Origin of the sequence: Geobacillus sp. TFV-3 (assembly GCF_009901865.1) — a bacterium.
Classification (GTDB): domain Bacteria; phylum Bacillota; class Bacilli; order Bacillales; family Anoxybacillaceae; genus Geobacillus; species Geobacillus thermoleovorans_A.
Window position 1 is genome coordinate 1,740,202 of sequence record NZ_MPSP01000001.1, and the last position, 230,686, is coordinate 1,970,887.

Sequence of the window (230,686 nt, forward strand, 5' to 3'; positions counted from 1 at the left end):
CGTACATGATTCCGAGCGCCAACTGCTGTCTTCGCCGCGACTCGCTTCCGACCATATCCGCAATGGCCGCGACATGATCGCTGTCCATCCCATGACGCATGCCAAGAAATATCGCTAACATTACATAACTGGCCCATTCCATCATTGCGTCCTCCTCTTTCGAACGCCAATAACCGACTCCGTCCCACCAAGGCGGGTCAACCCGTCTTCACGGTATTCATACGCCGCCCACGCGCGAAGCGGCTCGCCGTTTTGCAAATGGGCGCGCACAACCTCCTTCGCCCGCTCGGGACTCATCAGCCGGTACCAAACGCCATCCGGATAGACGATCATCACGCATGCATCTTGGCAGCGACCGTTGCAGCGCGTCCTTGTTGTATGAACGGCGTCGTCAAGCCCGAGGCGGGCGATCTCCTCACGGACCGCGGCTGTCACGTCATCCCCGCCATGGCGAAGGCACGTCCCTCCGTTGCAAATGAATACATGACGCCTCATTCCTTGTAAATCCCACGTCGCCATCGAATCCCCCCTTATGTTAGAATGATAGAATGAAAGGCGGCAGACGGACGGTTTTTCGGCAAAAGAAAAAGCACCTCTACAGCAGAGGTGCAGAAAAATGCATACGAAAAGCCGCAAACGGCCCGAACAGGCCTGGCCTCATGAAGCCGTCATTCTCCCGCACGTCTGCCTATAATCCCGTAGGCATCCGTCCGATCCAAACAAGGCAGGTCTCCTGACTTAGGATCATCGCTTGGCGGCGTCTTCCCGAAGCATCCTTCAGTGACTTGCTGCCGCAAAGCTCCCCATCACAGTGGCGGGCACCGTGCCGGATTTTCACCGGGCTTCCCTTTTCACCCAAGCCCTTAAGCAGGCTTAGGCACCTTGTTTGTTTCTCGCCTATTGATCTTGTCATGGAACAAGCATCCGTTTTCATCGTAGTACAACTTGATGGCGGCCGTCAACCGTTTTTTGCCGACAAATCTTCGCGGGCGACGACAACGCCGTCCGCATCGGCGTACACGTATGCGCCCGGCTCCCAGCGGACGCCGCCAAACTCGAGCACAACATCGCGGACGCCTTTTCCCTCTTTTTTGCTTTTCACCGGGCACGTGCCGATCGCCATGACACCAAGCGGCATGCGGCCGATTTCCGCTGAATCGCGGATGCAGCCGTGGATAATGACGCCGGCAAGCCCCCGGTCGCAGGCGATTTGCGCCAACCGGTCGCCTAACAGAGCGACGCGGCGCGAGCCTTTTCCATCGACTACGAGCACCGTCCCCGGCGGCACCGTCTCGAGCGCTTCACGGACAAGGACGTTGTCTTCAAACACATCGACCGTCGCGATCGGTCCGGAAAACATCCGTTTTCCGCCGTACGATTGGAACGGCAGCTCGCAGACTTGCAACTCATCTAAAAATTGATCGCATAAATCAGCTGTTTTCATGATCCTCTCCCCTTTCGTTTTTTTCATTCGCCTCCTTTCGTCAAAATCCTGCCGACTCCACATTTTTTGCGGCGCTGCTTCTGCTCGGGAATCGGATGCGTGTCCTTGCGGGACCGCTGAAAACGATAAAAAGATTTTCTCGTCCCCGCTTTCCGGCGAACGAAAAAACGGCCCCGCACAACATGGCGGAAGCCGTTTTGGCCGCCGGGACGAACGAGCCCCGTCCGGCGATTCAGCTGGGCTAGCTGGATTCGAACCAGCGCATCACGGAGTCAAAGTCCGTTGCCTTACCGCTTGGCTATAGCCCATCACTTTGTTGTCATTTACAGTATGCGGCATAACGGCGTGCTTTATGCATCAAACTGAATATCCTTTTGCTGTATGCGCGAAACTATCGACACAAGAACCCTTTCTTCATCACCATATCACCTCGTTGTTTCGTTTTTCCTTCATGGTTATTTTCCCTAATTATGGTATCGTTGAATTGGGAAAGGGAGAGATGCATATGCGCCGAATTACTGTTTTTCGCTTATGTTTTTGCGCATGGTTTCTGTTATCGCTACCGCTCGTCTTAGCGTCCTCGGCTACCCGCCAGCCATCCAGCCAGCCGAAAACCGACATCATCGCCCACCGCGGCGCGTCTGGATACGCGCCGGAGCATACGCTCTCATCCTACCGCCTTGCCGCCTGCATGCAGGCGGACTATATAGAAGTCGACGTGCAGATGACAAAAGACCGAAAGCTCATCGCCATGCATGACGCCACGCTCGCCCGGACGACAAATGCCGAAACGGTCTACCCGCGCCGTGCTCCGTGGCGGGTAAATGATTTTTCGTTCGCTGAACTGAGGCGGCTCGATGCCGGATCGTGGTTTGACCCGCGCTTTGCCGGCGAGCGCATCCCGACGCTTGAGGAGGTGATTCAGATGCTGAAAGCGGAGCGTGTGGAAGCCCCGTTGTACATCGAAACAAAACAGCCCGGCATCGAAGAGGCGGTCGTCCATCTATTGAAAAAACACGGTTTCCTGCAACAGCGCCGCGTCATGTTTCAATCATTCCACCCGGAAAGCTTGCAAGCGCTCCGACCGCTCATCCCGCACGGCATTCGGCTCATTCAATTGGTCGGCAAAAAGGAAGCGCACAGCGGCCGCGACGAGCTGCTCCAACACATCGCCATCTATGCCGATGGCATCGGCTTGCCGCTTTCGGCCGTCACCGAAGAGTGGGTGCGCGCCGCCCATGGCCACGGACTCATTGTTCACGTCTATACCGTCAATGAACCACACGATCTCGCTCGCCTATGCACCCTCGGCGTTGACGGCCTGTTCACCGATTATCCAGACCGCCCTGGCCGCATCGCCGCCTGCCGTCGTCTGCTCCGCCATTGACCGGCCTTCAGAGAGCCAGGGGGAGCTTATTTTTTACATAATGTTTAATAAAAACGAAAATCGTTCCCATTTGACCCGATTCGGTGTATCATTTGAGAAAAAGGAGACAAGATCATGTAGACGACCATCGACTACCAAAACGGATCGTTTACCGTAACGACGGACCGCCGCCGCGTGCAGCTTGACCGCGTATGCGGCTTTCTCGCCCGTTCGTATTGGGCGCATGGGCGCAGCCGCGAAACGATCGTCAAATCGCTTAACCATTCGCTCTGCTTTTCCCTTTTTTACGGCGACAGGCAAATTGGCATAGCGCGCGTCATCACCGACCGGGCGACGTTCGCCTATCTCTGCGACGTGTTCATCGATGAAGCATACCGTGGGCAAGATCTCGGGAAATGGCTGTTATCATGCGTGCTCGCCCATCCTGATGTCGCCGCTGTCCGCAAGGTGATGCTCGCGACGAAAGACGCGCACGGGCTATACAGGCAGTTCGGCTTTGCCACGCCGAGCGAGCCGGAGCGGTTGATGGAGCGGATTCAAGAGCCGCGAACGGAGTAAAGCACAAAAGGCGGGCCGCCATCGGTCCGCCTTTTCGCCAAACTCTCCTTCCCTACTTCTTCTGTTGCCTTCATCACCGCTTCGGAAACTGAAACGACAATTTCTTCTCGTTTTCATCCCAAACTAGTATGGCGTCAAACGTTTTCCCGCCTTTTTTAAACCCTTTTATGACATTTGTTTTCCCTTGCGCCAGCAGCTTTTTCACATTCGCCGCCGAAATCGTTTTGCCGAGAATGTGTTTGGAGATCGTAAACGAGCATTTTGTTTTCGCGTACTGGTCGCAGCCGTACAACGTTCCTTTGTCGATGACGGTCCCGCCGCAAAGCGGGCACGGCCCAAGCTTCTCACCCATTGTTTTTTTCTTCCTTGTCCGCTGGATCGAGGCGGTGTCAACCCCTCTGAAATTCCAATTTGGCGCGGCGGCGATGGCGTCAGCGACGACTTTTTGCGCCAACTTTTTCACCTGTTCCATAAAGGCGGCGGGCGAGGCGCTCCCTTCTCCGATTTCGCTTAAGCGCTGCTCCCATTTCGCCGTCATTTCCGGCGAGGCGAGGATCGTGCCGCCGAGCGCCTCGATCAACACTTTCGCCTTGTCGGTCGCGTACACGAGGTTCTTTTTCACTTCAATATACTTCCGCTCTTTCAGCATGGTAATGATCGCCGCCCTTGTTGCTTCCGTGCCGAGCCCTTCCGTTTTGGCGAGCACTTTTTCCAGTTCCTCGTCATCCAAAAATTTTCCCGCCGTTTTCATCAAGGTGATGAGTTCGCCTTCCGTATACCGTTTCGGCGGCTCGGTCTTCCCTTCTTTCACCTTGACAGCGGCCGCTTCCCCTGCCTCGCCTCGCTCAAGGGGAGGCAGCACAGCATCTTTCTCCTCTTCATGCGGGCGGATGACCGCGCGCCATCCTTCCTCGACGACTTGTCTTCCTTTCGAAACGAAGCGAGCCCGACCGTCAACGAGCGTCGTGACGGTCGTATAATCGATGACCGCCGCCTGGTGGTGGGCGGCAATCAAGCGGCGAACGACTAAATCGTACACTTTCCGTTCGTCAGCGGACAGCTTCTCTGGATCCACCACTTGCTCGGTCGGAATGATCGCGTAGTGGTCAGTGACTTTTTTCTCGTTTACATAACGTTTATTCTGTAAAATCGACCGCTGCGGCAACGGAAAATAAGAAGTGTACGCTGGAAACGACGACAGCTTTTGCAAAATAGCCGGAAACGTTTCCGCTTCTCCCTTTGTCACGTGCATCGAATCGGAGCGCGGGTACGAAACGATCCCTTTTTGGTAGAGCGATTGCAGCACGTCAAGCGTCTTTTTCGGCGAGAAGCGGTACAGCTTGTTGGCGGTCGCCTGCAACGTCGATAAGTTGAACAACAGCGGCGGCTGATACGTTTTCCGCTCCGTGCGGACGTCAGCGACTTCCGCGCGTTTGCCTTCACAAAAGGCGGCGATCTTTTTCGCCATCGCCTCATCTTTAAGGCGTGTCTGTCCGTCTTCATCCGTCCATTTTCCTTCATAGCGCTTGTCGCCGATGGCAAACGAAGCGACGACTTCCCAAAACGGCTCGGAGCAAAACTGCTCAATTTCCCGCTCGCGCCGGACGATTAAGGCCAATGTCGGCGTCTGCACGCGCCCGACGGAAAAGATGTCGTTCATTCCGCGCTCCTTCAGCAAGAGGCTGTACACGCGCGAGGCGTTCATGCCGACGAGCCAATCCGCACAGGCGCGGGCGTACGCTTCCTCATAGAGCGGACGCGTCGTCTGCTCATCAAGCAAACGGCGAAACCCTTCCTCAATGGCCTTCGGGGTCAACGATGAGAGCCAAAGCCGCTTGATCGGCTTGTTGACGCCGCTCATGCGGATAATGTTGCGCACAATGAGCTCCCCTTCGCGCCCCGCGTCGCCCGCATGGATGATTTCCGTCACTTCCGGCTTTCGCAACAGTTCCTTGACCACTTGAAACTGTTTCGCCTTCGCTTTTTCGATCTCATACTCGAACCGTTTCGGGATGATCGGCAACGTTTTGAGCGTCCACCGTTTCCACTCGGGCCGGTACCGCTCAGGAGCTGCGAGCTGGAACAAATGCCCGATCGCCCATGTCATATACGCCCCGTTGGGAAACAAGTCATTCGGCAAAATTTCGATATAACCTTGCCGTTTTTTCGTCCGAAAAATCGAGGCGAGCGTCGCCCCTTGGTCCGGCTTTTCCGCGATAATGACTTTCATCGTCCTCTCCCCTTACGGCACATCATGCCCCATGGAGCTTTGCAAAATGGCGAACCATTGCTCCCGGGAAAGCGGAAGCGACAACGCCCGCACCGCCCGCTCAATGCGCTCTCGTTTTCCCGAGCCGACAATCGGCATCATCCGCGCCGGATGAACGAGGAGCCACGCGTACAATACTTCGTCGATCGTCTCAGCGCCAAGTTTCCGCTGCACTTGTTCAAGCGTCCCGCGCAGCCGCACCGCCCGGTCATCGTCAGCGGAAAAAATCGCTCCACCGGCGAGCGGCGACCACACCATCGGCGGCACCCGCTTCTCGAGGCAAAGGTCAAGCGTGCCGTCTTCAAAGTTTTCAAGCCGGTACGCCGATACTTCGATTTGGTTGGTGACAAGCGGAAAGGGCAAATACGATTGCAACATGTCCCAGTGCGAACGTTTAAAGTTGGAAACGCCAAAATAGCGCACTTTTCCATCCTGCTTGAGTTGGAGAAACGCCTCGGCCACCTCTTCCGGGTTCATGAATGGATCCGGACGATGAATGAGCAAGACATCGATATAATCCGTGCGGAAATTCCGCAACGACTGCTCGACCGAGGCAATGATATGTGTTTTGCTTGTATCATATAATTTCATCCCGTATTTTGACGACAGCTTGATCCCACATTTCGTCACGATCTCGATCTGACCGCGTAAGCTTGGCTTTAACGCCAACGCTTCGCCAAAGCGCGATTCACACGTGTAGTCGCCGTAAATATCAGCATGGTCAAACGTCGTAATGCCGCGCTCAAGACAAAATTCAATGAGCGACAGCAACTGCTCCCGCGAATAGCCCCAATCCGCAAGCCGCCAACAGCCGTGAATGAGACGGGAAAAAGTCAAATCGTCCGCTAAACGGATTCGTTCCATTGATCGTCTCCCTTTCTTTTTTGGCTAAAATCGTTCCGCTTGCGCATACTACCAACAAGAGGAAAAAACGGAAAGGACGTGATGATATGAAGCGCTGGCTCCTTGGGCTCGCCGCCGTGCTTCTTTTGGCCTCCCCATGGCCGACATCAGCCGCCGAAACCGCATACGAATGGAATGTGGCTGACATTTACCCATCCGAACACGAATGGATGCGCGACTACAAGGCCGTGCAAAATGCCTTGCCGAAACTGGCGGCGTTTGAAGGGAAGCTCGACGATGCGAAGACGATCGCCAAACTGTTCGCCTTAAACGAACAAACGGCCCGCAAGCTGGAAAAACTATCGCTTTACGCCCATTTAAAACGCGATCTCAACATTGAAGATGAAACGGCAGCCCGTCTCGGGGCGAAAGTAGAAACACTCGCCGCCCAATATGCGGCGAAAACAGCGTTTATCGAGCCAGAACTGCTCGCCCTCCCAGAGCGGACGCTCAAAAAGCTCCAAAAAAGCAAACCGCTGAAAGCGTACCGTTATTACTTCCATGAGTTGCGCGAGCAAAAGCCGCATACGCTCACGAAACGCGAAGAACAGCTGCTCGCGAAACTATCACCGGCGCTCGGCGAAGCGGAGAACATTTATGACCACGCCGCCCGCGGCGATTACGAGCCGCCGTCTGTCAAGATGCCAAACGGAAAAACGGTGACATTGACCGATGACCAATACGCCGCCATGCTCGAGCACCCGGACCGCCGCTATCGAAAGGCGGCGTTTGAGGCGAAAGCCAAAAGTTATGAAGCCATGGAACAAACCGCAGCCGCGACGCTGTATGCCTCGGTCAAAGCGGATGAATTGTATGCGAATGTGCGCCGCTATCCATCCGGCCTTGCCGCCGCGCTGGCCGCCGATGACGTACCGAAGGAAGTGTTTGATCACTTGATCGCCGCCACCCGCCGCCACTTGCCGGCGCTTCACCGCTATGTCGAACTGCGGCGTCGCGCGCTCGGAATTGACCGCGTTCATAGCTATGACTTGTACGTGCCGCTCGTCGGCGAAACGACGAAATCGATTCCGGTCGAAACGGCGAAAACGTTAATTTTAGAAGGGCTCAAACCGCTTGGCCCCGACTATGTGAAGCACGTGCGCCAAGCGTTCGAAAAGCGGTGGATTGATGTCTACCCGCGCCCGAAAAAATATACTGGCGGCTACAACACGGGAGCGTATGACACCCATCCGTTCATCTTGCTCAATTACAACGGTTCGATCGACAGCGTATTGACGATGGCCCACGAGCTTGGGCACGCCATGCATTCCGTATACACGAACCGCGCGCAGCCGTACCATTATTCCGGCCATTCGATTTTCACCGCCGAAGTCGCCTCGACCGCGAACGAATGGCTGATGCTCGATTACCTGTATAAGCAGGCGAAAACAAAGGATGAAAAACTCCGCTTGCTCATCGAACAAATCGAGCAAATCCGCGGCACGTTGTACACGCAAGTGATGTATTCCGAATTTGAACGGATGATTCATGACAAAGTGCGCCAAGGCGGCAGTCTGACAGCGGACGAACTGAACCATCTTTGGCTTGGCCTGCTCAAAACGTATTACGGCCCGGCGTACGCCGCCGACCCCGGCGCCGCGCGCGGCTGGCTGCGCATCCCGCATTTTTATGACGCCTTTTATGTATACAAATATGCCACTTCACTCGCGGCATCGTACACCATTGTGAACGACATCCAAACCGATACAAGCAGCGAGGCGGTGAAGCGGTACAAACAATTTTTGCGCTCCGGCGCATCCGATGACCCGATCCGTCTGCTCAAGCGAGCCGGAGTGGATATGACAAGCCCCGAACCGATCGAGCGCGTCTTGGGCCATTTCGCCGAACTCGTTGACGAACTCGATCGGCAGCTGTCAAGCCAAAACCGTCAGCCGTCTACATGAAAGAGGTGTCCCGCGCCGTTCGGGACACCCTTGTTTTTACGGCGGAAAGAAGAATATCGCTTTGCACTGCAACGCGCCGGATCGGTTGAGGCGATCGACCGCGCGCAAAGTGATTCCATAGAAGCGCTTGACCTGCAGCCAAGACGGTTATTCACTTCCGGATGCGCCTGCAATTTTTTCTTTCACCTTGCGGATGTTTTCCATCTTATTGTCCCAACACGCTTGGCTCAAATCGACAGGATATTGCTCGGGATTGAGCGTCCGTTTGTACTCCTCCCAAAACAGGCGCAAACTTTCTTTCGCATACGCTTGAATGTCCCGAAGCGGCGGCGGCGTATACACAAGCCGTCCGTTATCGAAAATCGTCACATGCAAATCACGCGCTTCAAAATTGGTGACGAATTTGCTGATGAACGTGTACACCGGATGGAACATTTTCAATCGTTCTTCTTGCTGCGGGTTTTCGCTTTCCAAAGCGATGTAGTCGCCTTCCGCTTTTTGATTGATTTTATTGACGATGCGATACACCCGCTTCAGCCCCGGGGTCGTCACTTTTTCCGGATTGCCGCTGATTTTGATCGTGTCGATCATCTCGCCGTTTTCATTTTCAATCGCCACCATTTTATAAACGGCGCCTAACGCCGGCTGATCATATGCGGTGATCAATTTCGTGCCGATTCCCCACACATCAATTTTTGCCCCTTGCGATTTCAAGTTTAAAATCGTATCTTCGTCCAGATCGTTCGAGGCGAAAATTTTCGCGTTCGGAAATCCAGCTTCATCGAGCATTTTCCGCGCTTCTTTTGACAAATAGGCGAGGTCGCCGCTGTCGATGCGGATGCCGATAAAGTTGATTTGGTCGCCCAGCTCCTTCGCGACGCGAATGGCGTTTGGCACTCCCGATTTCAATGTATCGTACGTATCGACAAGAAATACGCAGTCTTTATGGCGGCGTGCATATTTCAAGAACGCGACATATTCATCCTGATACGCTTGAATCATCGAATGGGCGTGCGTCCCGGCGACCGGAATGCCAAACAGTTTCCCGGCGCGCACATTTGATGTCGCCTCAATCCCGCCGATATACGCTGCGCGCGCCCCCCAAAGCGCCGCATCCATCTCCTGCGCCCTCCGGCTGCCGAACTCCAAAGCCGGTTCGTCCCCGAGAATATGCTTAATGCGCGACGCTTTCGTGGCGATGAGCGTCTGAAAATTGATGATGTTTAAAATAGCCGTTTCGATGAGCTGCGCCTCGGCAAGCGGCGCCTCGATGCGCATAATCGGTTCGTTGGCAAACACCACTTCCCCTTCGCGCATCGAACGGACTGTGCCGGTGAAGCGAAGCGTCCGCAAATAGTCTAAAAAGTCGTCGCAGTAGCCAAGTTCTTGGCGCAAATAGTCGATGTCGCTGTCAGAGAATCGAAACTGCTGCAAAAACTGAATGACGCGCTCCAACCCAGCAAACACCGCATAGCCGTTGCCAAACGGCAGCTTGCGGAAAAACACCTCAAACACGGCGCGGCGCTCATGCATACGATCTTCCCAATACGTCTCGACCATGTTGATTTGATATAAGTCCGTATGAAGCATCAAACTGTCATCGGCATATGTTTTCATGAATTTGCAACCTCCAACATACGAATGACTGCGCCGCCGAATCGAAAAGAATGTTCATCGTCTATTCTATCACGTTTTCTCCATTATTCCACTATTTCTGCGCCTAGCGTATGGCGAAAATGGCGGAGCGCCCATTCGTGCCCGACCGCGTCGAAGCTCGCCACCGCCCGCCGGTGGACGACAATGCGAAATCCTTTGTTGTACGCATCGACCGCCGTATGAAGGACGCAAATATCGGTGCAGCAGCCGACCAAATGCACTTCCGTGATGCCTCTCTCGCGCAATTTCAGCTCCAAATCAGTCCCGGCGAACGCGCTGTAGCGCGTTTTGTCCATCCAATACACATTGTCTTTATGCTTGTTCGCCTGATACACCGCCTCGAGCTCCCCGTACAGCTTTCGTCCCTCTGTCCCTTCAATGTTATGCGGGGGAAACAGATTTGCTTCCGGATGATAGGGATCTCCCACCGCATGTTTGTCAATGGCAAAAACAACAAAATCACCGTTGTCAATAAACTGTTTCGTCACACGCACCAATTCGTCTTCAATCGCCTGACCCGGCTTCCCGCATGTGAGCGCGCCATGATCGGCGATGAAATCGACGGTGTAGTCGATGTTAATAAGCGCCTTGTTCATTCCCATTCACTCCCTTTTTCCCTACATGGTCGGGTTGCTGTTTTTCCATCTCGCCCACATCTTTTTGGCCTTTTCTATCATTATACCATAGCAACGTTAACATCAGATGAAACAACGAATCCCCTGTCGGCTGGAAGCGGACAGGGGATTGTCGATGTGGTTTTAGCTATTTTCTGCCGCTTTCGCCGCTTTCAGCTGGCTGCGCAAAATGAGCGACTGGATGATCGAGAAGCAGCCGCCAACAACCCAGTAAAGCGACAGCGCCGATGGGACGGAGCTGGCGCCGATAAAAATCATCACCGGCATGATGTACGACATCATCGCCATTTGCGGCAGTTGCTCCTCTGTCATCGACGGCGACAGGCGGAGCGAAATGAACGTCGTCAACGCCGCCAAAACGGGCAAAATGAAATACGGATCGCGGTGGCCGAGCTCGACCCATAAGAATGAATGCGTTTTAATTTCCTGCGTCCGCGAAATCGCATAATAGAGCGCCATAAAAATCGGCATTTGAATGAGCACCGGCAGGCAGCCGCTCGCCGGGTTGACGCCGTGTTTTTGATACAGCTGCATCATTTCTTGCTGGAGCTTGCGCTGCGTTTCCGGGTCTTTGCTTTTATATTTTTCTTGCAGCTTCATAAGCTCCGGGCGCAGCTTTTGCATGGCGAGTGATGCGCGGAACTGCTTCAAAATGAGCGGCAGCAAGCAAAACCGGACGATGAGCGTCAGCACGATAATGGCGATGCCGTAGTTGTCGCCAAACCAGTGCCCAAGCGTCAAAAGGAGCTTCGACATCGGGTAGACAAAATAATGGTTCCAAATGCCTTGGCTATGTTCGTCGATCGGTTCGTTGCGGTTGCAGCCGGAAAGAAGCAAGACTGCACCAAGCAACACCAATACCCATTTTTTCATGAAAAGCCCTCCTTCTATCACGTTGCAAAATCAAGCCGTTTCATCATAAAGGAAAGGGCCTTCCATCCTCATCCGTTCGGCTTGTCTGTTCCCGAACGGGAATTTTCCGCCGCTGCGGCAAAAACAGCGGGCGCCATGGAAGCGCTGCTCGTTCGGCGCCTCCTGCCGCCTCCCGCTCGCGAACCGAGGCCAACGCCGGTTCATAAAACAGCGAGCCCGCCATCCGGCGCGCGCTCATATGTCCTTTCATGATGATCCATAACGCGCCGACAAGCGACATATACACAAGCAAATCAACAGGCGCTTCCATGCGTCCCGTCCACCTCCTTTTGCCCCCCCGTCCATCTTCTCTTCTCATACGATAGCAAACTTTCCATCAAAAGAAAAGCAACAATTGATCACATCCGCTCCAAGCGATGAAACGCCGGCTCGTCAGCCGCCAACAGGGCGAGCTCTCCGCTTTCATCGGCCGCTAACGCCGCCTCAAGCTCTTGTTTCGCCTCATCGAAGCGCCCAAGCAGCGCGAGGTAGCGGGCTCGTTCGTAGCGAAGTCGAGCATCTTTGGCCATATGGGCGCACCGTTCAATGGCAGCCACCGCCCGCTCAATGTGCCCTGCCGCTTCATAAGCAGCCGCAAGCTGCATATTCAGCTCTTCATCCTCAGGATACCAATCGGCGTAGCGCTCCCAAAGCGCCGCCGCCTCCTGATAGCGGCCTGTTTCCATATACTGTTCGCCAAGCAACATGAGCGCTCTGCGCGCAAGCGGCTCTTCGGCAACGATCGCCTCCAGCTGCCGCTCGGCTTTCTCGTGCTGCCCTTCTTGAAGCCAAACGACCGCCTGCAACACGCGCAGTTCGACATCATCCGGACGCTCCGCCAGCAGCCGCTCCAGCCAGCGCTTTGCTTCCTCGCGTTTTCTTTCCTCATCGTCGGTCAATAAATATTCCACAAATTCCTGCGCCAAAGAAGGATCCCAAACGCGGGCGAGCGCTTTGCGCCACGTTCTCACGGCGTCGCTGTCCAATTCCAGTGCGACATATAAGCGGGCGAGCTGCCCATAGGCTTCCGCATTGCCGCGGTCGAGACGGATCGCCTCCTCATACAAATCAATGACGATAGAAAACAAGGAAAACCTTCCAACCCATTCCTTCGCTTTTGTCCACCATCGCACCGGCCCGTCGCTTTCGTTCTGTTCCTCTCCCAAATACGGAAGGAGAGCAGCGGCCGCGTTCCGATAAATAACGCTTTTCTCCTCGCGGCTTGCCCTTAGCCGCTCCAACCGGTGACGAAGCTTTCCTAAGCCGCGCATCGTTTTTGGAAAAAGGGCGACGTACAAGGGATACAACAATTCATCGTCGGGATGGCGCACCATCAACTGTTCCAGCAGGTTGGCCGCCTCTTTTTGGCGTCCTTCCCCCATGAGCACCATCGCCCAATGGCGGAGCACTTCATGATGGTCCGGCGCAAGGGCAAGCGCCTTCTCAACCGCCGCCTTTTCTTGATCGCGGCGTCCGAGCGCTCCATAAACATATCCAAGGCTGTCGTAATACCACGCCTCCCCTGCATGCGGACGGACATCTGCCAAAGCCCGAAGAAACGCTGAAGGCTCCGCGATCGCGGCAAGCTGCTCCATATCGACACGCATCGGGGCAAGGCGGACCGCCTCAAGCAAATGCGCGTGCTGCCGCTCTTCGTTTCCTTCTGCCTCATATAGCGCAGCCAAGCGAACATGACAGAGGGCAAACGACGGATCGGCTTTGAGACACGCCTCATAATGTTGTTTCGCCTCTTCGTAGCGTCCCATCGAGGCGCACAGCTCCGCCAGCCGGAAGAGTGAAAGCGAATGGCTCATGGCGGCGGCTTCTCGGTAAAGCGCCATGGCCTTGGACGGCCGTCCTTGCCGCTCATAAAGGACGCCGAGAGCGGAATGGGCCGAAGCGAGTTTCGGGCGAGCCGAAACAAGCTGCTCTAAAAACGCCCGGCCGCGCTCGAGAAGAGCTGGCGTTGTCAGCTGATCGATGTAAAACTCGTACGCTTCTTCGGCATCAAACTCGGCAAGGCGCAACCCTTCCTCCAACCACGACAGCGCTGTCTCGCGTCCTTCCTCCTCATCCGCGAAACCGTGGGCGACAAGCCATCTTGCCGCATTGAGCCAGTATTCGCTGTTGTTGGCAAAACGGGTGCGCTGCTTGATTACATACCGGCGCGCCGCTTCCACATCCCCGCGCTCCGCCAAGGCAGCCGCCAAGCCTAGATGGGCAAACACATCATCACGGTCATGACGGATCGCTTCTTCGTAGCACGAAACCGCTTGTTCCACCTCTCCTTCATCCATATATAGATCTCCAAGGCGGACGTAAAGCGGCGCCGCGCGCCAAGCGGCAGCCAGCCCCTCTTCCAACGCCGCCTTCGCCTTTTCCCAGTCGCCGTCGTCATGATACAAATCGGCAAGCATCAAATACGGGTACGGTTCCTGTGGATCGAGCGCTTTCGCGACGCAAAAGCCGCGTTCCGCTTTGCGCCGGCGGCCGAGCTCCCGATCGCAACGGGCCCGCTCATACCAAAGCTGGGCATCCCGCCGTTCGCGGCGCACAAGACGATCAAACCATTCGCGCGCTTCGGCGAACCGCTTCGCGTGGAACAAAAGCACACCGTGGTTCGTTTCGATAAACAAATCGCCCGGATACAAGCTGACCGCCACGCGCGAAGAGATGAGCCCTTTTTCGATATGACCGGCGTACGCCGAGGCGAGTCCGAAATAGCTCCACACTTCCGGCTGGTCTGGGTCCAACTGGAGCGAGGCGCGGAAATAGCGGGCCGCCTCTTCGTAGCGGCTGGCAAAAAAGGCAATGCGGCCGCGCAAATAATGGTAGAGCGGGCTTTGCGCCTTTCCTTTCACCCGTTTGAGCACGTCTTCGGCATGCTCCATTTCTTGCGTGTAGACGTACGCTTTCGCCGCCATCAGCAGCAAATCGTTATGTTCGGGATACTCGCTCAAGACGCGTCCGGTGTAATTCAACACAAGAGGCTTCGCCTCATCGCTGCTAAAATGCTTCATGACATACAGCCATGTGTACGGGATGTGCTCATGCTTGCGCAAAAAGGCGACAAACGAGTCAAAATGCGCCTGTTCGTCCTCATCCATCTGTTCGGCCAACCCATGCAATTCTCGGAAATAGCGGTCTTCCTCTTCGGGGAGCTCGGCGGCGAGCGCCGCTTTTTCCCGGGGAAGCGCAACAATCGACAAATAATGCGTCCCTGCATACCATTTGGCAAGCTCGTCCTCGGAAACGACAAACGAATCAAAGAGATTCGGGTCTTGCACGTACAACGCCCCAAGCTGCTCGTCATAGCCAAACAGCACTTGCACGTGTGATGATTGTTCATAATCGACGCTTAGCAGCACCGGAACGCCTTCGTCAATCAACCGTTTCCAGCGCAACGGCGAGCCAATAAAAAAACGGCAAGTAAATCCAAGACCCTCCAAATATCGAACCGTCGTTGACAATTTCGATCCACGGACATCAAAAATATGTTGGGCCACTTCATCCTGCGTGCGGGGGGAGCCAAGCAATCGAAGCATCATTTCCAAACTTGCCGGCACGCAATAGTTATGCTTTTGCACGACTGGTACAAGCGGCAGCACCACCGACCGTTTCCTTTTCCGCCCAAGCGCACGGGCGTACGGCGTTTTTTCAAGCTGCGGCTCCGCTTTCACAAGCGATTCAAGCTTCTCCCATTCGCCAAGCTGGTAATACAGTTCGGCGCGCAAATGGGCGAAATAACGGCGATGCATATGAAGCGGATTCAGGCGGTCCAGTTCATCCATCGCCGCGATCGCCTCGCGGTAGGCGCGCACATCGCGCAGGCGGCGCACGCGCTCAGCGTAAAACGCCAGCACTTGCGGAAAGCGCCGCTTTCCTTCCTCCAGAACGGCAAGCGCCTCATGGTGGCGGCCGTCAAGAGCGTACAAATCCGAAAGCAGCAAATAACACATGTCGCCGCGCTCCCGATCATCCAACCCGGCGCGAAGCTCGTGTTCAGCACGCTGCCGGTCGCCGGTCTCGATATAAAAGCAGCCCCACTTGTCATGCATCGGCACCGTCTCATAGCGGGCAACCACATCCATCCATTCCCGCGCCTCATCAATCCGCTGCATATCCAATAAAGCGCGCACCAACGCAAACGCCGCCCGGACGATCGATTCCCTCGGCTCTTCCATCCGGCCTTCGAGCGCTTCTGTAAGGCGCGGGACAAGCGCTTCTTCCACATCAAGCGGCCGGCGGTTCTCGAGCCACTCGTCGCACACCCAAGCGAGCGTCTGGAGCGTGTTGAACTTCCGGTGGGCGTACCGCGCGACAAGCCCGCTATGACGATACATCAAGGCATAATCAAACAATCGGACAAGTGCGCGAAACGGCTCCAGCGTCTCCCAACGGGAAAGCACCCGGCGCCATTCGAACATTCCCATCGTTTCAAGAAGTGGTCGGACTTCCTTTAGCGCTTCAATGATTCGCTTTTCTTGAACAAGTGACGAGACATTTTCGATCTTCATCAAAGGAGCTCCTTTATCGAAACAATGGTTTTTCTTGATGTTAATAGTTTAGAATAATCAGCATAAAACAGCCATACATGTTTTCAGAAAAATAAAGTGAAAACAGAAACAACCCACCCTGATTTTTCGGCAGGATGGGGCGCCAACGAATTCATCTATTCGGCATGTTTGGCAAAAAACTGGAGCGATCGCTCGATAATGACTGGCTGGTCGTAGTCGAGCGTGGCCACATGGTAGCTGTTCGAGAGCCGGATGATCTCTTTTTCGGCTGAACGAATGCCGTCCGAAATCAATTGGGCATTCTCGGGCGGCACAACGTGGTCTTCGTCGGAAACAAAAATCAATGCCGGGCAGACGATGCGATCGAGATTCGCTTTTGTCTGCTCCATCAGCCTAGCCAGCTCAAGAAGCGATGCGGTCGGCGTTTTCTCGTATGCCAGCTCTTTCACATCCGGATTTTTCAAGTCCGAACCGATCGAATCGAGATATCTCGGCAGCTCGCCCCCGGCCGCCAGACCAGCGCGGATGGCCGGAATATCGATGGCGGCATTGACCAGCACGATGCCGCGGATGTCTGGATGATGTTCCGCAAGATGCAGTGTGAGCGTCCCGCCCATCGACAGCCCGGTGACAAAAATCGCCCCGCACCGTTCCTTCAACCATTCATATCCTTCCTCGACCGAGGCGATCCAGTCGTCAAACGTCGTCCGCTCCATATCTTCATAATGCGTTCCGTGCCCTTTTAAGCGCGGCAGGCAGACTGTGTAGCCGGCTTTTGCATAGGCCTCAGCGAGCGGGCGCATGCTGTGGGGTGTGCCGGTGAACCCGTGCACGAGCAGCACCCCGACCGGCCCATTTTTGGCATAAAATGGCTCCGCACCAGGGAGCACCGGATATTGTTCGCTCATCTTCCTCTCCCCTTGTCGATTTTGTCCCTATCTCTTATATGTATTCGCCGCCGTCCCCATTTTTCCCTTTTTCCTTTCAAGAGCCACCGCGCCGAAATCGGCGGGCATCACCAACCAAACGGCAGCGACCGCCACCACTCGCAAAATAATCCGTTAACACCGAGGTAAATCAAACCGGCCAACGCGGCGTACACAAGCACTGTTTCCATCCCTTTCCCCGTCCGATAGAGCGGCACTTTCCACCGTTTGGACGAAAACGGCCAAAGCAGCGGCACTCCTTGGACGGAAAAAAAGTCTTCCACAATATGAAACAAGCAGCCAAGCACAAGCCCCGTGGCAAACGGCGACGCCGAGTCGCGCCAAACAAGCGCGGCAAGCACTCCCCAGACGATGAGCGAATGCGTCATGCCGCGATGGCCGAACGCTTCTTTCACTTTGCGGGCGACGCCGAACGAACGGCGACCAACGTATGATGACGGCTCATCAATGTCCGGAAGAAGGCTGCCGATGACAAGCCCTGTCGTATAGGAGGCGGTAAACGGCAACCCCGTATGCGCGGACGCCGCCGCGCCGAGGCATAATGTGGCAATGACATGGCTGGAGTATCGCAACGAAATCCCCTCAAACTTTTATCGTTTTCCCCATTATACCATACAAAAGAATATTTGTTCGTTCGTTTGACGAATTTGTGACAATGCTGCCAAGTGTGACAAAGTTAACATCGTGTTATTGGCATCATGGCTATCGTTAAAAGTACAGAACGCGTAAAGGAGTTGAACGAAATGAAACAAAAACGATCCCCGCTTGCAAACCGTTTCAAATATATTCGGCCGATCGAGCGCCAAGCCGACGGTCATAGCGAAACGACCTACGGCGACCGCACCTGGGAAGACGCGTACCGCCGCCGCTGGCAGCACGACAAAGTCGTCCGCTCGACCCACGGCGTCAACTGCACGGGATCGTGCAGCTGGAACATTTACGTGAAAAACGGCATCGTCACGTGGGAAGGACAGCAACTCGATTACCCGTCGACTGGGCCGGATATGCCGGACTTTGAACCGCGCGGCTGCCCGCGCGGCGCAAGCTTCTCATGGTATATGTACAGCCCGCTGCGCGTCAAATATCCATACGTGCGCGGCGTGTTGATCGACATGTGGCGCGAGGCGCTCGCGACTCATCCGAACAACCCTCTTGAAGCGTGGAAAAGCATCGTCGAAAACCCCGACAAAGCGAAGCGCTACAAACAAGCGCGCGGAAAAGGCGGGTTCGTGCGCGTCAGCTGGGACGAAGCATTGACACTTGTTGCCGCTTCCTTATTGTATACGGTCGTCAAATACGGGCCGGACCGCAACGTCGGCTTCTCGCCGATCCCGGCGATGTCAATGGTCAGCCATGCCGCCGGATCGCGGTTTATGCAGTTGATGGGCGGACCAATGTTAAGCTTTTATGACTGGTACGCCGACTTGCCGCCGGCGTCGCCGCAAATTTGGGGCGACCAAACGGACGTTCCGGAGTCAAGCGACTGGTACAACGCCGGCTACATCATCACGTGGGGCTCGAACGTCCCGCTCACCCGGACGCCGGACGCCCATTTTTTAGCGGAAGTGCGCTACCGCGGTGCGAAAGTCGTCTCCGTCAGCCCAGATTACGCCGAGTCGACAAAATTCGCCGACGACTGGCTGCCGGTGAAGCAAGGAACGGACGGCGCCTTGGCGATGTCCATGGGCCACGTCATTTTAAACGAATATTATATCAAACAGACCGTCCCGTATTTTGAACAATATGCGAAAACGTACACCGATTTTCCGTTTGTCGTCACACTGAAGCAAGACGGCGGCGCCTGGACGGCCGGACGCTTCCTCTTGGCGAAAGACCTCGGCAAACAAACGGAAAATGCCGAATGGAAGCCGGTCGTCTACGACGAGAACACCGACTCGTTTGCCGTACCGAATGGGACGATCGGTGCCCGCTGGGAAGACAAAGGAAAATGGAACTTGCGCCTCGTTGACGAGGAAACGGAGCAGCCGATTGAACCGCGCCTGTCGTTTTTAGGGAGGGAGGATGAGGTCATTCCCATTCAGCTGCCGTATTTCACTGATGACGGTGGAAAAACGATCGAACGCGCCGTGCCGGTGAAAAAAGTGCGCACCGAAACAGGTGACGTGTATGTCACGACTGTCTACGACTTGACTTTGGCCAACTACGGCATTGACCGCGGCATCGGCGGCACGGTCGCCCGCTCGTACGACGACGAGGTGCCGTTCACGCCAGCATGGCAAGAGGCGATCACCGGCGTCAACCGCGATCTCGTCGTCAAAATCGCCCGCGAGTTTGCCAACAACGCCATCGACACAAACGGCCGGTCCATGATCATCGTCGGCGCCGGGATCAACCATTGGTTCAACTCCGATACGATTTACCGCGCCGTCTTAAACCTTGTCTTGTTCGTCGGCGCTCAAGGGGTAAATGGCGGCGGCTGGGCTCATTACGTCGGGCAAGAAAAACTGCGCCCAGCGGAAGGATGGCAGACCATCGCCATGGCGCGCGACTGGGTCGGACCGGCGAAACTGCAAAACGGCACGTCATTCTTTTACTTTGCGACCGACCAATGGCGCTACGAAAAGCGGCCGGTCGATGAGCTCGTCTCGCCGCTCGCGAAACGAGCGCGCTATTCACATCCTGGCGATTACAACGTCTTAGCCGTCCGGCTCGGCTGGCTGCCATCGTACCCGACGTTTAACAAAAATGGCATCGAGCTGTATAACGAAGCGGTTCGCAACGGAGCACGCACGCCGGAAGAAATCGGCGCCTATGTCGCGAAACAACTGAAAGAGAAAAAGCTGCAGTTCGCCATTGAAGACCCGGACAACGAGGCGAACTTCCCGCGCAACTTGATCGTCTGGCGCGCCAACTTGATCTCGAGCTCCGGCAAAGGGCACGAATATTTCTTAAAACATTTGCTTGGCACGAAGAACGGCTTGCTAAACGACGACCGGGACAGCCTGCGCCCGGAAGAAATCCGCTGGCGCGACGAAGCGCCGGAAGGCAAGCTTGACTTGCTTGTCAATTTGGACTTCCGCATGGCCGGAACAGCGCTCTACTCCGATGTCGTTCTGCCGGCGGCCACTTGGTATGAAAAACACGATTTAAGCAGCACCGATATGCATCCATTCATCCACCCGTTCAATCCAGCCGTGCCTCCGCTTTGGGAAGCGCGGTCGGACTGGGACATTTTCAAATCGCTCGCCAAAGCCGTATCCGATGTGGCAAAACAATCCAGCTTAAAGCCGATGAAAGAAGTCGTCGCCACCCCGCTGCTGCACGATACGGCGCAAGAGCTGGCGCAGCCGTTTGGCGAGGTGAAAGATTGGAGCAAAGGCGAAACTGAACCAATCCCGGGCAAAACAATGCCGAACATTCATGTCATCGAGCGCGACTATACGCTCATTTACGATCAAATGACCGCCCTCGGCCCGAACGTCGCCCGCCAGCCGATCGGTGCAAAAGGGATCGCCTGGTCGGCGAAAGACGAATACGAGCAGCTGAAGCGCCGGCTCGGCACCGTCCGGCGCGCCTCGGTCGCCGATGGTTGCCCGGACATCAGCGAAGCAAAAAAAGCGGCCGAAGCGATTTTGACGCTGTCATCGACCACAAACGGAAAAATGGCCGTCAAGGCGTGGAAAGCGCTCGAGAAAAAGACGCATTTGGAGCTTGCCGACTTGGCGAAAGAGCGTGAGGAAGAATGTTTCACGTTTGAACAAATCACTGCCCAGCCGAAAACGGTCATCACCTCACCGGCGTTCAGCGGCTCGGAAAAAGGCGGACGACGCTACTCGCCGTTTACAACAAACGTGGAACGGCTCATTCCGTGGCGGACATTGACCGGCCGGCAGTCGTTTTACCTCGACCATGAACTGATGCACGAGTTCGGCGAAACGATGGCGACGTTCAAACCGGTCTTGCTGCACCGCCCGTTCTCGAACAAACGGCTCACAGAAAAAGGAAAAGAAGTCGTGTTGAACTACTTGACGCCGCATAACAAATGGTCGATCCACAGCATGTACTTCGATTCCTTGCCGATGTTGACGCTTTTTCGCGGCGGGCCGACCGTCTGGATGAACAAAGATGACGCGGCGGAAGCCGGCATCAACGACAACGACTGGATCGAATGTTTCAACGAAAACGGCGTCGTCGTCGCCCGCGCCGTCGTCTCCCACCGGCTGCCGCGCGGCATGGCGTTTATGCACCACGCGCAAGATCGCCATATAAACGTGCCGGGCACGAAGCTGACGAACAACCGCGGCGGCACGCACAACAGTCCGACGCGCATCCATGTAAAGCCGACGCATATGATCGGCGGATATGCACAATTAAGCTACGGATTCAACTATTACGGACCGACGGGCAACCAACGCGACTTGTACGTCGTCATCCGCAAACTCGAGGAGGTGGATTGGCTTGAAGATTAAAGCGCACATCGGCATGGTGATGAATTTGGACAAATGCATCGGCTGCCATACATGCAGCGTCACGTGCAAAAACACATGGACAAACCGCCCCGGCGCCGAATACATGTACTTCAACAACGTCGAAACGAAGCCGGGGATCGGCTATCCGAAACAGTGGGAAGACCAAGACAAATACAAAGGCGGCTGGGGATTGAAAAACGGTGAATTGCGGCTCCAATCCGGCTCGAAGGCCATGCGGCTCGTCCATTTGTTCTACAACCCGTACCAGCCGACGATTGACGATTATTATGAACCGTGGAATTACGACTATGAAACGTTGACGAACAGCCCGCCAAAACAATACCAGCCGGTCGCCCGGCCGAAATCAAGCATTACCGGCGAATGGATAGAACTGTCATGGGGGCCGAACTGGGAAGACGACCTAGCCGGCGCCCACGTCACGGGCTTGCGCGACCCGAACGTCATCAAAATGGAGCAATCGATCCAAACGGAATTTGAGAACGTCTTTATGATGTACTTGCCACGCATTTGCGAACATTGCATCAACCCGCCGTGCGTGTCGAGCTGCCCGTCGGGGGCGATGTACAAACGCGACGAGGACGGCATCGTCCTCGTCGACCAAAACGCCTGCCGCGCTTGGCGGTATTGCGTCACAAGCTGCCCGTACAAAAAAGTGTATTTCAACTGGCAAACGAACAAAGCAGAAAAATGCACGCTCTGCTTTCCGCGCATCGAAGCCGGCATGCCGACGATTTGCGCGGAAACGTGCGTCGGCCGCATCCGCTACATCGGGGTCATGCTGTATGACGCCGATCAAGTGAAAGAAGCGGCGAGCGTCGCCGATGAGAAACAGCTGTACCACGCCCAGCTTGATATGTTCCTTGATCCGAATGATCCGGCCGTCATCGCCGAAGCGAAAAAAGCCGGCATCCCGGACGAATGGATCTCCGCTGCGCAACGCTCGCCGATTTACAAAATGATCGTCGATTGGAAAATCGCCTTGCCGCTGCACCCGGAATACCGGACATTGCCGATGGTGTGGTACATTCCGCCGTTAAGCCCGATCATGAATGCGATCGAAGGAAAAGGAAGCAACGCCAGCGCTGATGACATCTTCCCGGCGATTGACAACATGCGCATTCCGATCGAGTATTTGGCGAATTTGCTGACGGCGGGCGATACGGCGCACATCCGCACAACGTTGAAAAAGATGGCGGCCATGCGTTCGTATATGCGGGCAAAACAAACGAACAAACAGCCGAACATCCACCTCGTCGAATCGCTCGGCCTAAGCTGTGAAGATATCGAAGAGATGTACCACCTGCTCGCGATCGCCAAATACGAAGACCGCTTCGTCATCCCGGCATCGCACCGCGAAGAAGTCGCGGACTTGTACGCGGAACAAGGCAGCTGCGGGCTGGCGTTCGCCGGCGGCCCGGGCGCCTGCGGCACGCTTTGATGCTCCACATGCACATGGCAATTGTTGCTCGAACCAATCCCATTACATTAAGGGATTGTCGAGCAACGCCGTCTTTCATCCCACAATGGAAACCGTGGGCTTTCAGACAGCTTTCTCTGTAAAGGGCCGCCCCCTTCAACAATGAAATGGAGGATTGACGATGAACAGTGAACATCAACAAACGGTCTTTCTATGTGTATCGTATTTGTTGTCTTACCCAGACGAACGGTGGGCTGAATCGCTTCCCGACTGCCTCGAAGCCATCCGTTCGCTCGAGGATGAAACCGTCCGCACGCCGCTTTTGGCAGTGGCCGAACAGCTCGCGGCCACCCCGGCTCGAGAGAGGATGGAGCAATATGTCGAAACATTTGATTTCAGCAAAAAAACGAATTTGTATCTTACGTATATGACAAACGGGGAGCAGCGGGAGCGCGGAATCGAACTCGTCGCCTTAAAAGCGCGCTACGAGGCGGCCGGATTCGCCGTCTCTGACCATGAGCTGCCCGACTACTTGCCGCTCATGCTCGAATGGATGACCTATGCGGATCAAGAGCATACGATCGCCTTGCTTGCCGATTATGCCGTCCATATCCGTGAAATCGGCGAGCGGCTCGCAGCGGCGGGCAGCCCGTATGCCAAGCTGTTTGAAGCGCTCCACGTCACCTTTATTCAACTCGGCGTGACGCCGCTCCCGAAAGGAAGTGCAACGGCATGGTTAGCCAATTTCTCTGGGTGATTGTTCCGTATTTGGCGCTTGTTATGTTCATCGTCGGCCATATTTGGCGCTACCAGCGCGACCAGTTCGGCTGGACGTCCAAATCGAGCGAGTTGTTGGAGAAAAAACAGCTGCGCCTTGGCAGTCTGCTTTTTCACTGGGGCATTTTGTTCGTGTTTGTCGGCCATGTGATGGGCATTCTTATTCCCGAGCCGTTTTATGAAGCGCTTGGCGTGACAGAAGAGATGTACCACGCCATCGCCTTGGCAGGCGGCATTCCGGCCGGCTTGGCCGCGCTCGTCGGTTTAGTGATCCTTTTCCGCCGCCGCCTGACGGTCAAGCGCGTGCGGGCGACAAGCAGCACCGGCGACTGGGTCGCCCTCGGGTTTTTGCTTGTCGTGATCGCGAGCGGGTTGTCATCGACGCTGCTGAACGTCAATTCGCATGGGTTTGACTATCGGACGACGATCGGTCCGTGGTTCCGCGGCCTTCTCACGTTCCGCCCGAACCCGATCTATATGGAAACAGTGCCGCTTTGGTTCAAAATCCATATTCTCGCCGCGTTCGGCTTGTTCGCCGTCTGGCCGTTCACCCGTCTCGTCCACGTGTTCAGCTTCCCGCTCCGCTATTTGCGGCGCAGCTATGTCGTCTATCGGAAGCGACTGCCGAAATCCGTCGATTCGCTTGACCGCGCCCAGTAAGCGGAGGCAGGCAACATAAAATCCGCAAACGAGACTGTTATCACGGAAAATGGGATGCCGTTCATCCGCCTCCCGCCCCTCTCCATCACGGACCGGCCAATCGGCGTGCCATAAAGAAAACGGGATGCTCCACACAAGGAAGCATCCCGTTTTCCATTCCATCGTCACTCGTTAATGCGTGCAAACAGCTCCTCTTTCTCCTCATCCGACAACAGCCGCTCCGCCATCGGGAAAAGGACGTTTTCTTCTTTCATGAAATGCTCATCCAAAATATGATGCGCCTCGATAACCGCATCGGCGAGCGTCAACGCCTGTTCACTGTCCACCGTTTCCGGCAAATGGATGGTTTTCTCCAAAAACATGGAAAGACGCGCTTTCGCCTGCTCATGTTCGTATTCCATCACAGCGATCGGCCCGGTCGTCCGCCCAATGTATTCGGCCATCATCGGGAACAATACGCCTTCCTCCCGCTCCGAATGCGGATCCAACGCAGCGACGAACGATTCGACTTTTTCTCTCAACTCGGCGAGCGGCTCGCGCCAGTTGCTGATCTCCGTTCCTCGTCCAATCGTCTCAGCGAAGGCAAGCAGCTGCTCCATTTGGACGCGCAGCGGGCCATGCTCTTGCTTTAATTGAGCCAAACCAGCGCATAGTTCCACTCCTTCAGGGCCGCCCATATGGCAAAACGAATGCATCATCCATTCCTCCTTTTTATCATCCGTTCGTTGTCTCCATTATACTGTGGGCGGCGCCTTCGCCGTTGTGAGCGATATCACACCGCAAAAAGCTTTTTCATATCCGGACGCCAAAACAACACCGTAACCATCTTTGCCGCCTAGGACAATACATGCGGCTGAATACGATCGTCTGCGATGGCCACGGTCTTTCGTGGAGCGCCACTTTCGCTTCATGTGCCATTGTCTAAAACAAAACAGTCCCGCAAAAACCTTACTCATCAAAGCAGCGTGCGAGCGTCACGATCATCGCTCCCATCCGCTCATGTTCCGGGGCGATGACGCGATCGACTCCCTCTTCTTCCAATGCTTCTTTTGTCACTTTGCCGACGGCGCAGGCCACAACATCGGTGCGAAACGCATCAAGCAACGGTGCGATCTCTTTTTTCTCGCGGGCGAACGAAAAGAAAAAGCGGACTTGCATGGCCGAAGTAAAACAGACGGCATCGACTTCGCGCCCGACGATTTCTTTATACAATGTCGCCAGTGTTTCCTCATCCGGAGCGATATGCCGGTATGGCAACAATTCCGTATACAAAGCGCCTTTTTCAAGAAAAAAGCGCTTCAAGGCTGGCGCAGTGTCGCCGTACAGCTGCACGACAACCTTCTTTCCAACAAAATCGTTCGCACCAAGGACACGAATCAACCCTTTCGTTGTCCCGTCCTCGCTTGCGGCTACCGGGGTAACGCCGATTTGTTTCAACGCCGTCACCGTTTTATAGCCGCGGGCAGCCACGTTCGCTTCTTTGATCATCCGTTGCCATTCGGCGGCCATTCCCTCCCTGTCGGCCGCTTCCAACAGCGCCTCAAAGCCGATTCCCGTCGTAAATACGATCCAGTCCGGCCGCATGGCGATGACGGCCCGCATTTCCTCTCCCAGTTCGCTTCCCTTTGAAAAGACGGTCCCTTGTGCTGGACGAATGATGGCCGTTCCTCCTTGCTTTTCAATAAGCGTTGTCATTTCGTCCAGTTTGCGTGAGGCGCACAAGGCAATCCGTTTGCCATGCATATCCCTTCCCCCTTATGGTCAATCGTTCATCCTTTCCATTCTAAGAGATGGTCTTTGCCTATGCAACAAAAACCATTCCGCTCCCTGGTGCGTCGCAACGCGGAATGCCGCCTTCATTGGGTATAGCGCCCAGCGCAACAGAACAGACCGCAGGGAGAAACAGCCGACCACATCAAAAAACACGCGCCCAAAGGCGCGTGCACCCGTTCAGCGAGTATGTACTACAGCTTCTTCCCCCCGACGATCAAACGAACCGATGATGCGCGTCGGCTCGACAGCAATGATCCGGTCCAACGGAATGTTCATTAGACACATTTGCCGGTTGTAAACGAACAGTTTGCGCGTTTCCTGATACAACTTAACTGGCAACACAACCGCTTCCCCTTGATAGGTTTTTACACGCACCGGCTGCTTCTCGGCAATCCACGCCGACAACTGTTGGCACAATTCTTTCATTCATTCGCTCTCCCTTCTTACTCATCCCTATCCATGATTATAAAAGAAAAAGATAGAAGAGGAAGTGAAGAAAAATCAACAAATTCAATGAGCGAATGACAAACCATGTCGACAAATGTTCGGCGCACGGAAACGTTCCGTGCGCCGAACGCCGAGTTAGCGATAGATCAACACGCGCGCTGCCGTGCGGTCAGCGCTTTCACCGATGACGCGGATTTTGAGGCCATAGTTAGGCACGTTCCGGCCGGCGTCAACTGCCCCTTTATTGTCATACGACCGGCTGTCGTCAAACACCGGCGCCGGCGATGTATCGTTGTCGATCAGCTGTGAGCCGTTAAGCGCCACGCGGAATGGAGCTCCTTTTTGCAGGCTGAACGCCGCATCGTGCACTTGATAGCGAGTCGACGCTGTCGTGTTGCCCGACCATTTCAACGTATGCTGATCGGCATCCACAACACCGAGGAACCCTTCGCCCGGATGGACGCCCGTCCAGTTGTTGTCATAGCCTTCATCTACATACCAGACGACAAGCCCTGGATCGTACGAAAGAAGCCGGTCGCCGCGCAAGATGTGGGCGAGCCCTTCGTCAACGCCGCGATGGTTGCGCCATTCAAGCAAATAGTAATGATCCGAGTATCGCTTGCCGTTGCTCTTTTCAAAGCCGTCCATCGCAAAAGAACCGTCTTCTTCGGCATCGTCAACAAGAACAACTGCTCCACCGGCCGTCACTTGAATGTTGTCAATATACCAGCCAGCTTCCGACACCGCCACATCGGTGATGTAATGGAAGCGAAGGTCAATCGTTTGTCCTGCATAGGCCGACAAGTCAAATTCCGCCTTCACCCAGCCGTTTGACGTACCGGTAATGCCGTTGCCCGGGTTTTGCCTGTACGGATTGTCGGTCGTCGTAATGTTTCCTTGAATTGTTGTCCATTCGTTGCTGCCATGTGGTTTTACTTCTACCGCCCCATAATCCCAGTCTTTCTCAATCGCATACCATGTATCAAATACCAGCGCCGCCTTGGACGCTCTTGTCAAATCGATCGTCGTTGACATCGTATGGTCTAAGTTGTTTCCGCTGCCGGAGAAATAGGCATACGCACCGCTTGGCGGAGTCGTGACGACCGTCTCTTTCTTCGGCAAGTTGATACGTACGGCGTCATGATTTGTCCCTTTCGTGCTCGCTTCGTCGAGCAACACTTCAATGCCGTCTTTGCCAATTTCGTTCCACTCAACGGTCGCCCCAGTCAGCCAATTGCTTCCTGGCATCGTCGATTGCAAAAACTGCTTCGCCCACGCGCTGAAGCCGGTCGGCTCAGTGCCTGGAATGCGTCCCGCCCAACTTCCGCTTGACATAATCGACCAATACGCGATCGGCTCGCCTAGGCCGGAGTAAATCGTATCGTATTCATCCGGCAACCCTAAATCGTGGCCGTATTCATGAGCGAACACTCCTGCCGCCCCGTCGGCCGGTTCAATCGTATAGTCGTATGCCGCCAACTGACCTCGCCAATACGTTACATCGGTCGTTGTGTTCGGGATTCGATAGACTGACCCTAAATTCCAACGGTGCGACCAAATCGCGTCACCGCCGAGCGAACCGCCGCCCGCTTCTTCACCGACGCTCGAATGGATGATCATCAAATGGTCGATCAAGCCGTCTGGCTCACGGTAGTTGCCATCGCCATCCAAATCATACCGGTCCTCTTGGTCAAACTCGCGCAAATCAATGGTCGGATCTTGGGCCGCTGCCGCCAGCGCTTCGCGCACAAGCGCCCGTGGATTGGCATCATTGCCATCCGGTGCCGGCACGTTACCGCCGTAGTATTTGGCTGGATGTTTCGCTTGATACCAGCCTGCCACTTTTCCTTCAATGGAATAGCTGCCCCCTGATTGCTCTTCATAATATTTTTTTACTGAGATAAGCTTCTCGCCGTTCGGTCCTTCGTAATAGCCGTCATCCCCGCCGAAAATCATGTCTTCGTAATGTTGACGTGTATAATCTTTATAATACATATCAGTCTCATTCGGTTGAATGCTGTTGTGCGGGAAATCCGGATATTCAATCAGCAACACAAGCACGCGGTCGACTCGCTTGCCGCCGTTCCATGACTCCGGTTTGACGGACGGAACGGAAGTGTTTTTCGCTTGGCCAAGCTTTTTCCCTTTCCCATTCAGAACACTGTTTTCCTGCTGCTTCCCACGCAGCACATCCACCCTCCTCATCTCGTGTTCGTACAATTCTCCTTTTTCTTTCGAAGCGTGTGCCGCCTTTTGCTTTAAATAGGCGCGCACTGCCGCTTCCGCTTCAGACGGGGTGGCATCAGCACGGAGCTTTCCGCTTTTTTTCAACATCTCCGCCAGCTTCTCTTCATTGGCAATCGCGAAATCAACCGGTCCGCCTTGCTTGACTGCAAAAAGCGGAGTGGACGCCGACTGCGGGGCTGCCGCTGGCGCCACCCATAATCCGATTCCGAGCGAGAGCGCAGCAGCGAGTGAGCCAATCGATCGTTTGTTCAAAAAAAAACACTCCTTTCCCAATGTTTAATTATTTTAATAGAAAACTTACAAAAATAAAATATTACAGAATAATACAAAAATGAAAGAGAATTCTTACCTAGTATAAAAATAGTTCTTTTTTCCTACCTTTGTCGAAAAAACAAGATTTATATCAAAAAAAGGCTATGGATTGCGCCTTAACATCTTGGGCATTTTCCGGTTACAATGTAATATATTCGCTATTTTTGTAGAAATTCTGCCCTGCAGCTTGACGATGGGAAAGAAGGTGCCGCGATGCTGAATATTTTCAAAGACTTTTTGCTCAACTTGTTTTTCATCCTTCTGCCGATGTTCCTCGTTCCCCTCTGTACAGAGCAGGAGAAGGGGCCAAAACGATTCCGCCTTTATTTGCCGACCATTTGTTACGCCGTCGTGATCATGTTATGCATCACCCTCCCGGTCAGAACAGAGAGCGATTTCATCTTCGACTTGCGGCAAATTCCTCTATGGCTTGGCGGTTTGTACGGCGGAGCGGGAGCGTCGGCGTTTTTGGCGTTGACAGCGATCGCCTACCGCTCGCTGTTCGGTGGAGCTGGTGTCTTCGTCACCGTCGTCGTTTCCATCGCCATCGCTGCAACAAGCAGTTTATTGACAAAACGGTTTGTCGAGCTGCCAACCAAACAGCGCACGCTGTTCGCTACATCGCTCAGCTTCGGCTCTGGCCTATTGACCGTCGCCATAGCGGAGTGGATGGCTGCTGCGGCTTCTCCGCCGCCTTCCGTTGCACTTATCTTTTTGTTTGTGCAGCCCATCAGCATGCTCATCGTGTGTTCATTTCAGGAAATGGTGCACCATAACATCGCGCTGCGCAAACGAGTGATTCGCGCCGAGAAAATGGAAGCCGTCACCCATTTAGCTGCTTCCATCTCCCATGAAATTCGCAATCCACTCACCGCGGCGCGTGGGTTTATCCAACTGATCGAAGAACAGCCGCTCGCTGCCGACAAACGCCGCCAGTATGCGCGCATCGCCATTGAGGAGCTTGACCGCGCTGAAGCGATCATCACCGATTACTTGACGTTCGCCAAGCCGGCGCCCGAGACGCCGGAAAAGCTGAACGTCAAGATCGAAATTGAACGGGTCGTGGACGTTCTCCGCCCGCTCGCCAATATGAGCTGCGTCGATATTCAAGCGACGCTTGCTCCATTTTCCGTCATCGGTGAGCGCGAAAAATTCCGCCAATGTTTGCTCAACGTGATGAAAAACGCCATCGAAGCGATGCCTAACGGCGGAACGTTGCAAGTATACGTCTCCATTGACAACGGACGCGTGCTCATCCGCATCACCGATACCGGCGTCGGCATGACAAAAGAGCAGCTCGAACGACTTGGCGAACCGTATTTTACGACGAAAGGCGTCAAAGGCACGGGGCTCGGGATGATGGTCGTCTACCGCATCATTGAATCGATGAACGGAACGATCCGCATCGAAAGCGAAGTACATAAAGGAACGACGGTGTCGATTTATTTGCCGCTCGCACCGTCTCCTTCTTCCGCGGCGATTTCTGATAAAGAAAAAACAGCTGTTTGCCGCCTTGTGACATAGCAGAGACCAGCCGTAAAAGCTCTTGCAGGCAAGGACCAACGTATCGAAGTTCTGTATGCCCCCATCAAAGGGCCTTTTCTTTTTTCCGGGCATCTTCGCCTCTTTCGCATCCTATTTTGAGGTGAAATCTTGGAATAGCTCCTCCGTTCAGAACGGATCGCCACGGTTTCCCATCACCGTTCTTTTTGCTACAATACTATCGAAGCGAAACACATCGAGGGAAAAGGAGACAGTTGCATGATTCACGTCAAAACGGAACGGGAAATTCAATTGATGCGGGAAGCAGGAAAACTGCTCGCCGCCTGTCATCAAGAGATCGCGAAGCGCATCGGACCGGGCGTCACAACGATGGAAATCGACCGGTTCGTTGAAACGTTTTTGGCCAAATACGGCGCCAAACCAGAACAAAAAGGATACCGAGGCTACCCGTATGCGACATGCGCTTCCATTAACGATGAAATTTGCCACGGGTTTCCGCGCAATGAGCCGCTGAAAGAAGGCGATATCGTCACGATCGACTTTGTCGTCAATTTGCGCGGAGCGCTTGCCGATTCCGCCTGGACGTACGCCGTCGGCGAGGTGGATGAAGATGTGCAAAAGCTGCTCTATGTCACTGAGCAGTCGCTATACAAGGGCATCGAACAGGCAACCGTCGGCAATCGGATCGGCGACATCGGCCACGCCATTCAAACGTACGTCGAAGCGCACGGCTTTTCCGTCGTCCGCGATTTCACCGGACACGGCATCGGCCCGACGATCCACGAAGAGCCGTATGTCCCCCACTTCGGTGAAAAAGGAAAAGGGATGCGTTTAAAGGAGGGGATGGTCATTACGATCGAGCCGATGGTCAACATGGGGGCGTGGCAAAGCCAAATGGATCCGAACGGCTGGACGGCGCGGACGATCGACGGCTCGTATTCAGCGCAATATGAACATACGATCGCCATCACGAAAAACGGACCGCTCATTTTAACGACGCCGGCGTAAGAGCAACGACGCCAGCCGGGCTTTTTGCCAATAGAAAAACCCGTGCGAATCATTTGCCCGGGTTTTTCTATTATCGCCATTTGAAGTTTTCTGTTAGGAAAATTTTACCAACTATTTCATCGACTGTCACACCAAGGCATGGCGAGGGCAAGCCACAGGTTTGCCCTCGTCAGTCGAAAAATGGATCAGTGACTTTTCCGTCAAAGATATGTTAAACGTATTCGTTGCATTGATCATATACTTTTCTATCTGCTGACGGTATGATTCCGCCATTGTCTTTTCTTATGCGATAAGTTCACATAACATAATTATGGTTTCATCCTTCGATGACTTTCACGTAAAACGTCCGGTGGCGCGGCCCATCGTACTCGCAAAAATAGACGCCTTGCCACCGTCCAAGGAGCAGACGGCCTTCGTGAATGATGACGTGTTGCGACGCGCCAACCGTACTCGCTTTCATATGGGCGGCCGTGTTTCCTTCCATATGGCGGTCGAGCGGATGCTCCCATGGATACGTCTCATCGAATCGGCGCATCATATCGCGCTTGACATCGGGATCCGCGTTTTCGTTAATGGTGATGCCGGCCGTTGTATGCGGACAATAGACGACGGCGATCCCTTCCGCCACCTTGGCTTGGCGCACCGTTTCCTCGACGAGTGAAGTAATGTCGATCATTTCATCCCGCTTTGCCGTGCGGATTGTAAAGGAACGAAGCATAGGTTCACCACCTAGACAAACATTTTGTACTCGCAAGAAAGGTTTGCTACTCTAAATATAACACAAAAAATGGAGTGAGAAACCGTTGGCAAAACGCTACGAAAACTTAGACGGCGTCTCGACGCACAAAACATGGGCCGATTTCTGCCGCTGGCAGCGGGAACGGAAACAAAAGCAAAAAGATTTGTCATACGTCGTGCCGCATGTTTCTCCGCCTCAATATGAACGGCTCCATGAGCCGAATGGGCGGCCGCAGCTTTGCTGGATCGGCCATTCGACGTTTGTCGTGCAGACTGGCGGCGCAACGATCGTCACCGATCCCGTCTGGGCGAATTGGATGGGCATGACCAAACGCTTGACGGCTCCCGGCGTTCCGCTTGACAAGATGCCGCCCGTGGACGCCGTGCTTATCTCCCATGGCCATTACGACCATCTGCACTTTGGCAGCCTCCGCCGTTTGCCTGGCGATCCGCACGTGTTCGTGCCGGTCGGCCTCCGCCGCCTGTTCCGCCGCCGCGGCTTCCGCCATGTCACTGAATTGTCATGGTGGGAAACGGCCGTCTTCCGTGATGTGTCGCTGACGTTTGTTCCATCCCAGCATTGGACGCGGCGGACGCTGTGGGACATGAACACATCGCACTGGGGCGGATGGGTGATTGAGGCAAACGGTGCGCCCACCATCTACTTCGCCGGCGACAGCGGCTACTTCCGCGGTTTTCGCGACATCGGCGACCGCTTTTCCATCGACTATGCTCTCTTGCCGATCGGCGCGTACGAACCGGAATGGTTTATGGGGCCGCAGCACACTACGCCCGAAGAAGCGGTGCAGGCGTTTTTGGACTGCCGCGCTCGTCTGTTGATCCCGATGCATTACGGCGCCTTCCGCTTGGCCGACGATACGCCAAAAGAGGCGCTTGATCGCCTATGGGCCGAATGGCGGCGGCGCGGATTGGAAGAGGAGCGCTTGCTTTGCTTGAAGCTCGGCGAGGTGATCGATGCCGCCCAAGCGTTGACGGTCCTCTCCTCATTCGACAATACGCTGAGCCCAACAGACGGCGCCGTCGAGAAACAACAAACACGGTGAACAAAAAACGGCACAAAAAGAGCGAGCCGTTCCGCCCACGGCTCGCTTTTATTCATTGAATTGGCGATAAACGTATGGATCCTTCGGTTTGGCCACCCGCTTCCATGACGTCACCTTTACATACGGAATCGTCATATGAAACGGCTGGTAATACATGGTGGATAGCGTACCTTTCACATGAACCCATTCATCATTTTGAAGCGGCACTGTCTTTGGAAACTGGAGGAGCATCCCGTACACCCCTGAATCCGCAACACAATGAATGATTCCAAAGCGAAGGAGAAACGCCTCATTGGCGCGCGCCGTTTCCTCACGGTAGACAAACCCGGTGAATTCAATGTCGCGGGCGGCAAATTCGCCAGGAAACTGATAAATCGTTTCCATGGCATTTAAATAGTTTTGATCATTCAACTCCAAGCGAGCGAGACGGCCGTATTTTTTCAGCTCTTTTTCCATGGCATTTTGATAATCATCCCGCCCGTAATACATGCTCGTATCCGGACGCAAAAACTGGCGCTGGGCAAACGGGTCGCTGCTGTCAGCCGCCATCCCAGGAACATGAATCCCTTTCGCCTTTACGACTTCAGAATCCAGCGTCGCAACAGGAAACAAGAAGGCGGAAACAAGCGGAAAAACAAAGATCAGATAATTGGCCACCCTCTTCCAGCGCGCCGTTGGTTCATGATGGTGATGATCACAGCACGCTTCCCCATGATCGTGCGGTTCCTCATTGCGGCTCGCCAACACAAATTGCACGATCGTTAAAAAAGCAAACACAAACATCGCACTAAACGAAATATACGAATACCGCATATTAATGTATTTGCTCAACTCTCCCGTAATATATAAGTGAAAAAACAGAAACGCAAACCCAAGCAAAATATACATGCGAACCATGCCGCCACCTCCTTGCTAGATCAATAGCGATCCGGCAAACACAAACAACGTGATATAGGAAATCAGCTTCCACACAAACCGAGCGCGAAACGACTGGAACAACATAAGCGTATTTTTCACATCGAGCATCGGCCCGTAAACAAGAAACGCTGTGAGCGCATGAAACGGAAATGTGCTTTGAAACGACGAGGCGATAAATGCGTCCGCCTCGGAACAGAGCGACAGCACGAAGGCGAGCGCCATCATGACCAAAGAGGCCGCCACTTTCCCATTGCCGATCGCCACAAGCGCCGACGTTTTCACATACGTTTGCATGGCCGAAGCAATGAACGCCCCAATGATCAAATACTTCCCGGTCGCAAAAAATTCATCGATCGTATGGCGCAGGGTGCCGACAATTTTCTCTTTCCACGTGCGGGGCATCATCGGCATCTCGCGCCATTCATGGCGCAACTCGCTGCCTTCATGCCGAATCGCGATCACCGCACCGACAGCGACGGCGACGGCGCAAGCGAACAGCGCCCGGCACAATACCATCGTCCAACTGCTTCCGAAGGCGATATACGTCGAAAACAGCACAACCGGATTGATGACAGGCGCCGTTAACATAAACGGCACAGCCGCGTAAAGCGGCACCCCCTTGGCTGCGAGACGGCGGGTGATCGGCACGATGCTGCATTCGCACGAAGGAAACAAAACCCCGATCAACGCCGCATAAACAATCGCCAAGCCGCGGTTTTTCGGCACCCATCGTTGCACGGTCTCTTCACTGACAAACATTTGAATGACTCCGGAAACAAACACCCCAAGCACAACGAACGGCAACGATTCAATCAATATGCTGATAAAAATCGTATTCAGCTGCAAAAACGTGTTCATCATGGGTTCTCCTCTCATTTACAACCGTTCATTTTACCATGAGAAATGGCCATTGTCATGAAAATTTGGCAAAAAAAAAATAGAAAAGGTGCTTCGCCTTTGGCGAAACGCCTTTTCTATATAAATTGAAAGCTTGTATGAATATGGAAACAGAAAAGAAAAAATAGGAATTTCTTTATTGCAACTTATATATGTTTGGTGAAAAGCAGCCTTTTTCCTTCAGTCGGTCGTTTTCAAGTCAAGAGACGCATAACACTCACAAGGTTTCTCAATTTGAGAAGCTTTATGGTTGAGCGGCATTTCCGACTAAATCACAGTCCCCTATGTTTCTATTCTTCTACTTCCTTTTTCCACAACCCGACCATCAATGCGGTCACGATGGAACCAATCAAAATAGCCAATATATAAAGCCATGCGCTGCCTTTGACGATCGGGATGACAAAAATCCCACCGTGCGGCGCCGGCAAACCGATATGGAACCACATCGTCAACGCGCCAGCGACAGCCGAACCGACGATAATCGATGGAATGACCCGCACCGGATCGGCCGCCGCAAACGGAATCGCCCCTTCGGTAATGAACGAAGCGCCCATGATATAGCACGTTTTTCCCGCTTCCCGCTCGGCTTTCGTGAATTTCTTTTTAAAGAACGTCGTCGCCAGCGCCAATCCAAGCGGCGGCACCATCCCGCCGGCCATAATCGCCGCATGCGGCGCAAAGTTGCCGGCTTCAATCATCGCCAGCCCAAACGTATACGCCGCTTTGTTGATCGGCCCGCCCATATCGACTGCCATCATGCCGCCCAACACAGCGCCAAGCAGCACTAACCGTGCTGTCAACACCCAAACGCTTCAGCACGCGTGATACGTTGATCCCTTTCCCGCCTGGAAATGTGAACGTTTTCACCGAACGATTCAGTTCGCCAACATGTAGTTCATCGAGGTGAACGATATAATCAACAGATGGATTCAACGTACATGTGTAAATCATGGAGCCACAACCTCTACTGTTGTTTTTGTTCGATACAAATCTTTCCACTCTTCATCCAATTCATCGGTGATTAGCACCGCTTCGTGCAAATCCGCAATTTTCGCGAACGCGCTTTCATTCAATTTCGAATGGTCAGCGAGCACATACACACGTTGCGCCAGCTGCATCGCCGTATATTTCACCAGCGCCTCTTCCGGGTCCGGCGTCGTATAACCGTAGTCGTAATGAACACCGTTCGCGCCGATGAAACATTGGTCGAAGCGGTACTGCCGCAGCGACTCGATGGCGCCGCGCCCGATCAACGCCTTCGTTTTCGGCTTGATCATGCCGCCGATCAAATACGTCGCCACATTGTGCTCAAGCAGCCGCTCGACGTGCATCACGCCATTGGTGACAACGATGACCTCTTTGTCAGCCAAATGCGGAATCATTTCCCACGTTGTCGTCCCTGCATCTAAATAAATGCAGTTTCCTTTTTGCACCAAACCGGCCGCATAAGCGGCGATCCGCCGTTTTTCTTCGATATATTTCAGCGATTTTTCTGATACGCTTAACTCTTCGCGCTTCTGTTGCAACAAGGCCGCCCCGCCGTGCACACGGCGCAGTTTCTTTTCGTTTTCAAGCTGCGTCAAATCACGGCGAATCGTCGACTCCGACGCCCCGGTCGCCTCTACGAGCGCCTGCAGCTTGATGACTCCTTTTTGCGCCAACAGATCTAAAATGAGGCGGTGGCGTTCTTCCGTCAGCACGTTCCCACCTCCGATCATCGGGGATATCGCTTACAACTCTATCATATCCCAAGATAGTAAAAAAATCAATCAAAAACATTCATTTTCTATCAATATAATTCAATAAAGGATAAAAATCATTCAAAAACATTCAAGGCCAAAATAAAAAACACTTGCCATCGGCAAGTGCCTTCCTGCGCTTAATTCAGTTGCTGCATCTCGGCAAGCGGCAAATAGTGCTCTCGCACAAACGCGATAAACTTCGCCGCATACACCGGATCAAACTGCGTCCCAGCGCAGCGCTCGATTTCCTCAAGCGCCTCTTCAAACGTTTTCGTCGGCTGGTACGGCCGCTCGGTTGTCATAGCGTCAAACGAGTCGATAATACACAAAATGCGGGCCAGTTTCGGGATTTCTTCTCCTTTCAGCCCGTACGGATACCCTTTCCCATCATATCGTTCGTGGTGCAGCTCGACAAGCGGAAGCAAATCATCAAACCGCTTCTCCGCCGCCACAATCTCGCGCCCCCACGTCACGTGCTTTTTGATGATCTCCCATTCATGTTTCTCCAACTTTCCCCGCTTATTTAAAATATCGCGCGGCACTTCGATTTTGCCAATATCATGGATGAGCGCCCCGAGAACGAGCGTCTGCCGCTCATGATCGGTCAACTCATCAAGGCGGCTGCCAAACTCCAACGCATATTTAAACACCCGTTTGCTATGGCGGTATGTATAGACATCTTTGGAAAGAAAAAATTTCACTTGCTGCTCGAGCGCTTCCAAATCTTGCTTGAAGCGAATCTCGTCCAAACTCATATTATGTTTATCATACAGCTGAACGTTGTTTTTCCCTTGCGCCTTGGCGTAATAAAGAGCCTGATCAGCACGGTGGATGAGCTCATCGCTTTCATGCATATCCTTTTCCATCTCAGCGATGCCGCACGAAAACGACAGGCAGCGATACGGAATATGCTCGACGCCTTCAAAATATGTATCGTTCACTTCTTTGCGCAGCCGGTTTAAAAACGCGTACGCGTCTTCTTTCGTCGTGTTGGGCATTAAAATGGCAAACTCTTCTCCGCCATAGCGGGCAACCGTGAAGTTCGTCCCTTCCACTGCTTTTTGCAATAGCTTTCCAAAGAAAGCCAACAAACGATCTCCTTGCAAATGGCCGTTCCGGTCGTTGTATTTTTTAAAGTCGTCCAAATCGAGAAACGCCAACGTCAGCGGTTGCTTCAACATCTTGCAGTCGGAAAACTGCTCCTTGAGCGCTTCTTTAAAGAAGCCGTGGTTGTATAGGCCGGTAAGGTGATCACGATTTACTTGATTCGATTTTTCCTGATACAAATAAAGAAGCTTCCGGAAAGCAATGGATAAAAACGTAATCAAAATTGTAAACAGGAAAACACCGAAATATTTGGCCTCTTGCAACAAAAATGACAAAACAAGCGAAAGAATTAAAGTAATGCAATAGGTCATTCCCACTTCTTTTAATAATCCCAAATTAAGAACACCATTAAATAAACGTTGTGAGGAAATAATAAAATAACAAGTTAGCACCAATATATTTACAAAAAAATAAACAAGCAAAGAAATCATATAAGGAAAGATATCGGTAGTATTTATCGTTCGGACCGTCCCACCAGATAAATGAAAAACATAATGCGCACTTATAATCATCAAACAATACATAGAAAAATTAAATAAATGCTTCCATAATTCAATACTTCTTTTATACAAGGCATATATAAAGCTAAATATTCCTAACACAAGCAACGTAATATGCAAATCAAAAACAAATAAACAAGCTAAATAAATAGATGAATCCATAGAAATAGAGTTTCCTTTTGGAGGAAGGTAAATCAAAAAACGATTCACTATAAGAACAGAAGCTGTTAATACATAAATCAAAACCCAATCACGCAAAGAAGAAAATGAGACAGTTAAATGAAAAAAATAAACAAAAAGACCTAGTAAAGAAACCCCTAAAATATAAAGTTTGGTACCGATAGACGGTAATGTACGATTGCCCATTCAAAATCACTCTCAGTAGTTCAAAAATTTATAAATTAAAAAGCTAAGAGAGGCATTTTTCAGCCCCTCGTCATTTCAATCAATTTATTATTACACGAGCTTCATGCCAGATGTTAGTGCAATAATCACAGACCCAATAATCAACAGGTTAATAAGAGTTTGTTTCAATTTCATAAATATACTCCTCCCCTTATTTTATTGATTCGCAGGAGCGGCCGTTGTTCCTTTCTCAGCATCATCTGCCCCATGCCGCGGTGCGCTGAGCATGAGATGCTGGATGAACAAGAACGCCCCTACGTTCATCACAACGTCGCCGATGCTGATGACTTGCCGGCGCGGGTACGGCGGGGACAGCGGAATGATGTCGCCGAGAAACGGCAAGAGCGTCTCAGATGTGATCGCCTGATGCTTGCCGTACAAACCGGCTTTCAACGCTTCGATGTATTCGCGGCCAAGGAATTGGGCGGCTTCGATCGACACCGGCATCCGTCCGCCGTTTAAAGCCATGACGATAAAGTTGAGCAAGACGCCGGCGAAGATGACTGGAAACCCCGGCTGATGGCGGTTGAGCCATAAAAACGCGAGCCCGATGATGTAGACGAGAAGGAAAATGCCGTTGCTCATTTTCGCGATCCACGCGACTCGCTCTTGCAGGAAAAAGACCGCAAACTGCACCGCGAGAAGCAACGGAAACAACCACCCGCCGCGCAATTTCATATTGGCCAAACCCTTCAGGCTGCCGCCGCGAAACCAGCCGATCAACAGCGACAAGATGATTCCATCATAAACCATGATGCTGTCCCCTCGTAAACAGAATTTTCTATGTTTTCTAAACCGCTGTCCTCACTTCTATTTTTACCGTTTTTTTCATCTCGTGTAAATAGTCCGTTCGTCCTAACTGCAAACAAATTTTGTCGAGTCTCGTTCAATTATTCTCATTTTCGTCATTCTTCTTAAACAGGAAACGACAAAAGCAACGCGATTTGTATCCATCGCATTATGAAAAAGAGCATCCCCGCGACATACTCCCACCACCTACGCTTCGCTTCGAAATGAGCGACTTCTTTTGAAATGACGGTTAAACGGTCGATTCGTTGAAACGGCTCGCTCCTTGTGTCCTCCGCTTATTTTTTTGCACAACATGAAAGCCTTCCGTCGGAAAATGAGAAAAACGGATTCCTGTCATCGTCAGGAATCCGTTCGTCTTTAACAGGTTACCTCTCCGTCCCGCAGCTGCCTCGGCAATAGTCAGCCGCATGGCACGACGCACATGCGCCTTTGGCGCTTTTTTTCACGTGGCGGGCAAGCGTCCAGCCAGCGTAGACAAAAATCGCTCCACCAATCACGATATTAGCGATCATCGATTCTCTCCCCTTTCATTGATAACCAAGCATATGTCCAAACTGATAGATGATCAGTGAAATGACATAAGCAACCGTCAGCGCGTTGCCGATCGACAGCCACGTCCATTTCCACGATCCGGTTTCTTTGCGGATCGCCGCCACCGTCGCTAGGCATGGCGTATATAGCAAGACAAACACCATAAAGCTGAACGCTGACAGCGGCGTGAAATGGGAGGCAATCACCTGCTTCAGCCCGTTCGCCTCATGGACATGGTAAATAATATTCATCGTTGACACGACGACTTCTTTCGCTAAAAAGCCGGTGATCAAGGCCGCGCCGGCCTGCCAAACGCCAAAGCCGAGCGGGGCAAGCAGCGGAGCGAGGAAGCCGCCAATGGCAGCGAGAAAACTGTCATCCATGGCAACGCCAACCCCATGCGGCCCGATATACGTCAACAGCCAAATGGCGACCGAACCGCCGAAAATAAACGTCCCGGCTTTGCGGATGAATCCTTTCCCTTTATCCCATGTGCTGCGCCATAACGTAAGCGCCTGCGGAACGCGATATGGCGGCAGCTCAATGACAAACAGCGAATCTTCGTTTTTCAAAAGCGTCGATGAGAACAACTTGGCGAGCCCGAGCGCCACCGCGATGCCAAGCACGTAAAGCGAAAACACGACAAGCGCCTGCTCGCGGGCGAAAAACGTCCCGGCAAACAAGGCGTACACCGGCAGGCGGGCGGAACACGACATAAACGGCAACAGCAAAATCGTCAACAGTCGTTCTTTCGGCTGCTCGATTGTGCGCGCCGCCATCACCCCGGGAACGTTGCAGCCAAAACCGATGATCATCGGGATAAACGCCTTGCCGTTTAACCCGATCGCTTCCATCACCCGGTCCATCACCATCGCCACGCGCGCCATGTACCCGGAGTCTTCGAGAAGCGAGATGAAAAAGAACAAAATGAAAATTTGCGGAACAAACACCAGAACCCCGCCGACCCCAGCGACAATCCCGTCCAAAACGAGCGCCTTGATAAACGGCGACGCCCCCACTCCATCGAGCAAGCGCGACAGCCAGTCCGCAAGCGGCCCCGAGAAAAAAGCATCAAGCTGGTCGGCAAGCGGCGTCCCAAGCCAGTTAAACGTGAGCATAAACACCATATACATCAACACTAAAAAAATCGGGAGCCCGACATAGCGATTCGTCACGATGGCGTCGATTGTTTCCGTCAGCGTAAGCGGCTTGGTTTCGAGCTCGATGGCCGCTATGGCGATCGCCTCACTGATCCAGCGGTCGCGCCTTTCATAAATCAACTTCGCCAACGGGCCGCCAAGCGTCCGTTCAGTGTCGGTGCGGATCGCCAAAAGCGGAGCCAAATCCAAACGACCGCGCAAATACGCAGCCATGCGCTCGTTTCCCTCAAGGAACTGCAACGCCGCCCATCGTTTGTTTCCAGGCACATCATCGGGCAGCTGCTCCGCAATGCGCCTGATGGCGTTCTCCACCTCGACGCCGTAATCGATGATGATAGACGGGTGAGGCTTGTCTTTTGCCGCCAAAACGGCGCGAACCAATTCGTTCGTTCCTTTTCCGGTTCGGGCGATGACCGGGATAACAGGAACGCCAAGATACTTCGACAGCTTGGCGGCGTCCACTTTCACGCCCCGTTTTTCCGCCACATCAACCATGTTTAACGCGATGACAAGGGGACGACCAAATTCCAACAACTGGACCGTCAAATGCAAATTGCGACGCAGCTGCGACGCGTCAACGATATTGACAATCGCTGAGCACGGTTCAGTCAATAAAAAGTCGGTCGCCACCCCTTCGTCGCGCGAAAGTGGCTGGAGCGAATACACGCCGGGCAAGTCGACGACCGGCACGCCGTGCTGACGGAGCACCCCGACTTTTTTCTCGACCGTCACCCCGCTCCAGTTGCCGACATATTCATAAGAGCCGGTCAAACAGTTAAACAGTGACGTTTTTCCGGTATTCGGATTGCCAAATAAAGCGATGTAGGACATTTATTTCACCTCGATCGATGACGCCTCTTTGCGCCGCAAACCGATCGCCTGCCCATCGACTTCGATCATCACCGGCCCACCAAACGGCATCGCTGTTTTCAACCGCACCTCTTTCCCTTCTTTTAAACCAAGGTGAAGAAGACGCTGCTTCAACGCCTCATGTTCAACAGCCAAACGGACAACGACCGCCGTTTCCCCTTTATGCAAGTCGGTCAGCACCATCGTGTGTTCCTCCTAATTTTTCTGTCCGTCCGATACGCGGGACAATAATGATTCTTTTTCTCAACTCCTGCTTTTATCATAGCACAACGAACAAAAAAGGGAGTGATTTTTTTCACAATTAGAATGCGTTGGCATGATTTTTTCTCAATCTGGTTATATTAGTTGAACTTTTCAAAAAAATGTATATAATTTTTTGTATATCTTTCCCATCTAACAAAGGAGGAGAAACAGATGAACACACTGGGAAGAATCAGCAACTTTGTCGGCAACACATTTGCCATCTGGGTGCTTTTGTTCGGCGCGTTCGCCTTTTTTGTTCCAGACGCATTTACATGGATCGCACCGTATATCGTTCCGCTTTTAGGCATCGTCATGTTCGGCATGGGATTGACGCTATCGGCGAACGATTTCAAAGAAGTGTTCAAGCGCCCGCTTGATGTGTTGATCGGCGTCGTCGCCCAATTTCTCATCATGCCGCTTGTTGCATTTTTGCTCGCTTATTTCTTGCCTGTTTCGCGCGAAGTGGCGCTCGGCATTATTTTGGTCGGCTGCTGCCCGGGCGGAACAGCCTCCAACGTCATGACGTATTTGGCGAAAGGAGATACAGCGCTGTCAGTCGCTGTCACCTCGGTCTCGACGATTTTAGCGCCGATTTTGACTCCTTCGTTAATCTTGCTTTTAGCCGGAAAATGGCTGTCCGTATCAGCCGCATCCTTGTTTTGGTCGATTATCAAAGTCGTACTCATTCCCATTCTTTTAGGACTTATCGTACAGGCACTGTTCCAAAAGCAAGTCAAAGCGTGCATCCCGGTGCTACCGCTCGTTTCTGTCGTCGCCATCGTTGCCATTGTCGCAGCGGTTGTCGGGCAAAACCAAGCCGCCATTGCCAAAAGCGGCCTTCTCATTTTTCTCATTGTTGTCGTTCATAACGGGTTAGGCCTGCTCCTTGGGTACTGGTTTGCCAAACTGTTCCGCATGTCGCCGACAAAACAAAAGGCCATTTCCATCGAAGTCGGTATGCAAAATTCCGGCCTCGGCGCAGCGCTGGCGATCGCCCACTTTTCGCCGCTCGCCGCTGTCCCAAGCGCCATTTTCAGCGTCTGGCACAACATTTCCGGACCGATCGTCGCGACGTATTTCCGCAAGCAGGCGGACCGTCAAACGGCAGACGAACAGACGATATCCGCCTAATGGAAACGCCGCCTCCCAAAGCCGGAAACGGCATTCGGGAGACGGCGTTGGTTGTCCCTACCATTTCCCCTCGCCACAAAGGGCGACCTACAGACGGTTGGACGAAGTCATCGCCCCGCTTCCGCACGCCCTTTTGGCGCTTTTTTTACATAAAAGATGGAAACCACATGGTCCCATCTTTCGAAAAGCAGTCATTCATCTGCAACCCCACCCCCACGACATCCCATCAAGCGGAAATACCATCCGCCCGGCCAGTTCAGGGAAATCGATGAACGGATTGCGGTTGCCTTGGATGAAAAAAATCGCGCTGTTGCGATGATGTTCATACACCGTCGGCGGAAATTGTTCGTGCCAACGGACAAGGAGCGGAATATCGATTTTGCGCCGAAACGACTTCGCGATCGCCTTCGGATAGCGAAGCAAAAAATACAGCATCGCCCTTGCCGCCGTCCCTTTGCCGTATTCCGGCTCGAAATAGCCATTATGAACGACGCCGCAGCAGTTTTGGATTTGTTCGTTGGGGTCTTCCGGATTGTAAAACGGAAAATCTGCGTACGGAAAATTTGACCGCATCGTATTGCACTCCGGCTGGCAAACGAATAAGTGATGCAAATCGCCTTTCATCGGTTCGCGGGCGCCAAACCACGACTGCGGCACAACATGTTCGGCATTGAATTTCCATTGCTGCTCGATCGTTTTCACCCGCTCGTGCACATCACCCAATCCATTTTTCGTTCTTTTCAATAGTTGACGAAACTCTTCATAGCGCCGCTTCATCGTTTCCACATCTTGAACGATCAGCGTTTTCGGATCTTTTCGCTCGCCTGAATACAGGCTCCGCACCGTTCCGTCGGGGTGCAAGTCGACCCATGTGTACAAATATTCGTCCTTGCTGAAAAAATACGGCAGCCGCCGCTTATGGGTGCGCGCCACCAGTTCGTGATAGCGGACAAACAACATCAATCCATCCCCTTCAAGCGGCAGATGGCGGTAATACCGTTCGCGCGCCCTCTCATCTTCTGCGGCCTGGTAATACGCGTCCTCCACAGCAAGCCGCTCATTCAGCTGCTCGAGCCGTTCTTTCGGATCTTCCTCCCGCCATTGGCCGAGCTCCTCAAGCCGCCGTTCCGCCTCCCCCATCGGCGCTCCCCTCTTTCTTTTTTCTTTTAGTGTATCACGGAAGGCGGAAGAGGGCGACAACAGCGTCAATGCAAAAGAAACGATGTCGCGCCGAACAAAATGGCGGCGATGCCGGCGGCGATCAACGATGGGATCAACTTCGTGCGCGCGTATTCCATCACCGGCAAATCCAAAATGGTGCAAAGCGTGACCGTATTGTCGCTGAGCGGCGAGGCGAACGCTCCGAACGTCCCGCTCGCAAACACGGCGCCGATGACCGGCAAAATGTTCGTTCCCGCCTGGCTCGCCAGCGTCACGCCAAGCGGCATCAACATCCCCCATGTCCCCCACGACGAGCCGATAAAATAGGAGATGACGGCGCCGAGCAAAAACAAAATTGGAGCGACAAAAAACGGTGGAATCCATTCTTTGACGTGGCCCGTAATGTATTGCGAAAACCCTAAATCCTCCGCCACAGCCGACAACGCCCAAATGAGCGCCAGCATTAAAATGACGGAAATGAGCTCATTGCCTCCTTTGACAAAATGCGTCAACAAATCGTTCAATTTAAATCGTTGCCAAAGGAAGAACGCCACCGTAATGATGACGGTAAACAACAGCGCCTCCAACATCGCCCCGAGCGCATCGCTTTGCAAAAACGCCTCCCAAAACGTCCTTGCCCCCCAGTGGCCGTCCCACCAGCTTAAAAACAACGTCAAGACGAGCACGATCGAAAGCGGGATGATTAAATTCCATGGCTTGATGGGCGTTTCTTTTTGGTAAGCGCGCGGACATGTCTGCATCGCATCCCCTTCTTCCCCTTGCGCTTTATTGGGTTCGTTGTCAGCCGGCCGCTGTTCCTCTGCCATTTCGATCGCCAACCGCTCGTTCCAGCTCCGAATCGGCGCCTCTTCCCGCGCTTCGCTTGCCGCCGCTTGTTTTTTGCGAGAGTAGACAAAAAAACTGTAGTAGAGTCCGACCGCAATAATCGCATACGAGAAAAAGTTGAACGGAATGCTTCGGACGTACACGATGTACGGCTCCGCGCCGATGCCCGCCGTATCGAGCGCCTTGTCGATGACCGACACCATGTAGCCGACAAACGCGGTGGCGATCGGAATGAGCGCGACAACGGGGTTCGATGTTACCTCAATGGCAAAGCCGATTTGCTGGGACGACAGCCCAAGCCGTTTGCGCAGCGCCTTCATGATCGGCGCGACGGTGACGATGCGAAAATCAGGGTCGCTGAACGTGACCATCGTCGAAATCCACGTCAGCATCATGGCGGTTTTGGCCGATTTGACTTTTTTGCTGACGAGATGGACGAATCCTTTAATTCCGCCGGTATATTTGATCATGCTGACAAGACCGGCGAACACATACAAGAAAATGACGATCCGAATGTTGTTCGTCTGCATCAAGTTGTCGACGACGTAATGAAGCATCGTCCGCAGTCCGCCGAGCAAGGACGGCGTCATAAGATAACTGCCGACCAACAGCCCGACAAACAACCCGGGGATGACTTGCCTCGTCCAAATCGAAATCGGAATGACGACTAAAAACGGCAAGAGAGCTTTCCACGATGGGTCCATTGACCATTCACTCCTTTCCTTAAAAAGTATGGCGATTGTTTCTCTTGTCTATGCAATCGGCCATGGCTCTTCCCTAACAAACCGGGAGATGAGTCCGCAAAAAAAGCGCGGCGCATGATGGCACGCGTCTACGAAACCGCTTTCCCACAAAAAAATAAAAAGCTGCCGATTAGACAGCTTTGACCGTCCTGCTTCGCGTTACCGAAGGCAGCGCCAACAAATGGAGCGTCACTTCGGGCTTCGAGCCGATCCGAATGTTCACCCCGGTTTGCCCAAGCCCTTCGTTAATATAAAACGGTTTTCCATCCCACTCATGATAGCCTTTGATCATGTTCCGCTCGGTGAGCGTTTTGCTCATTTTCGCCAAATGGTACGGCTTTGGCCAATGGATTTGCCCGCCGTGGAAATGGCCGGACAACAAGTAGTCAAAATGATAGTCTTTCATATGCGGCACGATGTCCGGGTCGTGCGTCAACACAAGGTTGATGCCGCCTTTGACGCCCGCATACGCCTTTTCGATGTCGCTGCGCCCTGTGTAAAAGTCATCGATGCCGATGATATTGACCGTTTGGCCGTTGACGGTGATCGTTTTCGTCTCGTTTTGCAAGACGACGCAGCCGTGCTCCTCAAGCGTCGCTTTCAAGCGCGCAAACGGTTCGCCTTGCAGCACGTAATCGTGGTTGCCAAACACGGCGTACATGCCATATGTCGGATTCAACTGTTTCAACGCCGTCAAATACGGGCCGAGTTTGGCGATGCTTTCCTCACGGTCCAAAAAGTCGCCGGTTAACGCGATCAAATCGATCGCTTCCCCTTTCAGCTTTTCGTATAAATCGTCCGGGGTGATCGACAGTTTTTCGAGATGCAAGTCAGACAGCTGCAAAATCCGAATGGCTCCGTCTCCATCCTCTGAACGGCCAACTTGGACTTTATGCAAAACCGCTTCGTACGTATTGCGATGGGCTTGGCGAATGGCTAAAGCAAGCAATGACACGAATGCAAGAATGACAAAAAAGAATGTCATCGTCTTCTCTCCTCCCTCGATACCCATTATAGTGAAATGGAGGAGAGAAGAAAGAGGGAGTTAGTGGATGAGATGGCAGCCGTACAACGAAAACAATTTTTCCTTTGACATCAACAAATATTTCGGCGGGCGGACAAGCGGCACTAGACGGTGTTGGGCCACTGTCATCATCGGCCAATGCGATGCCATTTTAAACCAACGGTAAAATGAATTCGCAATATCAATGGCATCAAATCCGAGTCTCTCACAACCTTTGTTTAGCATAGTCACGCCGATGATCCCTTTTATGCGGGAGGACTGTTCGTGATGGTAAAGATGATGAGCGACATGCGGCAAACCGGCTTTCACTTGTTCGAAAATATAACGTCCTTTTTGAATATCGCTTCGATACTGCATCAGTTCGCGAAGCAGACGAACATTATGAAGGTGAATTTTCAACAGCCGGTCATTGGCCGCAATCGTCGTTCCGTCCGAAAGGTGGATGGTTTCACCCTTGTATTGAAGCAAACGGACGCGGAAAATGGAACGGCAGCCGTTCTCTTTCCCACCAGCATATTCGAGGCGGGAACATGCATAATAGAGCGGATCCATCAGTCCCCATACAGACAACAGCCACTGCGTCGCTTTGCTTCTCATTGGCGGCATCCTTCCCCTGTTCGTTCTATCCATTTACATTATGGAATCGACCGAGAGGCATTATAAATGGAGAAAAAAGGAGGAAAAGATCGCTGCATAACCAACCGGGAGACGCGCGTACTGAAGTCCATCTCCATTTCTCTCCCTGCTCCAGGCTGTATCAAAAAAGCGCGCATGAATCTCTTTGCGCGCCAAACAACTATGCTCTTTTATGAGACAAACGCGGCTGTGTTTACATCCTGTTGGCACACGGCCAAGCGGTTTTCCGCATGCTTTGCTTCCAAGCAGGTGATACGACCAAAATTCGAATCTATCCGTATCACTAGGAACGCATCCGAAAATGCGCATTCATTTGCCCTTTCAACATCCGCTCGCGCAGCTCTTTCGTCATCTCTTGGCGGATTTCCCACGTTGATACCCCTTCTTCGCGTTGATTGGCGATTTTCATCAACTGCTCCACATCAGCGAACGAATATTTGCGAATTCCTTTGGAACGGTCAGGGAACACAAGCTTCCGTTCCTCGTAATAACGAATTTGTCGCTGCGACAGCCCGGTCAGCTCGCTGACGACCCCGATCGAAATGACTTTTTTGTATTTGTAGTGATCTTCTTGCGGATGAGCTGCCATTCCCCTCACCTCTTTATGTTATATTTCCTAACGTAATTATATAAAAAACGAAGATGTCTCGTTATATTTTGTTAATAAAATTAACATATTTTTTAAATTTCCTGTAAATGAGCTTAACACATTTGCTGTACACTGAAGAAAAAGATGGTATGGTAAAGGTAAAAGCAGGGAGGGAATCGAATGGGGACATGGATGAGAAGCGCCGTACGGAAGAAAAAGCAATTTTATATCGAACAGCTCGTACGGTTCGGCTTAGTCGCTGACCGCGAGCGGCTCGAAGAGTGGACAATGGCTGAACTGCGCCGCGAATACGAACGATTCCACCCCGCCCACACGATCGAAGGAGGACGCCGCCATGGACAAACAAGCGCTCGAACTGGCCAAACGCATCATTGAACTCGATCTTGAACGCGACGCGATGTTTGAGCAACTGATCGCACTCATCGGCAATCAAGCAGATGAACTGCTTCGTTTTTTGCAAAATCGATTGTAAAACGATCGCAAATGAGAAAGTGCCCTGAATTTCTTCACGGGCACCTTCTCTCATCATCATTCTTCAACAGAAAGCGTTACATCAATATTTCCACGAACGGCTTTGGAATACGGGCACACTTGATGGGCTGCATGCACAAGCTCTTCAGCCGTCTGGCGATCGACCCCCAAAACGCGAATCCGAAGAACAACGGCCAACTGAAAGCCGCCATCGGCCTCATCTTTTCCAAGAATCACTTGAGCCGTCACTTCCGTTCCTTCCACCTTCACCTTTCTTTGACGGATGACTAAATTCAATGCGCTGTCAAAACAAGCGGCATACCCAGCGGCAAACAACTGTTCAGGATTCGTGGCGCCCCCTGGCCCTCCAAGTTCTTTCGGCATTTTGACGTCTAACGAAAGCACCCCGTCGTTAGACACAACTTTCCCATTCCTCCCACCTTGCGCTTTCACTGACGTCTGATATAGTGGTTGCATATTCCATTTCTCCTCTCTCGAATTAAATTGTACACAATTTAATTTTAAAAAATATAATACAAAAACACAAGATTTAATTTGACCAAGAAGAATGTTGTTCATCATTCAGCCGCACAAGCAACGACCGCAGCAGCACCAACAATTCGCTCCACTCTTTATTGGAAAGCCCTACTCTTTTGACAATTTCTTCTGGTATGCATTGTGCCTTTTGTTTGATTTTCTCGCCCTGTTCTGTTAAAACAACGCGCACAACCCGTTCGTCTTCTTGCGATCTCAACCGTTGAACGAGACCATTCTCCTCCATTCTTTTCAACATTGGCGTCAGTGTACCAGAATCCAAATACAATCGTTTTCCAAGCTCTTTCATCGTCGTCTCCCCTTGTTCCCACAACACGAGCAAAACGAGATATTGCGGGTATGTAATCCCTATTTCTTCAAGAAAAGGACGATATAACTTCGTCAATTCACGAGAACAAGCATAAATAGCAAAACAAAGCTGATGGTCTAAACGCAGCGCATGATCGTTTGACACGATTCCTTCCTCCATTTCTTTTCAAGGTTGGACACCCGCCTCCTTCTCCCTATTATATCGATCCTCCTCTCCGTCTAAAACCCGTTGGAGGCTTTCCGAAGGAAGATGATTAAGAAGGCTCTGTCTTTTCCTTACAGAGGAGAGAGCCTTCCGAAATCAGCGCCAAGAATGGAAAAACTTAAGAAACGCCGCAAAATCGCCCCCTCATTGTCAACTTAAAGAAAGGACTGTTTTCCACCAGCTTTTTTTCGTTCCATCAAGAGATTTCTTTTGAAAGTTTCCCACATCTTTTTGGGCGCACCATTCATTCTGCTGCTTTTTGAGAGAAAGGTTCGACCGCAACCGTCGTCCCTTGAAGGCGACGAGCAACCATCACCGCGATCATGAAAACGAAAGCAAGCATCCAAAATCCATACGCCGAAGAACCGCTCCATTGCTTCATCACCCCGAGCACGTTCGGCAGCAAAAATCCTCCCAGTCCGCCAGCGGCGCCAATAATGCCCGTCAACAAGCCGACTTCTTTCGGAAACCACGTCGGAACAACTTGGAACAACGCGCCGTTCGCCGCGCCAAAACAAAGGAAAAGAGCAACCATCAATCCGAACAGGACGAAAAGAGACGGCAATGTGCCGATGCAAGCCAGCAACAAAGTCCCAGCGGCAAACAACAGAGAAAGAAGCCGCATTCCCCCGATCCGGTCGGCGATGTAGCCGCCAATCGGCCGGATGAAACTGCCTGCGAACACGACGGCGGTGACGAAATCGCCGGCCGTGACTTTGCTGACGCCGTATTCATCAAATAAGAAAATGCCGAGGTAACCCGTCAATCCAACAAAACCGCCGAATGACAAACTGTAAAAGAAACAAAACAGCCATGATTCTTTGCGGCAAAGGACGGTTCCGTATTCGCGCATGGGTACGGGCTTCGACGCTGTCGGACATTCACGCGCCAGCCAAGCGAACAAAAGGAAGACGACAACAAGCGGCACGAGCGCCAATCCGAACAACGCGTTCCATCCATACGCTTCCGCCAGCCGCGGGCCAAACAATGTCGCCAGCACCGTTCCGCTGTTGCCCGCCCCGGCGATCCCCATGGCCAGCCCTTGGTATTCTTTCGGATACCAGCGGCTTGCAAGCGGCAAGGCAACGGCAAAGCTGGTTCCACCTACGCCAAGCAAAAACCCGAGCCCATATACATCCGACATATGATCAGCGAACTGCCATCCCCACACAAGCGGCATAGCCGTCTCCGCCATGCCGAACAATCCGGCCCGCTTCCCGCCCCAGAGGTCCGCCAACAACCCCATCGGAATGCGAAGCAGCGCCCCGCCCAACACTGGAATGGCGACCATCAGCCCTTTTTCCGCCGGTGTGAGCGCAAACTGTTCAGCGACAAACACCCCGAGCGCACCAAGCAAGTTCCAAATCATAAAGCTAATATCAAAGTACAAAAACGACGACAATAGCGTCGGCGCATGCCCTACCCGCCAAAACGATTTCTTCACCATCTTCCCCCGACTCCCCCTTGGCATGGAAGCTCATTATATGATAGAATGGAAATGAAAGCGATTTCTCAACCTGCTTCCCACCGTATTGCCGGGAAGTTTTTTTGCATCTGTGCACCTTCCCCGCGGAATCCATTGGTGGTTAATTTCTCCCTAAATCGACAACCGTCCGCACCCGAGCTGCGCACCGCTTAAACTCCGGCATCCGGCAATGAGGATCGAGCTCATCGGACGTGACGTTGTTAATTTGCTGTAAGCCGCTCCAATGAAACGAGACAAAAATCGTATCCTCGCGAATTTGGTCGTTGTAACGGCTGCGGACGACCGCCGCACCGCGCCGCGTTTCAATGCGGACAAGCATCCCCGGTCCGATGCGGTAGCGTCTGGCCGTGTTGGGATGAATGTCCATCACCGCTTCCGGCTACCGCGCCGAGAGCGCCGGACTGCGCCGCGTCTGCGTTCCGCTCAAATAATGAGCGAGCACCCGCCGCACAAACGGGATGCGTTCGTACAGTCGCGCACCTCGGCGACTGTCTTAAGCCCGTGTTTGGCAATCACTTGGCAAATCGCGCCTTTTGTCACCCCGTTGCAGCCGCACACCACATCGGTATCCGCCATCGCCGCCACAAGGCTTCCTTTTCCTCTCGATGAAGCCGGCGCTAATACCGAAAGAGAAAGCGCCTCAAGCGAATCGCCGCGCTGGATCATATCAAATAGTTTTCTTCCTTCGCTCGTATCGCCAAACAGCACTGCACCAACGATTTTCCCTTCGCGAACGACGACTTTCTTGTACACCGAGCGCGCTTCGTCGTACAACTTGATCGATTCCGTTCCCTCGCTGTCCATAAACTCGCCGGCTGAGAACACATCGACGCCTGACACTTTCAGTTGAGTCGAGACGACCGATCCTTCGTACGGCTTTCCTTTCCGACCGCAAATGGCTTCAGCCAGCACTTTCCCTTGTTCATAAAGCGGAGCGACGAGTCCATAAACAACACCGCGATGTTCCGCGCATTCACCGACCGCGTAAATGTGCGGCACACTCGTTTCCAGATTCCTCGATTCACCTCAATGCAGCTTCTCGGCGCTAAATCAACATTCGGACGAATGCCGACCGCCATCACCACCAAGTCGGCGGCAATGGACGTACCGTCCTTACATCGCACTCCTTCCACACGGCCGTTGCTGAACAATTCGGCCGTCTCTTTGCGAAGTAAAAAGTTCATCCCTTGTTTCTCCAGCTCCCGCTGCAACAGCTTCGAAGCGATCGGATCAAGCTGGTGTTCCATCAAATTGCGTAACATTTTATAACATAAAACATAAAAAGATGCACAAAAAAGCGGCCTCCCGGCTGATGGTGCAGAGGCCGCTTCTTATTGGAGGTTGCTCATTAGGGGATCATCAGTGAATCGGACGGGATTCCAACAGTTCATCGATGATGCGCGCGTAGTGGTCAATGCGCCGCTCCAGCTCCTCCATCTGCCGCTCAAGACGCGTGATGTATTGACGGAAGGTCATCGGAGCGCCGTGCCGCTGTTCGAGCCGCTTTTCGATTCGCTGCCGTTCGCCGTGGACAGAGACGAAGATGCGCATATCGCGGCCAAACACTTCGCGTACGGTTTCACTGATGAGTTCGCCATATCTTGTTTGCAGCCATTCACATTGAATCTCGTTCATGCATTCGATGATGAGCCAATCCTCATCCACCGTCGCGGACGTCGAAGCAAACCAAGTGTCAAATGACGGACCAGACAGCTTTTGCGCAAGCTTCGTTTTCACTTGCTCCCACAGATGATACTCCTTCACACATTCACCCCCTTTCGTCTACTCACCTGGCTGCCATAGATGTTCGCGCAATTTCGCCCGAATGTCATCCGGAATCGGCTCGGGCCGCCCGGTGTCAAAGTTGAAATTGACATACACCGCCCGCCCTTTCGCGCAGACCACACCGTTTTGATGAATTTCTTCATAAATCGTAAGGCTTGTGTTGCCGATGCGTTCAATGCCGGTATACACTGTCACATCTTGCCCATAATACATTTGGTTGACATAATCGACTTCCATGCGGATGATCACCATTCGCCAACGTTTGAATGACAAGTCAGGCGTAAATAGTTTAAAAATTTCATGCCGCCCCGCTTCAAACCAAACGGGCACGGTCGTATTGTTAATATGGCCGACGCCGTCCGTCTCCGACACGCGCGGCGTAATGACGGTAGTAAACATGAATTCTCCTCCTCAACAGCTATCGAATATTCCGACTCATCGTCGTTCCCATCTTGTCGAATTTAGGCGACTTATGTATATTGGTTCGCTCCAACGTGTGGAAATTCCTGCTTCACCATCAAGAAAACGAGGGAAACGTTGCGCTTGGAGCGGAAAAGAGGATGAACGCGGTGTCCGACATCGGAAGTGGCCCCTATTTCCAACAACAAAGAAAAAACAGGAGCCTGAAGCAGCCCCTGTTTTTTCTTCTCACCCTTTGTTCGGTTCCACGATCGTCCCGGCAAACGCTGCTTGATAAATCGCGCGGATGTCGGCTTCCAAAAGCGGCATCGGGCTGCGGGCGAGCAGCCGTTTTTGCTTGGTGGCATCTTTCGTCAGGCTTTCTAGCGCGCTTTCCGGGATGCCAAAACCGCCGAGCGTCTTCGGAATGCCGACGTCGGCGACGATGCGCTCGAGTTCCTCGACGCAGCGGTGCGACGCCTCTTCTTCCGACAAAAAGGTGGAGTTGCCGCCGAGGGCGTTTAACATATCCGCCATTCGTTTCGTGCAGCTTTGGCGGATGTAACCCATCACATACGGTAAGAGCACGGCATTCGATTCGCCATGGGCGATATGGAACTGTCCGCCGAGCGGATATGCGAGCGCATGCACGCCTGCCACCCCGGCGTTGAAAAACGCCAAACCGGCCAAATAGCTGCCGTTCGCCATATCGATGCGCGCCTGTTTGTCTGTCCCGTTCTCCACCGCCTTTCGGAGCGATCGGAAGATGAGACGCATGGCCTGCAACGCCAATCCGTCCGATGTCGGGCTCGCGTTCACCGAAACGTACGCCTCCACCGCATGGGTAAGCGCATCAATCCCCGTCGCCGCCGTCACCCGCGGCGGAACAGAAACAGTGAGTTGCGGGTCGACGATCGCCACATCGGCCAACAAATAGTCATGCGTCACGACGTCTTTCGTCGTTTCTAAGGACAAGACGGAGATGTTCGTCACTTCCGAGCCAGTACCCGATGTTGTCGGAATTAAAATTTTCGGCAGCCCTCTTTTCTCGAGCGTTCTCGTTCCCGTCAAGTTCAAATAATCGGCAACCGAACCTTCATGCACGGCCAAAACAGCGGCCAGTTTGGCCAAATCCATCGCGCTGCCGCCGCCGACGCCGATGACGAGATCAAACTCTCCGTCGCGGACAAACGCCACCACCTTCTCCCCCGCCTCAAGCGGCGGCTCAGGCACGACATCCGTATACACATGCACGCTGTACCCTTCTTGCCGGAGCGGAGATGTCACTTGGTCGACTAAGCCGATTTTCTCGAGCACCGGATCTGTGATGACTAAAATATGTTTTGCTCCAAACCGCTTCACTTCCGGAACCAAATGCTCAAGCGCCCCCCAGCCGACATAGCTGAGCGGCGGAAAGACGATGCGGGATGCGGTCATCGTGTTTCTCTCCCCCCTCATTCAACGTTTTTTGCACTCATAAGCGCGGCGTCAAGAGTCTCCTCTAGGTACGCCAAAGCCATACAAGCTACCATGCAGACGATTGCCAAGCTTCCTCCAGCTCCCGCTTCAGCTCCTCGACAAGCTCCGCTGCCGGAAGTTCCCGCGCCATCCGGTATCCTTTCCCAGCCCAAAGCGACATTCCCTCCGGATCGCCCGCCTTGGCGTCTGCGGCGCGCAGCGGCTTCGTCATATGGTGCACATGCGGATACGCGGCTGGCGCCAGCGCGCTATACTCCGCCATAAACCGGTTCGCAAGCCCGCGCGCCGGCCGGCCGGTAAACGCCCTCGTCACGGCCGTCTCCGTAAACCGCGGATCGGCAAGCGCCTGTTTATGGAGCGGATGCGCCCCGCTTTCCGGGCAGCGCAAAAACGCCGTCCCGAGCTGCACCGCGCTCGCCCCGGCTTTGAGCGCCTCCGCGATGCCCCGCCCGTCCATGATCCCACCTGCGGCCACAAGCGGGATCCGAACGGACGCGCGTACCTCGGTCAACAGTGGAAGCAGCTCCATGGCTTCATCTATTTCCGGATCATTGCCAAACGATGCGCGATGCCCGCCCGCTTCCGCCCCTTGCACGCAAAGCGCATTCGCCCCGGCTTCGGTGGCAATATCGGCTTCCTCAACCGATGTGACCGTCACGATCACAAACGATCCAACTTTTTGCAAGGCAGCGATCACCTCTTTGTCTGGGCAGCCGAACGTAAAGCTGACGACCGGCACCCGCTCCTCGAGAAGCACGTGGAGCTTCGCTTCCCAATCATCGTCATCCCATTTCGGCTCGCCGACCGTTGCCCCAAGCCGCTCCGCCTCGGCCGCCAGCACGGCGCGATAGCGTTCGAGCGCCTTTTCGTCCACCGTTGTTTCTCCCGGCACAAACACGTTCACCCCAAACGGACGGTCCGTCAACGTCCGCAGCTCGTGAATTTCCTTCCTCATTGCCTCCGCCGTCGTGTACCCACCAGCCAAAAACCCGAGCCCCCCGGCGTTCAACACCGCCGCTGCCAGTTCAGGCGTCGACACCCCTCCCGCCATCGGCGCCTGAATGATTGGGATGGGAAGTGTAGAGAACATGCGTATCTCCCTTCTTTCGGCTAAAACCGTTTTGCCATTCTCCTATTCTTTCGCGCTTCATACGGGGATTTCCTGCTCCCTTAGCGAACCAATCTTTACGTCCGACTATGCCTTTTGCACGCTCCATGAACGACAGCTATCCGGCCAGCGCAGTGCGTTTTCAACATCTCACATACAATGCTAAGAACAGGTGTTATCCGTTATTCAATCAATAGATCGAAACATAAAGCGAATAATACGAGCCATGTCCAATCGCTGTCCCCTGACGTCCAACAAACGGGCTGTTTGTTCATGCATTTGTCTCTTTACTCAATATCCTTTAACAAACGGCTGGCCACTTTGATAAACTTTTTGCGGTCTTCAAACGAAAAATAGCGCATGCTGTTTTCATGAACGAGTTCTTCTATTTTTGCCCATGTCTCGGTATCATGGCGATGGTAGATGCGTTCCAGCTTCTCTACTTCCAACTTCAAGGCACGAACCATCCACTCCGGCTCATTCGCTAGAAATTGCAAAAACTGTTCTTCTAATTCAGCGTTGTAAAATGTCTGGTTGTAATACGAGTCGAAGAAATATTGAAGATGTTCGAATTCTTTTCGAATGTCCATGTTTCATCTCCACCTTTCAAATTCTCCTTTCGACAAACGTGGTGGGTCATCCTGCCTGGCTGCCTGATCAAACAAAAAACTCCCCAAACCATCCACTGGTTTAGGGAGTTTGTCGTCACGGTCGAAACGCCTTTAACCTTTTCGCCAGCTCTTTTGTATGTGGATAAACATCAGTCAATATCAAACCGATATCTTGTCACCGACAATCGCTCTTTCCCTCTTGGCAATATCCAAGCGGGAAACTGCGGATGGTGAATGGCATCCGGAAGCCCTTGCGTTTCTAAGCAAATGCCGAGATATTTCCGTGACGGCACGCCGCCTAAATCCAACCCTTCCGGCAACTGGTTCGACGTGTACACGACGACCCCGACTTCATCCGTCTCCACCGTCAGCACCCGTCCGCTCTCTGGGTCGGAAAGGACCATCTCTTTGTCATGATGCCGGTCGAGCCAAAACGGATGATCATAACCGCCACCGACGAGTTCGATTTGCGGATGCCTGGATTCAACCGCCTCCCGCATCGCCTTTCCTTGCCGCAAGTCAAACGGTGTGCCAGTGACATCCAAGACGCGGCCAGTCGGAATCAACTCTTCATTCAACTCGAGCACACGCGAGCTTTGGATGGCCAACGTGTGATCCAAAATATCACGCTTGCCGTTTCCGCTTAGGTTAAAATACGTATGGTTCGTCAAATTGAGCAAAGTCGTTTTGTCCGAACGAGCCCGGTACGTAACGATCCATTCGTTGTCATTGTTCAGCCAATACGCCACTTGCACCTCAAGCGTCCCCGGATACCCTTCCTCCCCGTCCGGGCTTGTATACGAAAAAACGACCCCGACCGCATCGTCGCGGCGAACGGGCTCGGCCTGCCAAAGCACACGATGGAATCCGTTCGGCCCGCCGTGCAAATGGTTGTTGTTCTCATTTTTCGCCAACCGGTACGTGACGCCCTCAAGCTCAAAACGCGCCCCTTGAATGCGCCCCGCCACCCGGCCGATCACCGCGCCAAAATAAGGAGCGTTAGTCAAATACGGCTCAAATCGGCCAAACCCGAGCACAACATTTTCGATGTTGCCCGTCCGGTCGGGAACGAGCAGTTTCGTCACAATGCATCCATAGTTCGTCGCTGAGAGTTCCATTCCGCGATCGTTTATCAAGGTGAATAAGAGAACGTCCTTTCCGTTAAGTTCGGACCACTTTTCGTATGTAACTTTCATCTTGATTCCCTTCTTCTAGAAATGTTTATCTATCAAGGCTTATTGTTAGAAGTTCGACTGCACCGTTTAAAATAAAATCTAACTGACAAGATGATTCAACACAACTTTTTCAGTGAAAATGCACGCGTCTTAATCGGTCATTTTCATCCCCGGGTGGAGGGCAAAACGTTGCCCATGGGACTTTTCTATTGAAAACTAAAAACAACTCCTGCCAAGTACGCTTGAGCGTAATTGGGCAGGAGTTGATCATTGCATTTCCCTACCTCCCCCCAAACACCGGCTTCCGTTTTTCTAAAAAGGCGCGGACGCCTTCGCGGTGGTCTTCGGTTTGCCGCATGCGTTGTTGGGCGTCTGTTTCGAGTTCGAGCACGCGAAGCAGCTCCTCTTTTGTTTGTTCGACATACAGCATTTTCGTGGCGATCATGGCTTGGATCGGCTTTTCCTGCAAGGAAGCGATGAATTGTTCGGCCTGCTCCTCGTTCTCGACAACGAAATCAACGAGCCCAAGCTGTTGCGCTTCGTCGGCGCTCATCTGTTTTCCTTCCCAGATGATCTGTTTGGCTTTTGCCGTGCCGACCCGCTGCGCCAAAAGGAAATGCCCTCCGCCGTCAGGGATGAGTCCAATGCCGATGAAATTCATGGCCAGGCGCGCTTCTTTCGTGGCGACGAGGTAATCGCTCGCCAAGGCAAAGCTGAATCCAAGGCCGGCCGCCGGGCCATGGATGAGCGAAACGGTGATTTTCGGCATCGTATACAGGAGCATGATCATCTCCCGAATCGTATTCATCACCGTCTGAAACTGGCTTGGATCATCGACAGCGAGCATCGTCTTAATGTCGCCTCCAGCCGAAAATCCTCTTCCTCTGCCGCGAATGACGACAACGGAAGCGTCGCTTTCCTTGATCTGCCGCAGCGCGTCGACGAGTTCCTCAAGCATTTGCACATCCATGGCATTTAACGCCTGCGGACGGTTCAGTTCCAATATCGCCTTGTTTTGCTCAAACGTTAATACGAGCGTTTCCATGGCTCTCCTCCTCTGAATGATGATTCATTTCTTTTCATTCGCCATGAAGATCGTGTTTTCCTTGTTGGCGGCAAAAATATCATGTTCTCCAACTCATCCATGCTTGACATCTTCACCTACTTGTAATAGCTTCTATGTCGGTGTTGCTTTTTCAAAGCACAGCGTGCCGATAAAGGAGTGGATCGCATGAGAAATTCAAGTGTACGAAACCTCTCGTTTTACGCAGCAGCGGCGTTGATCTTCTCAATGATGGTCTACAACGTCTTTTATCATCTAGGAACATTCCCGATCTCAAGCTGGGACGAAGCGCGCCATGGCGTCAATGCATACGAAATGCTGAGGCATGGAAACTTGATCGTCAACACATACCTTGGGCATCCTGATTACTGGAATTTAAAGCCTCCTGTCAGCTACTGGGCGATCATGATTGGCTACAAGCTGGTCGGGCTGAACGCGCTTGGTTTGCGGCTGATGTCTGGCATTGGCGCTATCCTCACGGCCGTTGCCATTGCGCTATTTGTGAAAAAACGGTTTGGAAGCATGGCCGCGATCGTCTCATTGCTTGCCTTGTCTACTAGCACTCAATATTTGCTCAACCATTGCGCTCGCACAGGAGATGCGGATTCGCTTTTTGTATTTTTCTTTACTGTATCCATCCTTTCTTTGCTCGCCGCGAGACGGCAGACGCGGTGGTTATATGCAGCGGGCCTTGCCTGTTCACTCGCGTTTTTAACGAAAAGTTGGCATGCGGGGAACATTCTGTTGATCATGGTCTTATATTTCCTAATCACCCGACAATGGGAGTCATTTCACTGGCGCGCATGGTGGAGGACAGTCGTCAGTTTCGCGGTTCCTGTGCTCGTTTGGGCCTTTGCCCGCTATCACTATGATGGATTCCACTTTTTTAAACAAATGATCGAATATGACTTGTTGCTGCGCTCCACTCGGCCCATTGAGGGTCATATCGGTGATGAAGCCTATTACGGCATCATTCTTGTTCATTTCTTCTTTTGGTGGCTAGCGCTCTTGGTCGGCATCATGGTCATCAGTTACATGCAAGGCGTTCGTCTTTTAACGTTTGAAAGAACAGACCATCGATGGAAAGAAGATGTAATCGGAATTTTGCTTTGGATTTGCGTCCCGCTTCTCATGTTTACCATAGCGAAGACGAAAATCAGATGGTACATCCTCCCTGTCTATCCACCGCTTTGCATGTTGATTGGAATTTGCGCAAGTCAATTATGGAGAAAAGGAACGTGGGGAGCACGCGGGTTGCTGCTTGCCGGTCTGTTGTTCGTCGTATCGTTTTATGAAACGAATATTCAACATTATATCCATCATCCCAAGCCAAATTTCGAACTGGCATTGCTTCAGCAGACCGCCCAAATGCCTGTTCATGGATACGAACTGTTCATGTACCATCCATTGCATAAGAGAGATCAATGGCCACAAAATGCTGTCTTAACAGCTGAGCTTGCGAATGACCTTAAACCTCGGCATGGAGGACTGAAAACCTTCTTACATACGAATCGAAGCCTGCTTCTCGTTAAAAAAGCATGGTTCAGCAAACAGCTCGAGCATGAGTACCATCTATCTGTTCTCGTTTCGAACCGTTGGGGATATATTTTAGAAAAACAGGCTTAAACATGCAGCCTTGGAGTGCGACTCTCTCCAAGGCTGCGCAACCGTTCTCCCTATAGAATTTTAGGAACAAACTTTACTCCAATCGCTTCTCATCCCGCTTAATTCTCGTTAAAAATAATCAACTTCAGCTCGGTCATTTCCTCAATGGCATAGCGGATTCCCTCACGGCCGAACCCGCTTTCTTTCACGCCGCCGTACGGCATATGGTCGACGCGGAACGTCGGGATGTCGTTAATCAGCACCCCGCCGACGTGCAGTTGTTTCGCCGCTTTCCACGCGGTATGGACGTTGTCGGTGTAGATGCCTGCCTGCAAGCCGTAGCGCGAATCGTTGACAAGCGCAATCGCCTCCTCAATAGAACGGACGCGGTTGATCAAGACGATCGGAGCGAACACTTCTTGGCACGACACTTTCATCGTCGGTTCGGCATCGACAATGACCGTCGGAAGCAAGATATTGCCGTCCCGCTCGCCGCCGAGGACGACGTTCGCGCCGCCTTGTTTCGCCTCTTCAATCCACGAAAGCGCCCGGTCGACATCGTTTGGCGTAATTAAGGCCGACACATCGGTATTCGGATCGAGCGGGTCACCCGTCTTCAATTGTTTGGCCGCCGTGACAAATTTTTCAACGAATTCGTCATAACGATTCTCATGCACGTAGATGCGCTGGAGCGAAATGCACACTTGCCCTTGGAACGTGAAAGCGCCAAATACGCAGCGCGGGATGATCCGGTCAATATCGACCTGCTCGTCGACGATCACGGCTGAGTTTGAGCCAAGCTCGAGCGTCACCCGCTTTAAGCCCGCTTTGTTGCGGATCGCGATGCCGACTTCCGGGCTGCCGGTGAAAGTGATCATGCTGATGCGCGGGTCGGTGACGATTTTATCGCCGACCGTGCGGCCGCTCCCAGTCACGACGTTAAGCGCCCCTTTCGGCAAACCCGCTCTCTCGAACAATTCAGCGATAAAGTAGGCCGACAGCGGCGTTTGGCTCGCTGGTTTCAACACAACCGTGTTGCCTGAGGCGATGGCCGGGCCGAGTTTATGGGCAACTAGGTTCATCGGAAAGTTAAACGGTGTGATCGCCCCGATGACGCCGATCGGCTCGCGGACCGTCAGGGCGATGCGATTTTCCCCTCCCGGCGCCGCGTCAAGCGGCAGCGTTTCCCCATGGATGCGCTTTGCTTCTTCGGCGGCGAATTTGTACGTTTGGATCGTGCGCGCCACTTCCCCGCTCGCCGTTGTGATCGGCTTGGCCGCTTCAAGCGCGATCAATTTTGCCGCTTCTTCCTGCCGCGCTTTCAGCTGCTCGACGACCCGTTCTAAAATAGCCGCCCGCTCGTAGGCCGGCATAGCGGCCATCGTTTGCCGCGCCGCATACGCCGCGGCGATCGCTTCATCGACTTCTTGTTCCGTCGCCACCGGGATTTCAGCGATCGTCTCGCGCGAATACGGCGATTTCAGTTCGGTATAAGACTTGGCTTCCCGCCATTCGCCGTTGATGTATAGTTTCTTTCTTTCCGTCATTCTTCCCATCCCTTCCTAAACGAATATTTCGTGGTATGAAGCCCAGCCTTTAGCCATGTCAATAGTGTAGTTCGCCATTTGCCTGGAGGAATCCTCTTTTCATTTCCAAAACAATTAAGGGAGATAAGGGTTCGTTCAAAGAGCGTTTTGTCGATCCTCTAATGCCTCATTGCCGCTTTTCAAGTTCGAAGATGGGAACAAGTAGGAAAACACAACGATAGAAATGATACTAGCCCCAATCCCATACATAATCGGGTTCGTCGAGCTCAATCCTTCCACCGCCAAACCAATAAGAACGACCAATGAACTGATCACAATCGAATAGAAGCCCGCTTTCTCTGTTGCCCGCTTCCAGAAGAAACCGAGAACCACTGGCACGAAAATGGCCCCTGACAGAATCGCATAGGCGACATCGAGCGCCACCAGCACGTCCTGAATCCAAACGGCAAAGGTAATGGCGACGGCGCCGATCGCTAACGTCATCATTCTGGACAAAAGAACAAACTTTTGATCGCTGATATTTTTTAGCCAATATTGCTTCAAAATATCATACGATAACAGAGTGGACGAGGCAAGCAATGTTCCGGAAGCCGTTGACATCAGGGCGGAACATACGCTTGCCAAAATGAGCCCCAACAAGCCGTGCGGCAGAATCTCTAATGACATGCTGGCAAATACGTTTTGCGGATCGTTAATATTCGGGAAAACAATGACCCCGCACATGCCAATGACGCTTAACGCCAATGCATAGGCAACACTGTACAAGCCGGCGTACACTGCGCCGCTTCGGGCAATTTTCGTTGTTCTCGCAGTAAACACCCGCTGCCAAATATCTTGTGATACAACCATTCCTAATGTATAGAGCAAGAAATATTGGAAAATATTCGCCCATCCCATGGACGTCAGATCAAAATGCGACGCCGGCAGTCGTTCCAAAAGCGACTCCCATCCACCGACATGGGACAAACTCATCGGCAACATCACGAAGAAAATGCCGACTGTCATCACGATAAACTGAATAATGTCTGTCATCGTAACGCTCCACATTCCCCCGAGAATCGTGTAAAACAACACGATTCCCCCGCCGACTAACATCGAAACTGTCATGCTCCAACCTAAAACGGCATGAATAATCGTTCCCATCCCGATGACTTGTGTCACCGAAACCATCAGCGTATAAATCGCGGCAACCAACGCACTGATCAAACGCGTTTCTTGATTGTAACGGCGTCCAAGCAGCTCACTGATCGTTGTCACGTTGGCGCCGTAAATTTGATTCGTAAAAAACAGGCCGAGCACCGCGATGCCTAGACCAATCATAAAGACAAACCACATGCCCGAAATTCCAAATTGATATCCTAACTTCGCCGTTCCAATCGTTGAAGCACCGCCCAAAATCACAGCGGACAGACATCCAAGATAGACAAATAGTCCGAGATTTCGGCCTGCCAACGCAAAATCTTCGGCGGTTTTCGCCCGCTTCGCCCCCAAAATCCCTGCGACGATCAATACGAGAAAATAACATAGGAGAACCCCAGTATCCAGTGCGTTCATAACCATTCCTCCATCCTCTTATTATCAGAAATCGCTGCCATTTTTCGAAAAACGTTTTGCTTTCAAGACGCTTTCATCAGGAAGACAGCAGAAAGCCCTTCATTCTTTCAGTGAGGCACAACGTTGATCCCCGAACATGTCAAATCTCCAAGCCGCAATCGACATGCGCCCCCCTTTTTCATTTTCCAGAAACGAATGAATGCACACCGATTTCCGCTTCATATTCGGTCAACGCTTCGTCCAGCATGCTTAATCCTTCGTCAATCTGTTCTTTTGTCACGATCAGCGGCGGGATCATGCGAATCACTTCTCCTTGATTGCCGCATAGATAGAAAAGGACACCTTTTTGCAGACAACGATTCAAAATATTCATCACTCCCTCCCCATTCGGTTCGCCAGTATGCGGATGGACGATCTCAATGCCGATCATGAGTCCGATCGAACGCACGTCTCCAATGACGGAATGCTTCCTTTTTAAAACCTCCAGTTTTTTTCGCGCGTATTCCCCAACTTCCCTGCAATTTTCCAACAATTTTTCTTCCCTAAATACTTCTAAAGTCGCCAGCGCCGCCTCACATGCGATGGGGTTGCCGCCAAAGGTTGTCCCATGGCTGCCGAGCGGCCACTGTTTCATTAATTCTTTCGAAGCCACTGTTGCACTTAATGGGAGACCGGAAGCGATGCCCTTGGCAATTGCCATAATATCCGGCGTGACGCCAAACGTTTGAGCGGCAAACCATTCACCTGTGCGGCCAAAGCCTGTCTGCACCTCATCGAAAATGAGCAATATTCCATGGTGGTCGCAAATTTCCCTCATTTTGCGAAGCCACCCTTTCGGAGGAACGATATATCCTCCTTCTCCCAACACCGGCTCTACAATCATGCATGCCACTTCTTCGGGAGTCACTTGATGGGCAAACAAAGACGCTACATCACGTTCGAGCTTATCGGCGAAATACGCATCGGGATCCTCTCCTACCGGACAATCCTTTGGATTGGCATATGGAAGTTGATACGTCAACCCGTTTGGCTGCAAGTATTTCCGATATTTGCTTTTCGATGTGCTGACACTAAGCGCCCCTAACGAACGCCCATGAAAACATCCGGTAAATGAAATGACGTATGGCCGTCGCGTCACGTGTTTCGCTAATTTGATCGCACCTTCGATCGCTTCTGTTCCACTGTTGGCAAAAAAGAAGCAGTCAAGCCCTCCCGGCAAAATTTTCGTCAGCTCTTCGGCCAAGCGCAGAATTGATTCATACATGATGACGCCGCTCGGCCCATGCATCAGGCGGTCTGCAGCCTCTTTGATGGCATGCACGACTTTTGGATGACGATGACCCGTATTCGCCACGGCGATACCAGAAGTAAAATCAAGATATTTTCTTCCATCCAATCCGTAATAGTAGCATCCCTCTTCCTTGACAACCGGCAGATTCGGATGGTCTTTCGCCATCGTTGGCGCAAGCAAATCGGGCATTTTGTGAAAGAGAGGCATCCAGTTGTTCTCTGTCACGCACAACTCCCCCTTTGGTCAAGGCATTTTTGTTCATCGAAAACGAAGATGCAAATTTTATGCCAATTTTTAACCTATTCTATATTTTTTGTTAATTACTTTTATTAAGTTCCTGTTTTATAGCTTTGCTTCCCATCCAGCAGCCGATCTCATTCATTTTTGAATCAAAAAATTCATTTTTGAATCAACACAGATTGTTCTTCTTTCAGGAAACATTTCCTCGTAGTGAAGAGATGAGTTTCAAATTAAAAAACCGCACCACGAAAAGGTGGCACGGTCCAAAAACACGATGTCACCATCACCTTTTTTCGACCGCATCACGAAGTTTCCATCAGTCGTTTGACGAGGAATAACTCATCATGCCAATTCAGCAATGACCTCTTCGATGACATCCAATGCTTCCTCCAACTGTTCATCGGTGATGACAAGCGGCGTTAAGAGGCGAATGACATTGCTGTATAGACCCGCACTCATGACGATGACGCCCCGTTGATGGCATTCTCGCAAAATGGCGGCCGTTAACTCCTTATTCGGCGTTTTCGTCTTTGCATCGGTGACAAATTCAATGGCCACCATGGCTCCAAGCCCCCGTACATCCCCAATCGTCTCATATTTCTCCTGCAACCGTCTGAACCGCTTAATGACAGTTTCCCCAATGGCATTGGCGCGCTCAATGAGCCGCTCCTGCTGCAGCATATGAATCACTTCCAAAGCGGCCACGCAGCCAAGCGGGCTGCCCCCGTATGTCCCGCCGATTTCTCCCGGGTTGGGTGCATCCATGACTTCCGCTCTTCCCGTCACCGCACTGATCGGCACACCTGCCCCGATGGACTTCGACATGGTAATTAAATCGGGCACAACGTCAAAATGTTCAATGGCGAACATCTTCCCCGTTCGTCCAAATCCGGTCTGAATTTCATCAACAATAAACAAAATTCCGTATTTTTCACAAATGTGTTTGACCCCTTGGACAAACGTTTTTGACGGAACAATAACCCCGCCCTCCCCTTGCACAGGCTCCATCATAATCGCGGCTACTTCTTCTGCCGGAACTTCGGAGAGGAAAAAATTCTCAAGCCGCCGCAAAAGCTCGGCGTCCAATTCCTCGTTGGTCATGCCCACTGGCTTCCGGTAATAATACGGATAAGGCAGTTTGTACGTATCGGGCGCAAAGGGGCCGAATCCAAATTTATACGGTTTAACTTTGCTCGTCAGCGACATCGCAAGCAACGTCCGCCCGTGAAACCCTCTTTCAAAAGAGAGAATGGCTCTTCTCCCAGTATACTTTCGAGCGATTTTGACGGCATTTTCGACGGCCTCTGCCCCGCTGTTCAAGAAAAAGGTCTTTTTTGGATGTTTACCTGGTGTGATGCAGTTCAATGTCTCGGCCAACTCAATATATGGCTCATACATCATGACATGGAAACACGGATGAATGTACTGCTCCACTTGTTTTCGGATCGCTTGCACCACTTTCGGCGGGCAATGGCCGACATTGAGGCTGCCGATCGCCCCGGCCAAGTCAATAAACGTATTTCCATCCACATCGGTTAAGAGCGCTCCCTCCCCTTTTACCGCAAACGTCGGTACGGTGTTAAACGGCCCCCGCGGGACGTGCTCCTCTTTTCTCCGCAAAAGTTCAGTTGCTTTCGGACCAGGGATCGCTGTTTTAACGTGGATCCATTTTTTTGTTTCTGCTTTCACCTTTATTTCCCTCCATCCTCATCCTATTGACTCACCTTGTTATAGAAGCAAAAAACATGCCAAAAACTTTGCGGCAAATCATATGACAAGGAAAGAGGATTTTTTCGCTTCTTTAGATAAAGTTAGTAAATAGAATCGCAGACAAATCACCGGGAGGGAACATCCATGCAACGGATCGCCGACATTTTAGAATTAGAATTGGATGCGATATTGAGATCATCCAACGATAATATTGTGATTACAGACGAAAACGGAATCGTTCTCCGCGCCAGCCCGAATTGCTTGTCCATTTACGGAAAGGACGCTTCTTATTTAGTCGGAAAGTCTGTCTATCAATTAGAAAAAGAAAACATCTTTTGCCCTTCGGTGACAGCCAGAGTATTACGGGAGAAAAAAGAGGTTCAACTCATGCAGCAAACCGCAACCGGACGGGTTGTCATGGCGACAGGCGTACCGGTATTTGATCAACAAAACCGCATTGTTCGGGTAATCAGTTTTTCGCATGATTTAACAGAGTTGGAGCGTTTGAAAGAAGACTATGAAAAACTAAGAAAACAGATGGAACATTATCAAATGGAAATAGGGGAATTGAAACCAGAAAATATTGTCATTCAAAGCAAGGCGATGGAACGGGTTTGGAAGCTCGTACACCGCGTTGCCCAGTCAGATGCGACTGTCCTTTTCCTTGGCGAATCCGGAGTCGGAAAAAATGTATTCGCCCGTTCCCTTCATCTCCATAGCCCAAGGCGAAACGAACCGTTTATTGAGGTCAATTGCAGCGCCATTCCTGAATCGTTGTTTGAATCGGAAATGTTCGGCTATGAAAAAGGGTCCTTTACCGGTGCGCAAAAAACAGGAAAACCGGGACTGATCGAATTAGCCGACAAAGGAACTCTCTTCCTTGATGAAATTGGCGAACTTCCACTTTCGATGCAAGCGAAACTGCTAAAAGTGCTGCAGGAGAAAAAGGTCATACGCGTTGGAGGGGTGAAAGAACGATCGGTCGATTTTCGGTTGATTGCCTCGACCAATCGGGACTTAGAGGAGATGGTAAAGCAGGGGAAGTTTCGCCAAGACTTATTTTATCGTTTACATGTGATCCCGATTTATGTTCCTTCTTTGCGCGAGAGAAAAGAAGATATTTTCATGTTAGCGCAATACTTTTTGGAAAAGTTTAATAAAAAATACCATATGGATAAATACTTCCATCCATCCATTGTTGATCACCTGATTCACTACAATTGGCCAGGCAACGTGCGAGAGTTGGAAAATATGATCGAGCGATTGGTCATTACCTCTGAAACGAGAGCCATTTATCCGGAATATCTCCCTTTTTTCATCCATCAACATCCAGAGGCGATTGCAACCCATCCGCCGTTAGCAAAAGGGAGCGAACCATCGACATTAAAAGAAGCCATTGAACAAGTGGAACGGCAATGGCTTCTGCGCGCCGTCAAACAATGCAAAACAACGTATGAGATGGCTGATTATCTTGGCATCAGCCAGCCAACGGTCGTACGAAAGTTAAAAAAGTACCGTATTGATTCAAAAATGGATTAAAATTCACATTTTTGCATGACATGTTTTCATCCATCCTTTTTTATCATTCCAAACCGGTGGGGGCGCTTGCTTCGGATGCTCGAGTATAAAGCGAAATGGTACGGGCGGACGGTGGTCCGTGTCGGCCGCACGTTTCCATCGAGCCCATGGTGCTCGTGCTGCGGGCGCCGGCATGTTGAGGTGAAATCGCTCGACATCCGCGAGTGGGTGTGCCCGAACTGCGGAGCCGAACATGATCGGGACGAGAACGCCGCCCGAAATATTTTGCAGGAAGGGCTTCGTTTGCTGTCTTCGTAAGACAGCCCAACCGTGGGACGCACGGGGATGGCTTGGCGAACAGCCTGCCGTAGGGCGAGGGTTCCCAAGAATCTCCCACCTCGAAGCGCAAGCGTAGGTGGGAGAGCGTTCAATCCGATGAGAAAAAGAAGACCCGTAAGCGCCGCTACTTATATGAAAAACAAACCCGCTTACGGGCCTTTTTGTTTCTGCATTCTTGGCACATTTTTTGCTTTAAATACTATAAGAGCATTTTGAATGCCCAAGGAGGTCTTGACATGTACAAACCGAAAGATTCTTCCCTGTCCCCCCGCTTTTGCGGAGTTCGCACCTTTATGCGGTTGGAACAAATCAAAACAACAGACGATGTCGATTTTGTCATAGTTGGCGTTCCTTTTGACACCGCGGCATCGAACCGAACGGGACAACGATATGGCCCACAGCACATTCGCAGTGTTTCTGTCTTGCTTCGCCCTTACAATCCAGATATGGATATTGATATTTTTGCCTATTGTTCCGGCGTCGATTTCGGGGATATTGATGTCATTCCCGGCAATGCGCTCCGCACGTATGATCGCATCGTCGAAGAGCTGCGGCCGTTGTTGAAGAATGATGTCGTTCCCATTATCATGGGGGGCGATCACTCCATTACGTTGGGGAATTTACGAGCTTTTTATGAGCGCTTTGGCCCCATCGCACTCGTTCATTTTGATTCTCACAGTGACACTTGGGACCATTACTATGGAGAAAAATATATGCATGGCACGCCGTTCCGCCGCGCCGTCGAAGAAGGGTTGCTTGATGTGGACCATTCGATCCAAATCGGCATGCGCGGACCGCTTTACAGCGCTGATGATATCGAGGATGCCCAGCGGCTTGGCTTCGAAGTCATTCCGATGAAAGAAGTCCGGCAAATCGGCTTTTCCGAAGTGATGCGCCGCGTTCATCAACGCGTCGGGGACAAACCCGTTTTCGTTTCCTACGATATAGACTTTGTCGATCCTGCTTTTGCCCCGGGTACTGGCACACCGGAAGTGGGCGGGCCGACCAGCTATGAGGCGCTCGAATACGTAAGGGGGCTTGACGGGCTGAATATTGTCGGATTTGACCTCGTCGAAGTATTGCCTGCTTATGACTGCGGAGAAATTACAGCGGTATTGGCTTCTGCCATTATGTATGAGATGATTACACTTGTGGCGTTAAAGAAAAAGCGGGCGCAGTCAAACACCCTGTCGGCAGCGAAAATGACATAAAACCATTTTAACGAAAAGGGGCAGCCTTCCATGGTGTATATCAATGGAAAATGGAGCAAAGGACAAGGGAAAACAAGAGCCATCATCAATCCCGCGAATGAGGAAATCATGATAGAAATCAATGAAGCATCCCAGTCACAAACCGTAGAGGCGATCCAAGCGGCCCATCACGCCTTTCAATACACCGATTGGCCATCCAATCCGATCATGCGGATTGCTGCGCTTCGCCAATTGGCGGATCTGTTGGAAAAAAACGCCGAAACATTCGCTTCGATCGAGACGTTGAATACAGGAAAACCGATTCGCGAGTCGCGCCTCGATGTCAGTGATTCGATCCAATGCCTCCGTTACTACGCCGATTTTGTTGAGCAACGGACCATCGAGGAAAAGAAAAGAACCGATGGCACGACAAGCAAAATCATTGAGGAACCGATCGGGGTATGCGCCCTCATCGTTCCTTGGAATTTCCCGCTCTTATTGGGGATATGGAAATTGGCTCCGGCGCTTGCGGCGGGAAATACAGTGGTGTTTAAGCCATCAGAACTGACTCCGCTATCGTTCATGGAACTGACGAAGCTGATCGATTCCATCGGCCTCCCGCCCGGCGTGTTTAATCTCGTGCTTGGCGGCGGTTCGCCGGTTGGAGAAACATTGGTGACACATCCTGATGTGGAAAAAATATCGTTTACTGGCGGAACGAAAACCGGACGATGGATTTACGAACAATGCGCTCGTCGTTTGAAGCGAGTGTCTTTGGAACTCGGCGGAAAATCCCCGCTGATCATTTTTGACGATGCGGATCTTATGAGCACTGTCGAGTGGGCGCTGTTTGCTTCCTTCTTCAATCAAGGGGAAGTGTGTGTGGCTGCTTCGCGCATTCTCGTTCATCGACACGTTTATGATTCGTTTATCGATCAGTTGGTCAAAAGACTGACGTCCCTCCGCATCGGAGATCCTTTCGCGGAAAACACAGAGATGGGGCCGTTAATCAGCTCCTCACATTTAGAAAAAATGGAAACATATATCCAGATCGGCTTGCAGGAGGGGGCAGTGCTGCTGCAGGGAGGGGAACGAATCAAAGAACGGGGATATTATCTCACCCCTGCCGTTTTCACCCACGTCCGTCAAGACATGCGCATCGTCCAAGAAGAAATTTTTGGTCCTGTTATTACCGTACAACCGTTTGAACATGACGAAGAAGCCATCGGCCTGGCGAACGATACCATATACGGACTAGCAACTGGCATATTCAGCCGAGATCTCGAACGGGCGGAACAAATCGCCGGAAAATTGAGAGCAGGCACGATTTGGATTAACAGCTATCACACTCCTTATGTCGATGCCCCTTGGGGCGGCATGAAGCAAAGCGGAATCGGCCGGGAGCTTGGGCCGCAAGGATTTGCCGCTTTTACGGAAACAAAGCATGTGAACATCAGCCAACATGGCCAACCACTCGGATGGTACCCATCGCACTCCTGATTTCGTCCTTAGGACGAAATCAGTACAAGTTTATTATTCTGAATATTTAAAATAAAAAAACAAGGAGGAATGATCCTCATGAAATGGACAGAACGGTTGGGTCATGATGATATTCGGCCGACCCCGATGAACGAACGGAGCATGAACTTTTTTAGCACGTTTACTCTTTGGATTGCGGCGAATGTGGTGATTACCACTGTCATGACGGGAATGATGTTTGTTCCTGACATTTCCTTCTTCAACGCCATGCTGGCGATTATTGTCGGTTCAGCGATCGGCGCCATTCCGCTCGCCCTTACTGGAAACATCGGCATCCGCACCGGGCTCCCTACAATGGTGATGACAAGAGCAGCTTTTGGACAAAAAGGAGCCATCCTTCCCGCCCTTGTCAACACGATCATTTTAATCGGCTGGAGCTGGATTCAGGCCTATATGGCTGGCCTTAGTCTGAATTATGCCGTCCATTACACCACTGGATACAGCAATATCAACCTATTTGTGATCTTGACGGAGCTTCTTGTTGTGATCATTACGATTTTTGGCCACCGAGGGGTGGAACGAATTGAAAAATATATATCGATTGCCATGTTGATTTTATCTTTCCTTGTTTTTTACAAAATTTTTACGACTTACGACATTTCTACACTAGTAGAAATGAAATTGAGCGAGCATCCATCCATCAGTACGATCCTTGCCTTTGATATCGTCGTCGCCACCGCTTTTTCTTGGATGTCGACAGTTTGCGATTTCAATCGCAACTGCCGCTCCGAAACAAGCGGGTTTTGGGGAACGTATTTTGGTTATCTTGTCGCGTCCATTGTCGCGATGGGACTTGGGGCCGTTGTCAGCGGCTTCAGCATTGCCTCGAACATGGAACGGACTTATGATCCCACCATTCTCCTTGCGGCTTACGGATTTGGATTGATCGCGTCTATCGTCGTTTTCTTTTCTGTACTCTCGACCAATGTCATGGCATTATATAGCGCCACAATGTCGTTTATGAACGTCTTCCCGCGCACGGGCTTTTGGAAACCGACGTTAATCATGGGAGTGATTTGCACGCTTGGCGCCTTGCTGAAAGAAGTGCTGATGTCCCATTTCTTTAACTTCATTATGCTGATTGCCACGTTGTTCATTCCTGTGTTTGCGATTGTGCTCGTTGATTACTTTTTTATCAAAAAAGGGGTATACGACGCGGAAGATATTTTGTACGATACAAAAGGTCAATATCGTTATCAAAAAGGAGTCAACATCGCCGCCTACATCACCTATATCGTTGGAGCTGTCTTCGCCTATTATTTTACGTACATTCATCCACTTGCCGTTGGCTCCACTATGCTGACGTTTCTTTTATCGGGAGCTGTTTATTTTGGGTTGATGAAATGGACAAAACAAATATTGGCAAGCACGAATACGATGGAGCTTGAATCTCCCACTAACTTGGAGGGATGATATGAATCGATCGTTTGACATCGCGTTGGCGCAGATGGCGCCGGCGAACGGCGACATTGGCGCCAACTTGGCCAAAATGGAGGCTATCATCAATGAGTGCAAGCGAAAGTTCCCTAATGTCCATCTTCTTCTGTTCCCGGAACTTTGCACCACTGGCTACGTATTATCGGAAACGCTGAAAGAGGCGGCCCAAACATGGGACGGCCCTACGTTTCAGCACATGAGCCAGCTTGCTCAAACATTTCAATTGTATATTGCCTACGGATACGCTGAAAAAGATCGTGCAGAACATATATACAACTCTCTTATGTTGATTCATCCCAGTGGACAATGTATAGGCAATTATCGAAAAATCCACTTGACTCCTTTCGAAAAAAACTGGTTTTCTTCGGGAGCCGAGCCGGTGCTGGTGGATACAGAACTTGGCCGCATTGGTCTAATGATTTGTTGGGACTTAGCTTTTCCAGAATTAGCAAGATACCTAGCCGTCCATGGAGCCGAGCTTCTTCTCGTTCCATGCGCTTGGGAATCTCCCTTTCATGCACCGTTTCAAAAATTCGCCATGGCACGTGCGATCGATAATACGGTTTATGTGGCTGCATGCAATCAAATTGGGTGGTCTTCTTCTTTCCATTTCTTTGGTTTATCCTCTATTTATGGGCCGGATGGAAGGAAAATAGCCGCAGCCAACATGAACGGACGGGAAGAGCTCGTACACGCAATGATCGATCAAAACCAACGCCAAGAGTTAAAGAAAAACTTTTATACAATGATGAACGAACGACGAATCGACCTTTACCGACAATGGATTTGGAGGGAATGACGAGAAAATGATCATCAAAAAAATCATCGACCTCTCCATGCCGATCACGGCCCAAACTCCTGTTTACCCGGGGGATCCGAAGCCCGAGATCGAACCGGCGGCGACGTTCGCTCGGGACGGCTATCACGTCAGCCGCTTGGTGCTCGGTTCGCACAGCGGCACCCACGTCGATGCGCCGTTCCATTTTTGCGAGCACGGATGGCGGTTGGATGAAGTGCCGCTTGCCTATTTTCTCGGCCGCGGGCTCGTGATCGACGCAACGGGAAAAGCGGAAGGCGAGGCGGTGACGATGGCCGATGCCGCCCCGTATATCCCGCAGCTGTCGCCAGGGACGATCGTTCTTTTTCACACCGGTTGGTCGCGCTATGCCGGAACGGAGCGGTATTTCCGCCATCCGTACGTTGCGCCGGATGTGATTGAAGCGATGCTTGAACGCGGCGTCCGCACGTTTTTCATCGACGCGCTCAACATCGATCCGCCCGACGGCTCTTCGTTCCGCGCCCATGAACTCATTCTTGGCGCCAACGGGGTGATCGGGGAAAATTTTGCGAACTTCGAGCAAATCGATTTTGATGGCCCGTACATCATCGCCCTGCCGCTTTCCTTGCCCGGAGGCGACGGCTCGCCCGTTCGGGCGGTGGCGGTGCAATGGGGAGAATGAAGAAGAGCGGCAACAACCAAACGCCCCGTCCTTTTCTTTAGGTGCGGGGCGTTTTTGGTCTGATCAAGCTGCGTTTTCACCACCCGGTTCATTTGATGATTTTCGCCGGGCTTCCGCTAACTACCGCATTGGCCGGAACATCTTTCATCACAACCGTGCCTGAGGCGATGACCCCATTGTCGCCGATTGCAATGACGGTCCCGCCATCAAGACGTTCTGGCGAGTTCCTCATTTCCTCTGCCGCCTGCTCATCATCCTTGAGGAAAACAGTCTCCCAACTCTTTTTCAATCCGTTCCCCTTCCCTATAATAACCGTCCATCACATCCTTTGGCACCATGCTTCCGCCCGTCGCCCAGCCAATATGGGTGGCGTTTTTCATTTTTTCTTTCAAATCGTTTTCCTCTAAATACGTTTGTCCCGCCAAATCACGAAACAGCCAAACAGGCCCCGCCACCCCTGCCAATGCGGATGGCTCTAAACGGATATTCTCTGTATCGACCATGGCCGCGAGCAAGCGGTAAAGCGTTTGATCATCCACCGTGTATACGCCGCTGATGACGTGTTCTAACATTTTCCCGACAAATCCCGAAGGCCGTCCCACTGCCAATCCGTCCGCTTCGGTCTTGTTGTCGAGGCCAAACTCTTGCACCGACACGCGGTCGTGCTGTCCTGTCATCAACCCAAGCAGCATGCAAGGCGAATGCGTCGGTTCAGCGAAAAAGCAATGCACATGATCCCCATACACGAGTTTCAGGCCAAAGGTTACTCCGCCCGGACCGCCGCCAACGCCGCAAGGAAGATACACAAACAGTGGATGGTCCTCATCGACGACGATGTTCATATCCTCTAATTGCTGTTTCAGCCTCGACGCCGCCACCGCATAGCCTAAAAACAGATGGATCGAATTTTCGTCATCAATAAAATACGAGGTCGGATCCTGTGCCGACTGTCTTCGCGCCTCTTCCACCACTTTGTTGTAATCAGTGAGATGTTCGATGACGGTGACCCCTTTGCTTCGCAACAGGTCTTTTTTCCATTGTTTGGCATCGACTGACATATGAACGGTGACGTTGAACCCAAGCTGCGCCCCGATGATGCCGATGCTCAAGCCTAAATTTCCTGTCGAACCGACGACAAGCGAATAGCGGGAAAAGAACTGCCGGAATTCTTCGCTGGCCATGACCGCATAGTCGTCTCCTATGGCGATCATACCGTTTGCGAGCGCAAGATCTTCCGCGTGTTTCAAGACTTCGTAAATGCCCCCTCTCGCTTTGATCGACCCGGAGATGGGAAGATGGCTGTCGCATTTTAGCAGCAGCTCCCCCTCGATGTTTGTCTGAAACATCTTTTCCAAACGCCGTTGCATGTTCGGAATCCGCACCAAAGGAGATTCAATGATTCCATTTGTGTTTCGCGTCTCTGGAAACACGTTTGCGATATAAGGAGCAAAGCGGCGCAATCGCTCTTCCGCCTCCTTGACATCGCGTTCGCTTAAAGGAATCGTTCGAATGGCTTGTACAAATGAGTGATAGTTCGGGTTTCGCCAAAACACCTCTTCGGCCGCCATGATCATTTCAAGCAACGGGAATTCCTTTCCCCACTTTTGGATCGCTTTTTCTGTCATGATGTAGACCCTCTCCCCGTTCGTTTTTGTCCTCAGTGACTTTTGCGCACCCTTTGCGGATGTTGATCAAAGATCGGACCGTGTGAATAGTCCACGAATGTCCCTTTGGCGTTTAATCAAACCTTTTTCATCTATTTTCAGTCTGGCGAAAACCGTTTCTATTGTCAATGCGTTTGTCATCTTTGAAAAATAACCTTATTTCCTTTATGATAAAGATGCAAACTACATAGCGCGGAGATGGTGATCATGAGCGATCGGCGTTATTTGCCGCTTTTATTTCTTGTGATGTTTTTCGTCATGGTTGGGTTCGGCATTATTATCCCCGTCCTTCCGTTTTACGCAGAAAAAATCGGCGCTACCCCAACACAGCTCGGCTGGTTGATGGCCGTATATTCTTTCATGCAATTTTTATTTGCGCCAATGTGGGGGAAACTATCGGACCAATATGGACGAAAGCCGATGTTGCTCATCGGCATTTCTGGCTTAGCACTTTCGTTTTTCTTACTCGCCGTCGCAACAAAACTTTGGATGTTGTTTGCCGCTCGAATCATCGGGGGGTTTTTATCTGCCGCCACGATGCCGAGACCGCCATGGCATACGTCGCAGATGTGACGACCGAAGAAAACCGCGGCAAGGGGATGGGCATCATTGGGGCGGCCGTTGGGCTTGGATTTATTTTCGGACCGGGGATCGGCGGCGTGTTCTCGAAAACGAGCTTAACCGCTCCGTTTTGGATCGCGGGCAGTTTAGCGCTCCTGACTGCTATATTCGTCTTCTGTTTCTTGCATGAATCGCTTCCAAAAGAAAAACGATCGAACACACAAACGAAACGACCATCGCTCACGACCGCCCTCCAAAGTCCTCTGGCCCGTCTATACGTGTTGCAGTTCATGGTGACGTTTTCCCTTACCGGACTTGAAGCGACGTTTGCTTATTTTGCCGCTGAACGGGCAGGGCTTTCATCGACGAAACTTGGCTACATTTTTATGATGATGGGGCTTGCAGGAGCCATCGTCCAAGGAGGAATGCTTGGAAAACTGATTCAATCGTTTGGTGAAGGAGCAATTATTCGTGTTGGACTACTTCTGTCAGCGCTCGGCTTTGCACTTATTTTATTCATCTATAACTTTTGGACAGCCGCGCTCTATTTAACAATTTTCGGCATCGGCAACGGCGTCATTCGCCCGTGCGTATCCGCCTTGTTAACAAAATATACGACCGATGGACAAGGAAGCGCAACAGGCGTCTTATCATCGTTCGATTCGCTCGGCCGCATTGGCGGTCCGGCGATGGCCGGCTGGTTGTTTACATTAAAGTCCAGTTTACCGTATACGACAGGGATCGTGCTAACATTCATTTCCTTCGCTGTTTTTCAATCGTTTCAACGAGCCATGATGCAAAAAGACTCCGCCCTTTGACACAAGAGGAGGACGGATGTGGACATCTCCGGTTACACTCGCGCACGGAAGTGAAAGTCTTATTCATTTGGGGTGATCAAAAATCATCATCTGTACAAAGGAGGAGGATCGCCTTGAACATCGTTCCAACCAAACAGTTGGACCGCGCCATCGTGAACCAATTTTTCAACGACCATTGGGGAAGTCCGCAAATGGTTGTCTCGACCGGCATCTATACCTGCAGCGAACTGGATGGATTTGCGGCTGTCGAGAATGGACAGCGGATCATCGGGCTCATTACGTTTGTGATTCGCGGACACGAATGCGAAATCATCTCGCTAGACAGCATAATGGAAAACCGCGGCGTCGGCAGCGCCCTTTTGCATGAGGCGGAGACATGGGCGAGACAACAAGGGTGCACCACTGTTCAGCTCATTACAGAAAAAGCCGTCTTTCATCCCACGTTTTCAATCGTGGGATGAAAGACGGCGTTGCTCGGCAATCCCTTAATGGGATTGCTTAGAGCAACCATTTGGATGTTGCGGTATAACCATTAAACGGATACAATCCATAATATGGAACAACAATATCGAAGAACGAAAACAACTGAACGCGATGTGGAATCGCAAAAGAAAAGGGGGTGAATCCATGCCGACGATCACACTAAGGCTGGAACTGCACAACCCAACGAAAGTCAAACAAGACATGTATGAACGGATGACAAAAGTGAATACCGCCTTTGCGAATTGGCTGTTGAATCATCCCAAGCTGAATCAAGCGACGAGCAAACTGTTTAAAGAGTTTTCGTCACAACGATTTCCTTCCGCCATCGTGAATCAGACGATTCGAGAAGTGAAGTCCCAAAAGAAAAAACAAAAGGCAAAGAAGTTCCGAACATGTTGGTGTTGCTTTAACAATCAAAATATAAAGGTGGAAAAGAAAGGAGCGTTCTACACGGTTTCCTTCCCCACACTGGAGAAGCGAATTGGCGTGCCTGTCGTCACGCGCCCCTATCAAGAAGCATGGCTGGATCGGCTGATCCATGGAACTGCCAAACAAGGGGCGGCCAAGCTCTACAAAAAGCGAAAGAAATGGTGCTTGGCGATCGCGATCACATTTGAAGTCAAGCCGCGGCACAAAACAAAGGTGATGGGGGTTGACGTTGGGCTTCGCTATATCGCCGTTGCCAGCGTTGGAACGAAATCGTTGTTCTTTAAAGGGAATCAATGCGCCTTCATACGCCGACGATATGCGGCTTTGCGGCGAACGTTGGGCCAAGCGAAGAAGCTCCATATGATTCGCAAAATCGGCGATAAAGAGTCCCGCTGGATGAAGGATATGAACCACAAAATCAGCCGTCAAATCGTCCGTTTTGCGCTCGCCAACGGTGTTGGCGTGATTCGGATGGAAGATTTGGCGGGGATTCGGAAACGAGCCGCTTCGGCCAAAGAAGCAGGACGAAATCTTCATTCATGGGCGTTTCATCAACCGCAAACGATGATTGCCTATAAGGCGGAAATGGCGGGCATTCGGGTGGAGTGGGTGAATCCGACCTACACCAGCCAAACATGCCGATGCGGGCATCGGGAGAAAGCGAACCGAAACGGCATCCACTTCCGATGCCAAAAGTGCGGATACACCATCCACGCCGACTTGAATGGCGCGATCAACATCGCCAAAGCGATTTCGGGCTTCGCCGCCTAACCTCGCGCACTGGTCACAGGTGCGCCGCCCATTGGGGTACATCTTAACCCGATGGGACGGGGTGATGACACACCCCTAAACTTGGGCGTTGTCTGAACCAGAAATGGATGAGGACGCGAACGACCCAAGAATCCCACGCCCTTTAGGCGTGTGGAGTGTCAAAACGAACGACAACTTGCATGCCCTTCGTTTCTATCAGCTTCATGCTTTGTTTTTCGCTCTGCACGTCTCGCAAAAATCATTGAAATTCACTCCTTATGTAATATTTCGTCACATGATTATAACATAATAATAAAGATAGTGGAAATGTTGAGAGGTTGTTTTTCTCTACCGCGCCGCATCTCGTTTTCCATCAAAAAGGTGTCCCGTCTGTGTTTGGGACACCTTCCATTCTGATATTAGAGAACCACGTTCAACAACAAGACGAAAATAAACGCCACCACCGAAATAATCGTCTCCATCACCGTCCACGTCATGAGCGTTTCTTTCACCGTCATGCCGAAGTACTCTTTAATCATCCAGAAGCCGGAGTCGTTGACGTGTGACAAGATCAACGAACCGGCGCCGGTCGCCAAGACGAGCAGTTCCACGTTCGTTCCTGGCATCGTGGCGGCGATCGGCGCGACGATGCCGGCTGCGGTCATCATCGAGACGGTCGCCGAACCGGTCGCTACACGGATGAGAGCGGCGATGCCCCAGCCTAATAAGAGCGGCGACAGGTGCGAGTGTTTCGCTGCTTCCGCGATTTGCTCGCCGATGCCGGAATCAAGCAGCACTTTGTTGAACGCGCCGCCCGCCCCGATGACAAGCAGGATGTTCGCGACCGGGCCAAGGCAGTCATTGGCGAATTTGAGCACGTTGTCGCGGTTGAAGCCGCGCGCATAACCGAGGCTAAAGAACGAATAAACCGTAGCGATGAGCAATGCGACGATCGGATCGCCGATAAAACGCAGCACTTTCGCCGCTTCCGACTTTTGATCAAGCGTCACGTTGGCGACAGACGCAATCAACATCAAAATGACCGGAAGCAAAACCGTAAACAGCGTATTTCCGAAGCTCGGAAGCTCCCGCGCTTCTTTATGCTGCACAAGCTGTTCGGCGATTTCCGACGGCACTTTTTTGTACATGCGCGAGCCGATCCATTTGCCATAGAGCGGCCCGGCAATCATCGCGGTCGGCAGACCGACGATAATCGAATACAGAATCGTTTTTCCGACATCCGCCTTAAAGATGCCGACTGCCGCCATCGCAGCTGGATGGGGCGGAACGAGACCGTGGACGACAGACAAACCAGCGACAAGCGGAATGCCGATCGTCACAAGCGAAATGCCTGTTTCCATGGCGATCGTAAAGACGAGCGGAATGAGCAGCACAAATCCAACTTGGAAAAATACTGGAATCCCAACTAAGAAGGCGACGACCATCATGGCCCAATGGACGCGCTTTTGCCCAAAGCGGTCAATTAACGTTTTCGCAATGCGCTCAGCGCCGCCCGATTCAGCCATCATTTTGCCAAGCATCGTCCCAAGCGCCAAGACGATCGCTAAAAAGCCAAGTGTATTGCCAAGCCCCGCTTTAATCGAATCAATGATGCCCGGCGTTTCTGGCGAAGGAGCGACAAGCGGCATCCCCATCATCAAGCCAACGCCGACGGAAACTGAAATGAGTGCGACAAACGGATGCATTTTTGCTAAGGTAATGAGCAATAACAAGACGATAATGGCAGCAATGACAATGGCAATTCCCATCGACTGTTCCTCCTTATGTTGAAATAAATCGATTTAGTAATGGTTAAAGCAAACGCTTTCAACTTTCTTTAAGAGAAGGAGAGATAAACCGATTTAGCGACTGTTGAGGATAGTACTAAACCGATTTAGTCCTTCTTCTCTCTTATCCACTCCGCCGCTGGAACGCAGCAATCGCATCAAATTCATCTTTCAATCGCTCATACAAGCGGGCATACAAATCAAATAGCTCAGCATAAATCAGTGTATGATCTTGGTTCGGTTCATGGCGGGCCGTTGTATGGATCCACGGTTTCACCATTTCTAAGGACGGCAGTTCGCCTAAAGCGTGAAGCGCCACCGCGGCCGCTCCTAACGCCGAGGCTTCATGCGTCTGCGGCACGATGAGCGGTTTGCCGAGCATATCAGAAAGCATTTGCCGCCAAAACGGCGATTTGGCGAACCCGCCTGAGACGCGGATTTCCGACATCGGTCCAGTGACATCGCGAATGGCCAAGGCGACGGATAGAATGCTGAAGCAGACGCCTTCCATGACGGCGCGGATGAAATGCTCGCGCTTATGATGAAGGCCAAGGCCGAAAAACGTCCCACGCGCATTCGCATTCCAATACGGCGCTCGCTCGCCCGATAAAAACGGCAAAAACACAAGCCCTTCCGCCCCCGGTGGAACGCGTTCGGCATATTTCGTCAACAAGTCATACGGATCCATTCCAAGCTTTTTCGCCACTTCCCGTTCCTGAGCGCCGAACTCATCGCGCAGCCACCGAAGCAAAATGCCGCCGTTGTTCGTCGGTCCGCCAACGACCCAATAGCCGGGCGTCAACGCGTAACAAAACGTCCGCCCTTTTTCATCCGTTGTCGGTTTTGCGGCAATCGTTCGCACTGCGCCGCTCGTCCCGATCGTAATGGCCGCTTCTCCCGGCAACACCGCCCCGACGCCGACATTGGCGAGCACGCCGTCGCTTGCCCCAATGACCAACGGCACGTCCGGAGCGACTCCCATTTTTTCCGCCCATTCTTTTTTCATTCCGGTCATGATATGTGTGGCCGGAACGAGCCGTGGCAGCTGGTCGCGGCGAATGCCGACAAGGGCGAGCCCCTCCTCGTCCCAATCGAGCGTATCGAGGCGGAACAACCCCGTCGCCGATGCCAGCGAATGGTCAGCGACATAATCGCCGTACAGGCGATGCAGCACGTAGTCTTTCACCGACACAAACCGGCGCGCTTGCCGAAATATGTCCGGTTGCTCCTCTTTCAGCCAAAGCAGTTTCGCTAGCGGCGACATCGGATGAATCGGCGTTCCCGTCCGTCGATAAATGGCAAGCCCGTTCTGCTCTTTTAATAGCCGCTCCGCTTGGGCGACGCTTCGGTTGTCGGCCCAGATGATGAGCCGAGTCAGCGGCCGCCCCGACTCGTCAAGCGCCATAATCGAGTGCATCGCGGCGCTCAAACCGATCGCTTTCACCTGCTCTGGGCGGATGCCATGACGGATTGTCACCGCCCCGACCGCTTGAACGACCGCCGCGAACAGCTCCTCGGGGTCTTGTTCCGCAAACCCAGGATGCGGCTGAATGATTGAATAATCGACCGCATGAGAAGCAAGCACTTGCCCCCGCCCGCCGAACACGACCGCTTTCGTACTCGTCGTTCCGATATCAATGCCAATGACGACGTCCTCATGAATGGTCATCGTTTCTCCTCCCTTCCTCATTTCTTCTCCCGTCTGATCGATGTCCGTTCCATCAATGTCGGGGAGAAACGAAACACTTTCGGTTGGTCCACCCGCTTCCGATCCATTTGCTCGAACACGCGCTCTGCCGCTTTTTTCCCCATCGCAAACGTCGGCTGGGCGATTGTGGTCAGCGCCGGCGTGTAAATATCAGCAAACGGCACATCGTCGATGTTGATGATCGCCACCTCGTCCGGCACACGAACCCCTGCGTCTTTCACAAACCGCAAAACTCCCATCAACGTCAAGTCGTTGATCGCAAACAAGGCATTGGGCCGCTTCGGTTCGGCAAATCGTTGTTTCAACACTTCCGGCAACGCATCCGGATCAGCGGCGATGATGTTCCGATCTTCAACGTCCAGCCCTCTTTTGCGCATAGCCGCCCGAAATCCTTCCAACCGCTCCATCCGCGGCACGTTGTATGGGACAAGCGGCGGGGTGACAATGGCGATGCGGTTATAGCCATAGGAAGCGAAATAATCGACCGCCATCTCCGCAGCGCCGAGGTTGTCCAAAAGCACGCTGTCCGCCTCCACTCCCGGCACCATCCGGTCGACAAACACAAGCGGAAACTGTTCGGCAACAAGACGGTGATAGACGTCGTCGTTTTTCCCGGTCGGAAACACGATCAGCCCGTCCACTTGTTTCGCCAGCAGCGTATCAACATATGTTTTCTCTTTTTCCGGATCATCGCCGGAGTTGCAGACGATGACTTGAAACCCACGCTTTTGGCACTCTTCTTCAATGGCGTGCAGCACTTGCGTTGTCAACATATGAAGCATATTAAAGACAATCACGCCAATGGTCGCCGTCGTCTTTTGCTTCAAACTGCGGGCGATGATGTTCGGCTGATAGCCGAGCTCTTCAATCGCCTCGGCGATGCGCTTTCTTGTTTCCTCGCTCATATACTCATAGCGCTTATTTAAGTATTGCGACACGGTACTTTTCGAAACGTTGGCCAATTTCGCGACATCGGCCATCGTCACTTTTTTCAAAAGGGATCCCTCTCTCGCACTAAATCGATTTAGTTCAAAAGCGTTTTCATAAACCGGTTTAGCTTCATTATAAACAATTTGAAAGCGATTTACAACACTTTTTTTGCTTGCTCGCATCCTGCCTTTTCTTGATCCTTTGTTTTTTGCAAGCAAAAAATGCAGAGAAGTGCAAGAAAAAATACATAGGCTTGCCAGCTCAAGACTTAAGGTTCCAGACCGGGGGAAGAGGACGGCTGGATCGCGGAGAGAGCGTTCCGCAGTCGATAGCTCTCTCCCGTAAAGGCCAGGATGTGGGCATGGTGAACCAAGCGATCCACCAGCGCAGCTGTCAAGCGGTTGTCCCCAAACACCCGATTCCACTGTCCAAATTCCAGATTCGACGTCACGATGACGCTTTTTCGCTCATAACAGTCGGCGATAATATGAAACAACAGCTCCGATCCTTGCTTTTGAAACGGCACATAGCCGAGTTCATCCAATATCAACAGTTCGCACGCATCGATGCTTCGTTTCAGCCGCCCGAGCGTGCCATTTTTCAATGCCTCTTCCAGCTGGGCGACGAGATCCGCGACGCGGAAAAACCGAACCTCATGGCCTTGTTGGCACGCCTGGATGCCGAGCGCTGTGGCGAGATGGGTTTTTCCTGTCCCGGGCGAGCCTAAAAGCAGAACGTTTTGCTTTCGCTCCAAAAAGCGAAGGTCACACAATTCCTTCTTCGATGTCGTGGTCGGCCAGTGGATGTGATCCGACCATTCGTAATCCTTCAGCCATTTCAACTCCCGAAACTTGGCTTTCTTGATCAGCCGGGCCTGTTTCGCCTGCTGGCGGCACGACAGCTCCAGCGCCAATACATCCCGCAAAAACTGCTCTTTCGTTTCGAACATCACCTCCTCCAATCGATCCGCGATATAGGCCAAATGCAGCGCTTTACAAATCTCTTTCACCTCTGCTCTCATCCCTGGACACCCCCTTCCCGAACGGGGTGAAGACGTTGATCATACACCGTTAAATCCGTTTCATAGTCGATCAGGACGGAAGGGGTGTACGATTCTTCCCACTTGGCCGGGTAATGGGATTGCTCGGCTTCCATCAACACCCCGATTTCATGAGGAGCCAAGTCCCATCGCTGACTCTCCTCGAGCCACTGGGCGATTTCATAAAGCGTGCAACGATCCAACAGCGCTCGCAGCCCTTTCAAACGGGCCGCCACCTGGGGCGGGGTGCCAGCCAGATACGTTCGGATCGCTTCCGGCAAGTACGCCCGGTATCGGGAATGCCCGACAACCCGGGGGTTGGTCTCCCACTCAGCGAAAATCTCTTTCCAAGGGATCTCGCGTTTCACGTTCGTATACGGCCTTGGCATCTCAAGATGTATGCCTCCGTCAGGAGAGAGCACAAAGAAACGATCCCACTCTTTTTTCACCAATACCCGGTTGGGGACGGACAGGCCATGGACGACGAACGCCTTCCCATCCACCATCACTTCTCCGTACTTATTCACGTAAGCGTGATCGAGGGAGAAGATCGGAAGATCTTGTTCCGGCAACGCCAACAGCTCCGGCCGCTCTTCCTGCCATAGCTCCTCTATCAACCGCCCCTTTTCATAATGAGGGCGGTTTCGGTCCTCGACCATCTTGCGATGCAGCCACTCCACCAGCTCCGGATCCGACTCGATCAACGGAGCCGGGACGAAACAAAGGTTGCGAGTGTAATAGACTTTTCGCTCCGCATTTCCTTTCTCATGTCCGCTGTATGGATTGCACACTTGTACATCAAACCGATAGTAGAGTTGAAATTTCTCAAAAGCCTCGGTGAATTGGCGTTCTCCCCCTTTTCGAATCGACACGATGGCCGCGGACAAATTGTCAATGCGCAATGCCTTTGGCACTCCCCCAGCCTGACGAAACAGCTGCGTCAACCCATGGAGGAAGCATTCACTGTTTTCCGCCGGCAGCGGATAAGCAAACGCAGCGTTGCTATACGGGAAGCTTACGATCAAAACCGATCGTTCTTCTTCCTTCCCCTCCTTCGTCACCACCGTCATCTTCCCGAAATCCACCTGCGCCTCGCCTGGCGGGTGCTCAAGTCGTTCATAGCGCTGTTCTTTCTCGAGTTTGAGCTGCGGTCTTCGTTTTTGCACGTACGCGCAAACGGTGCGATACGAGCCTTGAAATCCATGGTCACGACAAAGCGCTTCAAACATCGTCTTGTTCGTTCGCCGTTGTTTTCTCGGCAGCTTGGCATCCTCCTCCAACCAGTCATCAATGATTTGCCCGTATCCTTCTTCCTCCATCATCCCCTTTTTGCGTTTGATGGTTGGTTGGACAGAAATGCCGCCATCCGCGTATTTCTTGACCGTTCTCCAGTTATATCCCGTTTCGCGGGAAATTTCCGCAATCGATAACCCTTTCTTTTCACGCAGTTTTCTGATACGATTCATTTCGGGCATTGCCAGCATCCTTTCGCTCCTCCACTGTTTGGTTTATGTGTTCACAACTTCCACAGTAGAGGAAATGTTAGGGGCTGGCAAGCCTTTTTTCTTTGCCTTAGGCTCTGCACGTTTCGTTGCAGAACTCTGTATTTTTATTTTGCACTAAACAATCCTTTTTATTCCTCTATAACAAATTCTTTACACATTATTAACTGAATCTACAAAACCGATCCATAAACATTTTCTATAATCATAGTAAACGCTGCTAAAGGAGGAAGGGACATTAAAACCGATCCATCAAAAAATTGCTAGTTTGGCGCTCATCGGATCGTTGACGGCTGGTTCGTTCGCGTTCGCGGCGCGCGGGAAAGAGAAAAAGGAAGACAAGAAAGAGCAGGTAAAAAACGTCATCATGATGGTGATAGACGGGACAAGCGGCGGAGCCACCACATTAGCCAGATGGTACAAAGGAGCACCACTTGCCTTGGACGAAATGGCAAGCGGCGCTGTCCGGACGTACTCTGCCGAATCGGCGATTACCGACTCCGCTCCGGCCGCCACCGCTATGGCGACAGGCTTTAAGTCCAATGACAAGTATATCGGCATCCTGCCGAGCATCGTCAACTCTCCCTGGGTCGCTCCTGTGCCAAAGGAAGAAGCGAAAAAACCGGTCGCCAACGTATTGGAAGGAGCCGAGCTGCACGGAAAATCAACCGGCATCATCGCCACATCAGCCATCCAGCACGCTACACCAGCCGGATTTTCCGCCCATGTCGAACATCGCAATTGGTTTCCTGATATTGCTGAACAACAAGTATACCAGGACATTGAAGTCGTTTTAGGCGGCGGGAAAGAAGCGCTTATACCAGGGAGCGGGAAAAACAACCGGAAAGACAACGAAAATTTGCTTGAGGTGATCAAAGAAAAAGGGTATGACATCGTCGAAACGAGGGACGAACTGCTTCGTTCGAAATCCGATAAAATTTGGGGCATCTTCGCCAATGACGCCATGGCGCAGGATATGAACCGCTCTTATACAAGAGCTAATGAACCGACATTGGCGGAAATGACGAAAAAAGCGATCGAAACATTGTCCAAAGATCAAGACGGGTTCTTCTTGTTTGTCGAAGGCAGCCAAGTCGACTGGGCCGCCCATGCAAACGACCCGGTCGGCATGATCAGCGAAGTTCTGGCGTTTGACGAAGCGGTTAAAGAGGCGCTCTCCTTTGCTAAAAAACGCAACGATACGCTCGTGATTGCCGTCAGCGACCATGGCAACAGCGGCATCACGCTCGGCAACCGAAACACTGACCAAACTTACCCTGAGACCCCTGTTTCCGCTTATATCGAGCCGCTGAAAAAAGCCAAAATGACGTTAGACGGGGCGCTAAGTCAGTTAAAACGTGACAAATCTAACCTTGAAGAAGTCGCTCGATTGTACGGCCTTGACCCATTGACAGCGGAAGAGAAAAAGAAATTAAGCGAATCGACAGACCTTCGCAAAACATTGGCGGAACTCTTAGCGGCACGGGCAAACCTCGGCTTCACGACCGGCGGGCATACGGGAGAGGATGTGTTCCTGTACACCTATGGTCCGAACCGCCCGGTCGGTACGTTTGAGAACACGGATTTGGCCCATATTATGGCCAAAGCGATGGGCTTTGACTTGCGCAAGCTCAACGAGCGGCTGTTTGTCGATGCCAAAAAAGAATTTGAAGCCATTGGCGCCACCGTTGCCATCGACCGAACGGACGCCGCGAATCCTGTTCTCGTCGTGAAAAAAGGAAAGAAAACCGCACAGCTTCCGGTGAACAAAAACATCATGCATATCGACAATCAAACATACGAACTGGAAGGACTGACCGTTTACAGCGGGGAACGGTTCTGGATCGCCAAACAAGCGATTCGCTTGTTCGAGACAGCCCGGCAATTCCATCCATTGACTAAAAAGCGCTGCCATGTCGCCGCGCTTTTCATATGGGGTTGTTTCACCCCCTATTATTCTTAGCCGCCTGGGAATAACAGCCGGGCCGCATACACAACGCCGGTCACGGTAATGGCACTTAACAATGTCGACACTAACACCGCCTGGGCGGCATAAGCTTGGACAACGTATTCATATCAAAATGAAATAAGCGGTGAAGCCATGCCCCAAAGCCGACAATCAACAACATGGGAACCATCACTTGCAACAAAATGTTACTAAAAATGGCCAAGGCGTTTCCCCTCGCTTTCTTTGTGCATATGGCGGCTCGATGTGCCTTGTATAACGTTGTTCAGACTTCTTGCCCTTTTACCCTTTTCTCCGATAAATCCGTTCCGGACGGCCAACGGATCCATAAGCAATATCGGCCGTCACTTGGCCGATCGAGACGAGATACTCCAAGTAGCGGCGGGCCGTTGTCCGGCTCGTACCGATTTGCCTCCCGACTTCTTCGGCGGTGATGCCTTCTGGGCACTGTTTGACAACGGCCAACACTTTTTCAAGCGTCAACGGATGGATTCCCTTTGGCAACACCGGCTGGTCCCTAACCGTTAATTCTCTTCCTATCAATTCATCAACGTCCTCTTGGTCAATCCACTCTTTCTCTTTTACCCATTGCTGCATTTTGTCATAATACTCTTTGTATCGGTTTAACGTTTCCACAAAACGGTCAAACATAATCGGTTTGATAATATAATCAAACACCCCTCTGTGCAACGCTTGCCTAAGCGCATCCACTTCCCGTGCCGCTGTGATCATAATGATATCGATGTTGGAAAAGCGTTCCCGAACCCATTTTAAAAAAGAAAGGCCGTTCATATCTGGAAAATAGACATCAAGCAGCAACACGTCGGGTTGCAACACTTCCGTCAATTCCCTTGCCTCTTCGGCGTTCGTAGCAATGCCGACCACTTCATAACCGTTCACTTTCTCAACAAAGCGCCTGTTGATTTCCGCAATGCGGCGGTCGTCTTCAATAATAAGTACACGAATCACCCCTTCTGCTCCCCTCCCTCCCAAAAATATTGATGCATGAAGGTGTAGCGGTCTTTTGTAGAAAATTCTTCCTTTCGGAACAGGTTGGCACGATCCAGCCGCTTCGGAACAATGACGGTAAACGCCGTGCCCTTTCCTTGTTCCGACTGGTATGTGATTTACCCGTCAAGCATCGCCAGCGCCTTCTTGACAAGATCAAGCCCATACCCACGGACGCCGTTGGTTTTGGTGGAAAAGCCGCGGTCGTATATCCGTTCCGCCACAGCTGGATCGACGCCTAATCCGTTATCTTCAACCTCAATAATCAAATCATTGCCGAGGTCGGTCAAAAAAACGGCCACTCGCTTCTCTTCCTTTCCGTTATGGAGGACTGCTTCCATGGCGTTATCTAATAAATTTCCGATAATTGTTACCAAATGGTCGCGGTCGATCCATGGCGGCACATCGCGAAAACTGCTTTCCCGGTCGATTTCAAACGCAATTTTTAGCTCGTTCGCGCGATTGAATTTGCCGATCAACAGCCCGCCAATCACGGGATCGGGAATTTCTTTCATGACAAACCGGACGATGTTTTGCTGCAGGTCGGTCTCTTTGGTGATGACTTCAAGCGCCTCCTCGTACGCTTCAAGCTGAATTAACCCGGAAATCAAATACAGCTTATTCGAAAATTCGTGCGTTTGCGCGCGCAGCGCGTCGGCATAGCTTCGAAGCTGAGACAGCTCTTTCGTGAGGCGATACAGATCCGACTTATTGCGAAACGTCGATACCGCTCCGATCACGCGCCCTTGCTTGTCTTTGATCGGAATCCGGTTCGCAATGACGGTCTCTCCTCCCAACACCATCTCATCATCGTATTCCGCCCGCCCGGTTCGGATCACTTCAGGCAAGCGGGAATGAGGAATCAGTTGCAAAATCGGTGCCCCTAATACGTCGCACTCATGCTCATAGCCAAGCAACTTGAGCGCCGCCTGGTTGACCATCGTAATCGTCCCTTCGTGACTGATCGCCACAATTCCTTCACGAATGGCTTCTAAAATGGCTTGCTTTTCTTGATACAACACACCAATTTCTTCTGGTTCAAGACCGTGAATCGATTGTTTTACCTTTTTGGCAATCACGACCGCTCCTACCGCTCCAAACAGAAGAGCGAGAACAGAAAAAAAGAAAATTTTCAGACGGTACGTCCAAACGATATGCTCGATATCTTCCAACAAAAACCCAACGGAAACGATGCCAATAACGTTTCCGTTCTCGTCAAAAATCGGCGCTTTTCCCCGGATCGCCGGGCCAAGCGAACCGACCGCCTCCGAAATAATCGCCTTGCCTTTTATCACCTCGCCGTTGTCGCCCCCGACCATCGGTTTGCCGATCCGGTCAGGAAGCGGGTGGGCATAGCGGATTCCTTGGCGGTTGCCAATGACAACGTATTCCGCCCCTGTCTTTTGGCGAATGTGCTCGGCAAACGGCTGCAGCCGCCCTGACGGATTCGGGTCGCGGAACGCTTCGCGCACAAGCGGGGTGGACGCAACGGTTTCCGCCACATTCAATGCCCGCATGCCGATTTGTTGTTTGAGCGTCTCAGCGAACATATGTTGAAATAAGAAGGTAAGAAAAACGATCACAAATAACAGCAATGAACAAATAATGACCATTAACCGTGTCTGAAGCTTCATAGGGCTCGCTCCCCAAGCAGAAAATAAAGAAAGACAATCCGCCTGTTAGGCAGAACGCCTTTCTTCTGTTATTATATATCTTCATTAATGATGACCGTTTTTCCTCTTAATTTCATGACAAACGGCACGGCAATCCATAACAAGGCGATCATCAATAGAACGAGCGAAATCGGTTTTTCAAAAAAGACGAGATAATCCCCGTTTGATGCCGTCAACGCCCGGCGCATATTGTTTTCAATCATCGGTCCCAACACAAGCCCCAACACAAGCGGCGCGAGCGGATAGTCGTGTTCCGCCAGCCAATAGCCGAGCAACCCGAACGCCAACAACAGGAACACATCAAACGTCGTCACTTGCACCGCATACACACCAAACACAGAAATGGCAATAATGAGCGGCAGCAAATATTTCGTCGGCGTTTGGATGATTTTCGCAAATAGTTTCACGAGCGGCATGTTAAGAATCAACAACATCACATTGCCGATAAACATGCTCGCAATCAATCCCCAGGCGACAGCCGGATGCTCATCGAACAACAGTGGACCCGGCTGGACGTTGTACATAATGAGCGCGCCCATCAAAATAGCCGTTGTTCCCGACCCCGGAATGCCTAGCGTCAAAAGCGGAATCATCGCTCCCCCGGACGCTCCGTTGTTCGCTGACTCCGGCGCCGCGACGCCGGCGATCGTCCCTTGCCCAAACTTTTCCGGATGTTTGCTCACTTTCTTTTCAAGAATATAGGAGAAAAACGATGCCAACGTCGCCCCGGCTCCCGGCAGCACCCCGATGAAAAATCCGAGCAGCGACCCACGGGCAATCGGTCCCACACTTTCTTTCAAATCTTCCTTCGTCGGCAAAACGCGACCGATTTTGGCAATTTCTCCTTCGTTCATCTCATTATGGAGAATGGACTTGAATACTTCCCCCAACGCAAACAATCCGACCGCTACTGTTAAAAACTCAAGCCCTCCATACAAATAGGAAATATTGTACGTGAAGCGTGCGACACCAGAGACGTTGTCGAGCCCGATCGTTGAAAGAAGCAGTCCAAAGACGGTCATAATCCACGCTTTGGTCATCGATTTGCCAGCGAGGCCGCTCACCGCGGCCAGCCCAAGCAGCATGAGCGAAAAATACTCCGCCGGGCCGAACTTCAACGCGACATTGGATAGCGGCTCAGCCAATAATACGAGACCGATGAGCGAAACAATCCCAGCGACAAACGAACCGATCGCCGCAATGGCGAGCGCCGCTCCGGCCCTTCCTTGCCGAGCCATTTGATAGCCGTCCAGCGTCGTGACAACAGACGACGATTCCCCGGGTGTATTTAGCAAAATCGAGGTCGTCGACCCGCCGTACATCGCCCCGTAATACACGCCCGCCAGCAAGATGATCGAGCTCGCCGCCGCCTGCTCGGGACTCAAGCCTGATGTCATCGACGCCGTCACCGGAATGAGCAGCGCCACCCCGCTCATCGGGCCGATTCCAGGAAGCACGCCAACCGCCGTGCCAATCAGCACCCCGATAAAGGCAAACAGCAAGTTATGCGGCTGAAGCGCCGTCTGAAACCCATCCAACAAAAACGATAGTGTTTCCATGATGCCCCTCCTTTCACTGGAACCAAATCGGCCAGCTCGGCAACGTTCCTTGCAACAACTTCACATAAAGGCCGTATACGCCTAGCGAAAAGCCAGCCGCAATGGCGATTGACTTCCATAACGCCCCTTTTTCCATCGTTTGAAAGCCGATAACAAGAAACAGAAACGTCGTGATCACATATCCAACCGTTTCGAGCAACGCCGCATAGAAAACAGCGGCGATGAAAATGATGAGAAATTTTTTATATTGCCGCGGCGGCTTCTCGCCTGCCGCATCCGAATAACTTCTCGTTTCAAACAACAGTTTGATGCTTAATAAAACCAACACAAGTCCAAGCAAAAACGGAAACACGTTCGGCCCGACAGCGCTGCCGTAAGCGCTTTTCGATAGGCGCAAGCTTTCAACCATAAACAGCGCCCCGACGGCCAGAAATGCCGCCGCCGCGATCCGGTCAGCCGTTTTGTTCATCACTTTACCTCCTGTTCTTTACGAAAAAGGGGAAGAATGATCTTCCCCCTTGATCTTACTTATGCATACCGAGCGACTTCAAAAGGTCGCCGATTTGTTGCTCCTGTTCTTGCAAAAATTTCATAAACTCTTCCGAATTGCGATATTCTGCTTCCCAGCCTTGCTTTTGCAGCTCTTCTTTCCATTTTTCGTGCTCAGACAATTTTTTCAATGTCTCTTCCCAAAACGTTTTCGCTTCCGGAGACATTTGCTTCGGTCCAAAGACCCCGCGCCAAATCGTAAACTCGGCATCAATGCCAAGCTCTTTCATCGTCGGCACGTCTTTCAGCACTCCGCCAAGGCGTTCTGGAGCTGAAACCGCCAGCACCCGCACTTTGCCGGCTTTCAAATACTCCCCAACCGACGATGCGTCCGTCGCGATCACATCCGCATTGCCGCCAAGCAGCGCAGCCATCGCTTCCCCGCCGCCATCATACGAAACGTATTTCACCGATTTCGGATCGATGCCTGATTTGTAAATTGGCAAAATGGCCACTAAGTGGTCCATCGAACCTGGCGCCGACCCCCCTGCTACCGTGACTGATTTCGGATCTTGTTTAATGGCGTTCAGCAGGTCAGTCAACGTTTGAAACTTCGAATCCGCTTTGACGACAATCGCGCCAAAATCTTTCGTCAGCTGGGCGAGCGGTGTCGTATCTTTGTAGCCAAACGGGCTGTTTCCTTCCTTTTTCAGGTTGTTGATGATAATCGGCGGCGAATTGACAAACAGTTTGTAATCGTTTTTGACATCTTGGGTGGCGTATTCGGCCATAAAGACCGCCCCGCCGCCGCCTGGTTTGTTTTCGACCGTCATCGTTTGTTTGACGAGCCCTGTCTCATCCAACACTTTCGTGATCGCGCGGGCCGTTAAATCCCATCCTCCTCCCGCCCCGGATGGAGCGACAATGGTGATCGGCTTCGTCGGATAGTTTGAGGCCGATGAACCAGAGTTCGAACCGGACGATTTCGATCCTGCCGATTCATTGCCACCACAGGCTGCCAATGCCAGTGTCATCATCCCGGCAGCGAGCAATCCCCACCATCTTGTTTTCTTCATTCTCCCTTGCCCCCTTGTTTTTGATACCGTTTTCAAAAACAACCTTATCACGATCCAAAATCAACGTGAAGTTTTCGAAAATAAAATGAATTTTGTGCATTTTGTTCACGAACGCGTTCTCTGCAAAAAAGTCTTGGCATGGTCAGGGCGCCGAGCAAGAAACTGAAAGCTCACAGCTCAAAAAAAAAGCCGCCAGTCTTCAAGACTAGCGATAAACAAAGAAGCGTCGATTTCTACTTTTCCATCCTCTCATATTCCTCTCTCACCACCGCCACGAGCGGATGGTCACGCTCAAGCCCCGCGTATTGCCGAAGCGCGCCTTCGATTCCGTGTTGTGCGATCGTTTGTTGGAGAGCGGCGGCTTCGCTGTCTTCGGGATGGTCGAACCGGAGCAGCGCCGCAATTCCTTTGGGGAGACCTGCAGGGACGCTCCTAAACAGCGTGCAATATTGCACAGCTGGGGCAACGAGGCGGTCGTTCGGCCCGAGCTTGCGGATCGGCGAGCGGGCGACGCGGATGATGTCATCAGACAGCGCCGGATTCATGAAACGTCCGATCGTCGTGTCGATATACGCGCGGTGCTCTTTTGCGTCCCAGCCGTGTTTGTTCACCAACACCGCTCCGGATTCGCTGAGCGCTTGTTCGACATCCGCCCGAATCCCGGCATCTTTCATCGCTTCTTGAACGGTGCTGTATTGTTTCTGATATCCTAAGTAAGCAGCCAGGGCATGGCCGGTGTTGACGGTAAATAATTTGCGCTCGATATACGGGCCTAAATCGGCAACGAATTGGGCTCCTTGAATCGGCGGAACAGCGCCGATGACGTTTCGCGTTTCAATCGCCCATTCGAAAAACGGCTCGACGGTCACCGCCAGCGGATCATCGTTCATTTGGTTCGGCACAATGCGGTCGACTGCGCAGTTAAGGAAGCCAACCGATTCGCCCGCCAGCTGTTGTTCTGCTTCGGAAAGATGGGCAAATACGTGCTGCTTCAACGTCTCCGTGCCGCCAATCATATTTTCGCACGCGATGACGTGAAGCGGCTTTTCTTGAACGACAAACCGTTGCTCAAGCCCGGCGGCAATGACTGGGGCGATGGCCGGCAAAATGTGCGGGCCGACCGCGGTCGTCACCAAATCGGCATCCGCAATCGCCGCGACAACCTGTTCCCGCTCCGTTTGGCTGTTTAACGCAGAAACGCCGCGCACCCATTGTTCTTCCCGATGTTCACCAGCGACAATCACGCGGTATTCTCCCCGCTCTTTCAGCAGGCGGACGATTTGTTCATTGACATCGACAAACACGACGTCATAGCCGGATGCCGCGAGCAAGCTGCCGATAAACCCGCGGCCGATGTTGCCGGCGCCAAAATGGACGGCCCGCATTAGCCGTTCACCTCGTCAAGTAGCGCGAGAATGTCCTCTTCCGTTTTCGCGTGCGCCATCGCTTCCACATTGTCCGCTTCCGCGCAAACGAGCGCCAGTTTCGAAAGAATGTCCAAATGTTCGCCATCTTTGCCGGCAATGCCAATCACGATCGTGGCGATGTTGCCGTTGCCAAAATCGACCCCATCTGGGATTTGTACAATCGAAATGCCCGATTGTTTCACTAGGGACTTGGCTGCTTCCGTCCCGTGCGGAATGGCGACGTGGTTGCCGATGTAAGTCGTGGTCAATTCTTCCCGCTCAAGCATTGCATCAATATACGACGGGGCGACATATCCTTGCTTCACAAGCACTTCTCCAGCAAGACGGATCGCTTCTTCTTTCGTTTTTACTTGTGCATTCAGCACAATGTTCGCTTTATTTAAAATCGAATCGGTCAACATTCGTTTCACTCCTTCGCCAATGTCCAATAATCATCGAAAAATTGTTCCAAATGAGCGCTGATAAGCAAATGCACTTGTTCTTCATCACCGTGCGTCAAGATGGCGAGCGTTTGCTCGTCTTTGACGAACAGCGAGCTGATGTGGCTTAAGACAGCCAACATCTCCTCGTCCGCATCCGCCGGTCCAAGAAGCAGCACAACCGTGTTGATGTCCATCGGCTCCCCATCCATGCCGGATACCGTTTGCGGCTCACCCAATCGATACATCGTCAGCGACGGTCGAAGGACCGCAAAGCTTCGGGCGTGGTAAAGCGCCAGCGTCGTGCCAGGGACGCCAAGCCCGCCAAGCGACTCCCGCCGCTGCAATTCCTCAAAAACGACATTGGCATCGACGATGACGCCGTTTCGCTCTAAGCGGCGGCACGCATCGGCCAACAACTCATGAACCGAACGGACCTTGACCACCTCGAGGGAAAAACCGTCCAAAATGTGAATGATTGTCTCGCTGATGCGCCGAACCGCCTTCATTGTGTCGAGCGCCCGCCGGTTTCGCCGTGCCATCGGCTCTTTCTCCATCCGTTTTTCAGCGGCTGATTTCCGCTCCAAACACTCGCGAATCTTCCGCGCTTCCTCCTCTGTCAGCATCGGGCTGACGACGATATGCGGCCCATACTCCTCCGGAAGCGGCACGGTCGAGATGACGAGATCGTACCCGCTTACATCTTTTCCTCTCCATTCAAACACGGAAGCTTGTTCCAGCGAAACAATGTCCGGAATCTCTTTTTTCAGCCTCGTCGCTAACATTTTCGCCGTCCCAAGCCCGCTCGAACAAATGACGAGCACCTTCCAACCTTTTTTCTCCCGCATAAGCGCAGCCGCAAAATGAAGCACTAAATAGCCGATCTCCTCGTCCGGCACCGGAATGTCGCCAAACAGCTGCCGCGCCCCGTCTGCGACAATGACAAACAGCTCTGCATAGTCTTGTTTGATTTGATCGAGCAGCGGATTGGCGATCCCCATTCCATGTTCAAGACGGTACAGTGCCGGTTTTAAGTGAACGACCAGGTCTTCATATAGCGTGCGGTCAACCGACAAATCGACGCCAAGTTCGCGGCTGACAAAGCGAATGAGCTGTTGCGCTTTCATGCCGACGACCAAGCTCGGCTCTTCCATCACTGCTCCTTGACGGCTACGCCATTTCGCTCCCATCAAGTGCATCGTCATATAGCCGACTTCTTCGTTTGGAATGTCAATGCCAAAGGCCCTTTCTAACGATTCGGCGAGCACGCGAGCGATTTCGTACTCTTTTGTCGCTTGAAGCGCCTGCAAATCCCGTGGATCGAAGTGAATCGCTTCTCCCCGTTTGATGCGCTCGATGGCAAGAGCCAAGTGAACGACAAAGGCGATGTACGAGCTGTCGGCCATCGTAAATGGGAGCTTTTCTTTCACTTGCTCGATTTGTTTTTCAATGAGAGTGAGCTTTTTCCGATCAACGAGCCCGAGTAGCTTCTCCGCCATCGTATCAATCGGATCGTCCGCCCGCTTTTGGATCGTCTCTTTCATCAGCGCTAAAAACTCATGTTCATTAACATGACGGAACAACAAATCGCTGATGAGGCGCCGTTTTGCTGATTCCGAACCGGCAAGCTCGACACCGTATCCGCGCTTGCGGATGAGCGAAAGCCCGTACGCTTCTACCGTTTGTTCCAATTTGTCCAAATCCAAGCTGACAGTGGCGACCGTGACGTTCAAGTCATGGGCCAATGAGACGAGCTTCACCGGCTCGGTGGCTTCCAACAGCGCAATTAAAATCATGAGCTGCCGCTCTTCGGGGGTGTATTCATGATGAGAAAGGCGAAGCAGCTCTGCGGCCAGCGCCTGCTTGTTTTCTTCCGCCCCGACGAGGCGAATGCCGACCCCCGCTTTTTTCGCCAGCCCGAGCCCGTAGCGGCGCAAGACGGATTCGAGTCTTTGCAAATCACGGTGAACCGTGCGGGCGCTGACATTCAGCTCTTCGGCCAACTCACCGACTGTCACGTCTCGGTCATCCGCCAACAACCGCTCAAGCAGCTTTCTCTCCCTTGCCGATACGTACATCGCCGTTCACCTCCCATCCTAGAGGCGGTATTGTTGACATTTTTGAAATAAGCTATGACTTTTTCTATTTTATTGTAAGAGCTTTTTTCTTGATTTGACAACGAATAAATGTTTCGTTTTCGTCATTGTTATTGTTGACATTTTTTAATTTTGCATACATGTTTCTCTTTCGCCGTTTGACGAAGTTCACAGCGGTTGGGCCCATCCATACAGATGGAAGCGGATGAAAGTGTCCCAAGCAGTCGAGGTAAACACGAAATCGCAAAGCAAAACGCAGGGGAACGCCATTCCCCCGCGTCTCATGTCCATTTACTCATTCTTTTTCAATCGCTCGATCAACTCATCATATTTCGGGCTGTTTAAGAAGTTTTCCACCGACACATGGTACGCGTTCGGCAACTTTGCTTTTGCCCGGTCGGTTAGGTTTTGATGAGTGACGACGATGTCGGCATCCGGCGGCAGCTGGTTGATCGCCGTGTTCGTCACTTCGATATCGAGCCCGGCCTTTTGCACTTTGTTGCGCAAAATCGACGCCCCCATCGCGCTTGAGCCCATTCCGGCATCGCACGCGAACACAATTTTTTTCACGCGGCCAGGAACCACTTGCTGAACCGCAGCTGCCGAAGCGGCTTCTTTCTGTTGCAACGCCGCGGCTGCTTGGCTCTTTTTCCCTTTCAGCTGTTCCATTTTTTCCGTTGCTTTCGTCAAATCTTCTTCCTCTTCGTTTTGTTTCGCCGATTTTAAGAACACGGACGCGACGAGGAATGACACAGCCGCCGCAACGAACACACCCGCCAACACGCCGAAGTAATTCCCTTTTGGCGTCATTGCCAGCAAGGCGAAAATGCTTCCCGGCGACGGCACCGCCACCAGACCGGCATGGAACACGGTAAATGTAAACACCCCGCTCACCCCGCCGGCCATCGCCGCCAAAATCAAAATCGGGCGCATGAGAATGTACGGGAAGTAAATTTCATGAATCCCACCTAAGAAGTGGATAATAACCGCCCCCGGCGCCGACTGTTTCGCCATTCCTTTGCCAAACAGCCAGTACGCCAGCAAAATGCCAAGTCCTGGGCCAGGGTTCGTTTCCAGCAAGAACAAAATCGATTTCCCGGTTTTCGCCGCTTGCTCGACGCCGAGCGGGCTTAAAATCCCATGGTTGATCGCATTGTTCAAAAACAGCACTTTCCCCGGTTCAATAAACAAGTTCGCCAGCGGCAACAAGTGCCAGTCGATAATTTTTTCGACTCCGGCTGCCAATGTTTTACTGATCCCAGAAATGACCGGGCCGACTCCTTTAAAAGCGAGCAACGTCAACACGCCGCCGACGATCCCGGCCGAGAAGTTGTTGACGAGCATCTCAAATCCTTGCTTTACTTTCCCTTGGAACAACCCATCCACTTTTTTGATCACATAACCGCCAAGCGGCCCCATGATCATCGCGCCTAAAAACATCGGGATGTCTGAACCGACGACGACCCCCATCGTCGCTGTCGCCCCCACGACGCCGCCGCGGACGTCATAAATCATTTTGCCGCCCGTATAGCCAATCAACAACGGCAACAAATACGTAATCATCGGCCCGACGAGCTTCGCAAACGTCTCGTTCGGCCACCAGCCCGTCGGGATAAACAGGGCGGTAATCAGCCCCCAGGCGATAAACGCCCCAATATTCGGCATAATCATGCCGCTCAAATAACTGCCAAACCGTTGAATCTTTACACGGAAGCCTGTTTCGTTTCCGGTTGTATGCGTCATAAAGCTGTTCCTCCTTTTCTGCTTGACTGTACCTTTATCTTAAAACGCTTACAACCGACCTTCAATGAAAAGTAAACGCGATTTTGTCAATGGGGTTATTGTCAGGCTTAAAAAAGAAAAAGGCCCAGCGCGGTGGGCGGGGCTACAGCGTTTCTTCCGCTGTTTTTTGCAAGCAAAAAACAGGCTGAGTGTGCTGTATCATCGGATGCACGAACATCTTCTGGAGCTGGATATTATTCATGCCGATGAAACCACCCTTCAGGTTCTTCAGGAACCTGGAAGACCGGCTACTTCTACCTCCTATTTATGGCAGTATCAGACAGGAATAGAAGGTCCGCCTATCATCCTTTATGAGTATCAGGAAACGAGAGCTGGGGAAAACCCGAAGAATTTCCTAAACGGTTTTCAAGGCTATTTGCAGGTGGATGGATACGCAGGATACCATCAAGTGCCAAACGTAACCTTGGTTGGTTGTTGGGCTCATGCGCGTAGAGGATTTACAGACGCCCTAAAATCCATGCCTGCCCATAGCGTGACACCAGTGACCGCAACGGAAGGTCTGAATTTCTGTAACCAACTGTTTGCGGTGGAACGTAAATTAAAAAATTAGACCTAACGATCGGTAGGAAGAACGTCTAAAGCAAAGCAAACCCATCATAGACGCTTTTTTGTCATGGCTTCAAAAGCAAAAACAGCACGTGTTGCCAAAGAGCGCATTAGGAAAAGCCATTGCGTATTGTCTGAACCAATGGGATAAATTAGTGGCCTTTTTAGAGGATGGGCGACTGGAGATCGATAATAATCGTAGCGAACGCTCGATCAAATCGGTGGTCATCGGGAGGAAAAATTGGCTTTTCGCCAATACACCACAAGGTGCACGGGCAAGTGCCATCATCTACAGCATAGTGGATACAGCGAAAGCGAATCAATTACATCCATATTACTACCTTCGCTATCTTTTTGAGAAGCTTCCCAATATGGATTTGTCAGACAAGAACGCATTGGATCAACTGCTTCCTTGGTCAACCACACTCCCTGTTTCATGTATTGCTTTTCAGCAGCTAACTAAATAATACCCCAAGCCCCGGCCTTCAAAAAGGTGGGGGCTATTTGACGTTTACTTACAAATAGGGAATGTTCGACAAATTCAATAAAATTCCTTCCATAAAACTCACATTTCGCACCCTCCCGACGAAAATCGGGAGGATTTTTTCATCCCGATGTCGAATAGGTCCTTGGTACACAAGGAATGCAAAGGAGTTTCCACACCATGGACGTTCGAATTCGTGCTATTTATGAAAGTTCCTATTTGAATATAATAAGCGCCATCTTCAAGGATCTTGGCCTCCCCCAGCTGATTGACCGGCTGGTTCCGGTGGATCCCCAATGCCAAACCCGAGCCAGCGATGTGGTCTGGCTGCTCATCCTGGATATCTTGAGCGGCCGTCAAGCGCTGGTTCATTTGGAACGATGGGCGCATGAAATCGATTTGCCCAAGCTGATCCGGCCGGGGCTCCAGCCTTCTTGGTTCAATGACGATGCCATCGCCCGCCATCTGGATCGCCTGTATGATGCCAACATCCATCAAGTCATTTCGGCTTGCCTTGTGCAGATCTACAAGGAGGAAGGCATCCCCCTTCGGGTGTTCCATGCCGATACGACCGATGTATCGGTTTACGGCACGTATGAATCGGCCTCGCCGGATACCCTGCATATTGCCCATGGCTACAACCGGCAACACCATTGGCAAAAGCAGATCGGCTTCGGACTGATCGGCAACGAGGATGGCGTTCCTTTTTATGGAGATGTGCACGACGGCAACCTGCCGGACAAAACGTGGAATCCCGAGGTGCTGTCCCGTGTCCATGAGCAGCTGAAGCAAGCGAAGATCGAGGACGAATGGATTTATGTGGCGGATTCCGCCGCGATGACGAAGGACACGCTGGCGCAAACGAAAGCGGCGAACGCCTTTTTGATCACCAGAGGCCCTTCGTCGCTCCGGATCGTGAAAACCGTGCTGGCGCAAGCCGATGCCAGGGACACGACGTGGAGCGATCCATTTTCGCTGGCGGAGAAAAACGGCGCCACGTATCGGGTATGGGAAACGACATCGACGTATGAAGGACATCCGGTTCGGCTGGTCGTCGTCGAATCGAGTGCCCTCGACCAACGGAAAGGAAAGACGCTCGAAAAAGAACGAGCACAAGAAGCGGAGCTTCTTGCGCAGGAACAAGCCCGTTGGGAGCGCCACCCGTTTTCGTGCCGGGAAGACGCCGAACAAGCCTTGGCATCCCTCAAGGCATCCCTTCGTCCCCGGTTCCATCGAGTGGAGGCCGTCGTCGAAGAGATCGTGCGCCCGAAAAAACGGCGCGGACGGCCGAAAAAAGGGGCGGAACCGGAAATGGAGACGCTGTACACCCTTCGCCTGAGCGTGGAATTCGACCAAGACGCGTGGGAACAGGCGAGACGGAAAGCGTCCCGGTTTGTTCTCGTCACGACGGTGCCGGAGGAATGGAAGGACCGACGAATGGACGCGAAAGAGATCTTGAAGCTGTATAAAGGGCAGATCTCGGTGGAAATGAACTTCTCCTTCCTGAAAGATCCGTTCTTTACGGACGAGATTTACGTGAAAAAACCGGAACGAGTGGCGGTGTTGGGCTATTTGTTTCTCCTCGCATTGGCCATTTACCGCGTCTTCCAGCGCCGGGTGCGTCAGTTTATTACGCCGGAGTGCCCGTTAAAGGGCGCAGGAGGCCGCAAGCTGACCCGTCCGACCGGGCAGGCGATTTTTCAGTTGTTCTGGTATGTGAAAGTCGTCCTGTTGGAGCTGCCGGATGGGCAAATCCAACGCGCGTTAGGGAAACCGCTCACCTACGAGCAGCGAAGGATTCTGCAAGAGTTGGGAATGGACGAAAGCATTTACGTCTAATCTCATAAGGAACGATGAGCGATGGTAAAAAAAGGATTGCCATCGCTTGTTGTGTTGGCTCAAAAAATATTTTAAAAAAATGAATAAAAAATCCTTTGTTTCTGCACTACTGGGGTGCGAAATGTGAGATAAAAATAAAAAGACTTGTCGAAAATTTCGACAAGTCTGGTAAATGCATATCTTAAAAAAATCGCCGTATTCATCTTTCCGATCACGGAATAAAACATTCCGCCGTATACGACAATTGTTTCCGCATAACATTTTATACCCGCCCCGTTTTTATCTATATAGATGCAATTTGAAGCTTTAACATTTGTCGCTTTTACCGAGCATTTGCTCGACTGTCGGGCGACCGAACAACGCGCTTCCAGACCCATGTATAGGTCTGTGAAGCGGGTGGTTGTTCGGTCTTCCGTCACGCCTTGGCGTGACGGAGGCAAGCTGTGGCTTGCCTTCGACAGTCGAAAAATGGAGAAGCGACTTTCCGTCAAGGATATGTTAAACTTTTTCGTTGCATCTATATAGTGCCACAGGTAAAATAATAGCCCACATCATTTTTGCTTTGCACATCTTCACTAATTCAGATCCACTTCAAATTAGAGTATTAATTGGAACCATGTCACTTCTACATTAAGGAAAGGAATACAGCAAAACTCCCAGCACATATAGCATCACCCTTAAAGACTTTTGATCCGTATAATTAAACAATAAATGCCGTCGTGCTGCTCGCTTGGAAAGCCGATCAACCGATGACACCTGAACATCTTCATTGCGTCTTGAGCACCGATCGGGAGTTAAGCGACGAAGACATCTTGCGCTACTATGCCGAGCGTTGGTCAATCGAATGTTTCTTTCGTTAAGCAAAAGGTCAGCTGAAGCTTGATGGGTACCGTGTTCGCGAGCCACGGGCGGTGAAACGCTACTGGATCTTGGTGCAGCTTGCTTACGTGTACAGCATGTTCGAGTCGAACAGCGATTTTTCTGATGGGCTCGATCTCCTGCGCAAGAGAAAAGGACATAGCCTCGTGGAGGTTCATTTACAGCGCAGCGAAACAAAATATTCCCCCATTGATGCCGTGAAAAAACAGCTCCACGTGGCATAAGGGGTACCCTGTTTGTTTCTTTTTAAATGGTAATTATTGTTATAAAAAATACTCAACTACAGTAGTTTATTTAAACACGATTTAAATGCGTGTCTTTAAAATGTGTTGGATACTTTAATCCATAACCAATCATCCTATCCATTCCGATATGGGCAGACCATATTAAACCTATCTCTAAAACAACTTCGTTTGATAACAATACTCCTAAGATAACAACTCCAATTGGTAAACTATATGTATGAAATAAATTATAAAGCACTGCACCAACCTTATTATTGAATAAATAACCTATCATTGATATATCTGGAGCTAATAACAAAACGAAAAACAAAAGCCAACTAAATTGATTATAAGAGTAAAAATAAAGACTTAACAATAGGATAGCTACCCCTTCTAGGTGTAAAAGAATTTTATTCATAATATCCTCCCTTAATAATAAAAAAGATTATTGTATTAACAATTATATTGAACAAATCTTCCCCGTAGTTGAATAACCTCTACACCTGAATCCGTGATGGGTTGACATCGACTTTGATTTTGTTGCTGGTTTTATAGATGTTTCATCCACAAAACCCTTTTTTATGCTTGCGACCTATGTCATGTCTATTCTTGGAAATGAAACAAACCTCTTTTTTGGGCATAAGAACTAAAAAGAGAGATAAGAAAACAAAGAGGTGGCGTTGAACATTGGTATTCGAACAAATGTTCGTTATCCTCCTTCTCTCCATTTGATGTACATGTTCAGAAGGGACTCGCTATAGCCACTCCTTCGCGTCAACTTCATTCATCGTTGCCACGATCGGCGAACGAGTCGCCCTGCCATCGTGATCACCGTCTGAATCATCGTCTTAATTCGGCGACGTTTCACTTTGTGATGCAATGGATGGTTCGGATCACTGAATACATCTTGCTCAATCAGCCGAAGAAGATTGTAAACGAAGGCTCCTATGACCAAAACGAGCGCTTTTGTATACGTGTTTCCATCGATCGCTACGGTCTGTGGAAGGCATAGCTCATAGGTTTGCACTCCTTCTGTTTGTCCATCATCGACGCGTTTGCCTTTTTGCGAAGCGATCTGAAACCAAAGCGCTTTCGATTCTCGGCGTAAGTTTCGCTTGATGACAAAGTCCACGTCTTCCTTTAGGCATACGTGCACATTCGCTTCTGCATCGTTCCCTGCATCCATGCGAACAAGCAAACGAGACGCGGTCAGTTGACGGGCTCGACGGATGGCGGTGATTAAAAACGAGGGCATGTCGTCTTGCACATGTTGTTTTCCAGGACGCAGCTCGGCATGAACGAGATACCCTTCCTTCCCTGCATACGCAAACAATGGCGTAAAACCGTCAAATCCTTTATACGTTCGACTCACTCCTTCTTTTTTCGTATCGGAGTTGTCAAACGGGGAGCCATCTACATCAAGGGGGAGCCATGTCGTCTTTCCTTTGGTTCAACAAGGGGACAAGGTGGCATGTCGTTAAATCAACAGACGCATGGACTCCTCCCAAAGAATCGTTTCGGTCATCGGAAGACAAGCGAGCTGATCGAGTCGCTGTCGCAAGGTTTGGGAGGAAGGCACGTGCTGAATGCCCATGGATGTCGAAAAGATATCGTCCTGACGATACGCTTCGATATGATCGAAATCCGTTTTTCCCGTGGCAAGTAAGCCGATCATGGAGCGAATGACGTCGCTATGGGAAATGTGCACTTCTCGACGAACCGTTGGAAGCCGAAGAGCGTTTAGTCGTTTATCCAGTTTCGTTTGATGTAGTGAGTAGCCAACGAGAGCAAGCCCAGCACTTGGGATAATCGCTTCATCTGTCAATACAAACCGAATCGGGAAATCTTTCATCCCATTCACCTACTTAATGAGGAATCGTCAACGTCGTTTTCCCTTATCGTATCAACGGTTTGCTACCATTGTAAAGATATTTTGTCACGGATTCAGGTCTTTAGCATCTTTACAGGTTGTAAAAATTCTAGAAACTTATATAGCAGCTAGAATTTTTACACTCACGTCACTTCCGCTCGTTCTAATACATAGTGAGTAAACATCGCGATCCGAGATTTTAGAGAAAAACTTATATGATTGGCCTTTATACTCAATTTCATCCTGAAGCAAGGATGTATCGCTCAAATCAGTCGTGAGCCCTGTTTTTTGCAAGCAAAAAATGCAGAGAAGTGCAAGAAAAAATACATAGGCTTGCCAGCTCAAGACTTAAGGTTCCAGACCGGGGGAAGAGGACGGCTGGATCGCGGAGAGAGCGTTCCGCAGTCGATAGCTCTCTCCCGTAAAGGCCAGGATGTGGGCATGGTGAACCAAGCGATCCACCAGCGCAGCTGTCAAGCGGTTGTCCCCAAACACCCGATTCCACTGTCCAAATTCCAGATTCGACGTCACGATGACGCTTTTTCGCTCATAACAGTCGGCGATAATATGAAACAACAGCTCCGATCCTTGCTTTTGAAACGGCACATAGCCGAGTTCATCCAATATCAACAGTTCGCACGCATCGATGCTTCGTTTCAGCCGCCCGAGCGTGCCATTTTTCAATGCCTCTTCCAGCTGGGCGACGAGATCCGCGACGCGGAAAAACCGAACCTCATGGCCTTGTTGGCACGCCTGGATGCCGAGCGCTGTGGCGAGATGGGTTTTTCCTGTCCCGGGCGAGCCTAAAAGCAGAACGTTTTGCTTTCGCTCCAAAAAGCGAAGGTCACACAATTCCTTCTTCGATGTCGTGGTCGGCCAGTGGATGTGATCCGACCATTCGTAATCCTTCAGCCATTTCAACTCCCGAAACTTGGCTTTCTTGATCAGCCGGGCCTGTTTCGCCTGCTGGCGGCACGACAGCTCCAGCGCCAATACATCCCGCAAAAACTGTTCTTTCGTTTCGAACATCACCTCCTCGAATCGATCCGCGATATAGGCCAAATGCAGTGCTTTACAAATCTCTTTCACCTCTGCTCTCATCCCTGGACACCCCCTTCCCGAACAGGATGAAGACGTTGATCATACACCGTTAAGTCCGTTTCATAGTCGATCAGGACGGAAGGGGTGTACGATTCTTTCCACTTGGCCGGGTAATGGGATTGCTCGGCTTCCATCAACACCCCGATTTCATGAGGAGCCAAGTCCCATCGCTGACTCTCCTCGAGCCACTGGGCGATTTCATAAAGCGTGCAACGATCCAACAGCGCTCGCAGCCCTTTCAAACGGGCCGCCACCTGGGGCGGGGTGCCAGCCAGATACGTTCGGATCGCTTCCGGCAAGTACGCCCGGTATCGGGAATGCCCGACAACCCGGGGTTTGGTCTCCCACTCAGCGAAAATCTCTTTCCAAGGGATCTCGCGTTTCACGTTCGTATACGGCCTTGGCATCTCAAGATGTATGCCTCCGTCAGGAGAGAGCACAAAGAAACGATCCCACTCTTTTTTCACCAATACCCGGTTGGGGACGGACAGGCCATGGACGACGAACGCCTTCCCATCCACCATCACTTCTCCGTACTTATTCACGTAAGCGTGATCGAGGGAGAAGATCGGAAGATCTTGTTCCGGCAACGCCAACAGCTCCGGCCGCTCTTCCTGCCATAGCTCCTCTATCAACCGCCCCTTTTCATAATGAGGGCGGTTTCGGTCCTCGACCATCTTGCGATGCAGCCACTCCACCAGCTCCGGATCCGACTCGATCAACGGAGCCGGGACGAAACAAAGGTTGCGAGTGTAATAGACTTTTCGCTCCGCATTTCCTTTCTCATGTCCGCTGTATGGATTGCACACTTGTACATCAAACCGATAGTAGAGTTGAAATTTCTCAAAAGCCTCGGTGAATTGGCGTTCTCCCCCTTTTCGAATCGACACGATGGCCGCGGACAAATTGTCAATGCGCAATGCCTTTGGCACTCCCCCAGCCTGACGAAACAGCTGCGTCAACCCATGGAGGAAGCATTCACTGTTTTCCGCCGGCAGCGGATAAGCAAACGCAGCGTTGCTATACGGGAAGCTTACGATCAAAACCGATCGTTCTTCTTCCTTCCCCTCCTTCGTCACCACCGTCATCTTCCCGAAATCCACCTGCGCCTCGCCTGGCGGGTGCTCAAGTCGTTCATAGCGCTGTTCTTTCTCGAGTTTGAGCTGCGGTCTTCGTTTTTGCACGTACGCGCAAACGGTGCGATACGAGCCTTGAAATCCATGGTCACGACAAAGCGCTTCAAACATCGTCTTGTTCGTTCGCCGTTGTTTTCTCGGCAGCTTGGCATCCTCCTCCAACCAGTCATCAATGATTTGCCCGTATCCTTCTTCCTCCATCATCCCCTTTTTGCGTTTGATGGTTGGTTGGACAGAAATGCCGCCATCCGCGTATTTCTTGACCGTTCTCCAGTTATATCCCGTTTCGCGGGAAATTTCCGCAATCGATAACCCTTTCTTTTCACGCAGTTTTCTGATACGATTCATTTCGGGCATTGCCAGCATCCTTTCGCTCCTCCACTGTTTGGTTTATGTGTTCACAACTTCCACAGTAGAGGAAATGTTAGGGGCTGGCAAGCCTTTTTTCTTTGCCTTAGGCTCTGCACGTTTCGTTGCAGAACTCTGTATTTTTATTTTGCACTAAACAACCGGCTCTTTTGTGTCGTGCACATAGTGCCGTTTCCCCACCAAGGATACCCGTTTTCCGTTGACCTCCCATCCTTGGTGTACTGCCAAAATCTTTTCTTCTTTCCCTCTTCGCCGACTTCGCTGCCGTTTGACGTATAACCCGTCTGCTTCCACGAACAACACCTGTTGTTTCCTTTCCATCGGGCGATGCTTGTCCACCGTCGCTTGTAAGATAAGCTGGCGAATCGTTTCATGACTCATCACCGCATAGCCTACCATCTTCTCTAGCGCCTCTGCGGCTTGGCGATACGAAGAACCAGTAACGGCTAATTCGATGGCCGTTTCCTCCAGTAAGGGACTCACTCCCTTTGCGCCATCGAACCCGAGGAAAGCATCTAATAAACACGTATATACGCCTTTTTCTCGATCCAAATAGTCATTGCGCCGAACCTCCACCTCCCCAAATAACGTCTGAAGGCGTACCGTTCGTTTATCTTTTAGGTAATAGCGTGTTTTATCTCGTTGTTTGGCTAGCTCTTCATCCAGCCATTCCAATACCTGTTGAAGCATTTCTCCATAGGTTTTTTGTAACATTCCAAACAATTCGGCTTCTAACTCTTTTAATGTTTGCCCACCTGTGATAAACTGTTGCATAGGACTCTCTGACCTCCTGTTGTGGTTTGGTTGCACTTATCACAATACAGGAAGAGAGTCCTTTTTGCATCTATTTTGCTCATCCTCTTCTTTTCAAGGCTCCCCTTGAAACATAGGGAAGAGGACTTAGCTTCCTCCCACAAACATTTTACTCATACACTTACACTTAATATCTCTTTCATGGTAATGAACACCAATCGGAAATCATTGATTCCTTAATACCTGATAGACGTTCAACTTTACGTATATAAACCGACATTCCCATCAGTATCCTTTATGTCTACTCACTTTTAGACATTTTTCTTTTTTCCTTTTTCTGTGCTATCACATAATAAAGAGCTGGCACTACAAATAGAGTTAAAGCAGTACTATACAGTAACCCTCCTATAATCGTAATAGCTAAAGGGCGAAATAAATTGCCTCCTATTATGGCTAGGGGCGTTAACCCACCTACTGCGGATAAGGACGTCAATAAAATCGGACGCAAACGCAACCTTCCAGCCTGAATCAAAGCATCTTTCAACTTTTGCCCTTGATCCAATGCACTATCAGCGAATTCCACGAGCATAATTCCATTTCGAACGACAACGCCTCCCAATCCAATCATGCCTAGTAATGCCATAAATCCTAATGGTTGATTGGTAAGATAGAGGGATAAAATGGCTCCACTCATCGCCATATAAATCGCTGTCATAATCACAATTAGCTTCCAGAATGAACGGAATTGGATAAACACCAATACAAAAATCAATAGTATGGATAGCACATAGAACTTGTACATCGATTCAAATGCTTGTGTACGCTGTTCCTCTTGTCCTTCCATTGTCCATTGATATCCACTCGGCCATTTTTTCTCCAGGGCTTTCAGACGCTCCTTCGCTTTTTCAGTCACTTGTGGAACCATTTGGTTATGATCCACATAAGCTGTCACCATGGCAGATCGCTCTCCGTTATAATGAGTAATCTGTGGGACAGTTTGAACAGTTGATATTTTAGCAATCTGATTGAGAGGCGCATATTGACTTTGACCGTTAGGTAAGACGGTGGAAACCCAAAAGTCTCCCAATTCTTTCATATTTCTTGGTGATTGATTTGCCTTCAGTAAAACGGGAAAAGATTCATTTTCGACAAATACTTTACCAACTTCGATCCCCTCTAGTGCAAATCGATGGTTTAAAGCGATATCTTGTGGAAGGATTCCATATTTCAGACTCTTTTCCTTATCAGGAGTGATAGATACTTCGGAAGTTTTTCTTCCAAGCGATGACTGGGTCTGGGTAATATGGGGGATCCCATCCAACTCTCTTTTGACATCTTCCGAAATTTTTTGTAGTTGTACCAAATTTTCTCCTTTAATCCGAATTTGGATAGGTGCTTCAATGGGTGGTCCTTGCTCAAACTGTCGTACTAACACACGCGTATCTTTTGGAAATTTTTCTTTTAACTGCTCATTCAGTCGATCAACGACCTTTTCCGTTTCCTTAACCCCTGTCTCATTGAGATGCAGCATCATCTGTGCTACAGATTCCCCACGATCCATAGGCTTCTCATTATAGTAAATTCTCGGCATCAATTGTCCCAAGTAGGTGATATCAAAATCGATCGCTTTATCACGCTTGACTATTTCTCTTACTTTTTTCACTATGCTCTCTGTCTGTTCGAGACCGGACCCTTGTGGTAAATGAATATCGACCACTAACTGGGATCGTCCATCCGCTTTAGGGAAAAACTGTACTTGTAATAATGGCAGCAAAGCCAATAAGGCTGTACTTACCCCAAAAAAGATAGCAATCCATAATGGAGCTCTTTTTAATGTTTTCGTCGCTAACTGCTCATATTTAGACTGTAGAACAGACCATCCTCTCAGTAACCACTTACTCTCTTTTGTTTGTCCCTTTAATCCGAATCTTGCCCGCAATGCTGGAATAAAGAACAGTGAGACAAGTAGTGAAACGAGCAAAGTCACAATGATTACTTGCGGGATCGAATGGATAAAACGACCCGTATCCCCTTCTAAGAAATAAAGGGGAGCAAATCCGACAACAATAGTCAATGTTGCCACAATAATTGCAGGCGTTACTTCATATACAGCTTTAATAATATTCCCTATGTTATTCCCGTTTTCGGTTAAATATCTCTCAATATTCTCATTGGAGACAATCGAATCGTCCACTAAAATACCTAAAACCAGGATAATCGAAGCAATGGAGATTTGATGTAAACTCACTCCCCATAAATTTAAGAAAAATAATGAAATACACACGGTAATCGGCACGCTAAGACTGGTAATGAACGCGGAACGGACGGCTAATCCTAACAGACAGATCGCTACTACAACCAGTATACCGACACTTAATTCACGATACAGCTCATTAAACTTTTTATTTACACTTTCACTTTGATCAAAAACAACCTTCCCCGTATATTGTTTCGGTAATTCTTTCTGCCAGGATTGATAAACCTTTCTTAATTCTTCTCCTACTTCTCTGGCATCTACATGATAGTCCACATAGGCAATTAACGCTACGCTTTGCTTTTCACCTGTTAAAATTTTCGTGTTTTCCTTTTCATATCCCCATTCAACTTTGGCAAAGTCCTTGACATACAATTGCTTGCCTGACTTGGGATTTTGAAATATTGGGAGATTTGCGATCTGATCCGGGTTACCAAGCCCTCCGACGGTCAGGACATTCTTTTTTTCATTTCCTTTTAAAGTGCCTTCTGGAATTTGAACATAATTTTTTTGTAAAGCCTGCATTACTTGCATCCAAGAAAGTCCCAAGCTTTTCAGTTTAGGAATATCGACATTGATTTCGACCCGCTTATTCGCTAATCCCAATATTTCTGTACGCTTGACCCCTGTTACTCGATCAAAGCGTTTCTGCAGATCATTCGCTTTCTCTTTCAATTCCTCCTGATTTATTTGACCATCTTGAGAAAGGTGTACAATCATAAAAGCCATCTCAGATAGATCCGTCTTGATTTCCGGTTCCGTTGCATCTTCAGGTAAAAGCCTTTTCGCCTGGTCCACCTGTTCCTTTACTTTTTGCTGCGCTTTTTCCAAATTATTTCCTTCTTTAAAAGTCACAAACAAGGTGGATACATTCGGAAGCGAAAAAGACTCAATGTTTTGTACTTCGGAAACCGTCTTGATTTTCTTCTCCAACACATTTGTAACCAATTGCTCTACCTTTTCGCTTCCCGCTCCAGGATAAGTAGTCACAATGGCTATGCCATTCACCAAAAACTCAGGATCTTCCTGCTTATCCATTTCAAAATAAGAAAAGACCCCGGCAAGACTCAGAGCGATAAACAAAAGGAGTGTAACAACCGGTTGTTGTATCCCTTTCTTTATCCATTGCATCTGATACACGCTCCCCCTGAAAAGTGATCCTCACTTACAGTAATAAGAATGGAAAAAAGGCATCATTTTTTCTTTTTTAACAGTCCACCCCCCAGTGCAACTAAACCGATCGCAAGTAACACCGCTCCGACATAAGCCAAATAAATAAAAGCATTTGGTTTTGTCGCATTCGGTGAAATAACTGAAAAGAAAAATGCGGCTGGAAGGAAGATAGCTGACGTCGGTATACTGGAGCGAACAAATCGTTTCCAACCATCAGATAAACTCGTTTCATCGACATACCTCAAGGTAATTAATGATAAAACCAATAAAACACCTGCATGGGCATGGCCGGCTCGAAACAAATCCTGTCGGAGGGGATTCTCCGCATATCCGGATCCAGGGTCTGTTAACAGCAGCAGTAAGCTAATCCCACCATACAGAACGGTTGGTAAAATAATTAGTAAAAGACCTGCCATACGACGTGACTCGTTACTCATTACTTATCTCCCCCAAAAACTTAAAAAGTTATATGCTCCGAATTTGAACTGCTCCATAACGCGGGGTATGAGAAATGCTAAGTGCCAATTGTTTTATAAGTTGATCTTGATATAACAGAATTGGCGCTCCTTTTTCTGAAATCGAAACATTTACCAGTAAACTGTTAGCAGTTGGATTCATCTCTCGATAAATCATCTTTACAGCCAATCGTACACTTAATCGTTCCCAGATACGTCCCCGTTGGCAAATATATTCCCATTCATTTAAGTTAATCCAGTCCGAAAGTAATACATCCAAAGTCCAGTTTTTTTGAATGACTTCATTTGAGACAATGACTAAGGTTGAACAACGGGTCTTTTGACTATGAAAAACACATTCCCTCCAAAAAAACGAAACCCAATCATCCTTTGTCATCTCTCTAACTTCCCTAACACAATACTTGTGTATGTTCCTCCAAACGCCGAAGAATTGATTAAAAAAAAGTCTGCTTTCGATAGTCTCTTTTGACTCACCGCAAATTTTAATTGGATTACAGGATTTTTTACACTTAATCTAGGTAATTTCCCTGTCTCCATTGCTTGAATAGCTGCAATAGTGTGAAGAGGAGTAAGTCCACCAACCGCATAACCATTTTTGCCGGCAAGACTAGTCACTGGTACTTCCTTTCGACTTAATTTTGAAATAGCCCTGCCCTCTATTAAATCGATCATCGGAGTCCCACGGGCATCAGTAAATATACCATCAATGTGTTCGAAATCAATTTCACTTTCCCGTAGCGCTTCCTTTATAGCCAATGTATAACTCTTACCAAATGGATGATTTCCTGCTATACGATAAGCATCCGAAGTGATACCAAAACCTTTTATTTCAGCATAAATAGAAGCCGAACGATGACGAGCATGACTCTCAGACTCTAACAATAATGCAACGCTTCCTCCTGATAGAACAAATCCATTACTATTCCTATCAAAAGGATTAGGATTTGTATCAGATAGCACGCCTAAGCGATCATATCCAGCATGTAACACTTCATGATATTCGTCGGAAGCAATAACTAAAGCAGCATCGATAATCCCTTCTTTAATCCATTGATACGCGTAAATCATCGCTTGGCTACCGGAAACACCACCGGAACAAATCGTAGTAGATGGTCCTTTAATTTGATGTGCTAAACATACATAACCTGCGGCCGCATTCATTACTGTATTTGGAAATAAACTCGGATTGACGCTATCTTCTCCTTCGATAATAATGGAGCGATTCACTTTTTCTACCGTCTCAATCGGTCCTGTCCCTGTCCCGAAAAATACAGCAATTCGGCAATTATTATCTCTCGTGATTTTTAATTTTGCATCTTCTAGAGCTTGCTTGGAGCTCGCCAACGATAGTTTTCCAAGTTGATCAATCCGACGCCTAAAAGAAGGATGTACAAAATTGATATAACTTTCTTCAGGTGCAGATGCACCTAACAAACTATGATAGTCTTCATTAAAAGAAAAACGCTTAATGGCCCGCTCTTCATTCGCAATCGCTGTATATAACTCGTCTTTACCAATCCCCAACGGTTGTACCGCTCCAATTCCTGTGATAACTACCTTTTCCTTTTTATTAACTTGCACATTGGGATAGCTTTTATCCTGCTCATACTTACGTAAAATCACTGTGGCATTATTTCCACCAAAGGCAAACGAATTAGACAACACAATGTCAATCTGCTTATCTCGAGCTCGATTGGGAACAAAATCAAGTCCATATCGATTATTTTCTAGCGACATATTAATCGTAGGCGGTACTTTTTGATTGATTATAGCTAAAACTGAAACAATCGCCTCAACCGCTCCAGCAGCCCCTAATGTATGGCCTAACATTGATTTCGTACTGCTAATAGGTACCTGTTTTGCCCTATCTCCAAACATCTTTTTAATGGCAGAAGTCTCTGCTGAATCGTTGGCAAATGTCCCGGTTCCATGCCCGTTGATATAATCTACATCATCCGTGGTCAATCCAGCTCGGTTCAATGCCATTTCCATTGCTTTCATCGCACCCGCTCCACCTGGATTGGGAGCGGTCGGATGATAAGCATCACTACTTAAGCCATATCCACCTATTACTGCCAAAATAGAGGCGCCGCGCTTTTCTGCTTGATCTAAACGTTCTAATATGAGCATACCAGCCCCTTCAGCAATGGTAATCCCTTGACTTTTATTATAAGGAGAGCAAGGTTCAGCAGATAATGCCTTCAAACTATTAAAACCAGCCAAAGATAACATAGAAAGGGGATCAGCTCCCCCAACTAGCATCATATCTGCCTTACCCCAACGAATCATGTCAAAACCATATCCGATTGCATTGGTTCCTGCAGCACAAGCTGTTGATATAGTCGATTTTGGCCCTTTTAATTGAAAACATTTGCTAAGTACATCCGCTACTGTATGGATAGGGTACGCTAAAAGTAGATTAGGGTCAGTTTGTTTGTAGCCTTCTTTTAACCATTGTTCATGAAATATCTCTCCGTTCATGAGTCCACCGAGTGAAGTGCCTAATACAATTCCTTTTCGATATGAATTATAGTCTTGTGGAGAGATCTTTGCTTGTTCAAATGCTTCATGTGCTGCAAATAGTGCAAGCTGTGAACAACGTTCTGTATTATCTAACTCTGCTTGAGTTAAGCGTTCAGTCGGGTCAAAATTTTTTATCTCCCCAGCAAATTTTGTTAATAACTTACTCGGATCAAAGCGTGACATCCGTTTTAATCCACTTATCCCCTGTTCAACTTTTGACCAAACTATTTGTTGGTTGTTTCCTAATGCACAAATAATACCAATCCCTGTAATTGCTACTTGCACTATCTTTTCCCCCCTTAACCGATGCGAATGGATAAGCTTTTCGCTACAACTATCGGACTAGAAACAGAATAAATAACTTTATTACTTTCTAAATGATAAGTTATTCCAGAAGCAGCATAAAGCTTTGAAACATAGGCAACTCCTATATAGGCATCTTTCCCTGGAGAATATAAAACATGCTGGATATGGCCGATCTTTTCACCATCTATAACAATTTTTTCATTTACTTCGATGGCTTCTTCCGAAACAAAACAAACCAGCTGTCTATCAATTCCTGCTTTAAATTGCTCCAATAACGCTGCTTTGCCTAAAAAGTCTTCTTTATTCAAATCAATTAACCAATTAATTCCCGATTCTAAAATCGAATGCGAATCTCCCAACTCTTTAGTCAAATCAGGAAAGCGTACTTCCAAACGACAAATATCGAGTGCCTCTATGCCAATTTGCCTTACCTGGTCCTTTTCCCTTGCTAAAGGCAGATCAAAAATTACTTTCCAAATGACATCCATGTCCTCTTTTTGTCCAAAAATGATGTAACCATACTCGGCCGTATAGCCTAAACGAGCTATATTTAAATTCCTTCCTTCATAATTAAAAGGAGAAAAGTTTTTATAAGGTAAGACTTCAATTGGAAATGAGATGATATCTTGAACAAGCTGCCAAGAATAGGAACCTTCTAATAAAAATGTATGGAGATTGTCTACCTCTTCTATCACAACTTCTTCCGATGCCGATTGATGAGATTCTAAATGAGAAACAACTTGCTCTTTATATTCCGGCCAAACTAGAAGTAAATAGTGATCAGCCATCACAAATACAATAACTTCACCAACGAAGCTCCCATCTTCTTTTAACAGCAGACAAGTTGATGTTTGCCCTTCCATCAGAAAATCTAAATCTTTTGTTGTTAATTTTTGCAAAAAAGATAAAGCATTTTCTCCAGAAATCTTTAAGAACGTCACAAAAGATAGATCGCATATTCCGACTCCATGACGAATGGCTTCATACTCCTCTTCCACTGAAGAGAAAATAGCTGGAATTTCTTTCAATCCTCTCCGTTGAAACGACTTGGCTTTGCTAATATTAGGAGCAGTACGATAAAACAATATCAATCACCCTTTTCTATTGTTCTATGTTGTCCATTCAATCCGTATTTTTTTCAGAAACACTGATCATACCTTCTAAAACTATACGCCCTTCCACTTCTGCCCATACTTGCACCTGACTTAATAAGTTCATCTTACCAACCACTTTTGCATACATAACCAGTTGATCCCCTGGTACAACCTTCGACTTAAATTTGATATTTTTTAATGCGACTAGATAACCCACACGCTCTGACAATTTCGCCATATCTACATCTTCGATGTCGTTCTCCTCTAGTGCTTTAGAAATATAGACAATCGCAATTAATTGCGCAATCGCCTCTACCATTAAAACACCTGGCATGATGGCTTCCTGTGGAAAATGCCCTTGAAAAAACGGTTCGTTAATTGTTACATTTTTAATTCCTTTTCCATATTTACCTGGCTCCAATTCTACAACACGATCAATTAACAAAAAGGGATATTGATGAGGCAACAGCTTTTTAATTTCATCAATATTTATTTGAGATAGAGAAGCCTTCTTTATATTAGACATGGCCTTCCCGCCTTTGCTCTTCAATAAAATCAGCTATTTTATTTACTGATCCTAAGGCCTCCATATTGTCATCTGTAAATGTCGCTCCAAAAACTTCCTGTAAGCCAACTGCGATTTCCAATGTATCAATCGAATCTAACTCTAAGCCTCTACCAAATAAGGGTTGGTCATTTGAAATCCATTCTGGATCTATATTCAATGAAAGACGCTCGACAATCATCTTTTTAATATCTTGGCACAACTGCTGTCTTTCCGATGCTTTATTAATAAGCTCTTGTTTCATAACCATATGGATATCCACACTCCTTACAAAAATTACTATATTGTAAGCCCTCCATCTACTACCAAACACTGCCCTACTATATAGCTTGATTTATCAGATGCCAGAAACCCTATCACCTCTGCTACTTCGTCTGTTTCACCGATTCGTCCTACGGGAATCAATTTTTTATAATTCTCCAAAGTATCTTGAGGTATAGATGTAGTCATAGCTGTTTTGATAAAGCCAGGTGCTACTGCATTCACTCGAATGCCATACGGAGCCAATTCTTTTGCTACAGTGCGAGTAAGTGCGATGACTCCTCCTTTTGAAGCGCTATAATTGGCTTGCCCAGGCTGTCCTTTTATCCCACTCGTAGAAGTTACATTGATAATCACTCCACTTTTCGAACGACTCATCATTCGTGCTGCCTCTCGAATGCATAGAAATGTTCCTTTTAAATTAACGTCTAAGACGCTGTCCCACTTTTGGTCTCCCATCATCATGACCCAGCCATCACTTGTGATACCGGCATTGTTTACAACAATATCAAGCTTTCCCCACTTCTCTTTTATTTCTTTAAACATCTTTCTTACCTGATTTACGTCCGAAACATCTGCTTGGCAGAGTAAATATCGATCTTCAAATTCACTAAGTAACTGTTTTAGCTTAGTGATATGTGGACCGTCTTTTGAATAATTAAATACTACATTAGCTCCATTTTTTAAGAAGTAGAGTGCAGTAGACTTTCCTATCCCTTTGCTTGATCCAGTAACTAATACAACACGTTCTTCAAACAACGAAATCCCCTCTTTCCTCTAAATTAAAATCCAATCATACATATATCGATTGCCGAATAAATTGCTTAAATGACTTCATGTCATTAACATTCCATACTTTCTGTGATCGATCGATGCTTCGGATCAGTCCTGTCAATACTTTATTAGGACCTATTTCTACAATGAGCTCCACAGACTGAGTAATTAACGTTTCAACTACGTTTTTCCACAATACTGGAGAAATCATTTGCTCTTTGATCCCTTGATAAATATCTACATGATGTTGAATAGGCAAACCCGAAACATTCATTACTACTGGTGCCAAAGGTGTTTGAAATAGACTTGGGGATAAATGTTGTTTAAATTCGTCGTTTGCTTCTGTAAACAAAGGGGAATGAAACGCACCATTCACTTTTAATCTCACTACTTTTAACGCACCATAAGTCACAGCTATTTTCATAGCTAATTCAATCGTTTCGATATCTCCACTAATGACTAGTTGCATTTTTGAATTATAATTTGCAATGACGGCGGTTCCACCTGTCTCTGCTTCAGATTTGGCACAAATTTCCTGTACCTTATTTACTTCTAAGCCCATAATGGCTGCCATGGTCCCATGGTATCGTTCACATGCTTGTTGCATACATTGACTGCGTATTTTTACTAATTCCAGCCCTTTTTCATAAGATAAAGATTGCGAAGCAACTAATGCTGAAAATTCCCCTAAACTATGACCTGCAAAAAAAAGCGGGTTGCATATCTAGCTCTCTGACTACCATTTCATATAAAGCAATACTCATACCAAAGATAAACGGTTGTGCCACTTCAGTTCTAGAAATATCCTCTGCCATGGAAGGATGAAATAGCGAATCAACATCCATTTGCAGCGTATCAGCTACTTGTTTAATCCGCTTTCTAAAATGAGGATCAACCAATAAATCTTTTCCCATTCCAATATACTGACTACCTTGTCCTGGAAAAACAACCGCTATTTTTCTCTCCAAAAAATAACCCAACCTTTCATTTAAGAAGTCCAAAAGCGTGTTAAAATTAAACCTTCATCCGAGAAAACGTAATAATCTCCTTTTATATCCTTATCTTTTATTCCTAATCCAGAAACATATTTTTTTAACAAGTCATTGAGTTCTATACTTAAATAGTTCTTTTCAAATAAATACACACGCATTTGTAAAAAGCTAAGCCCTTTATCTAATCCACCTATTAGTTTGATAAAACTTTCCTTAGCCGAAAATAAAATAGGCCATTGATCGATTGAGTAGTTGTTTCTTTCTTCCTCTGTTATAATCCGTTTAATAAACTTCTCTCCGCTTCTTGCTACTGCGAGCTGGAAACGATCTATTTCCACTAAATCGATACCTAATCGTAAAGTAGCTTGCTCATCTTTTTTCATCAAAGAGGCCTGATTTTGTAAATAATTCTTTTTCTCTATCTGGAACATCCAACTTAATTCGTTGTTTTTCTTTATCGAATACACAATGAACCGATTTCCCCTCTACAAGCAGTTGTCTACCCGTTTTTCTAAGGATGTGATAATGGAAAACATAGTGAGCAAAATTAGGATGCTCTAAGGCAACCCGTATAATTAATTCGTCGCCATACCGAGCTGGAGCATGGAATTTTGCTTGACATTCTAATGTTAAGATATCTACATCTGTTAGATAATCGATCCCTATGCTATTCGCCAGATATTCACGTGCTAAATCAAAGTACACAAAATAGTTGGCATAATAGACAATCCCTTGCCAGTCAACTTCTGACCAACGTACCTTTGTCGTAGTTTCAAGCCACTTGGACCTTTTATGGGTATAATCAGACATTATAATGACCATCCTCCATCAATTGGTATACAAGCACCTGTGATATAGGAAGCCTGTGGGGAGATAAGAAAAACCGTCAACGCAGCAATATCCTCTGCTTTTCCCAAACGTCCCAATGGTGTGAAAGATAATTCCATCAATAAACGAGAGCCTCCAGGAATAGATCTGGCTTGTGCATTGAGTCCATGAATAAAAGGAGTATTTACTGGACCAGGAAGAATTGCATTTACACGAATCCGCTCACTGGCAAGCTGTTTAGCTAGGCATTGAGTTAGAACCACAATTGCTGATTTACTAACAGAATAAGCAATAGCTCTTTCATCATATGACACACCGAAAATGGAAGATAGATTAATGATACAAGGGTTATCGGAATACTTCATATAAGGAAGTGCCGACTTTACACAGTAAATCACTGTTTTTAAATTCAGCTGAAAACTAAGATCCCAATCTTCCTCACTTAGATCCAGAAATCCGCCTATTTTCATCCATCCAACTCCATTGAACAGTACATCTATCCGTCCTTCTTGATCACCCACTTCCGAAAATATGGCTTGGACTCTCTCTTGATCTGTGACATCACATAATTTACTGACTAAGTGCGGATGCTTTAATTTTTCTTGTATTTGAAGAAGAGCTTCCTGTTTTTTATCTAATGCAATTACTCGATAATTTTCTTTTAGTAACTGTTGTGTAACCAAGAAACCGATTCCTGAACCTGCCCCCGTTACGATAGCTACACCACTCATTTCCATTGACTCCTATTATTTGATGAAGGGAATCCATATTCAGACCAACGCTTTTCTATTAGATCCATCGTTTCTTTGCTATATTTAATAACTTCAGGGTATTTCACATTGACTGGTTTTGTTAGATCAAATCCAACCTTCGAGCTAATTCGTGCTGTTTCATTCCCTGGGGAAGGATAAGCACTAGGATCTAGTTGTAGCCCTTGTGCATTATTGATAATAGTTATATCCTTATCTGGCTGGAATCGCGTGGCCATAGCCCACTGAAGGTCTTTATCACTATGTACATCAATATCTTCATCAACGATAAATACTTGTTTGAGTATGGAAATCATAAAAGAGGCCATCATAAGTTGTTTTGGATCCGAGTCAAAACGTTTTTGAATAGAAATGACTGCACTCATCCCACCACTATACGGTTGAACAGCTACATCAACAATTTTTACACCTGTAATACTTCCCAAAAGCTTAAGTCCATTTTCAATGTGTAACGATTGCATTACATGATGCTCAACGACCGGCATTCCTTCTAAACTTCCCAAATAAATAGGATTTTTTCTAGTAGTGATAGCCTTGACTTCAATGATAGGTAATTTCTCACAAGAACCTACATAACCGAGAAATTCTCCATAAGGTCCTTCTTCTTCTAACACATAGGGAGGAATTTCTCCTTCAATAACAATTTCGGAATCGATCGGAATCTCTATATCAGATGTTTCACACTTTGTTGTTAAAACAGGTTTACCACTAAGGGCTCCTGCCAACAATATCTCATCAACACCAAATGGGAGCGCATCAACTGAGGCTAATAAATAATAAGGTGAATTACCAATTGTAATCGCTACTGGACACGCTTTTCCTTGTTGCCAATACATATGTATAATCTTACCTAAATCTCGCCCTAAGTCAGTCCGAATGCCTAGTTTATTCCTCTCTTTCACCTGTAAACGATTGACAGATAGATTTGAAAAACTTCCATTTGGCTCTTTCGCCCTCACAACCCCAAAGTTGATATATGGTCCAGCATCTTGTTCAGTCCATATGGGATTAGGTAAGGAAAACAAATTAACTTCATTACCTATATATCGAATTTCCTTACAAGGTGCTTCTTCCTTTGAAGTAAGAATAGGTGGAATATAATTTTTTGCATTGGATAGCTTAGAGTAATGGGTTAAAAGCTGCTGTTCTTCTACATTAAATAAGTCAGCAATTCTTTTCCTTGTACCAAAAATATTAACTAAAACGGGGATCTGATACCCTTTTACATTTTCAAATAATAAAGCTGGACCTCCTTGATCAGATATTTTTCGAACGATAGCTCCTAACTCAATATGGGGGTCCACTTCACAAGAGATTCGATTTAGCTCCTGCTGCTCTTCCAATCTATCAATATAAGCTCTCAAATCCATATTTAACTCGTCTCCTTTCTGAAAAGTTAATAAAATACCCGTGGTGCTAGATAAAATCGAGTAAGCAAAAAAATAGCCCTTGCCTGCGGATCTCCTGTAGAATGAAAGTGCGACCAAACATTCGAAAGGAGAATCCCCATGCAAGAGCACTTTCATTTTACTACAGACCAAGCGAAAATTCAAAAACAATAAATACTTCCTCCAGCACTTGTTTTACAAGTGCAGCTCGTTTACTCAAGAGGTGGACAGCTCCGTGTTCGGACATGCCATCTTAGAGCTTCTTCTCGAGTCGTTTAGCTTAGACGAAATCTCTCAGATGGACGTGCAGCAACTTGCCGACTTCTTGCGCCAAAAAGGACGCAATCGCTTTGCCGATCCGGAATGCATCGCCAAGTCCATTCAAAAGGCGGCTCGTTCGTCGTATCGGCTTTCCAAGTGTGTCGAGGATTCCATTGATTTGCTTTTAGGGCTGTCGATTCAATCCATTCGCAGCCTTCAAGCGCAAATCAAAGAGCTCGACAAAGCGATTACTCGCCATTTGGAAGGCATCCCGAATACGTTACAAACGATTCCTGGCATCGGTCCAGTCTACGCCGCTGGCATCTTAGCCGAAATTGGACAAATCGAGCGATTTGACAACCAAGCCGCCTTAGCGAAGTATGCAGGTCTGACTTGGTCCAAGCACCAATCGGGGCGCTTCCAAGCCGAGGATACTTCCCTCATTCGTTCCGGTAATCGCTATCTCCGTTACTACCTAGTGGAGGCTGCCAACTCGGTACAACGGCATGATGCGACGTTTCGCGCGTACTATCGGAAGAAGTACGAGGAAGTGCCAAAGCATCAACATAAACGAGCCCTCGTCCTTACCGCTAGAAAACTCGTGCGTGTGATCGATGCGCTGCTACGCAACGGTCAAATCTACACGCCAAGAAAGGGGGAAGATCGATAAGGGTATCGATCTAACTGATTTTGTATCAAAACCCAGTTAATGACATCTTACAAGACTGGGCTTCTTCAGTATTGCCTTTTTTCGGGTCATCGGACAAATGAATTTCCAATTTCGATGATTTTTCACCTTGACATATTACCGCAGGACTCGAGGAAATAGGCGAGGTTCAACCAGTAATGTCCGGTCGGCTCGATTCCGACGATCACTTCCGTTTTGCCAAACTCCCTCATCGCCTCTTGGATCAACGCATAGAACTGTTCAAATCCGAATCTCGACTGGAACACCGGAAACGACTTTTTCAGTACCCGACCTCGTGCGTCCACGATCGCTGCGTAATGTTTTTGCTTGGCAATATCCATTCCAATCACTAATGTTTGATCAGTGACTTGTTCAATTTTGCGATTTTGTGTACAATTCATAGTAAGTCCTCCTTGGTCTGATGATAGGGTCAACTTTCCATTGACACCCCTGCATCATACCAAGAGGGCTTTTTTCTTTCAAGTCCCCAAAACCTTTCTAACAGGAATGCTCCTTTCATCTCCATTATATCCCTTCTCTCTTTCTTTTTCACCGCCAACATGGTGTCGAACCCCGCCATTTTTTTGTCGGATACCGACACGAAATGGCGGACTTCAAAAAGAAAATGCCCTCACCGATCCGGTGAAGGCGTTCACAACATATGATGCTCTGGAATGAGCCCTAATTGTTTTGCTTTTTCCACCGCTTCTATTCGAGAAGATACGTGTAACTTCGTGAAGATGCGTGATAAGCGTCTTTCTATCGTTCGTTGGCTCGTGTGATGTTTTTTGGCAATGTCTTTATTACATAAGCCGTTAGCGACTTCCATTAGTAGTTCTTGCTCGAGATGGCTCAGCACAGCTGGTTGTTCGTTTTCCTCCATCTTTTCCTTTCCTTCACAACGATGCAGCTGACGCAGGAAATGCACAGGAATGACCGCCTCATCTCGTAATGCACAGCGAATTGCTGTCACTAATTGCTCGCTTGATGCGGTTTTACTGACAAAGCCTGTAATGCCTGATTCAATGAAATAATTTAAAAAAGGAACAATATCATATCCGGTATAGATGACAATTTTCGCATTTGGCTGTTTTTGGAGAATTCGTTTACTCAATTCGATACCGCTCACATCCGACATACACCAGTCAAGTAAAAATACATCATACGTACGTTGCTCGATCATTTGTTCTGCTTCTTTGGCTGATGTAACAAAATCTACTTGAAAATCTTGTTCACCCTCGAGCATACGTTTTGTTCCTTCGCAAACAAGACGATGATCGTCGACAATTAAAATACGAGCCATGCTTTTCTCCTTTCCATACGTTTATAATGGAATGGTGATCGTTATCTCTAATCCAGATCCATGCGATGACGTGATTTTGCATGTTCCACCTAAGCCTTGCACACGCTCTTTTATTCCAAATAATCCTAAATTACCATGATGATGATTTAATTTTTCCATCTCTATTCCTGTACCATCGTCAACATAACGGAGTTGAACAGCCTCATCTTGCGTATCCAATACGAGTTGAATCGTTGACGCTTGTGAATGTTTTACGGCGTTGTTTAACAATTCTTGTATGATCCGATAAATCGCCAGTTCCTGTTCTTCTCCTAATTTGACTTGTATGTGAACATTCCATTCCACTTTTATATTCGTACGTAAATGGAATCGGTCAATAAGCTGTGTGATTGCTTGTTTTAATCCCATTTGACTCAAAAATGGCGGTCTTAATTCATGACATATTTCTCTTGTTACATCAATGACATTGAGGATCTCCTCGTCAATATCGTTTAGCTGTTTTTGTATATCTTCCACGTACAGAGGTTGAACAAGCAAGTTTTCCACTTTTCTTCTTAACAAAATTAAATCTTGAAGCAATGTATCGTGCAAATCGATTGCAAGTTTTTTTCTTTCCCTTTCTGACCATTGGAACATCAACCGAGTAAACGAAATCGAATGTTCTTTCTCTTTTAATCGATCTAACTCTTTCAATAGATCCTCCACTTTTAACATGTTTTCCATCGTCATGCTCGTATAATAAACAATGGCAGATAGCCAGTCTTTTTGCTCGGTATGGAAATAAATAGGTTGTTTCTTTTTCCCTACTAGCCATAAAGTTGTTTGACGAAATGAGCCGATAAACACGACAAATAAGGAGCGATGTTCCATTACGCGACCGATCGAAAGTGGGGCACCATTTATTTTTTTGACGATATTCGCCCAATGTGCTTGATTGTACTTGAAAGAAGGCGGTTCGTTTATGGACTGCATCATATCTATTTTTTCCACGTCCAAAATTTCTTGCAATTCCTTTTCCAAACAATACATGACTCCTTCTACTGTACGCTGTTTTTTAAGCTGTTCACTTATACGATATAAGCTCTCTTGATAAAAATGTTTTTGCATCCGTAGTTTTGCCCGCCACTTGCGGTCTAACCATTCTTTTATGTAAAAAGTAGCAAGAACGATGATGTAAACGACAGAAAATAAAACAACAAGTTCAGCCCATTTGCTAGAGTGATGGATCAATTGATTGTACACAATCATCATAAAGAAAGATGGAAGTAATGCAAACAGTCCAAAATATTTCAACCGTTCGATCGAAAATTGCAGTTGAAACAGTTGATCTGTTGCCATTAAATAAAAGAAAACGATTGGTAAGGCGAAAAGAAAACTAACCGTTAATTCCGCTGGCAGCACCCATTTTCCAATGATGAGAACCGGGAGACTATAAAATAAAACAAATGGTGCGGCAGATAGCCCAATGGCTAAAAGCAAACCTTTGACCGTATTTTGCTGTTCATCTTTTTTAAGATCAACGAATCCTTTTCCTAACAAAGCCAGAATGATGACCATGTTGATAAAAAATGTAGCCAATAGCACTTCCGCTTCACTTATCGAACGAAACGATAAAGATATGAGTGAGGCAACGAACATCACAAAGTTAAAACCATAAAGAGAAAAGACGATTTTTTTCGCAAACCATATCTTCTTTTCTTTTTCAAAATAGTTGTAAACAAAATGCAAAAAGAGCGGGGGCAGCATGAAAAATACACCGCTGAATATTTGCCTTCCAAAAAGCGACTGCTTCGCCGATAAGCTGGCACTGATATAACAAAGCCCTGCCGATAACAACAAGTAAATCAGCACGGTCGCCGAGTTATTATCTGGCCGCAAACGAAGCAAAAATATGCTTAAACGAACAGCGAATAGAAAAAAACCCGCCGGCAAAATAATATAATACAACCACTGTTCCGTTCCATGCGATCGATAGTCAACCGTCAATGTTTGGATTTGATTTTCTCTCTGAATCGTTATTGTTTTCGCTTGTTCAATTGTTTTGTATTCCCGGACAGTAAAATGGGAGAGCGGAGGCTTTCCATCCACTTTCAGCACTTGATCATGAATATGAATACCATGTTTTTTTGCCCAGCCAAACTCGTAAAGATCGTTAACAACCACATCGCCATTCTTTTCTACTACACCTATGCCGATCAATGGATGCCAGACATTTAAAATAGTTAAATATAGCGCTGCAATCAAAGAAGCAATTATGACAATAACTGTTCTATTCATCTCGATCTACATCCAATATCTGAGAAGACTCGTCGATTCGCTAAACACCTTTATCACCGCTTTTACCTCTAACTCACTGAAACCAATTAAGCTTACCGTACCATTTTGTAATTTCTCGATGATTTCTGGATGTTCTACTAAAAAGCGAATGATTTGTTGCATCGCAATCTCCCTCCAACAGTTTTAAATCAATGTTTTCAGCGCAGATTTATACGCATCGTCTACATCTAGTTTTTCGATTTCCTGCAAAGCCTTTTCCTTGCAAATTTGGCTCATCACGTTCGCATAGTAAATCGCTCCTTCTTGATTTATTTGTTGAAGTGCTTTTTCTTTTTGGGCATAAAGCTCATTGTAATCAATATGATTGTGAAAATACTGTTTCAATAAGTTATCCCGTTTACTTGCCAGCATGTACAATACCGGAAGCGACTTCTTCTTTGCTTTGATGTCGTTCTTCTCATCCCAACGATACAACGCATCGATATCATTGTCGATTTGTGCAGCGATTCCTATATCATTGGCATACTTTTCAATGATGACAGTGTTTTTTTCAGCGCCTGCCAATGCAGTTCCGACGAAACACGCCATGGCTACCAGAGAACCTGATTTTTTCTTCAGCATCTGTAAATAATCCGTTTCCGTCTGTATGTCATTTGTGACATCCATATGCTGCCCATTTAAACTTTGAAGCAATCGAGATAAAATATATGACTGTGCCCTTACTTTTTTATCATCATCGATAGGCAAATCCGCAATTGCTTTTTGTCCAGCTAACAATAATCCGATGGCCATATGAAGTGAGGTTGTAAGAGGTGCTTTGCTCCACCAGGTTTCCAAGCTGTCTTGATCAACAAGGTCATCGAGCATATCTCCAGCTAACATTATCAATTCTACAGCTGCTGCGATTCGTTCGATTTCTATGATGTTTTCAGAAAACATCCGATAATGCACACCGGCTAAACAGCCAAACAAAAAATCACTTCGTTTTGCGTGTTCTTCTACCGATGTCAATACTGCTTCTTTTAAAGACGGCATGAAAAAAGATGATTCGATGATCTCTTTCATTTTCATCTTCACTGTCTCTTTTTCCATCATTTCACCAACATCTCACGCAAATATTTCCAATAGATAATTATAACAAAATTTGCGAAATTCCTTCTTCAAACTTATCGAAGTTTAAAACGAAACCCCTTTGCCATTGTAAAGGGGTTTATCAAAATCTATTATTTTTATCTGGTTGTACATCATGCTCAAGCAGAAAACAAGACGTATCATTTAATTCGTTAAAAATTTGTAAATGATACAATAAGCTTATTGTTCCGGCATAAAACTTATTCATTTCGACGCTTTTTGCCTTGGCATATTCTTTTTAGTATTCATGAAAAACGTTTGCCCGTTAAAACTTTTTTAAAAACTTAGGCGCCCACCAATTGACGTCCCCCATAAGTTTCATTAGAGATGGAACAAGCAATAGTCGAACGATTGTTGCATCAATAAATATAGCTAAAGCTATACCTAATCCCATCTGTTTAACAGGCACAATGCCTGTAAATGCAAATGCTCCTGTTACGATAATCATAATCAGCGCTGCAAATGTAACCACCCTGCTAGTCGAGGACAAGCCTTCGATTGTAGCTCTATCATTGTCATTCGTCTTCAAGTAGATTTCTTGAATTTTAGACAACAGGAAAACTTCATAATCCATGGATAAACCGAAGACAACTCCAAAAACGAAGACCGGGATCATAAGGGCGATAGCGGGAACCGGTTCAAAGCCAAAATGTCCTTCTTGAAAAATCCATACTAAAAGCCCAAATGAAGCCATTAAACTCATGATATTCATCACAATAGCTTTTAAAGGAATAACAATCGAACGAAATGCTAGAACTAAAATAATAAATGTAGATGCAAAAACTATCAATAAACTATACTTGAAATTTTCGGAGATTTCATCATGAATTTCTTGGTTAAACTTTGGTAAACCTCCCAATAACACTTCAATCTGACCGTCATTTTTTTCCCAGCGCTTCGCAAACTCTTTTGCTTCTTCCGAATCAAAATCAACATTTAAATGAACAGTAAAAATCGTTTGATTGCCTTTCACTAATTTATTAATGAAAGGAGCTATTTTTTTCTTCGTTTCATCATTGTGCAGAAGCTTATAAAGTTGTTGGTAATGTAAATCCCCCATGATTGAAAAGATAGAATCAACACTTGCCACGATCTCTTCCTTTTTTAAATCTTGCAACAAATTTTCCAGCTGTCTAAGAGATTCTTTTTCAAGTATATCATTTTCTTTCGTGCGAACGATCATTAGCACTTCTGAATGATTTTCACCCAAAAATTCTTTTTCGTAAATTTCGTACGCTATCCTAGTATCATATTCCTTTGGAAGCGCTGTAGCATCAGGGATGCTCAGTTTCATCTTAGAAATAGGGATTGAACAGAAAAGCAAAATTCCAAAGCTAATCAACGACAATACCCCTGCTCGATTCATGACAAACTTAGAAAATCGATGCCATACACTCTCTCCGCTTCCTTTAATCTCAAGAATCTGTAATTTGTTAATATTTCTTCCTATTACAGATAAAAGAGCAGGCAGAAATGTCAGCGCTATGACTAATGAGAAGATGACAATCACTGCTCCGCTGATGGACACTGTCTTAAAAATTTCAACATCAATAACTAACATGCTAGCTAACCCTAAAATCACGCATAAAGCTGAAAATAAGATAGCTCTCCCCGCAGTTTGCGCTGTAACAACAATCGCTTCCTTTACATCCCTGGATTTTAGCTCTTCCCGAAAACGACTGATAAATAACAAAGCAAAATCAATTCCTAAAGCCAATCCAATCATCGGAACAATATTCAATGTAAAGATGGATAACTCTTTCTGCTGACCGATAAAATACAAAGTTCCCATCGAACAACCAACAGCAAGTAAGCCAATCACAATCGGAACAGATGCCGCGACAAAACTCCCAAATGCGATTAATAAAACAATTAAAGCAATCGGGATTCCAATCATTTCTGCTTTCTTCAAATCTTCTTGACTTGCCTTATTCATATCCTCATTAATCAATGCCGGTCCTGTCAAACGAATATGAATTCCATCCTCACTTTTTAACTTCATCTTTAACTCATGGAGTATATCCCCCATATCGTTAAATTCCCGATCAAATCCCAAAACAGCAAATGCTACACTGTCTTTTAACTGCCCTTCTTGATCATAAGGAGATATAAGACTAACTAATCCCTCTACATTTTGAACGCTTTCCAGCTTTTTTAGTATAAACTGCCTAAACTCCTCCTCCTTTACTTTTTCTTCCTTTTCGAATAAAACAATAACGCTATTATTAGGAAGATTAAATTCCTCTTTCGCTATTTTTTGGACTTTTGCATAAGAACCTTTCATCTCAAACCCATCACCGCTAAGCACATTCGGAAGTTTAAATGCATATGAAACAAGTAAAAATGAAATAATTCCCCATAAAGCTAATATGAGCCACCGATAGACATATGCCATCTTACCTAAGCTTTTTAACATGGATATCATCATCCCCCAAAAATGTTCACTATATTGTTTTTTAATATGTTAAAGCTACACATCCTATAGATAAACCGGCAGAAGTTCCGAATAATAACACCAAATCTCCTCTCTTAATCTTGTTATCTTCTATATAGTCAAACAATAACATTGGGAGAGAAGCTGCAATACAGTTCCCATGTGTAGAAATATGAGAGGCAATTTGTTCTGAATGAAATCCAAACTTTTTAAAAATGTCTATTCCATGCTTGCTTGTTTGATGAGGGAGTAAATATTTAACATCACTTTGACATATACCACTTTCAGAAAAAAAATCTTGAAAAAAATCAGGAAGCAAACGAACTGCATACCTAAACACTTTTCTGCCATCCATCTGAAACAAATTATCTTCCATTCTCGTATTTGGGTCATTTGGGTGTCTTAGCGTACCTCCACCCTTCACGCAAGTTAAATCGGCTCCCGATCCGTAAGTTTGCATTTTGAAATGATGAAGAACGCTTTTTTCATCTTTTGCAGATTTGGTGACAATCGCAGCAGCAGCCCCATCTCCAAACAGAGCCCTTACTTCATTAGAAGTTTTTGGTAATGTTGGACTTGGAGCATCTGAACTGATGATTAAGATGCAATTGTATACTTGATTATGAATAAGATTAGCCGCCACAAATAAAGCTAATCCGAAACTATAGCACGTCGTATCAACATCAAAACACGGAATCCCTGAATCGCCCAAACCTAATTCTCGCTGAAATAAACTAGCTCCGCACGGAATGGCCTGTAATGGAGAACCGTTCGCACCAATTATACAATCAATCTGCTCCGGATCAATTCCGCTATTTTGGATTGCCTGCTTAGCAGCTTTTACACCTAATGTTAACGCATTTTCTCCATTTTCAAAATCAACATAATGTCTAGACTCAATACCTGTTGCCTTAACAATCCAACCGCTTGTAACATTCATTTGTTCTTCTAATTCTTCACTCTTTACTTTTAGTGACCCAACAGCTTTTCCCATTCCAGCAATCTTTACTTTAAACATTTTCATCCCCTCCACAAGTTCTTTCTCCGTTCAACCTAATTATAGCTCCACTTTTCCTCTCCTTCACCGCCAACATGGTGTCGGAACCCCGTCATTTTTTGGCGGAATACCGACACGAGATGGCGGACCTCCAAAAAAGAAAACGCCCTCACTGATCTGAAAATGATTCAAACAAGCGAACACGCAAAAAAGCAGCCCAGTCCGAGCGGGCTGCTTCATTGTTTATCTATTGATATCTCGCCGTCACCATTTTCTTTCTCGTGTAAAACTCGACGCCGTCGCGGCCGTTGGCGTGAAGGTCGCCGTAAAACGAGTTTTTGTAGCCTGAGAACGGGAAGAACGCCATGGGCGCCGGGACAGCGACGTTGACACCAAGCATGCCGGCATCGATTTCTTCACGGAACTGGCGGATCGCTTTGGCGCTGTCCGTGTAGATGCAGGCGCCGTTGGCGAATTCCGACCGGTTGGCGATCTCAATCGCTTCGTCCAAATCGCGGGCGCGGACGACCGACAAGACCGGAGCGAAAATTTCATCCGTCCAGATCGTCATGCCCGGCTTGACATGGTCGAAAATCGTCGGGCCGATAAAATAGCCTTTTCCGCTTGTCGCCGAGTCGCGGCGGCCGTCGCGGACAAGGAGCGCCCCTTCTTTTTCGCCGATTTCAATATATTTGATCGTCCGTTCTTTATGCGCCTCGCGGATGACCGGGCCTAAAAAGACGCCTTGGTCAAGTCCGTTCCCGATTTGAATGCGGTCGGCAGCTTCTTTGAGCCGTTCGACCAACTCATCAGCGATATCACCGACGGCGACGACAACGGAGCATGCCATGCACCGCTCACCTGCCGAACCGAACGCGGCGTTGATGATGTTGGTCACCGCCATGTCGAGGTCGGCGTCCGGCATAACAATCGAATGGTTTTTCGCGCCGGCAAGCGCCTGCACCCGCTTGCCGTGGGCGGCGGCCGTTTTGTACACATACTCGGCAACCGGCTGCGAGCCGACGAACGAGACGGCTTTAATGTCTGGATGCTCTAAAATGCCATTAACGACTTCATGCGCCCCGTGGACGATGTTGAGCACTCCCGGCGGCAGGCCGGCTTCCGTGAACAGTTCCGCTAAGCGGTTGGCGAGCATAGGCGTCCGCTCGGACGGTTTCAACACAAACGTGTTGCCGCAGGCGATGGCAAGCGGGAACATCCAGCACGGCACCATCATCGGGAAGTTAAACGGCGTAATGCCCGCGACGACGCCGAGCGGGTAGCGGTACATGCCCGATTCGATGTTCGTCGCGATATCCGGCAGCTGTTGGCCCATCATAAGCGTCGGGATGCCGGCGGCAAACTCAACGCATTCAATGCCGCGCTGCACTTCGCCGTACGCATCTTCGTACACTTTGCCGTTTTCCAATGTCACAAGGCGGGCAAGTTCTTCCCAATGCTCGACAAGCAGCTGCTGGCAGCGGAACAAAATGCGGGCGCGGCGCGGAACCGGCACTTTGCGCCATTCGCGGAACGCTTCTTTCGCGGCCGCCACCGCCGCATCAAGCTCCTCGCGCGAGGAAAGCGGCACTTTCGCCAGCACTTCCCCCGTTGCCGGATTCGGCACGATTTCTTCTTTTCCAGATGTCGAAGCGACCCATTGGCCGCCGATGAAGTTTTTCAACGTTTTTGTTTCTGTCATCGAACTCATCAGACAAACCACCTTTCTAGCAGATTGGTGAAAAACCCCGCGGTTGCTGCAAAAGACTGGTTCATGAACGCGCACAGGAGCCATGGAAGCTCCTACGGGCAAACGCTAGTTGCCAGAGTTCCACCGCCGATCTTACATAAAATAGAAAACACGGAAGGGCGGACAACGCACCGGCGGGCTGGATCACTGTCGAAAGACAAATCGGGACAGTCCTTTGATTTCTGTTTGCTATCAATGGCGATCATGCACCCGACAACGGTTCAGGCCCACCGGCGACTTCACCATCGACTGTTTTAAGAATTCACGGTTTTGGTATCATACTGATAGTCGTAACAATAATGATACAAGGCGACAATTTCTTCATGGGTCGGCACTTTCGGATTGTTGAAGGGGCTGCCGCTTGCAAGCGCGTCAGCCGCCATTTTGTCAACCGCCTTGTCAAACGCCGTTTTGTCAATGCCCCACGTTTTCATATTCGGGATGTGCAAATCGCGGCAAAGCTGCTTCACTTCCTCAACGAGTGCATCAGCCGCTTCCGTGTCGGAAACGTCTTGGAGCGGTGGCTTGATGATGCGGGCGATGACCGCCAATCGCTCGATGGCGCTGTCTTTTGTAAACTCAAGCACCCCAGGCAACAACATCGCATTCGATACACCGTGCGGCACGTGGAACAGCGCGCCGATCGGCCGCGACATGCCGTGCACGAGCGTCACCGAGGCGTTCGAGAACGCCATGCCGGCTTTCATGGCGGCGATCGCCATTTTTTCCCGCGCTTCAACGTCTTCCCCGTTTTCATACGTCCGGCGCAAATGGCCGACAATCGCTTCAATGGCAGAGAGCGCCAGCACATCGGTCACCGAGTGGGCGCGTCGGGAAATGTACGCCTCGATCGCGTGGCAGAGCGCGTCGACCCCGGTTGCCGCTGTGACGGATGGCGGGCATGAAACCGTGAGCAACGGATCGACGATCGCCACGGTTGGAAGCAACGCGGGCTGGGAGATCATCATTTTGACGTCCGTCTTTGTATTGATAATGACCGTTACTTTCGTCACTTCCGAACCCGTTCCGGCTGTCGTCGGAATGGCGATGAGCGGCAGCGGTTTTTCGATGAACCGTTTCTGATTGCCGACATAGTCGCTGATCGTTCCTTCATTCGTCATCATCACGGCCAACGCCTTGGCGGCGTCGATGCTGCTGCCGCCGCCAAGGGCAATAATGACATCGCATTGCTCGCTTCGGCAGACGTCAAGCGCTTCCTTCACATGGACATCCGTCGGCTCCGTATCGACACCTGTGTACTTGGCAAACGTCATCCCCACCTGTCGCAAATATTGCTCGCAACGGGCGACAAGACCGATTTTCTCCATCACCGGATCGCTGACGATAAGCGCTTTCATTCCGAGCGCCTTCGCCTGCGGGCCAACTTCCGCAAACGTCTCGCGCCCGTATACTACTCGGCTGGGCATCAACAATTCGTACACCGTTTCCCCCTCCACCTTTTTTGATAACGGTTTCACTCTCTTTAAGGCAAATTCTGTGCCAACATCAAAAGGCGCAATGACAAGGAACAGCTTCGAAACAAAAAACGTACTCGCCAACAAAAACACGACACTTATCCTACATAACCAGACAATTCCCCGACATTATGAGAAGCAAAAAAGAACGGCCTGTCTGCCGTTGCTTATAGTCCGTATTTTTTCAGCTTCTCGTATAACGTCGAGCGGTGAATGCCGAGCCTTCTCGCCGCTTCCGCCTTATTGCCGCCCGCGGCGACAAGCGCCGCAGCGATTCGTTCCCGCTCGGATTGATAGACCATTTCCTTCCATTGATCAGCGATGTTCACGCCGCCGTCCGGCAGAGAAGCAGTTGCCGTCCGAATGGTCGACAAGTAAGGCGGCAAGTGGTCGCGTTCCACTTTCTCCCCTTCGACCATGCCGATCAGCCACTCGACGACGTTGACAAGCTCGCGGATGTTTCCCGGCCATGAATAGTTGACAAGCACCTCCATGGCCTCTTTTGCGAACGTTTTCGCCGCCACGCCAAACTGCCGGCACATCCGCTCCATATGGTAAGCCAAGAGAGCCGGAATATCGGTTTTTCGCTCGCGCAGCGGCGGGAGGTGGATGCGGATGATATTCAACCGATAAAACAAATCCTCGCGAAACGTCCCGTTTTGCACCATCTCCTCGAGCGGCTTGTTCGTGGCGGCAATAATGCGCACGTCCACCTCAGCCCCTGACAACCCGCCGACTTTCTCTACTTTCTTTTCTTCTAAGACGCGCAAAATTTTCGCCTGCATGGCAAGCGGCATGTCGCCGATTTCATCCAAAAACAGCGTCCCTCCGTCGGCGAGCTGAAACTTGCCAGGCTTGCCTCCCTTTTTCGCTCCGGTGAACGCCCCGTCTTCATAGCCGAACAGCTCCGCTTCCAAAAGCGACTCAGGAATGGCGGCGCAGTTCACGCTGACGAACGGTCCATCCGCATGAGGTCCTGCTTCGTGGATCGCCCGCGCCACCACTTCTTTTCCTGTCCCGCTTTCACCGGTAATCAAGACCGTCGATGGCACGCGCGCCGCCCGACGGATCATCTGCTTCACAGCGGCGATCGCCGGGTGGCGGCCGATGATGCGCTCGATTCCTTTCGGGGCGGAGGCGATCTCCTCCTGCTTTTTCGCTCCCGTCTCTTGCTTCTCCTTCCGGCTCGCCTCGCGCGACAGCTCCTGCAGGCGCCGAAAAATTTCATACACTTCCGATACTCCTTGGAAAATAAGCATCCCGACCGCCCCGATCACTTTACCATCACGCCAAATCGGAATGCGGTGCACGACCATCGGCTGGCCGTAAATTTTTTGAATATATCCCCGCTCGGGAATGCCCGATTGAACGCAGATGTGCAGACGGGTGTTTTCGATCACTTCCGTCACATGTTTGCCGATTGCCTCTTCCCGGCGGATGCCAAGAAACTGGCAATACGCCCGGTTGATCTCGCGGATGACGCCATCTTCATCGACGACGACCACTCCTTCATACGCCGCATCCAACACCGTTTTCATCGTCTCGGCCAGACGGTGCGTTTCCTCCAACTCAAGCCGCAGCCGTTCGAGCTCGTCCGTTGGTTTCAAACCGCTTTCCACATCGGGCGTTTCAGCACAGACGCCTTCCTGTTTCGTTTCCCCCTCGTCAGAAAGCACCGTCAATGCCTCGCCGATCGTCATAGAACGATCGAGCCCATCCGCTGCCGCCCACAGCATCAGCCGCCACGTGCACCGCCCCAACACCCGACCATGCTCATCGACAACGTCCATCCCCTTAAGCCCACGAGCCGCCATCAGCCGCATGACCTCTTGCAACGTTTGGCGACAGCTGACCGTCGGCGAAGCGCTGCAATCGCTCGTCATCGCCATCCCCCCTTTTCGTCGTTCCCTCTTTCCGTACCGTTCGCCGTTGGCATGGAAAATTCCTTCTGTTTATTTGTTTGAAAATCATGGCGAAGACAAGGCCCGCTAGAAACCCGGGGGCCGTCGAAAAACAACCGTTTCCCGCTCGCAAACCAAGAAAAAGGTGGCTTTTAAGCTTTCTCTATTAAAAAACCTAATCGTTTCCCACATTTCCCACTGAATCACCAGCCTTCTAGAAGGCTGGTGAAAAAAATGATCTTTTCCTGCGAAATCGATCGCTATTCGTTGAAAAGAAATACAGCATTTATGTGGCTTCTCGATTTGTTGAACGCTCTCCCACCTACGTAAACTCTTAGAGGGGGGAGAGTCTTGGGAACACCCTCCCCACGGCAGGCTATTGTCCAAGCCATCCCCGTTCGTCCCACGGTTTGGCTGTTTTCACTTACGCTGGTCACGTTAAAGTGGGGGGCTTCTCGATTATTAGAGATGATAAAAAACGGAGACAAGCGTTTGCCTGCCTCCGTCTCTTTCACCCCAAAATCCCCTCAATTTTCTCCAACACCTCTTCGCTAAGCACAACATCGACCGCCTTGACGTTTTCTTCGACTTGTTCCGGACGGCTGGCGCCGATTAAGGCGCTGGCGACGTTCGGCTGGCGCAGCACCCAGGCGAGCGCGAGCTGGGATAGCGTGATGCCAAGCTCAGCGGCGACTTTTTCGAGCTGTTCGACTTTCGCCAACACGTCATCATTCAGCAGCCGTTGAATGAACGCATTCGCTTTCGGGTCGGCGGCGCGGCTGTCCGCTGGCGGCTGTTGGCCGCGTTTGTATTTGCCGGTGAGCACCCCTTGGGCGAGCGGCGAGAAGACGATTTGGCTGATGCCGTTTTGTTCGCACACCGGGATGACTTCGTTTTCAATATAGCGATGGAACATGTTGTACTGCGGCTGGTTGACGACGATCCGGTCAAGCAAGTAGCGATCAGCCACGCCGAGCGCCTCTTGAATTTGCTGGGCCGTCCATTCACTGACGCCGACATAGAGCACTTTTCCTTGGCGGACGAGATCATCGATCGTGCGCAACGTTTCGTCAACCGGCGTCTCCTTGTCGTACCGATGGCAATAATAGATGTCCACGTAATCCAGTTGCAACCGCTTTAAGCTCGCATGGAGCTGCTCAAACACATGTTTGCGCGACAGGCCGCGGTCGTTCGGGCCATCGCCCATCGGCCAAAACACTTTCGTCGCAATGACATACGATTCGCGCGGATATTTGCGCAGCGCCTCGCCAACGATTTTTTCCGCTTCCCCGCGCGCGTAGACGTTTGCCGTGTCAAACGAGTTGATGCCGAGTTCGTACGCCTTGTCAATGACGCGGATCGCCGTGTCTTTTTCCACCGAGTTGCCGTATGTAAGCCAGCTGCCTAAACTGATTTCGCTCACTTTCAGCCCAGTGCGGCCGAGTTTTCGATACTTCACTTTCGCTCCCCTCGCCTCCTTCAAGTATAGGCAAACGCTACATCATTATTATAGTCGTTCCCTATTCATTTGAGAAAAGATTTGCCTCACTATTCTAAATAAATCGACGATAGCAGCGATTTGCATCGACAGCCGCAACATATCCGCTCAAAACATTTTTTATTTTTGAACTTCCTGTAGATTTCAGTAGATTCCTGTAGATGTTTCTTTACAATCAATTCGTAAAACGTTCACCATTTTGTCAAAAATCGTCCATGAGCCGCTTTTACGGATCATGTAAACACGGCGTGGGCGTACGATGTTGACGGGAAAGGAGGGGGGCTATTGATTTATTTCTACCAGGTCAACAAATACTACGGCGATTTTCATGTGTTGAAAGACATTAATTTGACGATCAACCAAGGGGAAGTCGTCGTCATCATCGGGCCGTCGGGGTCAGGCAAAAGCACGCTCGTGCGCTGCATCAACCGGCTTGAGACGATTTCAAGCGGCGAATTGATCGTCGACGGCGTCAAAGTGAACGACAAAGGCGTCAACATCAACGAGCTGCGGCGCAATATCGGCATGGTGTTTCAACATTTCAACTTATACCCGCACATGACCGTCTTGCAAAACATCACGTTGGCGCCGCGCAAAGTGCTCGGCATGTCCGAAAAAGAAGCGAACGAAATCGCTATGTATTATTTGGAAAAAGTCGGCATCCCTGACAAAGCGAACGCCTATCCGTCCGCGCTGTCCGGCGGCCAGCAGCAGCGCGTCGCCATCGCCCGCGGATTGGCGATGAAGCCAAAAATCATGCTGTTTGACGAGCCGACATCAGCTCTTGATCCAGAAACAATCGGGGAAGTATTGGATGTCATGAAGCAGCTGGCGAAAGAAGGGATGACGATGGTCGTCGTCACCCATGAGATGGGGTTTGCCCGCGAAGTGGCCGATCGCATCGTCTTTATGGACCAAGGCCGCATTTTAGAGGAAGCGCCGCCTGAGGAGTTTTTCGCGGCGCCAAAAGAGGAGCGGGCGCGCGTCTTTTTAAGCCGCATTTTAAACCATTAATTCCGGTCAATCAAAGGGGGTTTTTTCTCATGAGAAAGAAAGCATGGAAATGGTGGATCGCGGTTGCCTTGACCGCCTTATTGAGCGCCGTTGCTTTGACGGGCTGCAGCACGACGGACAAAGGGGAAGGCGGAACATCGTCAGAAAACGCCAAAGCGACCAATACGCTTGAAAAGATTAAACAGCGCGGCAAGCTTGTCGTCGGCGTCAAATACGATTTGAATTTATTCGGGTTAAAAAACCCGGAAACCGGCAAAGTCGAAGGATTTGACATCGATATTGCCAAAGGGCTGGCGAAAAAAATTCTCGGGGATGAAAACAAAATCGAATTGAAAGAAGTGACGTCAAAAACACGCATCCCGATGCTGAACAACGGGGAGATTGATGCGATCATCGCCACCATGACGATCACCGAGGAACGGAAAAAAGAAGTGGATTTCTCGGATGTGTACTTTATGGCCGGGCAATCGCTGCTCGTCAAAAAAGACAGCCCGATCAACAGCGTGAAAGACTTGAAAAAAGGCATGACCGTTCTGACAGCGAAAGGTTCGACATCGGCGGAAAACATCCGCAAAGTCGCGCCGCAAGTCAACGTGCTTGAATTTGAAAACTATGCGGAAGCATTTACCGCATTGAAAGCCGGCCAAGGCGATGCGCTCACGACCGACAACGCGCTGCTTTGGGGCATGGCGAAACAAGATCCGAACTACCGCGTCCTGGATGAAACGTTCACTGAAGAGCCGTACGGCATCGCCGTCCGCAAAGGGGATAAAGAATTGCTTCAAGTCATCAACGAATACTTAAAAGAAATTAAAGAAAACGGCGAATACGATAAGATCTACGAAAAATGGATTGGCAAAAAGCCGCAACAATAACAGGCGAAACGGTGGGCGGAACACATCCGCCCATCTGTTTGCCCAAAGGACAGGCCATGAGTCAGCGAGGAAAGGAGGCGTTTAGCCTTGTTGCGCTATTCTATTTTAGTTGAACATTGGGATCTGTATATGCAAGGGTTTGGCCATACAATCAAGGCCAGCGTGTTGGCGCTGATCGGCAGCTTGGCCATCGGCACCGTCATGGCCATTTTCCGCATCGCTCCGATTCGTCCGCTCAATTGGATCGGAACAGCGTATGTAGAATTTATCCGCAACATTCCGCTTGTGTTGATCGTCTTTGTTTTTTTTATGGGCTTGCCCGCCGTCGGCATCCGCTTTGACTCGTTTACCGCCGGAACGCTCGGGCTGATGGTGTATACCGCCGCTTTTATCGCTGAAGCGATCCGCTCGGGCATTCAAGCCGTTCCGAAAGGACAAATGGAAGCGGGGCGCTCGTCTGGATTGACGTACTTGCAAGCGATGCGTTACGTCATCTTGCCGCAGGCGGTGAAAATCGTCATCCCGCCGCTTGGCAACCAGTTCATCAACTTGGTGAAAAACTCTTCCGTGCTTGGCGTCATCGCCGGGTTGGATTTAATGTATTACGGCGACTTAATTTCTTCCAAAACGTTCGTCACCTTTGACGTTTATATTTTCGTCGCTTTGTTTTACCTCGTCTTAACGATCCCGCTCAGCCTTGGCGTCGGCTACTTAGAGCGCCGTTTGCTTAAGGCGCGGTAGGAAAGGAGGATAAACGATGGATTTTGCCGGTGCTTACGCGCCCTCCCATTTGAAGTTTTTGCTTCAAGGGTTTCTCGTGACATTAGAAGTGGCATTCATCTCGATTGTCTTAAGTTTTGTGTTCGGCATTATCATCGGGGTCATTCGCTATACGAAAACCCCGGTGCTTTCCCAATTGCTGGCTGTAATGGTCGAAACGATTCGGAATTTGCCGCTGTTGTTAATCATTTTCTTTACGTATTTCGCCCTTCCGGAAGTCGGACTCAAGCTGGATAAAATGTACGCAGCCATTTCAGCCTTGGTCATTTTTGAATCGGCCATGTTGTCGGAAATTGTGCGCAGCGGCCTGCAGTCGATCGATAAAGGGCAAATCGAGGCGGCGCGCTCGTCGGGGCTTACGTATGTGCAGACGTTATGGTACATCATTTTGCCGCAAGCGTTGCGGCGCATGGTGCCGCCGATCGTCAGCCAGTTTATTTCCTTATTGAAAGATACGTCGCTGGCCATTGTCATTTCCTTGCCGGAGCTGATGAACCATGCGCAAATCATTAACGGGCGCAACGTCAATTTTGTCATCCCGATTTTCATTCTCGTGGCATTCATGTATTTTATCGTCAACTATTCGCTGTCATTATTATCGCGCCGGTTGGAATACCGTCAGCGGTGATGGAACCGTATCCCCTTCTTCGGCTGGGGCATACGGTTTTTTCTTGCCGTCTCTTTTGTTAAAAAGATCCGTTGTTTTCGCTTTCCTGTTATATAATAGAATTACAGATTAGCCCATGACCTTCACAAAGGCGGTGACGTCCACTGACACCAGCAAAAAAAGAACCGCTTTGGCTTCTTTTGCTTTTGCTTTCCGCTACTGCGTTTCTTGGCGAAATGAAAATGAACCCGTTTGACAGCCCGTTTCGCGTCTCACTCGGCAGCGCCGTCTTTTTTCTCGGGCTTGTCGCCTTTGCTTCTCTTCCGCCGCTTGTGATCGGTGCAAGCACCGGAGCGGTGGTCGTTGGGTTTCGCGTCTTTCTGGACTCGTTGACAGGAGAAATGTCGACTTCTGAGAGTCTGCTGACCCATCTTCCGGCAGCGGGGTATTATATCAGCTTTGCGGCAATGGTCTCTGTCCTCCGCTTGCGCCGTCAAATTACAGCCCCGATTCGGGCTGGAGCGGTTGGAGCAGCGCTTGATTTTTTGGCTAACGCCTGTGAACTAGGGATCCGGTATTGGATGGGCGAACCGTTTGCCTTCAGCGGTCAAACGGTCATCGTCTTATGGTTATTCGCCATTTTGCGCAGTTTCTGCGTTATTGGCGTTTACAATATGTGGGTGACGAAGCATGTCCGCTCGCTCGCTGAAGCGAGAAAGCAAGAACTCGAGCGGCTCATCATGGTGAGCAGCGGATTATACGAAGAGATGTTTTACTTGCAAAAATCAATGGCTCTCATGGAAGACATGACGCGCCAAAGCTATGACCTTTACTCACGGCTGATCGAAAGAAAACACGTTGAGCCGCGCGTCGCCCTGGAGCTTGCCGAACATATTCACGAGACAAAAAAAGATATGCAGCGCATTTTCGCCGGCCTTTCTAAGCTTATCGGCCGCCAATCGGTGCGCGGGCGCATTTCGATTGCGGAACTGTGCGCCATGGTCATTCGCGCCAATGAAAAATACGCCAGCTTGTCCGGAAAAACGATCACATTTTCGTACAACGGCCATATCGATCTCATGACCGACCAGCTGTATCCTCTTCTTTCCGTGCTTAACAACTTGGTATCGAACGCCGTGGAGGCGATTGAGCAAACGGGCGCCGTCACCTTGCATGCACGTCTTCGCGGAAACGAGTTAATCATCGAAGTGGAGGATACCGGTCCCGGCATTGCGGCTGATGACATCGCCTGGATTTTTCAGCCCGGATTCACAACGAAATACGACCGCCAAGGCAATCCGTCAACAGGCATCGGGCTTACCCACGCCCGCGATATCGCCCAAACACTTGGGGGGCATCTACAGCTCGTCAAAAGCGAGCCGGGGCAGACGGTGTTTCGCCTTGCCGTGCCGACAGCCCGCCTCCTGCAAAGCACACCGTCCGCAGCCGAAATGTCCGATCGTGAGGCCGACCGGCAAGAAAATGCCGTCATGTAGACAAGGCAATGGCCGAAAGCCAAGGAAGGGAGAGAACAGAAAGATGGGACTTCGCTTTTTTCTGATCGAAGACGACCCTGTTGTAAGAAAGATGCTCGAAAAATTGATTCATGAATCCGGGCTCGGTGAGGTGGTCGGTTGTGCGGAAGACGGGTTGAATGTTCGCGCTGCCGACTTGCTTCACGTTGACGTAGTGCTCATCGACCTATTAATGCCGGGGCGTGATGGCATTCAAACGATGAAAGCGCTGCGACAGGAAGGATTTATGGGGACATTTATTATGATCTCGCAAGTGGAAAACAAAGAAATGATCGGCCAAGCGTACTTGCATGGCATTGACACCTACATTCAAAAACCGATCAACCGCTATGAAGTGTTGTCTGTGCTCAAGCGCGTCGCCAACCATATGTCCGCCGTTCGCTCGCTGGAATCGATCCGCCAAGTGCTCAGAGGGCTTGAGCCGCAAACGGCCGAGGCCCGTGCCGTTTCCAAATCGTCCGCCCTCGAACAGCAGGCGCAGCAGCTTCTCCTTCTTCTCGGCGTCGCCGGCGAAGCGGGAAGCGCCGACGTGCTCCTTGTGGTGCACTGGTTGGCGGAACAGGAAGCGAAAGGCCGCCCTGTGCGTGAACTGCCGCCGCTCAAAGAACTTTATGCGGAACTCGTCCGGCGGGAATACGGCCTGCCGCCCGCTGAAACCATCAAAGAAGCGCGGGCGATGGAACAGCGCATCCGCCGCCTCGTCTTGCAGGCGTTCACCCATCTCGCTTCCCTCGGTCTAACCGACTACACGAACCCGACGTTTGAGCATTTCGCTCCAAGGCTGTTTGATTTTGCTGACATCCGCCGGCGGATGAAGGAACTCGAACGCGGCCAAACGGAGACGGAATGCCGGATGAATGTGCGGAAGTTTTTAACAGCTTTTTTTCTTGAGCTGAAGCGCACCTAAAACATGATGGCGCCCCCTTGAGAACGGCACCATCATTTTCCTTCACCATGCCAACGGCCAACCGTTCCTCTCCTTGCTAGCAACGAATGAGACAAAACGCCCGGCCGCCACCGATGTGCTGAAGTAGCGGCACATCTTCCTTGATCACCCTACCGATGACGTTGACGTTGTCATCGGCGGGGAGATCAGTTAAGGCAATTTGCAGTTCCCCGGCATAACGGCCGTAACGCTCGTTGTCAATCGTCACGCTTCCGGTCAGCCGCGGCGCCGGATCGATGGAACGCAACGCTTCCTGCGGCCATGCAAGGGAGCGGCGAGATTCAACTGAGCGAATCACATCGCGGGCAGCGTCGCGTCGATTGGTGTGCACCGTTTCGACAAGAGAAAGCCAACTAGCCTGAACGGTTGGCTGATATCGGATGGGGATGATCCCAGATTGAATCCACTTCATCCGCTTGAGCACATCATCCGATGCGGCTAAATCTCCAATGAATACTTTCTCCACCTTATACTTTTCGACAAGTTCAATACAAGCGTACACAGGATCAGCTTCCCGATGATCCTCTAACGTTGGCAGCCCTTTGTAAAGCGGGCCGCGCCTTTGGGCATTGCCCGGGATAAAAGCGCCGATCGACGTGATGCCGCATTGGCGCAGCATTCGGTTTTGTTTCGCAAGCGTGTCGCCGGAAAGACCGGTTTCCGGGCGCGGATAAAAGTTATGCCACGCTTCCACATTAGACCAGTCGATTTGTCGCGATACAAGCTCCCGGATTTCGCGCTCCGTGATCGTGCTGGCATTCAGTACCACCCGTATCTGCTTAGAAAGCCGAACCGTTTCATCCAACGAAAAACCATCATCGAGCCGTAGCGCGACCATTCCCCACCGGTTCAACGCCTTGGCGACGCCAACACCGACCGGCAAGCATGAAAGCGCGGAGGGGGTGACATCTGCCGCCACCCCGACCCCATAGCAACGGGCGAGCCGGCCGATAAATTCAAGTTTCTTTCCATCTTCCATCTCGTTCCCTTTTGAAAGCTGTAGCGAAGTAAACAATTCCTTCGCCCCGAAACGCACTGCTCGCTGAAACGTTTCTTCGATTTGTTTGAGCGGTTGAAAGAGATAAAAAGAAAAGGAAAGCACCGCCATCCCTCGCTATATATTTTCTGCCATTTCCTCTTTAAATCCGAACCAATAGGTAAATAGGAAGCCAAACGTGTACGAAATGACCAATCCGATCAAATACGTGATGTACTTTCCATCAGCGATGAGGGGAATGAGTGACAGCCCGGACACACCAATGCCAAGAGCCGCCGTTTTCATCACTGCTTGAAACGCACCACCGACCGCCGCTCCGAGGCATGCGGTGACAAACGGCCGCCCCAGCGGCAGCGTCACTCCATAAAGAAGCGGCTCACCGATGCCTAAAAACCCGACTGGCAACGCCCCTTTAATAATGTTGCGGAGCCGCTCGCTTTTCGTTTTCACATACACAGCAATCGCCGCCCCAACTTGACCGGCGCCCGCCATGGCCAATACGGGCAATAGCGGCGTCGAACCGAGTTTTTGAATCAGCTCCATATGAATCGGTGTCAAACCGTGATGCAGCCCGACCATGACAAGCGGCAAAAACGTTCCGGCCAACACCGCGCCGGCAATCACTCCGCCTATATCGAGCACGGCTTTTAATCCGTTTGTAATCGCCAGCGACAGCCATCCCGCAATCGGCTGTACGGCGATCAAGGTAAATAAGCAGACGATGAGCACCGTGATGAGCGGTGTCACAATGATATCAACCGCATTCGGGACGAATCGGCGCACCCGTTTTTCGATGACCGCCATCAGCCAAGCTGCCAACAGGACGGAAAACAACCCTCCCCTTCCAGGTGTAAGCGCTTCCCCAAAGAGTTTGACATCAGCCAGCGCCGGATTGAACACGAGAATGCCGGCAATCGCCCCTAATACGGGAGTGCCGCCGAACTCCTTCGCCGTATTGTAGCCGACTAACACGCCAAGAGAAGCAAAAATCCCGCCGCCAATCAAAAGCAGTAGCTGCAGCCACGTTGCCGCCGGATCAATGCCAGCATTCTTGGCAAAGTTGGCGATGCCGTTAATGATTCCTGAGGCAACCAAACCAGGGATGAGCGGGATGAAGATGCTGCCGATTTTGCGCAACAACCGTTTAAGCGGCGTTTGCTGGCGCGCTTTGACCTTCGCTTTTGTCCGCTCCGCGATGTCCTCGAGCTCGTCTTCCATCACTTCCCCAAGCTCTAAATCCGTCATCTCACACAACGCCGCCGCCACTTTGTTGACAACGCCAGGGCCGACGACGATTTGCAACGTTTCGTCTTCAATGATCCCCATCACTCCCTCGATCCGTTTCAAAGCTGCGATCTCAGCTTTGTCCGGATCACGCAGCGACACGCGCACCCGTGTCATACAATGAGCAATGCGAACAATGTTCTCTTTGCCCCCCCAAATGCGAAAGCAACATTGCGGCCATTTGTCGTTCTCGACTCATTCTTTCCTCTCCCCCCTCTATTGGTTAATCAAGCGCTTTTCGCACAAAACCTCCGGCTTTTTGCAATCGCGCTTTCGCCTCTTCATAGCTGCATCCAACCAAAATCATGACAATCGCTGTTTTCACCTCCCCGTTGGCCTGTTCATAATAGAGGGACGCTTCTTCGGCGCTCACGCCTGTCGCCTCCATCAAGATGCGCTTTGCCCGCTCTTTTAGCTTTTCGTTCGTCGCCTGCACATCGATCATCCAGTTGCCATATACTTTGCCGATGCTGACCATCGAAGCGGTCGAAATCATATTGAGCACCATTTTTTGTGCGGTTCCGGCCTTGAGGCGCGTTGAACCGGTCAGCACTTCCGGTCCGGTTTCAATTTCCACAGGCGCATCCGCATACTGGCTGATTTTCGCTCCTTGGTTGCAGGCGATGCTTCCTGTCGCTGCTCCCACTTGCTTCGCATAGCGAAGAGCGCCCACGACATATGGCGTCCGTCCGCTCGCCGCAATGCCGACGACCACATCGTTTTCCGTCAAGCCCAATGCCTCGAGATCGTGAACGGCCGTCTCTTCATCATCTTCTGCTCCTTCCGCCGCATTGACCATTGCTTCCCACCCCCCGGCGATCACTGCCTGAACCATCTTTGAATCAACGCCAAACGTTGGCGGACATTCAACGGCATCAAGCAAACCGAGCCGGCCGCTTGTTCCTGCTCCAACGTAGATGAGCCGCCCTCCGCGTTGAAACGCGGCGATGACAATCTGTACGAGCTTCTCAATCGAATCGAGTTGTTTCGCCACAGCGGCCGCCACGGTCTGATCTTCTTCATTCATCACTTGTAAAATTTCTTTCACCGTCATTTCATCCAAACATTTTGTCTTTTCATTGCTTTGTTCCGTCGTCAGACGTTCGAGCAATTTTGCCACCTCTTTAAACGAATTTTGAAATTTAATTTCATAATTATATTATATATTTATGAAATAAAATATCAATATATTCTTTTTTGATTTTCAAAACATCCCCACAAAAAAACGGGCTCGTCTCAAGCCCGCTTTATCTTCGCAACCGCACCACTTCTTCTCTTGTCTGGTGAAATCGTTCAATCACCCGGCTCCCCACACGATGGAACGTGATTAAATAGAGCGCATCGATCACGTTGAGTTGCACCATTCTCGATGCCATGCTGCCAATGCGGTGATCTTGCTCCACGTCCGGCAGCGCCAGCTTGATATCGGCCTCTTTATACAATGGAGACGTTGGATCAAGCTTCGTAATGGCGATGACCGTAGCGTGCTGTTTTTTCGCAAATCGGGCGATCTCCAATACGTCCTTTGTCCTTCCAGATGTCGATATCGCTACGAACACATCTCCTTCGTTCAAATGGGCTACCAATGGCAGCATTGTATGGAAATCAGGCGACATCACCGCCATATAGCCGAGTTTCGTAAACTTGTAACTGGCATCCATCGCAGCGGCCGCCGAGCCGCCAACTCCGTAGAACAGCAGCTTCTTTGCTTTCATGATCGCCTCTGCCGCTTTTTCGAGCTCTCGCTTATCAAGCGTCGTGGTCACCGCTTCAATCGCAGCCTTATTGACATACGTCACTTTCACAAACAATTCATGCGGAGAAACCGGTTTGTCGAGAATCGAAAAATCGTTAATGCTCATATCGGCCGTCGTCAACTCGCGAACGAGCGCCAGTTTCAATCCCGGAAAACTGCCGATGCCGACCGTCTTGCAAAAGCGGACGACGCTTGCCTCGCTCGTATCCGACGCCTGCGCCAACTCTTTCGTCGTCATATTCGGCACTAACTCAGCATGCTCTAAAATGTAGGCAGCCACCTTTTTCTCTGCCGGCGAAAACCGTTCGAGCTGCTGCTCAATTTTCATTAAAATGCCGAGTTCGTTCATCATTTTTTCTCCCTTTCTATACGCTGTTCCCTCTCTATCTTATCATGGATGTGCCTTTACACTCCATGTTACCAAAAAACTCGAATAAAAAATATTTGAATTCGAGATATATATTTGCTATGATCATGATGTAAATATTAATCGCATGACAAGAGGAGGAGAACGATGACGACATTTCAACTCGACAAAGCGCACAGCTCTGTCGCCTTCCAAGTGAGACATATGATGATTTCCAAAGCGAAAGGAGAATTCACCAACTTTGACGTCGAGGTGCAAGGCGATATCAACGAACTCGAGTCGCTGAAAGTCAAAGCGACGATCGACGCCGCCTCGATCGATACGAAAAACGCCGACCGCGACAACCATCTCCGCTCGGCTGACTTTTTCGACGTCGAAAACCATCCAACGATCACCTTTGTCAGCGAATCGGTGCGCAAACTTTCCGACACGGAATATGAAGTGACCGGGAAACTGACGATCCGCGGCGTGACGAGAACGGAAACGTTCCAAGTCGAATACAACGGCCAAGTGAAAAACCCGCTCACCGGCGGCATCTCGGTCGGTTTTGACGTCGAAGGAACCATCAACCGTGAAGACTACGGGTTGGTATGGAACGTCGCGCTCGAAACCGGCGGATTCCTCGTCGGGAAAGAAGTCAAAATCCTTGCAAGCTTTGAATTCGCCCTCAGCTGAACGACTCAAATTGAAACGCCCGCGGCATGCGCCGAGGGCGTTTTCCTTATTGCGCCGTATACCCGCCGTCGATCACCACCGCCTGGCCGGTGATGCCTTTGGCTTGTTCGCCCGCCAAAAAAAAGACATAATGGGCGACTTCTTCCACCGACAACAGCCGCTGCTGCGGCACAAGCGGGTAAATCACTTCCTCGAGCACCTTCTCAAGCGGCACGTTGCGGGTCGCCGCCAAATCAGCGAGCTGGCCACGGACAAGTTCGGTATCGACATAGCCCGGGCAGAGGGCGTTGACCGTAATGCCGTACGGAGCCCCTTCCAGCGCCGCCACTTTCGTTAGACCAATCACTCCATGCTTCGCACTGTTGTACGCCGCCTTTCCGGCGAACCCAACGAGCCCGTTGATCGACGCCATGTTGATGATGCGGCCGTATCGCTGCTGTTTCATAATGGGAAATGCATGCTTAATGGCCAAAAACGGGCCGATGAGCATGACGCGAATGAGCTGCTCAAATGTTTCTGTCGGGAAGTCCTCAATATTCGCCACATATTGCAGACCGGCGTTGTTCACGACAATATCAAGGCGCCCCCAACGGTGGACGGCCTCATTGATGGCCCGCTGCACTTCTTCTTCGACCGTGACGTCGCACTTCACCCCGATGGCCTCGCAACCTTGCTGCCGCAACGACTCCGCAGCCTGCTCGACCTCTTCGTAGCGCAAGTCCGCGAGCACAACGTTCGCGCCATGTTCCGCCAGCATTTTCGCTGCTTCATAGCCGATTCCTCGCGCCGCACCGGTAATGAGCGCCGCTCGCTTTTCGTTCATTCCCCTTCCCCCTGCTTCATTTGCTTATACACATCATCATACTGCTTCGCCAGTTCAAAATCGAGCTTCGTCAGCCCTTTCGCCCGCCATGAGGACAGCTTTACGGTGATGAGCTTGTAGTCGATCGAAATGAACGGATGGTGGTTGGCGTTTTCTGAAATCGCGGCAACTCGCCGGACGAACTCAATTCCCTGCAAGTAATCTTGAAAGCGGTATTTTTTCACAATCCACCGCTCATCGGCCAGCTTCCAGCCGTCCGCTTCTTCGAGCAGCGCTTGCACTTCCTCTTCCGTTAATCGCACCGTCATCCCTCTCTTTCTATATTTGGAAATATGTCAGCGAGCGGAATCGTCAAATCAGCGAACAAAAACGAGACGAGTACATCGCCTTCGCCAAAGACGTCCCGCTTCTCGTACCCTTTCTCACCGCGGCCGTACACTTCCACGGTCCGGTGCAGCGGGTCGACGATCCAATATTCCTTCACGCCAAACTGTTCGTACAGCTTATATTTTTCGTTCCGGTCTTTCAGCGCTGTACTCGGCGAAAGCACTTCCACGACGAAATCCGGCGGACCATCGCATCCTCGGCTGCCAATTTTGCTTTGATCGCAAATGACAGAGATGTCTGGCTGCACCACATGCTCCGCCTGTTCATAGTCCGCCTGCTCATCAAGGAGTACATCAAACGGTGCCATGACAACCACACATCCTTTTTCGCGAAAACATGATCGCAAAGCAACATACAATTCGCCGACGATAGACTGGTGGACAAACGAAGAGGCCGGTGCCATGTTATAGAGCGTGCCGTTGATCAGCTCCCACCGTCCATTCCACTTGACATAATCTTGATACGTATACCGTTCCTTTTGTCGCTCAGTCGATTTCAAGCCCATTCCCCCATCCATGAAGCTGTGCCTCTATTATACCATCGAACATCCGTAGCCGTCATACAACTCAGGTGCTGACTCCACCAAAACATCCATGAGTAAATTTTACTTCCAACCCAGGTTGAACATAACCGTCCATGAATTCGTTTTCAAAGAAAAAAGCCATCCGACCGAGATGGCTTTTTGTCCGTTCGACTGATCATCCCGTCATTAAGGCCGCAAACTCGCCAATTGCTCGGCAAGGCGCAAGTAAAAGGCGCGAATATCAAAAAACGGATTCGGGTCAACGCCGATCACTTCCAAATGATCGACATTGTACGTTCCCATGTCATTCCAAACTCCTTTTTTCAACGTCCCGTCATACGGCACGATCCGATCGGTAGATCCACGCTTTGGACCGTTCATCGAAAACGTGTTGACGATGCCATCGTTCTCAAGCCAGCGGTCGTCAATGCCAAGCGCCGTATTGCGGTACGAGCCGAGAAACGGGGCGCATACGGCGGCGCTGAATACATTCATCCCCAGTTCAGGATAATGGTTGCCTGTGAGTGCTCCGCGATACGTCCGTTCTGTGGCAAAGCTCAAATAATACGTGTTCGGACTTGCTTGCACCCATTGGTTCAGCGCCTCCGCACCGGGAACGGATAAATCATAGCGGGCGGTATCTGCGGACGTCCAAACGGGGGACTGTTTGAGCCGCTCAAAATATTGGTCAAACGATTCACCCGGCTGACGGCGCAGTCCCCATTGGTCGAGCTTAAAATCGTATACTTGACTCGTGTATGGCACATTGCTGGCGACAGCCGCTGCTTTCAACACCGCTTTTTGCAGGTCAAAGAAGCGATCGGTGAAATCAACCATGTTGACAAGCGTCGTCCCGTCATGAGGAGTGGCAATGGTCGTCACACTCAACACAAAATGATGTCCGCCTTCAAACAACGGTGACAACGACACGTTATGCGCCTTGGCGTACTCCCGCTCTTCTTTACTTCCGCTCTCTAGGAGAGACACAAGCATGCGGGCCGTCTGTCCTCCTTGGCTATGAGCGATGATATGGACGCGGCCGCCTCTTTTCAATTCCGGCAGCAAGCCCGGATACGTGCGGCCAAACCGCGCATGGCCGTGCTTCGCCGCATGGGCCGCACCATAATCGACCGTTCCGCCGACAAGCTGGGCGTACGCTTCGCATGCCCGGTCCCAGTTGCTTGAGAGCGGGCCGACCGCCAACGTGTACGTTCGATACCCATGGGCGTTAAGCAGTTGTTCGATATCGCCGCGCACCCCGCCCCAGTACTTGAACCCAAACATTTCTTCTCGTCCCCAGCCGGTAAAACCATGGAGAAGCACAATCGGCGCATCATTGGCGCGTGAGGCTGCCGCTTCAGTCCGCCCTCCCGGAACAGATAGGCAGAACACAAACCATAATCCGAGCAACACAAGGGCAACACGCCAACAGCATTTCATCATGTTCTCCCTCTCCTTTCCTTCAATAGGCCGAAATCTTTTCATTCTGAATTACCAGAATATTTTATACATAAGATCAAGGCCCTTCAACCCCTGCAATTGTTGGGGGTTCCCGCTGGAGAAAGGAAATGCGGCTATATCGGATCGCGACTTGACCGATAAAGAGCAGCAGTTGATCAGCCGCATCCAGGCGATGACGGCGGAAAAAGCGGATCGATTAGCGCCGCGGCGCATAAACGCGCAAACCCCGGGCCACAATAACGACAGAAAACAAAGGCCGGCCGAGAAGGGACGGGCTCTGCTGTCGGATGGGAGGGGGTTGATTGAAAAGAACAAAAGCCGCTTTCGTATGGGGGATCATCATCACCGTCGCCGCTGTTCTTCTAACCAGAACAGCCACAGATGGAAAAGCATCCAAAGCAGGCAAAGAAACCGTCATTACCATTTATTTGGCCGGAGACTCTACAGTGGCTGCCGTTCCCCGCTCCCGCACCCCTCGGACCGGATGGGGCGAAATGCTTGGCGCTTGGTTTGACGATAAGGTGGTCGTGAAAAATATGGCCGCTTCCGGACGGAGCGCGAAAAGTTTTGTCGAGGAAGGGCGGCTCTCCCGCATTTTGCACGAAATGAAGCAAGGGGATTACTTGTTCATCCAATTCGGCCATAACGATGAAAAGGTGAACGACCCGGCGCGTTGCACTGAACCGTTCACCTCCTATCAAGCATACTTAAAGCAGTATATTGACGGCGCCCGCGTGAAAGGAGCAACCCCTGTCCTCATCACCCCGGTCGAGCGGCGGCGCTTTTCTGCCGATGGACAAGCGCTCAACTCGCATGGACTTTATCCTGCAGCCATGAAGGCGCTTGGGGAGAGAGAGCACGTTCCCGTCATCGATTTGACGACAAAAAGCAGACAACGGTTTGAACAGCTCGGCCCGGAACAGACGAAACAGTTGTTTCTATGGCTTGCGCCCGGCGAGCATCCGAATTACCCGCATGGAATCAAAGACAACACGCACTTCCACGAACGCGGGGCAAAAGAAATCGCCCGTCTGATCGTCGAAGGGATCATCGAGCTCAACCTTCCTCTTCGCCGCCATCTCACCCGCTTCCTTGACTAGGCGCGAGCACCGAGCCGTTAGCTCTGTCCCTGCTTCCTTTCGGGCGGCATTTCGTAAACGTCAACGCGATGATGTCCGCCGGAGCAAACTTGAGCCAACGGGCGGTCATCCAAGAAAGAAAATATCCGGAGCTCGCAATCGCCAAGACGAGAAGCGCCATGAACAGCAATCGGCCGCTTGCATGATCGAAATGCGGTGCGACGACTGCGCTGTTGATCATCACGACAAGCACAAGCGCCAATTTAGAAAGCGGCGACAATACCATGGCAAGCCGTTCATTCACCTGATTGGACAGCCGTTCGCTCACGAACATGCCGCCTAGCGACGGCAAAATGATCATAAAAAACAACCCGAGCATCATCTGCCAAACATCGATCTCAACCGCGCTCCCAGCGAACAAAAGCAATGTCAACGGCACAACGACCGGCGACAAAAACGTATCAATCAAAATGACAGAAAGCGCCAACGCCAAGTTTCCCCGTCTAAGCGACACCCAAATAAAGCTTGTCACCCCAGTCGGAATGGCTGCGGCCAGCACAAATCCGATCACCGTCAACCGGTCGCCGCCAAAAAATAGATGCCCAAGCCCAAAGCGGAATGACGAGGTGAAGCAGACACAGTGCTACGGCGATCGGACTGGGATGAACGAGCGCCTGGCCTCTTTCAAATCAGCCAAACGCAGGCGCAAACTGCCGCTGAACGTCATACATGCAAACAGCCACGGAACAAGCACCGCATAACCGCGCCATTCATCCGACAGCCCGCCGATCGCCACGCTCGCCGGCGTAAGCACCGGCAGCACCTTTTCCAGCGTGTGATTGATCGTTTGCCACATCGGTTTCATTCCTATCTGATCATGAAGGGCTGGGCATTCCTTCTCTATGCCTACACCTCCTCATTATACACTATGATCCCCCCACTAGTTTTCGGAAAAACAATGGCTTCACAATTTAGGAATCCCGTCTGTTCCGATAAATCGTCCCATATCGATGCTCCTCTTTTTGCAATTCGCCAACAGACACCAAATATTCCAAATGCGCCAGCGTCTCAGCCACTGCAAATCGCCATTGGTGCGCCGTCAACGGCTTATGGCCGAACACGCGATGGGCGACTTCATAGGCGGTGGACCCCGATTCTGCTAGCGCTTTCATTTTTTGCAACCGTTGTTCGTGATGGCGGAAAATGTCGCCGATCCGCTCGCGAAATTGGCGAATGACCCCGCCATGGGCAGGCAGAGCCACATCCACCCCAAGCTCCTCCACTTTGCGAAGCGAAGCAAAATATTGCTCGAGCGGATTGGGGTGGGCGCCCGGCCATACACTAATGTTCGGTGTGATGCGGTCAAGCACGTGGTCCGAGGCAAGCAGCTGACGCGATTCTGGCTGATAAAAACTGATCAATCCATCGCTATGCCCTGGAACTGGGATGACTATCCACCGCCGTTGCCCCAGCACAATGTCTGAACGATCCAAAACAGTTAACACCGGAAACGGGCTGACGCGCAGCGATAGCTTCCACATGCTCTCCTCAATTTCGGATACAAGCTCATCCGGCACGCCATGGCGGCGAAACATGGCACCTACTTCGCTCGCCTGGACGCTCTCTTCCCCCCACACCCGTTCCGCCATCGCATAATCCGGTTCGCTGATCCAGACGGGCGCTTCCGTCTGCTGCTGCATCCACCCGGCCAAGCCAAAATGGTCTGGATGGAAGTGAGTAATGTAAATAGCGCGAACGTGCCGCGGCTTGATTCCCAACTGCCGAAATGCCGCCTCCCATGCACGAATCGCCTCAGGATCGCGAAAGCCAACGTCAACGATGCTCCACCCATCCGTCTCCCGGCATACGTAACAATAGACATACTTCATTGGAAACGGGACTGGAATCGGTACGCGGTAAATTCCGTCTCCTACCGTTTCCATTTCAATCTGCGCCATCCTTTTCCCCTCCCCCTGCTTTTTTTCACAGCGCCTCAAGTGGACATGCCAGGCGCCGATATCCCCCAATCCATTTTAGACGCATAAACAGTGACATCCCCCGCCATCTATGCTTTGCTTAGAGGTAGGAGCTTCTCGGATGATCCTGTCTTATGACTAAAATGGACCGAGCGCCCCCGTCTGCCCGACGGTTGTCATCCCCCACCTCCCCTTCGTTTAGAAGTGGAAGACTTCTTTCGGAATGGCGTTAAATCATTTCCATAAACGGATTGATCGCCTTATCGCAGTTGAATGTCACCTCACGATCTGGTGCAGGCTCAAACAACGTCTCAAAATAGCGGATGGCCGAAACGGAGAGCAGTTGATGGACATTAAAAAACAGCTCCCGCGCCCTCGTTCCTCTCCAATCATCCGATAAAGAAATCATCGTTTTTCACCAACTTTTAGGCATGGATCAATGGGCCTCATATGCCGTCCATGTCGGCTTTTTGATTTTCGCCGACAGCGAGATGATTTTCCCTTTCACCCGGTTTGCTTCCTTTCCCGTGAGCGGCACCGGCTGATAGTTGTTTCTTGTCCTCACCGACGAAATGCGAAACGGGATGACGCGAATTTCTTTTTTGGCCGTCCGTTTGCCGTTTTGGAAAGAAAAGGTCTGCTGGAAGACAAACGTATCTTTGTCGCTCGGATTTTTGTTCCCTCCGAACATGAAATTCCCTAGGCTGTAGACGATAAACTTCCCTTTATACTCCTCAATGCCTTGAATGACATGCGGATGATGGCCGACGACCAAGTCAGCGCCGCTGTCAATGGCAAAGCGGCCGAGCGCCTTTTGCGTGCTGTTTGGCGTATAGCTTCGTTCGACTCCCCAATGAAAATGAATGAGCACGATATCGGCCCCTTGCTTCCGAAGCGTGCGAATGTCGTTGGCGATCTGCTTGCGCAGTGCGCTTGTATTGCTCCAGCCTTCATAGCCAAGCGCTCCGATTTGGATTCCTTTCACCGTTTTCAGTAGCCGAAACGTGCGACCAAAATAGCCGATGTTTTCTTTTTTCAGATTGGCAATCGTGTCATTGTATCCTCGTTGCAAATAATCGTATGTATGATTATTGGCCAGATTCACAGCATCAATGCCGCCATAGGTTAAAATCTTCGCATAGCTCGGATGGCCGCGAAAACGGAATTTCTTGCTCGCTTTGCGCGTGGAGGTGGTCAACGTTGTCTCCAAATTGACCGTGGTAAAATCATCTTTTTGAAAGATCGGCCCAATATATTTCGTAAAATAGCGCAAGCCGTGCTTTTTCGCCTCATCGTCGAACGAATACGCATAGCCGTAGTTTTCATCGCGCCCGAGCGTCACATCTCCCGCTGCGCTTAACGTAATGCGCACTTCACTTGGCGCCGTTGACTTCATTGCCGCCTGCGCCACAGCCGCTTTGTCGGCTGGCTTCAGCAACGGCGGATGCTCGGCCGCTCGCCCAGCCGTTTCGTTTCGCGCAGCCAACACTTCTTGTGCGCCGTGGTCCACCGTATTTCCGCATGAAAATAAAAAGATTGACGCCATACACACAAATGCCGCATTTCTCCTCTTGATCCATGAGTTCATTTTTTCTGCTCCTATCAATCTGTTTCCTTCGAACTTTGAAAACTTCCATAACTATTATTCAATATGTGCTCTATCTATTCCTTTCTTTATCAAAAAAATTTAGAAAAAAATTTAGAAAACTGGTGAAAAACTAGTTTTTTGCTCAAATCAGCGGCGTTTGACCAGAAAGGAGAGCAGATCTGACAAGGTTTCTCTAATTGAAAAAGAGTTGGGATGAGCCGCCTTTTTCAATAAATCGCTGCCCTTTTAGGAATGATGGCCTGGCCAATCTATGGTATAATGATTCTGCAGGCATTTCCTTCCTCATTCCACACCTCAGACTTCCCTCCCTCCATTGGCGGAAATGCCCCTCATTAGCGCGATATTCAAGTTAAGGAGGGCTCCTCATGCAAGAACAGCTTTGGTATTATGTCAAGAAAATAGACACATAAAATGGAGAAACATTTTAACTCCTACTACCGCACTTCGTTTGGTGGCCTCTTGATAAGGAGAACGGTTGGTAAACCCTTCCCCTTATCAAGGGGATTAAGAAACTGCCATATCGCGACTTCATTCAGAGAAGGATTGTTTTTTGCCGTGTTGATGCAGCTTCTCATATGCCATCGGAGACATGTACTCGTTAGCGGAATGAATTCGCTGAGAGTTATAAAAACACTCAATATATTCAAAAATCCGATGTTTGGCCTCTTCCCTTGTTGTAAAGGTCTCGTGGAAAATCAGTTCCTTTTTGATGATGCTGTGAAACGATTCCGCACATGCGTTATCATAACAGTTTCCTTTTCGACTCATGCTGGTTTGCATTCCATGCTGTCGTAAAATGGATTGATACTCGTTCGATGCATATTGGCTCCCTTGATCCGAATGGTGAATCAGACCTGGTTGAGGCTTTCTCTGGTTGATGGCTCGGTTTAATGCTTTGATCACTAACTCTTTTGTCATTCGCTCGGAAAGATACCAGCCAACGATTTTACGAGAAAACAAATCCATGACCGAAGCTAAATACAGCCAGCCTTCTTTCGTCCAAATATAGGTGATATCCGCCACCCATACTTTGTTCGGCTTATCCACTTCAAACTGCTGATGTAATAAGTTGGGATACACAGGCAAATGATGCTTCGAATTCGTGGTGGCCTTATATTTTTTCTTCGTTTTGGAACGAATGTCATCGTCTTTCATGATTCTTGCGACGGTTTTCTGAGAGACCTTCACTCCTTGTTTCTGAAGGATTTTTGTGATTTTTGGACTGCCATACGTTTCTCTTGACTCGATATGAATCTTTTTGATTTGTTTTTTCAACGTTTCGCGTCTTTGCTTTTGTTGGCTTTCTGGTCGTTTGATCCATGCATAGTACCCACTTCTTGAAACGCCTAGGACTTCACACATCTTCGCCACACGAAACTCCTTTCGATGCGTATGAATGAATTCATAAATTACTTCTGGTTTTTGGCGAAGATGCTCATGGCCTTTTTTAAGATGGCGTTTTCCTCCTCTAAGTCACGAATGCGTTTTTGCAGTTCACGCTTTTCGCGATCTTCTGGTTTTAGTTTCCCGCTTCCGACAAAGCTATGTTCCGCATCATTTTTATAATCCGCTACCCATTTATGAAGGGTTTTTGGTGAAATATCCAGTTGTCTAGCTGTTTCAGCGACTGCTTTCCCTTCCTCTAGCACTAATTTAACTGCGTGTACTTTGAATTCTTTATCAAAACGTCTTGTCATTATAGACACTCCTCATGTTTGATAGATTTACTATACATTTTCTTTATTCGTCGTGTCTATAATCTAGACTAACATCACTTTTACGCCAATTGACTGAACTTGTACAAGGTTTAGTCAATGACATGACCGTCGTGAAACAAGATATGCAGATGGTCAAGCAAAACATGGACGCCATGAAAAAGGATATGGATTCCATGAAAAAAGATATGGATTCCATGAAAAAAGATATGGATTCCATGAAAAAAGACATGGACTCCATGAAGAGAGAAATGGATTCCATGAAACAGGAACTCCAAACGGTAAAGCAAAAAGTGGACAAGCTCGAACAACGAATGGACAAACAGGAAGAAGAATTGCGCTGGTTAAAAGAGCAAATGAAAGAAAACACAGAAATGATCAAAGCGATCCGCGACAATCAACTCGAGCAGCGAAGCATCCAAGACGGCATGCGCCACGAAATCGCCAACCTCCGCGGAGAAATGGCTGGCATTCGCGAGCAGATGGCAACAAAAGACGAGCTCTCCCGCCTTCGCGAGCAAATGGCGACAAAAGAAGACATCTCCCTCATTCATCAGCGGCTTGATTATCAACTCAGCCGCATCGCGCGAGCGGAAGAGGAGATTTATTTGCTGAAGAAGGCAAAGTAATAAGATCCCCCATCCTGACCGTTTCCGAATGCATTGTCTGTTTCTCCCGTTTTGTCGTCCATCGTTTTTCGAGAAAAACTCCGCTACCCCACCATAGGGCTGCAGTAGGGAAAATGTGCTTTTTCTTTGCAATAACTCACACTTGCAGGGTTGAAGCGATCCAAAGATATGAAAATCCTTCGCACAGTGCCGGCGCAAGCCATGCTTGCGCCGGGCAGACTGCCCTCAACCCCCCGCCATCTCAAGAGTTCGCCGTGCGATCTCTTCTCCAATAGGAAAACAGGCTGTTGCCCCAGGCGATGGGGCATTTAAAACATGAACGGTTCTCTTCGTATTAATAATGTAAAAATCATCAACGAGTGTTCCATCAGAGCGCAATGCTTGAGCGCGTACGCCTGCCGGCGCCGGGATCAAATCGTCCGCCTCTACATCTGGAAGCAAACGCTGGACATTTTTTACAAAAGATATTTTGCTATATGAACGGACCATTTCTTCCATTCCTTCTCGCCAGTACGTCAAGGCTAATTTCCAAAACCCCCTAAACGAGAAAGTATCTAGCAGGTCCTTGACATCCACATCCGTTTTTCTGTATCTGTTTAGTGCAAAATAAAAATACAGAGTTCTGCAACGAAACGTGCAGAGCCTAAGGCAAAGAAAAAAGGCTTGCCAGCCCCTAACATTTCCTCTACTGTGGAAGTTGTGAACACATAAACCAAACAGTGGAGGAGCGAAAGGATGCTGGCAATGCCCGAAATGAATCGTATCAGAAAACTGCGTGAAAAGAAAGGGTTATCGATTGCGGAAATTTCCCGCGAAACGGGATATAACTGGAGAACGGTCAAGAAATACGCGGATGGCGGCATTTCTGTCCAACCAACCATCAAACGCAAAAAGGGGATGATGGAGGAAGAAGGATACGGGCAAATCATTGATGACTGGTTGGAGGAGGATGCCAAGCTGCCGAGAAAACAACGGCGAACGAACAAGACGATGTTTGAAGCGCTTTGTCGTGACCATGGATTTCAAGGCTCGTATCGCACCGTTTGCGCGTACGTGCAAAAACGAAGACCGCAGCTCAAACTCGAGAAAGAACAGCGCTATGAACGACTTGAGCACCCGCCAGGCGAGGCGCAGGTGGATTTCGGGAAGATGACGGTGGTGACGAAGGAGGGGAAGGAAGAAGAACGATCGGTTTTGATCGTAAGCTTCCCGTATAGCAACGCTGCGTTTGCTTATCCGCTGCCGGCGGAAAACAGTGAATGCTTCCTCCATGGGTTGACGCAGCTGTTTCGTCAGGCTGGGGGAGTGCCAAAGGCATTGCGCATTGACAATTTGTCCGCGGCCATCGTGTCGATTCGAAAAGGGGGAGAACGCCAATTCACCGAGGCTTTTGAGAAATTTCAACTCTACTATCGGTTTGATGTACAAGTGTGCAATCCATACAGCGGACATGAGAAAGGAAATGCGGAGCGAAAAGTCTATTACACTCGCAACCTTTGTTTCGTCCCGGCTCCGTTGATCGAGTCGGATCCGGAGCTGGTGGAGTGGCTGCATCGCAAGATGGTCGAGGACCGAAACCGCCCTCATTATGAAAAGGGGCGGTTGATAGAGGAGCTATGGCAGGAAGAGCGGCCGGAGCTGTTGGCGTTGCCGGAACAAGATCTTCCGATCTTCTCCCTCGATCACGCTTACGTGAATAAGTACGGAGAAGTGATGGTGGATGGGAAGGCGTTCGTCGTCCATGGCCTGTCCGTCCCCAACCGGGTATTGGTGAAAAAAGAGTGGGATCGTTTCTTTGTGCTCTCTCCTGACGGAGGCATACATCTTGAGATGCCAAGGCCGTATACGAACGTGAAACGCGAGATCCCTTGGAAAGAGATTTTCGCTGAGTGGGAGACCAACCCCCGGGTTGTCGGGCATTCCCGATACCGGGCGTACTTGCCGGAAGCGATCCGAACGTATCTGGCTGGCACCCCGCCCCAGGTGGCGGCCCGTTTGAAAGGGCTGCGAGCGCTGTTGGATCGTTGCACGCTTTATGAAATCGCCCAGTGGCTCGAGGAGAGTCAGCGATGGGACTTGGCTCCTCATGAAATCGGGGTGTTGATGGAAGCCGAGCAATCCCATTACCCGGCCAAGTGGGAAGAATCGTACACCCCTTCCGTCCTGATCGACTATGAAACGGATTTAACGGTGTATGATCAACGTCTTCACCCCGTTCGGGAAGGGGGTGTCCAGGGATGAGAGCAGAGGTGAAAGAGATTTGTAAAGCGCTGCATTTGGCCTATATCGCGGATCGATTGGAGGAGGTGATGTTCGAAACGAAAGAGCAGTTTTTGCGGGATGTATTGGCGCTGGAGCTGTCGTGCCGCCAGCAGGCGAAACAGGCCCGGCTGATCAAGAAAGCCAAGTTTCGGGAGTTGAAATGGCTGAAGGATTACGAATGGTCGGATCACATCCACTGGCCGACCACGACATCGAAGAAGGAATTGTGTGACCTTCGCTTTTTGGAGCGAAAGCAAAACGTTCTGCTTTTAGGCTCGCCCGGGACAGGAAAAACCCATCTCGCCACAGCGCTCGGCATCCAGGCGTGCCAACAAGGCCATGAGGTTCGGTTTTTCCGCGTCGCGGATCTCGTCGCCCAGCTGGAAGAGGCATTGAAAAATGGCACGCTCGGGCGGCTGAAACGAAGCATCGATGCGTGCGAACTGTTGATATTGGATGAACTCGGCTATGTGCCGTTTCAAAAGCAAGGATCGGAGCTGTTGTTTCATATTATCGCCGACTGTTATGAGCGAAAAAGCGTCATCGTGACGTCGAATCTGGAATTTGGACAGTGGAATCGGGTGTTTGGGGACAACCGCTTGACAGCTGCGCTGGTGGATCGCTTGGTTCACCATGCCCACATCCTGGCCTTTACGGGAGAGAGCTATCGACTGCGGAACGCTCTCTCCGCGATCCAGCCGTCCTCTTCCCCCGGTCTGGAACCTTAAGTCTTGAGCTGGCAAGCCTATGTATTTTTTCTTGCACTTCTCTGCATTTTTTGCTTGCAAAAAACATGTATCCTTCACGCTTGAATCCAAGTACAGCATTTGGTCCCACTTCCACCTCACCATTGATCATTCTTGTTAAATGAACGCCAAGAAAAGGAAATTGTGGATTCGGAACAGGATACACTAAGTTTTTCACAAGGTAGCGTTTTTCAGGGCGCAACTTATAGTACTCCCCGCGAAAAGGAACAATTTTTAGGTCCATTGCTACTCCCGAAGCACGAGCAATACGGTCGCTATGCAACCCTGCACAGTTAACTGCAAAATCAAATGATTGGGCGCCGCGGTTAGTAATTACGCGGACTTTTGAACGCTCTTCTATGATTCGCTCCACCTTTGTATTTAATGATAGTTCGGCGCCTACATCCTTTAATAGTGATGCTATTATTTCACAAACCTTCTTATAATCGACGATGCCAGTTTCTTTTACATGAATAGCCCTGATCCCACTAACATACGGTTCGAAATCTCGCAAACGATCCTGACCAATCAACTCGAGATTCAGACCGTTTTGCAACCCACGGTCATATAAGTTTTTCAAGAGTGGAAGCTCTTGCTCACTCGTGGCTACAATCACTTTTCCACACCGTTCAAAAGGAATCCCATATTTCTGACAAAAACGAATGAGCGCTTCCCCTCCTGATCTCGCAAATTTTGCTTTATAACTTCCAGGTTTATAATAAATCCCTGAATGAATAACACCGCTGTTATGGCCTGTTTGATGCGCTCCCCAATGATTTTCCTTTTCAATCACTGTAATTTCCGCCTCTGGTCTAGCCTGCTTAATAGAATAAGCGGCAGCTAAGCCAACAATTCCTCCTCCAATAATGGCTATATGAATCATGTTAAGATCTCCTTATTTCATACTTTCTTTTCGGAATAGTCTCTGTTCGCTGTGCTCTACATCATTTAAAAAAATTTCCGCTTTTTGCTACCGACAGAAAAGAAAGAACGGGGAAATTCTTCCCCATCTTTAACACGATGCTTCGTCATGTAAGCAATCACAATAAAGTGAACGGTTAGTGGGCACTTCCCAACAGTTTTCCAACACCATGAATTTTCTCTAAAATCAAAATAAGTACAATTGAAATCAAAATTACAACACTCGAAACCGAAGCAACAATCGGACTATATGCATCTTGCATTGTTGAAAAAATTTCCAAAGGTAATGTTCTCATCTCAGGAGACACCATAAATAATGAAACCGTAACATTATCAAATGAAGTCAAAAAAGAGAATAACGCCCCGGATAAGACCGCCGGCCGAATTAAAGGAAATGTTACTTTCCAAAAAACAACCACCGGACTAGCTCCAAGAATTGCCGCTGCCCGTTCCAAATTGTAATCAAAACCACTTAATCCTGTTAGGACAAAACGAACTACATATGGTACACAAATAATAATATGAGCGATCAAAAATCCCGTCGGAGTACCCGCTAACAACATAGGCGTGAAATAAATTAATAAGGCAATGCCCAGTACCAATTGTGGAACAGTCAACGGAGCGGTTAACAACGAGACAAGATAAGATTTCCCAGGTATATCGTATTTGGCAATAGCAAGAGCTCCTAATGTTCCCAACAAGACTGAAAACAATGATGCTAAAAAAGCGAATTTTACACTATTCCAAAAAGCTTCGACAAACTCTGGCCGTTCTAGCAACTTGGTGTACCATTGTAGTGAGAAACCCTTTGGCGGAAAACTCGGATAATTGGCGCTGGTAAGTGAAGCCGGAATGGTTACAACCAATGGGATTAAGATGTAAATGATACTAATTATGGCTAGTAATAGTCTCAATCTTCTCAAAATACTCATTAGCGAAACACCTCCCGATAGCGCCCCTTTTCCATCATTCGAGTAAAAATAGTAACCATGATTAATGTAATGCCAAGGAGAACATACGAAATGGCAGATCCGTACGTCCAACGCAGTAAGTTAATAATTTGGTCATAAGCCACAACCGGGAGCATAGGTACATTTGCCCCTCCCATCAGCGCTGGAGTCACATAGGCACTCATCGACATGCTAAAGACCAACACGACCCCTGATACAATCCCTGGTAGACTCAATGGCAAGGTAACCGACCAAAATGAACGGAGAGGACCGGCGCCGAGAATGGCTGCAGCTTTCTCAAGAGATGGATCAATATTATATAAACTTGTAGCAACCGATAAAATCATAAATGGTAAATAGGCATTAGACAGTCCTATAACGACACCTATCTCCGAAAATAACAATTTAGGCGGTGAAGTGGTAATACCAAGGCTAATTAATAATTGATGGACTGTCCCGTTTGGTAATAAGAGAAGATACCATCCGAAATTACGCACAACAATGCTAATAAGCAACGGTGAGGCTACAAGCAAAGTTAATAATCCGCGGACACGCGGGGAACATTTAGCCATTGTTAATGCTACAGGATAACCGAGCAACAGGGATACCACTACAGTGTACAGGCTTATTTTGATTGTCAGCCATAACGAATGTAAATAGTAAGAATCAGTAAAAAAATGTACGTAGTTTCCTATGCTATAAAACGCATTCGTTTCCCCTTTGGTTTCAATAAAACTTAAATATAAAATGTAAAGCATTGGTATCACAAAAAAACCGAAAATAAATGCCACTAGGGGGAACAAAAGCAAACCGCAATATATATATTTTCTCCAATTTCTTTTTCTCCTTGCCGTAACAATTTCTGTTGACAATCTGACTATTTTTTGACGATCATCATATCTGACGGGTTCCATCCCACAGTCACCTCAGCTCCTATTTTCCAATCCGATTTAACGAAAGGTTGTAGCACTTGCACCCGTTTTCCAAACAATAGCAACTCAATTTCCCAAGCGGAGCCAAGATAGTTCATTTGAACGATCGAAGCATTGTACTTGTTGTAATAAAAAATTTCTGGCTCGCTTTCTTGTTCCTGAATGGTTAATTTTTCTGGTCGAATGTACAGCTTGACCTCATCTCCAATTGAATAAGAACGTTCCGGGCCCATCATATTTTTTGACTCAACGAGTACCTGAACGCCTTCCTCTAACTCAATACATACCATTCGACTGTCGACCGTTTTTACTTTACCCTCTAATTGGTTTGATTTCCCAACAAATTGAAAAACGAACTCGGTGCATGGATGCTCATAGATTTCCGTTGGTGTTCCAACTTGTTCAATTATTCCTTTATTCATTACCACGATTCGATCAGACAGGGAAAGTGCCTCCTCTTGGTCATGTGTAACAAAAATAGTTGTAACCCCCACCTCTTTCTGCAAACGCTTAATTTCAGCCCTTAATTCATAACGTAATTTAGCATCAAGATTGCTGAGTGGCTCGTCAAGCAACAATAACATTGGTTGCACTACTAGAGCACGAGCAATTGCCACCCGTTGTCGTTGCCCTCCGGATAATTGGCGCGGATACCTATTCTCCAATCCCACCATTTTCACTAACTCTAACGCCTGCTCGATTCTCTTCTTCCTCTCTTCTTTTGGAACTTTACGCAAAGATAAACCAAAATCAAGGTTTTCATAAACAGTCATATGCGGAAATAGAGAATATGTTTGGAATACCATTCCTAAACCACGTTTATACGGAGGAATATGTGTCACTTTTTTCCCTTTAATAAATACTTCTCCTTTATCAATATCAAGAAAACCAGCAATGACATTAAGTGTTGATGTTTTGCCGCACCCAGAAGGGCCAAGCAAGGTGAGTAGTTCACCTTGCTTGACTTGTAAATCGATACCGTTTAGGATAACGTTTTTCCCAATCTGTTTATAAACTCCCCTTATTTCTACGTCATTTACTACTGTTTGCATATGCTTTCACTCCCTAATTTATTTGCTAACCTTTTTCCCTAATTCTGGTGTAACTTCTTTAGCCCAACGATCTGTCCATTCTTCCCGAATTTCTGCCATCTTTTTAAAATCAGGGCGGAAAACATGATCACTATCTTTTAGACCAATAGATTTTTCGTACTTGGGCGCTACCTTCATTTCTTTGAGCACCGGGTAGAAACCGCTTTCTGCGATTTGTTTTTGCGACTCCTCACTTATCAAAAAGTTTACGAATTTTATCGCCGCTTCTTTATGTGGAGCATTCTTGACAACCGTCGCGCTGAATGCTTGCAATGGCGCTCCCTCTTTCGGAATAACCATTTTCAAAGGCACTCCCATATCAATCAACTCAGCTATCGCATAGCTACCCATAACAGTGACATCTGCTGCTCCTTGTTGCACAGCTGGCATCATTTGAGTAGAGTTTTTGTAGAATGTATTGGAATAGCTAGCTAATTCCTTGGCTTTTTGCAAACCAGGTTCCAAATTATCCAAACTCCCACCATTAGCATTGGCAAGGTTATAAAGCAAAGCAAAACCCCAGTCATTGGCAATGTCGGCGAATGCTGTTTTTCCGTTATATTCAGGTCGAATAAGGTCATTCCAGGATGTAATGGGTGCCCACTTGTGTTTCTCAAACGTTTCCGTATTGTATGCAGGAGCAATTACCAACCCAAATACAGGCACCCCAACATTATTTACGACAACAAATCGTAGATCAACCTTATCCATGTTAGGAACTGTCGATGGATCTAATTTTTCAGTCAACCCTTTGTCATTAGCTCTTTGTACGTCCAAGGGTACATAAAACGCGACATCGTATTGGGGGGCATTTTTCTGCAATTCCACCTTTGACAATATTTCTCCAGATAACCCAGGAACAAAGTTTACTTTAATTCCGTATTCTTTCTCAAATTTTGGAGCAATTACTTCGCGAATAGCTCTCTCGATTTTGCCGCCATTCCCCGCGACTGTAATTTCAGTCGCACCATCTCCCGAATTGCTAGCCGGTTTAGCTTCGCTAGTTGTTTTAGGATTTGGAACACTGCAACCGACTAAAGACATAACAATTATAGAAACTAATATGGCAATCCAGCGTTTTTTCATTCGATTTCCCTCCTAACCTCTATTTACCTAGTTGTAAAACACATAGCCCTTCTACCATCCAATTTTCTTAATTACCATACATTCTTTTTGCCCCCTCAATAGAAAACGTTTTCACAAGTGTTTATGTTAAAAAACAGAGATGCTCGGTTTTGTATAATATTGATTTTTTAAATCCACCTATTTTCCGTGACTTCACATGCCTCGGCGAGCAATTCAACAAGATGAACTGCCTTTATATGATCATGGAGATTTTCCTTGGCAATGCCCACCTTCATTTGCAATAAACAACCTGGATTAGTCGTTACAATAACATTCGCCTTTGTATCCTTAATATCAGACATTTTTGCATTAAGGATGTTCATAGACTCTTCAAAATGAATTAAATTATAAATCCCACCCGAACCACAGCAAAGGTTAGGCTTATTTAATCGTATAAACTCAATGCCTTCAATCGACTGAATCAATGCTTCCGGCTCTTTTGTAACTTTTTGAACATTAGTCATATGGCAAGAAGGCTGGTAAGTAACCCTGTAAGATAAGACTCTCTCTAGTTTTAAACCAAGCTTATTTAAAATCACGCTAATATCTGCTACCTTTTGCTTAAAATGTCTTGCGCGCTCCAACCATTCGGGATCACCTTCGAACAATCCATCATATTCCTTCAGCATGGCGCCGCAACCTCCCGCGCTATTTACAATATAATCAAACTCCTCTTTTTCAAACACTTCAATGTTCCGTTTTGCCATTTCTTTCGCTAGTTCTTCTTCCCCAACATGCAGTTGCAACGCACCGCAACATGTTTGATCATTAACTACGACAACCTCGCAACCAACCTTTTGCAACAGGCGAATGCTAAGTAAATTAATTCGGTAAAAAACCGCTTCCATCACACAGCCGGTGAAAAATGCAACTTTCAAAGCCGGACGCTCGCTAATCGAAGGGTATCGGCGACCATCGTTTTTTCGAAAAGGAGGTTTCGCTTCAGTTAACCCCTTATCAAATAACTCCAACTTTTTCGGGAGCAAATATCGAAGCGGCTTCATATGAACAACCTTTTTCACACCTGATTTCTGATATACCCATAGAAAGCTACCAAGCTTATTCATGATGCTTTTACTTGGAAACACATGTTTAAAGACGAAACCCTCACAAAAACGCCGCAATGGAGACGAAGTCTGCTTTTTGTGATAGCGAATACTGCCTTTTACAAGCTCAAGCATTTTCCCATATTGGATGTTGCTCGGACAAACATGTTCACATGCACGACAGCCAAGACAAAGATCGATTGGAACACTTAATTCATTCACTGTGATATGTCCCTCTGCCGCCATGCAAACAAGATTGATGCGCCCCCTTGGGGTTTGTGTTTCCGTTTTCATTGTCAAATAGGTAGGACAGGAGGGCAGACAATAGCCACATCGAACACAGTCATATGTTAAATCCGCCGCCTTCTTTAAATACACGTTTTCTTGGGCTTCCATTATCTTAACACCAACCTGTCACCTGGTTTTGGGAAAATCTTTCCTGGATTCATAATGTTATTTGGATCCCACGCCTGTTTAATGCGTTTCATCATTTCAAGCGAAAACTGATCAAATTCCATTGGCATAAAGGACTTTTTCATCAGCCCGATTCCATGTTCCCCGGAAAGCGTTTCTCCGAGATCAAGGGCGGCTTCAAAAATCGCAGCCACCGCTTTCTCTACCTTCTTCATTTCCTCTTTATTGCGCTGATCACAAAGAATGTTTGGATGAAGGTTTCCGTCGCCGGCATGCCCAAAAACAACGAGCTCGATGTCGAATTTGTCTTTAATTTCCCTTAACCGTTTTAGAAAAGATGGAATTTGGCTTCTTGGAACCGTCGCATCTTCAGAAATTTTCGTCGGTTTATGTCGCGCAACAGCCGGAGACACAAGTTTTCGCGCTTTCCACATTTTTTCTTCTTGGTCACTCGTTTCAGCTTTTTGGACGCGCAACGCTCCTGTCTTTTGCATTAATTTATAAACATAGTCCGCCTCATCTCGAATAGCTAGGGGATGACCGTCAAGTTCTATAAAAAGAACCGCTTCGGCATTGATAGGCAATCCCATCGGCCGGTAACTTTCCACCGCCCAGATAGACGCTTGATCCATGAACTCGATCTTCGACGGAAGAATCCCCGAAGTAAGTACATTGGTAATCGCATAGCCCGCTTGCACAATATCATCGAAAACTGCCATAAGAGAAATCGTCGCCTGCGGTCTTGGAATAAGACGCAAAATTGCCTCTGTAATAATGCCAAGTGTTCCTTCTGAGCCAACAATTAATTTCGTTAAGTCATAACCTGTGACATTTTTGATCGTTCGTCCACCTGTGCGTATAATATGGCCTTCTGGTGTGACGACTTGCAATCCTAAAACATAATCTTTCGTTACTCCGTATTTCAGCCCCCGCGGCCCGCCCGAATTTTCCGCAATATTTCCAGCAATCGTCGAGACATTAGAACTGCTCGGATCTGGGGGATACATAAGACCAACTTTTTGAGCAACCCGATCAATGTCAGCTGTAATTACACCTGGAGAAACAACAGCAATCATATCATCCCTGTGGATTTCCAATACATCATTCCATAAAGATACATCAATCACTATCCCGCCCTCAATAGGCAAAGCCCCTCCACTTAATCCAGACGCATTCCCTCTTGGTGTAATGGGTATTTTTTCTCGATTGGCGAGCTTAATAATTTCAGAAACTTCCTCCACACACTTCACTTGACAAACAAGATCAGGCACAAAAAAACCAAAAGACGCATCATACCCATAACCAAGAAGATCTGTTTTTTTAATAAGAACTCTTCTTTCTTCTCCAATAATCCGAACAATTTGATCTACAATATCCGGTTGTAACGGCATCACTCACCACCTCTTATATACCTTTGTAACGAGCGATGACACTTTCAAGATGATAACGCATAGCTTGACGTGCTTTTACTCCATCACCAGACAATATGGCTTCATAGATAGCACGATGCTCTTGAAGCACCTTCACAGGATCTCCTGCTCCGGCAAATGTATTGACCGCATTTTTCGTAACAGATTTAAAAAGCTTATCAGAGATGAATTCCATTATTCTAAAAAACAGCGCATTTTGAGACATTGACGATATTTGCATATGAAAAGAAAAATCTGATCTAGCCGGCAATTTTCCTGACATAACCTCTTTCTCCAGCTCAGAAAACAATTGTGTTAACTTTCTTTTACCATCTTCTGTTCCTCTTATTGCTGCATAATAAGCTGCTTCCACTTCAATCGCTTGGCGAAATTCCATAAGTTCATGAATTTCAGTGTCGTCATCCCCAAAAATATAATTTAAATCAAGCAAATGGTTTCCTGTCTCCCTTACAAAGGTTCCTACTCCAGGGCGTATCTCCAAAACACCAATAGCTTCCATAACAGCAATGGCTTCCTTAATTGTTGTGCGTGATACCTGAAACTTTTCCGCTAAATCACGTTCCGAAGGTAGTTTATCACCTGGCTGCAACTGCCCCAAACGGATAGCTTGTTGAATTTGTTCAATAATCGCTTGGTACACTCTTTTCTTCCTGATAGGCTTAATATCCATTTTTTCCTCTCCACATTCCTTAGAAGTTAATATTTCTGAAGATCTCTCTTATGGTCGGCAATTCCTGAATAAGTAGTAATAAAAGGAGCAGATAACTTTTTGTTCAATAAATGTTGTAAACCTTCGGAGGTTCAGTGGTTGGTCCACTGTACCACTACACTTAGAATGTACCATAAAAAATATTTGTTTGTAAATAATAAATTTACTAAATATATTAAATATTTAATTTTTTATTAAGTATGTTAAGCTTTTCAGCTTTATTTATGACATATAAAAAAGTTGTTTCAAAAAATTGTATTTACTTCTATGGGCTAAATATTTTGCTTTATGCGTATATACATCAATAAGAAAAGGCGTCCCGATCCTTTTGGGGACACCTTCTGTTTATTTTTCCTCCTTCCTCATAGTTCGGGAAAAACCTTACACCTCAACGCTCCGCCCCCTGCAACGCCCGGTTCGTTTCTTTGGCCGCCTGATCGAGCGCTTCTTGCGGGTCGATTCCTTCATACAACCGTTCCATCGCTTTCACGACATGTTGCCGAGATTCAGGGAAGACGTTGATGAGCGCCCCATGGGTGGCAGGGGTTGATTTTGTTTCATGCAGCTGGTCCACCGTCACTTTTAATTGCGGGTATTTCGCCCATTCATCTTTGACGAGCGGCTCATCATACGCAGCTGGATTGATGGCAAAATACCCCGTGCGCACATGCCACTTGGCTTGGACGGGAGCGGTCGTCAAGTATTTCATGAACTCCCATGCCGCTTTTTGTTCCTCTTCACTGCTTCCTTTCATCATCCAAAGCGAAGCGCCGCCGATAATGACGCCTTGGCGCTCGACGCCATCCGGAACAGGCAAATACGAGACCCCAACGTCAAACGGCGAGTTGTTGATCACCGTTTTCACGCCAGCGGATGAATCTAAATACATGGCGATTTTTCCCGCTTGGAAGGCGGCGCGCATGTCGTCCCAATTTTGGCCGGCGTTGTAAAACGTGCCGTCTCGATACATGTCGCGGATCAACTCAAATACACGCTTTCCTTCCGTTCCGTTAAACACCGCTTTTGTCGCGTCGCCGTTTCGGCCGTTGTCGTTGTTCACATACAATCCGCCTTGCACGGCCACCATTTCTTCGAAAAACCAGCCGTAGTTCAAAATGGAAAATCCGTACCGCTCCGTTTCCTTTCCTTTTTTCTTTGTCAGCTTTTTCGCCGCTTCTTTCAACTCGCTGTAGGTGAGCGGCGGCTTTTCTGGATCGATCCCGGCTTCGTGAAACGCATCTTTATTGTAAATCAATACAGGGGTTGACGAGTTAAATGGCATCGAGTAAATCCGCCCGTTCACCGTATAATAATTGACAATATTTTTCTCCCATTGCGAAACATCATACTTGTCTTTATCGATCCATGTCTGCACCGGGACGACCTTTCCGCTGTCGATCATATGCTTTGTCCCGACTTCAAACGTCTGCATGATCGTCGGCGCGTCTTTTGTCTCGGCTACCGCATTCCATTTCGTCAGCGCCTCTTCATAGGTGCCTTGAAACACCGGCTTCACCTCAATCTCTGGATGGGTTTGGTTAAAATCAGCGACAATGTCATTCAGTACCGGCTCCAAATCCCCGCTCATCGAATGCCAAAACACCACTTCTGTTTTGCCTCCCGCCGCTTCGCCCGCATCTTCACTTGAGCATCCCGCGGCAAGCCCAATAAACATCAAGGTTAAGAAACTGGCCAAAACCTTTCTCATCTTGTTTCTCCTCCCTACTATTGAATCGCTCCTTGCATAAGCCCTTTGCGCAATTGCTTCTGTCCGGCAAACAACAGCAACAAAGTCGGAAGCATCGCGATAACCGCCGCTGCCATAACGACGCCCCAGCTGCTGGCGATCTCTTGCGTCTGCAGCTGCTTGAGCCCGATCTGCACGGTGCGGACGCGATCATCGTTTGTAACGAGCAACGGCCATAAATACATATTCCAAGCGTCCAAAAAGCTGTAAACAGCCAGCGTTACCAAACTCGTTTTTGAAAGCGGCAATACGACGCGGCAAAAAAAGCGGAAATTCCCGATGCCGGACAACTGCGCCGCCTCATACAGCTCGTGCGGAATTTGCTTAAACTGCTGCCGCAATAAAAAGATGCCAAACGCCATCGCCCAAAACGGCACGATGAGCCCTACGTAATGGTTTGTCCAGCCAAGCACTTGGATTGTCAAAAAGTTTGGGATCACAGTCGCTTCCCACGGAACGAGCATAGTGGCAATGCAAATGTAAAACCACCGATCCCGACCCGGAAAGCGGAGAAACACAAAAGCGAAAGCGGCGAGACTTGACACGATGAGGCGCCCCAATGTAATCATGAAAGCCACAAAAAAGCTGTTCCATAAATATCTCCCAAGCGGCGCCTGTTGAAACGCGGCCTCATAATTGACCAATGTCCAATTCTCAGGCCATAGGCGTCCTGACAAAATAGCGGCTCCATCCATCAAACTCATCAGAAGAGCATAAGCCACTGGAAACAAGATGACAACCGAGCATAGGCATAACAACACATAGCGAGCCGTTGCCCACGCCGCTCTCATTGGTAATGCACCTTCCTCTCGGCAAACCGAAACTGCAAAAAAGTGACGAGGGCGATGATGAGAAAAAGTACAATGGCTTGCGCGCTCGCGGAACCAAACTGATAGTTGACGAACGCTTCCCTGTAAATCGCGTAAACGAACACATTCGTGGCCTCCACCGGCCCGCCTTTCGTTAAAAAGTCAATTTGTCCGAACGTTTGCAGCGCTTGAATGAGCGAGACAGTCGTGACAAAAAACAACGTCGGCGACAACAGCGGCACAGTCACTGTCCACAGCTGGCGCCAATAGCTCATTCCAGCGATGCGTGCGCTTTCGTACAAGGATGGATCGATGTTTTGCAGGCCGGCCAGCAACAATAAAAAGGTCATCCCGATATTCATCCAGATCGTCGCCGCCGCCACCGCATACAATGCCGTGTCCTGGTCAAGGAGCCATGAAACAGGAACCCCGCCGATCGCGGACAACAAACGATTGATGATCCCGATCGCCGGATTGTACATAAACATCCAAATCACCGAAGCGACTCCCACGCTCATCCCCATCGTAGAAGCAAAAATCGTCCGGAAGATCCCGATTCCTTTCCGCGTTTCATGAACGAGCAACGCTAAACCGAACGAAACGGCGACCGTCGTCGGGACAGTGAGCGCCGCAAACAGAATCGTCGCCTTCAAACTATGCCAAAACGAATCATCTTGAAGCAGGGCGACAAAATGCGCCAAACCGGCAAATTCCGTCGGCTGCCCTTGATAATCCGTGTGAAACACGCTTAAATACATCGTCCTCCCCAACGGGTAAAAGAGAAACACGCCAAACAGCAGGAGCGAAGGAAAAAGATACACCATCCCTTCCAACCACGATTTCATTGCGGCCTGCCGCGCCGCCCGCTTCGTCCGGACCGACCATGGCGCTGGGGGGAAAACCGGTGAAACGCGCTCATTCATCGGCGAACCCGCACCTCCTCTCGCTTGATGGACGGCGCCCCGATCCGCTTTCCACGCTCATCGAAAAAAAGGAGAGCCTGCTCATCAAACGCCAACGGCACCACTTCCCCCAAACGGATACGCCATTGTCCGTTCCATCGTGCCGTCCAATAAAGAGTTTTCGCCAACTCAAACGTCACTAACGTTTCATTGCCGAGCCACTCGATATGGCTGACTTTGGCCGCCATATGTTCTTCTCCGGATTCGGCCCGATCAATATGTTCCGGCCGCAGTCCGACAGTCACCCGTTCAGCCTTCGGCAAGGAACGGCGCATGAGGCGGATGGGCCGTTCGTTTTGCAATAAGAGTGAATGTTCCAGCACATGCGCTTCCGCCAAATTCATCGGCGGTGTTCCAATAAATGAAGCGACAAACGTGTTATCCGGGCTATTGTATACATCGAGCGGGCTGCCGATTTGCTGCGGACGGCCGTCATGCAAAATCATCATCCGATCGGCCATTGTCATCGCTTCCGTTTGATCGTGAGTGACATAAATAACGGTCATGCCGAGCTGACGCTGCAGACGGCGAAGCTCGCTCCGCATTTTCGCCCGCAGTTTGGCATCTAAATTGGAGAGTGGTTCATCCATTAAACAAAGCGGAGTTTGTGCGACGATCGCCCGTCCTAAGGCGACGCGCTGACGCTGCCCCCCTGACAATTCCCGCGGCTTCCTCTGCAACACATCGGTCAGCCCGAGCAGTTCCGCCGCTTCCATGCAACGTTTCACTTGTTCCTCTTTCGGCACCTTTTGCGCCTGCAAGACAATCCGCATATTTTGCTCCACCGTCAAATGCGGATATAGCGCGTAGTTTTGAAAAACCATCGATAACCGGCGGGCATGAGGAGGCCAATCGTTCGCCACTTGCCCGTCGATCAGCACATATCCTGATGTCAGCGGCTCAAGGCCAGCGATCAGCCGCAAAATCGTGCTTTTGCCGCATCCCGATGGGCCGACAAGAACAAAAAACTCCCCTGATTCAATCGCGACATTCACATTCTCGACCGCGCTCTTTTTGCCTCCATACGATTTCGTCACCTCGACCAGTTCAAGAAACGCCATCCGCTTCTCTCCCCTTTCCTCTTGTCTATTCCATCGTAATCCATTTTTGTAAATACTGTCTGAACTTATTTTTTGATTTGTGTAAATATTTTTTGAATAAAAAAAGACGCCCTGCTAACGCAGAGCATCCTATCACAAGTTTGCAACCTTTTTGATCATCTGTTTTCCCTGTTGATACAAAAGTCAGTGCGATATTAACGAACGCCCTTCATCAGCCGCTGAATGCTCGGCGCGAGCGAAAACAAGATGATGCTTAACACAATCGCCGCACCGCCGATCGTGCCGAAATACATCGTTTCGTTTTCCGGGGTGTAAAAGCGCACCAACTGAGCATTGATCGCTTGCGCGGCGGCGTTCGATAAAAACCAAAGGCTCATCGTTTGCGCTGAGAAGGCCGCAGGGGCAAGTTTCGTCGTCGCCGACAGGCCGACCGGCGACAGGCAAAGCTCGCCAAGCACGACGATGAAGTAGCTCAACACGAGCCAAATCGGATGGACAAGCCCTCCGCCGCTCAAATGACCCGGAACGAGGATGACGATGAACGACAGGCCGGCAAACAACAGGCCGAACGCGAATTTTTGCGGGATCGTCGGCTGCCGTTTGCCGAGCTTCACCCACATCCAGGCGAACACCGGTGCTAAAGCGATGATAAATAACGGGTTCAGCGATTGGAACCACGCAGGCGACAAGTGGATGCCTGCTACATCCAACTGCGTCCGCTTATCCGCATAGTTTGCCAAAATCGTCGATCCTTGCTCTTGAATCGCCCAAAACATCGCCGAAGCGATAAACAGCGGAATGTAGGCGATCACACGCGGCCGCTCTTCCGCTGTCGTTTTCGGGCTGCGGTACATCACGACAAAATAGATGATTGGGATGATGATTCCTAAGATGCCGACAAGAGAAATAAACGTTTCCACAGTAAACAAACCGTTCGGAATCAAGATCGCAAGCAGTACGGCAATGACGACTGCTCCCACAGCGATGATCGTTGCCGCTTTTTTCTTTTCCGCTGGCGTCAATGGATTCGGCACGTACGTCCCCGCCAACCCGAGATTTTTCTTTCTTGTCGCGATGAAGACAATCAATCCGAGAAACATCCCGACAGCCGCAAGTCCGAAGCCGAGATGGAAATTGTACTTCATCCCCACCGTGCCGACAACTAACGGAGCAAGGAACGCTCCAAGGTTAATGCCCATGTAAAAAATGCTGAATCCAGCATCGCGGCGGTCATCGCCAGGCTGATACATATCGCCGACAATGCTTGAGACGTTTGGTTTCAACAACCCGGTTCCCAGGACGATGAGCGTCATCGACACAAACAGCGCCGCCACCCCGCCCGGAATCGCCAGGGCGATATGACCGGCCATAATGAGAAGGCCGCCGTAAAAGACCGCGCGCGATGTCCCAAACACCCGGTCGGCAAGCCAGCCGCCGATGATTCCGGACATGTACACAAGCGCCCCGTAAATCGACATAATCGCGAGCGCTAGATGTTCATCAAGCCCCAGTCCTCCTTTGGATACTTCATAGTACATGTAATACACTAAAATGGCGCGCATGCCGTAGTACGAAAAGCGCTCCCAAAACTCCGTAAAAAATAATGTGAACAGCCCTTTCGGATGGCCGAAAAAGCCGCGCTGGGGAACGCTGGAAGCGATTTGTTGCTTGTCGATGGATGACATAACCACTACCTACCTCCTTTAAATTCTTTTAATATAATAATTCATTATGTTTATATTGTCAAAAAAATTTTGCATGATTCATAATTGTGATTATAAAGCATCAATATTAAGAAAAATAATATTATTTAAATAAAATATGCCTCGCTTTTCGTTTTTTCATTGTACAGAAAAAACCTTTTCCGTGTTTTGTTGATCATGTATAATCAATGGCAGGGAATCGCCGTTTCCCCAACAGCATCATTTCCTCTTTTCCATCTCATCTTCATCTTTGTGTCCACCGCAAATTCCTTATCTTATCGACGATTAGGAAAGGATGTTACCCATGAGCGAACCGTGGCATCTTATTTTGGACAAGCTTGAAACCATGCAGCAGGAAATAGCGGAAATGAAAGAGCACATGGCCACCAAGGAAGAACTCGAAGACATCAAAGCCAATATGGCCACCAAGCAGGAGCTCGAAGACATCAAAGCACGCATGGCCACCAAGGAAGAACTCGAAGACATCAAAGCCAATATGGCCACCAAGCAGGAGCTCGAAGACATCAAAGCACGCATGGCTACCAAGGAAGAACTCGAGGACATCAAAGCCAATATGGCCACCAAGCAGGAGCTCGAAGACATCAAAGCACGCATGGCTACCAAGGAAGAGCTCGAGGACATCAAAGCCAATATGGCCACCAAACAGGAGCTCGAAGACATCAAAGCGAATATGGCGACGAAAGCGGAGTTGAATGAACTTAAAGCGGACATGGCAAAGGAATTTGCCGCCGTTCATCAAGCCATTCGGGAAATCGATGCGATCGTGAAGCGGCTTGAGCAAAATCAAGAGCAACAACTACAACTATTGTTGCGCCAAGAACGGATCATCGACATGTTATGCCGCCGATCGCTTGAACATGAAGCGGCGATCGCTGATCTCCGTCTAGCCATCAAAAGCTAATATCTGCCCTGTTGCCGCTTTCGCTTCCCGCGTCGTTGCGCATGGATCTATGCTTCCCGATACGGAAAAAGGCATTTTTCATTCCGGCCATTTCCGTTCTCGTACGAAATGTGTTATACTTCTTGTTATACGGATCACCAATTGAAGGGGGATGGGGATGCTGTATCCGTATAACGGAAAACGTCCGAATGTTCACGAAACCGCATTCATTGCCCCGGGAGCCTATTTGATTGGAGACGTCACCGTTGGGCCGGAATCGAGCATTTGGTTCAACGCCGTGCTGCGCGGCGATGAAGGGCCGATTACGATCGGCGCCCGAACGAGCATTCAAGACAATACGACCTGCCATTTGTACGAAGGATCGCCGCTCATTGTGGAAGACGAAGTGACGGTTGGGCATAATGTGATCCTTCACGGTTGCACGATCCGCCGGCGCTCGATCATCGGCATGGGGTCGACGATTTTGGACGGAGCCGAAATCGGTGAAGAATGCATCATCGGCGCCAACACGTTGATTCCGTCCGGCAAAAAGATTCCGCCCCGCTCGCTCGTCATCGGCTCCCCTGGAAAAGTGGTGCGCGAGCTGACGGATAAAGACCTTGAGCTCATCCAGCTGTCGATTGATACATACGTGCAAAAAGGAAAAGAGTATCGCGAACAGCTGGGGCATCATCGGCCGTAGCGCCTTCCACATCGTCGACGGCCAAAACGGAAAAAGAGCCAGCCGAAAGGGCATGGCTCTTTCTTTGCGCTTCCGATCACGTCGGGCGCAACTAGAAGCGCATGACTTTTTCTATCGCATGCAACACGCGCGCAGGCGTTGGCAAATAATCGTCTTCATAGGCGAAAAACGGCACAGGGACGTCAAATCCAGTCACCCGTTCGGCTGGCGCTTTTTGATAGAAAAACGAAGTATCGTTAATGACAGCCAGAATGTCATTGGCCAATCCGCCTGTGGCGTGCGCTTCCTGAACGATCACGGTTCTTCCTGTCTTTTGCACCGACTCAGCGATCATATCTCTGTCAAGCGGATAAAGCGTGCGCAAGTCGATGACATCGGCATAAATCCCTTTTTTCTCCGCTTCTTCCGCCGCCTTCATGGCGACTGGCACCATGGCTCCCCAGGCAATGACGGTCACATCATCCCCTTCGCGCCGTTTTTTTCCTTTGCCGATTTCAATCGTATATTTTCCTTCCGGAACGTCTTCGCGAAACGCACGATAACTGCGCATCGGTTCTAAGAAGAGGACAGGGTCCGGATCTTCAATCGCAGCAATAAGCAACCCTTTGGCATCATACGGCGACGCAGGGCAGACGACTTTGATCCCTGGCATATGGGTAAACAGCGCTTCCGTGCTGTCCGAATGAATTTCCGGAGCTCGCACGCCCGCGCCGTACGGGGCGCGAATGACCAAGGGAACGGTAAAATGCCCTCTCGTCCGCGAACGCATGCGTGCCGCATGGGTCATGATTTGTTCATAGGCTGGATAGATAAAACCTAAAAACTGAATTTCTACGACCGGACGAAATCCATTCAGCGCCATTCCAATCGCTGCGCCAGTAAATCCTGCTTCGCTTAACGGTGTGTCAATCACCCTCTCCTCGCCAAATTCCTCAAGCAATCCTTCGGTAGCGCGAAACACACCGCCATTTTTGCCGATGTCTTCCCCGAGCAGGATGACATCTTCACGCTCTTTTAGCATGATGCGAAGCGCATCATTGACCGCTTGCACAAGCGTAAGCGATTTCGTCCCCACCTCGGTGATCATCTTGCCATCCCCCGCTTCCACTGAAGATACGCTTCTTTCTGCTCCGCGATCGTCCATGTCGGTTGGGCGAACACAAAGTCAAACATATCCGACGCATCCGCTTTTGGATAACGTTCCATTTCGGCCACTGCCTGCTCAATTTCCGCGTCCACTTCTGCTTGCACTTGATTTGCCCACTCTTCATCCCACCAGCCTTCCCGTTGCATGAACCGTTCGACCCGCTTGATCGGATCGGTTGTTTCACGCCGTTTCTGGCTTTCCTCTTGGTCGCGATATCTTGACGGATCATCGGACGTCGTATGCGCGCCGTAACGCCATGTCACCGCTTCGATTAACGTCGGCCCTCCTCCGTTTCTCGCCCGTTCAAGCGCCTCAGCTGTGTGGAAATAGACGGCAAACACGTCATTCCCATCGATGCGAAGACCGGGAATGTCGTACGCCAGTGCTTTTTGGGCAATCGTTTTTGTCTTCATCTGACGGGTCATCGGAACGGAAATCGCATATTGGTTGTTTTGGTTGAAAAAGACGACAGGCGCATTGAAAACGCTTGCGAAATTAAGCCCCTCATGAAAATCCCCTTCAGATGTCGCTCCATCACCGAAGTACACAATGACCGCATTGTTCGTCCCCTTCCACTTTTCCGCGCACGCCGCCCCTGCCGCATGTGGAAGTTGCGTGGCAATCGGGACGCTTGGCGGAACAATTTTTTTTCCCTCGGGCGGGACGCATCCTTCTGTACGCCCTTTCCAGTACAACAGTGTTTGTGTTAAGGAACGGCCGAACGTCATCATCGCTCCATGGTCGCGATAAGTAGGAAACATCCAATCGCCATCACGGAGGGCAAGCGCGCTTCCGACTTGACACCCCTCTTGCCCTTCGTACGGCACATACGTCCCGATGCGCCCTTGCCGCTGCAGGCTGACACATTTTCGGTCAAACGTTCGTGTTCGAATGAGATGACGGTACATCGTCATCGTCAATGGTTTTGTGATTCGTTCACGATACTCGGGCTGCACGATCGTTCCTTCTTCATTCAATACTTGCACGATAGGGAAGTTGAGTTCCATACCATTCCTCCTCATCGCATCGTTGACAACATCAACTCAATACCGCGCGGTCGCTTGCGAGCTGTTCTCCGCGAATCCGCCGAAATTCCGCCAGCAACTTTTCCACTGTCAAGCGTTTCTTTTCCTTCTCATCCACTTCCAAAATAATCTGCCCTTTATCCATCATGATGAGGCGGTTTCCTAAATTGATGGCTTGCTGCATGTTATGGGTGACCATCAAGGTCGTCAATCGGTAGCGCTCGACAATCTCTTTTGTTAAGTTGGTGATCAATTCCGCTCTCGCTGGGTCGAGCGCCGCTGTATGCTCATCCAAAAGCAAAATGGACGGTTCGGTGAAGGTCGCCATCAGCAAAGACAACGCCTGCCGCTCCCCGCCGGAAAGCAGGCCGACTTTCGCCTGGAGGCGATCCTCCAACCCGAGATGAAGGGTCGCGAGCAGCTCGCGAAACTCATCGCGCCGTTTTTTCGTCACCCCGCGGCGGAGCGTGCGCGTTTGATTGCGCGCATACGCCAACGCCAAATTTTCCTCAATCGTCATGTTCGGCGCCGTTCCCGCCATCGGATCTTGAAACACTCTTCCGATATAGCGGGAGCGGACGTATTCCGGCATCATCGTGACATCTTGACCGTCAATCCAAATCGTTCCTTCGTCAGGAAACAGCACTCCTGAAATCAAATTCATCAACGTCGATTTTCCCGCGCCATTGCTGCCGATAATGGTGACAAAGTCGCCTTTTTGCAGCGTTAGATGAACGTTTTGGAGCGCGATCTTTTCGTCAGGCGTCCCCTCATGGAACACTTTATAAATCCCTTTTAACTGCAACATCCGCCCCACCCTTTCCGACAGCGCCCGCCGTTGCCGCCTCGGCTTGGTTCCGCCTTTTTGCTTCTTTGTGTTTTTTCTCTTGTTGTTGACGAACAAGCTGTGGAACAACAAGCGCCAAAATGACCATACATGCCGTGATCAGCTTCACATCCCCCGTTTCGAGAAATTGGACGCGCAAGGCGAGGCCGACGACAATGCGGTACATGATCGCCCCGCCGATCACGGCAAGCGTGGCCCGCGCGATCGTTTTCTTTCCCAATACGGCTTCACCGATAATGACAGAAGCAAGGCCGATAATGATCATGCCGATCCCCATCCCGACATCGGCGAACGCGCCGTACTGGGCCACAAGCGCCCCCGAGAACGCGACCATGGCATTGGAAAGCCCCAAACCTAAGACAATGAGCAAATGGGTGTTCGCCGACAGGCTGCGAATCATGCGCGGATTATCCCCCGTCGCCCGAATCGCAAGCCCCATTTCCGTCTGCAAAAACCAGTCGGTGAACCATTTAAACAAAAGAGCAAGCAACGTCATTGACAGGAGAATTCCCCATGTTTTCGCCGCGGCCGAGTCAAGTCCGAGCGTTGTTCCCCATTGTTGAATGGTGGTAAAAACCGTCTTTTCATTCAAAAGCGGCACGTTCGAACGCCCCATGATGCGAAGGTTGATGGAATAGAGCGCAATCATCATTAAAATGCCCGACAAAAGCGGATTGACCTTCCCAGCTGTATGAAGAAGGCCGGTCATACAACCGGCAGCGAATCCAACGAAAAGAGCCAGACACGTTGCCACAAACGGATTAACCCCGTTGACAATCAACGTCGCCGCCACCGCGGCTCCGGTCACAAAGCTCCCGTCCACGGTTAAATCAGGGAAATCCAAAACACGAAACGACAAATAGACTCCCAGCGCCATAATGGCATAGATCAATCCTGATTCCACTGCTCCTGTGATGGCCGTCAACAACCGCGCTCATCCTTTCATTCCATGTATTCCGCCATTTGATCCCACTCCGGCTTCAGTTTGATCCCTTGTTTTTCCGCCGCTTGTTTATTGATCACGAGCTTCAGTTTTTTCGGATATTCCGGTTTGATCTCGGACGGCTTGGCTTCCCCTTTTAAAATGGCGGCCGCCATTTGTCCGGCTTGATAGCCGATGTCGTAGTAATCAAAGCCGTACGCCGCAAAACAGCCGCGTTTTAACGAATCGAGCTCTCCTGTAAAAACAGGGATTTTTTTCTCGTTAGCAACGCTGACAACAGATTCAATGGCGGATACAACGGTGTTATCGGTCACGATGTAAAAGACATCGGCTTTGCCCACTAACGATTCTGCGGCCTGCTTCACTTCCGCTGTTGTCGACACCGACGCTTCCACGAACTTCAAATCCGTCTGCTTCGCCGCTTCCTTCACTTTTTCGATTTGCGCCAACGAATTTTGTTCACCGGCGTTGTAAATGAGCCCGACGGTTTTGGCATCCGTCTGCTCATCGATGAATTGAACCGTTTTGCGAATGGCATCGGGATGGCTGTCCGTTGTTCCCGTAATGTTTTCCCCCGCCTTGTCCATCGATGGAACTAAACCGGCGCCGACCGGATCGGTCACGGATGTAAACACAATCGGAATGTCTTTCGTCGCGTTGAGCGCGCTTTGGGCGCTTGGCGTCGAGTTGGCAAAAATGAGGTCAATCCCGTCTGACACAAAGTTGTTCGCGATCGTTTGGCTGTTGTTCATGTCGCCTTGGGCATTTTGAATATTGTACCGAACGTTTTTCCCTTCTTGAAAACCCTCGTCTTCGAGCGCCTTTTTAAATCCATTGAAGGCAGCATCCAACGATGGGTGTTGAATGATTTGGGTGACACCAATGGTAAACGTTTTCGGCTTTCCATCTTCTTTCGCGCCGTTCGTCGCAGCCTTCTCTTCTCCTCCGCAGCCTGAGAGCACCAAAACCCCGAAAACGATCGGTGCTGCGAATCGTTTGATGACGTGTTTCATGATCATTCCTCCTCACAACTTTGATTTCTTGCTTCCTCTAGAAAATCGAATTTCCTAATCGAAAGAATTTTTCTCTGAACTGAAAGATAAGATGGTATATTCGATATTTTCAGATAAATGATTTCATATGAATAGACCCCGTATTAACGTCGAATATCCCACTTCGGCCGCTTTTGGTGTGTAAAGAAATGATTGCGGCGTTTGCGCTTCTCGAGCCGCTCTTCGCAAAACCGATCGGCCGCCTCGACCGTCGTTATTCCTTCCGATTCGGCCCGCGCATAAATGGCGAGCAGTGTATCGTAAATCGCTTTCGTTTTCGCCAACACCCGCTCTTTGTTCGCTCCGTAAAGTTCATCGGCCACTTGAATGAGCCCGCCGGCGTTGACGATATAATCGGGGGCGTACACGATGCCTTTTTCATTCAACAGGCGGGCGTGGCGTTTGTCCGCCAGTTGATTGTTCGCGGAACCGACGACCGCCCTCACCCGCAGCTCGGCGATCGTGTCATCGTTGATGACGCCGCCAAATGCACATGGGACGAACACATCGGCTTCAGCGCGATAAATGTCCGTTCCGCTCACCGGTTTGACGGACGCCCCGATTCGTTTGCCGTGCGTCACGACCTCCTCGACGGCCGCTTCGTTCAAGTCGCACACATACAAGTCGGCTCCTTCTTCGAGCAAACGAAGCGCCACTTTTTTTCCAACTTTTCCGAGCCCTTGCACTGCATACGTTTTGCCGTGCAAGTGCCGGCTGCCGAACACCACTTGATTCGTCGCCTGAATGCCGTACACGACACCCTCGGCCGTCGGCACGGATGAGTCGCCGCTTCCGCCGTACACCTCCGGAACGCCGACGATGCAATTCGTCTCTTTCAGGGCGTGAACAAAGTCGTCCGGCGTCGTTCCCATATCGGTGCCCGTATAAAACCGGCCGCCTAATGACTCGACAAACTGGCCGAACGCGCGAAACAGTTCCGGCGATTTGTCTTTGCGCGGGTCGCCGATGATCACCGCTTTGCCGCCGCCAAAATCGACATCCGCCGCCAAGCATTTATACGTCATCCCTTTCGACAGCCGAAGCGCATCGGCGAGCGCCTCTTCCGTCGTCGCATATGGATGCATCCGGCAGCCGCCAAGCGCCGGCCCAAGCGCGGTGCTATGAATGGCGATGATCGCCCTTAGGCCGGTCGCTTCATCGTTACAAAACACGACCTGTTCATGTTCACGCATTTGCAAAAACAAATCCAATCCTTGCGACATGTTCGGCGATAGCATGACATTCATCGCTTCCCCTCTCCTTTGCTTTACCGCTTGAAAGCGTTTTCAAGTTAATATAACAAAAAATATTGTTACGTTATAAAAACGTTATACTATTTTTATAGTAACGATGTTGATGATGAGTGTCAACCCTCTGCCAAATGATTTTTCATCGTCAAAAAAAGACGCCGTTTGACAGGCGTCTTTCGTACATCAACGAAACAGTCCGGACAATGATTGCCACTGCGTTTTCGCTTCCGTCATCATTTGTTCAAACAGCTCCGCCACCGTCGGCACGTCGTCGATCAAACCGGCGATCTGCCCGGCATTGATGAATCCCTCATCGAAATCACCGGATAGAGCCCCGCGGCGATGTCGATCCTCGGATGTATATTGTTGAAACTGCTCAGGCGACATGCCTTGCCGTTCATACTCAAGCAGTTTCTCGGCATACGGCGTGCGCATGACGCGGCGGATGCGCCCGACCGAGCGGCCGACAATGACCGTTTCATTTTCCTTTGCCTCAATGAGCCGCCGTTTATACGCTTCATGAAACGGTGCTTCTTTCGTGGCCACAAGCCTTGTGCCGAGCTGCACTCCTTGGGCGCCGAGAGCGAACGCGGCCAGCAGACCGCGGCCATCGCCGATGCCGCCCGCGGCGACGACAGGAATGCAGACGGCGCTGGCGACTTGCGGAATGAGTGTCATCGTCGTCAGCTCAAGCGGCGAATTGATCCCTGCCGCTTCATACCCCTCGGCAACAACGACATCGGCTCCGGCTGCTTCCGCTTTTTTCGCTTGGCTGACCGAGGCGACGACCACGATCACCTTGATGCCATGTTCCGCAAAACGCGGAATCCATGGCGCCGGGTTGCCGGCGGAAAGGGAAACGACCGGCACTTGATGTTGGATGACAAGCTCGGCGATCTCCGTGGCGTGCGGCGTCACCTGCAGCGGAATGTTCACTGCAAACGGGCGACTCGTGCGCCGCTTCGTTTCGACGATCAGCGCCTCCACCTCATCGGGCGGCATCGTGCCCGCGCCGATCGTCCCAAGCCCCCCTGCTTCGGATACGGCACTTGCCAGCTCGGCGTTGCTGATGTTGCCCATCCCCCCTTGAATGATCGGATAACGAAGATGAAGCAAACGGCAAATATCATTCATGATCTGTTCACACCTTTTAGAAATAGTAAGTCCATGTTTTTAAAATCGGGAAAGCATACGATCCATTAATTCAACTTCCAAACACTCCTATAGTTAATTTTGCATTGCTGCTCGAATAAAATCATATACCGGTTTAATCATTTTCGGCCCCCCATTGTAAGTAGTACCATTGATGCTAAAGCTCCCTCTATGAACAGCAACGATTTCGTTTGATGAGTTTAGTAAAGAAGAACCGGATTGCCCATTATAAGTATCAATTTGATAAAATGCAAGTTCATTGGTTTCTTTGGAAACAGAGCCTGTCATTCCCCATTGAGATATTTCCTTATACTGTTCGATTTTATCCCCTGGATATCCATCAATCTTTACTGACGTACCTTGAATGTTAGATACTTGTCTTAACGGAAGGTATCCGACTACATCACCAATATTTTTCCCTGAATATGTGCTAAGCTTAAGCACTGCAAAGTCTTGGTTGGATCTCCTGTTTGAACATAGTTGCTCGTAATATAATAATCTACTATTTGATATACGCCGTATGAATATATATTATTATTCATGGCGGGATATACATAACCATTTATCGCGCCGGACTGATTCATAACATCCATAACACAATGTGCATTTGTAAGAACTTTATCTTTCCCAATAACAGTTCCAGTGCAAGCATACCAACCATCTCTAAATTCCAATTCAATGTACGCAATTTGTCTGTAAGGGGGGACTGAAGTATTGGAGACCTTTGTACGACCATCAGCACCAATCACAACCTGAGGAAAATATTCATTCGGAGATTTATCACCGATATATGTTGTTTCAGGGTTTAAATTATATTTGTAAGGCTTACTTTTTTTGAAATCTATATTGATCTCTGCTTTTGGAAGAACTTCACCGGTGCCTTCCGATCCCTCCGTGACGAAAACTCTTGAATTCTTTAACTTTTTCATGTAATCTTCATACTTAATGATTTCGCCTTTTGAATTGATCATGTCATAAGCATTATTACTGTTTTTTTGAGCAAGAACGGTTGCCGGGGTATTCATTATAGACGACATGATAAACACAATCATGACAAAAATGATAAACACAATTTTTTTCATAAAGCAGCCCCCTTTATAATAACGGAATGATTTATACATTTCAATTATATTGAATAGACTCAATTTTCGTAACTTTAATTTTACTAGGATACGATTCTAGAATCTCTGAGTACCACACTCTGACCTTTTGCCCGTTTTTTATTCCTCCCAAAGTACCAGCTCCCGTAATCCATAACTTACTCATATGGTATTTTCTTCTTAATTCCTGTATTGATAATTTATTGGCGTCGTCCTGAATAAAATCTTGATCTTCAACTAAATAGACTTCCCCTTCTTTCATAATAATAAAACCTTCCGAAACAGCTGCTTGATTAGGAGATCGATTAGCGCTATATTCACTAAAGAAGAATAATAATGCTATGGAACACAAAATAACACTCACCAAGATATATCTCCTCATACAATTCCCCCCAGCAATTTCGTTTCTGGGTCCATCGTTATGAACAAATTTACCTTTTAGGACAGAATAACACACTAATGAACATTGATGATCCCAAGTGCATTCACGCCTTTGATACCGAGCTCGCCAGCTCGGCGTTACTGATTTTGCCTCCCCTTGGATGGTCGGATACTGAAGATCAAGCAATCAACAAACATCATTCGTTACATTCAATATCCGTGAAAAATACGTTATACGTTATATATAATACCACATTTTTTAGAAGATGAGAATGATTTGAGTGTAACATAAATTTAGTGCTTCCTTCCCCAATATAATCGGGTATTTTGTCATTTCGTGATCGTTCAATACGACGCCCACAATGAAAAACCGGCAACGATGGGTGCACGAGCAAACCAGCGCATTCGGAGGCAACTTTCCTCTTCCACACTCCTATACCAAACGTTCCATAAACGGCAACCGGGATGCACAGCTGTCGTTTCGCCGTGCAGCCCGATTTATTCCACCGGCATTTCTTTCTCTTCCTTTTTCTCAAGCTCTGCCCCTTCCTGAAACACCGCTTCAAAGAAACGGCTGGCCGGTGCGGCGAGTTGTTGGTAATAGTCGTTGAACAAGGCGGCGGCATGGTTTCCCATCCACTCGTTCGGCAACAGCTCTTCCGGCAAGCCGGGGTCGATGAACAAAAACTTCCGGTATTCATGGACGAGCTTCGTCCGCTCGACAAAACATTCCGCGTCCGACATTTCGCCGCGTTCGATTTTATGTTTATCAATCACGTATTTCTGACTGTAAACCGCAATAAACTGCTCGTATTTTTCGTTGATCTCTTCTAAGTTCCAGCACTTTTCTACCAACTGCTTGTTCGTATGCGGTCCATCGTATTCAGCCAAAAAGAAGTCGACATACGGGCGGATGTCGTACTTGTCAATCAAATCGTACACTTGTTGCTCCAGATTATTCGGTGAAATCCAGCAGCTGTTGGACATCGTGCCAAACCCGCTCCAAACAAGCTCCTTTCGCAGCTCATCACGCAAATGCCGCTTCTCCTCAGGAATCGTATAGATGAGAATGCGCCATTTCCCGTCCCAATGCTCAGGGCGCGTTTTGTAAATGCGCCGCGCCGCCTCTTCCATCCGCTTGACGCCGCGCACGGTGAGCGAATAGTAGCTTTTGTTGCCCCGTTTTTCTGCCCGGATCCATCCTTGCTTGCTCATGCGCGACACCGCGGCCCGCACGGCTTGGTCGTTATGGCCGAACTCACGGAGAAGGCGGATCAAGCTGCCGATCCAAATTTCACCGCCGTAGTGGCGGATGTAGTCGCCGTAAATCGTAAAAATGAGTGAGCGCGTATTCATTTTGCCTAAACTCCCTTTATCTTGTGTTCGAACTATAATCGTAACAAACTTTTCTCACGCTGGCAAGACGGACGAAAAACAAACGGAATAAAAAAGAGCCGCACCACTGAGGCTCCGGAAACGGAGCGCGGCGCGCAAATCGTCATCATTGGATTCAAAACAAAAGCTGGTTCGACAAAATTTCTCTAATGGAAAAAATAGTTGGGGGCAGCAGCTCTGATCATGAAATCGCCATGATTGTTTCTGCCCAGTTCAGCAGCCACCGGTTGGGTGAATAGGGGCCTCGCATGATGCACGTTCGCTGATAAGAAAGGGCCGGGATCGCCTTTTTCGTCGATCGCCGGCCCTCTAGACAGCGTTCAGCCACCGAGGTGAAACTCACCGTTCGTCCGCGTTTTTCACAATCGTCGCGATCCCTTGGCCGACGCCGATGCACATCGTCGCCAACCCATAGGTGACCCCACGTTTTCGCATTTCGTAAATCAACGTCGTCAAAATGCGGGCGCCGCTCGCGCCGAGCGGGTGGCCAAGGGCGATCGCTCCCCCGTTGACGTTCACTTTCGCCCGGTCAAGCTCCAGCTGCCGGATGCACTCAAGCGCCTGTGAAGCAAACGCTTCGTTCAGCTCGACAAGCCCGATGTCATCAAGCGACAACCCGGCGCGGCGCAGCGCCTTGCGCGTCGCAAAAACCGGGCCGATTCCCATCACGGCCGGTTCGACGCCGGCGACTGCCGAGGTGACATACGAAGCCAGCGGCTTGAGACCGAGTTCCTTTGCCTTCTCGGCGCTCATGACTAGCAGCGCCGCGGCTCCGTCGTTGACGCCGGAAGAGTTGCCGGCCGTCACGGTGCCGTTTTCAAACAATGGAGGCAGCTTCGCCAGTTTCTCCAACGTCGTATCTGGGCGCGGATGCTCATCTTTGTCGACGATGACGCGGTTGCCTTTTCGATCCTGGTAAATGACCGGCACGAGTTCATCCGCAAACCGATTCGTTTCGATCGCTTGCTTTGCTTTCATTTGGCTTTCGTAGGCAAACTCATCTTGCGCCTCGCGCGTAATGCCGAACCGCTTGGCGACGTTTTCCGCCGTCTGAGGCATGCTGTCGGTGCCGTACATTTCGTGCATTTTCGGATTGATAAAGCGCCAGCCGATCGTCGTGTCGTACATCTCGATGTTGCCGCGCGGGAAATCGCTTGCCGGCTTCGGCATGACAAACGGCGCCCGCGTCATGCTTTCCACGCCGCCAGCGATCATGATGTCCGCCTCACCAGCCAAAACCGCCCGCGCCGCATAATTGACCGCATCAAGCCCCGAACCGCACAGCCGATTGACCGTCACCCCCGCGACTTCAATCGGCAGCCCGGCCAACAGCGCCGCCATGCGGGCGACGTTGCGGTTGTCCTCGCCGGCCTGGTTGGCGTTGCCAAAGACGACATCATCAATTTGCTCGACCGGCAATCCCGGGTTTCGCTCGATGAGCGCCCGAATGACAACAGCCGCCAAATCATCGGGCCTTACTTCTTTCAGCGCTCCCTTGTAGCGGCCAATCGGCGTGCGCACCGCATCCACAATCACGACTTCTCTGCCCATGTTTTCTCCCTTCCTTTTCCAGTGAATCAGCGGTTTTCCCGATTCGTATAGTCATAGACGCCGCGGCCTGTTTTGCGGCCGAGCCGCCCCGCTTTGACGTATTGCTCCAACAGCGGCGCCGGACGGTATTTTTCTCCGAGTTTTTCGTGCAAATATTTTAAGTTGTTCAGCCTCGTATCGAGCCCGACTAAATCCGCAAGCTCAAACGGCCCCATCGGGAAGTTGAGGCCGAGCTTGATCGCTTTGTCGATCTCTTCCGGCGTCCCGACCCCTTCCTGCAGCATATAAAACGCTTCATTGCCGACAAGGGCGCTGATCCGGCTCGTGACGAATCCCGGAAATTCATTGACCACCACTGTTTCTTTCCCCATTCGCTCGGCGGCTTCTTTCGCCACTTGTGCCGTTTCATCGCTCGTTTCAAGGCCGCGGATGATTTCCACCAGCTTCATTTTATGGACCGGATTGAAAAAGTGCATGGCGATCACCCGCTCCGGCCGCTTCGTGAACGAGCCGATTTCCGTCGGGCTCATCGTGGACGTGTTCGTGGCGAAATAGCATGACGCTGGCGCATGGGCGTCAATTGTCTCAAACACTTGTTTTTTCAACTCGAGTTTTTCCGGCACTGCCTCAATGACCAAATCGGCATCGCGCACAGCGGCTGCCAAATCAAGCGAATACGACAGACGCACCTCGGCTTCTTGCCGCTCTCCTGTTGTCAATTTTCCTCGAGTGACCGCTTGTTCAAAAATAGAAGTGATCTCCTTCCGAGCGCTGTCCAATTGTTCTTGCTTGACGTCAACTAACGTCGTCTGAAACCCGCCGACAGCGCCGACATAAGCAATGCCTCTCCCCATCACGCCGCTGCCGACGACAACAAGGCGTTCGATCATCGTCTTCCCCCTCTCGCGTGTTGATGTAAGACGGCGGGTGCATCGAGCCGGCGTTTCCTTTCGCCAAGCGGAGGACGCCGTCAAATGAATGGGCACCCCATCACGAGCGACGGGGTGCTCGGCAAACGGAACAGCCGTGTTTCTTCCATTGCCATGAATAGCATGCTAGAACGAGAATGGACGGTCACGTTTTTCCCATGCCTGGCCGCCGGATCAGCCGATTGGGCCGACCAAGCCGCGCTTTTGAAGACGCGGCCGGCTGTACGATGCTTCCGGCATGCGGCGGGCGGCCTCTTCCTTAGACGCCAAACGGATTCAGCGGACGCGTGCCGTAATACGACAGCACGCTCTTCGTTTCTGTGTACAAATCAAGCGCTTCCACAGACAACTCGCGCCCAAATCCGGACTGTTTGTAGCCGCCAAACGGCGTGCCAGGGAAAGCGGAGAATGGGCTGTTGACCATGACAATGCCGGAGCGCAGCTGTTTGGCTACACGAACCGCTCGACCATGATCTTTCGTCCAAATGGCGGCAGCGAGCCCATAGTCGCTGTCGTTCGCCAGTTCAACCGCTTCGGCTTCATCTCGAAATTTCATCACGACGACAACCGGTCCGAAAATTTCTTCTCGAACCGCTTTCATTTGATGGTTCACGTTCGTCAAAATCGTCGGCTCATACCAGTAACCGTTTTCAAACCCAGCGACAACCGCCTCTTTTCCCCCGGCGGCGACCTCCGCTCCGTCGGCGACGGCCGATTGCACGTATCCGTCAATCACTTCGAGCTGCCCGCGGCTGATGATCGCTCCGACATGCGTGCCGGCATCAAACGGATCGCCAAGCTTCAGCTGCTTCGTTTTGGCCACGAACGCTTCCATAAACGCGTCATAGATGCTTTCATGCACATACAAGCGGGAGCGCGCCTCGCACGATTGGCCGCTGTTGTAGAAAATGCCGAACAACGAACCCGCGACAGCCGCCTCTAAATCAGCGTCCGCAAACACGAGGCTCGGCGATTTGCCGCCCAGCTCGAGCGTCACCCGTTTTAATGTTTTCGACGCCTTCTCCATAATTTCCTTTCCGACCGGCGTCGAACCGGTGAACGCCACTTTATCGACGAGCGGGTGTTCGACGAGGTAATCGCCGACTTCCGCCCCGGCGCCTGTCACCACATTGACGACCCCTTCCGGCACGCCAGCCTCATGGCAAATTTCCGCCAGCACAAGGCAGGTGAGCGGCGTCAGCGACGCCGGTTTGACGACAACCGAACAGCCGGCGGCAATGGCGGGCGCGATTTTCCAAGCCGCCATCATGAGCGGATAGTTCCACGGAATGATTTGGGCGCACACGCCGACCGGCTCTTTTTCCGTATAGTTGTGAAACGACCCCGGCATCGGGTTGACCGCCCCGCGATGCCCGATGATCGCCCCAGCGAAAAACTCAAAATCTTCGATCGCTTGCATCACTTGTCCTTGAGCAGCCGACAACGCTTTACCGGTATTTAAAATTTCCAGTTCCACCAACTCGTTGAAACGTTCGCGCATGATTGCCGCAATTTGGTACAAGATGCGCGCCCGTTTTTGCACCGGAAAATGCCGCCATTTCCCGCGGTCAAACGCTTGCCGCGCCGCTTGCACCGCCCGTTCGGCATCCTCGCGCGTCCCTTTGGCGACGCGGGCGACCGGTTCGCCAGTGGCTGGATTGGTGATGACAAACGTTTCGCCCAAGGCGCTTTCCACCCGTTCTCCATTAATAATCAAATGATAGAAATCGCGTTTCGTTGGCATCGGTTCCATTTTCTTTTGTTTGACAGTCGCCATCGTTTCGTTCCCCCTTGCTTAGTTTCCTTGAAATATTGGTTTTCGTTTTTCAAAGAACGCCTTGACGCCTTCACGGTGGTCTGCCGTCAATCCCGCAATGCGCTGGCATTCCGCCTCCCGTTCGAGGTAACGGTCAAACGTCGTTTCTTCGCTTTCACGAAGCAGCCGCTTGATCAGTCCGATCGCTTTCGTCGGCATGGCCGCCAACCGCTCGGCAAACCGCTGCACTTCCTCTTCCCAGGCAGATAGAGGAATCACGTTTGTCGCCAATCCGAGCGAAGCTGCCTGTTCAGCTGATATTTTTTCCCCGAGCACCGCAAGTTCAAGCGCCTTCGCCCGACCGACAAGACGCGGCAAATAATAGAGATGGCCCGCATCCGGCACAAGGCCGACATGAATAAACGCAGGCGCAAAGCTCGCTTTTTCCGAGAGAAGCCGGAAATCGCACGCCAGCGCCAAGCTCATGCCCGCGCCGGCCGCCGCCCCGTTCACCGCTGCGACAACGGGTTTTTCAAGAAGATGAAGCGCTTTCATCATCGGCGCGTATCGGGTGCGCAACACGTCGCCATGGTCCATTTCTTCCGTCACGCCGCTCAAATCTTCCCCGGCGCAAAACGCCCGGCCGGCGCCTGTGATCACCACGCAGCGGACGTTTTGATCCGCCCCTGTTTGTTTGAGCGCTTTGGTCACTTCCGCGTTCATCTGCTCCGTGAACGCGTTGAGCTGGTCCGGACGGTTGAGCGTCAGCCAGGCGACCGAACCTTTCACGTCATAATGGATCGTTTCGTACATCGAACGCCCCCCTTATTTTCCTTGGAAGCGCGGCTTCCGTTTTTCGAGGAAGGCCGCCATTCCTTCTTTTTGGTCTTCCGAGGCGAACAATAGGTAAAAGTTTTTCCGCTCAAATTGCATGCCTTCATGCAGCGGATAGTCGACCGCTTTTTGCACCGCCTCTTTGATCAGCCGAAGGGCGAGCGGCGGCTGTTCAGCGAGGCGCCGCGCCAACCGCATCGTTTCTTCCATTAAAAGCTCCGGACTGACGACGCGGTTGACAATCCCGAGCCGCTCCGCTTCTTTCGCCGACATACGCGCCCCGGTCCAAAGCCACTCAAGCGCCCGCTTCGGGCCGATGAGCTTCGTCAGCCGCTGCGTTCCTCCCGCACCTGGCATAACGCCGAGGTTGACTTCTGGAAAACCGAATTCGGCCGCCGTCGAGGCGACGATCAAGTCGCACGAAAGCGCCAACTCAAAGCCTCCCCCTAGCGCCAACCCGTTTACAGCGGCGATCATCGGCGTCTTCACAATGGATAGGCGATCCCAATCGGCAAACTGGTTCAATAGCTCAAGACGAATAGGATCATCTTCCGCCATCTCTTGAATATCCGCCCCCGCCGCAAACGCCCGTCCACGCCCAGTGAGCACGATGACACGCACCTTTTCATCCCGGTCAAACGCTTCTGCGGCCGCCACGATTTCCGCCACCATCTGCCGGCTCAACGCATTCAATACATTCGGACGGAAGAGCTCAATGACGCCCACCGCTCCTTCTTGCCGCACCGCAATGGAATTCCATTCACTCATGTTCCACTTCCTCACCGACCATAAAGGTGACGAGATCGCCGGCAAATGACATGACATCTTTTGCCGATGCCTTCGCTTCTTTCGTTTTCATCGCCTCTTGAAACGCCTCTTGGCTGTCGTAATACATTTCACACAACAAATAATACTCGCTTTCCGTCCCCATCGGCGTCCCCGTAATTTTCGTCACTTTGATTTTCCGAAGGCCGGGGATTTTTTTCGTCAGCGGCACATGCGTTCCGTAGTAATGGGCGTCAAACTGCTCCTTGTCTTTCGGCTGTTTGTACAAGGCGATCATTTTAAACATCGCGAACGTCTCCTTTCCCTTTTCTTATCCCGAAGTCAATACAGGCTTCATCGCCTCAAACGGATTTTTGCATTGTTTGCAGTAGAAAATGCTGCGGCAGGCAGTCGGCCCAAACAAGTTTTCCATGATGGTCCGCTCCGCCCCGCAATAGGGGCATTCCACTTGCCATGCCCCTGACGGCATTTGCCGGGGCGGCGGAGCGATGCCAAACTGCTTCAGCCGCTCCCGTCCCGCTTCGCTGATCCGATCGGACGTCCACGGCGGATGGCGGAGAAATTCAACTGCCACCGCCGAGGCCCCTGCTTGCTTCACCGCTTCCTCCACCCGGGCACGGATGATGTCAAGCGCCGGACATCCAAGAAACGTCGGCAGCAGCCGGACCGAGACCGCGTCGTCCCGAACGTCCACCTGCTCCACCATTCCAAGATCGACAATGCTAATCGAATGGATTTCCGGGTCTTTCACCGTTTCTAACGCTTTCCAAACGTCTTCGTTTGTCATGGTTCTCCCTCACATTTTCCAACTCGCCGCCGTTTTGCCCCTTGAACAAGCACTTCGCCGCCACCAAGAGGCGTCATGCCCAACGCCGCCCTTTGGGGAACGGCGGCGCGGACATTACCATACCGCATGCGGGACGGCGCGGTATACTTCTGACAACGTCGCGAGCGCCTCATCCAAATCGGGCGTATGTTCGCCGTTGCGGCCGTTTCCATGCTTCATGCCAAACGGCATCGGCCATTCGAGTCCGACTTCAGCGAAGGCTGGAGCCAGCGCGGCGATCGTGTTTTCCGTCAGCACCTTTTCGTCATCAATCAGCCCATGCCGCACCATGTCGGCCCCTTTCGCCCCAAGCGTCAACACGCCGGCAAAATCAGCGGCCACGTCCTGAATGGCTTTTGTCATTCGCGTCCGCGCTTCCCCAGGGGCGTTCGTCAGCTGGACGAACCACGTATGCCAATGAAGCAGGTGGTAATGCAGCTCCACTTGAATTTTCGCCGCCGCTTCGGCAAGCGGGGCATAGCTGCTTTTTATGAGCGACTCGAGACGAACGCGCTTCGCCTGCGTATAAAAATAGTGGCGAACAACGGTAAACGCCCAATCATAGCGAGGTTCGCGCAAATAATGCCCCGGACCGTTCACGCGTTCGAGCAACACCGCATTGCGCCGCGCCGGAGCTGGGCGGGCGTGCGCCAGCTCATCGGCCGGTCCACAGCCGATTTCTTCAAGCAGGTGATAATACATGGCCGCATGCCCCATCGTGTCTTGACTGATCGAAGAAAACGCGATGTCCTCCTCAATGTGAGGCGCCAGCCCGAGCCATTCCGAGCCGCGGTAAGCCAATAAAAAATCGTCATCCGCGAGCTGAAACAACAGCTCGACAAGCGCTTCACGACCGTCCGGATGAAAGTGCAGCAGCTTTTCGCTCATCGCTGAATCTCGCCTTTCCATGACAAAATTTCCTTCTCGTCGAGCGCGTTTTGTTCATACTTCCGCCATCGTTTCTTTAAGTCGGCATACCCTCGCGTCAACCGGTAATCTTTGTTGTCAAGCCGCTTAAGCGCCGCTTTTTCCTCTTCACTCATGCGACGAATATCATCCCGCTTCACGATCCAAAGGTCCGCGACCGGCTCGCGGCGCATAAAGTTTTCCTGCGCCATCACGAGCGCGATCTCCTCATTGGGGGCAAGCAGGCTGAATTGATGCTGCATCGGCGCATCGGGCGTCTTGCGGCTGAACACTTCAAACACTTGATAAAATCCTTGTTCTTTTCCCGCCATGACCACCCCTCCTCATCCGGCCTCTCTGGCGGCGCTGAGCGCCTCGCGCACCCACGCGTTCTGCTTGTACGCCGTCCGCCGCAGCTCGAGCCGCTCTTGCGACTTCGGCCCGTTGTTGCGGATGATCTCTTTAAACCGCTCCCAATCCGGCTGCCGATAAATCCATCGGCCCTTCTCTTTGTCAAAATGCATGGTCTCATCAGGAATCTTCAGCCCAAGCGCCCAAATGCGCGGCACATATTTCGTAAAGAAGTCTTGGCGCAGCTGTTCGTTCGTTTTCGTGCGGATGCGGTATTTGATCGTGATGTCTTGCTTTGACGTTCCCGTCGTGTCGGCCGTCGGCGGGCCGAAAAACATGAGGAGCGCCTCCCACCAACGGTTGAGCGCCTCTTGCAGCATCTCTTTTTGCTCCTTCGCACCCTCGGCGAGCGCCAAAATGATCGACTCGCCGTGCTGGGCGTGAAACACTTCCTCGGCGCAAATGCGTTTCAACGCCCGCGCGTACGGTCCGTATGAGGCATCCAGCATGTTCGTCTGCGTCATAATCGCCGCTCCGTCGACGAGCCACCCGATCACCCCCGCGTCCGCCCATGTCGGCGCTGGCATATGAAACACGTTATGAAACTTCAACCGTTCGTTCAATAAATCTTCGATAATGTCTTCCCGCGTTTTGCCGAGCGGGGCCATCAAATCTTCCGCCACCCGAAGCAGCAGCTGGCCGTGCCCCATCTCATCCTGCACCTTCGCCATGATGCCGAGTTTGCGGCGCAGCGACGGCGCTTTCGGCACCCATTCTTTTTCCGGAAGCGCTCCCATAATTTCACTCACCGCATGCATCGCAATGAGCTTGATGAGCGTCATCCGATACTCATCCGGCATCCAGTCATCGGCTTCGATCTTTTCCCCCGCCTCGATGCGTCGCATAAACCGTTCGTACTTCTCCTCATCCGACAGGCGGGTGAACGTCATCATAGCCGCCATCCCTCATTCACCTCTCAATAAAAATATATAACGTTTTCTTAACGTTATTATATTTTAATGTCATATAATTTGCAATCTTTTTTCTTTCATTCAGATCGATTGAGGCGCTTCCACATGGCGGCGATCGACGATGCGCACCGCTTTTCCTTCCGAGCGCGGGAGCGTTTTCGGCGAATGGAGACGGACGTCAATCGAAATGAGACAGTGCGTTTTCAACAATGACTGAATGCGTCGGGCAAGCATAGCGGCCTGCTCGCTCTGCAAATCTCCACCGATTTCGCTGTAAAAACGGTCGGTCACTTCCACATGCAGCTCAAGCGCTTCCAAATGTCCGTAGCGGAGACGGTGCAGCTGATAGTGTGGAGCCAGTTCTGAGACGCGAAGCAAGTGATGCTCAATTTCCGACGGGAACACATTGACGCCGCGGATGACGATCATATCATCCACCCGCCCCTTGACCCGCGACATGCGCGCCGTCGTCCGCCCGCACGCACACCGCTCTCTCGTCACGGAAGCGATATCCCCTGTCCGGTAGCGGATGACCGGGAACGCTTCTTTCGTCAAGCTCGTAAACACAAGCTCTCCTTCCTCCCCTTCCGCCACCGGCTCGAGCGTTTTCGGGTCGATCACTTCAACAAGGAAATGGTCCTCGGCGATATGGAGGCCGTTTTGCGCTTCATGGCACTCCATCGCCACCCCCGGGCCGATCACTTCACTTAGTCCGTAAATGTCACATGCCTTCATATCAAACGTCTCTTCAAGCGTGCGCCTCATTTCCTCGGACCACGGTTCCGCCCCGAAGATGCCGTATTTGAGCGAGGTTTTCCGCGGATCTTTGCCGAGCTCTTTCATCCGTTCGGCGATGTTCAATGCATAGGACGGTGTGGCGCAAATAACGGTCGGCTGAAAATCTTCAATGATCATCACTTGCCGGTCGGTGTTGCCCCCGGATACCGGCACCGTCACCGCCCCAAGCCGCTCGCCGCCGTAATGCAGCCCAAGGCCGCCGGTAAACAGCCCGTATCCATAGGCGTTGTGAATCACATCCCCCGGCTTTCCGCCGGCGATGACGATCGCCCGCGCCACAATGTCGGCCCAATGGTCGATGTCCTGCTTCGTGTAAGCAACCACCGTCGGTTTGCCGCTTGTGCCGCTTGATGCGTGCACACGGACACAATCTTGGATTCTGACGGCAAGCAGCCCAAACGGATAATGGTCCCGCAAATCGCGTTTTGTCGTAAACGGAAGTTTGCGCACATCCTCAAGCGTGCGAATATCATCAGGCTTTACTCCACGTTCATCAAACCGCTGCCGGTAAAACGGCACCTGCTCATACACACGCTCCGCCGTCGCCCGCAACCGCTTGAGCTGGAGCGCCTCCAGTTCGCTGCGTGCGGCCGTCTCCATTTCATGCAAAATCATCGTTCCCGCCCCCTTTTTAAAACGCTTTCAAATATTATAAAATATATAACGTTATATAAACGTTATATATTAAAATTATTATATTTAATTTTAAAATAGGCTAAATATTTTAAAGTGTCAATACTTTTTTTGAGCGCCAAACGAGTAACATCTGAAGATCGTTTAGGTTGCCTTCTAAACACGATTTCCTCCTTTTAAATTCATAGAAAAAAAGGCGGAGCTGACGTCGATTCAGCTCCGCCTTTCTGTGCACTATCCGTCCCCTGCGCTTTGCTGGGAGGCTGGGGGCTTCAAGCGGCTTGTGCGTGTGTCGCCAAACGATGCGACACCCGCCCCTTGATACTTCCCTTCGTTCCGCGAACGTTCCCGCTCCAACCGTGCGATCGATGGGCAGCCGCCATTCATCTCCCGCTTTCACTGGTGCTGGCACACCTTTATGTTTAGAAGCGGGATGCTTCTTTCGGAACGGTGGTGAACTACCCGCCACCTACACTTCGCTTAGAGGTGGAGGCTTCAAGCGACTTGTGCGTGTTTGCTGAACGGTAAGCCACACACAAGAACCCTTTACGCTTCCCTTCATTCCGAAGGTGTCCGTTCTAACCATAGACTATCATATTCGTTGGCGATTGGCAACCGAAATTCATCTCCCGCCTACTCACTGGGCTGTGCCCTTCACGTTCCTTGAGGCGGGAGACTTCTTTCGGAAATTACGTTAAATTTTCATAATCCCCCCGGTGCTCGCCGATGTGACGTGCTTCGAGTAGCGGGCGAGGTAGCCGGTTTTCACTTTCGGCTCGAAACCTTTCCAGCTCGCTTTCCGGCGTTCGAGCTCCTCATCGGACAGCTTGACGTTGATCGTCCGTTTCACCGTGTCGATCTCGATGATGTCGCCGTCTTGGATGAACGCGATCGGTCCGCCTTCCGCCGCTTCGGGCGAAACGTGGCCGACGGACAAGCCGCGCGAGGCGCCGGAGAAGCGACCGTCAGTGACAAGCGCTACCTTCGTACCGAGCCCCATGCCGACAATTTGCGACGTTGGCGCGAGCATTTCCGGCATGCCGGGGCCGCCTTTTGGCCCTTCGTACCGAATGACGACGACATGACCCGGCTTGATTTTGCCGCTGGCGATGCCTTCAAGCGCCTCCTCCTGCGAATCAAACACGATCGCCGGCCCTTCGTGGCGCGTGATGCCGCCTTGCACTGCCCCAGTTTTAATGACCGCGCCGTCCGGCGCCAAGTTGCCGAACAAAATGGCGAGCCCGCCCGTTTCCGAATACGGGTTGTCGATCGGACGAATGACATCGTAATTTTTCACTTCGCAACCGGCGATGTTTTCGCCGAGCGTTTTGCCGGTGACGGTGAGCGTGTCAAGATGCAGCGTGCCTTCTTTTTTCGCCAGTTCGTTCAACACCGCCGAAACGCCGCCCGCTTCGTGCAAGTCTTCGATGAAATGCACATCGGACGCCGGCGCGAGCTTCGCCAAATGCGGCACGCGCGCCGCGATTTCGTTGATGCGCTCAAGCGAATAGTCGATGCCGGCCTCGTTGGCGATCGCGAGCGTATGGAGCACGGTGTTCGTCGAGCCGCCGAGCGCCATATCGAGCGCGAACGCGTTGTCGATCGCTTTTTCCGTGACGATGTCGCGAGGTTTGATGTCGTGCTCGATCAAATACATGAGCTGCTTCGCCGATTGACGGACAAGCTCTTTGCGCGCCGGGTCGACCGCCAAAATCGTGCCGTTGCCCGGCAGCGCCAACCCGAGCGCTTCGGCCAAACAGTTCATGGAGTTCGCGGTAAACATGCCCGAACACGATCCGCACGTCGGACAGCCGTACCGTTCGAGTTCTTCCAGCCCTTTTTCATCGAGCGTTCCGCCTAAATACGCCCCAACCCCTTCAAATACGGACGAAAGCGAAATTTTTCTTCCGTCGCTCGTTACGCCCGCCTTCATCGGCCCGCCGCTGACGAAAATCGTCGGGATGTTGAGCCGCATCGCGGCCATCATCATCCCCGGCGTAATTTTATCGCAGTTTGGAATACAAACCATGCCGTCAAACCAGTGCGCCGAGATGACCGTTTCGATCGAATCGGCGATGATTTCCCGGCTCGGAAGCGAATAGCGCATCCCAATATGGCCCATCGCGATACCGTCATCAACGCCGATCGTGTTCATTTCAAACGGCACGCCGCCCGCCTCGCGAATCGCTTCCTTGACGATTTTCCCAAACTCTTGCAAATGGACATGCCCCGGAATAATATCGATGTACGAATTGACAACCGCAATGAACGGTTTGTCAAAATCTTCATCTTTCACGCCGGCCGCCCGCAGCAAACTCCGGTGTGGGGCGCGGTCGAATCCTTTTTTGATCATGTCGCTGCGTTGCTTTTTCATATTCTGGTCCCTCCATCGCTTGTAAATTGCTAGGTTGCTAGTATTGTACCACTTTTTTTAATAAAGTGACAATTAACTTTATTCCGAAGTATCCATTCAGCCCATACTAGCGAGATTTTCAGAATTCAGCACCAATAGGGCATTTCCCGTATCGAAAATGCCCTAGGAGGAATGGAGAATCGTTTGAAGAGACTCCCCACTTAGAAGTCTTTGCAACGATTCCCAAACCGGCTTTCCGTGTTTTTGCAGGGTGGACATGACGCTGCGAATGGTGCAGAAAGCCTCCGCATCGTCTTCCTGACGAAACGTTCCGGAAATTTTTTGTTTGACTTTCACCATCCGCAAATCGCGCTCGGCTTGGTTGTTGTCAAACGGCACTTCTTTCTTTCGCAGGAAGAGAAGCGCTTCTTGCTTGCGCTTTTCTAGACGCTGGATGAAATTCTGCGCGTTGCGGACGCCTTCATGCTTGCCTTGTCGGCAACGCTCCTCGAGTTCTCGGCGACCATTCGCTAGAAGCTCGTCGTACACGGTTTCCCAATACCGGACTTCCTCCTCCGGCAGCGCTCCGCCCGCGTTCTCCACCGCCTGTTTCATCTTCAACAGCGCTTCGCTCATCTCTTTCGACCATGAATGGCCGTAAAGTTCTGTATATGCCCGAAGCTCCCGGAGATGATGGGCGTGGCAAAGGGCATGGCTCGCCTCTGTGTACATCGGGTGCACCGAATACGCATCGTGCACCATCGTTCCTTTGTACCGTGGCAAGATCCCGATGTCGTCCGTCGCTTGCTTTCCACGGGAACGATGAAGCCCGTATCGTGTGACCTTGGCAGTGGAAGCCACATGCACCCATTGGTTCTTTCCGTTCACACGCAGACTCGTTTCATCGACGTGCAACGTCTTGGAAGCGAGCAACGCCGCTTCGATCTCTTCGAGCGCTGCTTCGAACACAGGGAGCCATCGTCCCGTCATGTTCACGACTGTGCTTGCACTCATCGAATGATCGACTAGCGCTTTGACCATCTCCGTGACACGCTCGCACGGGATCAACTGCGCATGATTCCAGTATAAAACAAGGGAAGTGATGGCTGGTCCGTACTGGACATGATTCGTGACATAAAAAGGGAACTCTGCCTGCTGGACGAGATGACATTTCGGACACCCCTTCACTTCCCGTTCGTGTTGAGTCACTTCCATTCGAACCACTGGGAGGTCGAACACTTGGCGAATGTCTACTTGAAGCGGAGCGACATGTTTGAAAGAGTGACCACATCCTTTGCATTGGGTCACGAGGTGAAGGACTCGGTGGTCAGGATTCGGTACTTGGCGGAGCGTCGTTCCTCGGTGCCCCGGTTGCCCTCCCGGCTGTTTCTCCGACGGTTGGCGAGAAGGAGATTTCGCCGCAAACCGGTCAGAAGACGGCGGCAAATGGCTATTGGTGCTGTTTTTTTTCGTACGGGCTTCTAATTCTGCAATACGTGTTTTTAGTTGTTGGTTTTCTTGTCTTAGCTGCTCGTTTTCTCGGATGAGTGTTTCAATCGTTTGGGCTTGGTGTTCGATTTTGGCCACCATGCTTTCGAGTGTGAAGACCGCTTGTTGGAAATCAAAAACAACGTTTGCCATTGTGTTCACCTCCCTTGTCTTGGATGGTACTATATACATGCTCATTAAAAAGTTAACCTTCGTATAACCGGTGCACACTCCGGTTATCCTGTTCCTAAGGAAACCTATGGAAAAGGAGCGGGATCATTCATGAAACGTCTCAACATCACCCATGATCACGGATGGACGCCACGGACGCTTCGCAAACAGGAACGGAAAATCAAAAACGCGCTTCTTCGCCAACGGGTGATGGCCGTTCGCTTGGTCATGGAAGGTGATTTGGGCAAAGAGGCGGCCTCCATGGTCAACGTGTGCCGACAAACCGTTTCCCATTATGTGTCGCTGTTCAACGAAGGTGGTCTGGAGCTCTTGCTTCATTGGGATTTCGCCCCTGGACGGGAGCCGTTTCTCACCGAAGAACAGCAGGAAGAGATCAAACAGCTTGTGTTGACCGCCACTCCCGCGGAACTGGGCTGGGACGTCGCTTCGGCGTGGAACACCAAACTCCTGCAATCTGATGTCGAAAAGCACTTTGGTGTTTGCCTTTCCCGTGAAGCGCTGCGAAAACTCCTGCACCGTCAAGGTCTGTCATGGACTCGCCCTGCGTACACGCTGGCGAAAGGGAATCCGGATGAGCAAAAGCAATTTAAAAAGCAAATGGATTTGATAAAAAAACTTGATCACCAAGGAGACAGAAGATGCCGTTCTTCTGTACATCGATGAAACGCATATCCGCTCTTATCATGTCTTGCGATCCACTTGGTCCGAGGTCGGTCGTCAAAAACGTGTGCCGACATTCGGTCATCATGCCCATGTTTCGGTATTTGGCGCGGTGAACGTCCACGATGGGGACATCGTGCTTCACCAAGCAGAAGCCGCCAACGCCGCGACGTTCTTGGATTTCTTGCGCCTGCTCAAAGAGCGGCATCCCAACCGGATGATTGCGCTCGTCTTGGACAATGTCCGGATTCATCACGCTCGAATGGTGAAGGACTTTTTGCGAGAAGAAGGACAATGTTTTCATTTCCTGTATCTCCCGCCCTGCTCGCCGCAGCTCAACCCGATCGAGCGTTTGTGGAAATGGCTGAAGGATACGGTGATCGCCAACGCCTTTCACAAAGACCGCCACGAGATCCTGCAAGCGGTTCAACGATTTGTTCATTACATTCAGGAACGCCCGGAGGAAGTGTTGCGGCGCCTGGGGTGTGCCGCGTAATCGAAAAGTTAACTTTTCAAGGTGCATTTATATACATAACGCTTGTAGCGTCTTATTTACTGCGTTATTTGTGATGACTTCCATTTTTGTATTAACGAACACTAAGTTTTTTGTATTTCGTAGTCCGGTTTTCATCGCCAACTCGTTTTGGTGTTTCCGCAGCTCTTTTAGCATGTTTAACGTTTCGTCATCAATCGTAATCGTTCGTTTGGAATCAAATGTTTTTGTATCGCTAAAGTCATTTGCCCCTTTAAAGTCCCAAGTCTTATTAATCGTGATTGTTTTGTTTTTGAAATCAACGCAATCCCATGTCAGCCCCATAATTTCGGAGAAGCGTGCGCCGGGGGCAATCGCGAATAAAATGATGTATCTGGAGATATATTTACTCACATTTCGCACCCTAACAGGGTAGAAAGAAAGGATTTTTTATTTCGTTTTTCAGAATCACGTTTCGACCAACACAACGAGCGATGGCAATCCTTTTTTTACCATAGCTGATCGTTCCGTATGACGTTGCACGTAAATGCTCTCATCCAGCCCTAACCTCTGCAGAATCCTTCGCTGTTCCGGGGTGAGTGAGCGATCCCGTGAGCGTGGGATGCGCCCATCCGGCAACTCCAGCAGGACGACGTTCACATATTGAAACAGCTGAAAAATCGCCTGCCCCGTCGGTCGAGTCAAGATGATGGCCTGAACGGCATCGCTGGCTCGAGTCTGGCACTGCAGGTGGCCGGGAACGAGATGGTCAATCAACGGGGGGAAGGCCCAGTTCCTTGACTAGAGCACTTATGATATTCAAATAAGAATTGCGATAGACCGCTTTGACTTGAACGTTCATGAGAGAAAAACTCCTTCACTTTCCTTGTGTGTCAAGGATTCATTGGACATCGGAACGAAAAAATCCTCCTGATTTTCGTTGAGAGGGTGCGAAATGTGAGTTAAATATTAAAAATGTTTATTGTGATTCTGTATTCGCAATAGATTTCGCGTTTACAGACCAGTTTGCCTCCTTAAGGTTTGTATTTAAAGCAATGATGGTTGATATAGCGATTATTATGGAGCCGCCAATAAATACGTAATCAGAATTTATTTTTGCAATTAATCCCGCAATGAGCACACTGACAGGAGCTAAGAGGGTAGATATTAATCTAGAGGCGCTTATTACTCTCCCTAATTTATTAGCTGGAACACTAGATTGAAATAGTAAATGAATTAATCTTGAATTTAGTCCTACACTGAACATTAGTATAAAGACCATAATACCAGAAAAAAACCAATTATCTTGGAAAGGAAAAAGGAATAATGCTAGAGAAGTTGTCAATGATGACATTAATAACATTTTACCTGAGCTAAAAATAGCTTGAATCCTTGAGAATAGCGCTCCACTAGTAATTCCTCCTAATGCTGACATTGTCATAACAAGACCAATTTCAGAACTTGTTAGACCTATTATTTCTTTCAAATGAAACAAAATCATTAGGACAGCCCCACTCAGTCCAAAGTTAACAAACAAGTTCCAAATTAATATTAACCTGAACAAGGGATTTCTTAATGTATAGTGGAGTCCTTGAATGCTCGAAGACCATAGTTGTTTAGGAGAAGAAATATTATTGTTTGGTTTCATTTTTTGATATCTAATTAAAGATAATGTAGTTAACAACATGATAAAAGTTGCGAAATTTATCCACAATGAGTTAAATAATCCCATTGCAGAGATTAATAATCCAGATATAGCTGGACCTATAGCCTCTGCTGTAGAAATTGCCATTTGCATAATACCGTTAGCTTCAGGTAAATGTTTTTTTTCAACTAATTGAGGAATAATAGATATATCCGCAATTCTATATATAGCGATGCAAATATCAAGAACAAACGCAACTAAAAAAATAATTATTATATTAAAGAATTCAAATGAAGCAGATATAGGAAGTATGCTAATGAATAAAGCTTGTAGAGTGGATATAAACATTAACAACTTCTTTCTATTTACGCTATCTACAATTGCTCCACCAAAGAAGCTAACTAAAAATTCAGCAAAAAAGCCCAACGCATACATTGCTCCCATGAGTAAAGAAGAGCCTGTCGCATGTAAAACCAGTAAAGGGATGGCTAGATCATAAAGAGTTTCTGCTATTTTATGTATAAAATGACTCGAGGTTATGAACAGAAATGCTTTATTTTTATATATTGCCTTCATATGTAACATCTTCCTTTAATTAAAATGATATGGTAAAATCGAGAAATCCTCTATTATAGAGGATTTCTCGATTTTAAGTGCATGGTATGGTAGGGGAGAAAATTTGTAACTGTAGATGAGCATTTTCGTTACAATAATTTCCATGTATGAAGAGACAAACAGAGTACCCCTTAGGCGACATAGAGCTGTTTTTTGATCACATTAATGGGAATATCTTGCTTCGCCGCGTTGTAAATGAACTCAACTAGGCTGTGTCCTTTCCGCGATCGAAGAAGCTCCAGTCCGGCGGAGAGGTCTTGTTGAGATTCGGCGATGCTGTACACGGAGGCCAAGAGCACCACCGCCCAATACCGTTTCACCGCCCGAATGTGGCGAACCCGATATCCATCGAGCTTCAGTTGATCTTTCGCCTGCCGGAAAAAGCATTCGATCGTCCAACGCTGGGCGTCGTAACGCAAGATCTCTTCGTCGCCGAGCTCCCGATCGGTGCTCAAGACGACATGGAGATGTTCCGGCGTCAGCGGCTGATCCGCCTTCCAAGCCAGCACCACCGCATCATCGAGGCCATGGATGGCCCCCTCATAGCGATACACGCGATAACGCTCCTGACCCACCGTGACGAGGCGGGTGTCTTTGAGCTCGATATAGCGGGCAAACTGCTTGGCTTGGATGGCGATGCCGTTCGGATAGAGAATCCGATTCGTCTTGAGCATCGCGATGATAGGGAATCCCTTTTTCAGACAGGCTTCGATGAGCTGTTTGGACGGATACCAAGAGTCCATCAGCACATACAATGGCTGATCCCGCTTCACCTTGAGCGAGGAAAGCATCTCGATCGCCAGGTCGATTTTGCTTCTTCCCGTCTTCTTGTCATATAAGCAGAACGAGAACGGGAACGCTTGCGTGAAGGTGTGCACCATCAGCCAAACGAGCGAATGCCCCCAGACCGATTGATGATCCTTGTGCGAGTCATGCCAGTCGCACCCTTCGATGGCGTGCGTTGCCCGTGACGAAGGCTTTGTTTTTTGGCAAATCGTATCATCAATCGAGACAAAAAGAGGCTGATTCTTTCGCTCGATTCGGCGGAGGATCCACTCTTGAAGCTTCCCAAGCAGCCGTTCCTCATCCCAAGGGCTTTTCGTGAAAAAGTGACTAAGCGTCGTTCGATGATTCGGATGAAAGCTCCAGTGATAAATATCGGTCAATGTTCCCGAGAATCCCTTGGTGGTCAAGGCATCGACGATATGAATGAGATGCTTGATCACCGGTTTGGAAAGCTGCAGCGTCAACCCCAAAGTGAAGAAAAACTTGTAGATTCCTTGGTGATGTGCGAATCTATTCATGAGACATGAACCTCCTTGTGGGTAGTGTTGGCACATCTATTCGAACCAAGGAGTCCGGTTCATGTCTCCTTTTTTGTTTGATTGTCAATTTATGTTAGCAAATTCGCTCATCTACAGTAACTTAATCTTATAAAACGAGTAATGAAAATATAAAGACGATGGCACATATAATAAGCCACTGTCTTCTTTTAAACAAATAGACTATTCTTTTATATAGCCAGCTTTTAAAAGAGCTTCTAAGTAGTGTACAAAGTTTTCATTTTGTATATCACATTCATCGGGGTCTATTCCTTTAAATACTACAAGCTCATTGTATAGCTTTTCACATTGTCCCTGTAATGTAAAAGAACTAATATATTTTCCATCTTCAGACTCTAGAAAAATTAAGAGTAATTTACCTTCTTGTAAATTTCTTTGTTCAAGAGCTTTATTGTAATCTTCTTCAGGGTGTATCGGATAATTACTATTCTCTTTTATAATCTCGATAAAATTATTTTTTTCCTCATCACTAAACAGATTGCTTAAAACATCTTTATCTTCTAACTTGTAAGATTTAGCAATTTTTTCATAATTAATGTAAGGATCTTTTTTTAAATGAGTATATTGCTGTTTATCAATTTCTACAGCATTATATTTTTCCTTAAGTATAGAATCTACTTCTTGAAGTGTAAATTTATTTGGAATTTTAAGCTCTTTATATTTATCAAATAATTTTTGAATCATAAGAATCTGCTCCTGTGAACTACCCGCCACCTACACTTCGCTTAGAGGTGGAGGCTTCAAGCGACTTGTGCGTGTTTGCTGAACGGTAAGCCACACACAAGAACCCTTTACGCTTCCCTTCATTCCGAAGGTGTCCGTTCTAACCATAAACTATCATATTCGTTGGCGATTGGCAACCGAAATTCATCTCCCGCCTACTCACTGGGCTGTGCCCTTCACGTTCCTTGAGGCGAGAGACTTCTTTCGGAAATTACGTTAAAATTAATAGAATGAATGCCCGCCACTTCTGTTATAAGTATGAAAATGCCAATAGTATCCTGGCTTACCATTACCGTGTCTCTCTGGTCCCACAGGAGTCCTACCATTTCCTGCTCCACGAGCCACTTTTGCAGCTAAAGAATATGATTTCGACCAAACATCGCCACCAGACTTCATTCTAGCAACTGCGGCTGAGTATGATATTGGATTACCAATATACACGTCTCCCTTTCTTATCACAGCTGCATAGTGATCATAACTTTTATTTCTTAATTTACTGGCAACTTTACTTGCAACAGTATATGTTACACCTGCTATTACCACTGCAGCAGATGCAGCAATTAAATGAGATAAAAGCGCTTCACCTATTACAACCCCAATTGGAGCTAGAAATGCCATCGACGCATGAGTTTCATTTGAGTTTACCACAAATTCTTCGTTTGTTTCAGTATCTTTAAATACAGCAACAATTTTATCTTCTGATGCTTCTTTTAACTCTACTTCATATTCTTTAACTAATTCATTTCCTTCTGAATCTTTTTCTACTGACGTTATTATAAATTCATTGTTTATTTTGTCCCAGGAAGCAGAAACAGTTATATCGTATCCATTCAGCCCATACTAGCGAGATTTTCAGAATTCAGCACCAATAGGGCATTTCCCGTATCGAAAATGCCCTAGGAGGAATGGAGAATCGTTTGGAGAGACTCCCCACTTAGAAGTCTTTGCAACGATTCCCAAACCGGCTTTCCGTGTTTTTGCAGGGTGGACATGACGCTGCGAATGACACAGAAAGCCTCGGCATCGTCTTCCTGACGAAACGTTCCAGAAATTTTTTGTTTGACTTTCACCATCCGCAAATCGCGCTCGGCTTGGTTGTTGTCAAACGGCACTTCTTTCTTTCGCAGGAAGAGAAGCGCTTCTTGCTTGCGCTTTTCTAGACGCTGGATGAAATTCTGCGCGTTGCGGACGCCTTCATGCTTGCCTTGTCGGCAACGCTCCTCGAGTTCTCGGCGGCCATTCGCTGGAAGCTCGTCGTACACGGCTTCCCAATACCGGACTTCCTCCTTCGGCAGCGCTCCGCCCGCGTTCTCCACCGCCTGTTTCATCTTCAACAGCGCTTCGCTCATCTCTTTGGACCATGAATGACCGTAAAGTTCTGTATATGCCCGAAGCTCCCGGAGATGATGGGCGTGGCAAAGGGCATGGCTCGCCTCTGTGTACATCGGGTGCACCGAATACGCATCGTGCACCATCGTTCCTTTGTACCGTGGCAAGAGCCCGATGTCGTCCGTCGCTTGCTTTCCACGGGAACGATGAAGCCCGTATCAGGTGACCTTGGCAGTAGAAGACACATGCACCCATTGGTTCTTTCTGTTCACACGCAGGCTCGTTTCATCGACGTGCAACGTCTTGGAAGCGAGCAACGCCGCTTCGATCTCTTCGAGCGCTGCTTCGAACACAGGGAGCCATCGTCTCGTCATGTTCACGACTGTGCCTGCACTCATCGAATGATCGACTAGCGCTTTGACCATCTCCGTGACACGCTCGCACGGGATCAACTGCGCATGATTCCAGTATAAAATGAGCGAAGTGATGACCGGTCCATATTGTACATGATGGGTTGCATAGAAAGGGAACTCCGCCTGCTGGACAAGTCGGCATTCCGGACAACGCTTGATTTCCCGCTCATGTTGAGTCACTTCCATTCGAACCACTGGGAGGTCGAACACTTGGCGAATGTCTACTTGAAGCGGAGCGACATGTTTGAAAGAGTGACCACAACCTTTGCATTGGGTCACGCGGTGAAGGACTCGATGGTCAGGATTCGGTACTTGGCGGAGCGTCGTTCCTCGATGCCCTAGTTGCCCTCCCGGCTGTTTCTCCGACGGTTGGCGAGAAGGAGATTTCGCCACAAACCGGTCAGAAGACGGCGGCAAATGGCTATTGGTGCTGTTTTTTTTCGTACGGGCTTCTAATTCTGCAATACGTGCTTTTAATTGTTGGTTTTCTTGTCTTAGCTGCTCGTTTTCTTTGATGAGTTTTTCGATGGTTTGCGCTTGGCGCTCGATTTTTGCGACCATGCTTTCGAGTGTGAAGACCGCTTGTTGGAAATCAAAAACAACGTTTGCCATTGTGTTCACCTCCCTTGTCTAGGATGGTACTAGTATAGACAAGGGGAGCAGAAATAAACCCGATCTCGTAAACTTTTTCTATGTAATGGCTGAACAGTTACATTCCGAAAGCGATTTCATTTTTCCCTCCCGCCAAGGCTTCGCCAACATCACCCGTTCCTCTTGACAACGGAGGGATTTGGCGGCATAATTTCTTACAAACTATGAATCGCTTCAGCGTCCTTGACAATGAAACACGAAAACGGCACGGGACTAGTAAACCGAGGGAACGCGCCAGAGAGTGGAACCCACAGGCTGGAAGGTTCCTCGCGGGAAGCCGGTTGAACCTGCCCTAGACGGCCGCTTATGCAAACATAAGCCGCACGCCTGCGTTATAGGCTAGAGGGGGCGCTTTGTGCGCCAAAAAAGGTGGTACCGCGGAACGCTTTTCCGTCCTTTTGCAAAAAGGAGGAAAAGCGTTTTTTATTATGGGTCCGCTTCATAAGGGGCCGAAAGATCTACGATTTGCGCACAAAGGAGGAGGGATGCCATGAAACGGCAGCGCGTGGTGGTCAAAATCGGCAGCAGCTCGCTCACCGATCCGAAAGGCGGCCTTTGCCATGACAAACTGTTTGATCACGTCGAAGCCATTGCTTATCTCAAACAGCTCGGCCATGACGTCATTCTCATCACGTCCGGCGCTGTCGCCGCTGGGTTCGGACCGCTCGGCTACCCGGCGCGGCCGACGACGATCGCCGGCAAACAGGCGGCCGCCGCCGTCGGGCAAAGCTTGCTCATGCAGGCGTACAGCTCGGCGTTCACCCAATTCGGCTTCACGACCGCCCAGCTATTGTTGACGCGCAGCGATTTTTACAGCCGCGAACGGTTTCGCAACTTGTTTGCCACAATCACCACATTACTCGAACACGGCGCCGTGCCGATCATTAACGAAAACGACTCCGTTTCCGTCGAAGAGTTGACGTTCGGCGACAATGATATGTTGTCAGCGCTTGTGGCAGGCTTCTTGCATGCCGATGCGCTCGTTTTGCTCACTGACATTAACGGGCTGTACGACGCCAATCCGAAAACGAACCCGCGGGCGAAGAAATACGCCTTTTTGCCAGAGATTACGAGCGAGATGCTCGCCTCAGCCGGCGGCAGCGGCTCGACTGTCGGCACCGGAGGGATGCGGTCAAAGCTTCTCGCCGCCCGAAAAGCGCTCTCGTTTGGCGTCAGCGTGTTTATCGGCACGGGGAGGGGCAAAGAAAAATTGGCCGACATTTTAGAAGGAAAAGGCGACGGCACGTACATCGGCGCTCCGTTCCCAAAACAAATGCAAATGCACAAGCAATGGATCGCCTATCACGCTCCTGTCGCCGGCACGATTACGGTCGACAGCGGCGCCGAAGAAGCGTTGATTATGCGTGGGAAAAGCCTGCTTCCCGCCGGCGTAACAGCAGTTTCCGGCAATTTTCACGCCATGGATGTCGTGGATGTCGTCAATGAAAAAGGGATGACGATCGGCCGCGGCCAAGTATATTACGCCGCCGACGATTTAGAGAAAGTGAAAGGCCGGCCGAGCGAAGAAGCCCGGCAATATTCGTACCTGCATCGCCCGGAAGTCATTCACCGCGACAATTGGGTCACGTTGCGAAAGGAGCGTGTATTGAAATGAGCGAACTGCTCGAAAAAGCCGAACGGTTGAAAACGGCGTCACAAACGTTGGCCATGCTGTCGACAGAAGAAAAAAACGCGGCGTTGGAACAGATCGCCCAAACCATTGACCGTGAACGCCCCTTCATTTTACAAGAAAACGAGAAAGATATGGCCCAAGGCCGCGAGCAAGGACTGTCCCCCGCTTTGCTTGACCGGCTCCAGCTCACGAATGAGCGGCTTGACCAAATCATCGACGGCGTCCGCCAAGTCGCCTCGCTGTCTGACCCGGTCGGAGAAATCGTCGCCGAGTGGATGCGGCCGAACGGCCTTCGCATCCAAACGGTGCGCGTGCCGCTTGGGGTGATCGGCATGGTGTATGAAGCGCGGCCGAACGTCACGGTCGATGCGGCCAGCCTTTGTTTGAAAACCGGCAACGCGGTTTTGCTTCGGGGGAGCACATCGGCGCTTCATTCGAACAAAGCGCTTGTCGCTGTCATGAAAGAAGCGCTTCGCACGACGGCCGTTCCCGATACGGCCATTGAGTTGCTTGAAGACACGAGCCGGGAAACGGCCCAGCACATGTTTCGCCTAAACAAGTATCTCGACGTTCTCATCCCGCGCGGCGGCGCCGGGCTCATCCGTTCAGTCGTTGAAAACGCCACCGTGCCAGTGCTTGAGACCGGCGTCGGCAACTGCCATATTTTCATCGATGAATCAGCTGAGCGGCAAATGGCCATCGACATCGTCCTCAACGCCAAACTGCAGCGCCCGTCCGTCTGCAACGCGGTCGAAACGGTGCTCATTCATGAAACATGGCCGCACACAGGCGAGCTGATTGAGACGCTTCATGCTTGCGGCGTCGAACTGCGCGGCGACCACCGTCTTGCCTCGTCGTACCCGTTCATCAAGCAAGCGACGGAAGACGACTGGCATACGGAATATTTAGCTCCAATTTTGACAGTCAAACTCGTCGCCGATATTGATGAAGCGATTGCCCACATTCACCGCTACGGGACGAAACATTCCGAAGCGATCATCACCGAAAACGAAGCGAACGTCCGCCGCTTTTTCCAAGCGGTCGATGCGGCGGTGTTGTACCATAACGCATCCACCCGCTTCACCGACGGCGAACAGTTCGGCTACGGAGCGGAAATCGGCATCAGCACGCAAAAGCTGCACGCCCGCGGCCCGATGGGGCTTGTGGCCATCACGACGACGAAATCGCTCGTGTACGGGACAGGGCAAATTCGAGTATAGCAGCTTCACCGAGGTGAATCTTCTTTACTTGAACGTTTTTCTGCCTCCACTTTGCGTTGTGGAAAAGGGTTCTCTCGATCGAAGAAGAGAAAAGCGATCCGGATGGATGACGGTTTCCCGGATCGCTTTTATCCTTTTTCGGTGCTTTCTACAAACACCCAACAACGGCTGCCGACAAAATTCACCGCCATGCCGGCGATAGTTGCCGCGCCTTTCCCCAGCCAGAGCGGCGCCAACCGTTCTGCCGCAAGCAGGACAACGAGTGACGCGCCAAGCGACAACCCATTGATGACAAGAAAGCGCAAAAATTCCCCAATGTTCGCTTTTCGTTTCACTTCAAACGTCCAGCGCCGGTTCCAGATGTAGCTGTTCGCCATCCCAGCACCGTAGGAAATTACTTGGGCGGCGGCCGCCGGAACACCCGCGGCCGCGAGCAGGAAAAAGACAGCAAAATCGACCGCCGTATTGCCTGCCCCAACAATGGCAAACCGCCATACGGTTTGTTTTTCTTTACGGAATGTATGAAGGCTTCCGTTCATGCTTTGTCCGCCCCTCACGTTTCATTGATGACATACAGCGGCCGCCCTTTCACTTCATCATAAATGCGGCCAATATATTCCCCGATGATGCCAAGCATCGTCATCATCACTCCGTTGCAAAGAAGCATCACCATAAAGAGCGAAGCCCATCCGGGCACAGTCGAATTGGTGAACCATTTCAAGTACAAAACAACCATCATACCGACGACACTCGCCGCCGACAACAAAAATCCAAGCAAGCTCGCTAGTTTGAGCGGCTTATGCGAAAACGACGTAATGCCATCGAGCGAAAACCGGATCATTTTTTTGAGCGGATATTTCGTCTCACCGGCTAGACGCGGCTCACGCTTGCATTCGACCGCCGTCTGCCGAAACCCAACCCAGCTCACCAAACCGGGGACGAAATGGCTCCGCTCTCTCATATAGACTACCTGATTGCACACCTTCCGGTCAATAAGGCGAAAATCGCCGGCATCGACCGAAATGTCCATGTCGGTCGATGCCCGCAGCAAGCGGTAAAACACATACGCCGTCCTTTTTTTGAACGCTGTCTCTCCTTTCCGCTTGACTCGGCGGGCATAGACGACATCATACCCTTCTTTTTGAACATGTGCTATGATGAGGGCAAAGGAGGGCGAATCACGTGGAGGAAAAAACTTTTCCTTGCCTGTTACAGCCCGTTACGGCTGAACGATTTTCGCTCGCGAAAACGCCTCTTTCATCACATCATATGACGGTTTCAACCGCTCATGGCAGCGCGGCGCATCCCACGTCGGCCACGTGTACTGGTAAAATCGCCCTGCTGGCAGCACGTTCCCTTCCATCGCCGGGAACGAAAACGAATCCGCTCCGTCCGCGACGTATAAGCCTAAGCGGATGCCTGGGACGATCCGACGGCTCTTGAGACCGCCTTTCGACCAGATGTCGCCCATCACCTCGCGCCGGCTCGGGTCCGTGACATTGAGGAGCGCCCACGGCAGGCGGATTTCATACATATCGCCGCTATGGCTCACGCTGATATCGGCAAGCGAATCGAATGCCGCGTCAGTCGGGTTGGCCGTGCCGAACCGCAAAATTCCGGTTTCATACGAATCAAAGGGCACCGCCTTGCCGCGAATCTCTTCCAATTTTTTATTTAATGTCAGACGAATCGGGTGGTAGACGCCGTTATCTTTCCGGTTGGCGTAAGGCGCCGCCGGCATCATATGCAACTGATGGCCATAATGATAATAAAACGTGTCATAGTAGCTGTCGATCAACAACCGCGCGCTCTCTTTTCCGTGAATGACCAAGGCGAAATCAATCCCCGCCGTGCGAACGCTGGGAAGGCCCGGGAGGCGCGACTGCCCTTGGTCCGGGATCGTATCAAACGCGATGTATGCGGTGGTCCCATCCGTGATGCGCCTGCTGTCCAACCGCACATACAAATACCCTTCATCGCTCGTGACATACAACGCCCGCTTGCCATCCGCCCATGCCGGCTTGATCCCGTTGAACGTCCAATCGTCTTTCCGCCCGTCCACCTTGATCATCGCTGCTGCGCTCGGTCCCGGATCGAACCGAAGGAGGCCGAAATGCTGCTCATTCGTCTGCACGTTCAGCCAAAACGGGCGGCGATCCGGAGTGTCGTACTCCATCGTATTCCACGTCCGTTTGAACCACTCATCCTGCCACGAAAACAACAGACCGCCCGCCATTCGCTCATGGACGATGTCCTCAAACAGCTTCCGATCGATTTCCCCTTGTTCTTGTTCAGAAAGAAATCCTTGGTTTTTCCCATGCACGTTTCGATGCGCCATTCCGCGCGAGGAAGAACTGCCAAAGCGCCTTCATCTCCTCACCATCAAGCCCGCCATGCACTTTCGCCGACCGCGCCCCGTCGGTTCGATTGCGGACGAACTCTTCCTCATATACGCCGTACGTGTCGGCGACATAGACGGCATCATACCGATCCATCGCTTTCGGAAACGGCCGCACACCGTACGTCCCATCGTCCTTCGGCACAAACCCGACGTAATCGCGCGCTGCTTCGTACCGTTCCCCATTGCGGTGGACATACTTTTGCGACCGCAAAAGCCAAATGAGTCCTTGATGCTCGCGGTACGATTGATCCGAGACTGTTTCATCGACAATGAGCAGTTCAAGTTGTGTTTTCGGTTTCAGCCACCAAAGCCAATACGGCGCAGAAAGCACAGCCACGGCCAACACAATATACACATAAATCCAACCGAACGCCCGCTTCTCCATCTCCCCACTCTCCCTGTTCCTGCATATTTTCCTTATAACAAAAAGAACATTTGTCCGGCAAGAACAGGCAAGGGCATCCGTCAAATTTTTCTTTTCCGCAAACACGGCTTCGCCTCCGGCAGCGGTCATATGGACTGACAGGCATTGCGGGGGGAAACAAAAAGAAAAGCTCCCTTGCTCGGAAGCTTGCCTGTCCGCCAACAAGCCGCCTTACCGGTTCGGCTCATAGACGTCCCATGTCCATTTGATTGACTCAACAATTTGGTTCGCCGCCTGTTCCGCCTCAAGTTCATTGATGTCGACACGGGAGTGATGGAGAGCGTAAGCGGACTGCCGCTGGAAAAACAGCTGCTCCACTTCTTCCAACGTTTTGTTTTTCAACACCGGCCGGCTGTCGACAATGAGCGGCAGCCGCTCTTCTTTCCAATGCTCCCACGACAAGTCTAGGAAAAAGACGATGCCGTGAGCTAGGCAGGCGCGCCGCACGTCTTCCTGCAAATACGCGCCGCCGCCAAGCGAAATGATTTTCAACCTTGTATTTGTGCATAAATTGACGATCAGTTCCCGCTCGACCTGTCGAAAGTACGCTTCCCCTTTTTGCACGAACATCTCCGGAATCGACATCCCGTGCCGCCGCTCGATTTCCGCATCGACATCAATAAAGTCACGGTACAGCTTTTTCGCGACTAGCTGCCCGATCGTTGTTTTCCCCGCTCCCATAAAGCCGATCAAAATGATGTTCCGCTCGCGGAGGGGGAGAGTGATTTGATTGCTCACCGTTTCTTTCCTCCTTTGTCTCCGCTCGTCATGGTCATAGTAAACAAACAAGCCTGCGTTCAAATGATCGTCTATCACTGGCTATACATTTGCAAGATGGAAAGCACTGTCCGCACCTCATCGATCGGAATTTGCCCTGGGGCAGAGCTTTGTTTCCCGACGGCAAACGTCACCGCTGAGCCAAACAGCCATCCAGCCAACCGGGTAATAGCACCGAGCCCACCCATCGCCATCGTAATGAGCGGAATAGACAGCTCGCGTCGCGCTTCTTCCGTCGCCTGCAACAACGTCAACACATCTTGCGGCGACTTTGGCATGACGGCCACCTTGGCGATATCGGCCCCGCACTGCTCGGCTTGGCGCATTTCGGCCACCAGCGTTTCTTTCGACGGGGTGCCGTCAAAATAATGACGCGACACGACGAGCCGGACGCCACCTTCGTCAGCCGCACGGCGCACCGAGGCAATACGCTCCCCATAAGCCAGCTCATAATCTACCAAATCGACAACCCTGCTTTTACAAATTGCTTCGATCAGTTGCTGCACTTCCTGTCCATCGAGCGGAATCGGCTGTCCCCCTTCCCGCTCGGAACGGACCGTAAACAAAATCGGAATGTCCTCCGTCACATTCCGCAGTTCTTTCGCAGTAGCCAACACACTGTTCTGGTCATGAATGGCTTGAAAAAAATCCGCACGCCATTCAATCAAATCGGGCTTCTTCCGACAAACCTCCTCTGCTTCACGCAACACTTGTTCACGATCAACGCCGAGCACAGGAACACAGATACACGGTTTCTCGCCGCCGATCAGTATATTTCTGACCTTGACCATTGTTGATGAACCCATCCATCAATCCCCCTTATCCACCATATAAAACATGGCGACGAGTCGCTACAGCGCATTGTCAATATCGAGTCAAAGCAAAACGGCAATGCTGATTTCTCGTCCTATGCTCTCCCCTCGATATAGACGGGGCGAAAACATTCGGGAACCATGGGGTCTTAACTTGATTATTCATGCAAACCGCCGTCGCCCGTTTTTTCCTTAGAAAAGCCGTCCATAAACAATTCAAAAATTTATTAAACACTCGGTAATTTTCGATTTTCCACTTCTCCTTTAATACTTCACTGCAAGAAAACATTATATACAAAACGCTCGCATTTTTCCATATACAACTTGATTTGATCGTGTATTTCGTTATGTACAGTACATGTCACTGTCGCGATACATTCGGATCTATATGGGATAACGATTGGCATATGACCGCCAATACCCCGACACCCTGTGTTTTCTTTATGTGAACACAAGGAAATGGTGGCTGCTCACCGCCACCCAATCACCCGCTCGAGCCCCACTGCCACGCCATCTTCTTCGTGGGAGAAGGTGACAAAGTCGCATGTTGCCTTCAACTCCGTCGCAGCGTTGGCCATGACGACGCGATAGCCGGCGACCTCAAACATCGACAAATCGTTATGGCTGTCGCCAAAGGCGACCGTATCGCGCAAGTCGATGCCGTAGTGGGCGGCAAGCTGCTTGAGCGCCGCGCCTTTTGTCGCCCGCTCGTTGTTCATTTCAATGTTGTGTGGATGCGACGAGGTGACCGTCACACCACGGAGCGCCGCGAACTGGGAGGCCGCTTCGCGAAGACGCTCGCGGTCAACAGCAAAAACAAGCAGTTTGTATAAGGGAAGCTGCGGATCATCCCACACCGTGCCGATGTCATCGACGTACGTCACTCGCGCCTGTTGGAACTGCTTATTGACAAGCCATTTCACGTCCGGGGCCGCATCAGCCATCTCTGAAGCCAACGCCTCCCAATAGGATCGGTTGTGCAACCCGACGTAAACCGCATCATCTGTGTACGTCTCACAATACAAATCCGATTGTTCGCGCACCCACTCCAGCGCCGGACGGACGATTTCCCGCTCGAGCGGCGCCTCGCTGATGACCATGCCGTCTTCCAGCGTCACAATTGCCCCGTTCAGACTGGCGATCGGACAGACAAGCCCCGCCTCACGAAGCGGGGCGAGCGCGTCTTTGCGCGCCCGCCCGGTGATGACCGCGACGATATGGCCTTCCTTTTGCGCGGCCATCATCGCCTTTCGATTGCGCTCACTGATTTTGCCTTCTCCGTTTAATAGCGTTCCGTCCATATCAAGTGCAATTAACATGTTCATCCCTCTTTCTGCGTCGTGCAAAGCGCTCTTAGAAAAACGGAGTCCTGGCAGAAGCAGTGGGCTAGTGGAAAGCCGGAAATTCCCGCGCTTTTCACTCCGTACCCCAGCGGCCTGCCCCCATCATCTCCTGTTCTGCATCTCTTTCTCCTGTTCGGCATCACTGTCGGCTCCTTCTTAGATCGCAAACTGTTCAAACAATTCCCTCACTTCATCAGAACGAGGGGTTGGGCCTGTGCTCATATTCACACCCAACTCGCGCAAAAGCGGGGCCAGCAACGGACCGTGTTCCTTCGTGACGCGCACATGGCTCGGTACACGCCCGAGCGCGCGGGCAAATTCAAGAAAACTTTGTTGCAGCGTCTTCGCCTCCAGCTGGCCGCGAAACACTTGGTGATGCAAAATGACTCCGCCCGCTGCATCGGCGGCCAGCGCCAGCAGCGGAAAATACGGGCGCTCCCAGCGCCGCTCCTGAATCGGCTTGTTCACATAAGCGACCGAAAACTCCGCAAACAGTGGGGCGCGATCGAGCGCCTTGACTTTTTCCAACTCGTCCGTTCCGATTTCAAGCACCGGTGTTTCCTTTTTCTTCGCCTTAGGGCGCGGCACCCAGCCGTCACGCCAATGAAGCCCGTCTTCTCTCCGTTCGGCGATCCGGGCAAACAATCGGTTGCCGCGAGCGGACGAAGCTAGGGACAGCTCGCCATCGCGCAGCCGCTCGGCGACAACTACCGCTTGTTCCAATGCCATAGCCGCCCATGCCGCTTCCTGTTCCGAAAGAAACCATGGATAATATCCAGGGGCAAAACTGCGGAACATCGGCAACAGCCGTTTTTCACTCACCGGAATGTTATACTTCCGCAACATCGCTTTATCGTCTCTTTCCAAGTCGTTTCGGGGCGCAAACGACACGAGCAATGCGCGCTCTTTAAACACAGCGTCTTTTGGATGCAACGTTCCAGATAAAATATCTTGCAAGCATGCATACCCTTCCTCACCAATGTAAATGACAAGGCCGTACTCCTGGCCAAGCGCCCCGATCACCGTACAATACAACAATTCCCCATCAGGAGTCACCACGGCAAAAATTTGATCATCGTCCATCCATGTCCACGGGGCCAAGTCCCTGTAGGCGAGCGCTTGATCGAACAGCGTTTTCCATACATCCTGTTCCACTTCTTCGACTCTGCCTTTGCTTGCGGCTCGTTTCGTTTTTTTCGCCTCACCTTCTTCCTTCACCACTTTTCGTTGAAACGGGGTAAGCGCCACATTCACGTTCGCCGTCAGCTCCGCTGTGCTCATCTCTTCCTCTATGGCTTGCACTTCTCCCCAGCTGTCCTCTTTCAAACCCACTCGCACGGCCTTGATGCAGCACGGATACAACGCGCCAGGAAGCGGATCGACGATTTTTTCCAAGACGATCTCATGCTCCCACATATCGCCAAAGTCATATACGTATTGGGCGCGGTCGCCTTCTTCGACAAACCATTGTTCGATTGTTTCCTTCCGCTCATCGTAATCAGCGCCGTCCCACCCCGCTGCTCCGTTGCCGATTTCAATGCGCAGCCGCGCCGTTCCACCAACCTTTGTCATGTAAAACGTATGCAAATGTTGGTCCATCCAGCCAAACGCGGCTTGCAACACACGATGCAGCTCGGCGAACGTCATCTCCCCCGGTACAAGCAACCGGCGCCAAATCGGCGGCCGCGTATGTTTCAACTGCACTTTCAACTGATAAATCATGATCCTCTTCCTTCCCTATTTGCTTGTCCTCTATTATAACAAATGAATGGAAAAATGGTGAAATCTTCTCGCTTTTCATAGTATAATAGATGAGAAATATTCTCAACGAAAGCGAAGGGATGCACATGTGGATCGTATATGCAGTCTTGGCGGCGGTGTTTGCAGCGCTGACATCGGTGCTGGCCAAAATCGGCATTGAAAACGTCAATTCGCACTTAGCGACCGCCATTCGCACCGTTGTCGTGCTCGCAATTGCGTGGATAATTGTTTGGATGACGGGGGCTCATCAAGGCGCAAAAGCCATCTCAATGAAAAGCTGGGTGTTTCTTTGCCTTTCAGGAGCGGCGACCGGATTGTCATGGCTTTGTTTTTACAAAGCGATCCAAATCGGCGATGTATCCCGCGTCTCAGCGATTGACAAGTCAAGTTTGGCGCTGACGGTTTTGTTTGCCGTCATGTTTCTCGGCGAACCACTGTCCGTGAAAGTGGTGATCGGCGTGTTGCTCATTACCATTGGGACGCTGATCATGATGTTTTAGATGGCCGCCTTCTCAAGCGCCTAGCCTGCTCTTCTGGAAAAACTGCCATCATGCCCAAATTTGGCAGTTTTCCATTAAGGATATAGACAGGACAACTCAAAAGGTGTTATGATGGTTATAGTGGCCAAGAACTTCTCTCGTCCCTCGACTCATTGAGGAATAGGGAACAGCTTTTGGAATCACCTCATTAAACAAGGTCTTCGTTGCGATCAACAGTGTGTGAATGGCTTCGCCGCTGCTTGTCAAACGGAGAGTAGCTTGAAAGGAGATCACGAATGAATGATTTTCACCCGTTCGGCTGGTATGCGGCGAAAATAGCACCGCATTTGCCGAAAAAAGCGTTTCAACCTGTGAAGTCCCGCCTTTTTGGAGGTCTAGCTTATGTAGGGCTCGTCATCACCGGCATCCTCGCTGTATCACTTTTTCATCTTCACCCGGTATGGAACCTCCTTATCTCTGTTGTGCTTGGTTTCAGTTTTGCCGCATTAGGATTTTTAGGACATGAAATTTTGCACGGTACGGTCGTCAAAACGCCATGGTTGCGCGATTTTCTTGGAGCAATTGCGTTTTGGCCGCTTTGCACCGGTCCGAAGTTGTGGCGAAAATGGCATAACGCCAGCCACCATGTGCATACTCAGCATGAAGAAAAAGACCCGGACGCTTGGCCAAGCATGGAGAAATTAGCGAAAAGCCGCCTGCTCTCTTGGGTATACCGCATCCCGTTTCCGATTCGCGCATTTTTCGCTTTTAGCTCCTTGTCCGTGATGTTTACCCTTCACTCGATCCGGATGCTGTTTTACTTTTTCCAAGACTTTCGCTGGAAAAACCGCGCGGTTGTCCTGTTTCAATTTTTCTTGCCTTGGGCGACATGGCTCGGGCTGTTATGGCTTGTTGGCTGGGAAAAGTGGGTTTTCGCCTTTTTGCTTCCACTGCTTGTCGCCAACACGATCGTCATGAGCTATATCTCAACAAACCACCGTCTCAATCCGTTAGTGCCGGTGAACGATCCGTTGGCGAACAGCTTGTCGGTCACCGTACCAAAGTGGGTGGATCTCCTTCACTTCAACTTTTCATACCATACCGAGCACCATCTCTTTCCGGCGATGAGTTCGAAGTACTATCCGCTCGTAAAAACATACATCAAACAAATGTGGCCCGACCGCTACCATGAAATGCCAATGGGCAAAGCGTTGGCCGCCCTTTGGAAAACGCCGCGCGTCTACTACGAGCAACACGAGCTCATCGAGCCGAAGCAAGGCCATGTGTACGGTACACTCGGGAATGGGCTTGATCCCGACCGGATTGTGCATCGCGAGCTGGAAGCAGAGAAACAGCTGCGCTCAGTCAAAAAACGGGCAAAAACAAAAAAAGCGGTGGGGGAAGGGGATTTGTAGAAAGGATTTGCGTTTCAACCATCAGCCGCTTATCTAATTCTCTGAACCATCGATCCAAGAGAGGCGGGAGAAGGGACAAGCGACTTTTCCGTTAAGGATTTTCGTTGCATCACAAAAGGTGCCCCGTCATTTGGGACACCTTTTTCTTTGCCCATCAGCGGCAGCGGTCGAGGCAAGCGGCCAGCCGCTTTTCAATGTCGGCTGCGATTTCCTTCAAAACAGGATCGTTCATCATGCCAACGAGCATCGTCGGTTTCGGCATGCCGATTTTCGTTGCGCCGTTTTCTTGGTAGACGACGACTTTGCACGGCAAAAAGTAGCCGACCAACAGGTTTTCGTTTAGCACCCGCGCCGCTTCGTGCGGGTTGCATACTTCCAAAATGACCATCGGCGTGGAAAAGTCAAGCCCCTTTTCTTGCAGCTTCTCGGTCACGCTGAACCGCCAGAGCACGCCAAACCCTTCTTGTTTCAAGTTCTCTTCCAAACGCTCGATCGTTTCGTCCATGCCTGTTGGCACGTCAACCGTGTAATGGAACATTGCTCATTCTTCCCTTCGTAAAGATTTTCTCACTGTTTATCATGTCCCCAAATGGATCTGTAGAAAACAAAAGGCGAAACATGATCCGTTTTCGCCTTCACACATATCGTTTTCCGTCGTTCATCGTCTTTCCATCGATCCACTCATAAAATATCCACCCAAATTTTCACCGCTGTTGCCAAAATCAATACTGCCAAGATGATTTGCAGCACTTTCGTGTTCATCTTTTGCCCCGCTTTTGCCCCTAGCGGAGAGGCAAGCAAGCTCGCGACGACCATGATGAGCGCCGGGATGTAATCGACTTGGCCGGTGGCGATTTTCCCGAACGTGGAGCCAATGGAGGAAATGAACGTCACCGCCAAAGAAGTGGCGATCGTCATTCGCGTCGGGATTTTCAGGACCACAAGCATAACCGGAACAAGCAAAAACGCCCCCGCCGCCCCGACAATGCCGGACCCGACGCCGATCAGAAATGCCAAGGCTGCCGCCAGCCATTTGTTGAACGTCACTTGTTCCAGCGGAATGTCATCGATCCCTTTTTTCGGCACAAACATCATGATGGCTGCTAACGCCGCCAAGACCCCGTAAACCACGTTAATCGTTCCTTCGCTCATCAGCTTCGAGCCATAGCCGCCGACAAAACTGCCGATAAGGATGCTTACCCCCATATATAGAATCAGCGATTTGTTCAAATAGCCGCTTTTTCGATACGCCCATACACCGCCGATCGTGGCGAAAAATACTTGCACCGCGCTGATCCCCGACACTTCATGGGCGCTGAACGCCGCCAGCCCAAACAACGGCGGAAGATACAACAACATGGGATATTTAATAATCGATCCGCCAATCCCGACCATGCCAGAAATAAACGAACCGATAAAGCCGATTAAAAAGATGACAATTAGAAACGCAAGCGAAACATCCATCGACCATCCCTCCCTTTTGTTTTCAAAAGGGACGAGGCACACCCCCGTCCCCTGCCAATCTGTGCCGCTTCTTTAGGCATGGGTATGATGCAGTGCACAGCGGTTCGGGCCGATCTCAAGCTCCCGCTCTGTTTCGATATCAACGGTTTTGAGCCCGCGGTTGATGGCGACAATGTCTTCAAAGTTCGGCGGTGTTTCCGTATTGGCGCTTTGGATGACAAGATCGATAAATTCGTCTTTTGGTTTGTTTTGCATCATCTCATTGCGCGCGCGGATGCGGCCCAACGTATCGCCAACATACCCCTCCGCATTGATTTCTTCATCTAAATTGGCGTAATGAGCCGGCAAGACGATCACATCATCGGCCATGGCCGCGACTTTTTCATACACGGTGTCATACAAATCCGCCGCCCATTCCGCCACCTTGCCGCCAAGGTCCGGCCGACCGAGTCCGCCGACAAAGATGGTGTCGCCGGAGAACAGCCATTTGCCGTTGACAAAGAAGGAGACGCTGCCCGGCGTATGCCCCGGTGTTTTCACTGCCAACACTTCCAAATGAACGTTTTCGAAGTCGATCGTTTCATGTTGCTCAAGCGGCTCGAAATCAAACACCGCTCCTTCGCTTTTCATCAAGTAGTAAGCAGCGCCTGTCCGTTCCGCCAGCGCCTTGCCGCCGGACAAATGGTCGGCATGCAAGTGCGAGTCCACGATATGCGTGATCGTTACTCCTTCGTGTCGGGCCACTTGTTCGTACACGTCAATAAATCGCAGCGGATCGATGACAAGCGCTTCGCTTCCGGAAAGGACCATATACGACAGGCAGCCTTTGCCGACGCGGATGAATTGGTAAATTTTCAATTGATCGTCTTCGTATACTTTGGCTTGATGGAGATGCTCGCTCCACGCTTGCATCCCGCCAGCGAGCGTATAAACGTTGTCAAACCCGGCTTCCGCCAGCTGTTCGGCGACAAATTCCGATGACCCGCCTTTCGCGCACACAACGACGATGTCTTTGTCTTTCGGAAGACGGTCGACAATCGAGTCAACCCCATCGATCAACTCAAAATACGGAACGTTCAAATACTCAAAGTTTTCCCCTTCGATTTTCCAATCGCGAAAATCGCTTTCGTTGCGGACGTCCAAGATGAACAGTGATTGTTTGTCCAACACCTTTTCCGTCATTTGTTGCACGGTCATTTCTTTCACCATATTAAAATACCCCCTAGTGTATATTTAATCGTTGAAAAAGGCCGCTCCATTACGATTGAGCGGAATTGAGCGGCCCGTTCCATTGCGACATGCCTGGAACAACGTTGCGCACACGATCAAATCCTTTTTCGGCCAGCTTTTGCGCAGCCAAATCGCTGCGTGTTCCTGTGCGGCAAACGACGTAAATCGTTTTGTCTTTCGGAAGTTCCTCCATCCGGCGATCAAGCTCTCCAAGCGGGATCGAAACCGCGCCCGGAATATGGCCAAACGCGTACTCCGCCGGTTCGCGGACATCCAAGACAAACGTCTCGGGATCATGAAGCTTTTCTTGCAGTTCTTCGTTGGAGACGACATGCGGAAATGCCGTTTCGCTGCGCGCTTCATTCTCCGTTGACTTGCGGATATAATGTTTCAAAACCCCATTTTCTTCAATTGTTCCCAAATATTGATGCCCTGTACTTTCAGCCCATGCTTTGATATCGGCTTTGGAACCCTTATCCGTCGCCTGCACTTCAAGCACTTGGCCCGGCTCCAATTCGTTGATCGCCTTTTTCGTGCGGACGATCGGCATCGGGCAGGACAATCCTTTCGCATCGACGGTCATATCGACTTTGATCATTGGCTGATTCCCTCCTTGACGGTTTATTCGACAGGCCCTTCCCAGGCCAGCATGCCGCCTGTCATGTTAACGACGCGGTAACCGCGGCTGTCAAGAAACTCCGCCGCACGACCGCTTCGCCCGCCGGAACGGCAGACGAGAATATATTCTTGATTTTGATCGAGTTCATGCATGCGGAACTCAATCAAGCTGAGCGGAATGTTGATCGCTCCCGGAATTTTGCCTGCGGCGACTTCATCCGGCTCGCGCACGTCGATAATATGAAGAGATTCTCCTGCACGAAGACGTTCCTCCACTTCTTTCGGCGTGATCGTTTTCATCCTCATCCTCCTTTACTTCCAAGCGTTTAGGCCTCCTTTGACGTTTGTCACAGAACGAAATCCAAGCTTCTTTAAGACCTTGCTCGCTTTTTGGCTTCGCATCCCGCTTTGGCAAATGACAATGACTTCTTTCTCCTTGGATAATTCATGGGCACGCGCTGTTAATTCATGAAGCGGGATGTTCCGAAACCCCGGCAAATGATAAGAGCGAAACTCCATCGGCGTGCGTACATCAATATATTGCACGCCAGGTTGTTTCAGCCGCCGCTTTAATTCAGCCGTTGTGATCATTTGCACCCCTCTTGGGGGAATGAAGCGGCTAGCGAGAAACCAAGCAAGCAAAACGAACAGGATAATGTCGATCACTGTTTGTGCCATACGATTCCCTCATGAGTCAAGATGATTAAATGAATAAGTTCACATTTCCTTCGGAAGCGTCAGCCAAATACGCAGCCACCCCGGCAAACTCAATGCCATCGATCAATTCCTCCGGCTTCAGCCCAAGCAAATCGACCGTCATTTGGCAGGCGACGAGTTTCACGCCTTGCTCTTTCGCCATCTCGATCAACTGCGGAAGCGGCATGGCGTTATGTTTTTTGATCACCTTTTTGATCAGCTTTGGGCCGATGCCGGCAAAATTCATGCGCGACAGCCCCATGCGGTCCGCGCCGCGCGGCATCATCTTCGCAAACATCTTTTCGAGAAACCCTTTTTGCACCGGAACCGGCGCCTCTTTCCGCAAGGCGTTGAGCCCCCAGAACGTATGAAAAATCGTCACGTCATGATCGTATGCAGCGGCGCCGTTGGCGATGATGTAGGCCGCCATCGCCTTGTCGTAGTCGCCGCTGAACAAAATGATCGTCGTCTTTTTCTTTGGCTGTGCCATCTCGCTGCCTCCTTTCTTCATACCTATACAGGTATATAAAAAACGCAAAAATTATCCTTTTTGAATCCAGAACGTCAACACACCGTTTTCCTCTTTCATATCAATGACCGTATGGCCGCTTGTTTTCGCCCATGCCGGCAAATCGTTTTTCGCTCCTTTATCAGTCGTGTGCACTTCCAGCACTTGTCCCGATTCCAATTCGTCCATCGCTTTTTTCGCTCTCACCACCGGCATCGGGCAGGCAAGTCCTTTCGCATCCAATACTTTCGCTACGTTCATTGTGATGACCTCCTTGATCTCATAAATTTTATTACCATTACCCCTATGGGTATATTACTACAAGAAAAAGAACGTTGTCAACATCTTTTTTGTTGATCAACGCATTAACGGCTTTTCACAAGCAGCTCCACCGCTTCTTTCACGAGATGATCTGTCTTTTCCCCTTTTTCCATGCTTTCACGCAGACAGTGCTCTAAATTCGTGCTGACGATCACGGCAATCGCGCGGTCGATGGCATTGCGCGCCGCCGACAGTTGGGAAACGACGCTTTTGCAGTCTTTCCCTTGCTCCATCATGCCAAGAACGCCTTTAATTTGTCCTTCAATCCGTTTTAAGCGGTTTTTGATTTCTTTATTGTATTCCATCGGTCAGTTCGTCCCCTTTCTCGGCAATCGCAAGCGGCGATCGAATAGCTTTTCACCTCATAGCCATAGCGGCGCAGCAGACGGATGCCGATGTTTTTTTCGATGGCATCCTGGACGATGATATGCAGCGGCTTTCGCGGGATATGACGAGCATGCCGTTTCAAATACGCCACTGGAATATGCAACGCTTGGCCAAATATGGGGCCATTGCTTTCATTATAATCGCGCAAGTCGACAAGAAGCAAGCCGTCCGGCACCTCTCCTATCGGAAGGCATGGGATATGTTTGACAGGATAGTAGCGTCGATACAACGCTGCGCTCAAAAGAATGAGAAAGAATAACAAACTGCTGACGATCAACAGTTCACCCCCCTCTATTCACCCTATGCACGATCATTATATACCCTATGCGGTATATAGGCAATGAGAAATATTTTCCTCAACAATTGGTTATTCCCAGCGAATCAAAAGACCATAGACAGCCGGGTGGAAACGGACAAGTTCCACATCGCTCGCCTTTTGTTTCATATAGGAAAGCAGTTCATCCGACGGAATCCGCTCATGAAGCGGCGGCCCCATTTCGCTTTCAACTGCTTCCCATTCAATCAAAAGAAATCGTCCATTCGGCTTCATCACGCGGCGGATCTCATCGATGGCGGCCTCTTTTTGTTCCACTTCATGAAAGACGAACGCCATGATTCCTTTGTCCATCGAATGAGATGGAAGTGAAGTGGAAGAAACATCCGCCACCTGATATTCGATGTTAGTGATTGCCAACTGCTCGGTTCGTTGTTTTAACAATTCGATCATCTCAGGCTGCACATCGACCGCGTATACTTTTCCGTTTGTCGCCTGCGCCAGCGGAATCGTAAACGTCCACTACCGGACAGACAAGTCTTTCGTCCCGGTGTTTCGGTGTCCGCAGTAGGAGCAAAGCTGGCTGGACGGAAAAACAGACGACACGATCACCACCTGCCGACCGCACCCCAATAGTGCGCCGGATGTGCTGTTCCTGTTCTTTTGTCGGATAGAGACGAAAGGAATAGGCTTTGTGCATATCGTTCACCCGCGCTTTTTCTGAGCTTCGACGCACCGGCAGATCGTATCACTGGATATATTTCCTGTCGTACTCACAAAGAAGAAACGCGTCCATAAACAGGGAAGTTGTCTTAGATGCGGGAATTCTTGACGCAGTCGCCTGGATGTGATCCCCTTGATCGTCGCCATTATTCTGGAAGGCGAATCTGTCGGGAGGCAATGGAGAAACAAATGGACATGATCTGGCATGACTTCCATCGCGAGAATCAGCCAATCGTTTTGAGCGCAAATCTCGCTCACCAGTTCCTTGAACCGAGATTCCACTTGACCAACGAGAACTTTCCGCCGCCATCGCGGACAGAACAGGAAATGATCGTTGATGAGCGGTATGGTTGTTTTCGTATGACTATATTCTTGCCCCATACTATGACTATATCAGTTCGGTGAATGAACTGCAATGCGCTTCATCCCACCCCTAAAGGAGTGGGGTGAAGCGCGGGATTTCTGTAAAAAATTTTTGCAGCAGCCATGGCCCAGGCGCAAATCCTAACTTCAGCGGTGACCAAACAAGGAGACGCGTCCGCTTATTCCTCACTTGCGTTCCCCCGCGCACCCATCCGCCGCACCGCAAGCCGTTCGTTCGACATAAACAGCACGCAAATGACCGCCAGCGCCGCGGGAATGAGCGCCCATAAAAACGTGTCGGCAATCGACGACGCCAACGCTTCC

The 230,686-nt window shown here is 50.1% G+C and carries 199 protein-coding genes, 1 tRNA gene, 24 pseudogenes and 1 riboswitch (2 of these 225 running past the window's edge); of the genes and pseudogenes, 48 read left to right on the forward strand and 176 right to left on the reverse strand.

The annotated features are described in order from the left end of the window. The 4 genes from BJQ97_RS08920 to BJQ97_RS08935 all read right to left on the reverse strand — a co-directional run. Window positions 1-145: the 5' portion of a HoxN/HupN/NixA family nickel/cobalt transporter gene (locus BJQ97_RS08920; RefSeq protein WP_160156299.1), read on the reverse strand. The gene continues 566 nt to the left of window position 1, outside the view; the window shows 145 of its 711 coding nt (coding positions 1-145); the start codon lies at window positions 143-145; the stop codon falls past the left edge of the window. Beyond that, window positions 142-519, reverse strand: coding sequence for a (2Fe-2S) ferredoxin domain-containing protein (locus tag BJQ97_RS08925; RefSeq protein ID WP_160156300.1), 378 nt, complete (start codon window positions 517-519; stop codon window positions 142-144). Before BJQ97_RS08925 ends, BJQ97_RS08920 begins: the two co-directional genes overlap by 4 nt. A 187-nt stretch (window positions 520-706) precedes the next feature. Further along, window positions 707-900: riboswitch (cobalamin riboswitch) on the reverse strand. Between the two features lie 58 nt (window positions 901-958). Next, complete coding sequence (gene rraA, locus BJQ97_RS08930; RefSeq protein WP_160156301.1) at window positions 959-1,444, reverse strand: ribonuclease E activity regulator RraA; 486 nt, start codon at window positions 1,442-1,444, stop codon at window positions 959-961. 236 nt (window positions 1,445-1,680) lie between these two features. Further along, window positions 1,681-1,752 (reverse strand) — tRNA-Gln (locus BJQ97_RS08935). A 197-nt stretch (window positions 1,753-1,949) separates the two neighbouring features. Here BJQ97_RS08935 and BJQ97_RS08940 point away from each other — a divergent pair. Both BJQ97_RS08940 and BJQ97_RS08945 read left to right on the forward strand, forming a co-directional pair. Then, window positions 1,950-2,831, forward strand: a complete 882-nt coding sequence (locus tag BJQ97_RS08940) for a glycerophosphodiester phosphodiesterase family protein (protein WP_201451673.1) — start codon at window positions 1,950-1,952, stop codon at window positions 2,829-2,831. A gap of 174 nt (window positions 2,832-3,005) precedes the next feature. Then, on the forward strand, window positions 3,006-3,389 hold the full coding sequence (locus BJQ97_RS08945; RefSeq protein ID WP_236567190.1) for a GNAT family N-acetyltransferase: 384 nt from the start codon (window positions 3,006-3,008) through the stop codon (window positions 3,387-3,389). A 73-nt stretch (window positions 3,390-3,462) separates the two neighbouring features. On the opposite strand, the gene BJQ97_RS08950 is transcribed toward BJQ97_RS08945, so the two are convergent. Both BJQ97_RS08950 and BJQ97_RS08955 read right to left on the reverse strand, forming a co-directional pair. Beyond that, window positions 3,463-5,619 (reverse strand): DNA topoisomerase III, encoded by a 2,157-nt coding sequence (locus BJQ97_RS08950; protein WP_160156303.1) that lies wholly within the window; start codon window positions 5,617-5,619, stop codon window positions 3,463-3,465. A 12-nt stretch (window positions 5,620-5,631) separates the two neighbouring features. Continuing rightward, a complete protein-coding gene (locus BJQ97_RS08955; RefSeq protein WP_160156304.1) occupies window positions 5,632-6,522 on the reverse strand; it encodes an aldo/keto reductase in 891 nt (296 codons plus the stop codon). 86 nt (window positions 6,523-6,608) lie between these two features. Between BJQ97_RS08955 and pepF the strand changes: the two genes are divergently transcribed. Continuing rightward, window positions 6,609-8,465: an oligoendopeptidase F gene (pepF, locus tag BJQ97_RS08960; protein ID WP_160156305.1), complete on the forward strand. Its 1,857-nt coding sequence runs from the start codon at window positions 6,609-6,611 to the stop codon at window positions 8,463-8,465. 147 nt (window positions 8,466-8,612) lie between these two features. On the opposite strand, the gene BJQ97_RS08965 is transcribed toward pepF, so the two are convergent. The 7 genes from BJQ97_RS08965 to BJQ97_RS08995 all read right to left on the reverse strand — a co-directional run bounded on the left by BJQ97_RS08965 (window position 8,613) and on the right by BJQ97_RS08995 (window position 17,704). Continuing rightward, window positions 8,613-10,082 carry a nicotinate phosphoribosyltransferase gene (locus BJQ97_RS08965; RefSeq protein ID WP_160156306.1) on the reverse strand — a complete coding sequence of 490 codons (1,470 nt, stop codon included), beginning with the start codon at window positions 10,080-10,082 and terminating at the stop codon, window positions 8,613-8,615. 83 nt (window positions 10,083-10,165) lie between these two features. Further along, the gene (locus tag BJQ97_RS08970) at window positions 10,166-10,717 is read right to left on the reverse strand and encodes a cysteine hydrolase family protein (protein WP_160156307.1); all 552 of its coding nucleotides are present in this window, start codon (window positions 10,715-10,717) and stop codon (window positions 10,166-10,168) included. Between the two features lie 162 nt (window positions 10,718-10,879). Then, window positions 10,880-11,629 (reverse strand): membrane protein insertase YidC, encoded by a 750-nt coding sequence (gene yidC / locus BJQ97_RS08975; RefSeq protein WP_160156308.1) that lies wholly within the window; start codon window positions 11,627-11,629, stop codon window positions 10,880-10,882. Between the two features lie 43 nt (window positions 11,630-11,672). Next, window positions 11,673-11,939 carry a hypothetical protein gene (locus BJQ97_RS08980; protein ID WP_160156309.1) on the reverse strand — a complete coding sequence of 89 codons (267 nt, stop codon included), beginning with the start codon at window positions 11,937-11,939 and terminating at the stop codon, window positions 11,673-11,675. A gap of 88 nt (window positions 11,940-12,027) precedes the next feature. Beyond that, window positions 12,028-16,185 (reverse strand): bacteriocin-processing peptidase family protein, encoded by a 4,158-nt coding sequence (locus BJQ97_RS08985; protein ID WP_201451674.1) that lies wholly within the window; start codon window positions 16,183-16,185, stop codon window positions 12,028-12,030. Window positions 16,186-16,340: 155 nt separating this feature from the next. Beyond that, window positions 16,341-17,093: an alpha/beta hydrolase gene (locus BJQ97_RS08990; RefSeq protein WP_160156311.1), complete on the reverse strand. Its 753-nt coding sequence runs from the start codon at window positions 17,091-17,093 to the stop codon at window positions 16,341-16,343. Window positions 17,094-17,200: 107 nt separating this feature from the next. Continuing rightward, window positions 17,201-17,704, reverse strand: coding sequence for a metal-dependent hydrolase (locus BJQ97_RS08995; protein ID WP_160156312.1), 504 nt, complete (start codon window positions 17,702-17,704; stop codon window positions 17,201-17,203). Window positions 17,705-17,875: 171 nt separating this feature from the next. Between BJQ97_RS08995 and BJQ97_RS09000 the strand changes: the two genes are divergently transcribed. The 4 genes from BJQ97_RS09000 (at window position 17,876) to narI (ending at window position 24,437) form a co-directional block, all read left to right on the forward strand. Then, window positions 17,876-21,562, forward strand: coding sequence for a nitrate reductase subunit alpha (locus tag BJQ97_RS09000; RefSeq protein WP_160156313.1), 3,687 nt, complete (start codon window positions 17,876-17,878; stop codon window positions 21,560-21,562). Further along, window positions 21,552-23,021, forward strand: coding sequence for a nitrate reductase subunit beta (narH, locus tag BJQ97_RS09005; protein ID WP_160156314.1), 1,470 nt, complete (start codon window positions 21,552-21,554; stop codon window positions 23,019-23,021). Before BJQ97_RS09000 ends, narH begins: the two co-directional genes overlap by 11 nt. Window positions 23,022-23,181: 160 nt before the next feature. Beyond that, window positions 23,182-23,757: a nitrate reductase molybdenum cofactor assembly chaperone gene (gene narJ / locus BJQ97_RS09010; protein WP_160156315.1), complete on the forward strand. Its 576-nt coding sequence runs from the start codon at window positions 23,182-23,184 to the stop codon at window positions 23,755-23,757. Beyond that, window positions 23,733-24,437, forward strand: a complete 705-nt coding sequence (gene narI / locus BJQ97_RS09015; protein ID WP_044731399.1) for a respiratory nitrate reductase subunit gamma — start codon at window positions 23,733-23,735, stop codon at window positions 24,435-24,437. The genes narJ and narI overlap by 25 nt, the downstream gene beginning before the upstream one ends. Window positions 24,438-24,601: 164 nt before the next feature. Here the strand turns inward: narI and BJQ97_RS09020 are convergent, their stop codons facing one another. The 4 genes from BJQ97_RS09020 to BJQ97_RS09035 all read right to left on the reverse strand — a co-directional run bounded on the left by BJQ97_RS09020 (window position 24,602) and on the right by BJQ97_RS09035 (window position 29,156). Further along, window positions 24,602-25,132 (reverse strand): hemerythrin domain-containing protein, encoded by a 531-nt coding sequence (locus BJQ97_RS09020; protein ID WP_160157583.1) that lies wholly within the window; start codon window positions 25,130-25,132, stop codon window positions 24,602-24,604. Window positions 25,133-25,385: 253 nt separating this feature from the next. Next, complete coding sequence (locus tag BJQ97_RS09025) at window positions 25,386-26,180, reverse strand: uroporphyrinogen-III synthase (RefSeq protein WP_160156316.1); 795 nt, start codon at window positions 26,178-26,180, stop codon at window positions 25,386-25,388. Window positions 26,181-26,387: 207 nt separating this feature from the next. Then, the gene (locus tag BJQ97_RS09030; RefSeq protein WP_160156317.1) at window positions 26,388-26,636 is read right to left on the reverse strand and encodes a hypothetical protein; all 249 of its coding nucleotides are present in this window, start codon (window positions 26,634-26,636) and stop codon (window positions 26,388-26,390) included. A gap of 156 nt (window positions 26,637-26,792) precedes the next feature. Beyond that, window positions 26,793-29,156, reverse strand: coding sequence for an immune inhibitor A domain-containing protein (locus tag BJQ97_RS09035; RefSeq protein ID WP_160156318.1), 2,364 nt, complete (start codon window positions 29,154-29,156; stop codon window positions 26,793-26,795). A 273-nt stretch (window positions 29,157-29,429) separates the two neighbouring features. Here BJQ97_RS09035 and BJQ97_RS09040 point away from each other — a divergent pair. Both BJQ97_RS09040 and map read left to right on the forward strand, forming a co-directional pair. Then, window positions 29,430-30,735, forward strand: a pseudogene (locus BJQ97_RS09040) (ATP-binding protein). A gap of 242 nt (window positions 30,736-30,977) precedes the next feature. Further along, a complete protein-coding gene (gene map / locus BJQ97_RS09045) occupies window positions 30,978-31,727 on the forward strand; it encodes a type I methionyl aminopeptidase (protein ID WP_160156320.1) in 750 nt (249 codons plus the stop codon). A gap of 316 nt (window positions 31,728-32,043) precedes the next feature. On the opposite strand, the gene BJQ97_RS09050 is transcribed toward map, so the two are convergent. Next, complete coding sequence (locus tag BJQ97_RS09050) at window positions 32,044-32,445, reverse strand: secondary thiamine-phosphate synthase enzyme YjbQ (RefSeq protein ID WP_160156321.1); 402 nt, start codon at window positions 32,443-32,445, stop codon at window positions 32,044-32,046. 85 nt (window positions 32,446-32,530) lie between these two features. On the opposite strand from BJQ97_RS09050, the gene BJQ97_RS09055 reads away from it, so the two are divergent. Further along, complete coding sequence (locus BJQ97_RS09055; protein ID WP_160156322.1) at window positions 32,531-33,529, forward strand: MBL fold metallo-hydrolase; 999 nt, start codon at window positions 32,531-32,533, stop codon at window positions 33,527-33,529. A 48-nt stretch (window positions 33,530-33,577) separates the two neighbouring features. On the opposite strand, the gene BJQ97_RS09060 is transcribed toward BJQ97_RS09055, so the two are convergent. From BJQ97_RS09060 to BJQ97_RS09105, 10 genes and pseudogenes are all read right to left on the reverse strand, one after another. Continuing rightward, entirely contained in the window at window positions 33,578-34,426 is an 849-nt protein-coding gene (locus BJQ97_RS09060) for a TIGR03943 family putative permease subunit (protein WP_160156323.1), read from the reverse strand. Window positions 34,427-34,441: 15 nt separating this feature from the next. Then, window positions 34,442-35,308 carry a permease gene (locus tag BJQ97_RS09065; protein ID WP_160156324.1) on the reverse strand — a complete coding sequence of 289 codons (867 nt, stop codon included), beginning with the start codon at window positions 35,306-35,308 and terminating at the stop codon, window positions 34,442-34,444. A gap of 326 nt (window positions 35,309-35,634) precedes the next feature. Then, window positions 35,635-36,141: pseudogene (locus tag BJQ97_RS09070) on the reverse strand (fructose-specific PTS transporter subunit EIIC); the annotation flags it as partial. Continuing rightward, complete coding sequence (locus BJQ97_RS18065; RefSeq protein WP_328718114.1) at window positions 36,035-36,295, reverse strand: PfkB family carbohydrate kinase; 261 nt, start codon at window positions 36,293-36,295, stop codon at window positions 36,035-36,037. The gene BJQ97_RS18065 and the pseudogene BJQ97_RS09070, both read right to left, overlap by 107 nt. After that, window positions 36,292-37,044, reverse strand: coding sequence for a DeoR/GlpR family DNA-binding transcription regulator (locus BJQ97_RS09080; protein ID WP_160156325.1), 753 nt, complete (start codon window positions 37,042-37,044; stop codon window positions 36,292-36,294). The genes BJQ97_RS18065 and BJQ97_RS09080 overlap by 4 nt, the downstream gene beginning before the upstream one ends. Window positions 37,045-37,223: 179 nt before the next feature. Further along, the gene (locus tag BJQ97_RS09085) at window positions 37,224-39,059 is read right to left on the reverse strand and encodes a bifunctional diguanylate cyclase/phosphohydrolase (RefSeq protein WP_160156326.1); all 1,836 of its coding nucleotides are present in this window, start codon (window positions 39,057-39,059) and stop codon (window positions 37,224-37,226) included. A 195-nt stretch (window positions 39,060-39,254) separates the two neighbouring features. Beyond that, complete coding sequence (locus BJQ97_RS09090) at window positions 39,255-39,851, reverse strand: DUF5317 domain-containing protein (RefSeq protein WP_160156327.1); 597 nt, start codon at window positions 39,849-39,851, stop codon at window positions 39,255-39,257. A 422-nt stretch (window positions 39,852-40,273) separates the two neighbouring features. Beyond that, window positions 40,274-40,420 (reverse strand): FeoB-associated Cys-rich membrane protein, encoded by a 147-nt coding sequence (locus tag BJQ97_RS09095; RefSeq protein ID WP_160156328.1) that lies wholly within the window; start codon window positions 40,418-40,420, stop codon window positions 40,274-40,276. A gap of 15 nt (window positions 40,421-40,435) precedes the next feature. Next, on the reverse strand, window positions 40,436-42,430 hold the full coding sequence (gene feoB, locus BJQ97_RS09100) for a ferrous iron transport protein B (RefSeq protein WP_160156329.1): 1,995 nt from the start codon (window positions 42,428-42,430) through the stop codon (window positions 40,436-40,438). Then, on the reverse strand, window positions 42,431-42,652 hold the full coding sequence (locus tag BJQ97_RS09105; RefSeq protein WP_160156330.1) for a FeoA family protein: 222 nt from the start codon (window positions 42,650-42,652) through the stop codon (window positions 42,431-42,433). A gap of 231 nt (window positions 42,653-42,883) precedes the next feature. On the opposite strand from BJQ97_RS09105, the gene BJQ97_RS09110 reads away from it, so the two are divergent. After that, window positions 42,884-43,843: a bile acid:sodium symporter family protein gene (locus BJQ97_RS09110; protein WP_160156331.1), complete on the forward strand. Its 960-nt coding sequence runs from the start codon at window positions 42,884-42,886 to the stop codon at window positions 43,841-43,843. Between the two features lie 195 nt (window positions 43,844-44,038). Here the strand turns inward: BJQ97_RS09110 and BJQ97_RS09115 are convergent, their stop codons facing one another. The 5 genes from BJQ97_RS09115 to BJQ97_RS09135 all read right to left on the reverse strand — a co-directional run bounded on the left by BJQ97_RS09115 (window position 44,039) and on the right by BJQ97_RS09135 (window position 48,842). Next, window positions 44,039-44,983 carry an endonuclease I family protein gene (locus BJQ97_RS09115; protein ID WP_160156332.1) on the reverse strand — a complete coding sequence of 315 codons (945 nt, stop codon included), beginning with the start codon at window positions 44,981-44,983 and terminating at the stop codon, window positions 44,039-44,041. Between the two features lie 65 nt (window positions 44,984-45,048). After that, complete coding sequence (locus BJQ97_RS09120) at window positions 45,049-46,554, reverse strand: Na+/H+ antiporter NhaC family protein (RefSeq protein WP_160156333.1); 1,506 nt, start codon at window positions 46,552-46,554, stop codon at window positions 45,049-45,051. Window positions 46,555-46,723: 169 nt separating this feature from the next. Next, a complete protein-coding gene (locus BJQ97_RS09125) occupies window positions 46,724-47,578 on the reverse strand; it encodes a metallophosphoesterase (protein WP_160156334.1) in 855 nt (284 codons plus the stop codon). Window positions 47,579-47,638: 60 nt separating this feature from the next. Beyond that, window positions 47,639-48,214, reverse strand: coding sequence for a YkoP family protein (locus tag BJQ97_RS09130; protein ID WP_160156335.1), 576 nt, complete (start codon window positions 48,212-48,214; stop codon window positions 47,639-47,641). A 322-nt stretch (window positions 48,215-48,536) separates the two neighbouring features. Continuing rightward, window positions 48,537-48,842, reverse strand: coding sequence for a MerR family transcriptional regulator (locus tag BJQ97_RS09135; RefSeq protein WP_160156336.1), 306 nt, complete (start codon window positions 48,840-48,842; stop codon window positions 48,537-48,539). 180 nt (window positions 48,843-49,022) lie between these two features. Here BJQ97_RS09135 and BJQ97_RS09140 point away from each other — a divergent pair, with 180 nt between their 5' ends. Then, complete coding sequence (locus BJQ97_RS09140) at window positions 49,023-49,238, forward strand: Fur-regulated basic protein FbpA (RefSeq protein WP_160156337.1); 216 nt, start codon at window positions 49,023-49,025, stop codon at window positions 49,236-49,238. Beyond that, window positions 49,198-49,335: a hypothetical protein gene (locus BJQ97_RS17400; protein ID WP_015374950.1), complete on the forward strand. Its 138-nt coding sequence runs from the start codon at window positions 49,198-49,200 to the stop codon at window positions 49,333-49,335. The genes BJQ97_RS09140 and BJQ97_RS17400 overlap by 41 nt, the downstream gene beginning before the upstream one ends. A 56-nt stretch (window positions 49,336-49,391) precedes the next feature. Here BJQ97_RS17400 and BJQ97_RS09145 read toward each other — a convergent pair whose 3' ends face one another. The 12 genes and pseudogenes from BJQ97_RS09145 to BJQ97_RS09200 all read right to left on the reverse strand — a co-directional run bounded on the left by BJQ97_RS09145 (window position 49,392) and on the right by BJQ97_RS09200 (window position 59,491). After that, window positions 49,392-49,811, reverse strand: coding sequence for an organic hydroperoxide resistance protein (locus BJQ97_RS09145; protein ID WP_160156338.1), 420 nt, complete (start codon window positions 49,809-49,811; stop codon window positions 49,392-49,394). A 73-nt stretch (window positions 49,812-49,884) separates the two neighbouring features. After that, entirely contained in the window at window positions 49,885-50,358 is a 474-nt protein-coding gene (locus tag BJQ97_RS09150; RefSeq protein ID WP_160156339.1) for a MarR family winged helix-turn-helix transcriptional regulator, read from the reverse strand. A gap of 289 nt (window positions 50,359-50,647) precedes the next feature. Further along, on the reverse strand, window positions 50,648-51,850 hold the full coding sequence (locus tag BJQ97_RS09155; protein WP_160156340.1) for an MFS transporter: 1,203 nt from the start codon (window positions 51,848-51,850) through the stop codon (window positions 50,648-50,650). A 139-nt stretch (window positions 51,851-51,989) separates the two neighbouring features. Then, window positions 51,990-52,256, reverse strand: a complete 267-nt coding sequence (locus BJQ97_RS09160; RefSeq protein ID WP_236567192.1) for a molybdopterin dinucleotide binding domain-containing protein — start codon at window positions 52,254-52,256, stop codon at window positions 51,990-51,992. Between the two features lie 59 nt (window positions 52,257-52,315). Continuing rightward, window positions 52,316-53,139: pseudogene (locus BJQ97_RS09165) on the reverse strand (FAD-dependent oxidoreductase); the annotation flags it as partial. A gap of 109 nt (window positions 53,140-53,248) precedes the next feature. Next, window positions 53,249-53,653, reverse strand: coding sequence for a DnaA N-terminal domain-containing protein (locus BJQ97_RS09170; RefSeq protein ID WP_160156341.1), 405 nt, complete (start codon window positions 53,651-53,653; stop codon window positions 53,249-53,251). Window positions 53,654-53,671: 18 nt separating this feature from the next. Continuing rightward, entirely contained in the window at window positions 53,672-54,073 is a 402-nt protein-coding gene (locus BJQ97_RS09175) for an acyl-CoA thioesterase (RefSeq protein ID WP_066232359.1), read from the reverse strand. Between the two features lie 249 nt (window positions 54,074-54,322). Then, window positions 54,323-55,510 carry an iron-containing alcohol dehydrogenase gene (locus tag BJQ97_RS09180; RefSeq protein WP_160156342.1) on the reverse strand — a complete coding sequence of 396 codons (1,188 nt, stop codon included), beginning with the start codon at window positions 55,508-55,510 and terminating at the stop codon, window positions 54,323-54,325. A gap of 88 nt (window positions 55,511-55,598) precedes the next feature. Further along, window positions 55,599-56,642 (reverse strand): NAD(P)H-dependent flavin oxidoreductase, encoded by a 1,044-nt coding sequence (locus BJQ97_RS09185; RefSeq protein WP_160156343.1) that lies wholly within the window; start codon window positions 56,640-56,642, stop codon window positions 55,599-55,601. Window positions 56,643-56,947: 305 nt separating this feature from the next. Next, a complete protein-coding gene (locus BJQ97_RS09190) occupies window positions 56,948-57,250 on the reverse strand; it encodes a hypothetical protein (protein ID WP_160156344.1) in 303 nt (100 codons plus the stop codon). 170 nt (window positions 57,251-57,420) lie between these two features. Continuing rightward, window positions 57,421-58,467: an aldose epimerase family protein gene (locus tag BJQ97_RS09195; protein ID WP_160156345.1), complete on the reverse strand. Its 1,047-nt coding sequence runs from the start codon at window positions 58,465-58,467 to the stop codon at window positions 57,421-57,423. A gap of 259 nt (window positions 58,468-58,726) precedes the next feature. Then, entirely contained in the window at window positions 58,727-59,491 is a 765-nt protein-coding gene (locus BJQ97_RS09200) for an enoyl-CoA hydratase (RefSeq protein ID WP_160156346.1), read from the reverse strand. Between the two features lie 186 nt (window positions 59,492-59,677). Between BJQ97_RS09200 and BJQ97_RS09205 the strand changes: the two genes are divergently transcribed. Continuing rightward, window positions 59,678-61,135 (forward strand): ArnT family glycosyltransferase, encoded by a 1,458-nt coding sequence (locus BJQ97_RS09205; protein WP_160156347.1) that lies wholly within the window; start codon window positions 59,678-59,680, stop codon window positions 61,133-61,135. A 98-nt stretch (window positions 61,136-61,233) separates the two neighbouring features. Here the strand turns inward: BJQ97_RS09205 and BJQ97_RS09210 are convergent, their stop codons facing one another. From BJQ97_RS09210 to gabT, 4 genes are all read right to left on the reverse strand, one after another. Continuing rightward, window positions 61,234-62,661 (reverse strand): aldehyde dehydrogenase family protein, encoded by a 1,428-nt coding sequence (locus tag BJQ97_RS09210; RefSeq protein ID WP_160156348.1) that lies wholly within the window; start codon window positions 62,659-62,661, stop codon window positions 61,234-61,236. Between the two features lie 135 nt (window positions 62,662-62,796). Next, a complete protein-coding gene (locus BJQ97_RS09215) occupies window positions 62,797-64,215 on the reverse strand; it encodes a sodium:solute symporter family protein (protein WP_160156349.1) in 1,419 nt (472 codons plus the stop codon). A 178-nt stretch (window positions 64,216-64,393) separates the two neighbouring features. Beyond that, on the reverse strand, window positions 64,394-65,713 hold the full coding sequence (locus tag BJQ97_RS09220; protein WP_407066452.1) for an aspartate aminotransferase family protein: 1,320 nt from the start codon (window positions 65,711-65,713) through the stop codon (window positions 64,394-64,396). A 375-nt stretch (window positions 65,714-66,088) separates the two neighbouring features. Next, window positions 66,089-67,435 carry a 4-aminobutyrate--2-oxoglutarate transaminase gene (gabT, locus tag BJQ97_RS09225; RefSeq protein ID WP_160156351.1) on the reverse strand — a complete coding sequence of 449 codons (1,347 nt, stop codon included), beginning with the start codon at window positions 67,433-67,435 and terminating at the stop codon, window positions 66,089-66,091. 165 nt (window positions 67,436-67,600) lie between these two features. Here gabT and BJQ97_RS09230 point away from each other — a divergent pair, with 165 nt between their 5' ends. The 7 genes and pseudogenes from BJQ97_RS09230 (at window position 67,601) to BJQ97_RS09260 (ending at window position 74,939) form a co-directional block, all read left to right on the forward strand. Further along, window positions 67,601-68,995 (forward strand): sigma-54 interaction domain-containing protein, encoded by a 1,395-nt coding sequence (locus BJQ97_RS09230; RefSeq protein WP_160156352.1) that lies wholly within the window; start codon window positions 67,601-67,603, stop codon window positions 68,993-68,995. 57 nt (window positions 68,996-69,052) lie between these two features. Then, window positions 69,053-69,292 (forward strand): annotated as a pseudogene (locus tag BJQ97_RS09235) (zinc ribbon domain-containing protein); the annotation flags it as partial. 257 nt (window positions 69,293-69,549) lie between these two features. Continuing rightward, window positions 69,550-70,524: an agmatinase gene (gene speB, locus BJQ97_RS09240; RefSeq protein WP_160156353.1), complete on the forward strand. Its 975-nt coding sequence runs from the start codon at window positions 69,550-69,552 to the stop codon at window positions 70,522-70,524. A 30-nt stretch (window positions 70,525-70,554) separates the two neighbouring features. Continuing rightward, a complete protein-coding gene (locus tag BJQ97_RS09245) occupies window positions 70,555-72,003 on the forward strand; it encodes an aldehyde dehydrogenase family protein (protein ID WP_160156354.1) in 1,449 nt (482 codons plus the stop codon). Window positions 72,004-72,081: 78 nt separating this feature from the next. Continuing rightward, window positions 72,082-73,455: a purine-cytosine permease family protein gene (locus BJQ97_RS09250; RefSeq protein WP_160156355.1), complete on the forward strand. Its 1,374-nt coding sequence runs from the start codon at window positions 72,082-72,084 to the stop codon at window positions 73,453-73,455. Between the two features lies 1 nt (window position 73,456). Beyond that, window positions 73,457-74,278, forward strand: a complete 822-nt coding sequence (locus BJQ97_RS09255; RefSeq protein ID WP_160156356.1) for a carbon-nitrogen hydrolase family protein — start codon at window positions 73,457-73,459, stop codon at window positions 74,276-74,278. Window positions 74,279-74,285: 7 nt separating this feature from the next. Further along, window positions 74,286-74,939 (forward strand): cyclase family protein, encoded by a 654-nt coding sequence (locus tag BJQ97_RS09260; RefSeq protein ID WP_160156357.1) that lies wholly within the window; start codon window positions 74,286-74,288, stop codon window positions 74,937-74,939. Window positions 74,940-75,027: 88 nt separating this feature from the next. Here BJQ97_RS09260 and BJQ97_RS09265 read toward each other — a convergent pair. Together BJQ97_RS09265 and BJQ97_RS09270 are read right to left on the reverse strand one after the other, a co-directional pair. After that, window positions 75,028-75,132, reverse strand: a pseudogene (locus BJQ97_RS09265) (acetyltransferase); the annotation flags it as partial. Window positions 75,133-75,190: 58 nt separating this feature from the next. Beyond that, window positions 75,191-76,567: a D-serine ammonia-lyase gene (locus BJQ97_RS09270; RefSeq protein WP_328719106.1), complete on the reverse strand. Its 1,377-nt coding sequence runs from the start codon at window positions 76,565-76,567 to the stop codon at window positions 75,191-75,193. Between the two features lie 243 nt (window positions 76,568-76,810). Between BJQ97_RS09270 and BJQ97_RS09275 the strand changes: the two are divergent. The 3 genes and pseudogenes from BJQ97_RS09275 to BJQ97_RS09285 all read left to right on the forward strand — a co-directional run bounded on the left by BJQ97_RS09275 (window position 76,811) and on the right by BJQ97_RS09285 (window position 79,665). After that, a pseudogene (locus BJQ97_RS09275) lies at window positions 76,811-77,982 on the forward strand (MFS transporter). A gap of 113 nt (window positions 77,983-78,095) precedes the next feature. Beyond that, window positions 78,096-78,419: pseudogene (locus tag BJQ97_RS09280) on the forward strand (GNAT family N-acetyltransferase); the annotation flags it as partial. A gap of 190 nt (window positions 78,420-78,609) precedes the next feature. After that, the gene (locus BJQ97_RS09285) at window positions 78,610-79,665 is read left to right on the forward strand and encodes an RNA-guided endonuclease TnpB family protein (RefSeq protein ID WP_160156359.1); all 1,056 of its coding nucleotides are present in this window, start codon (window positions 78,610-78,612) and stop codon (window positions 79,663-79,665) included. A gap of 398 nt (window positions 79,666-80,063) precedes the next feature. Here BJQ97_RS09285 and BJQ97_RS09290 read toward each other — a convergent pair whose 3' ends face one another. The 5 genes from BJQ97_RS09290 to istA (BJQ97_RS09310) all read right to left on the reverse strand — a co-directional run bounded on the left by BJQ97_RS09290 (window position 80,064) and on the right by istA (BJQ97_RS09310) (window position 86,592). Next, entirely contained in the window at window positions 80,064-81,413 is a 1,350-nt protein-coding gene (locus tag BJQ97_RS09290) for a GntP family permease (RefSeq protein ID WP_160156360.1), read from the reverse strand. A 142-nt stretch (window positions 81,414-81,555) separates the two neighbouring features. Continuing rightward, window positions 81,556-83,100 (reverse strand): gluconokinase, encoded by a 1,545-nt coding sequence (gene gntK / locus BJQ97_RS09295; RefSeq protein ID WP_160156361.1) that lies wholly within the window; start codon window positions 83,098-83,100, stop codon window positions 81,556-81,558. Window positions 83,101-83,117: 17 nt separating this feature from the next. Then, a complete protein-coding gene (locus tag BJQ97_RS09300) occupies window positions 83,118-84,134 on the reverse strand; it encodes a LacI family DNA-binding transcriptional regulator (protein ID WP_160156362.1) in 1,017 nt (338 codons plus the stop codon). 203 nt (window positions 84,135-84,337) lie between these two features. Next, window positions 84,338-85,090 carry an IS21-like element helper ATPase IstB gene (gene istB / locus BJQ97_RS09305; RefSeq protein ID WP_160156363.1) on the reverse strand — a complete coding sequence of 251 codons (753 nt, stop codon included), beginning with the start codon at window positions 85,088-85,090 and terminating at the stop codon, window positions 84,338-84,340. Continuing rightward, the gene (istA, locus tag BJQ97_RS09310) at window positions 85,087-86,592 is read right to left on the reverse strand and encodes an IS21 family transposase (RefSeq protein WP_160156364.1); all 1,506 of its coding nucleotides are present in this window, start codon (window positions 86,590-86,592) and stop codon (window positions 85,087-85,089) included. Before istA (BJQ97_RS09310) ends, istB (BJQ97_RS09305) begins: the two co-directional genes overlap by 4 nt. Before the next feature lie 277 nt (window positions 86,593-86,869). Between istA (BJQ97_RS09310) and BJQ97_RS09315 the strand changes: the two genes are divergently transcribed. Continuing rightward, on the forward strand, window positions 86,870-88,573 hold the full coding sequence (locus BJQ97_RS09315) for an alkaline phosphatase (protein WP_407066453.1): 1,704 nt from the start codon (window positions 86,870-86,872) through the stop codon (window positions 88,571-88,573). A gap of 285 nt (window positions 88,574-88,858) precedes the next feature. Here the strand turns inward: BJQ97_RS09315 and BJQ97_RS09325 are convergent, their stop codons facing one another. From BJQ97_RS09325 to BJQ97_RS09365, 9 genes and pseudogenes are all read right to left on the reverse strand, one after another. Then, window positions 88,859-89,545, reverse strand: coding sequence for a response regulator (locus tag BJQ97_RS09325; RefSeq protein ID WP_160156365.1), 687 nt, complete (start codon window positions 89,543-89,545; stop codon window positions 88,859-88,861). Next, a pseudogene (locus BJQ97_RS09330) lies at window positions 89,542-91,218 on the reverse strand (ATP-binding protein). The gene BJQ97_RS09325 and the pseudogene BJQ97_RS09330 overlap by 4 nt, the downstream one beginning before the upstream one ends. A gap of 71 nt (window positions 91,219-91,289) precedes the next feature. Then, window positions 91,290-92,816 carry a tripartite tricarboxylate transporter permease gene (locus BJQ97_RS09335; protein WP_160156367.1) on the reverse strand — a complete coding sequence of 509 codons (1,527 nt, stop codon included), beginning with the start codon at window positions 92,814-92,816 and terminating at the stop codon, window positions 91,290-91,292. Between the two features lie 13 nt (window positions 92,817-92,829). Further along, on the reverse strand, window positions 92,830-93,285 hold the full coding sequence (locus tag BJQ97_RS09340) for a tripartite tricarboxylate transporter TctB family protein (protein WP_066233748.1): 456 nt from the start codon (window positions 93,283-93,285) through the stop codon (window positions 92,830-92,832). Between the two features lie 55 nt (window positions 93,286-93,340). Then, window positions 93,341-94,381 (reverse strand): Bug family tripartite tricarboxylate transporter substrate binding protein, encoded by a 1,041-nt coding sequence (locus BJQ97_RS09345; protein ID WP_066233744.1) that lies wholly within the window; start codon window positions 94,379-94,381, stop codon window positions 93,341-93,343. Between the two features lie 233 nt (window positions 94,382-94,614). Next, a complete protein-coding gene (locus BJQ97_RS09350) occupies window positions 94,615-95,766 on the reverse strand; it encodes a mannitol-1-phosphate 5-dehydrogenase (RefSeq protein ID WP_160156368.1) in 1,152 nt (383 codons plus the stop codon). Further along, entirely contained in the window at window positions 95,766-96,209 is a 444-nt protein-coding gene (locus BJQ97_RS09355) for a PTS mannitol transporter subunit IIA (RefSeq protein WP_160156369.1), read from the reverse strand. Before BJQ97_RS09355 ends, BJQ97_RS09350 begins: the two co-directional genes overlap by 1 nt. Window positions 96,210-96,214: 5 nt before the next feature. Beyond that, entirely contained in the window at window positions 96,215-98,305 is a 2,091-nt protein-coding gene (locus BJQ97_RS09360) for a BglG family transcription antiterminator (protein WP_160156370.1), read from the reverse strand. A gap of 309 nt (window positions 98,306-98,614) precedes the next feature. Continuing rightward, on the reverse strand, window positions 98,615-100,066 hold the full coding sequence (locus BJQ97_RS09365) for a PTS mannitol transporter subunit IIBC (RefSeq protein ID WP_160156371.1): 1,452 nt from the start codon (window positions 100,064-100,066) through the stop codon (window positions 98,615-98,617). Window positions 100,067-100,250: 184 nt separating this feature from the next. Here BJQ97_RS09365 and tnpC (BJQ97_RS09370) point away from each other — a divergent pair. From tnpC (BJQ97_RS09370) to BJQ97_RS09380, 3 genes and pseudogenes are all read left to right on the forward strand, one after another. Then, window positions 100,251-101,139 (forward strand): annotated as a pseudogene (gene tnpC, locus BJQ97_RS09370) (IS66 family transposase); the annotation flags it as partial. A gap of 197 nt (window positions 101,140-101,336) precedes the next feature. Then, complete coding sequence (locus BJQ97_RS09375) at window positions 101,337-102,995, forward strand: IS1634 family transposase (RefSeq protein ID WP_160155196.1); 1,659 nt, start codon at window positions 101,337-101,339, stop codon at window positions 102,993-102,995. Between the two features lie 710 nt (window positions 102,996-103,705). Then, a pseudogene (locus BJQ97_RS09380) lies at window positions 103,706-104,098 on the forward strand (transposase); the annotation flags it as partial. A 70-nt stretch (window positions 104,099-104,168) separates the two neighbouring features. Here BJQ97_RS09380 and BJQ97_RS09385 read toward each other — a convergent pair. From BJQ97_RS09385 to BJQ97_RS09475, 19 genes and pseudogenes are all read right to left on the reverse strand, one after another. Further along, window positions 104,169-104,516 (reverse strand): DUF4260 domain-containing protein, encoded by a 348-nt coding sequence (locus tag BJQ97_RS09385; RefSeq protein ID WP_012574240.1) that lies wholly within the window; start codon window positions 104,514-104,516, stop codon window positions 104,169-104,171. Window positions 104,517-104,807: 291 nt separating this feature from the next. Further along, window positions 104,808-105,950, reverse strand: a pseudogene (locus BJQ97_RS09390) (IS1380 family transposase). 366 nt (window positions 105,951-106,316) lie between these two features. Then, window positions 106,317-107,069: an IS21-like element helper ATPase IstB gene (istB, locus tag BJQ97_RS09395; protein ID WP_021322668.1), complete on the reverse strand. Its 753-nt coding sequence runs from the start codon at window positions 107,067-107,069 to the stop codon at window positions 106,317-106,319. Further along, entirely contained in the window at window positions 107,066-108,571 is a 1,506-nt protein-coding gene (gene istA, locus BJQ97_RS09400) for an IS21 family transposase (RefSeq protein WP_160155207.1), read from the reverse strand. Before istA (BJQ97_RS09400) ends, istB (BJQ97_RS09395) begins: the two co-directional genes overlap by 4 nt. Window positions 108,572-108,706: 135 nt before the next feature. After that, window positions 108,707-109,348, reverse strand: a complete 642-nt coding sequence (locus tag BJQ97_RS09405) for a UPF0236 family transposase-like protein (RefSeq protein WP_407066442.1) — start codon at window positions 109,346-109,348, stop codon at window positions 108,707-108,709. A gap of 280 nt (window positions 109,349-109,628) precedes the next feature. Further along, window positions 109,629-112,712 (reverse strand): efflux RND transporter permease subunit, encoded by a 3,084-nt coding sequence (locus tag BJQ97_RS09410; RefSeq protein WP_160156372.1) that lies wholly within the window; start codon window positions 112,710-112,712, stop codon window positions 109,629-109,631. A 62-nt stretch (window positions 112,713-112,774) separates the two neighbouring features. Beyond that, window positions 112,775-113,191 (reverse strand): hypothetical protein, encoded by a 417-nt coding sequence (locus BJQ97_RS09415; protein WP_160156373.1) that lies wholly within the window; start codon window positions 113,189-113,191, stop codon window positions 112,775-112,777. A gap of 28 nt (window positions 113,192-113,219) precedes the next feature. Next, window positions 113,220-113,606, reverse strand: coding sequence for a hypothetical protein (locus tag BJQ97_RS09420; protein ID WP_160156374.1), 387 nt, complete (start codon window positions 113,604-113,606; stop codon window positions 113,220-113,222). Continuing rightward, window positions 113,603-116,038, reverse strand: a complete 2,436-nt coding sequence (locus BJQ97_RS09425; RefSeq protein WP_160156375.1) for a beta-ketoacyl-[acyl-carrier-protein] synthase family protein — start codon at window positions 116,036-116,038, stop codon at window positions 113,603-113,605. The genes BJQ97_RS09420 and BJQ97_RS09425 overlap by 4 nt, the downstream gene beginning before the upstream one ends. A gap of 14 nt (window positions 116,039-116,052) precedes the next feature. Continuing rightward, window positions 116,053-117,144, reverse strand: a complete 1,092-nt coding sequence (locus tag BJQ97_RS09430; protein WP_236567194.1) for a glycine cleavage T C-terminal barrel domain-containing protein — start codon at window positions 117,142-117,144, stop codon at window positions 116,053-116,055. 37 nt (window positions 117,145-117,181) lie between these two features. Beyond that, window positions 117,182-117,679, reverse strand: coding sequence for a 3-hydroxyacyl-ACP dehydratase FabZ (fabZ, locus tag BJQ97_RS09435; RefSeq protein WP_160156376.1), 498 nt, complete (start codon window positions 117,677-117,679; stop codon window positions 117,182-117,184). Beyond that, window positions 117,672-117,968, reverse strand: coding sequence for a phosphopantetheine-binding protein (locus tag BJQ97_RS09440; protein ID WP_201451676.1), 297 nt, complete (start codon window positions 117,966-117,968; stop codon window positions 117,672-117,674). The genes fabZ and BJQ97_RS09440 overlap by 8 nt, the downstream gene beginning before the upstream one ends. A gap of 29 nt (window positions 117,969-117,997) precedes the next feature. Then, window positions 117,998-118,738, reverse strand: coding sequence for a 3-oxoacyl-ACP reductase FabG (gene fabG / locus BJQ97_RS09445; protein ID WP_201451677.1), 741 nt, complete (start codon window positions 118,736-118,738; stop codon window positions 117,998-118,000). Window positions 118,739-118,772: 34 nt separating this feature from the next. Continuing rightward, window positions 118,773-119,477 (reverse strand): ACP S-malonyltransferase, encoded by a 705-nt coding sequence (locus tag BJQ97_RS09450; protein ID WP_160157588.1) that lies wholly within the window; start codon window positions 119,475-119,477, stop codon window positions 118,773-118,775. Next, window positions 119,446-119,721, reverse strand: coding sequence for an acyltransferase domain-containing protein (locus BJQ97_RS17925; RefSeq protein ID WP_160156377.1), 276 nt, complete (start codon window positions 119,719-119,721; stop codon window positions 119,446-119,448). Before BJQ97_RS17925 ends, BJQ97_RS09450 begins: the two co-directional genes overlap by 32 nt. Window positions 119,722-119,741: 20 nt before the next feature. After that, on the reverse strand, window positions 119,742-120,128 hold the full coding sequence (locus BJQ97_RS09460; RefSeq protein ID WP_160156378.1) for a holo-ACP synthase: 387 nt from the start codon (window positions 120,126-120,128) through the stop codon (window positions 119,742-119,744). Continuing rightward, complete coding sequence (locus tag BJQ97_RS09465) at window positions 120,115-120,555, reverse strand: acyl-CoA thioesterase (RefSeq protein WP_160156379.1); 441 nt, start codon at window positions 120,553-120,555, stop codon at window positions 120,115-120,117. The genes BJQ97_RS09460 and BJQ97_RS09465 overlap by 14 nt, the downstream gene beginning before the upstream one ends. Then, window positions 120,555-121,304, reverse strand: coding sequence for an SDR family NAD(P)-dependent oxidoreductase (locus tag BJQ97_RS09470; RefSeq protein WP_160156380.1), 750 nt, complete (start codon window positions 121,302-121,304; stop codon window positions 120,555-120,557). Before BJQ97_RS09470 ends, BJQ97_RS09465 begins: the two co-directional genes overlap by 1 nt. Beyond that, a complete protein-coding gene (locus BJQ97_RS09475; protein ID WP_160156381.1) occupies window positions 121,301-122,713 on the reverse strand; it encodes a UbiD family decarboxylase in 1,413 nt (470 codons plus the stop codon). The genes BJQ97_RS09470 and BJQ97_RS09475 overlap by 4 nt, the downstream gene beginning before the upstream one ends. A 181-nt stretch (window positions 122,714-122,894) precedes the next feature. On the opposite strand from BJQ97_RS09475, the pseudogene BJQ97_RS09480 reads away from it, so the two are divergent. Next, window positions 122,895-123,662 (forward strand): annotated as a pseudogene (locus BJQ97_RS09480) (IS110 family RNA-guided transposase); the annotation flags it as partial. A 137-nt stretch (window positions 123,663-123,799) separates the two neighbouring features. Here BJQ97_RS09480 and BJQ97_RS09485 read toward each other — a convergent pair. From BJQ97_RS09485 to BJQ97_RS09535, 11 genes and pseudogenes are all read right to left on the reverse strand, one after another. Continuing rightward, window positions 123,800-124,081: pseudogene (locus BJQ97_RS09485) on the reverse strand (IS110 family transposase); the annotation flags it as partial. 251 nt (window positions 124,082-124,332) lie between these two features. Continuing rightward, window positions 124,333-124,983, reverse strand: coding sequence for a response regulator transcription factor (locus BJQ97_RS09490; protein ID WP_160156382.1), 651 nt, complete (start codon window positions 124,981-124,983; stop codon window positions 124,333-124,335). 21 nt (window positions 124,984-125,004) lie between these two features. Continuing rightward, window positions 125,005-127,260, reverse strand: a complete 2,256-nt coding sequence (locus tag BJQ97_RS09495) for an ATP-binding protein (protein ID WP_160156383.1) — start codon at window positions 127,258-127,260, stop codon at window positions 125,005-125,007. A 6-nt stretch (window positions 127,261-127,266) separates the two neighbouring features. After that, on the reverse strand, window positions 127,267-127,422 hold the full coding sequence (gene comX / locus BJQ97_RS09500) for a competence pheromone ComX (protein WP_160156384.1): 156 nt from the start codon (window positions 127,420-127,422) through the stop codon (window positions 127,267-127,269). Between the two features lie 21 nt (window positions 127,423-127,443). After that, a complete protein-coding gene (locus BJQ97_RS09505; protein ID WP_160156385.1) occupies window positions 127,444-128,355 on the reverse strand; it encodes a polyprenyl synthetase family protein in 912 nt (303 codons plus the stop codon). Window positions 128,356-128,656: 301 nt separating this feature from the next. Further along, complete coding sequence (locus tag BJQ97_RS09510; protein WP_160156386.1) at window positions 128,657-130,807, reverse strand: MMPL family transporter; 2,151 nt, start codon at window positions 130,805-130,807, stop codon at window positions 128,657-128,659. A gap of 40 nt (window positions 130,808-130,847) precedes the next feature. Next, complete coding sequence (locus tag BJQ97_RS09515; protein ID WP_160156387.1) at window positions 130,848-131,843, reverse strand: 3-oxoacyl-[acyl-carrier-protein] synthase III C-terminal domain-containing protein; 996 nt, start codon at window positions 131,841-131,843, stop codon at window positions 130,848-130,850. A 226-nt stretch (window positions 131,844-132,069) separates the two neighbouring features. Next, window positions 132,070-133,533, reverse strand: coding sequence for a CoA-acylating methylmalonate-semialdehyde dehydrogenase (locus BJQ97_RS09520; protein ID WP_160156388.1), 1,464 nt, complete (start codon window positions 133,531-133,533; stop codon window positions 132,070-132,072). Between the two features lie 293 nt (window positions 133,534-133,826). Then, window positions 133,827-135,014, reverse strand: coding sequence for an iron-containing alcohol dehydrogenase (locus BJQ97_RS09525; RefSeq protein WP_160156389.1), 1,188 nt, complete (start codon window positions 135,012-135,014; stop codon window positions 133,827-133,829). 200 nt (window positions 135,015-135,214) lie between these two features. Continuing rightward, window positions 135,215-136,930 carry a sigma 54-interacting transcriptional regulator gene (locus BJQ97_RS09530; RefSeq protein WP_119877370.1) on the reverse strand — a complete coding sequence of 572 codons (1,716 nt, stop codon included), beginning with the start codon at window positions 136,928-136,930 and terminating at the stop codon, window positions 135,215-135,217. A 529-nt stretch (window positions 136,931-137,459) separates the two neighbouring features. Next, window positions 137,460-138,407 carry an aldo/keto reductase family protein gene (locus BJQ97_RS09535; RefSeq protein WP_119877368.1) on the reverse strand — a complete coding sequence of 316 codons (948 nt, stop codon included), beginning with the start codon at window positions 138,405-138,407 and terminating at the stop codon, window positions 137,460-137,462. A gap of 324 nt (window positions 138,408-138,731) precedes the next feature. Here BJQ97_RS09535 and BJQ97_RS09540 point away from each other — a divergent pair, with 324 nt between their 5' ends. The 6 genes from BJQ97_RS09540 to BJQ97_RS09565 all read left to right on the forward strand — a co-directional run bounded on the left by BJQ97_RS09540 (window position 138,732) and on the right by BJQ97_RS09565 (window position 144,164). Next, window positions 138,732-139,460 carry an amino acid ABC transporter ATP-binding protein gene (locus BJQ97_RS09540; protein WP_160156390.1) on the forward strand — a complete coding sequence of 243 codons (729 nt, stop codon included), beginning with the start codon at window positions 138,732-138,734 and terminating at the stop codon, window positions 139,458-139,460. A gap of 29 nt (window positions 139,461-139,489) precedes the next feature. After that, on the forward strand, window positions 139,490-140,335 hold the full coding sequence (locus BJQ97_RS09545; protein WP_119877367.1) for a glutamate ABC transporter substrate-binding protein: 846 nt from the start codon (window positions 139,490-139,492) through the stop codon (window positions 140,333-140,335). 87 nt (window positions 140,336-140,422) lie between these two features. Beyond that, on the forward strand, window positions 140,423-141,076 hold the full coding sequence (locus tag BJQ97_RS09550; RefSeq protein ID WP_160156391.1) for an amino acid ABC transporter permease: 654 nt from the start codon (window positions 140,423-140,425) through the stop codon (window positions 141,074-141,076). Between the two features lie 16 nt (window positions 141,077-141,092). Further along, window positions 141,093-141,743, forward strand: coding sequence for an amino acid ABC transporter permease (locus tag BJQ97_RS09555; RefSeq protein WP_160156392.1), 651 nt, complete (start codon window positions 141,093-141,095; stop codon window positions 141,741-141,743). A gap of 215 nt (window positions 141,744-141,958) precedes the next feature. Continuing rightward, complete coding sequence (locus BJQ97_RS09560) at window positions 141,959-143,218, forward strand: sensor histidine kinase (RefSeq protein WP_160156393.1); 1,260 nt, start codon at window positions 141,959-141,961, stop codon at window positions 143,216-143,218. 43 nt (window positions 143,219-143,261) lie between these two features. Next, window positions 143,262-144,164, forward strand: coding sequence for a response regulator (locus BJQ97_RS09565; protein ID WP_160156394.1), 903 nt, complete (start codon window positions 143,262-143,264; stop codon window positions 144,162-144,164). 76 nt (window positions 144,165-144,240) lie between these two features. Here the strand turns inward: BJQ97_RS09565 and BJQ97_RS09570 are convergent, their stop codons facing one another. The 4 genes and pseudogenes from BJQ97_RS09570 to BJQ97_RS09585 form a co-directional block, all read right to left on the reverse strand. Further along, entirely contained in the window at window positions 144,241-145,305 is a 1,065-nt protein-coding gene (locus BJQ97_RS09570; RefSeq protein ID WP_160156395.1) for a MupG family TIM beta-alpha barrel fold protein, read from the reverse strand. Window positions 145,306-145,317: 12 nt separating this feature from the next. Next, window positions 145,318-146,683: pseudogene (locus BJQ97_RS09575) on the reverse strand (PTS transporter subunit EIIC). A gap of 24 nt (window positions 146,684-146,707) precedes the next feature. Beyond that, the gene (murQ, locus tag BJQ97_RS09580; RefSeq protein ID WP_160156396.1) at window positions 146,708-147,595 is read right to left on the reverse strand and encodes an N-acetylmuramic acid 6-phosphate etherase; all 888 of its coding nucleotides are present in this window, start codon (window positions 147,593-147,595) and stop codon (window positions 146,708-146,710) included. Window positions 147,596-147,731: 136 nt separating this feature from the next. Further along, complete coding sequence (locus BJQ97_RS09585) at window positions 147,732-148,589, reverse strand: MurR/RpiR family transcriptional regulator (RefSeq protein WP_044731533.1); 858 nt, start codon at window positions 148,587-148,589, stop codon at window positions 147,732-147,734. 165 nt (window positions 148,590-148,754) lie between these two features. On the opposite strand from BJQ97_RS09585, the gene BJQ97_RS09590 reads away from it, so the two are divergent. Continuing rightward, window positions 148,755-149,282 carry a YceI family protein gene (locus tag BJQ97_RS09590; RefSeq protein WP_160156397.1) on the forward strand — a complete coding sequence of 176 codons (528 nt, stop codon included), beginning with the start codon at window positions 148,755-148,757 and terminating at the stop codon, window positions 149,280-149,282. A 46-nt stretch (window positions 149,283-149,328) separates the two neighbouring features. Here BJQ97_RS09590 and BJQ97_RS09595 read toward each other — a convergent pair whose 3' ends face one another. The 4 genes from BJQ97_RS09595 to BJQ97_RS09610 all read right to left on the reverse strand — a co-directional run bounded on the left by BJQ97_RS09595 (window position 149,329) and on the right by BJQ97_RS09610 (window position 152,455). Next, window positions 149,329-150,105 carry a 3-hydroxybutyrate dehydrogenase gene (locus BJQ97_RS09595; RefSeq protein WP_160156398.1) on the reverse strand — a complete coding sequence of 259 codons (777 nt, stop codon included), beginning with the start codon at window positions 150,103-150,105 and terminating at the stop codon, window positions 149,329-149,331. Then, window positions 150,102-150,407, reverse strand: a complete 306-nt coding sequence (locus BJQ97_RS09600) for a 4a-hydroxytetrahydrobiopterin dehydratase (protein WP_160156399.1) — start codon at window positions 150,405-150,407, stop codon at window positions 150,102-150,104. The genes BJQ97_RS09595 and BJQ97_RS09600 overlap by 4 nt, the downstream gene beginning before the upstream one ends. Before the next feature lie 2 nt (window positions 150,408-150,409). Further along, on the reverse strand, window positions 150,410-150,997 hold the full coding sequence (locus tag BJQ97_RS09605; RefSeq protein ID WP_160157589.1) for a Uma2 family endonuclease: 588 nt from the start codon (window positions 150,995-150,997) through the stop codon (window positions 150,410-150,412). Between the two features lie 204 nt (window positions 150,998-151,201). Beyond that, a complete protein-coding gene (locus tag BJQ97_RS09610; protein WP_160157590.1) occupies window positions 151,202-152,455 on the reverse strand; it encodes an esterase/lipase family protein in 1,254 nt (417 codons plus the stop codon). 323 nt (window positions 152,456-152,778) lie between these two features. Here BJQ97_RS09610 and BJQ97_RS09615 point away from each other — a divergent pair, with 323 nt between their 5' ends. Further along, window positions 152,779-153,576, forward strand: a complete 798-nt coding sequence (locus tag BJQ97_RS09615; protein WP_160156400.1) for a rhamnogalacturonan acetylesterase — start codon at window positions 152,779-152,781, stop codon at window positions 153,574-153,576. Between the two features lies 1 nt (window position 153,577). Here BJQ97_RS09615 and BJQ97_RS09620 read toward each other — a convergent pair. The 5 genes and pseudogenes from BJQ97_RS09620 to BJQ97_RS09640 all read right to left on the reverse strand — a co-directional run. Further along, window positions 153,578-154,411, reverse strand: a pseudogene (locus BJQ97_RS09620) (bile acid:sodium symporter family protein); the annotation flags it as partial. A 115-nt stretch (window positions 154,412-154,526) separates the two neighbouring features. Next, on the reverse strand, window positions 154,527-155,513 hold the full coding sequence (locus BJQ97_RS09625; RefSeq protein WP_160156401.1) for an MBL fold metallo-hydrolase: 987 nt from the start codon (window positions 155,511-155,513) through the stop codon (window positions 154,527-154,529). Between the two features lie 247 nt (window positions 155,514-155,760). Continuing rightward, window positions 155,761-155,931: pseudogene (locus BJQ97_RS09630) on the reverse strand (phenylacetic acid degradation operon negative regulatory protein PaaX); the annotation flags it as partial. A gap of 36 nt (window positions 155,932-155,967) precedes the next feature. Next, on the reverse strand, window positions 155,968-157,119 hold the full coding sequence (locus BJQ97_RS09635; protein ID WP_160156402.1) for a CapA family protein: 1,152 nt from the start codon (window positions 157,117-157,119) through the stop codon (window positions 155,968-155,970). Window positions 157,120-157,668: 549 nt separating this feature from the next. Beyond that, a protein-coding gene (locus tag BJQ97_RS09640) for an IS3 family transposase (protein ID WP_268892776.1) occupies window positions 157,669-158,837 on the reverse strand; the annotation gives its coding sequence in 2 pieces (ribosomal slippage) (window positions 157,669-158,582 and window positions 158,582-158,837; 1,170 coding nt in all). Between the two features lie 248 nt (window positions 158,838-159,085). On the opposite strand from BJQ97_RS09640, the gene BJQ97_RS09645 reads away from it, so the two are divergent. Beyond that, on the forward strand, window positions 159,086-159,484 hold the full coding sequence (locus BJQ97_RS09645) for a hypothetical protein (protein WP_407066454.1): 399 nt from the start codon (window positions 159,086-159,088) through the stop codon (window positions 159,482-159,484). A 225-nt stretch (window positions 159,485-159,709) separates the two neighbouring features. On the opposite strand, the gene BJQ97_RS09650 is transcribed toward BJQ97_RS09645, so the two are convergent. Continuing rightward, window positions 159,710-159,982 carry an FAD dependent oxidoreductase family protein gene (locus BJQ97_RS09650; RefSeq protein WP_328718170.1) on the reverse strand — a complete coding sequence of 91 codons (273 nt, stop codon included), beginning with the start codon at window positions 159,980-159,982 and terminating at the stop codon, window positions 159,710-159,712. 237 nt (window positions 159,983-160,219) lie between these two features. On the opposite strand from BJQ97_RS09650, the gene istA (BJQ97_RS09655) reads away from it, so the two are divergent. Further along, on the forward strand, window positions 160,220-161,725 hold the full coding sequence (gene istA / locus BJQ97_RS09655) for an IS21 family transposase (protein WP_160156364.1): 1,506 nt from the start codon (window positions 160,220-160,222) through the stop codon (window positions 161,723-161,725). Then, entirely contained in the window at window positions 161,722-162,474 is a 753-nt protein-coding gene (istB, locus tag BJQ97_RS09660; RefSeq protein WP_160156363.1) for an IS21-like element helper ATPase IstB, read from the forward strand. Before istA (BJQ97_RS09655) ends, istB (BJQ97_RS09660) begins: the two co-directional genes overlap by 4 nt. Here the strand turns inward: istB (BJQ97_RS09660) and lhgO are convergent. The 13 genes from lhgO to BJQ97_RS09725 all read right to left on the reverse strand — a co-directional run bounded on the left by lhgO (window position 162,398) and on the right by BJQ97_RS09725 (window position 177,374). Next, entirely contained in the window at window positions 162,398-163,375 is a 978-nt protein-coding gene (lhgO, locus tag BJQ97_RS09665) for an L-2-hydroxyglutarate oxidase (RefSeq protein ID WP_236567202.1), read from the reverse strand. The two genes, istB (BJQ97_RS09660) and lhgO, sit on opposite strands and share 77 nt — an antisense overlap. Window positions 163,376-163,550: 175 nt before the next feature. Continuing rightward, entirely contained in the window at window positions 163,551-164,345 is a 795-nt protein-coding gene (locus BJQ97_RS09670; RefSeq protein ID WP_160156403.1) for an ABC transporter permease, read from the reverse strand. After that, window positions 164,345-165,277: an ABC transporter permease gene (locus tag BJQ97_RS09675; protein WP_025948812.1), complete on the reverse strand. Its 933-nt coding sequence runs from the start codon at window positions 165,275-165,277 to the stop codon at window positions 164,345-164,347. Before BJQ97_RS09675 ends, BJQ97_RS09670 begins: the two co-directional genes overlap by 1 nt. Further along, window positions 165,241-166,347, reverse strand: coding sequence for an ABC transporter ATP-binding protein (locus tag BJQ97_RS09680; protein WP_160156404.1), 1,107 nt, complete (start codon window positions 166,345-166,347; stop codon window positions 165,241-165,243). Before BJQ97_RS09680 ends, BJQ97_RS09675 begins: the two co-directional genes overlap by 37 nt. A gap of 18 nt (window positions 166,348-166,365) precedes the next feature. Beyond that, window positions 166,366-167,472 (reverse strand): ABC transporter substrate-binding protein, encoded by a 1,107-nt coding sequence (locus BJQ97_RS09685; protein WP_160156405.1) that lies wholly within the window; start codon window positions 167,470-167,472, stop codon window positions 166,366-166,368. Window positions 167,473-167,639: 167 nt separating this feature from the next. Then, window positions 167,640-168,953, reverse strand: coding sequence for a (Fe-S)-binding protein (locus BJQ97_RS09690; RefSeq protein WP_160156406.1), 1,314 nt, complete (start codon window positions 168,951-168,953; stop codon window positions 167,640-167,642). Continuing rightward, window positions 168,953-170,362, reverse strand: a complete 1,410-nt coding sequence (locus BJQ97_RS09695; RefSeq protein WP_160156407.1) for an FAD-binding oxidoreductase — start codon at window positions 170,360-170,362, stop codon at window positions 168,953-168,955. The genes BJQ97_RS09690 and BJQ97_RS09695 overlap by 1 nt, the downstream gene beginning before the upstream one ends. A 13-nt stretch (window positions 170,363-170,375) precedes the next feature. Further along, the gene (locus tag BJQ97_RS09700) at window positions 170,376-171,041 is read right to left on the reverse strand and encodes a FadR/GntR family transcriptional regulator (RefSeq protein WP_236567204.1); all 666 of its coding nucleotides are present in this window, start codon (window positions 171,039-171,041) and stop codon (window positions 170,376-170,378) included. A gap of 457 nt (window positions 171,042-171,498) precedes the next feature. Beyond that, window positions 171,499-172,818 (reverse strand): ABC transporter substrate-binding protein, encoded by a 1,320-nt coding sequence (locus BJQ97_RS09705; RefSeq protein WP_160156408.1) that lies wholly within the window; start codon window positions 172,816-172,818, stop codon window positions 171,499-171,501. 17 nt (window positions 172,819-172,835) lie between these two features. Then, window positions 172,836-173,648: a carbohydrate ABC transporter permease gene (locus tag BJQ97_RS09710; RefSeq protein ID WP_160156409.1), complete on the reverse strand. Its 813-nt coding sequence runs from the start codon at window positions 173,646-173,648 to the stop codon at window positions 172,836-172,838. Further along, window positions 173,645-174,589 carry a carbohydrate ABC transporter permease gene (locus BJQ97_RS09715; RefSeq protein ID WP_160156410.1) on the reverse strand — a complete coding sequence of 315 codons (945 nt, stop codon included), beginning with the start codon at window positions 174,587-174,589 and terminating at the stop codon, window positions 173,645-173,647. Before BJQ97_RS09715 ends, BJQ97_RS09710 begins: the two co-directional genes overlap by 4 nt. Next, window positions 174,586-175,689: an ABC transporter ATP-binding protein gene (locus BJQ97_RS09720; protein ID WP_160156411.1), complete on the reverse strand. Its 1,104-nt coding sequence runs from the start codon at window positions 175,687-175,689 to the stop codon at window positions 174,586-174,588. The genes BJQ97_RS09715 and BJQ97_RS09720 overlap by 4 nt, the downstream gene beginning before the upstream one ends. A 194-nt stretch (window positions 175,690-175,883) precedes the next feature. After that, window positions 175,884-177,374 carry a peptide MFS transporter gene (locus BJQ97_RS09725; RefSeq protein ID WP_160157592.1) on the reverse strand — a complete coding sequence of 497 codons (1,491 nt, stop codon included), beginning with the start codon at window positions 177,372-177,374 and terminating at the stop codon, window positions 175,884-175,886. A gap of 322 nt (window positions 177,375-177,696) precedes the next feature. On the opposite strand from BJQ97_RS09725, the gene BJQ97_RS09730 reads away from it, so the two are divergent. Together BJQ97_RS09730 and BJQ97_RS09735 are read left to right on the forward strand one after the other, a co-directional pair. Next, the gene (locus BJQ97_RS09730; protein WP_160156412.1) at window positions 177,697-178,314 is read left to right on the forward strand and encodes a hypothetical protein; all 618 of its coding nucleotides are present in this window, start codon (window positions 177,697-177,699) and stop codon (window positions 178,312-178,314) included. A 157-nt stretch (window positions 178,315-178,471) separates the two neighbouring features. Then, a complete protein-coding gene (locus BJQ97_RS09735) occupies window positions 178,472-178,996 on the forward strand; it encodes a gamma carbonic anhydrase family protein (protein ID WP_160156413.1) in 525 nt (174 codons plus the stop codon). A 91-nt stretch (window positions 178,997-179,087) separates the two neighbouring features. Here the strand turns inward: BJQ97_RS09735 and BJQ97_RS09740 are convergent, their stop codons facing one another. From BJQ97_RS09740 to tnpC (BJQ97_RS09850), 24 genes are all read right to left on the reverse strand, one after another. Then, window positions 179,088-180,083 carry an alpha-ketoacid dehydrogenase subunit beta gene (locus BJQ97_RS09740; protein WP_160156414.1) on the reverse strand — a complete coding sequence of 332 codons (996 nt, stop codon included), beginning with the start codon at window positions 180,081-180,083 and terminating at the stop codon, window positions 179,088-179,090. Then, the gene (gene pdhA / locus BJQ97_RS09745) at window positions 180,080-181,150 is read right to left on the reverse strand and encodes a pyruvate dehydrogenase (acetyl-transferring) E1 component subunit alpha (RefSeq protein WP_160156415.1); all 1,071 of its coding nucleotides are present in this window, start codon (window positions 181,148-181,150) and stop codon (window positions 180,080-180,082) included. The genes BJQ97_RS09740 and pdhA overlap by 4 nt, the downstream gene beginning before the upstream one ends. A 31-nt stretch (window positions 181,151-181,181) precedes the next feature. Further along, window positions 181,182-181,976 (reverse strand): ABC transporter ATP-binding protein, encoded by a 795-nt coding sequence (locus tag BJQ97_RS09750; RefSeq protein ID WP_160156416.1) that lies wholly within the window; start codon window positions 181,974-181,976, stop codon window positions 181,182-181,184. After that, window positions 181,951-182,943 carry an ABC transporter permease gene (locus BJQ97_RS09755; protein WP_160156417.1) on the reverse strand — a complete coding sequence of 331 codons (993 nt, stop codon included), beginning with the start codon at window positions 182,941-182,943 and terminating at the stop codon, window positions 181,951-181,953. The genes BJQ97_RS09750 and BJQ97_RS09755 overlap by 26 nt, the downstream gene beginning before the upstream one ends. 14 nt (window positions 182,944-182,957) lie before the next feature. Next, on the reverse strand, window positions 182,958-183,971 hold the full coding sequence (locus BJQ97_RS09760) for an ABC transporter substrate-binding protein (protein WP_160156418.1): 1,014 nt from the start codon (window positions 183,969-183,971) through the stop codon (window positions 182,958-182,960). 143 nt (window positions 183,972-184,114) lie between these two features. Continuing rightward, complete coding sequence (locus BJQ97_RS09765; protein WP_160156419.1) at window positions 184,115-185,257, reverse strand: Leu/Phe/Val dehydrogenase; 1,143 nt, start codon at window positions 185,255-185,257, stop codon at window positions 184,115-184,117. A 186-nt stretch (window positions 185,258-185,443) separates the two neighbouring features. Continuing rightward, complete coding sequence (locus tag BJQ97_RS09770) at window positions 185,444-186,394, reverse strand: NAD(P)H-dependent flavin oxidoreductase (protein ID WP_160156420.1); 951 nt, start codon at window positions 186,392-186,394, stop codon at window positions 185,444-185,446. Between the two features lie 93 nt (window positions 186,395-186,487). Beyond that, entirely contained in the window at window positions 186,488-186,856 is a 369-nt protein-coding gene (locus tag BJQ97_RS17685) for a hypothetical protein (protein ID WP_236567206.1), read from the reverse strand. Next, a complete protein-coding gene (locus BJQ97_RS09775; RefSeq protein ID WP_236567207.1) occupies window positions 186,811-187,494 on the reverse strand; it encodes a trypsin-like serine peptidase in 684 nt (227 codons plus the stop codon). The genes BJQ97_RS17685 and BJQ97_RS09775 overlap by 46 nt, the downstream gene beginning before the upstream one ends. 40 nt (window positions 187,495-187,534) lie before the next feature. Then, window positions 187,535-187,894 carry a DUF3221 domain-containing protein gene (locus BJQ97_RS09780; RefSeq protein ID WP_160156421.1) on the reverse strand — a complete coding sequence of 120 codons (360 nt, stop codon included), beginning with the start codon at window positions 187,892-187,894 and terminating at the stop codon, window positions 187,535-187,537. Between the two features lie 497 nt (window positions 187,895-188,391). Further along, a complete protein-coding gene (gene paaX / locus BJQ97_RS09785; RefSeq protein WP_160156422.1) occupies window positions 188,392-189,249 on the reverse strand; it encodes a phenylacetic acid degradation operon negative regulatory protein PaaX in 858 nt (285 codons plus the stop codon). A gap of 378 nt (window positions 189,250-189,627) precedes the next feature. Then, on the reverse strand, window positions 189,628-190,839 hold the full coding sequence (locus tag BJQ97_RS09790; protein WP_160156423.1) for a thiolase family protein: 1,212 nt from the start codon (window positions 190,837-190,839) through the stop codon (window positions 189,628-189,630). A gap of 26 nt (window positions 190,840-190,865) precedes the next feature. Continuing rightward, window positions 190,866-191,729 (reverse strand): 3-hydroxyacyl-CoA dehydrogenase, encoded by an 864-nt coding sequence (locus BJQ97_RS09795; RefSeq protein ID WP_160156424.1) that lies wholly within the window; start codon window positions 191,727-191,729, stop codon window positions 190,866-190,868. A 298-nt stretch (window positions 191,730-192,027) separates the two neighbouring features. After that, a complete protein-coding gene (locus tag BJQ97_RS09800) occupies window positions 192,028-193,545 on the reverse strand; it encodes an aldehyde dehydrogenase family protein (RefSeq protein WP_160156425.1) in 1,518 nt (505 codons plus the stop codon). Window positions 193,546-193,563: 18 nt separating this feature from the next. Then, window positions 193,564-194,337 (reverse strand): enoyl-CoA hydratase-related protein, encoded by a 774-nt coding sequence (locus tag BJQ97_RS09805; RefSeq protein WP_160156426.1) that lies wholly within the window; start codon window positions 194,335-194,337, stop codon window positions 193,564-193,566. Between the two features lie 12 nt (window positions 194,338-194,349). Further along, window positions 194,350-195,126 (reverse strand): enoyl-CoA hydratase/isomerase family protein, encoded by a 777-nt coding sequence (locus BJQ97_RS09810; protein ID WP_160156427.1) that lies wholly within the window; start codon window positions 195,124-195,126, stop codon window positions 194,350-194,352. Continuing rightward, complete coding sequence (locus BJQ97_RS09815; RefSeq protein WP_066228870.1) at window positions 195,119-195,430, reverse strand: EthD family reductase; 312 nt, start codon at window positions 195,428-195,430, stop codon at window positions 195,119-195,121. The genes BJQ97_RS09810 and BJQ97_RS09815 overlap by 8 nt, the downstream gene beginning before the upstream one ends. A gap of 24 nt (window positions 195,431-195,454) precedes the next feature. Further along, a complete protein-coding gene (gene paaD, locus BJQ97_RS09820; RefSeq protein WP_160156428.1) occupies window positions 195,455-195,931 on the reverse strand; it encodes a 1,2-phenylacetyl-CoA epoxidase subunit PaaD in 477 nt (158 codons plus the stop codon). A 114-nt stretch (window positions 195,932-196,045) separates the two neighbouring features. Further along, entirely contained in the window at window positions 196,046-196,879 is an 834-nt protein-coding gene (gene paaC / locus BJQ97_RS09825) for a 1,2-phenylacetyl-CoA epoxidase subunit PaaC (RefSeq protein ID WP_160156429.1), read from the reverse strand. Further along, window positions 196,855-197,208, reverse strand: coding sequence for a 1,2-phenylacetyl-CoA epoxidase subunit PaaB (gene paaB / locus BJQ97_RS09830; RefSeq protein WP_160156430.1), 354 nt, complete (start codon window positions 197,206-197,208; stop codon window positions 196,855-196,857). The genes paaC and paaB overlap by 25 nt, the downstream gene beginning before the upstream one ends. Window positions 197,209-197,220: 12 nt before the next feature. Further along, window positions 197,221-198,189 (reverse strand): 1,2-phenylacetyl-CoA epoxidase subunit PaaA, encoded by a 969-nt coding sequence (gene paaA / locus BJQ97_RS09835; protein WP_160156431.1) that lies wholly within the window; start codon window positions 198,187-198,189, stop codon window positions 197,221-197,223. Between the two features lie 90 nt (window positions 198,190-198,279). Further along, window positions 198,280-199,611 carry a phenylacetate--CoA ligase PaaK gene (paaK, locus tag BJQ97_RS09840; protein ID WP_160156432.1) on the reverse strand — a complete coding sequence of 444 codons (1,332 nt, stop codon included), beginning with the start codon at window positions 199,609-199,611 and terminating at the stop codon, window positions 198,280-198,282. A gap of 712 nt (window positions 199,612-200,323) precedes the next feature. After that, window positions 200,324-202,003 (reverse strand): dihydroxy-acid dehydratase, encoded by a 1,680-nt coding sequence (gene ilvD, locus BJQ97_RS09845; RefSeq protein WP_160156433.1) that lies wholly within the window; start codon window positions 202,001-202,003, stop codon window positions 200,324-200,326. A gap of 162 nt (window positions 202,004-202,165) precedes the next feature. Then, complete coding sequence (gene tnpC / locus BJQ97_RS09850; RefSeq protein WP_160156434.1) at window positions 202,166-203,623, reverse strand: IS66 family transposase; 1,458 nt, start codon at window positions 203,621-203,623, stop codon at window positions 202,166-202,168. Window positions 203,624-203,752: 129 nt separating this feature from the next. Between tnpC (BJQ97_RS09850) and BJQ97_RS17405 the strand changes: the two genes are divergently transcribed. Then, a complete protein-coding gene (locus tag BJQ97_RS17405) occupies window positions 203,753-204,325 on the forward strand; it encodes a helix-turn-helix domain-containing protein (RefSeq protein ID WP_201451679.1) in 573 nt (190 codons plus the stop codon). Further along, window positions 204,279-204,818: an IS630 family transposase gene (locus BJQ97_RS17410; protein ID WP_236567209.1), complete on the forward strand. Its 540-nt coding sequence runs from the start codon at window positions 204,279-204,281 to the stop codon at window positions 204,816-204,818. Before BJQ97_RS17405 ends, BJQ97_RS17410 begins: the two co-directional genes overlap by 47 nt. A gap of 33 nt (window positions 204,819-204,851) precedes the next feature. On the opposite strand, the pseudogene BJQ97_RS09860 reads toward BJQ97_RS17410, so the two are convergent. From BJQ97_RS09860 to tnpC (BJQ97_RS09890), 8 genes and pseudogenes are all read right to left on the reverse strand, one after another. After that, window positions 204,852-205,202 (reverse strand): annotated as a pseudogene (locus BJQ97_RS09860) (tyrosine-type recombinase/integrase); the annotation flags it as partial. Window positions 205,203-205,334: 132 nt separating this feature from the next. Continuing rightward, window positions 205,335-205,499 (reverse strand): annotated as a pseudogene (locus BJQ97_RS09865) (IS1634 family transposase); the annotation flags it as partial. Continuing rightward, window positions 205,499-205,656: pseudogene (locus tag BJQ97_RS18240) on the reverse strand (DUF4277 domain-containing protein); the annotation flags it as partial. The pseudogenes BJQ97_RS09865 and BJQ97_RS18240, both read right to left, overlap by 1 nt. A 117-nt stretch (window positions 205,657-205,773) precedes the next feature. Then, window positions 205,774-207,015, reverse strand: a complete 1,242-nt coding sequence (locus tag BJQ97_RS09870) for an MFS transporter (RefSeq protein ID WP_160156435.1) — start codon at window positions 207,013-207,015, stop codon at window positions 205,774-205,776. Between the two features lie 170 nt (window positions 207,016-207,185). Then, window positions 207,186-208,358, reverse strand: coding sequence for an IS701 family transposase (locus BJQ97_RS09875; RefSeq protein ID WP_160156436.1), 1,173 nt, complete (start codon window positions 208,356-208,358; stop codon window positions 207,186-207,188). A gap of 201 nt (window positions 208,359-208,559) precedes the next feature. Beyond that, window positions 208,560-209,081 (reverse strand): hypothetical protein, encoded by a 522-nt coding sequence (locus BJQ97_RS09880; RefSeq protein WP_008881969.1) that lies wholly within the window; start codon window positions 209,079-209,081, stop codon window positions 208,560-208,562. A gap of 261 nt (window positions 209,082-209,342) precedes the next feature. Further along, window positions 209,343-209,942, reverse strand: a pseudogene (locus BJQ97_RS09885) (SAR2788 family putative toxin); the annotation flags it as partial. 74 nt (window positions 209,943-210,016) lie between these two features. Continuing rightward, window positions 210,017-211,474 (reverse strand): annotated as a pseudogene (gene tnpC, locus BJQ97_RS09890) (IS66 family transposase). Between the two features lie 529 nt (window positions 211,475-212,003). On the opposite strand from tnpC (BJQ97_RS09890), the gene proB reads away from it, so the two are divergent. Next, window positions 212,004-213,128, forward strand: coding sequence for a glutamate 5-kinase (gene proB / locus BJQ97_RS09895; protein WP_160156437.1), 1,125 nt, complete (start codon window positions 212,004-212,006; stop codon window positions 213,126-213,128). Next, on the forward strand, window positions 213,125-214,366 hold the full coding sequence (locus BJQ97_RS09900) for a glutamate-5-semialdehyde dehydrogenase (protein WP_160156438.1): 1,242 nt from the start codon (window positions 213,125-213,127) through the stop codon (window positions 214,364-214,366). The genes proB and BJQ97_RS09900 overlap by 4 nt, the downstream gene beginning before the upstream one ends. 128 nt (window positions 214,367-214,494) lie before the next feature. Here BJQ97_RS09900 and BJQ97_RS09905 read toward each other — a convergent pair whose 3' ends face one another. From BJQ97_RS09905 to BJQ97_RS09935, 8 genes and pseudogenes are all read right to left on the reverse strand, one after another. Continuing rightward, a complete protein-coding gene (locus tag BJQ97_RS09905) occupies window positions 214,495-214,905 on the reverse strand; it encodes a GtrA family protein (protein WP_160156439.1) in 411 nt (136 codons plus the stop codon). Continuing rightward, window positions 214,877-215,510: pseudogene (locus BJQ97_RS09910) on the reverse strand (glycosyltransferase); the annotation flags it as partial. The pseudogene BJQ97_RS09910 and the gene BJQ97_RS09905, both read right to left, overlap by 29 nt. A gap of 75 nt (window positions 215,511-215,585) precedes the next feature. Then, window positions 215,586-216,728 (reverse strand): annotated as a pseudogene (locus BJQ97_RS09915) (hypothetical protein); the annotation flags it as partial. Continuing rightward, the gene (locus BJQ97_RS17690; protein ID WP_236567223.1) at window positions 216,658-217,152 is read right to left on the reverse strand and encodes a hypothetical protein; all 495 of its coding nucleotides are present in this window, start codon (window positions 217,150-217,152) and stop codon (window positions 216,658-216,660) included. The pseudogene BJQ97_RS09915 and the gene BJQ97_RS17690, both read right to left, overlap by 71 nt. Before the next feature lie 210 nt (window positions 217,153-217,362). Continuing rightward, window positions 217,363-217,872, reverse strand: a complete 510-nt coding sequence (locus BJQ97_RS09920; RefSeq protein ID WP_160157594.1) for a shikimate kinase — start codon at window positions 217,870-217,872, stop codon at window positions 217,363-217,365. A gap of 131 nt (window positions 217,873-218,003) precedes the next feature. Further along, window positions 218,004-218,774 (reverse strand): type I 3-dehydroquinate dehydratase, encoded by a 771-nt coding sequence (aroD, locus tag BJQ97_RS09925; RefSeq protein ID WP_160156440.1) that lies wholly within the window; start codon window positions 218,772-218,774, stop codon window positions 218,004-218,006. A 476-nt stretch (window positions 218,775-219,250) separates the two neighbouring features. After that, window positions 219,251-220,099, reverse strand: a complete 849-nt coding sequence (locus BJQ97_RS09930) for a Cof-type HAD-IIB family hydrolase (protein WP_160156441.1) — start codon at window positions 220,097-220,099, stop codon at window positions 219,251-219,253. 180 nt (window positions 220,100-220,279) lie between these two features. After that, window positions 220,280-221,845, reverse strand: a complete 1,566-nt coding sequence (locus BJQ97_RS09935) for a plasmid pRiA4b ORF-3 family protein (RefSeq protein WP_160156442.1) — start codon at window positions 221,843-221,845, stop codon at window positions 220,280-220,282. 125 nt (window positions 221,846-221,970) lie between these two features. On the opposite strand from BJQ97_RS09935, the gene BJQ97_RS09940 reads away from it, so the two are divergent. Together BJQ97_RS09940 and desB are read left to right on the forward strand one after the other, a co-directional pair. Then, window positions 221,971-222,384 (forward strand): EamA family transporter, encoded by a 414-nt coding sequence (locus BJQ97_RS09940; RefSeq protein WP_160156443.1) that lies wholly within the window; start codon window positions 221,971-221,973, stop codon window positions 222,382-222,384. 275 nt (window positions 222,385-222,659) lie between these two features. Continuing rightward, a complete protein-coding gene (gene desB / locus BJQ97_RS09945; RefSeq protein WP_160156444.1) occupies window positions 222,660-223,778 on the forward strand; it encodes a Delta(10) desaturase DesB in 1,119 nt (372 codons plus the stop codon). Window positions 223,779-223,932: 154 nt separating this feature from the next. On the opposite strand, the gene BJQ97_RS09950 is transcribed toward desB, so the two are convergent. From BJQ97_RS09950 to BJQ97_RS10015, 14 genes and pseudogenes are all read right to left on the reverse strand, one after another. Continuing rightward, the gene (locus BJQ97_RS09950; protein WP_160156445.1) at window positions 223,933-224,316 is read right to left on the reverse strand and encodes a DUF302 domain-containing protein; all 384 of its coding nucleotides are present in this window, start codon (window positions 224,314-224,316) and stop codon (window positions 223,933-223,935) included. A 143-nt stretch (window positions 224,317-224,459) separates the two neighbouring features. Continuing rightward, a complete protein-coding gene (locus BJQ97_RS09955; RefSeq protein WP_160156446.1) occupies window positions 224,460-225,242 on the reverse strand; it encodes a sulfite exporter TauE/SafE family protein in 783 nt (260 codons plus the stop codon). Window positions 225,243-225,314: 72 nt separating this feature from the next. Continuing rightward, the gene (locus BJQ97_RS09960) at window positions 225,315-226,451 is read right to left on the reverse strand and encodes an MBL fold metallo-hydrolase (protein ID WP_160156447.1); all 1,137 of its coding nucleotides are present in this window, start codon (window positions 226,449-226,451) and stop codon (window positions 225,315-225,317) included. 49 nt (window positions 226,452-226,500) lie between these two features. Then, window positions 226,501-227,070: a sulfurtransferase TusA family protein gene (locus BJQ97_RS09965; protein WP_160156448.1), complete on the reverse strand. Its 570-nt coding sequence runs from the start codon at window positions 227,068-227,070 to the stop codon at window positions 226,501-226,503. 23 nt (window positions 227,071-227,093) lie between these two features. Then, window positions 227,094-227,390 carry a rhodanese-like domain-containing protein gene (locus tag BJQ97_RS09970; RefSeq protein ID WP_160156449.1) on the reverse strand — a complete coding sequence of 99 codons (297 nt, stop codon included), beginning with the start codon at window positions 227,388-227,390 and terminating at the stop codon, window positions 227,094-227,096. A gap of 12 nt (window positions 227,391-227,402) precedes the next feature. After that, window positions 227,403-227,768 carry a rhodanese-like domain-containing protein gene (locus BJQ97_RS09975; protein WP_160156450.1) on the reverse strand — a complete coding sequence of 122 codons (366 nt, stop codon included), beginning with the start codon at window positions 227,766-227,768 and terminating at the stop codon, window positions 227,403-227,405. Window positions 227,769-227,793: 25 nt separating this feature from the next. Next, window positions 227,794-228,276, reverse strand: coding sequence for a DsrE/DsrF/DrsH-like family protein (locus BJQ97_RS09980; protein ID WP_044731120.1), 483 nt, complete (start codon window positions 228,274-228,276; stop codon window positions 227,794-227,796). 51 nt (window positions 228,277-228,327) lie between these two features. Continuing rightward, window positions 228,328-228,555 carry a sulfurtransferase TusA family protein gene (locus BJQ97_RS09985; RefSeq protein ID WP_066233195.1) on the reverse strand — a complete coding sequence of 76 codons (228 nt, stop codon included), beginning with the start codon at window positions 228,553-228,555 and terminating at the stop codon, window positions 228,328-228,330. Between the two features lie 104 nt (window positions 228,556-228,659). Further along, window positions 228,660-228,920, reverse strand: a complete 261-nt coding sequence (locus BJQ97_RS09990; protein ID WP_044731118.1) for a metal-sensitive transcriptional regulator — start codon at window positions 228,918-228,920, stop codon at window positions 228,660-228,662. Beyond that, complete coding sequence (locus tag BJQ97_RS09995; protein ID WP_160156451.1) at window positions 228,887-229,279, reverse strand: rhodanese-like domain-containing protein; 393 nt, start codon at window positions 229,277-229,279, stop codon at window positions 228,887-228,889. Before BJQ97_RS09995 ends, BJQ97_RS09990 begins: the two co-directional genes overlap by 34 nt. A gap of 90 nt (window positions 229,280-229,369) precedes the next feature. After that, a pseudogene (locus BJQ97_RS10000) lies at window positions 229,370-229,792 on the reverse strand (class I SAM-dependent methyltransferase); the annotation flags it as partial. Further along, the gene (locus BJQ97_RS18165; protein ID WP_160156452.1) at window positions 229,731-229,976 is read right to left on the reverse strand and encodes a helix-turn-helix domain-containing protein; all 246 of its coding nucleotides are present in this window, start codon (window positions 229,974-229,976) and stop codon (window positions 229,731-229,733) included. The gene BJQ97_RS18165 and the pseudogene BJQ97_RS10000, both read right to left, overlap by 62 nt. A gap of 5 nt (window positions 229,977-229,981) precedes the next feature. Continuing rightward, window positions 229,982-230,380: an IS200/IS605 family transposase gene (gene tnpA, locus BJQ97_RS10010; protein WP_160156453.1), complete on the reverse strand. Its 399-nt coding sequence runs from the start codon at window positions 230,378-230,380 to the stop codon at window positions 229,982-229,984. Between the two features lie 161 nt (window positions 230,381-230,541). Then, window positions 230,542-230,686, reverse strand: the end of a protein-coding gene (locus tag BJQ97_RS10015; protein ID WP_160156454.1) for an MDR family MFS transporter. 1,385 nt of this gene lie beyond the right edge of the window; 145 of the gene's 1,530 nt are visible here — the last part of the coding sequence; its start codon lies beyond the right edge, outside the window; the stop codon is at window positions 230,542-230,544.

What these genes read in the sequence shown, in the direction of transcription:
- BJQ97_RS08925 (WP_160156300.1), bottom strand. Translation starts at nt 519, where the DNA reads ATGGCGACGTGGGATTTACAAGGAATGAGGCGTCATGTATTCATTTGC.
- rraA (WP_160156301.1), bottom strand. Translation starts at nt 1,444, where the DNA reads ATGAAAACAGCTGATTTATGCGATCAATTTTTAGATGAGTTGCAAGTC.
- BJQ97_RS08940 (WP_201451673.1), top strand. Translation starts at nt 1,950, where the DNA reads ATGCGCCGAATTACTGTTTTTCGCTTATGTTTTTGCGCATGGTTTCTG.
- BJQ97_RS08950 (WP_160156303.1), bottom strand. Translation starts at nt 5,619, where the DNA reads ATGAAAGTCATTATCGCGGAAAAGCCGGACCAAGGGGCGACGCTCGCC.
- BJQ97_RS08955 (WP_160156304.1), bottom strand. Translation starts at nt 6,522, where the DNA reads ATGGAACGAATCCGTTTAGCGGACGATTTGACTTTTTCCCGTCTCATT.
- pepF (WP_160156305.1), top strand. Translation starts at nt 6,609, where the DNA reads ATGAAGCGCTGGCTCCTTGGGCTCGCCGCCGTGCTTCTTTTGGCCTCC.
- BJQ97_RS08965 (WP_160156306.1), bottom strand. Translation starts at nt 10,082, where the DNA reads ATGAAAACATATGCCGATGACAGTTTGATGCTTCATACGGACTTATAT.
- BJQ97_RS08970 (WP_160156307.1), bottom strand. Translation starts at nt 10,717, where the DNA reads ATGAACAAGGCGCTTATTAACATCGACTACACCGTCGATTTCATCGCC.
- yidC (WP_160156308.1), bottom strand. Translation starts at nt 11,629, where the DNA reads ATGAAAAAATGGGTATTGGTGTTGCTTGGTGCAGTCTTGCTTCTTTCC.
- BJQ97_RS08980 (WP_160156309.1), bottom strand. Translation starts at nt 11,939, where the DNA reads ATGGAAGCGCCTGTTGATTTGCTTGTGTATATGTCGCTTGTCGGCGCG.
- BJQ97_RS08985 (WP_201451674.1), bottom strand. Translation starts at nt 16,185, where the DNA reads ATGAAGATCGAAAATGTCTCGTCACTTGTTCAAGAAAAGCGAATCATT.
- BJQ97_RS08990 (WP_160156311.1), bottom strand. Translation starts at nt 17,093, where the DNA reads ATGAGCGAACAATATCCGGTGCTCCCTGGTGCGGAGCCATTTTATGCC.
- BJQ97_RS09000 (WP_160156313.1), top strand. Translation starts at nt 17,876, where the DNA reads ATGAAACAAAAACGATCCCCGCTTGCAAACCGTTTCAAATATATTCGG.
- narJ (WP_160156315.1), top strand. Translation starts at nt 23,182, where the DNA reads ATGAACAGTGAACATCAACAAACGGTCTTTCTATGTGTATCGTATTTG.
- narI (WP_044731399.1), top strand. Translation starts at nt 23,733, where the DNA reads ATGGTTAGCCAATTTCTCTGGGTGATTGTTCCGTATTTGGCGCTTGTT.
- BJQ97_RS09020 (WP_160157583.1), bottom strand. Translation starts at nt 25,132, where the DNA reads ATGCATTCGTTTTGCCATATGGGCGGCCCTGAAGGAGTGGAACTATGC.
- BJQ97_RS09025 (WP_160156316.1), bottom strand. Translation starts at nt 26,180, where the DNA reads ATGCATGGCAAACGGATTGCCTTGTGCGCCTCACGCAAACTGGACGAA.
- BJQ97_RS09030 (WP_160156317.1), bottom strand. Translation starts at nt 26,636, where the DNA reads ATGAAAGAATTGTGCCAACAGTTGTCGGCGTGGATTGCCGAGAAGCAG.
- map (WP_160156320.1), top strand. Translation starts at nt 30,978, where the DNA reads ATGATTCACGTCAAAACGGAACGGGAAATTCAATTGATGCGGGAAGCA.
- BJQ97_RS09050 (WP_160156321.1), bottom strand. Translation starts at nt 32,445, where the DNA reads ATGCTTCGTTCCTTTACAATCCGCACGGCAAAGCGGGATGAAATGATC.
- BJQ97_RS09060 (WP_160156323.1), bottom strand. Translation starts at nt 34,426, where the DNA reads ATGGTTCGCATGTATATTTTGCTTGGGTTTGCGTTTCTGTTTTTTCAC.
- BJQ97_RS09065 (WP_160156324.1), bottom strand. Translation starts at nt 35,308, where the DNA reads ATGATGAACACGTTTTTGCAGCTGAATACGATTTTTATCAGCATATTG.
- BJQ97_RS18065 (WP_328718114.1), bottom strand. Translation starts at nt 36,295, where the DNA reads ATGATTTACACATGTACGTTGAATCCATCTGTTGATTATATCGTTCAC.
- BJQ97_RS09085 (WP_160156326.1), bottom strand. Translation starts at nt 39,059, where the DNA reads ATGGGCAATCGTACATTACCGTCTATCGGTACCAAACTTTATATTTTA.
- BJQ97_RS09090 (WP_160156327.1), bottom strand. Translation starts at nt 39,851, where the DNA reads ATGGTTTATGATGGAATCATCTTGTCGCTGTTGATCGGCTGGTTTCGC.
- BJQ97_RS09095 (WP_160156328.1), bottom strand. Translation starts at nt 40,420, where the DNA reads ATGATCGCTAATATCGTGATTGGTGGAGCGATTTTTGTCTACGCTGGC.
- feoB (WP_160156329.1), bottom strand. Translation starts at nt 42,430, where the DNA reads ATGTCCTACATCGCTTTATTTGGCAATCCGAATACCGGAAAAACGTCA.
- BJQ97_RS09105 (WP_160156330.1), bottom strand. Translation starts at nt 42,652, where the DNA reads ATGGTGCTGACCGACTTGCATAAAGGGGAAACGGCGGTCGTTGTCCGT.
- BJQ97_RS09110 (WP_160156331.1), top strand. Translation starts at nt 42,884, where the DNA reads ATGAACACACTGGGAAGAATCAGCAACTTTGTCGGCAACACATTTGCC.
- BJQ97_RS09115 (WP_160156332.1), bottom strand. Translation starts at nt 44,983, where the DNA reads ATGGGGGAGGCGGAACGGCGGCTTGAGGAGCTCGGCCAATGGCGGGAG.
- BJQ97_RS09120 (WP_160156333.1), bottom strand. Translation starts at nt 46,554, where the DNA reads ATGGACCCATCGTGGAAAGCTCTCTTGCCGTTTTTAGTCGTCATTCCG.
- BJQ97_RS09125 (WP_160156334.1), bottom strand. Translation starts at nt 47,578, where the DNA reads ATGACATTCTTTTTTGTCATTCTTGCATTCGTGTCATTGCTTGCTTTA.
- BJQ97_RS09130 (WP_160156335.1), bottom strand. Translation starts at nt 48,214, where the DNA reads ATGAGAAGCAAAGCGACGCAGTGGCTGTTGTCTGTATGGGGACTGATG.
- BJQ97_RS09135 (WP_160156336.1), bottom strand. Translation starts at nt 48,842, where the DNA reads ATGGCAGCTCATCCGCAAGAAGATCACTACAAATACAAAAAAGTCATT.
- BJQ97_RS09140 (WP_160156337.1), top strand. Translation starts at nt 49,023, where the DNA reads ATGGGGACATGGATGAGAAGCGCCGTACGGAAGAAAAAGCAATTTTAT.
- BJQ97_RS17400 (WP_015374950.1), top strand. Translation starts at nt 49,198, where the DNA reads ATGGACAAACAAGCGCTCGAACTGGCCAAACGCATCATTGAACTCGAT.
- BJQ97_RS09145 (WP_160156338.1), bottom strand. Translation starts at nt 49,811, where the DNA reads ATGCAACCACTATATCAGACGTCAGTGAAAGCGCAAGGTGGGAGGAAT.
- BJQ97_RS09150 (WP_160156339.1), bottom strand. Translation starts at nt 50,358, where the DNA reads ATGGAGGAAGGAATCGTGTCAAACGATCATGCGCTGCGTTTAGACCAT.
- BJQ97_RS09155 (WP_160156340.1), bottom strand. Translation starts at nt 51,850, where the DNA reads ATGGTGAAGAAATCGTTTTGGCGGGTAGGGCATGCGCCGACGCTATTG.
- BJQ97_RS09160 (WP_236567192.1), bottom strand. Translation starts at nt 52,256, where the DNA reads ATGGACATTCATCCCAACACGGCCAGACGCTACCGCATCGGACCGGGG.
- BJQ97_RS09175 (WP_066232359.1), bottom strand. Translation starts at nt 54,073, where the DNA reads ATGTTTACTACCGTCATTACGCCGCGCGTGTCGGAGACGGACGGCGTC.
- BJQ97_RS09180 (WP_160156342.1), bottom strand. Translation starts at nt 55,510, where the DNA reads ATGACCGCATCCCGCATCGTCTTTCCGCCGCTCAGCTATGTCGGCTGG.
- BJQ97_RS09185 (WP_160156343.1), bottom strand. Translation starts at nt 56,642, where the DNA reads ATGTTCTCTACACTTCCCATCCCAATCATTCAGGCGCCGATGGCGGGA.
- BJQ97_RS09190 (WP_160156344.1), bottom strand. Translation starts at nt 57,250, where the DNA reads ATGGACATTCGAAAAGAATTCGAACATCTTCAATATTTCTTCGACTCG.
- BJQ97_RS09195 (WP_160156345.1), bottom strand. Translation starts at nt 58,467, where the DNA reads ATGAAAGTTACATACGAAAAGTGGTCCGAACTTAACGGAAAGGACGTT.
- BJQ97_RS09200 (WP_160156346.1), bottom strand. Translation starts at nt 59,491, where the DNA reads ATGGAAACGCTCGTATTAACGTTTGAGCAAAACAAGGCGATATTGGAA.
- BJQ97_RS09205 (WP_160156347.1), top strand. Translation starts at nt 59,678, where the DNA reads ATGAGAAATTCAAGTGTACGAAACCTCTCGTTTTACGCAGCAGCGGCG.
- BJQ97_RS09210 (WP_160156348.1), bottom strand. Translation starts at nt 62,661, where the DNA reads ATGACGGAAAGAAAGAAACTATACATCAACGGCGAATGGCGGGAAGCC.
- BJQ97_RS09215 (WP_160156349.1), bottom strand. Translation starts at nt 64,215, where the DNA reads ATGAACGCACTGGATACTGGGGTTCTCCTATGTTATTTTCTCGTATTG.
- BJQ97_RS09220 (WP_407066452.1), bottom strand. Translation starts at nt 65,713, where the DNA reads ATGCCTCTCTTTCACAAAATGCCCGATTTGCTTGCGCCAACGATGGCG.
- BJQ97_RS09230 (WP_160156352.1), top strand. Translation starts at nt 67,601, where the DNA reads ATGCAACGGATCGCCGACATTTTAGAATTAGAATTGGATGCGATATTG.
- speB (WP_160156353.1), top strand. Translation starts at nt 69,550, where the DNA reads ATGTACAAACCGAAAGATTCTTCCCTGTCCCCCCGCTTTTGCGGAGTT.
- BJQ97_RS09245 (WP_160156354.1), top strand. Translation starts at nt 70,555, where the DNA reads ATGGTGTATATCAATGGAAAATGGAGCAAAGGACAAGGGAAAACAAGA.
- BJQ97_RS09250 (WP_160156355.1), top strand. Translation starts at nt 72,082, where the DNA reads ATGAAATGGACAGAACGGTTGGGTCATGATGATATTCGGCCGACCCCG.
- BJQ97_RS09255 (WP_160156356.1), top strand. Translation starts at nt 73,457, where the DNA reads ATGAATCGATCGTTTGACATCGCGTTGGCGCAGATGGCGCCGGCGAAC.
- BJQ97_RS09260 (WP_160156357.1), top strand. Translation starts at nt 74,286, where the DNA reads ATGATCATCAAAAAAATCATCGACCTCTCCATGCCGATCACGGCCCAA.
- BJQ97_RS09285 (WP_160156359.1), top strand. Translation starts at nt 78,610, where the DNA reads ATGCCGACGATCACACTAAGGCTGGAACTGCACAACCCAACGAAAGTC.
- BJQ97_RS09290 (WP_160156360.1), bottom strand. Translation starts at nt 81,413, where the DNA reads ATGGGAATTGCCATTGTCATTGCTGCCATTATCGTCTTGTTATTGCTC.
- gntK (WP_160156361.1), bottom strand. Translation starts at nt 83,100, where the DNA reads ATGACCATTCATGAGGACGTCGTCATTGGCATTGATATCGGAACGACG.
- istB (WP_160156363.1), bottom strand. Translation starts at nt 85,090, where the DNA reads ATGAGAGCAGAGGTGAAAGAGATTTGTAAAGCGCTGCATTTGGCCTAT.
- istA (WP_160156364.1), bottom strand. Translation starts at nt 86,592, where the DNA reads ATGCTGGCAATGCCCGAAATGAATCGTATCAGAAAACTGCGTGAAAAG.
- BJQ97_RS09335 (WP_160156367.1), bottom strand. Translation starts at nt 92,816, where the DNA reads ATGGAAACACTATCGTTTTTGTTGGATGGGTTTCAGACGGCGCTTCAG.
- BJQ97_RS09340 (WP_066233748.1), bottom strand. Translation starts at nt 93,285, where the DNA reads ATGAACAAAACGGCTGACCGGATCGCGGCGGCGGCATTTCTGGCCGTC.
- BJQ97_RS09345 (WP_066233744.1), bottom strand. Translation starts at nt 94,381, where the DNA reads ATGAAGAAAACAAGATGGTGGGGATTGCTCGCTGCCGGGATGATGACA.
- BJQ97_RS09350 (WP_160156368.1), bottom strand. Translation starts at nt 95,766, where the DNA reads ATGCGGGCCGTCCATTTTGGCGCCGGCAACATCGGCCGCGGGTTTATC.
- BJQ97_RS09355 (WP_160156369.1), bottom strand. Translation starts at nt 96,209, where the DNA reads ATGTTGACCGATTCGATTTTAAATAAAGCGAACATTGTGCTGAATGCA.
- BJQ97_RS09360 (WP_160156370.1), bottom strand. Translation starts at nt 98,305, where the DNA reads ATGTACGTATCGGCAAGGGAGAGAAAGCTGCTTGAGCGGTTGTTGGCG.
- BJQ97_RS09365 (WP_160156371.1), bottom strand. Translation starts at nt 100,066, where the DNA reads ATGACGCATACAACCGGAAACGAAACAGGCTTCCGTGTAAAGATTCAA.
- BJQ97_RS09375 (WP_160155196.1), top strand. Translation starts at nt 101,337, where the DNA reads ATGGACGTTCGAATTCGTGCTATTTATGAAAGTTCCTATTTGAATATA.
- BJQ97_RS09385 (WP_012574240.1), bottom strand. Translation starts at nt 104,516, where the DNA reads ATGAATAAAATTCTTTTACACCTAGAAGGGGTAGCTATCCTATTGTTA.
- istB (WP_021322668.1), bottom strand. Translation starts at nt 107,069, where the DNA reads ATGAGAGCAGAGGTGAAAGAGATTTGTAAAGCACTGCATTTGGCCTAT.
- istA (WP_160155207.1), bottom strand. Translation starts at nt 108,571, where the DNA reads ATGCTGGCAATGCCCGAAATGAATCGTATCAGAAAACTGCGTGAAAAG.
- BJQ97_RS09405 (WP_407066442.1), bottom strand. Translation starts at nt 109,348, where the DNA reads ATGCAACAGTTTATCACAGGTGGGCAAACATTAAAAGAGTTAGAAGCC.
- BJQ97_RS09410 (WP_160156372.1), bottom strand. Translation starts at nt 112,712, where the DNA reads ATGCAATGGATAAAGAAAGGGATACAACAACCGGTTGTTACACTCCTT.
- BJQ97_RS09415 (WP_160156373.1), bottom strand. Translation starts at nt 113,191, where the DNA reads ATGAGTAACGAGTCACGTCGTATGGCAGGTCTTTTACTAATTATTTTA.
- BJQ97_RS09420 (WP_160156374.1), bottom strand. Translation starts at nt 113,606, where the DNA reads ATGACAAAGGATGATTGGGTTTCGTTTTTTTGGAGGGAATGTGTTTTT.
- fabZ (WP_160156376.1), bottom strand. Translation starts at nt 117,679, where the DNA reads ATGTCTAATATAAAGAAGGCTTCTCTATCTCAAATAAATATTGATGAA.
- BJQ97_RS09440 (WP_201451676.1), bottom strand. Translation starts at nt 117,968, where the DNA reads ATGGTTATGAAACAAGAGCTTATTAATAAAGCATCGGAAAGACAGCAG.
- BJQ97_RS09460 (WP_160156378.1), bottom strand. Translation starts at nt 120,128, where the DNA reads ATGAAAAAAGATGAGCAAGCTACTTTACGATTAGGTATCGATTTAGTG.
- BJQ97_RS09465 (WP_160156379.1), bottom strand. Translation starts at nt 120,555, where the DNA reads ATGTCTGATTATACCCATAAAAGGTCCAAGTGGCTTGAAACTACGACA.
- BJQ97_RS09470 (WP_160156380.1), bottom strand. Translation starts at nt 121,304, where the DNA reads ATGAGTGGTGTAGCTATCGTAACGGGGGCAGGTTCAGGAATCGGTTTC.
- BJQ97_RS09475 (WP_160156381.1), bottom strand. Translation starts at nt 122,713, where the DNA reads ATGGATTTGAGAGCTTATATTGATAGATTGGAAGAGCAGCAGGAGCTA.
- BJQ97_RS09490 (WP_160156382.1), bottom strand. Translation starts at nt 124,983, where the DNA reads ATGGCTCGTATTTTAATTGTCGACGATCATCGTCTTGTTTGCGAAGGA.
- BJQ97_RS09495 (WP_160156383.1), bottom strand. Translation starts at nt 127,260, where the DNA reads ATGAATAGAACAGTTATTGTCATAATTGCTTCTTTGATTGCAGCGCTA.
- comX (WP_160156384.1), bottom strand. Translation starts at nt 127,422, where the DNA reads ATGCAACAAATCATTCGCTTTTTAGTAGAACATCCAGAAATCATCGAG.
- BJQ97_RS09505 (WP_160156385.1), bottom strand. Translation starts at nt 128,355, where the DNA reads ATGATGGAAAAAGAGACAGTGAAGATGAAAATGAAAGAGATCATCGAA.
- BJQ97_RS09510 (WP_160156386.1), bottom strand. Translation starts at nt 130,807, where the DNA reads ATGTTAAAAAGCTTAGGTAAGATGGCATATGTCTATCGGTGGCTCATA.
- BJQ97_RS09515 (WP_160156387.1), bottom strand. Translation starts at nt 131,843, where the DNA reads ATGTTTAAAGTAAAGATTGCTGGAATGGGAAAAGCTGTTGGGTCACTA.
- BJQ97_RS09520 (WP_160156388.1), bottom strand. Translation starts at nt 133,533, where the DNA reads ATGAGTTCGATGACAGAAACAAAAACGTTGAAAAACTTCATCGGCGGC.
- BJQ97_RS09530 (WP_119877370.1), bottom strand. Translation starts at nt 136,930, where the DNA reads ATGACGAGCGATTGCAGCGCTTCGCCGACGGTCAGCTGTCGCCAAACG.
- BJQ97_RS09545 (WP_119877367.1), top strand. Translation starts at nt 139,490, where the DNA reads ATGAGAAAGAAAGCATGGAAATGGTGGATCGCGGTTGCCTTGACCGCC.
- BJQ97_RS09555 (WP_160156392.1), top strand. Translation starts at nt 141,093, where the DNA reads ATGGATTTTGCCGGTGCTTACGCGCCCTCCCATTTGAAGTTTTTGCTT.
- BJQ97_RS09560 (WP_160156393.1), top strand. Translation starts at nt 141,959, where the DNA reads ATGAAAATGAACCCGTTTGACAGCCCGTTTCGCGTCTCACTCGGCAGC.
- BJQ97_RS09565 (WP_160156394.1), top strand. Translation starts at nt 143,262, where the DNA reads ATGGGACTTCGCTTTTTTCTGATCGAAGACGACCCTGTTGTAAGAAAG.
- BJQ97_RS09585 (WP_044731533.1), bottom strand. Translation starts at nt 148,589, where the DNA reads ATGAACGAACTCGGCATTTTAATGAAAATTGAGCAGCAGCTCGAACGG.
- BJQ97_RS09590 (WP_160156397.1), top strand. Translation starts at nt 148,755, where the DNA reads ATGACGACATTTCAACTCGACAAAGCGCACAGCTCTGTCGCCTTCCAA.
- BJQ97_RS09595 (WP_160156398.1), bottom strand. Translation starts at nt 150,105, where the DNA reads ATGAACGAAAAGCGAGCGGCGCTCATTACCGGTGCGGCGCGAGGAATC.
- BJQ97_RS09605 (WP_160157589.1), bottom strand. Translation starts at nt 150,997, where the DNA reads ATGGGCTTGAAATCGACTGAGCGACAAAAGGAACGGTATACGTATCAA.
- BJQ97_RS09610 (WP_160157590.1), bottom strand. Translation starts at nt 152,455, where the DNA reads ATGAAATGCTGTTGGCGTGTTGCCCTTGTGTTGCTCGGATTATGGTTT.
- BJQ97_RS09625 (WP_160156401.1), bottom strand. Translation starts at nt 155,513, where the DNA reads ATGGCGCAGATTGAAATGGAAACGGTAGGAGACGGAATTTACCGCGTA.
- BJQ97_RS09635 (WP_160156402.1), bottom strand. Translation starts at nt 157,119, where the DNA reads ATGAACTCATGGATCAAGAGGAGAAATGCGGCATTTGTGTGTATGGCG.
- BJQ97_RS09645 (WP_407066454.1), top strand. Translation starts at nt 159,086, where the DNA reads ATGGACTCCATGAAGAGAGAAATGGATTCCATGAAACAGGAACTCCAA.
- BJQ97_RS09650 (WP_328718170.1), bottom strand. Translation starts at nt 159,982, where the DNA reads ATGGAAGAAATGGTCCGTTCATATAGCAAAATATCTTTTGTAAAAAAT.
- istA (WP_160156364.1), top strand. Translation starts at nt 160,220, where the DNA reads ATGCTGGCAATGCCCGAAATGAATCGTATCAGAAAACTGCGTGAAAAG.
- istB (WP_160156363.1), top strand. Translation starts at nt 161,722, where the DNA reads ATGAGAGCAGAGGTGAAAGAGATTTGTAAAGCGCTGCATTTGGCCTAT.
- lhgO (WP_236567202.1), bottom strand. Translation starts at nt 163,375, where the DNA reads ATGATTCATATAGCCATTATTGGAGGAGGAATTGTTGGCTTAGCTGCC.
- BJQ97_RS09670 (WP_160156403.1), bottom strand. Translation starts at nt 164,345, where the DNA reads ATGAGTATTTTGAGAAGATTGAGACTATTACTAGCCATAATTAGTATC.
- BJQ97_RS09675 (WP_025948812.1), bottom strand. Translation starts at nt 165,277, where the DNA reads ATGGAACCCGTCAGATATGATGATCGTCAAAAAATAGTCAGATTGTCA.
- BJQ97_RS09680 (WP_160156404.1), bottom strand. Translation starts at nt 166,347, where the DNA reads ATGCAAACAGTAGTAAATGACGTAGAAATAAGGGGAGTTTATAAACAG.
- BJQ97_RS09685 (WP_160156405.1), bottom strand. Translation starts at nt 167,472, where the DNA reads ATGAAAAAACGCTGGATTGCCATATTAGTTTCTATAATTGTTATGTCT.
- BJQ97_RS09690 (WP_160156406.1), bottom strand. Translation starts at nt 168,953, where the DNA reads ATGGAAGCCCAAGAAAACGTGTATTTAAAGAAGGCGGCGGATTTAACA.
- BJQ97_RS09695 (WP_160156407.1), bottom strand. Translation starts at nt 170,362, where the DNA reads ATGCCGTTACAACCGGATATTGTAGATCAAATTGTTCGGATTATTGGA.
- BJQ97_RS09705 (WP_160156408.1), bottom strand. Translation starts at nt 172,818, where the DNA reads ATGAGAAAGGTTTTGGCCAGTTTCTTAACCTTGATGTTTATTGGGCTT.
- BJQ97_RS09710 (WP_160156409.1), bottom strand. Translation starts at nt 173,648, where the DNA reads ATGAGAGCGGCGTGGGCAACGGCTCGCTATGTGTTGTTATGCCTATGC.
- BJQ97_RS09715 (WP_160156410.1), bottom strand. Translation starts at nt 174,589, where the DNA reads ATGAATGAGCGCGTTTCACCGGTTTTCCCCCCAGCGCCATGGTCGGTC.
- BJQ97_RS09720 (WP_160156411.1), bottom strand. Translation starts at nt 175,689, where the DNA reads ATGGCGTTTCTTGAACTGGTCGAGGTGACGAAATCGTATGGAGGCAAA.
- BJQ97_RS09725 (WP_160157592.1), bottom strand. Translation starts at nt 177,374, where the DNA reads ATGTCATCCATCGACAAGCAACAAATCGCTTCCAGCGTTCCCCAGCGC.
- BJQ97_RS09730 (WP_160156412.1), top strand. Translation starts at nt 177,697, where the DNA reads ATGAGCGAACCGTGGCATCTTATTTTGGACAAGCTTGAAACCATGCAG.
- BJQ97_RS09735 (WP_160156413.1), top strand. Translation starts at nt 178,472, where the DNA reads ATGCTGTATCCGTATAACGGAAAACGTCCGAATGTTCACGAAACCGCA.
- BJQ97_RS09740 (WP_160156414.1), bottom strand. Translation starts at nt 180,083, where the DNA reads ATGATCACCGAGGTGGGGACGAAATCGCTTACGCTTGTGCAAGCGGTC.
- pdhA (WP_160156415.1), bottom strand. Translation starts at nt 181,150, where the DNA reads ATGGAACTCAACTTCCCTATCGTGCAAGTATTGAATGAAGAAGGAACG.
- BJQ97_RS09750 (WP_160156416.1), bottom strand. Translation starts at nt 181,976, where the DNA reads ATGTTGCAGTTAAAAGGGATTTATAAAGTGTTCCATGAGGGGACGCCT.
- BJQ97_RS09760 (WP_160156418.1), bottom strand. Translation starts at nt 183,971, where the DNA reads ATGAAACACGTCATCAAACGATTCGCAGCACCGATCGTTTTCGGGGTT.
- BJQ97_RS09765 (WP_160156419.1), bottom strand. Translation starts at nt 185,257, where the DNA reads ATGAATGTCATGCTATCGCCGAACATGTCGCAAGGATTGGATTTGTTT.
- BJQ97_RS09770 (WP_160156420.1), bottom strand. Translation starts at nt 186,394, where the DNA reads ATGAATGATATTTGCCGTTTGCTTCATCTTCGTTATCCGATCATTCAA.
- BJQ97_RS09775 (WP_236567207.1), bottom strand. Translation starts at nt 187,494, where the DNA reads ATGAAAAAAATTGTGTTTATCATTTTTGTCATGATTGTGTTTATCATG.
- BJQ97_RS09780 (WP_160156421.1), bottom strand. Translation starts at nt 187,894, where the DNA reads ATGAGGAGATATATCTTGGTGAGTGTTATTTTGTGTTCCATAGCATTA.
- paaX (WP_160156422.1), bottom strand. Translation starts at nt 189,249, where the DNA reads ATGAATACGCGCTCACTCATTTTTACGATTTACGGCGACTACATCCGC.
- BJQ97_RS09790 (WP_160156423.1), bottom strand. Translation starts at nt 190,839, where the DNA reads ATGGGCAGAGAAGTCGTGATTGTGGATGCGGTGCGCACGCCGATTGGC.
- BJQ97_RS09795 (WP_160156424.1), bottom strand. Translation starts at nt 191,729, where the DNA reads ATGATCGAACGCCTTGTTGTCGTCGGCAGCGGCGTGATGGGGAGAGGC.
- BJQ97_RS09800 (WP_160156425.1), bottom strand. Translation starts at nt 193,545, where the DNA reads ATGGCGACTGTCAAACAAAAGAAAATGGAACCGATGCCAACGAAACGC.
- BJQ97_RS09805 (WP_160156426.1), bottom strand. Translation starts at nt 194,337, where the DNA reads ATGTACGAAACGATCCATTATGACGTGAAAGGTTCGGTCGCCTGGCTG.
- BJQ97_RS09810 (WP_160156427.1), bottom strand. Translation starts at nt 195,126, where the DNA reads ATGAGTGAATGGAATTCCATTGCGGTGCGGCAAGAAGGAGCGGTGGGC.
- BJQ97_RS09815 (WP_066228870.1), bottom strand. Translation starts at nt 195,430, where the DNA reads ATGTTTAAAATGATCGCCTTGTACAAACAGCCGAAAGACAAGGAGCAG.
- paaD (WP_160156428.1), bottom strand. Translation starts at nt 195,931, where the DNA reads ATGACAAACGAAGACGTTTGGAAAGCGTTAGAAACGGTGAAAGACCCG.
- paaC (WP_160156429.1), bottom strand. Translation starts at nt 196,879, where the DNA reads ATGGAAAGGCGAGATTCAGCGATGAGCGAAAAGCTGCTGCACTTTCAT.
- paaB (WP_160156430.1), bottom strand. Translation starts at nt 197,208, where the DNA reads ATGGCGGGAAAAGAACAAGGATTTTATCAAGTGTTTGAAGTGTTCAGC.
- paaA (WP_160156431.1), bottom strand. Translation starts at nt 198,189, where the DNA reads ATGGCGGCTATGATGACGTTCACCCGCCTGTCGGATGAGGAGAAGTAC.
- paaK (WP_160156432.1), bottom strand. Translation starts at nt 199,611, where the DNA reads ATGATTTTGCATGAAATGGAGACGGCCGCACGCAGCGAACTGGAGGCG.
- ilvD (WP_160156433.1), bottom strand. Translation starts at nt 202,003, where the DNA reads ATGAAAAAGCAACGCAGCGACATGATCAAAAAAGGATTCGACCGCGCC.
- tnpC (WP_160156434.1), bottom strand. Translation starts at nt 203,623, where the DNA reads ATGGCAAACGTTGTTTTTGATTTCCAACAAGCGGTCTTCACACTCGAA.
- BJQ97_RS17405 (WP_201451679.1), top strand. Translation starts at nt 203,753, where the DNA reads ATGAAACGTCTCAACATCACCCATGATCACGGATGGACGCCACGGACG.
- BJQ97_RS09870 (WP_160156435.1), bottom strand. Translation starts at nt 207,015, where the DNA reads ATGAAGGCAATATATAAAAATAAAGCATTTCTGTTCATAACCTCGAGT.
- BJQ97_RS09875 (WP_160156436.1), bottom strand. Translation starts at nt 208,358, where the DNA reads ATGAATAGATTCGCACATCACCAAGGAATCTACAAGTTTTTCTTCACT.
- BJQ97_RS09880 (WP_008881969.1), bottom strand. Translation starts at nt 209,081, where the DNA reads ATGATTCAAAAATTATTTGATAAATATAAAGAGCTTAAAATTCCAAAT.
- proB (WP_160156437.1), top strand. Translation starts at nt 212,004, where the DNA reads ATGAAACGGCAGCGCGTGGTGGTCAAAATCGGCAGCAGCTCGCTCACC.
- BJQ97_RS09900 (WP_160156438.1), top strand. Translation starts at nt 213,125, where the DNA reads ATGAGCGAACTGCTCGAAAAAGCCGAACGGTTGAAAACGGCGTCACAA.
- BJQ97_RS09905 (WP_160156439.1), bottom strand. Translation starts at nt 214,905, where the DNA reads ATGAACGGAAGCCTTCATACATTCCGTAAAGAAAAACAAACCGTATGG.
- BJQ97_RS17690 (WP_236567223.1), bottom strand. Translation starts at nt 217,152, where the DNA reads ATGGAGAAGCGGGCGTTCGGTTGGATTTATGTGTATATTGTGTTGGCC.
- BJQ97_RS09920 (WP_160157594.1), bottom strand. Translation starts at nt 217,872, where the DNA reads ATGGGAGCGGGGAAAACAACGATCGGGCAGCTAGTCGCGAAAAAGCTG.
- aroD (WP_160156440.1), bottom strand. Translation starts at nt 218,774, where the DNA reads ATGGGTTCATCAACAATGGTCAAGGTCAGAAATATACTGATCGGCGGC.
- BJQ97_RS09930 (WP_160156441.1), bottom strand. Translation starts at nt 220,099, where the DNA reads ATGTTAATTGCACTTGATATGGACGGAACGCTATTAAACGGAGAAGGC.
- BJQ97_RS09935 (WP_160156442.1), bottom strand. Translation starts at nt 221,845, where the DNA reads ATGATTTATCAGTTGAAAGTGCAGTTGAAACATACGCGGCCGCCGATT.
- BJQ97_RS09940 (WP_160156443.1), top strand. Translation starts at nt 221,971, where the DNA reads ATGTGGATCGTATATGCAGTCTTGGCGGCGGTGTTTGCAGCGCTGACA.
- desB (WP_160156444.1), top strand. Translation starts at nt 222,660, where the DNA reads ATGAATGATTTTCACCCGTTCGGCTGGTATGCGGCGAAAATAGCACCG.
- BJQ97_RS09950 (WP_160156445.1), bottom strand. Translation starts at nt 224,316, where the DNA reads ATGTTCCATTACACGGTTGACGTGCCAACAGGCATGGACGAAACGATC.
- BJQ97_RS09955 (WP_160156446.1), bottom strand. Translation starts at nt 225,242, where the DNA reads ATGGATGTTTCGCTTGCGTTTCTAATTGTCATCTTTTTAATCGGCTTT.
- BJQ97_RS09960 (WP_160156447.1), bottom strand. Translation starts at nt 226,451, where the DNA reads ATGGTGAAAGAAATGACCGTGCAACAAATGACGGAAAAGGTGTTGGAC.
- BJQ97_RS09965 (WP_160156448.1), bottom strand. Translation starts at nt 227,070, where the DNA reads ATGATCAAAGTCGATATGACCGTCGATGCGAAAGGATTGTCCTGCCCG.
- BJQ97_RS09970 (WP_160156449.1), bottom strand. Translation starts at nt 227,390, where the DNA reads ATGAAAACGATCACGCCGAAAGAAGTGGAGGAACGTCTTCGTGCAGGA.
- BJQ97_RS09975 (WP_160156450.1), bottom strand. Translation starts at nt 227,768, where the DNA reads ATGGCACAAACAGTGATCGACATTATCCTGTTCGTTTTGCTTGCTTGG.
- BJQ97_RS09980 (WP_044731120.1), bottom strand. Translation starts at nt 228,276, where the DNA reads ATGGCACAGCCAAAGAAAAAGACGACGATCATTTTGTTCAGCGGCGAC.
- BJQ97_RS09985 (WP_066233195.1), bottom strand. Translation starts at nt 228,555, where the DNA reads ATGAACGTAGCGAAAGTATTGGATGCGAAAGGACTTGCCTGCCCGATG.
- BJQ97_RS09990 (WP_044731118.1), bottom strand. Translation starts at nt 228,920, where the DNA reads ATGGAATACAATAAAGAAATCAAAAACCGCTTAAAACGGATTGAAGGA.
- BJQ97_RS18165 (WP_160156452.1), bottom strand. Translation starts at nt 229,976, where the DNA reads ATGCACAAAGCCTATTCCTTTCGTCTCTATCCGACAAAAGAACAGGAA.
- tnpA (WP_160156453.1), bottom strand. Translation starts at nt 230,380, where the DNA reads ATGGGGCAAGAATATAGTCATACGAAAACAACCATACCGCTCATCAAC.